Here is a 230686-nt window from a genome sequence, read left to right as displayed (position 1 = left end):
CGCCATCATTGGCGACGACGATGTTCGTCGCCCTGAGCGAGCGGTCGGTGCTCCCTCTTGTCATCCTGAGCGGGCGGTAGGCGCTCCCTCCTGTCATCCTGAGCGCAGCGCGCAGCGCGGAGTCGAAGGATCCCCCGCGGCGTCAGCCGAAGAAGCGGGCGAGTGGGACCGCATGGCCGCCCGCCTGCATCCCGGCGTGTCCGTGCGGCTCCCCCTCTCGCGCATCCCGAGCAAGTCCTACGCCCACGCGAAGCGCGTGTTCGACATAGCCTGCGCGGCGCTCGCCATCGTCGCGCTCTCGCCGGCGCTCCTGGCGTGCGCGGTCGCGGTGAAGGCCACCTCGCCGGGGCCCGTGCTCTTCCGCCAGGAGCGGTGGGGGCGCGCCGGGGGCCGCTTCGAGTGCTGGAAGTTCCGCACCATGCTCGTGGAGACCCCGCCGGACATGCCCGCCCAGGACTTCGAGGACAAGGACGCCTTCATGACGCCGGTGGGCGACTTCCTGCGCCGCTGGTCGCTCGACGAGCTGCCGCAGCTCGCGAACATCCTCAAGGGCGACATGTCGGTTGTCGGCCCGCGCCCCGTCATCATCCGCGAGCGGCGCCTGATCGATCTGCGCATCCCCCTGAACGCCGAGGCCGTGCGCCCGGGCCTCACCGGCTGGGCGCAGGTGAACGGCCGCAACCTCGTCACCGACGAGGAGAAGGCCTTCCTCGACGGCGAGTACGTGGCCAACATGAGCCTGGCCTTCGATGCGCGCGTGTTCTTCAAGACGCTTTCGGTCGTGGTGAGCCGGCGGGGCGTGGACCGGGACGCACGCGCGGAAGCGGGGAAATGAGCGAGGTGTCTCAAGCCGGGGCCGATTCGCTGGGCAGGGGATCGTCCCGCATTCGCATCCTCATTTTGTGCGAACATTTTTATCCCAACGTCGATGCTTGCGCCAAGCGCATGAGGGTTATGGCGGACGAACTCGCTGCCTGCGGGCATGACGTACAGGTCCTCGCTTCGGAGACGAGTTTATCTGATGCGGACGAAAGCTACGAGACTCCCGATAACGTGCATTTTTATCCGGCATTCAAGATAGGCACCAAGACGGTGCTCAATCGGCTGCGTAATAACTGGAGCGAGAAGGCCGGCTCTGAGCGCGTCGCAAGGGGGCTCGGTCGGTTCGACATTGTGGTCGTGACGTCACCTCCGCTTATGCTCACTATGAGCGGGATCAGGATCGCGAGGAAGGCGGGCGCTAAGCTCGTGTTCGACGTGCGGGATATCTGGCCCGATGTGGCTTATGAAATGGGGAGCTTCAAGCCGTGCAGCTTGTACGGCGTGGTGTTCTCGCGTCTTGCAAAGCGGGCCTACAAGGAAGCTGCCTTGATCACGACGGTCACCGAAGGAAAGACAGAGAAGCTTTCCGGGCAGCTCCCTCCAAGAGATGCTGCCAAGGTGCATCTCGTGCCAAACGGTCTTGACGTGGGCTTTCTAGAAGCAGAGGAGCGATCCGACGTTGTCGAGCGTTATAAGCTCGACGAGAATCCTCCTTGCGTCTACATCGGGAACCTCGGATTGGCGCAGGGTTTGACATCGCTACTCGATATCGCGGAAGAGAGGCCGGCAAAAAGGTTCCTTCTGTTCGGGAGTGGTGCCGAGGAGCGGCTTCTGGTTGACGAAGTTGCGCGTCGTTCACTCCCTAATGTGGAGCTTTGCGGGCGCATCGATGCTCGGGGTGCCTTCACCCTGCTAAAGCATGCCGCATGCGCTTACGTGTCTTTGAAGAGCTCCTGCATGACTGACAGCGTCCCGACCAAGCTCTACGAGGCGCTTGGCTGCGGTTGCCCCGTGCTTCTGGCTGCACAGGGCGACTCGGCGGTAATCGTCGAGGAGTGTGGCTTGGGGGTTGTAGCTCCACCCGAAGATCACAAAGCCTTGCTCCGAGCCTTCGACGAGGTTACCGACTCTGACTGGACCGAGGAACGGAAGGCTACTGCGGGCAGGAGCATCGTGGCAAACCATTCTCGTCAAGCCGCTGCTCGAAAGTTCGCACAGATCGTTGAGACACTATACGGCGGGCATGGCTGACGTGATGAAAAAAGCTGGACTCTATCTGCGAACGATCTCCCGGATGAAGCCGGGCATGGTTGTTTCGCGTTTGCGAGGAATCCGTCGGATCGATCCAGGCGAATTGCCGCTTGCGTCGTTTCAATCCTCAAGCATACTCCTCCCCGAGACGGATCTCGCTCTTGATTATCTTGCCCGCTTCGACGTAGGTGCTTTGATGGAGGGGGAGGTTCTTCTTTTGGGCGAGCGCCATCGCCCGGATTTTGGTACCTGGAACGTTCCTGAAGCAAGTCACCTGTGGAACTTCAACCTTCATTATTTCGAGTACTGCATTCCACTTGCGGCGCGCTGGCGCGACGACCGAGACGGGAAATGTCTAAGCAAGCTTAAGGGGTTCATCAATGGCTGGATGGGAGCTTGCAGCTACCCTCAAGGGGATGCGTGGCACCCCTACACCATAAGCCTTCGGCTCGTGAACTGGCTGGTATGTCGCGATCTAATTTCCGACGCGCTTGTTGCCGATCCTGAATTTGACGAGGCTATGCGTCTTAGCATGTACGTGCAGTACCGCCATCTGCTGGTCAATCAGGAGACTCATCTTCTGGCCAACCACTACTTAGAGAACCTCAAGACGCTGGTCATCTTCTCAAAGCTTTTCGGGGAAGATGACGTGTTCCGGAAAGTATGGCGTGACTTTGAAGGGCAGTTGGAGGAGCAGATCCTGCCTGACGGAGTCCATTTCGAGCGCAGCCTTATGTACCACAAGCTTGTCTTCGAAGGGCTTTTGCGTGTATGTAAGGTGATGGAGGGTTTGGGCGATCCTGTTCCCGGGATTCTTGTCGAAAAGACGCAGGCCATGCTCGACGCGATGGCGTCCCTGGAGAAGGGGATGGGCAAGACCCCGTTCTTCAACGATTCCGCTGACGGCGTCGCCAAGGAGTGCGATCAGCTGATCGCAGCGTGCGGGGCGGTTTTGGGACTGCGGTCTGACGGGTCCAGAAAGGATTTCCTCGATGCCGGCTACTATAAGCTGTACTCCGAGGATGGACGCATCGCCATCATGATGGATGCCGGCATGCCGGGGCCGCCGTATATGCTCGGTCACGCGCATTGCGATTGTCTGTCATATGAGCTTTCGATCGATGGTAGGCCGGTGATAGCCAACTGCGGCACCTACGCCTACCAAAGCGATCTACGCACCTATTTTCGCAGCACCGCCGCGCACAACACTATGGTAGTCAACGGCAACGAGCAGCTGGAGTGCTGGGGCGAGCACAGAGTGGCGAGGGGATATAAGGATGTGAAGCTTTGCGAGAGGGAAAGCAATCGGCTCGTTGCCAGGCTTGAGCTTTCAAACGGCTTTGTAATAAGGAGGGTTTTAAGCCTTTCGAGAAGGAGCCTCACCATTGAGGATTCGGTTGAAGAAGGCGAAGGCATGCCCCTGTCTTCTTGGGTCCACTTGCGCAATGGGAAAGGAGTTCGGATCGAATGCGAAAGCGGCGTGCCTGAGTTTAACCGAGTCTCTTTTTCGCCACGCTTCGGCGTCATCAAGGAGATCGATGCTTGGATGGTATCCGGCTGTGGCTCCGTGTCCTATCGTCTCCTTTTCGAGGAGATGGAATGAGTGGGATAACGTACATTGGAAGCTTCCCGCCTCCCTATGGCGGCGTCACAGTGAAAAACTCCCTTCTTTACAAAAACCTTTTGCGTCGATTTGACGTCGACAAGATCAACCTTGTCGACGTCAAATCCCATAAGTTTTCGGTGATGATCGGGTTGGCATCCGCTCTCGTGTCGAAGAGCGGGACTCTTGTCGTGGGAGCGAGCGCAGAATGGCGAAGGCGAATCACCTGTTTTCTCTACCTTTTCAATCGCAAAAAGATGGCCAGGTCGTTGCTTTTTTTCATGGGTGGGAAAGTGCCCGAGGATAAAAACTATGTCTCCAAGCTAGGGTGTTTCAAAAGGGTGTACGTGGAGACGGAAGGCATGCGCAAGGTGCTCGAAAGGACGGGTGCGCAAAATGTTTCTGTTTACCCGAATTGCCGCGAACGGGCGGATGCGTCTTGCGAGGTAGGGGATATCGCTACGAGGCGGTCAGATCGAAAATCGGAGACCCTCAGCTGTGTCTACTTCTCGCAAATTAGCGCTATCAAAGGAGCTGCCGAAGTGATAGGCGCTGCCCGAATGCTTCCTGATGTGGCTTTTCATTTCTATGGGATGGTGGATGACGAATTCTCAGACACTTTCTTCTCGGCAGTGCAAGACCTTTCTAACGTCAAATATCACGGGGTGTTCGATTCGGCAAAAGGAGATGTGATCGGTGAGCTTAGCCTTTACGATCTTCATCTTTTTCCTACCTCCTGGCCTCACGAAGGCGTTCCCGGAGTTCTGGTTGAAACCAAGATGGCTGCGGTTCCCTCCATTGTGAGTGATTGTTGCTACAACAAAGAGCTTGTGTTGGACGGTGTAGATGGGGTCGTTTTGACGAAGACAACAACTGAGAATCTTGCAAAAGCTATTCGGTTTCTGCAGATCGACAGGGATTTTTTGGATCGGATGAAGGCTGCGGCATATGAATCTGCCAACAACTTCTATATCGACCACTACCTCGATCGGATCATGCAAGATCTCGAGGGGGGAGTGTGTCGATGGGCATGATGGAGATCTATGGCAAGCTTCCTGTCTTCGCACAAAACATGGCGTTCTCATTCATGGGAAGCAGAATACAGAAGACTCGGTACGGCAGGGGATTCGAGGTGATGCTTAATGAATTCGAATCCCATGACGATTGGAGCGCTGATCGAGTTGCTGAATGGCGAAATGGGAAACTAAAGAATATTGTGGCCCATGCATATAGAACGGTTCCCTTCTATAGGGAGAGTATGGACGAGGCGGGCGTAAATCCGGCATCGATAAAGACGGCCGAAGATTTGAAGCGTCTTCCCGTTATCGATAAATCGACCGTGCGGTCACAGCCTAGGCGCTTTGTATCGTCGGAGGCTGGCAAGATGAACCTGCTACGCGTTCATACGAGCGGAACTACGGGATCAAGTTTCATGTTCGATAGCACCGTCGAGTGTCAGCAGGCGCAATTTGCTTGCTTTTGGCGCTGCTATCGCAAGCACGGCCTTTCGTTCGACACATGGCAGGCCCAGTTCTCTTCCAAGAATATCGTCCCCGTCGATTCCACAAAGCCGCCCTTTTGGAGGGTGGACAGGTCTGGCCGACGGTTCTATATGAGCGCTTTCCATGAGAGTCCAGGTAACCTAGGCGCATACTTCCAGCTTGTCAACGAAAAGCGTTTCAAGTGGATCAGCGGCTATCCCTCCCTTATGTCATTGCTCGCACAATGGATGAACGAGAGGGGCTTGCAATTCGACTTCGTGAAAACGGTTACTTGCGGCGCGGAAAGCCTATTGGATCATCAAAGCGCCGCCATGGAAAAGGCTTTCGGCGTAAAGCCTATTCAGACGTATGGACAGACTGAGAACGTGGCGATTTTCTCCACTCGCCCCGACGGTCGAATCCTCGTAGATGAAGATTTCTCCATTGTCGAGTTCGAGCAAGCTGAGGGCGGAGGATGCTCGATTCTCGGAACTTGTCTTTTTAATTATGCTACGCCTCTTATTCGATACAGAACAGGCGATGCCGCCCATCTCGGCACCTCGAATGGTTTCTGGCGCGAGATTATGAGTATCGACGGACGTAGGGAGGACTACCTCGTGCTTCCGGATGGCACAAGGGTTGGAAAATTGGATCATGTCTTCAAAGATACTTTGCACTTTCAGGAGGCGCAGGTGTATCAACGCGCGGATTATTCCATTGTGTTGCGCGTGGTCGGGAAGCAGGAGTTTTGTGCGGAAGATGAAAAGATCGCTCTTGATCGATTGCGAAAATCTGTCGGAAACTCGCTTCCGGTCAACTTCGAATATCTGTCGAGAATACCGCGTCAGCCGTCGGGCAAGCTGCGATTCGTCCTGTCGGAAGTGCCGGGGGCGAGGCCTTTCGAACCCGAAATGCCACTGACGCCTACTGAGAGAGGCAAGGAGCAGAGATAAGATGATAAACGTAATAGGCCTCGGCTACATCGGGCTCCCCACAGCGCTCATGTTCGCTGCGCACGGGGTGGAGGTCGTCGGCACCGACTGCGACGCGGAGCTCGTGGCCACCTTGAACGCCGGGAGGACCACGTTCAAGGAGGAGGGGCTCGACGAGCTCTTCGACAGGGCCGTCGCGGCCGGCGCAAGGTTCGCGACCGAGTACCAGGAGTGCGGCGTCTACGTCGTGAGCGTGCCCACTCCCTACGACAAGGCGACCAAGAGGATAGACCCCTCCTTCGTCGCCGGCGCGGTGGGATCGATCTTGGACGTGGCCCCGGAGGGCGCTGTCGTGGTGATCGAGTCGACGGTGTCGCCCGGCACGATCGACCGCTTCGTGCGGCCCGTCCTCGCGGAGCGAGGACGCGGCGACGTGAGGCTCGCCCACGCCCCCGAGCGCATCATCCCGGGCGACATGGTGGGGGAGCTCCTTCGCAACAACCGCACCGTCGGCGCTGACGACCCGGAGACGGGCGAATTCGTGAAGTCGCTCTACGCCTCGTTCTGCCAGGGGGAGATCGCCGTCACCGACATACGCACCGCCGAGATGACCAAGGTGGTCGAGAACACCTTCCGCGACGTGAACATCGCCTTCGCCAACGAGCTCGCCAAGATCTGCCGCTCCGACGGCATGGACGTGCGCGAGATCATCCGCATCGCCAACAAGCACCCGAGAGTCGACATCCTCTCGCCGGGACCGGGGGTCGGCGGCCACTGCATCAGCGTGGACCCCTGGTTCCTCGTGGGCGACTACCCGGAGCTCGCCCGGCTTATCAGGAACGCCCGCGAGACGAACGACTCCATGCCGGAGTTCGTCCTCGCCCGCGCCTCGGAGGTCATGCGCGAGCACGGCATCGCCGACCCTTCCAAGGTGGGGATCTACGGCCTCTCCTACAAGGAGGACGTCGACGACGTGCGCGAGTCCCCGACCCTGCAGATGCTCGAGAGCATGGGCAGACACCTCGCGGGCGCGCCCTGCAAGGTCTACGACCCCTGGGTCGAGCGCGACGTGGTGCCGAACCAGGTCCACTCCATGGAGGAGTTCCTCGAGGGCCTCGAGATGGCGATCGTCATGGTGGGGCACTCCGAGGTGAAGGGCAGGCCAGAGGCGTTCGGAGGCTGCGTCCTCCTCGACACGCGCGACGTGCTTGGGTCTGGCGAGAATGTGTACAAGCTTTGATCACCCATGAAGGCCCGCCTGATCCTTGAAAAGAGAAAATCAATCATGAAGAAGGTCATGCTCGTCTTCGGCACGCGCCCGGAAGCCATCAAGATGTGCCCGCTCGTCAATGAGCTCAAGTCGCGCTTGGAGGACTTCCAAGTTGTCGTGTGCGTCACCGGCCAACATCGCGAGATGCTCGACCAGGTGCTCGGCACATTCGGCGTGGTGCCCGACCACGACCTCGACATCATGAGGCCGGACCAAACACTTTTCGACGTCACCTGCGACGTGCTGCTCAAGATAAAAGCGATCCTCGAGGCAGAGAGACCCGACGCGGTGCTTGTTCATGGCGACACCACCACGTCCTTCGCGGCGGCGCTGGCGAGCTTCTACCTGCGGATCCCGGTGGGGCACGTGGAGGCGGGCCTGCGTACCCGCGACTTGTACAGCCCCTGGCCCGAGGAGTTCAACCGTCAGGCTGTGGACGTCCTAACCGAGCATTATTTCGCTCCGACAGAAGCTTCAAAGCGTAATCTTGCCTCAGAAGGAAAGCCCATCTCTTCGATTTTCGTTACGGGTAATACTGGCATTGACGCGCTGCGCACAACGGTGCAGGAAAATTATTCTCATCCGGTGCTTGATTGGGCCGAAGGAAGCAGGCTTATTCTAATCACTGCGCATCGCCGTGAAAATTTGGGTGAACCAATGCATTCCATGTTTCGGGCTATCCGTCGCGTAATGGAGGAGCATCAGGACGTGAAAGCCGTCTACCCTATCCACATGAATCCTGCAGTAAGGGATGCTGCCCATTATGAGCTCGATGGGTTCGATCGGCTCCGTATTGTCGAACCTCTCGAAGTGCTCGACTTTCATAACGTGCTCGCTCGCTGCCATCTCGTCCTCACGGATTCGGGCGGTATTCAAGAGGAAGCTCCTAGCTTGGGCAAGCCTGTTTTGGTCATGCGCGATACAACCGAACGTCCTGAAGGCGTTGCCGCAGGCACTTTGAAGCTTGTGGGAACAAATGAGGCAAGCATATACCGCGCCTTTACGGAGTTGCTCGTCGATCCCTTGGCTTACGAGGCGATGTCTTGCATGAGCAATCCCTATGGAGATGGAAGGGCGAGTGAGAGGATTGCCGATGTGCTTGCCGGGAAGGAGATCGAGCAATGGCGAACCTCATGAACGCAGTCAACAAGTATCGGAGAGCCCGCTGGTGCTATACGCATGGGCTTAAGCCGCTTGCTAGACTGATTGAAATGGAGATATACCTTGTTCATAACTCCTTTATCCCTTCTTCGTGCGAGTTGGGTGAGGGCACTGTGTTTGGGTATAAAGGTATCGGTGTCGTGATTCATAAGCGAGCAAAAGTTGGCCGTGATTGCCTTATCGGGCAACAGGTGACCATAGGGGGGCGCTCGGGCCATCAAAGCGTACCTGTTATAGGAGACAAATGCGAAATATGCGCTGGGGCAAAGGTGTTGGGGCCCATCACTTTAGGAAATAGTGTGGTCATCGGCGCAAATGCCGTCATGCTGTCAGATGCTCCTGACGGCACGGTATGGGCGGGCGTGCCGGCAAGGTGCATAAGCTCGGCAAAACCAAACAAGTCTATGCATGCAAGCAGTTGAAGGTCGCTTTTCGGCTAATAGAAGCCGAATGGTCTTCCCTGGCGATGAATGTACAAGTGCGATTTAACGTGTAGCGAAAGGCATTTCCCCATGATCCCCAAGGTTATTCATTACTGCTGGTTTGGACGCGGAGAGCTTCCGGATTTGGCGATAAAGTGCATTGAGAGCTGGAAAAGGATTCTTCCCGAGTACGAGATTCGAAGATGGGATGAAGATACATTTGATTTCTCCCAATGCGAATACGCCAGGCAAGCGTATGAAGCAAAAAAATATGCGTTTGTTTCTGATTTTGCTCGGCTTGATGTTCTTTATCGTTTTGGCGGAATCTACATGGACACGGACGTGGAGATTCTCAAGCCTCTCGACAAATTCCTTGTTCATAAGGCGTTTTCTGGTTTTGAGAATGTGTGCTCTATTCCGACGGGGATAATGGGTTCAGAAAAGGGTTTTGAGGGATTTAGAAATCTACTCGCCTTGTTTGATGGCCGTCGCTTCACCCTCGAGGACGGCCGGCTCGATATGACCTCCAATGTGAAGACGATAACCGAATACTACTCGCAGAGGGGTTTGGTACGAAACAACTCCTTTCAGGTTGTTGAAGGATTTACTCTGTATCCGAACATAGTTTTTTGTCCGTACAAACATGAAATCGGATCTAGATACTTCAATGAAACGGTCACCATCCATCACAAATACGGATCTTGGATTCCCTCGGAGGAATACAAGAGCTTTAAAGGGGGAAGGAGCAGGGGAATGAAGGAGCTGGTCAAAAGAATGCTCCTCACCATATTGGGAAAGAGGATTTTTGACAAGCTGCTCATCGGCCTGTACATGAAGGCGGAAAAAAGGAATCGTGTTGAAATCTAGGGTTTTGGGTCAGGGTCTTTACCCAATACTGTTGGGAATTGCGTGCGTGATCCCTCTTTTGGGAGCCATGCCGGGCGTCTCTCAGTTAAGAATAAGTTTGCTTGGCTATTTATTGCCGTCGCAAATTCTTTTTATCATCTTCGGTGCGATTGCGTTAAACGCCGTACTACTTGGCGTCAAAGGTTTTCTGCCATCCTCTTATCTTCTTCAGCTTAAACTTTTTTCGACATTCCTATTCTTTTCCCTCCTTATCGGCCTCGTGATTGGTTTCAAGGCTGCCCTTGTGGATAGGGTGATCGTTCAATGGCTGTGGATTGCTATGCCATACTATTATGCCAACGCAATTATCGGGATCGCGTTGAAGGGATCGATCGACTTTAAAAAATTGTCATTCAATATCTTGCGCGCAGCGGCTTTTGTCACTCTGCTTGTCGTTCTGTACAACTTGATTGTTTATAACAGCCTGTATTCTAAAACAAGACTTCAATTTCCTGGGCTTGGTTCAGTTGTTTTTGGTTACACCGCGGTTCTGCTGATATCGCTTGCCTGCGTGCTGAAATATCTCAAAGTAAAGAAAAGCTGGTTGATTCTTGCCGTTTCAATTTTTTTGTTAGCGGCGTTGCTCACTCAATCAAGGGCGGCTGTTTACCCGGCTTTATTTATGAGCTGCATTTTCTTTTTCCCGGAAAAGCATGCGGGTTTGAAAGTGCTGTATTGTCTTGGAGTTGCGCTTTTGATCATGATGATTGATCCTATTGGGCAATTGAGTAATTATTCTTCTCGAATACTCAGTTTCGATTCCGGCAGGTTTGCTACATGGAGGGGTATCGCCGAATGCCTTAAAGCATCCGATGGCTTTAATGCACTGTTCGGATATGGTTTGGGAAACGTGTTTCCTTATCAGGATTGGTACACTGGCCTGTATTCGGGGTATATTGATCGGGGAAGTACCGACGGCGTGTGGAATTCTTTCATTTTCATGGGCCAAACGCTCTTGGTGGAGCCGCATAATTTCTATTTATGGGTAATGCTTGAGACGGGGATAGCCGGCTTCTTGCTAATTGCTGGCTATTTTGTCCTCTTGATAAGAGAGACTCTTTCAGGGTTGCGTCGTTCTAGTATCAACTTGAAACTCGCGTGTCTTTTGATGATCGCCGCAGTTCTTGTCCTCAACTTGTTTGATGCGGTTCTGTTCGTCAGTTCTGCGGCGACTCTATGGTGGGTTTTGCTACTCATCCCGCTTGGCCTCGGAGGGGGCTGCGAGCGAACGGAAGAGCCTCGTGAGGATTAGCCTTTCATCAAAAGACTTGACCTGGAACTACTTCGGCACTGTGTTCAGACTTGGTGTCAATTTTCTAACCCTTCCGCTGCTTCTATTTTTTCTTCCCGGCGACCAGTTGGGTCTTTGGTATGCCTTTGTTTCCATATCGGGCTTTGCCTTCTTATTGCAGTTCGGATTTGCGCCTGCGCTTGCCAGAAATCTTGCATATTGTTTAGCCGGGGCCGACGATCTTTTGCGAACGGGTGTAGTTTATGGCAATGTTCCGGGTTTTGTTAATTGGACTTTGTTCGCGAACGTCTTCATTGTTTCAAGGAAACTGTATCGAGCGATATCGTGCATAGCGATCATGCTGCTTTTAACGGCCGGTACCGCATATGTCACGTACATTTATCCAACAGATAACATGTTGACAATCCCTACTTGGTTCTTGTACAGCTTGGGAATTTTCTTAAACCTTTACTACGCTTATTTCGAATCTGCGTTAAGAGGGATCGGATCACTTGTTTCAGTCAACAAAGCTTCGATTCTTTCAGTCATCATTCAGATCGCTGTTTGCGCAGTTTTGTTTCTTTTGGGTTTCGGATTGCTTTCGCCAGTGATTGGCTATGTGGCCCAAGGTCTGGTGTTTCGAATACTATGCAGTCATTATTTTTGGCACGATGAAACGATTGAGCCTCATTTGAAGCCTGCGCACATTAGGGAATTGAAAGACGGCAAGAGGCAGAAAGAGCTGTACTCTTCGATGTCGGTTAACGCGTACAAAGACGGGGCTGTATTACTGTCGAATTACCTCGTGACTCAATCGGGTACAGTGGTTTGCTCTCTTTTTATCAGCTTGGAAGAAACGGGTTTCTATTCTCTGACAATTCAGTTGGTGAATGCTGTTGCGAGCATAGCTGCCGTAATGGCCAATTCTTATCATCCTGCGCTGCAGTCTGCTTTTGCGGAACGGGATATCGGCAGGGAAAAAGAGTTGATAGGCAGGTCTTCCGCCGGCTTCGTCTTCGTTTTCTTCGTAGGGGCAATCGTGATATCCGTGTTCGTCGTGCCGCTTGTTGCGATGTTCAAAAGCTCCTACAGCTTGCCGACGGGCTTCCTTGCTTTGACTCTTCTGTACTATTTCCTTTGGAGACAACAATCAAATTTTGCTGCCTACATTTCGAATACAAACGAGGTTCCTTATGCGCTCGCTTTCGTTTCATCTTCTATCTGCGGAGTCTGTCTTTCTGTTTTTTTGGTCTCAATCTTCCATCTTGGCATATGGGGGTTGGTGCTAGGCCAAATGGCCGCGCAGGCTGCTTTTAACAACTGGTACTGGATCAAATATGTTTGCGTGCGGCTGGACACCAGCTATACTCTTCTACTGAGCGAGGGATTCGCATCGCTTCTCAAAGCTATCGCTCGTCGCTAATCGCCGATCGTCCCTGATGGCGCTCCTTACCTCCTCCCTGCACTCATCCGTCCGTAGAAATCGTTGGGGATGCGGCGGTGGCCGAAGCCTTTGACTTCGATCCCGCCGTCCGCCTCTTTGAACATGATGCGGCAGAGCGCGCGCACGCCTTGGCCGACGCGGTGCTGGTAATGGTAGGAGTGCCAGCCTTCGAACTCGTATTTCAAATCCCCCGACTTCACGCGGCCCTCCACGAGAAAGGCCATCGCCCTGCAGGTGCTCGCGACGGCGGCTTTGAAGTCCTCTTCTTCGGGGAAGGCGCAGGCTAGTAGGAACACGTCCTCGACGAGGTCGTTCTCATCCATGGCCAACCCCTCGACCCTCGCTACAGCCCTTACGGCTTCTTGGAGCAGCTCGTCGCTAATCGCCATCGATGACGCTCCTCAGCTCCTTCTTGCGTGCGGCGAAAACGTCCATGGCGGCAGCTTCGAGCTCTGCGCCCGATTTGGCGACGGAGCCTTCCCTGGCCTTGAACATCGCGGCGATCTGGGCGCGCTCGAGCTCTTCCTCGAGATAGGTGTAGCCGTCGAGAATGGCCCTCATATCCTCGTCGGAAAGCAGCCATGCGGCGGTGTCGCCCCTGTCGGTCACTTCCATCACGCCGGCTTCGGGTAACTGGGCGCGCCAGTCCTTGCTGCGCGAAAGGTCGGTGACGCTGATCCTCGGCCGGCCTGAAACCAAATCGCGCACGTTGCTCGCTCTGTTCAGTATCTCCTGGGGCGCCATGTTTGCCTCCCTATAGTCGCACTTTAAGATGCATAGATAATAGCACAACTAAATGTGCATTTAAAGTAGCACTCAGTCGGCATCGTCCGCCCCTCCTCCCTCCCCTCATCCCCCTAATCTGTTCCTTACCGGTGAATTTCCGGACGCATCGTCGCGCTTGCGCTCCCTTCATCTATAATTCATGTTTCGATCTTTGACTAACTGCAAACCTAAGGGGGTGTGAGTTCATGCCAAGGCTTCAAATCATGGATACCACCATCCGTGACGGCCAGCAAAGCCTTTGGGCCACGCGCATGCAGATCGGCGACATGCTGCCGATCCTGCCGAAAATGGACCGTGTCGGGTACTGGGCCATCGAGGCGTGGGGCGGTGCGACGTTCGACACGTGCCTGCGCTTCCTCGACGAGAACCCGTGGGAGCGCCTGCGCTCCATCAAGGCCCAGACGCCGAACACGCCGCTCGCCATGCTGTCCCGCGGCCAGAACCTCGTGGGCTACAAGCATTACTCGCGCGAGATCTGCAACCGCTTCATCAAGGCGGCCAAGCGCAACGGCGTGCACGTCTTCCGCGTGTTCGACGCGCTCAACGACATCCGCAACATCGTGGACAACGCCGAGGCCATCAACGAGTGCGGCGGCCACTTCGAGCCCGCCATCTCCTACACCATGTCGCCGGTCCACACGCTGGACAGCTACCTGGAGTACGGCCAGAAGCTCAAGGACCTCGGCGCGGACTCCATCTGCATCAAGGACATGGCCGGCATGCTCACGCCCTACCGTACCGAGCGCATGGTGAAGGCGTTCAACGCGGAGATCGGCCTGCCGCTGCACATCCACTGCCACTACGTGGGCGGCATGGCCCCCGCCAACATCATCAAGGCCGCCGAGGCCGGCGCCGCCATCGCGGACACGGCCCACGCGCCGCTCGCCTTCGGCAACTCGCACCCCGCCGTGGAGATGATCGTGGCCGCCCTGCAGGAGAGCCGCTACGACACGGGCCTCGACCTGGACCTCCTCTTCGAGATCGCGGAATACTGGGAGGAGGTGCGCAAGCGCGGCCACTACAAGCGCGGCGTGTCCTCGCTCACGCACATGCAGGTGTACTCGCACCAGGTGCCCGGCGGCATGATGTCGAACCTCGTGTCGCAGCTGGAGATCCAGAACGCGGGCGACCGTCTACCCGAGGTGATGAAGGAGATCCCCAAGGTGCGCGCCGAGGTGGGCTATCCGCCGCTCGTCACGCCGATGTCGCAGATCGTGGGCACGCAGGCCGTGTTCAACGTGCTCACCGGCAAGCGCTGGAGCGTCGTGTCCAAGGAGATGAAGGACTACATCTGCGGTTATTACGGCAAGGCGCCGGGCCGCATGGACAAGGACATCGTGGCGAAGGTGGTGGGCAACTCCGAGATGCTGCCGCCCGACGTCGCGCCGGGCTCGCTCGTCACCACGACGTACGCCCAGGTTGAAGAGGAGATCGGCGACCTCGCGAAGAGCGAGGAGGACGTGCTCATGTACGCCCTCTTCCCCAACGAGGCGCGCACGTACCTGAGCAAGCACCGCACATCGGAGAAGGTCGACTTCCTCTTGGAGCAGGAGTCGAGCCACACCAAGGAGGACGATTACGTGGACATCAATCAGATTCGCGAGCTGGTTCGCGTCGCCGAGGAAAGCGGCGTCGGCGAGATCGTAGTCGAGGAGGAGGGCACCCGCATCGCCGTGCGCATGCCGGGCACGCTGTCCTCCGACGCCATGGCCGTCGCGGCAGCCGCCGCCCCCGTGGCCGCCGTGGCCCCCGCGCCCGCGGCCGAGGCCCCTGCCGCCGCTGCCGCCGACGCTGCGGAGCGCCCCTCCAACTGGTACTGCGTGACGGCCCCCATGGTGGGCACGTTCTACGCGTCGCCCGCGCCCGGCGAGCCGGCATTCGTCCAGGTGGGCGACGAAGTGGCCGCCAACCAGACGCTGTGCATCGTGGAGGCTATGAAGCTCATGAACGAGATCACGGCCGAGGAGATGGGCACGGTGCGCGAGATCTGCCTCGAAGATGCCTCGCCCGTCGAGTACGGCACGCCGCTGTTCTACGTCGAACCGCACGGCGCCCCCGCCCCGGCCCCGGAGACGGCATAATGTTTAGCAAGATACTGGTGGCCAATCGCGGCGAGGTGGCGCTGCGCGTCATGCGCGCCTGCCGCGAGCTGGGCGTGAAGACGGTGGCGGTGCACTCCGTCGAGGACGCGGACACCTACCCGGTGCGCTACGCCGACGAGGCCGTGTGCATCGGACCTGCCCAGGCGGCGAAAAGCTACCTCGTCATGTCCAACATCATCGCGGCGGCCAAGACCACCGGGGCGGAGGCCATCCATCCCGGCTACGGCTTCCTGGCCGAGAACGCCGACTTCGCGCGCGCCTGCGCCGACAACGACCTCGTGTTCATCGGCCCCTCGGCCGAGTGCATCGAGCGCATGGGCGACAAGAGCATGGCCCGCGAGACCATGAAGGCCTGCGGCGTGCCCACGGTGCCGGGCTCGGACGGCTGCATCGACACGGCCGCCGAGGCCAAGGCCTTCGCCGACTCCGTGGGCTACCCCGTGCTCATCAAGGCCACGGCGGGCGGCGGTGGCAAGGGCATGCGCGAGGTGCACGACCCGGCCGACCTCGAGGCCCAGTACCAGGCCGCGCGCACCGAGGCCGGCGCAGCGTTCGGCAACGACGGCGTGTACCTGGAGAAGCTCGTCCTGCGCCCGCGCCATGTGGAGCTGCAGGTGCTGGCCGACGACTTCGGCAACAACGTGGTGCTGTGCGAGCGCGACTGCTCGGTGCAGCGCCGCCACCAGAAGCTCATCGAGGAGGCGCCTTCGCCGGCCCTCGATGAGGAGCTGCGCCGCGCCATGGGCGTGGCCGCCATCAAGGCCGTGCGCGCGGTGGACTACCGAAACGCCGGCACCATTGAGTTCCTCCTCGACGAGCGCGGGCACTTCTACTTCATGGAGATGAACACGCGCGTGCAGGTGGAGCACCCGGTGACCGAGCAGATCACCGGCACCGACATCATCAAGGAGCAGCTGCGCATCGCCTCCGGCGAGCCGATGAGCTGCGCCGAGCGCGCGCCGTTCGCGCCGTTCGGCCACGCGATGGAGTTCCGCATCAACGCGGAGGATCCCGCGCACGGCTTCCGCCCGTGCCCGGGCACCATCACGCGCTTCGAGCCTCCGGCGGGACCCGGCGTGCGCGTGGAGAGCTACGTGCGCACGGGCTCGCGCATCTCGCCGTACTACGATTCCCTGGTGGCGAAGCTCATCGTGTACGGGCAGGATCGTGAGGAGGCGCTCGCCCGCGGCCGCCGCGCGCTCGACGAGTTCGTGATCGAGGGCATCGCCACCACTATCTCGTTCCATCGCCGCGTGCTGGACAATGCCGTGTTCTGCGCGGGCGACGCGACGACCGACTTCATCGAGACCCAGATGGGAGACGTACTGTGACCGATTTGAACATCGACGGCATGGCGCTCGCGCCCGGCGTCGTCGAAACCATCGTGTCCATCGCCGTGGGCGAGGTGGAGGGCGTGGCCTCGGTGGGCCCCTCCTCCACGAGCAGCCTGCGCGCGGTGTTCGCCAGCAAGCCCGCCACCCAGGGCATCGACATCGCGCTCGACGAGGAGGACAAGCTGCACGTGTCGGTGCGCGTGGACGTGTACTACGGCTACGCGCTGCCCGAGCTCGCCGCCAAGGTGCGCCAGGCCGTCGTGGACGCGGTGGCCAGCCAGGTGGGCATCCCGGTGGGCGCGGTGGACGTGTACATCGACGGCATCCAGTTCGCCCGCTAAGAAACCCGAGGTTGGAAAGACATCCATGGCTGCAAAACGACACGAACGAACGCGCGCCCGACGCGAGGCGCTCCAGGTGCTCTACTCGAGCGAGATAACCGACGAATCGCCTGCGGCCATCGCCGAGGGCGCCAACCGGCTCGCCGAGGACGGGCCGCTGCCGCCCTACGCGCTTGCGCTCGTGCGCGGCGTCGAGGCGCACCGCTGCGCCATCGACGAGCACCTTGCGGCCACGTCTGAGAACTGGTCGCTCATGCGCATGCCCATCGTCGACCGCTCCATCCTGCGCCTGGCCACCTACGAGATGATGTACGTGGACGACGTGCCCACCTCGGTGGCCATCAACGAGGCCGTCGAGCTGGCGAAGGACTTCGGCGGCGAGGACGAGTCTCCGCGGTTCGTGAACGGCGTGCTCGGCCGCATCGCCAAGCGGCTGGAGGAGGGGGCCGAGGCCCCGGCAGCGGCTGCGGCTGCGGCCCCGGTCGCGGCGCCGGCGGGGGAGGCGTCCTGATGGCTTCCGGAACCTATGATACGTTCGAAGCGGTGAAGGGCCGCCTCGACGAGATCGTCGACGCGGTGAACGACGACGGCCTGCCCCTTGACGACGCGCTCGCCCTGTACGAGGAGGCGGTGGCGCTCGGCTTGCGGGCGAGCGACCTGCTCGAGGAGAACATCGAGGCGCAGCGGGCCGCCGACGAGGCGGACGGCGCGCCTGCGGGCGAGGACGCCGAGGGCGATGGGGAAGGCGAGGCAAAACCCGAGGACGCGCAGGAGCGGCGCCCGCAGGCGACGGCCTAGGCACGGAAAGGCACGAGCATGAATGAAAACCGCATCCTCGACATGGTGTCGTCCCCCGCCGACCTCAAGGTGCTCTCCGACGAGGAGCTTTCCATCCTCGCCCGGGAGATCCGCGAGGAGATCGTCACGGTGGCCTCCGAGACGGGCGGCCATGTGGCCTCCTCGCTCGGCGCCGTGGAGATCATCCTGGCCGTGCACAGCATGATGGACTGCCCGCACGACAGGTTCGTGTTCGACGTGGGGCACCAGGCCTACGCGCACAAGCTGCTCACGGGCCGGCTCGACGAGTTCAAGACGCTGCGCACCTACGGCGGCCTCTCCGGCTTCCCGAAGCCCGACGAGAACCCCAGCGACGTGCACCCGTCCGGCCATGCGTCGGACTCGCTCTCGGTGGCGCTCGGCCTGGCCGAGGCCCGCAAGCTGCGCGGCGGCGACGAGAAGATCGTGGCCCTCATCGGCGACGCGGCGCTCTCCGGCGGCATGGCGTTCGAGGCGCTCAACCACATCGGCCAGGCGCAGACGCCGTTCGTCATCATCCTCAACGACAACGAGATGTCCATCTCGCGCAACGTGGGCGCGCTCATGAAGCACCTCGGCTACATGCGCGCCTCCACCCAGTACCGCGAGACGCGCGACTTCGTGCAGGAGAAGATGGAGAAGAGCGGGCCCCTTGGCAGCGCGCTCATGAACTTCGGGCGCAACATGAAGGAGTCGATGAAGCAGTTCGTCATCCCGCGCACGATGATCTTCGAGCAGCTGGGCATCCTGTGCACCGCGCCCATCGACGGCCACGACATCGGACAGCTGCGCGAGACGCTGGCCACCGTGCTCAACACCGACGTGCCCGTGCTCATGCACGTGGTCACGCGCAAGGGCGCCGGCTACGCGCCGGCCGAGCGCGACCCCGAGAAGTTCCACGGCATCGCGCCGTTCGACATCGCCACGGGCGAGGTGAAGAAGAAGCCCGCGTCAGCGCCGTCGTACACGAGCGTGTTCGGCGGGGCGCTCGCGGCCGAGGCGCGCCGCGACGAGCGCATCGTGGCCATCACGGCCGCCATGAGGGGCGGCACCGGGCTCGACGCGTTCTCCGAGGAGTTCCCCGACCGCTTCGTGGACGCCGGCATCGCCGAGGAGCACGCGGTGGGGCTGGCCAGCGGCCTCGCGCTCGGCGGGATGAAGCCGGTCGTGGCCATCTACTCCACGTTCATGCAGCGCGCCATCGACCAGATGATCATCAACAACGCGCTGCCCGACCTGGACGTGGTGTTCGCCATCGACCGCGCCGGCGTGGTGGGCGAGGACGGCCCCACGCACCACGGCATGTTCGATCTGGCCTTCACGCGGATGGTGCCGAACATGCGCGTGCTCGCGCCCTCCGACGAGGCCGAGCTCGTGCACGCGCTGCACACGGCGCTCGCGCTGGGCGGCCCGTTCGCCATCCGCTACCCGCGCGGGGCGGCAGAAGGAGTGCCGCTGCCCGAGGAGCCCTGCGTGCTGGAGGAGGGGCGCGCGCGCGTGGTCCGCGAGGGCGACGACGTGGCCATCCTCGCGTTCGGGCGCATGGTGTCGCGGGCGAAGGGCGCGGCGGAGCTTCTGGCCGCGCGGGGGATCGAGGCGCGCGTGGTGGACATGCGCTGGGCGAAGCCGCTCGATGCGGCCGAGATCGCGCGCGCGGCCGAGACGAAGCTCGTGGCTACCGTGGAAGGCGGCGTGATCGCCGGTGGCGCGGGCGAGGGCGTGCTCGGCGAGATGGCGCGCGCGGGCCTCTTGACGCCGGTGCTCAACCTGGGCATCCCCGACTGCTACGTGCCCCAGGGCAAGACCGACCTGCTCCTGCGCGACCTGGGCCTCGATGCCGAAGGCATCGCCCGCTCCATCGAGGAGCGCCTGGAGAAGTAACCTGCAGGGGGCGTGACAAAGGGACGGGGATATTGTCACGCTTCCAAAAGCCTCACGGAGTCCTAACGCTTCGGAGAGCGTGACAATATCCCCGTCCCTTTGTCACGCCCCCCGGCCAGCGGATTTTACGAAAACTTGATCTTTCCGTTGCCTCGATTTGACAGAGCGCGCCTATCATTGCCCGGAGTGTCTTTTTTCATGACTCGAAGGGGGATGGACCGTGGGATATGAGCTGGCGGCGTTTGTGACGGCTTTCCTCAGCGATCCTGTGCTCGCGATCATCGTCGTGCTGACGCTCGGGGCCACGGTGGTCAACGGCGCCACCGACGCGCCCAACGCCATCGCCACGGTAGTGGGAACGAAGGCCATGAAGCCGGGGCCCGCCATCGCCATGGCTGCGGTGTGTAACTTCATAGGCCTCGCGGGCATCACGATGGTGTCGTCGGCTGTGGCGCTCACCATCTTCAAGATGGTCGATTTCGGCGGCGACAACCATGCCGCGCTTATCGCCCTGGCCGCCGCCATGGTGGCCATCATCGTCTGGGGCGTGGCGGCGTGGTACTTCGGCATCCCCACCTCGCAGAGCCACTCGCTCATCGCCGGCATCACCGGCGCGGCCATCGCGCTGCAGGGAGGCCTGGCCGGCGTCAACGGCGACGAGTGGGTGAAGGTCATCTACGGCCTGGTTATCTCCACGTTCCTGGGCTTCGGCACGGGGTGGCTGTTCACGCGCCTCATAAAGAAGGTGTGCTTGCATCTGCACCGCGGGCGCGCCAACACGTTCTTCAAGTGGGCGCAGATCGTCTCGGGCGCGGGCGTGGCGGTGCTGCACGGCGCGCAGGACGGGCAGAAGTTCCTGTCGCTGTGCATGCTGGGCATCATGATAGCCATGTCGGGCACGGTGGACGCCGACGTGACGTTCCCGTTCTGGCTGATCGTCCTCGTGTCGGCCGTCATGGCGCTCGGCACGGCGGTGGGCGGCAAGAAGATCATCAAGTCTGTGGGCATGAACATGGTGAAGATGGAGCAGTACCAGGGATTCGCCGCGTGCCTGTCGGCGTGCTTCTGCATCGGCCTGGCCACGTTCACCGGCATGCCGGTGTCCACGACGCACACCAAGACCACCGCCATCATGGGCGTCGGCGCTGAGAAGAGCCTGCGCAACGTGAAATGGGGCCTCGCCGGCCGCATGGTGGGCACCTGGGTGCTGACGTTCCCCGGCTGCGGCCTTCTGGCCTTCGCCTTCACCCACCTGTTCCTGATGCTGTTCTAGGAACGCCCCAAAGGGCGGGCTCCTTCGGGGCGTTCCGGGCGGTTGCTAGTCCTCTTCCACGACCTCGGCGTCGGGGGCGTTCTTCTTCACGCTTTCGATGCCGCCTTTGCAGGACTCCTTCGACTGGTACGTCTCGGACGTGGCGATGATCTCGCCGTTGCCGGCCTTCAGCACGAAGTGGTATCCCGCGTCGGTCTTCCTGATGACGAACTTGCCCATGCGGCTCCCTTTCTCTCGGTGGATAGCGCGATCATACACCGGCCTTGCGGCATCGTCTCCCCATCGTCTGCGCTTGAACCAAGAGTTGAAGCGCAGACTCAGCGCCCGGCGCGCGCCTCGGTCACCAGGGCGTCGGTCTCGCGGGCGATGCGCATCTCCTCGTCGGTGGTCACGACGCATATCTTGATGGGGGAGTCGTCGATGGACACGATGCGGTTCGTGCCGATAGCGCCCACCACCTGGTTCTTCTCCTTGTCCAGGATCATCCCCATGTGCGCGAGCCCGCTGAAGATGCGCTCGCGCAGCTCCGCCGAGTTCTCGCCGATGCCGGCCGTCATCACCACGGCGTCGGTGCGGGTCATGGCGGCGTAGAGCGAGCCGATGGCCTTCTGGATGGTGTAGGTGTACATCTGGATGGCCAGCTCGGCGTCCGCGTTGCCCGCGTCGGCCGCCTCCAGCACCTCGCGCATGTCGCCGGACACGCCCGAGACGCCCAAGATGCCAGAATCCTTGTTGAGGATGCGGTCCATCTCGTCGAAGCTTATGCCGTCGCGGCGCATGATATAGGTGACGATGGCGGGGTCGATCGAGCCGCTGCGCGTGCCCATCATCAGGCCCTCGAGCGGCGTGAACCCCATGGTGGTGTCGATGGACTCGCCGCCGCTCACCGCGGCCAGGCTGCCCCCGCTTCCCAGATGGCACGTGATGACGCCCAGGTCGCGCAGGGGCCGCCCCAGCAGGTTGGCGGCCTGCTGCGCAGCGTAGCGATGCGAGGTGCCGTGCGCGCCGTAGCGGCGGATGCGGTAGTCGTCGTAGTAGCGCTTCGGCAGCGGGTAGCGATAGGCCTTCGGCGGCATGGTCTGGTGAAACGCCGTGTCGAACACGGCCACCTGCGGGATCTCGGGCAGGCGGGTCCGCAGAAGCTCGATGCAGGCGTCGGCGGGCGGGTTGTGCAGAGGCGCCAGCGTCTCGCAGCGTTTGATCTTGTCGAAGGCGTCGTCATCGATGATGGTGGCCTCGGAGAAGTACTCGCCGCCCGACACGATGCGGTTGCCCACGGCCTCGATCTCGGCGAGCGAGCGGATGGGGGAGGCGGTCTGCTGCGCGAGCGCGTCGAGGAGCTTCGCCAGGCAGCCGGCCACGTCGAGGCCGGCGATGTCCACGGCGCGCTTCTCGGCGTCCGGCGGGAACGACACGCGCATGGCCGCGCCCTCCTGGCCGATCTTCTCGGCCAGCGCCTTCATGAGGCAGATCTTGCCGTCGGTTTGGATGAGCTGGCTTTTCAGGGTGGAGCTTCCGGCGTTCACCACGAGCACGATCATAGGGGATCCTCTCCTTTCGGCGGCTCGGCGCGTCAATCCGGCCGGCCTGCGACGTTCTTCCGCTCGCAGAGGTCGGCGAACCCCTGCCACTGCCCTTCCGCCAGGTGCGCGGCCCGCCCCGCCTTCTCCCTCGTTTGCGTTCTCGTCCATGGTACTCCAAAACCTTGCGCCGCGTCGGACGGGCGCGAGGCGGCGCGGTTGGTGCTGCTCGACGCGCATGCAGGCGGCCGACCGCGTCTCCCTGCACGCGAATCGTGTCGAGAGGGCTCGATTCGCGTGCATCCCCCTTTGGCGCTCCCCCAGGCTCTCTGTTAAACCACCATTGACATATGCCTGGTCAGGCTGTCATCCTGAGCGGAGCGCGCAGCGCGGAGTCGAAGGATCCCGTGCGGTGCCAACTGGGGGTATTCCGGCTGACGCCGCGCGGGATCCTTCGACTCGCTTCGCTCGCTCAGGATGACAACACGCATATTGACCTGCGAAATGTCAATGGTGGTTTAACATAGAGGCCCCAGGCGCATGGACAAAAACGGAGGCTATGGTAACGGAAAGGGCCTTCAACGCCGTTCCCGCTGCGAGGCGGCTCGCATATCCCCAGTTCGCGCTATGCCGAGCTCTCTTGTGCGGAAGCGTGCGTTACCACGGTCTTCATTTTTGTCCATGATCATATTGGTCATTGTTGCGAACGACGACCTTCTTCTCCATGATGTAGTCGTCCATGATGAAGCCGTCGCCGATGTCGGTCTCCACGGCGTCTATGGTTTGAAAGCCCTTGCCCCGGTAAGCTCGTATGGCCAGGTCGTTGTGCTTGTTCACCGTGAGGTACATCGCCGAGAGGCCGCGCTCGCGGCACAGGTCCTCGTAGAACGCGATCGTCTGCGAGGCGAAGCCGCGCCCGCGCTCCTCGGCGCGCAGGTAGATCTTCGAGATGAAGAAGCGGTTCGTCTCGGCTTCGACGCGCCCGCCCGTGTAGCCTGCGAGGCGCTCGTCCTCCTCGTCGCGCAAGAACCAGTACTCGTAGCCGTGCTCGGCCATGTCGCGCTCGATGGCGGGCAGGCTTTGGAAGCGCTCGACCATGTAGTCGGTCTGCGCCTTGCCGATCAGCGCCGGCCAGTACTCGTGCCAGATCTCGTCGGCCAGCGCGGCGAGGCGCGCGCGGTCGTCGGCGGTCTCGACGGAGATGAATGCGATGCCCATGGCAAAAAACCCTTCCTTCTCGTGTGTTTCCTTATTGTAACGCTCGCGCTTCCTGCTTGTTACAAGCTGTTTCCCAGCGTGTAAACTCCTTCGAATCAGGCGTCGCGCCTGGTGAAAGCCTGCCATTATCGAATACGTCACAGAGTGCTCCAACAAAACGAGAGAAGGAGGTAGGCACATGTTTGACGCAGGTTCGACGGGCTTCATGATTATATGCGCGATGCTCGTCCTTCTGATGACGCCAGGTCTGGCGTTCTTCTACGGAGGGCTCAGCCGCCGCAAGAACGTGGTGAACACCATGATCATGTCGTTCGCGGTGCTGGGCATCGTAGGCATCACGTGGGTCGTCTGCGGATGGTCGTTCGCATACGGCGGCGACGGGTCCATTCCGTTCTTCGGAGGCTTCGACCAGATTGGACTCCAAGGGCTCGTGGCCAACATCACGAGCGAGGCTCCCGAAGCGCTGAGCCACGACACGTACCCCGCGATGGCCGATGTGGTGTTCCAGCTGGCGTTCTGCATGATCACCACGGCTATCATCACGGGCGCGGTGGCTGGGCGCGTCAAGTTCGGCGCCGTGTGCGCGTTCGTGGCCATCTGGACCATCGTGGTGTACCCGCCGCTGGCCCACATGGTGTGGGGCGGCGAGGGCAGCCTGGTGGGCGACATGATCGGTGCGCTCGACTTCGCCGGTGGCGACGTGGTGCACATCTCGTCCGGCCTCACGGGCCTCATCCTGTGCCTCATCGCGGGCAAGCGCAAGGGCTTCGGCATGATGAGCTACCGTCCGCACAACGTGCCGTTCGTGGCGCTGGGCGCGACGCTTCTGTGGTTCGGCTGGTTCGGCTTCAACGCGGGCTCCGAGTTCGCGGCTGACGGCGTGGCGGCGCTCGCCCTCACGAACACCGTGGTGGCCTCGGGCGCGGCGCTGGTGTGCTGGATGATCATCGAGCGCGCGAAGGTGGGCAAGCCCACGCTGGTGGGCGCCTGCTCCGGTTTGGTGGCGGGCCTCGTGGTCATCACCCCGGCCGCCGGCTTCGTGGAGCCGTGGGCTGCGGTGGTCATGGGCTTCATCGTGTCGCCCATCTGCTACTTCGCCATCTCGTTCCTCAAGAAGAAGCTCGGTTACGACGACGCTCTGGACGCCTTCGGCGTCCACGCGGTCGGCGGCGTGACGGGCGGCATCCTGACCGGCCTGTTCTGCGTGCCGGAGCTCTCCTGGACCGACTTCGGCGGCCTATTCTACACCGGCGACCCCACGCTTCTGGGCGCGCAGGTGCTCGGCATCCTGGTGACGATCGTGTTCGTGGGCGTGCTGGACGTGATCATCGGCTTCATCATCAAGCTGGTGTTCAAGGGCAGCCTGCGCGTGAGCGAGGCCGACGAGGCGCAGGGCCTCGACGTGGCCGCCCACGGCGAGAGCGCGTATCCGGCCTACGTGGGCCTGGACTAACCCCGAGCAGCTGAAAGGAGTGAGACTATGAAGAAGATCACCGCCATCGTGCGGCCGGAGAAGCTGGAACCGCTGAAAGAAGCGCTCTTCGCCGCGAAGGTGAACGGCATGACCATCAGCCAGGTGCAGGGTTGCGGCAGCCAGCACGGCTGGAAGGAGTACTACCGCGGCACCGAGGTCATGCTCAACATGATCCCCAAGGTGAAGTTCGAGCTGGTGGTGGACGACGCGCAGGTTCAGCCGCTGGTCGACCTCATCCGCGCCACGGCCCGCACGGGCGAAGTGGGCGACGGCAAGATATTCATCTTCCCGGTCGACGAGGTGGTGCGCATCCGCACCGGCGAGACGGGGGATACCGCCGTGTAGCCCTCGGCTGCACGCAAACTCGGAGCGAGGGGCCGTCCGGACGCCGGGCGGCCCCTCCGCTTGCTCACTGCGCTAGTTCACAAAATGTGGTTTCTCTTCCGCGTTTGACGAGGTCGAAGAAGCGAGGCGTGGCCTCGAAGACGAACGCGCGTCCTTGCTTGAATTGCGAGAGAAAACCCATGTCGGTCAGATCGACAAGATCTTGCCGCGCGGTCGCATAGGCTACTTTGTACAAATCCATGCAGTTGGATATCGTGTGGCGGCAATGGGGGTTCCTTGCAGAAAACAGCAAGATGTCGCGTTGCCGTGCATTCAGGTAACGCTCGTTTTCCAGCGCGGACCGGATGCTCATGTCCTCTCGATGGATGGTGAGAAGCCGCTTCTCCAGGTATCCGAGTTCTTTGAGCATAAGCTGGAGTTCGGTGGCGAAGTGGCTCGTGGCGTCGAAGCCTTCGCCGCAATCGGGGAAGGGCTCGAGGTAGCCCCATGAGATATCAGGATCGTTGAGCATGCCCTGTTCCCAGAGCTCGGATGTTCGGGAGAACGAGACCCAGCCGAGGAGCGGGAGCCCTTCTTTGGCATACAGGATGTTGCGAACAGCGAGCTCAAGGATCGCGTTTGCCGTTGGGAAGGGGAAGAATTCCCAGAACACGCCGCTGATGAGCATGGAGCGAAAAATCGGATGTATGCTTTCGGCGCATCCCTTCCCTTGCGCGATATCGAGGATAGCATCGAGTGCGCGATCGGGATCGTCGAGCTGGGACGGTTTCCTGCTCTGTATTCTTGAACGTCCTTTGGGAACCGCTTCGCCGAAATGGACCCCGTTCATAAGCGCATCGTAGAGGTCTTCGAGCAATCGGAAAGTGAAAGGGCGTTTCCGGTATCGATCGATATGGAGCATAAGATGTGAAAAGTTGCGCGCGAGCTTGTCTTCCGGCGAGCGAGGCTCTCGCGATTCAGTCCAAAGAGAGCGGACGTCGTGTGCGCGAGCCGCAATGCCATCGCGCCGTGCAAGCGAAAGATACTCGTCCAAGAGAAGGAGTATGCGCGACCTGCTGCTCACGCATTCGCTCAAGTAGGAATCAAGGGTCGAGCCCTTTTTGCCGAGTGCAACCAAATCGGTGAGGCGCTCGTGCATGTCCTCCGTCACGAAGAACCAGTTGTACGGCTCACTGATGCCCGCGATGTAGTTGTCGAATGGCAGCGGCAGCGAAAGTCCCCTGCGTAGGGCGGTGACGACGGCATACGCCTCTTCGATGGTGCATCCTTCAGGAGGCTTCTCTTGTGAGAACGCCTGCCAGGTCATGGCCCGTTCGCAACTTCCGCGCCATAGTTTCGAGAATCTTTCGTCGTGAATGAATTCAAGCACGCCTTCTACGCGAGCGCCCATGACCGCCCCTCCCGCCGTCATGTTGACGAGCGCTTTTCACAATGCGCAGCGTATCGAAACACGATACATCGGCCGCGCACGCCGCGCTCGTTTAAGAGGATCCCTTCCTACGAGGGATTTTACCTCACCCCAACTATCAATTGCCGTGATTTAACTCTTGCAAACTGCGATATTGACAAAGGGCTCTGTGCTTCGTATTTTGTGCCGCGGGGCCCCTGAACTGCGCAGTTACGCGACATTAACATCAGGAGGGATGAGTTATGGAAAACTATACGAGACGAAGCTTCCTCAAGGGCATCGCGGTTGCGGGAACCTCGATGGCGGCTTTGACTGCGTTCGGCTGCTCTTCGCAAGAGACATCCGAGGTATCGCAGGCGGCTGCGAACCAAGGCGTGTTCCTTCCCGAGAAGTGGGACGAGGAGCACGATGTCGTCATCGTGGGAGCAGGGGGCGCCGGATGCGCCGCAGCCTACGGGGCGGCGAAAGAGGGGGCCGATGTGCTCGTCATCGATAGCCAAGGGAGCAACAATTTCACTTCGACCGCCATTTGCGGCGGCTACACGTATTTCGTATGCAGCGGGCTGCAAGAAGAACAAGGGATCGAGGACTCTATCGACCTGTTCGTGAAAGACACGATGGCATACGGCGAGAGTTGCAAGGAGGATGTGTTGCGCGTTTTCGCCGAGAGGAGTCCCGACTACTATCGCCTCGTTACCGACGAGCTTGGCCTCGCATGGACAGGTACTGTGAACCTTTCCCCGGGCTGCAGCGTTCCCCGCACGCTTATCTGCGACCCGGCTCAGCATCAGCAGCTCATCTTCAAAGCGGCCCAGGATGCGGGCGCGGCATTCATGTTCGACACGACGGGTTCCCGGCTGTTCGTCGATGGAGCCGGCGTGGTCGTGGGCGTGCTGGCCGGTGATTCGAAAGGGGGAGAGCTCGCTCTCCGGGCGAAGAAGGCGGTTGTCCTCGCCACCGGCGGTGTAACTCAGTCCCCCGAGTTCCTTGAGGAGTGCATGCCGGGAGCAAGCGCGATTCCCGCGCATTCGTGTGCTGGTCATACGGCCCTCATGCACGATGCGGCTATGCAGGTGGGATGCCAGCTGTACGGCCGTCCCTGGATTTACGCCACCGAGGCGAAGTATCCCGGGTACACGTCAATGGCCCAATACGCCGAGCTTTATATCTACGGTGCCGTCGAGGTAAACGTCGAGGGAGAGCGCTACATCGATGAGTCGTTGTACTGGTGCAACGAGCGCACGCGTGCCTTGCTCTCTCAGCCCACCGACCCCGTGGATGGGATATGCAGCTGGGAAATCATCGATCAGACGGCTTATGATGCCGCCGTTGAGGCAGGCCCTCCTATCGGGCTCCAAGATTCCACTATCGAGCTTCTCGTTTCAGCCGACACCTTCGAAGAGCTTGGCGAGAAGATAGGAGCTCCCGCTCTCGCAGCGACGATGGCCCGTTACAACGAGGATATTGCGAGAACCGGCAAGGATGAGCTGTTCGGTCGCGAGACGGTATTGGGCGTCGGCACCGACCCGGTCCGGCCGCTCGATGCTCCTCCGTTCTATGCGTTCAAGAACGCTCCGCACTTCGATTACGATCCCGCTACTTCGTTCTATGTCGATACCGAGTGCCGTGCGCTCAACTCGTTCGACGAACCTGTTGAGGGCCTGTACATGGTGGGCGAGATCATGTTGCGTACTGTGGTCGGGAACCACTATCAGTATGGGTTGGCAACGGGTGCGGGCGGAACCTTGGGTCTGTACTGCGGTCAGCTTGTCGCCGGGCTGGAGAGCAGAGAATAAGCTTTCAGCACCCCGACTCCGCGCACGCTCATGAATTTTACGGTTGGGAGCTGATAGGTACGCGTTTCTGGCTTGGCGCGATTTTAAAAAGGGCGATGTTGTCGTGAGAGTCGAAGGATCCCGATATGATGCCAACTGGAGATATCCGGGTTGTCGTCGTCAGGGATCCTTTGGCTTGCTCGTATGATCATGCGGCCTGAGGTATGCCGTCGAGATCCGCTTGCTTCCCGTGGCTGAGTTGTGGACGTTCGCCGCAGATGCGGGGCCGGTGGCCGCAACGCTCGCTTATTCGCCGTTAATGAGATATAATCCTATTTAATTTATTATACGGTTAGCAATACGAGCGACAGGAATCATCATGGCTACGGCGACTGCGGACAAGCACGACCGCGCGGCGACGCGCAACACCATCCAGAGGGCCCTCGTGCTGGAGGCGGTGCGGTCGCTGCACAACCATCCCACCTCGGCCGACGTGTACGAGGTGGTGCGCGAGAAGCACCCGAACATCTCGCGGGCCACGGTGTACCGCAATCTCGGCGTGCTGGCCAGCCGCGGCGAGGTGCTGCGCGTGGAGGTGCCCAACGGCGCCGACCGCTACGACTTCCTCAACAAGCCGCACTACCACGCGAAGTGCCGGGTGTGCGGCGGCGTGTTCGACATCGACATGCCCTATCAGGACGATATCCTCGCGAAGGTGTCCGACGCGCACGGGTTCGCCATCGAGGAGCACGAGATCATCTTCAACGGCGTCTGCGCCGACTGCGCCGCCCGCTCGTAGCCCACTCCAGTTGTCATCCTGAGCGAGCGCAGCGAGTCGAAGGATCTTCAGCCACGGATGGCTATCGTTATTGAAGATCCTTCGACTCGCTGCGCTCGCTCAGGATGACAAGGGGAGGGGCTTCGCTCGCTCAGGATGACAGGGGGCATTCGGGGCCGGGCGCGATTCCCTTGGGTGCATTTCTCCTCCGGAAAGGATATCATTAGGGGACTATCGGGTCTTGCGTTCCCGTGCGCTCACGGGGCTGGAGGCGGCGTTTATGCTCGAATACCTGGATAACCTATCCGAGATCGTATACGTTGCCGACCTCGAGACGCACGAGTTGCTCTACCTCAACGAGGCCGGCAAGCGCCACTACGGCGTCGACGACGTGCGGGGCCGGAAATGCTACGAGGCGCTCCAGGGGGAGGAGGCGCCCTGCCCCTATTGCACCAATGAAAGGCTCTCGTTCGACGAGCCGTACACCTGGGAGTACGCGAGCCCTTCCTCGAAGCGCCGCTATCTGGTGAAAGACCTGATCATCGATTGGCACGGGCGTCCGGCGCGCCTTGAGGTGGCGCTCGATTCCGTGCCCACCGACGTGCGGGGCGATGCGCTGGAAAACGCGCTGCAGGCGGAGGGCTCGGCGCTGCGCTGCGTGCGCGAGCTGTACCGCGCCCGCGATGCGCAGGACGCCGCGACCCTCCTGCTCGATCAGGTGGGAGCGTTCATGGAGGCCGACCGTGCCTTCTTGTACGACTCCTCGGCGGAAGACTGCGTGGTGCGCGAATGGACCGCCCCGGGCAAGGAGCCGCTCTACGGCGGGCTCGACGAAGAGGTCCTCCAAGAGCTGCTGCAGCGCTGGACGCGCCACTTCGCCGACAGCGAGGGCGTGGTGGTGAGCGACGTGCGGACGCTGCGCGGGCGCCACCCGGATGCATACGCCGATTTCGTGCGGCGCGGCGTGCGCAGCGTCGCCGTGGCCCCGCTCGAGCACGAGGGCGGCGTCGTGGGCTTCCTCGGCGTGGAGAACGCGCCGACGGCGAAGCTGCGCAGCGCCGCCTCCCTGCTCAACACGCTGGGCTACTTCTTCCTCATGACCGAGCAGCGCATCGCCACCGAGCGCAAGCTCACGCGCCTGAGCTTCCACGACTCGCTCACCGGCCTGTGCAACCGCAATCGCTACATGGCCGATGTCGAGCGCCTCGAGAAGCAGGGCGGCGCCCCCTCGCTCGGCGCGGTGTTCCTGGATCTCAACGACCTCAAGGACGTCAACGACCTGTACGGCCACGACTGCGGCGACGAGCTTCTGCGTGAGAGCGCCGGGGCCATGAAGCGCGCGCTCGTCGGCTTCGACGTGTACCGCATCGGCGGCGACGAGTTCGTGGCGCTTGCCCCCGGCATGTCGCGCGAGCGCTTCGACGAGCTGGTGGGACGGTTGGAGGAGGCCCTCGGCGGAGAGGACGGCCGCTGGCAGCGCCACGTGTCGCTCGGCGCGCAGTGGGCCCCCGAATGCGCCGACGTGAACGCGCTTCTGCAGGCCGCCGACGCGCAGATGTACGAGCAGAAACGCTCGTTCCATCGCGAGAAGGCGTTCGCCGGCCTTACCCCGGCCGAGCCCGACGTCTCGCGCAGCTCCGGGCCCATCGCCCTGGATTCGGGCTCGCTTCTACGCGAGTACAACATGCTCATGAGCGCTTTGCGCGTGAGCGTGAGCAAGCACCTCATGACCGAGCGGTTCGAGGTGGTGTGGGCCAACGACTTCTACTACCAGCTGACGGGCTACACGCGCCAGGAGTACGAGGGGCTGTTCAACAACAACGTGGCCGACTACTTCGCCGACTACCCCGACGAGTTCTCCGATCTCGCCCGCATAGTCATGGAGGCCGTGGCGGCGGGCGAGCCCGGCTACGAGTGTTTGCTGCACATGCCGGTGAAGGGCGGCAACCGCATGTGGATCCGCGTGGTGGGGCTGTTCACCAACGAGCAGGTGGACGGCATCCCGGTGATCTATGCGACGTTCACCGGCGTGGACGACGTCGTGCAGATGCAGCGGGAGCGCTCCATGACCTTCGAGAACCTGCCGGGCTTCGTCGCGCGCTACCGCGTGACTCCGGGCGGCATCAAGCTCATGTGGGGCAACCACCGGTTCGAGGAGTTCTTCGGCACCATCGGCGAGGATGTCACCCAGCGGCTGTTCGAAGAGAACCTGGCCTACAACGCGGAGGCCATCGGCGCGCGCTACGAGGCGTTCCGCCAGGGCCTGCCCGCAACGTTCGAGGTGGAGGCCAAGAGCTGCACGGGCCGCAAGGCGTTCTTCACGGTGGTGGCCGAATGCATCGACTGGAAGGACGGCGATCCGGTCTACCTCGTGCTGTACCTGGACACTACCGAGGTGGTCGAACAGCGCCACCGCGCGGAGGTGGCCAACGAGCGTCTGCGCACCCTCGCGTTCGTGGACCCGGTGACGGGCGGGCGCAACCGCACGAGCTTCGACATGGACGCGACCGCCGCCGTGCAGGCCGCGCCGCCCGGCGCCTTCGCCCTCGTGGCCGTGGACATCGAGAAGTTCAAGGTGATCAACGACCAGTTCGGCCTCGAGCAGGGAGACGCGGTGCTGGGGCTCGTGAACGAGTGCTTCGCCAGCCACCTGGGGAAAGGCGAGCTTGTTGGGCGCATCTCGGCAGACGTGTTCAACCTGCTTATGCGCAACGACGAGCCCCGTGCGCTCGCGAGCCGCATCGAGCGCATGGCGGTGGACGCGAACAAGCGCCTCGCCATCGACGGCGTGCCCACCTACGTGCTCACCTTCACGGCCGGCGTGTATGCGGTGGACGATCCGGCGCTTCCCATGATGCGCATCCAGGACCGCGCCAACGTGGCCCGCAAGAAGAAGGACGGCTCGTCGCGCGGCGAGCGGCTGTGCGTCTGCCGCTTCTACAGCAACGAGGACCGCGTGCGGCTGTCCACGGAGAAGGACATCGAGAACCGCATGCGCGACGCGCTGGCCGCCGGCGAGTTCGAGGTGCACCTGCAGCCGAAGCTCGACGTGCGCGCGAACGCGGTGGCGGGCGCCGAGGCGCTCGTGCGCTGGAGGGACCCCGTGCGCGGCCTCGTCATGCCGGGCGACTTCATCCCGCTGTTCGAGCGCAACGGGTTCGTGGTCGAGCTCGACCTGCACATATTCGAGCAGGTGTGCGCTCTTCTGCGCGCGTGGATCCGCGCGGGCGAGCGCCCCGTGCCGGTGTCGGTGAACCTGTCGCGCAGGCACTTGACCGACCTGCGCTTCCTCGAGGCCTTCGAGCGCATCCGCGCGCGCTTCGACGTGCCGGCCTCGCTGCTGGAGTTCGAGATCACCGAGACGCTCGTGTTCGAGGACCCCGAGCTGCTCTCGAGCGTCATCGACGCCATCCACCGCGCGGGGTACCGCTGCTCCATGGACGACTTCGGCAGCGGCTACTCGTCGCTCAACGTGCTGAAGAACCTCGAGGTGGACGTGCTCAAGCTGGACCGCGCGTTCTTCGGCGACCCCAACTGCGACGAGGCGCGCGGGGCGGCCATCATCGACGCCGTCATCGCGATGGCGCGCCAGCTGGGCATGGACACGGTGGCCGAGGGCGTGGAAACCGAGGCGCAGCTGGGCTTTTTGGCGAAGGCGGGCTGCGACTACATCCAGGGCTACCTGTTCTCGCGGCCGGTGGACGCGGCGGCGTTCGAGCGCCTCGTGTTCGGGGCCGAGGTGCCGGGCGGCGCGCGCGAGCTGGGCTGCGTGGGCGGCGCGTGCCGGCTGGACCGCAAGCAGGCGGGCTCGGCGGGGCGCGGGGGCGAGAGCGGTTGAGAATATCGTGTCGCTCGCAAAAATAGATGCGCGGCCTCAAACGAGCCGTGGTATACTAATGCGGCTTATCGGGAATAGGCCCGTAAGCGAGGAAACTGTAGGCCCCCGAGACATGTTTTTGTTGCACAGCTGAGCGAGCAAGCTTTTGCAGAGCGAACATGGTGTAAGCATCAATCATGACGAAGGGTCCCCGAGAAAGTTTGAAAGGGGTCCGTTTTGACCGACATCAAGAACACGTCCGTCATCGACTTCGAGGACATCTCCGATGCGGAAATGAACGCGATGATCGACGGCACGCTGACCGAGTTCGACGAGGGCGACCTGGTCGACGGCACGGTCGTCAAGATCGAGCACGACGAGGTGCTCGTGGACATCGGGTTCAAGAGCGAGGGCGTCATCCCGTCGCGCGAGCTGTCCATCCGCAAGGACGCCGACCCGTCCGACATCGTGGAGCTGGGCGAGAAGATCGAAGCCCTCGTGCTCCAGAAGGAGGACAAGGACGGCCGCCTGATCCTCTCCAAGAAGCGCGCCGAGTACGAGCGTGCCTGGATCCGCGTCGAAGAGAAGTTCAAGGCCGGCGAAGTGGTCACGGGCGAGGTCATCGAAGTGGTCAAGGGCGGCCTCATCCTGGACATCGGCCTGCGCGGCTTCCTGCCGGCGTCGCTGGTCGACCTCCGTCGCGTCAAGGATCTCGACATGTACCTGGGCACCGAGATCGAGGCCCGCGTCATCGAGATGGACCGCAACCGCAACAACGTCGTGCTGTCCCGCCGCGTGCTGCTTGAGGAGGGCCGCAAGAACGAGCGCGCCGAGATCCTCGCGAAGCTCACGAAGGGCATGCGCCTCAAGGGCACCGTCTCCTCGATCGTCGACTTCGGCGCGTTCGTCGACCTCGGCGGCATCGACGGCCTGGTGCACATCTCCGAGCTGTCCTGGAACCACGTCAACCATCCCTCCGAGGTCGTCAAGGTGGGCGACGAGGTCGAGGTGGAGGTCCTGGACGTCGATCTGCAGCGCGAGCGCATCTCGCTCGGCCTCAAGCAGACGACGGAGGATCCGTGGATCAAGCTCGTCGAGAGCTATCCGGTGGGCACCATCGTCGACGGCAAGGTGACCAAGATCGTGCCGTTTGGCGCGTTCATCGAGCTCGGCCAGTCCATCGAGGGCCTCGTGCACATCTCCGAGATGGCTATGAAGCACATCGACACCCCCGCGCAGGTCGTGAAGGCCGGCGACGAGGTGAAGGTGAAGGTCATGGAGATCAACCCCGAGCGCCGTCGTATCTCCCTGTCCATGAAGGCCGCCGCGGCTGACCTGGGCTTCGAGATCGAGGTCGACGAGACCATCCAGGCCGAGGAGAAGCCGGCCAAGAAGAAGGCCGAGAAGAAGGAAGAGGCTGCTCCGGTCGCCGAGGAGCCCGCCGCCGAGTAACGGCGACGCCCTCAAGCTGAACCTATGAAGAGGGGCCGGTCATCGCGACCGGCCCCTCTTTTGCTTTTTGTCATCCCGAGCGGAGCGCGGTGGGACCCCCTCTGTCATCCTGAGCGGAGCGACCGAAGGGAGCGGAGTCGAAGGATCCCCCGCGGCGCCAGCAGTAAGCGTCACTGCTGGCGCCGCGGGGGATCCTTCGACTTGCTTCGCTCGCTCAGGATGACAAGATGAGAGGGCCTTGCTCCGCTCAGGATGACAACAGGCGGCGTCATATCGCCTGCGGCACCCGTTCGATGAGCGCCTTCGCGGCCTCTTGGGCGCTTTCGACGGCCAGTTCGGCGGGGGACTTGAGGCGTGCGGCCTCGTCGTCCTCCTCGTGCGAGGGCAGGTAGGGCGCCACCGCTTCGTGGACGAGGTCGATGTAGGCCTGCGCGCCCTCCTCGGTGAGGTGCGTGCCGTCGCCGTCGAAGTAGGCGTCCTGTCCGGCGCTCGCGTCGTGCCAATCGATCACGCTCGCGTTGCCGTAACGCTCGGCGGCGCGCGCCAGGGCGTCGTTCGTCTCGCCCACCCACGGCTGCGGGCTGCGCGTGTTCACGAAGAACACCTGCTTGTCGGTTCCGACGGCGGCCATCAGCTCGTCGATCTCCTCGTCGTTCGCGGGCCCGTTCGTGCCCAGCGCGAACACGACGGCGCCGCCGACGATGGCCTGCTCCGCGTACGGCTGGTACACCTCCGCGCCCGCATAGATCTGGCGGTTCACGGCGGCGTCGATGGCGCCGTAGGGGAACGCCTCCTCGAAGTAGGGGATGGCGCGCACCGAGACGGAGTCGCCGATCATGAGCACATCGAGCACGGGCTGCACGGCCGGCGCCTCGCCGTCGGCCGGGGTTTCGGGCGGCACCTCGGGGATGCCGGCGACGTGCGCCTCCTCGTCTTTGAGCAGGTCGCCGCCCTCAAGCGCCGAGGTGGGCGGCACGAAGACGAGCCCGCCCACGGCCACAGCGACCACGACGGCGCCCGCGCAGACGGGGACGGCGCGCTTCCCCAGCCAGGCGGGAACGTCCACCTCGCGCGCGCGGACGCGCTTGGCGAACGCGCCGATGGCCCCCTTGCGGATGGGGTCCTCCACGAAGCGGTACGAGAAGGCGGCGCACGCGAACACGACCGCCAGCTGCACGAGGTAGAGCCACCAGGGCGTCTCGCCGGTGAACGTGCGCGGGTTCATGAGCAGAAGCAGCGGGTAGTGCCACAGGTAGATGCCGTACGAGCGCAGGCCCACCCACACGAGCGGCTTCGCGCCGGCAGCGCGCCCGAGCAGGCTGGCGGGGTGCACCATGACGGCGATGAGCACCGCGGTGAGTACCGAGGCCAGCAGCGTGCCGCCGTAGTACCAGAACGGCGAGAACCCGTCCACGAGCACGGCCATGGCAACCAGGCCCGCGAACGCGGCGATGCCGACGCCGTCGAAGGCCGCCCGCACGTTCTTCGTCAGGTGCACGGAGCTTTTCGCGCCCAGCAGGTGCGAGGGCCAGACGAACGCGAGCCATGCGCCGATGAGCAGCGAGAACGCGCGCGTGTCCGTGCCGTAGTACACGCGGCTCGGGTCGGCGGCGGGATCGAAGAGCAGCGCCATCTCGGCGGCCGAGAGCAGCGCCAGCGCCAGGGTGGCGTTGCGCATCGTCGTGCGCTTGGCGCCGAGCTTGTGCGCGAGGAAGAGCACGACCGGCCACACGAGGTAGAACTGCTCCTCGATGGCGAGCGACCAGAAGTGCGTGAGCGGCGAGGGCGCGCCGAGCGCCTCGAAGTACGACACGTCGTGGAAGATGTACCACCAGTTGGTCACCCAGAGAAGCGCGGCCCACATGTCGTCGCGCAGCTTGGTGAGCAGGCTGTGGTCGAGGAGGGTGCAGAGCGCCGCCGTGCACAGGATGACCAGCACGATGGCGGGGAACAGGCGCCGCACGCGGCGCAGCCAGAAACGCGGCAGGTCGATCTTCCCCGTGTCGTCCCATTCGATGAGAAGCAGGCTGGTGATGAGGTAGCCCGACAGCACGAAGAACACCGTGACGCCCAGAAGGCCGCCCGGCGCCCATGCGAGGCCCATGTGGTAGGCGATGACCGCGAGGACGGCGAACGCGCGCAGGCCGTCGAGCGCGGGGATGTAGCGTGATTTCTTCGTGCCCGGCACAGAGCCTCCTCCCGTTCTCCTCCCGTCCCGAAGCGCAAGGCCACAGTATAGCGCTCTCCGCTTCGTCCGCACCTCTTTATGGTACGGCGAGGCGCTTCAACGGAGGATTTTCACGAACGGTTGAACGCGGGAAGCGGTGTCGCTGCGAGGGGCGGGGGTTGGACCGACCCGCGTGCTTCGGTTTTGGTGTAGGCATCGATTGCACAGGCTCCTCTCGGCCGAAGAAGGGGCGCGAAGCCCTATAATCACTCACGAAAGAGACGTGGGTCGAGCGAAGGAGAGCGGGCATGACGACGGCAGGGCGCATCGCGCTGGGGATGAGCGGGGGGGTGGACAGCGCGGTTTCGGCGGCGCTGCTTCTGCGCGCGGGCTTCCAGGTGGTGGGCGTGACGTGCCGCTTCCATGACGACGCGGCCTCCGACGCGGCCGTGGCCGATGCGGCGGCGGTGTGCGCGCGGCTGGGGATTGAGCACGTGGAGCATGCGTGCACGGGGCTGTTCGAGCGCTGCGTGGTGGAGCCGTTCGCGCGCGCCTACGCCGAGGGACTCACGCCGAGCCCGTGCGTGGGCTGCAACGCGCGCTGCAAGATGCCGGCGCTTGCGGAGGCGGCCGACGCGCACGGCTGCGAGCGCATCGCCACCGGGCATTACGCCCGCATCGCGCAGCTTTCCGCCAGCGAGCGCTTCGTGGTGAAGACCGCGCTCGACGCGCGCAAGGACCAGAGCTACATGCTGGCGCTGCTCGCGCAGGATCAGCTTGCGCGCCTCGTGCTGCCGCTCGGCGCCATGACGAAGGCGGAGGTGCGCGTGATCGCGGCCGACCTGGGGCTTCCCGTGGCCGAGAAGCCGGAGAGCCAGGACAATTGCTTCGTGGAGGGCGACTACCGCGACTTTTTGCGCGAGCGCGGCGTGGCGGGCGAGCCGGGCGAGGTGGTGGACCGCGCGGGACGCGTGCTCGGGCGCCACTCGGGGCTGCCGAGCTACACGGTGGGCCAGCGCAAAGGCATCGGCATCGCCGCGGCCGAGCCGTACTACGTGGTGGGCAAGGACGTTGCGCGCAACCGGCTGGTGGTGGGGTTCGCCGACGAGGCGCGCGTGGCGGCCGCGGTCGCGTGCCCCATGAACTGGCAGGCGTTCGACGCGCTGGCCGAGCAGCGCGAGGCGATGGTGAAACTGCGGTACCGCAGCCGGGCGGTTCCGTGTATCATAGAGCCCGAAGATGGCCAGCGCGTGCGGATCGCGCTGCACGAGCCCCAGCCGACGACGGCGCCGGGCCAGTACGCCGTCCTGTACGAGGGCGACACCGTGCTCGGAGGCGGCATGATCGAGGAGGTAGCATCGGTATGAAGAAGCTGTTCATCATCGGCGGCATGGGCGCCGGCAAGTCGACGGCCCGCAAGGCCCTTGTGGACGCGGGCCTGCCGTTCATCGACCTCGACAAGGTGGGCCACGACGTGCTCACCTGGGACACCGTGAAGGAGGAGCTGGTGGACACCTTCGGCGCCGACATCATGGACGGCGACGAGGTGAACCGCAAGGCGCTTGCGCACAAGGCGTTCGTGAGCCCCGCCGAGACGCGCAAGCTCAACCGCATCACCGTGCCGCGTATCGAGGACGCCTACCGCGATAAGGTGGCCGAGCTCGAAGCCGCTGGCAACAAGGCCGTGGTGGTGGAGCATTCCGTGTTCAAGAACCGCACGTCGTCGCTCGCCCATGACGCCGACGTGGTCATCGCCGTGCTCGCGCCGCTCGACGTGCGCATCGAGCGCGCCGTGGCGTCGGGCTTCGGCGAGGCCGACGTACGCCGCCGCATCGCCCGCCAGATCACCGACGCCGACCGCATCGAGGCCTCCGACGTGGTGTTCAACAACGACGGCACCCCCGACGAGCTGCGCAATCAGGTGCTCGCCTGGTGGGGAGAGTACGAGAAGGAGCTGTAAGGGCTTCGCGCGATTCATCCGTCTAAAACGAAGCCCCCGGCGTTGCGCGTCGGGGGCTTCTTGTTCAAGGGCTACCACAAGCCCAGCAGGTGCTGCATCCCTAAGCTGACGGCGGCGATGGCCACCCAGCAGCACAGGCCCATGAGGATGGGCTTGCCGCCGGACTTCACCAGGTGCACGACGTCGGTGTTCAGGCCGATGGCGGCCATGGCCATGACGATGAAGAACTTCGACAGCGTCTTGAGCGGCTCGAACGCGGCGGCGTCGATGCCGACGGCCACCGCCGCCGTGGTGACGACGGACGCGAGCAGGAACAGCACGATGAACACGGGCAGCGCGCGGCGCAGGTTGAACCCGCCCAGCTTGCCGGCGGGCTTCACCACGCTGTGCGCCTGCGCTTCGAGCGCGGCGGGGTCGTGGCTGTCGCGGCGCGCGATCCAGATGCCCAGCACGAGCGTGATGGGGATGATGGCCAGCGTCCGCGTGAGCTTGACGATGGTGGCCTGATCAAGGGCGTTCGAGCCCGGGTGCATGCCGTCCCAGGCTGCGGCGGCGGCCGTCACCGAGGACGTGTCGTTCACAGCGGTGCCGGCGAACAGGCCGAATCCCTCGTTGGACATGCCGAGCACGCTGCCCAGCGTGGGGAAGATGAGCGCGGCCAGCACGTTGAACAGGAAGATGACCGAGATGGCCTGGGCCACGTCCTTGTCGTCGGCCTTGATGACGGGCGCGGTGGCCGCGATGGCCGAGCCGCCGCAGATGGACGATCCGACGCCGATGAGCGTCGAGATCTCAGAGGGCATGCGCAAGATCTTGTGCAGCAGGTACGCCGTGATGAGGGCGGTGGCGATGGTGGAGGCGATGATGGGCAGCGACATCATGCCCACCTGGGCGATCTGCGCGAGGTTCAGCCCGAATCCCAATAGCACGACGGCCGCCTGCAGCACCTTCTTGCCGGTGAACGCGATGCCCGACTGGGCGCGTCCGCGTCGGGGCAGCTTCCAGAAGACGGCGATGGCCATGCCGGCCAGGATAGCGAACACGGGCCCTCCGATGAGGGGGAAGGCCTGCCCGATGAACCAGCACGGCACGGCGATGGCCAGGCATACGGCCACCCCAGGTAGATGCTTCATAATAGCGCCCATGCTCGATCCTTTGCTTCCCGTCCCTCGCAGATGGCGAGAGAGTATACCACCGCCGGCGTCGCCGCATGCAAAGGGGTCGATTTCGAGCCCTTTGCGAGGGACGGCGAATCGGCGTGCGGTAAAAATAAGTGAACAAAAGTTCTGACTCTCCTTTGGCGCGCAATCGAGCACCTCGGGGGGGGGTGCACGCGAATCGGGGCTGCCTGACACAAAAAACCTCGACGTGAAAGGACCTCGGCGATCCGCGCGAGCGTCGGGGTTTCGCGACCTGGGAAAATGCCGAGGGATACTGCTCGGGGGAGCCGGCGGCCGCCCTTTTCCGCCTCTGAACCTTTCACGTCGAGGATTTTCGTGTCAGGCAGCCCCGATTCGCGTGCAGGAGGACGCGGTCGCAGGATTAAGCAAGAAGTCAGAACAAAAGTTCGTAAACTATGCTATATTGGCATCAATCGAAAAACAGAGCCAGTGCAAGCGCTTCTGATCGGTGCCCGGTCGGATGCCCATAGAGACGGCGAACATTCCGCGCCCGCCCGTACCACGCTTGCAAGATCCTCTCAGCCACGGAATGGTTGGAGGGGTGATGCTCTATGCCAAGTCGCGACACGATGGAAATCCAAGGCGTCGAGGTGGCCTACTACGAGGGCGAAGTCCGTGGCGACTATATCTCGCTGCATAACGAGGAATGTAAACTCCTCGAATTCGAGGAGTTTACATCGGGGGCGAGATCGACTCCCTCACTCCGCCCCTTTATCAATGGGTAAAGCGCACAGTGTGAGCGGTCTTCAGCTGTTTGACTTTAGAAAAATTTCGTTTTACAATTACGTTTAACAAAAGGCTAGGTGACGGTTGCAATGGACGTTGTGATTCACCCGCATGCCCTCAAGCATGGTCTAACGGAGTCTGAGATTGCTTTTGCTTGGCAGAATTACGTGCGAAAAAGGCATCGTGAAGCGCCGAACGATCATCAGATACTGGCCGTTGGCTCTGATAGAGCAGGGCGGTTTATTCAGATGGTCGGCGTAGCGAAGCCGTTTGGAACCCTTGTCTATCATGCGCTTACGCCGCCGACTGTCAAGGCACTTCGGGAACTCGGTTTAGTGAGGAGGTAAAAGTGAAAACAGCGGAAGAGCTCGAAAAGATGTTTGGGGTAACGAGCAAACAGCTTGATGAGTGGGAAGAGGCAGCCACGCGCGGGGAGTTTCCGGGCAAGCCCGTGGGTGAGATCATCGTGGGGCGGCCCCTCAAGTTCGGAGAGAAGCTGAAGTTCGTCGGGTTCAAGGACACGCCGCAGGAGGTGGCGGCCATGGACAAGCGGGCGGCGGAGCTGGGCATGAGCCGCTCGGATTACCTGCGCAGCTTGGTGCGGAAGGACTTGGCGGCTTCCTGAGCGTTTGGCAACGGTTTTCTCACGAACATCTGTTCATGTTGCGAGAGCTGTGCTACACTGGGTGCCTTATGTGTGCGGGAAGGAGCTAGCGTGGCGCATCTTTCGAACATCGAGGGCATGGAGATGGAGGGCAAGCTGCCGGAGGTGCGGCTGGCGGCCACGCCGTTTGAAGTGGTGTCGCCCTACGAGCCGGCGGGCGACCAGCCGCAGGCCATCGAGAAGCTGGCCGAGGGCGTGGAGCGCGGCCTGCGCTACCAGAACCTGCTGGGCGTGACGGGCTCGGGCAAGACGTTCACCATGGCCAAGGTCATCGAGGCCACGCAGAAGCCCACGCTGGTCATGGCGCCGAACAAGACGCTCGCGGCCCAGCTGGCGAGCGAGCTCAAGGAGTTCTTCCCCAACAACTCGGTGGTGTACTTCGTCTCGTACTACGACTACTACCAGCCGGAAGCCTACGTACCCGCATCGGACACGTTCATCGAGAAGGACGCCTCCATCAACGAGGAGGTGGAGAAGCTGCGCCATGCGGCCACATCGGCCCTGCTCTCGCGGCGCGACTGCATCGTGGTGGCGTCGGTGAGCTGCATCTACGGCATCGGCAGCCCCATGGACTACGCGGGCATGGCTGTGTTCGTGGACAAGCAGAAGGAGATGGATCGCGACGACGTCATCCACGAGCTCATCGACATCCAGTACGACCGCAACGACTACGAGCTGAAGCGCGGCACGTTCCGCGTGCGCGGCGACTCGCTCGACGTGTTCCCGCCCTACGCCGACAACCCGGTGCGCATCGACTTCTGGGGCGACGAGATAGAGGGCATCACCGAAATCGACCATGTCACCGGCGAGGTGCTGAACACCTACGAGGCGCTGCCCATCTGGCCCGCGTCGCACTACGTAGCCACGCGCCCGAAAATGGACCGCGCCCTCACCACCATCCGCGACGAACTGCGCGAGCGCCTGCAGCAGTTCAAGGAGGAGGGCAAGCTGCTGGAGGCGCAGCGCCTGGAGATGCGCACGAACTACGACCTGGAGATGATGGAGACGATGGGCTTCTGCTCCGGCATCGAGAACTACTCGCGTCACATCGACGGCCGCCAGCCGGGCGAGCCGCCTTACACGCTCATCGACTACTTCCCGAAGGACTTCCTCTGCATCATCGACGAGAGCCATGTCACCGTGCCGCAGATCCGCGGCATGCACGAGGGCGACCGCTCGCGCAAGATCACGCTGGCCGAGCACGGCTTCCGTCTGCCCAGCTGCCTGGACAACCGCCCGCTGCGCTTCGACGAGTTCGAAGATCGCATCCCGCAGTTCGTATACGTGTCGGCCACGCCCGGCGACTACGAGGAGAAGGTCACCCAGCAGCAGGTGGAGCAGATCATCCGCCCCACGGGCCTGCTGGACCCCGAGATCATCGTGCGCAGCAGCGCCTCGCAGATCGACGACATCATCGACGAGGCGAAGGACCGCGCGGCCCGCAACGAGCGCGTGCTCATCACCACGCTCACGAAGAAGATGGCCGAGGACTTGACCGACCACCTGCTCGACCAGGGCGTGAAGGCGCGCTACATGCACTCGGACATCGCCACGCTCGAGCGCGTGGAGATACTGCGCGAGCTGCGCCAGGGCAAGTTCGACGTGCTGGTGGGCATCAACCTTCTGCGCGAGGGCCTGGACTTGCCGGAGGTGTCGCTCGTGGCCATCCTGGACGCCGACAAGGAGGGCTTCCTGCGCAACCACCGCTCGCTCATCCAGACCATCGGCCGCGCGGCCCGCAACGTATCGGGCCAGGTTATCATGTACGCCGACAAGACCACCGACTCCATGGCGCTCGCCATCGACGAGACGCGACGGCGCCGCGCCATCCAGCAGCGGTTCAACGAGGAGCACGGCATAGAGCCGCAGACCATCCGCAAGGCCATCAACGACATCATGGACTACGTCACCGACGAGGTGGGCAACACCACGGCCGAGCAGGTGAACAAGGAGCTCGCGGCGCTCTCGCGCGAGGAGGTGCTGCGCATCATCCAGTCGATGGAGGACGAGATGGCCGCGGCCTCGGCCAGCATGGACTTCGAGGAGGCCGCGCGCCTGCGCGACCAGGTGGTGAAGCTGCGCGTGCAGGTGGAGGGCTCAAGCGAGGAGGACGTGCTGAAGGACCTCAAGAAGGGCGCCCGCAAGGGCAGCGCCTTCGGCAACCGCAAGAACGCCGCCTACGGAAGCAGCCGCCGGTCGTAGGAGGGGGTCCTGCTGGCGCCGCGGGGGATCCTTCGACTCCGCGCCTGTCGGCGCTCCGCTCAGGATGACAAAGAGGGGGGCTGCGCGCTCCGCTCAGGATGACAAAATGATACGGGGAGCCTCGCTTGTTGGGGATGGGGGCTTGGCTGGGGGCCTTTCAGGGGCCCCACCTTTCCTTTGCCCTCGACATCGGGTCTTTTTGATGTGATACTGGTGTTGGTGGAGGGGTACTCTCTTCCCAATGCCCTTGCACAGGGGTCGCAGTCGCATCGAGCCTGCTGAGCGTCAGCACCATGCGCCGCCCTTCGGCTGCCATGGGAGCGTGTCGGCACTGAAAAGCGTAGGCATGTTGGGGCGTTCCGTCGAAGGGGTTTCATATGAGGTCACGTCGTTGGAAGCTGGGGACCGTTCTCCTTTCGTTCGTTCTGGCCGTGTCGATGTCGATTCCGCCGACCGCGCTTGCCGAGATGGCCGCGCCGCCTGCGGAGCCGCAAGGGCAGCAGGACGAAACGTCGGACGGCACGCCGTCCGACCCTGACGGCGGTACGGACGGCCCTTCGATCACCGTCGAGCCGACCGCCCCCGAAGGCGACGCCGAAGGCCCCTCGATCGACATCGCGCCGGCCGATCCCGAGGGCGGCCCCTCCATCACGGTGGGTCCGGCCGACACCGCGAGCGGCGGCGACGCCACCTCCGATGACGCCGCCACCCAGGACGCCGCCGACCCGTCGGCGACCCCCGAGCTCCTCTCCGCGTCGCCCGACACCCAGACGGAAGACGCCGCCCCCGCATCCGAAGAATCGCACGGCCTGTACTTCGGGCCGGAGAACAGGGATGCGACCAACCCCTGGAACCTGTTCACCGATGACAATCTCAGGGTTCCCTACGAGAGGAACAAGGGCGCTTGGCGGGTGGAGGACCATACCCTCTTCCTGAACGGCTTCCACAACGTGGTGACAGAGTCCTGGTGCGGGTTGAGGATCTTCAACTTCGGCCCCGTCGAGATAGTCCTGGAGGCGGGATCCGAGAACAGCATCGACGCGTCACACGGGGGGTTCGACGAAGGCCTGAACGAGCTGGACGGCTCCTTCGGCATCTATTCCGAGGCGCATCTTACCATCGGCGGCGAAGGGTCGCTTTCGGTGAAGTCGGCAAACGTGTCGCACAGGGTCGGCGCATACGACTCGAGCGGCGTGTACGCTCGCAGCGGGCTCACCGTGCAGGGCTCCTCGATCACGGCCGAGGCCGGCGAGCGGGTGACGGGCATCAGCACGGGTCTGCGCGTCGAGAACGGGCTCAGCTTGAAGGACGCCACGATCAAGGCCGAGGGCTTCGAGACGGAGGGCGTCGACCCGGCGCGAAAAGGCTCCTACGGCTTGTACGTGCAGGGTGCGACCACGCTGGAGAAGACGTCCAACGAGTGCGGCATCGACGCGCGCGGCTACGACGCTGGCGTGTTTTTGGCTTCTGAGCCCCAGTTCGCGGGCGGCGACAAGCTTCTCAAGGGCGGCCGCGAGCACAACGACCCCATCACCCGGCCCGTCGTCTTCGATGCCGGGCGCAAAACCTACCGGCTCGATGACGGCGCCACGGCAAAGCACGTGTATCTGGGCGTTACGAACAACAAGCAGGGAACCCTCTACTATGCCGAGAAAAACGGCACGCCCGGCCTCTACGTCGATGCGAGCCTTCAGACCCCCTACACGGAAGGGCGGGGCACCACCTGGGACTTCGACTCGTCGGGAGACCTGAGGCTCAACGGTTTCGAGTACGTCACGGAGGCTGAGGTGGCGATCATGTTCCTGGATCCCGCCTCGATATTCCTGGAAGATCAGACGAGTCGCGTCACCAGCCTTGCGAAGTCCGCCCACCGGACGGCGGGCCTTTATGCCAAGAAGAGCCTGGAGATAACCGGCACCGGATCCTTGGTGGCGACGGGCGGGTCCTTGCTGTCGAGCGGCGAGGCCTCCGGCGAGGGCGATCCCTCGGTGGAAACCGCCGGAATCGCCTGCGACGAGGAGCTGAAGATCTTGAACTCGGTGCATGCCAGCGGGGGCGACGGCGTGCATTCGTACGGCATCCGGGCGAAGTCGCTCGTGCGGCACAGCAACAGCGCCGGAGAGTTGGTGGCCGAAGGGGAGATCGCCGGCCTGCTCGTGAACGAGGTGGACGTGGGGGACCTGTCCGCCTGGGGATGCGTCCTTCGCGACGGCGCCGAGCTCTTGCCGGCAACCTTTTCGCCCGCCGAGTCCCGCTACAAGGTGGACGGCGACAAGAACGCGCGCTATGTGGTGCTGAACAGGAAGGCGCTCGCTTCGACGCCGCTCTACTTCGGCCCGCAGAACGGCAACCCCGCCAACGACTGGTCGCTCTACACCGACGACAGGTTCAGCGTCCCGTACACGGACAACACCGCCACGTGGAGCGTGGCGCCGGGCACGCGCGAGCTTCGTCTTTCGAACTTCTTCTACGCCACGAGCGCCCCGGTGGGCTTGCAGGTGTGGGAAGGGGCGGCCGACGACGTGTCCATCAAGCTGGACGAAGCCACGGACAGCTTTATCACCGCCACGGGCGCGAGCTCCGATGCCTACGGCATCAACGCGCCGCGGCGGAACCTGACCGTCTCCGGCTTCGGCGTGCTTACGGTTTCCGTCGGAAGCGGCAGCGCGCCCGGGGTTGCGTGGGGCGTGAGGGCGAAGGCGCTCAACCTGGCCGACGACGCGACCCTGTACTGCTCGTCCCATAACGGAACGGACTCCTGGGGCGTGCACGTTACCGACGACGGCTCCATCACCGACGGCATGCTCTACGCGGAAGGCGCCACGGGCGCCGTCTGGGCGGGCAGGGCCGCGTTCGCCCCCTACGACCTGCACGCCATGGGGCTTGAGAAGCGCGAGGACGTGGGCGTCAAGGACCCGACCGCGGTCACGTACAACCCCACCTACAACTATTACCAGGTGGGCTCGGGCGTGGGCAAGCCGAAGGCCCAGTACGTGGAACTGGGAACCGATGTCTTCAAGGGAAGCCTCTACTTCGCGCCGAAGGATCGCGCCAACGTGGGCGGCGCTTGGACGCTCTACACCGACGCGGCGTTCACCACCGAGTATCCGGCAAGCGAGCGGTGGGAGGCCGAGGGCAGCAAGCTCACGCTCGTGGGCTTCACCTACCGCTCCGACGACCCGGTGGCGCTGTACGTGTACGACGCGGCTGCGCAGATCGAGCTCATCGACCGCAACACGCTTACGGGCTCGGCCGACGGCCTGTCCGATAGCGCGGCCGTCAAAGCCACGGCCCCGCTCGTCATATCGGGCGCGAGCGGCAGCCTGAGCGCGCGGGCCACGACGGGCTCCAACGAGGGGAAGCCGAGCGTGGGCATAGACGCGGGGCAGCTTGTCATCAAGCAGGCGACCGTGGAGGCCCGTGGCGGCAGCAGGGCCGCCGGCGCGCCCTCCTACGGCGTGAAGGCCTTCTCGGTGGCGCTCGAGCAGGGCGCCTCGCTCGACGCCGCGGGCGGCGCCACAAGCGACTCCCAGTCGTTCGGCGTGCACGCGAGCCTGACGACCGAGGGCACGGGCGGCACCGTGAACGTGAGCGACGCCACCCTGAAGGCCGCAGGCGACACGGGCGCCGTGTACGCCGAGGGCGGCTCGCAGACGGGCGGCCTCAAGGTCAAGGGCTCCGTCGAGCGCGCAAGCGACGAGCTCCAAGACGCGGCCTACGACGCGAACACCAAGTTCTACCAGGTGGGATCCAACGTCGCGCGACAGCTGAGGATCTACGACGAGATGGGGTCCACTACGCTCTACCTCGGTCCCAAAGACGGGAACGAGGCCAACGCGTGGTCGCTCTTCGTGGACGAGGGCTACTCGCAGCCCTACACGGCCCAGTCGGGCCATTGGAGCGTGGAGGGCCGCACGCTCAAGCTGAACGGCTTCACCCAGCGCAGCTCCGCCCCGGCCGTGCTCGAGGTGTTCGCCACCATCCATCCGGTGGGGCTCGAGGTGCAGGGCGACAACGTCCTTTCGGGCTCGGGGCATGCCGATGCTTCGGGCGGCCGGACAGGCATCCACTCGAACGCGGCCCACCTCACCATCTCGGGCACGGGCACGCTCGACGTCTCGGCGGCCACGAGCGGCGGCGCGAACGCCGAGAGCTCCGCTATCGTCGCGAGAGATCTGATCGTCGAGGGCGAGCGGCTCAAGCTGCAAGCCGCCGGCGGCGAGTCGCTCCACGGCACGTCGTACGGCATCCACGCCAAGCGCTTCACCATGAACGACGGCGAGCTCAGGGCAACGGGCGACACGGCGGGCGTGTACTCGGAGCAGGAGCCCGCGGTGGCGACCCTCATCGTCACCGGCAACGTCGACCGCTACAACACGAACAACCTCAAGTCCGCCTCCTACGGGTTCGGAAGCAAGTGCTACGAGGTGGACGGCAAGCGCGCCGGGCTGGTGCGCATCGCGGCCTCCACGGACGGCACGCTCTACTTCGGGCCCCGAGCCGGCGCGTTCGACGCTCCCTGGTCGCTGTACTCCAACGAGGCGATGACCATTCCCTACGTGGGCAACGAAGGCGCGTGGAAGGTGAACGACAAGACGCTCGAGCTCACCAACTTCAACTACGTGGCGAACGCGTCGGTGGCGCTCGTCGTGGCCGAGGACAACTACGCGAAGATCAAGGTCAAGGGCGGCACCAGCACCATCGCGTCCCAGATGGGGCAGGTGACGGGCTCCTCGTTCGGCATCGACGTGCGCGGCTGGCTCGGCATCGAGGGCGACGGCGTGCTCAATGTGCGCGCAAGCAAATCGGCCACGGAGGAGAGCGCGGGCATGCGCGTGCGCAATGCGCTCGTGACGCGAGGCGCCACGCTCAACGCCGTGGCCGGCGCCGGCCAGGAGGCCTCGACAGGCATCATCGTGGGCGGTTCGATACGCATGGAGAGCGGCACGGTGGTGGCGACGGGCGATGCCCTCACGGAGTCGTCCGCCGGCGTGGTGTGCGACGAGTTGGAGATCAGGCCGCCGAGCGCGCTTACCGCAGTGGGTACCGACATCGGGGCCAAAACAAGGAAGAGCCAGGCCAACCCGATGAAGGACGGCTTGGAGGCGACGGGCAGCCCCACCCGCACGGGCGAGGACGCCGCCGCCGCGACATGGGGCGGAACCTACTTCGTCACGACCAACGAAACGCCCTGCCGCTTCGTGAGCGTCGCGCCTCCGGGCAACGGCACGCTCTACTTCGGCCCGCAGGGCAAGAACCCCTCCGCTGAATGGTCGCTCTTCACCGACTACTCCCACCTGGTGAAGTACGTGGGGCAGCAGGGAACGTGGAGGGTGGAGGGCCACACGCTCATCCTCAACGGCTTCAAGTACCAAACCGAGCACACCGAGGCGCTGCGCATCGCGCAGGCGAACGACGCAGCCATCGTGCTGGAGCCCGGATCGGAGAGCAGCGTCAAGAGCACGGCCAGCGGCGAAGGGTCGACCTACGGCATCGTGACCGACGGCGCGCTGTCCGTGTCGGGGCAGGGCGCGCTCACCGCCACGGCCGGCTCGCCCAGCTTCGGGAAGGACTCCAACGGCGTGAAGGCCGCGCTGCTCAAGGTGTCCGACACCACGCTCATCGGCGTGGGAGGCACGGGCGGCGTGTCGGCGTTCGCCGAACCCGACCGCGGATCGCTGCTGGTGAGGGGTACGACCAACCGCGCGGGCACCGGCATGCGGGAAGTGCTGTGGGATAGCGGCCGCTATTACGCGGACGGGCTGATCGCCGAGTACGTGAAGTTCGCCTCGACCGACCCCTACGGCACGCTCTACTTCGGGCCCCAGGGCAACGTGGCGGGCAACGAGTGGTCGCTGTTCATCGACTCCACCATGACGAAGAAGCACGAGGGCGAGGGCCGCACCTGGTACGTGGAGGGCAAGGACCTGCGCCTCATGGACTTCTTCTACCACACCGACGGCCTGGTGGGCCTCGTGGTGAAGAGCGATCCGGCCGCCGCCATCACCGCGGTTTCGGGTACGCACAACACCATCGAATGCGAAGCGTGGATGGACACGAGCGCCAGCACCGTGGTGGCCGTGCGCGCCGAAGGGGCGCTTGCGGTGCGCGGCGAGGGCGAGCTGAACGTGACCGCCCAGGGCGCGCCGACAACGGGGCCGCGCTACGGACTTGAGGCAGCCAGCCTCCAGGTGACGGCCGGCTCGTTCACCGCCGTGGGCGGCACGGCCGGCCTACGCGCGAACGCCGAGCCCACGCATCCGAACACCCTGGTCCGGGGCTCGCAAGACCGCTACGGCTCCAACCTGAAGCCCGTCGCCTGGGCGACCGACCGCTACCTGGTGGACGGCAAGGCGGCGCTCTGCGTCGACTTCGAGAGCAACCCGATCGACGGCACCCTGTACTTCGGCGCCGGCGACAGCGACGCGGAATGGTCGCTGTACCAGGATCAGGCGATGACCCAGGAGTACCCGGGCAAGGACGTCACCTGGCGCGCGGCCGGGCACACGCTCACGCTCATGGGCCTTCAATATGAGACGAAGGCCGCCACGGCGCTGCGCGTGGAGCCTGCGGCCGACGCCGCCCTCTTCCTGGCGCCCGATTCGGTGAGCTCGTTCAAGAGCATGTCGGATGGCGAAGTGGCCACCTACGGCGTCTACGCGGCGGGCGCCCTCTCCATCAACGGCTCCGGCACCCTCCTCGCCGCCGGCGGCGACGCGACCGACGGAGGCGTGTCGGCGGGGCTCTTCATGATGGGCATCCTCACGGTGGGCGGCGGGCAGCTCTCGCTCGAGAGCGGCGCGGGCGGCATCTCCACCGGCTTGTCCGCCCTTCTGGGAGGAACGATCAAGGGCGGCATCGTGGATGCCAAGGGCAACACGGGCGGCGCGCGGAGCTTCAGCGAGCACGGGCTGACCCTCGAGGGCGGCGTGGCGGTCGAAGGCGCGGTGAACCGCGATGACGAGGCGCTCAAGCCCGCCGTGTTCGACGAGCCTTCGAGCTACTACCGGGTGGACGGCCAGAACGCGCGGCATACGCGCTTCGCGGCCCCGCCCAACCCCGCCATCGTGGCCGATCCGAGCCTCATCGACTTCGGCGCGCAGGCGACGGGCACCACGAGCGCCGAGCAGGTGGTCAACGTGACGGCGACCGACCTTCTGGCCGACATGGCCATCGAGGCGCCCGCAGGCTTCACGGTCACGCCCGCGCAAGGGTGGGACCCGCGCTTCGGCGGGCAGCTGCGCGTGACATTCAGCCCCACCGAGACCAGGCCCTACGGGGACCTCGTCTTCATCCGCTCCGAGGGCGCGCCCTCCGAGGCGGTGGCCGTGGAGGGCTACGGGATCGAGTCGGCCATCGAGGTCGACCCCGGCATCCTCTCGTTCGGCTATCAGGCAGTGGCCACCAAGAGCGCCGAGAAGCGCGTGCGGGTGCAGGCGTCCAACCTGGCCGGCGACCTGGAGATCGAGGTGCCCGCGGGCTTCACGGCGGTCCCCGCCGAGGGGTGGAACGCGCGCACGGGTGGTGAAATGCGCGTGACGTTCGATCCCACCGAGGCGAAGACCTACGGCGGCATACTCTGGTTCCGCGCGAAGGGCCTCACCAAAGACGTGAGCGCGCAGGTGGCCGTGAACGGCGAGGGGCGCACCTCCGCGGTGACGGCCTCGACGGGGCACCTGGCGTTCGGCCGCCAGCCGGTGGCCACCAAGAGCGCCGAGCAGCGCGTGCGGATAAGCGCCGTCGGGCTTGAAGGCGACATGGGATTCGACGTGCCGGAGGGCTTCACGGTCACGCCCGCCGAGGATTGGAACGCGCGCACGGGCGGCGAGCTGCGCATCACGTTCGACCCCACCGAGGCGAAGCCGTACGGCGCGGTGCTCATGATCGGGGCCGACGGAACCGACGCGGCGAGCGTGGCGCTCACCGGCGAGGGCCGCGAGGTGGCGGTGGCGGCCGACCCCGGGCTTCTGGCGTTCGGCATGCAGGGCGTGGGCACCGAGAGCGAGACGATGACCATAACGGTCTCGGCCTCGGGCCTGACCTCGAACATGGCCTACGATGCCCCCGAGGGCTTCAAGGTGGTGCCGGGCGATAACTGGGATCCGCGCCGCGGCGGGCAGCTGTACGTGACGTTCGCGCCCACCGAGGCGGCAAGCTACGCGGGCATTCTGTGGATAGGCGCCGACGGGGCCGACGCCGCGCCGGTCGCGCTCACCGGCGAGGGCGTGAAGGTCTCGATCAAGGTCTCGCCCCAGCGCTTGGATTTCGGTGACCAGACGGTGAACACTAAGAGCGTCGAGAAGCGCGTGACGGTGAAGGCCGTCGGCCTCTCGGACGGCATGACCTTCGAGACGCCGGAGGGCTTCGAGATCAAGCCCGCCGACAACTGGAATCCGCTCACGGGCGGCGAGCTGCGCGTGACGTTCAGCCCCACGAGCGAGAAGATGTACGACGGCGTGCTTTCCATCGTCTCCGGCACTGCGAAGGCGACGCCGATCGCACTCGAGGGCACGGGAACCACGCCGACCATCGTCATACTGCCGGTCTTCAACGACTTCGGCACCCAGCCGATCGGCACCGAGAGCGCCGAGCAGCGCATCCACGTGTCCGCGTACAACGCCCAGGCCGATCTCGAGATAGCCGTGCCCGCGGGCTTCAAGGTGATGAAGGCTGCCAACTGGAACGCCCGGACCGGCGGCGACCTGATCGCGAAGTTCGCGCCGACCGAGGCCAAATCCTATTACGAAGAGCTCAAGGTGGGCAGCCAGGGTAGCTGGTCCACCGCGTTTCTGACGGGTCAGGGGCGGCAGTCGATCATCAGGCTGACGCCCGAGAAGGTGGACTTCGGCACCCAGGCCGTCGGTACGAGAAGCGGGGCGCGCATCGTGGAGGTGGCGGCCTCCGATCTGGCCGCCGACATGACCTTCAACGTGCCCGAGGGCTTTACCGTGGAGCCGGCGCCCGGCTGGAACGCGCGCACGGGCGGCAAGCTGCGCGTGACGTTCGAGCCCGCGAAGGCCGCGAACTACCACGGCATCCTGTCGGTGAAGGCCGGCTCGGCGGCTGGCACGGCATCGCTTTCAGGCGAGGGGAAGGTGTCGAGCATCGCCGCTACCCCCGGCAAGCTGGCCTTCGGGCCGCAGCCGGTGGCCACCAAGAGCGCTGAGCAGCTGGTGAGCGTGAAGGCGGTCGCGCTCGGCGAGGACATGACCTGGACGGTGCCGGACGGCTTCACCGTCACGCCCGCCGATAACTGGAATGCCCGCACCGGCGGCGATGTGCGCGTGACGTTCGACCCCACCGAGGCCAAGGCCTATCGCGGCGTCCTGCGCATCGAGGCGGAGGGCCTCGCGGCCACGGTGGCGCTTTCCGGCGAGGGCCGCGCTGCGATGATCGCCGCCACGCCGGACCATGTGGACTTCGGGTCCCAGGCGGTGGCCACTAAGAGCGTCGAGCGGGACGTTGTGGTGACAGCCTCGGGACTGACGGGCGACTTGACCGTCGACGAGCCCGCGGGCTTCACCGTCGTGACCGCCGAGGGGTGGAACGCGCGCACGGGAGGCACCCTGCGCGTGACGTTCGATCCCACCGAGGCCAAGGCCTATGCCGGTCACGTGCGCATCAGCGCCGACGGGGCCGACGAGGCTCTCGTGGCCGTGTCGGGCGAGGGGCGCACCGCCACCATCACGGTCGCGCCCGAGCGCCTCGCGTTCGGCTCGCAGGCCGTGGGCACGAAGAGCTCCGAGAAGCTGGTGCAGGTGGATGCCGTGGGTCTGACCGACGACCTGGAGCTCAGCACCCTGACGGGCTTCACGGCGACTCCTGGTGCCGACTGGAACGCGCGCACGGGCGGCACGCTGCGCGTGACGTTCGACCCGACCGATGAGAAACACTACACCGAGCTCTTGCAGATCGACGCCGACGGCGCGGATGCGGCGACGGTCGTCCTCGACGGCACGGGCACGCGCTCGTCCATCAAGGTGGACCCGCAGACGGTGGCGTTCGGCGCCCAGCAGGTGGGCACGAAGAGCGCCGAGCGCGTGGTGGAGGTGAGGGGCACGAACCTCGCCCAGGACATGTCCTTCACGGCGCCCGACGGCTACACGGTGGTTCCCGACGCGGGCTTCAACGCGAAGACGGGCGGCAAGCTGCATATCACGTTCGATCCGGCCGAGGAGAGGTCTTACGGCGCGGTCATGTGGATCGAGGCCGACGGGGCCGACGCGGAGCCGCTCACGCTCACCGGCGAGGGCGTGGTGCCCGACATCGAGGCGAGCCCGAAGCTTCTGTCCTTCGGCGTGCAACCCCTCGCCACGAAGAGCGCGGAGCAGCTCGTCGAGGTGAAGGCCAACGACCTCGCCGAGGATATGCGCATCATCGAGCCCGACGAAGGCTTCACGGTGACGCCCGCCGAGGGGTGGAGCCCCCGCACGGGCGGCACGCTGCGCGTGACATTCGACCCGACGGAGGAGAAGGACTACGGCCAGACGCTGCGCATCGAGTCCGACGGGGCCGATGGGGCGTCGGTGTCGCTCACGGGCACCGGCCGCGCCGCGGCCATCGCGGCGAGCCGCGGGCTGGTCGCGTTCGGCAAGCAGCCGGTGGGCCATGAGAGCGCCTCCCTGGAGGTCGAGGTGACTGCGAGCGGGCTGACGCAGGATATGCGGTTCGCAGACGTGCCCGCGGGCTTCATGGTCGCGACCGCCGACGGGTGGGACGCGCGCACGGGCGGCACGCTGCGCATCTCGTTCAGTCCCGCCGAGTTCAAACCATACAGCGGGGTCATGCAGATCGAGTCGGACGGCGTCGACGCGGTGCCCATCGTGCTCACCGGCGAGGGGTGCGCGAACATCATCGCCGTCGACCGGGGCCTCCTGTCGTTCGGGTACGTGGAGGCGGGGCAGGAGAGCGCCGCCATGACGGTCAAGGTGAAGGCCGACCTGCCTGCAACGAGCAGCCTCGCCTTCACGGCTCCCGCCGGCTTCAAGGTGGAGAAGGGCGCGGGGTGGGACGACCGTGCGGGCGGCGAGCTTCAGATCAAGTTCGCCCCCGATCAGGCGAGGGTGTACGGCGAGGTCATGTGGATCAGCGCCGACGGGGCCGATTCCGTGCCCGTGACGCTCACCGGCCAGGGGTTCAGGTCGACGGTGACCGCGACCCCCGAGCGCCTCTCCTTCGGCTCGCAGCTGGTGGGCACGAAGAGCGCCGAGCAGCTGGTGAAGATCGAGGCGAGCGATGGGCCGGGAAGCCTGGCCTACACGGTGCCGGACGGCTTCACCGTCACGCCGCATGAGGATTGGGATCCGAATGCGGGCGGGCATCTGCGCGTGACCTTCGATCCCACCCTGGAGAAGGAGTACGCCGACTTCCTGCGGGTGCAGCGAGGCGGCGCGGAGGCGTGCGCGGTCGCGCTCGGGGGAACGGGTTGCGCGGCGAAGATCGACGTCGCGCCGACCCAGCTCGACTTCGGCAAGCAGGCCGTGGGATCGAAGAGCTTCGAGAGGCTCATCGAGGTGCGCGCGACCAACGTCGAGAGCGACATCAGCTACAGCGATCTCATTGGGACCGGCTTCACCGTGCAGCCCGCCGTCGACGATTGGAACGCGCGCACGGGCGGAACCCTGCGCGTGACCTTCGACCCGCTTGCGGAGAAGGCGTATGGAAGCGTACTCGAGATATCCGCCGACGGGGCCGATGCGGTTGCCGTGCCGCTGCGCGGCATGGGCGTGACCCAATCCGTCGAGGTTTCGCCGGGACTCGTGGCTTTCGGGTTCCAGACCATCGGTACGGTGAGCGCCGAGCAGCGGGTGGAGGTGCGGGGTCACAACCTCGGCGAGGACATCACCTATAACGAGCCGGACGGGTACGTCGTCACGCCTGCCGACGGGTGGGACGGCAGGCAGGGTGGCACCCTGAGGGTGGCGTTCAATCCCACCGAGAAGAAGCCCTACGGCGCGGTCATGTGGGTCGATGCCGGCGACGGCGTCGATGCGGCCCCGGTGGTGCTGACCGGCGAGGGCCGGATGGCGAACATCGAGGTCACGCCCGCGCGCCTCGATTTCGCCAAGCAGGCCGTGGCCACCAAGAGCGTCGAGCAGCTGGTGAAGGTGACGGCGTATGCGCTCGAGGACGACCTGGTCGTCGACATGCCCGAGGGCTTCACGGCGACGCCGGCTGCAGGGTGGAGCGCGCGCGAGGGCGGCACGCTGCGCGTGACGTTCGACCCGACCGAGGCGAAGCTCTACGGCGGCGTCATGGAGGTGTCGGCCGACGGGGCCGACGCGAAATCGGTGACGCTGACCGGGCGGGGCGTGGCCGCGTCCATCGGCGCCTCGCCGGGGCTCGTGGCGTTCGGCTTCCAGCCGGTGGGCACCAAGAGCGCCGAGCGGACGGTGCGCGTGGAGGCGCACGGCCTGACCGGGGACATGACCTATTCTGCCCCGCAGGGCTTCACCGTCACGCCCGCCGACAATTGGAACGCGCGTACCGGCGGGACCTTGCGCGTGACCTTCGACCCCACCGAGGCCAAGGCCTACGGGGCGGTCATGTGGATCGAGGCCAACGGAGCCGATAGCGCGCCGGTCACGTTCACCGGCGAGGGCCGCGACTTGTCCATCAAGGCCGTGCCCGGGCATCTGTCGTTCGGCAACCAGGCCGTGGGCACGAAGAGCGCCGAGCAGCGCATCCGGGTGAGCGCTTCGGGGCTCACCGACGATCTGTCGTTCGCGGCCCCCGACGGTTTCACCGTCACGCCTGATGAGGGGTGGAACGCCCGCACGGGCGGCGAGCTGCGCGTGACGTTCGACCCCACCGAGGCCAAATCCTACGGCGCCGTCATGCGCATCGAGGCCAACGGGGCCGACGGGGCCGCAGTGTCGCTTGCGGGCACCGGCCGCGCCTCGGCCATCGAGGCCGCGCCCGATCTGGTGGCGTTCGGCTACCAGCCCCTGGGCACCAAGAGCGCCGAGCAGCTGGTGGAGGTCCGCGCAACCGGGCTCGAGCACGACATGGCCTTCACGGCACCCGCCGGCTTCACCGTGGTTCCCGCCGAGGGGTGGGACCCGCTTGCCGGCGGAACCCTGCGCGTCACGTTCGACCCGACCGAGGCCAGAACCTACGGCGAGGTCATGTGGATAGAGGCCGAAGGGGCCGATGGCGTGCCCGTCACGCTCACGGGCGAAGGGCGCGCGACGGCGATCAAGGCCGCCCCCGACTTCCTGGCGTTCGGCTACCAGCCCGTGGGCACGAAGTCCGTCGAGCAGCGCGTGCGCGTGGCGGCCTCGGGGCTCACCGGCGACATGAGCTTCCAGGCGCCCGAGGGCTTCACCGTCACGCCCGCCGAGGGCTGGGACGTGCGCCAAGGCGGCGAGCTGCGCATCACGTTCGACCCCGCCGAGGCGAAGGTCTACGGCGATCTGCTGCGCATCGAGGCCGACGGGACCGATGCCGTGTACGTGGCGCTCACCGGCGAGGGCCGGGACGCGGCCGTCAAGGCCGTTCCCGGGCAGCTTCTGTTCGATGCCCAGGTGACGGGCACCAAGAGCGCCGAGCAGCGCGTGCAGGTGGCGGCCGCGGGGCTGACGTCCGACATGGCCTTCGACGTGCCGGCGGGCTTCACCGTCGTGCCGGCCGAGGGATGGAACGCCCGCACCGGCGGCGAGCTGCGGGTGACGTTCGACCCGACCGAGGTCAAATCGTATGCCGCACCCTTGTGGATACGCTCGGATGGATCGGACGGGGCGGCCGTCGCGCTCATCGGCGAGGGCATCGCCTCCGAGATCGCCGTTTCCCGCGATCTCGTCGCGTTCGGCTTCCAGCCCGTGGGCACCAAGAGCGCGGAAGAGCGCGTGCGGGTGACGGCCGCAGGGTTGACGAACGATCTCGCCTTCCAAGCGCCCGAGGGATTCACCGTCACGCCCGCCGAGGGTTGGAACCCGCGCACCGGCGGCGAGCTGCGCATCACGTTCGACCCGACCGAGGCGAAGGACTACGGGGCCGTGATGTGGATCGGCGCCGACGGGGCCGATGCCGCGCCGATCGTGCTTGCCGGCGAGGGCAGGGAGTCGGCCGTGAAGGCCACGCCGCCGGCGCTCGCGTTCGGCGACCAGCCGGTGGGCACGAAGTCCGCCGAGCAGCGCGTGCAGGTGGCTGCCTCGGGGCTCACCGGCGACATGAGCTTCCAGGCACCCGAGGGCTTCACCGTCACGCCCGCTGAGGGTTGGGACCCGCGCGCCGGCGGGACCTTGCGCGTCACGTTCGACCCCGCCGAGGCCAAGGAATACGGGGCGGTCCTGTCCATCGAGGCCGAAGGGGCCGACGCCGCGTCGGTCGTGCTCACCGGCGAGGGCCGGGAGCAGGCTATCGCGGTTGATCCGGGACTCGTGGCGTTCGGCTTCCAGCCGGTGGCCACCAAGAGCGCCGAGCAGCGCGTCAAGGTGGCGGCTTCGGGGCTGACGTCGGATATGGCCTTCGTCGAGCCGGACGGCTTCACGGTCGTGCCGGCCGAGGGCTGGGACCCGCGCACGGGCGGCGAGCTTCGCGTCACGTTCGACCCGACCGAGGCCAAGTCCTACGGCGAGGTCATGTGGATCGAGTCCGACGGCGCCGACGCCGCTCCGGTGGCGCTTACCGGTGAGGGCCGCGACATGGCCGTGAAGACGAGCGAGGGCCTGCTGGCGTTCGGCTCGCAGCCGGTGGCCACCAAGAGCGTCGAGAAGCAGGTGCGCGTGGAGGCCTCGGGGCTTCAGAGCGATCTTGCCTTCTCGGCTCCGGCGGGCTTCACCGTGACGCCCGCCGAGGGCTGGGATTCGCGCACGGGCGGGACTTTGCGCGTCACGTTCGACCCGACCGAGCCCAAGAGCTACGGGGCCGTCATGTGGATAGAGTCCGACGGCGCCGACGCCGCTCCGGTGGCGCTCACGGGCGAGGGCCGCGACCTCATGATCGCGGCCACGCCGAAGAGCCTTGCGTTCGGCAAGCAGGAGGTGGGAACCGAAAGCGCCGCGCAGACGGTGGAGGTGGCCGCTTCGGGGCTTGAGGGCGAGATGACGCTTACGGCGCCCGAAGGCTTCACGGTCACGCCCGACCAGGGATGGAGCGCCTACACGGGCGGCAGGCTCAAGGTGACCTTCAACCCGGCCGAGGCCAAAGCCTACGGCGGCGTGCTGTGGATCGAGTCTGAGGGGACCGACGCGGTTGCGGTGGCGCTCACCGGCGAGGGCGTGAAGCCCGCGCCGCCGGTGCCGCCGAAGCCCAAGCCGGTTCCGCCGACGCCCACGCCCAAGCCGCCCACCCCCATCACGGGCGACTCCCTGCCCGTTGCGGGTCTCGCGGCCGTGGCCCTGCTGGCGGCCGTGATCGCAGGCGCCAGCTGGCTCCATCGCAAGCGGAAGGGAAGCTGGTAGGCGACGAAGTGCAAGTTCGCCCTGGGACCGTCCCGCAACCTGCGGGACGGTCCTACTTTTGATACAGGTTGTCATCCTGAGCGAGCGAAGCGGCCCCCTTTGTCATCCTGAGCGAGCGTAGCGAGTCGAAGGATCCCGTGCGGCGCCAGCAGGGAGCGTCACGGCTATCGCCGCACGGGATCCTTCGACTTCGCGCTGCGCGCTCCGCTCAGGATGACAACAGGGGGGGGCTTCGTTTGCTCCGGCGGCCTTTCGGGGGGCATGGCTTCCTTTCGTCTCCGATAGAGGGCCTTATAGGTGCGGTTTTGGTGTAGGTGGAGGGGTACTCTTTTGAGATACCCTCGCACGAGGGCTGCACTCGCATAAGAGGGGGGGGCCTGATATGAAGTCGCGCCGAACCAAGCTGGGGAAATCTCTGCTCGCGTTTGTTCTGGCCGTGTCGCTGGCGGTGCCGTCGCAGGCGTTCGCCGAGATAGGCTCGCTGGCTACGGCAGCCCAGGAGCAGGATGCGGGCGCGAACGACGCTCCGCAGGTTACCGCCCCGCCCGCGGAGGGCGAGGATCCCGGTCCCTCGATTTCAGTGGAGCCGGCAGACCCCGAGGCTCCGGACGATGGCGCCGTCCAGGATCCCGTCGATCCCGTCGATCCCAACGCGCCCGAAGCGCCGAGCGACGACGCCCTCGATCCCGGCCAGGATCCCGCGACGGCCGACGAGCACGCCGAGCCGCCCGCGGGCGATGACCCCGCCCTGCTCGCCGCATCGCCCGCCCCCGACGCCGACTCCGAGGCCGAGAACGCCGACGTCGACCCCTCAACCTACACCGGCACGCTCTACTTCGGCCCGCGCAACAACGAAGAGGGCAACGAGTGGTCGCTGTTCATCGACTGGGCGTGCAAGACCCCCTACACCGGGCAGCCCGGCACCTGGGAGGTGTCCGGCACCACGCTCAAGCTGAACGGCTTCCACTATACGGCCGTGAAGTGCGGCATCGGCCTGCTCGCCAATTTCTTCTCGAAGGGCGCGCGCATCGAGCTGGCATCGGGCAGCACGAACAGCATCACCCTCGACCCCCAGGATGCCTCCTTCGAGGATCACAGCGCCGCCCTCCGCGTCGAGAAGGACCTTGCCATCGTGGGCGAGGGCACGCTGCGGCTGTCGGCGGGAACCTCGGGGGGGCCGGCCGCCGACGGCGTGCCGCGGGATTGCGTCGGCCTGTACGCGGATTCCCTTACCGTGACGCAGTCCGAGGTGTGGGCGCAGGGAGGCAGGGCGGGAACCGGCTCCAAGACGGGCGTCGAGGTTCTCCACTCCGTCGTTTTGGACAGCGCCACCCTGCATGCCGAAGACGGCTCCGGCGGCTACGGCTTCAGGTGCCAAACGCTGGAGATGCGCTCGGCCTACACGGCCCCCGCCGAGCTGGATGCGCGCGGAAGCGAAGGCATCGAGATCAGCCGTGAACCCAAAATTGCGGGCAGCTCGATTCCCTTGGGCAACCCCAACCGCGACGGCGAGGCCGATCAGCGCTTGAAGTATTCCGGGAACATGTACTTGATGGCCAGCACGAGCGAACTCGCCAAGCACGTGAACATCGTCTCGTCACCTATCGCGAACCACTCGCTCTACATGGGCAGGGTGAACGGCAAGATCGGCCTGTACTGCGACCGCAACCTCACGGTGCCCTACAACCCGCCGAGGAAATGCTGGGGCCACGACAACTACGGGAACCTCTATCTGAGCAACCTCAATTTCGTCACCACGGCGCCCGTCGCACTGGAATGCCTCGAAGACGACTGCCTCATCACCGTCTTTCCCGATACCGTCAACAGCTTGATGAGCGTTGCGGAGGGCGCCAGCCGAACTGCGGGCATCCGCAGCGACCATCGGGTGACCATTCGGGCCTGGGGCGACGCAGTGTTCACCGCGCAGGGCGGCAACGCGCTGTCATCTGGTACGACTGCGGGCATCGAGGCGGACGAAGTGGTCGTCGAGCGCATCAACAATCAGACCGTCATCGCGCGCGGAGGCGACGGTGGCACATCGCTTGGCATCAAGGCTCGCAACGTCACGGTCCCCCGCGGGTTCATAGCCGAAGGAGGTACGGCGGGCTTGAGCGTGCGCGATACGCTCAAGACGGAAAACGACGAAGTGGCCGTGCTGGGCCGCGAAGATGTGGCGGGCGACGAGCTGGCCGTGGCGCAGCACGACCGGTCGAGCACGTACTTTCAGGTGAACGGCAAAGCCGCGCGCCACATCGAAACCGGTCCCAAGAGCGCCTCGCGCCTCTACTTCGGACCTGAAAGGAAGGACGCCTCCAACGACTGGGGCCTGTTCGTGAACAAGGAGCTTACGCAAACATACGACGGCAACCGAAACCGCTGGAGCGTGGGCAAGCGTACCGACGGCACGCCCGAGCTGAGGCTCAAAGGCTTCACCTACCTCTCAAGCGACGAGGTGGCCCTGGAGGTGTGGAGCGATACCGCCTCGCCCAGCGGCAAGGTGGTCATTGCGCTCGCGGAGGGCACTCAGAACCTGATTGCCGTCGAGCGCTCTACCGACGATGCTACCACGGCCATCGACGCCGGGCTGGAGAACCGGCTGGTCTTCGATGGCCCCGGCAGCCTCGAGGCGTCGTCGCGGACGGTCGGTCAGGGTACGGCTTCGACAGGTATCCGCGCCGAGGCGATCGATGTCGAGGGCGGCGCGACGGTGCACGCCCAAGCGTGGCACGGCGGTGCGTCGTCAGGCGACATCTGCGTCGGCGTGAGGTCGGCGGTTGGCGGCGATATCTCCGACGGCACCCTGCATGCGACGGGCGACTCGTCGAGCATGCAGACAGGCAGGGCGTTCGGCCCGACGTCGCTCGTGAAGGCGCAAGGCCGCGCCGACCGCACGAGCGGCGACCTCACGGAGGCGCACTTCAACAAAAGCTTACGTGCTTACGAAGGCGAGGGCGGGACGAACAGGGAAACCTATATCAGCTCCCTCGTGCCCGAAGGCCCTCTCTACTTCGCGCCGAAGGACCGAGCGCACCCGGAGGGCGACTGGACACTCTACACCGACGCGGCGTACGCGAGCGAGTACCCCGCAAGCGCGCGGTGGAGCGCCCGGGGCAACACGCTTCGCCTCAACGGCTTCACGTACCGGACCGAGGGCACCACGGCCCTGAGCGTGTACGACGCGCCGGCCGAGATAGCCTTCGAGGGGCAGAACGCCCTCGCGGCCAGCGGTCCCGCCGACAGGGAGGATGCAGCTGCCATCAAGGCGACCGCGCCCCTCGTCATCACGGGAAGCGAGGGCGCCACGCTCAAGGCCGTCGGCACGGCGGGGAATCTCACAAGGCGGAAGAGTTCGGGCATTGCCGCAGGCGAGCTGACGCTGCGCAACGCGAACGTCGAGGCGCTCGGAGCGCGCTCCTCCGAGCACGGCACCGGCTACGGCATCCAAGCGACGGGGCTCACCGTCTCCCGCAGTACGGTGGACGCGCGCGATGCCGCCGAGCAGGGCCAAGCGATGCTCGGCTTCGGACTGCACGTGAGCAAGACGGCGCAGGGCAAGGGCGGGCTTCTGAAGGTAGAGAGGTCGAAGATCTACGCGCAGGGCCGTTCGGGGGCCGTGTACGCGGAAGTCGCGCCCGATATCCCCTATCAGCAGACCGTCGGTACCAAGGAGCTTGGCAGCGATGATTTCATACACGCCATATACAGCCCGGAGCATATGCGCTACCTGGCGCAAGATGCGTACGCGCGACGGCTGAGGATAGGCGATACGGCATCCGACACGCTGTATTTCGGTCCGTTAAACCGCAATCCCGACAATGAATGGTCGCTTTTTACCGATGCGCAGTGCACGAAGCCCTACGACGGCAAGAACTGGAAGGCGAACGGCAAAACGCTCGAACTGTCGTATTTCAGCTACTACACCACCGCCAACACCGCGCTCTACCTCTACGACGGAGCCACCGTCGGCTCGTTCAACAGCGTAGTGGCGAGCGTGGGCGCGGGCCCAGGGCAGAAGCGGGGCATCAAGGCAGAATCCGATTTTACCTTCTCGGGCAACGCGACCCTCGAGGCGTTTGCGGCCCCCACGTCGATGGAGGGCGACTCCATCGGCATCGAGGCTCATAACATCCTGCAGACCGGCGGCTACCTGCGCGCCGAGGCGCAACAGGCTGAGGGCGGCTCGTCATACGGCTTCCGCGTTAACAAGTACCAGCTGGTAGGCGGCGGCGGGGTCGAAGCGCTGGGCAACACGGCGGGCTTCTATTCGAACGAGGAATCGGAGTTCCGCAACCTCATCGTGAGGGGGCATGTCCACCGCGACAAAGAGGAGGCCATGCAGGAGGCCTCCTACAACGCGAGGACCAAATGCTACATGGTGAACGGCTATCGCGCGCAGGTCGTAAACGTCACGGAGCATACGCCCGGGCCCACCGGTCCCCTCTACTTCGGAAGCATCGAGGGCGTCTGGTCGCTCTACACCGATGCCGAGCGCAAGCATCCCTACACCGGTAGCGGCTGGAGCGTTGACGGCAATGCGCTCGTACTGTCCAACTTCGAATACACCTCGCAGCAGACCACCGCGCTCGTCATCCAGGGCAATGCGACGATCCGCCTGAAGGAGGGTACGAGCACCATCGAGTGCCGCAACTCGGTGAGCGACTTTCCTACCCACGCCATCGAAGCCCCCGACGGCCTGACCATCGAGGGCGATGATCGCGCGGTGCTGGAAGTGAAGGCGGAGACCCGACTCGACGGCACCGATGCAGCCGGCGAGGGCACTGCGAGCGCCCAGGACGATCCGGGCAGCTATGACGATGATTACCGCGCTGATGATGATTACAACGCGGCCGTGAGCGTGGCGGGCAGGGGGGACGGCAAGAACCTCGTGCTCAAGGGCGGCATGCTGAAGGTCACGGCAAAGGGGGGACGGGACCGCCAGCTGATGCACGGTGTGGTGAGCAGCGGCAAGACGACGTTCGCCGGCGGCTCGCTGTCGGTCTCCATCGAAGGCAAGTTCGCGGGCAACGGCTTGCGGGCCGGGAGCCTGTCCTACGAGAAGGGCTCCTTCGAGGGCACCTCCTCGGGCCGGGGCGCCTTCTGGGTGAACACCGAGACGACCCCGTTCAAGGACAACGTGGACATACTGGGAGGCGACTCCCGCGACTCGCAGCTGGAGACTCCCCGATGGGACCAGTACACCCACGCGATCGTCATAAACGGCAATCCCTGCCCGTACGTGCGCATCACCTCCCATGACACGCCGCTGTACTTCGGGCCGCGCGACGACTCGCAGTTCAATAAGTGGTCGCTGTTCACCGACCCGCACTACGCCATCGAGTACGCGGGCCAACGCGACGCATGGGCGGTGTACGGCACTATGCTCGTGCTGGAGAACTTCAACCTCACCACGAGTCACAACACGGCGCTCGAGGTGAAGAACGACGACGATGCCACCGTGGCGGCGGCGGTCGGCTCGACGAATACCCTCAAGAGCACGGCCAACGAAGGGGAGGAATCCTACGGCATCCATGCCTGGGGTCCGCTGGAGATCAGCGGGAGGGGCGCCCTCAACGCCACGGGCGGCTCCCCGGGCCTTGGGGGAGAGTCCTTTGGCGTGAAGGCCGACCAGCTCAAGGTGGTCGACACCCTTCTCATCGCCTCGGGCAGGACGGCCGGCGTGTCGGCGTCCTCCGAGCCCGCGCACAACACGCTGGTGTGGGGCAGCGCGGATAAGAGCGGCGGGCAGCTCAAGGAGGCCGTGTGGAAGGACGGCCGCTACCTCGCCGATGGAATCGACGCCCGCTACGTGCGGTTCTCGCAGTTCGACCCGCGGGGCGCGCTGTACTTCGGGCCCGAGGGCAACGTGCCCGGCAACCCGTGGTCGCTGTTCGCCAACCCCTCGCGCACCAGCAAGTACGATGGCGAGGGTACCACGTGGAGCGTGGAGGGCAAGAACCTCAAGCTGAACAACTTCACCTACCAGACCGACGGCTTGGTGGGGCTCTCGGTGTCGCCCGATCCCGATGCTGCCATCACCCTGCAGCCCGGCACTAAGAACACCATCAGAGGCGACGCGTGGATGGACATGAGCAACGACACCGCGGCCGCCCTGCAATCGGACGGACCCCTTACCATAGCGGGCGAGGGCTCGCTTTTGGTTACTGCCGGCGGGTCGTGGACGCGCGGCAACCGCTACGGCATCGACGCGCCCTTGCTCACGGTCACGGCCAACGACGTCACCGCCATCGGCGACACGGCCGGCGTGCACGCCAACGAGGAGCCGGCGCACCCCAACCTCACGGTGACGGGATCGGTGGACCGCTACGGTTCCAACGCGAAGGACGTGACGTGGAGCGAGGGGTGCTATCTGGTAGGCAAGACGCCGGCCCGCTTCGTCGAGTTCGAGAACAACCTGGCTGCCGCAGGCCTGTACTTCGGCGGCGTGGGCGCGGAATGGTCGCTGTACACCGACTCGCTCAAAACCCAGGAGTACCCGGGCAAGGGCGTGACGTGGAGCGCAGCTGGGCACACGCTCACGCTCAAAGGGGTGCAGTTCGAGACGTGGGGCGAGACGGCCCTGACCGTGAGCGCCGCCGATGACGCCGCCATCGTCTTGGCGCCCGAGTCCGTGAGCGCCTTCAAGAGCACGGCGAAGGACGCCGCGGCAACCTACGGCGTGTACGCGGAGGGCAGCCTGACCATCGGCGGCTCGGGGTCGCTCATCGCCTCGGGCGGCGAAGCCTCGGACGGCGGCACGTCGACCGGCCTCTTCTCCCTGGGGGCGCTGACGGTGAACGGCGGACACCTCTTGCTCGAGGGCGGCCCCGGCGACCTGTCGGTGGGCCTGAGCGCCCTCATCAAGGGCACCGTTCGCGGCGGCATCGTCGATGCGAAGGGCAATACGGGCGGCGTGCGGACGTTCCACTCCAGCGGCCTCGTGCTGGAGAACGGCGTGAAGGCAGAAGGCGCCGTCGAGCGCGACGGCGAGGAGCTGAAGCCTGCGGTGTATAACGAGCCATCCGGATACTACCAGGTGGACGGCGCGAACGCGCGGCATACGCGCGTGGCGGCCCCGCCCAACCCCCTCATAGCGGCCGATCCGGGGCTTCTGGCCTTCGGCGTGCAGCCGGTGAACGCCAAGAGCGCCGAGCAGCGCCTGCGCGTGAGCGCCAGCGAGCTTACGGCCGATATGACCATCGAGGCCCCCGAGGGCTTCACCGTGACGCCCGCCGAAGGGTGGAGCGGGCTTTTCGGCGGCGAGCTGCGCGTGACGTTCGATCCCACCGAGAACAAGAGCTACGGCGGGGTGCTGTGGCTGCGCTCGGAAGGCGCCCCCGACGTGCCCGTGGTGCTCACGGGCGAGGGGCGCGCTTCGGTTATCGTGGCCGATCCGGGGCTTCTGGCCTTCGGCTACCAGGCCGTGGCCACGAAGAGCGCCGAGCAGCGCGTGAAGGTGGCGGCTTCGGGCCTCAAGAGCGATATGGCCATCGAGGCGCCCGACGGCTTCACCGTGGTTCCCGCCGAGGGCTGGAACCCGCGCACGGGCGGGATCTTGCGCGTCACGTTCGACCCCCTCGAGGCCAAGAGTTACGGCGGCATGCTGTGGCTGAAGGCCGAGGGAACATCGGGTGCCGTCGTGGCGCCCGTGACGCTGACGGGCGAAGGGCGCGAGACGACGGTGGACGTGTCGGCGAAGCGCCTGTCATTCGGCCTCCAGCCGGTGGCCACGAAGAGCGCCGAGCAGCGCGTGCAGGTGAAGGCCTCCGGGTTGGAGAGCGACCTCGAGGTCAGCGCGCCCGAGGGATTCACCGTGGTTCCCGCCGATGGGTGGGACGCGCGCGAGGGAGGCACCCTGCGCGTGACGTTCGATCCTGTGCAGGCCAAGCCCTACGGCGAGATGCTCACGGTGGAGGCCGACGGCGCCGACGCCACGATGGTGGCGCTCGCAGGCGAGGGCCGCGAGGTGGCCGTGGCTGCCGACCCCGGGCTTCTGGCGTTCGGCATGCAGGGCGTGGGCACCGAGAGCGAGACGCTCACCATAACGGTGGCGGCGTCGGGCCTTGACTCGAACATCGCGTTCGAGGCGCCCGAGGGCTTCAAAGTGGTGCCGGGCGACGACTGGAATCCGCGAAGCGGCGGCCAGCTGTACGTGACGTTCGCGCCCGCTGAGGTCAAAAGCTATGCCGACGTGCTGTGGATTGGCGCTGACGGTGCCGACGCCGCGCCGGTGGCGCTCACGGGAGAGGGCGTGACGGCGAAGATCGAGGTCGCGCCCCATCGCTTGGATTTCGGCCACCAGACGGTGAACACGAAGAGCGCCGAGAAGCGCGTGACGGTGAAGGCCGTCGGCCTCTCGAACGACATGACCTTCGAGACGCCGGAGGGTTTCGAGATCAAGCCCGCCGACAACTGGAACCCGCGCACGGGCGGCGATCTGCGCGTGACGTTCAGCCCCGCGAGCGAGAAGATGTACGACGGCGTGCTTTCCATCGTCTCCGGCACTACGAAGGCGACGCCGATCGCGCTCGAGGGCACGGGAAGCATGCCGACCATCGTCATACTGCCGGTCTTCAACGAATTCGGCAGCCAGCCCGTGGGCACCGAAAGCGCCGAGCAGCGCATCCACGTGTCCGCGTACAACGCCCAGGCCGACCTCGAGATAGCCGTGCCTGCGGGCTTCAAGGTGACGAAGGCTCTCAACTGGAACGCCCGGACCGGCGGCGACCTGATCGCGAGGTTCGCGCCGACCGAGGCCAAGTCCTATTACGAAGAGCTCGAGGTGGGCAGCCAGGGTAGCTGGTCCACCGCGTTTCTGACGGGTCAGGGGCGGCAGTCGATCATCAAGGCGACGCCCGAGAAGCTGGACTTCGGCGGCCAGCCCGTGGGATCGGCGAGCGCGGCGAAGCTGGTGGAGGTGAGCGCCTCCAGCTTGGGCGGCGATTTGACCTGGAACGTGCCTGACGGCTTCAAGGCGGAGCCCGCGGCGGGGTGGAACCCGCGCACAGGCGGCACGCTGCGCGTGACGTTCGCGCCCGATCGGGCGACGACGTACGGCGGCATGCTGCAGATTGGCGCCCCCGATTCCGGCGGAGCGGCCGCGTCCGTGGCGCTTGCCGGCGAGGGGGTTTCGGCCAGCATCAAGGCCGACCCGGGCAAGCTGGCCTTCGGGCCGCAGCCGGTGGGCGCCAAGAGCGCCGAGCAGCGCGTGCGCGTGAGCGCGAGCGGGCTTGGCGCGGATATGACGGCGACGGCGCCTGACGGCTTCACGGTCGTGCCGGCCGAGGGGTGGAACCCCCGCACGGGCGGCGAGTTGCGCGTCACGTTCGATCCGACCGAGGCCAAGGCCTACGGCGGTATGCTGCGCATCGAGGCCGGAGGCGCGGCCGCCCTGGTCGCGCTCGCGGGCGAGGGGCGCGAGGCGATGGTGCGGGCGACGCCCGACCATCTGGACTTCGGCAACCAGGCCGTGGGCACCATGAGCGCCGAGCAGCGCGTGCGCGTGACGGCCTCGGGCCTGACGGGCGACCTCGAGGTCACGGCGCCGGCCGGCTTCACGGCGGTGCCTGCCGAGGGCTGGAACGACCGCACGGGCGGCGAGCTGCGCGTGACGTTCAATCCGACTGAGGCGCGCGCGTACGCCGCCGATCTGCTGGTGAGCGCCGACGGCGCCGACGGGGCCGCGGTGGCCCTTTCGGGCACGGGCCGCACGGCCGCTATCGCGGCGATGCCCGGTAAGCTCGACTTCGGGCGGCAGATCGTGGGAACGAAGAGCGCCGAGCAGCTGGTGGAGGTGAAGGCCGAGGGGCTCGACGCGGACATGGTCGTCGCTGCGCCGGACGGCTTCACGGTCGTGCCGGCCGACGGGTGGAGCGCGCGCACGGGCGGAACCCTGCGCGTGACGTTCGACCCGACCGAGGCGAGGAATTACGGCGGCGTGCTGAGCATCGACGCCGACGGGGCCGATGCGGCGCAGGTGGCGCTCACCGGCAAGGGCGAGGCGCCGAGCATCGCGGCGAGCCCGGGCCGCCTGGCCTTCGGCAAGCAGCCGGTGGCCACCAAGAGCGCCGAGCAGCGCGTGCGCGTGACGGCCTCGGGCCTCACGGGCGACCTGTCGTATACGGCGCCGGGCGGCTTCACGGTCGTGCCCGCCGAGGGCTGGGACGCGCGTGCCGGCGGCGAGCTGCGGGTGACGTTCGACCCGACCGAAGCCAAGGTCTACGGCGGCGTGCTGCTCATCGAGGCCGACGGCGGCGACGCCGCGAGCGTGACGCTTACGGGTACGGGCCTGACCACGGCCATCGCCGTGAGCCCGGGCCGCTTGGACTTCGGGGGGCAGGCCGTGGCCACCAAGAGCGCCGAGCAGCTCGTGCGCGTGAGCGCGAGCGGGCTCGCGTCCGACCTGCGCATCGACGTGCCGGACGGCTTCACGGTGATGGAGGCCGACGGCTGGGACGCGCGCACGGGCGGCACCCTGCGCGTGACGTTCGACCCGATCGAGGCGAAGGCCTACACCGGCGATCTGCTGGTGAGCGCCGACGGTGCCGACGGGGCCGCGGTGGCCCTGGCCGGCGAGGGGCGCTCGGTGTCCATAGCGGCGACGCCGAGCCTGGTGGACTTCGGCAACCAGGCCGTGGCCACCAAGAGCGCCGAGCAGCTGGTGCAGGTGACGGCCACGGGGCTCACGGGCGGCATGGCCTACGCCGTGCCGGAAGGCTTCACGGTCGTTCCGGCCGAGGGGTGGAGCGCGCTCACGGGCGGCACCCTGCGCGTGACGTTCGACCCCACCGAGGCCAAGGCCTACGGCGGCGTGCTGCGCCTGTCGGCCGACGGTGCCGACGGAGCTGCGGTAACGCTCACGGGCGTGGGCCGCAGCGCCGCCATCGCGGTTGATCCGGGCCGCGTGGCCTTCGGCAAGCAGCCGGTGGGCACCAAGAGCGCCGAGCAGCTGGTGGAGGTGCGGGCGAGCGGGCTCGACCAGAATATGACTTACAACGTGCCCGACGGCTTCACGGTGACGGAGGCCGACGGGTGGAGCGCGCTCACGGGCGGCACCCTGCGCATCACCTTCGACCCCACGGCGGCCCAGAGCTACAGCGCCGTGATGTGGATAGAGGCCGAGGGGGCCGACGCCGCGCCGGTCGCCCTCACGGGCGAGGGCGTCGACGCCGCCATCGCCGCCGATCCGGGGCTTCTGGCCTTCGGCTACGTGCCGGTGGACGACCATAGCGCCGAGCAGACGCTGCGGGTGTCGGCTGCGGGCCTCTCGGGCGACTTGACCTATCATGCGCCCGACGGCTTCACGGTGAATCCGGCCGACGGCTGGGGCGCGCGCACGGGCGGGACCCTGCGCGTGACGTTCGACCCCACCGAAGCCAAGAGCTACGGAGCCGTCATGTGGATCGAGGCTAACGGCGCCGATTCCGTGCCGGTCACGCTCACGGGCCAGGGACATCGCTCCTCGGTGACCGTGGATCCGAAGCTGCTGGAGTTCGACCCTCAGCAGGTGGGCACGAAGAGCGCTGAGAAGCTCGTGCGCGTGACGGCGACCGACGCGACGAGCGATCTTTCGCTCGGCGACGTTCCGCAGGGCTTCACGGTGACGAAGGCCGGCGGATGGAGCGACCAGACCGGCGGCACCCTGCGCATCACGTTCGATCCGACCGACGAGAAGACCTACGCCGCGGTCCTGTGGGTGAAGGCCGGCGGCGCCGACGCGGCCGGCATCGCCCTTGTGGGCGAGGGCTGCGCGGCGAAGGTGGCTGCCACGCCCGACAGGCTCGCCTTCGGCAGCCAGGCCGTGGGCACCAAGAGCGCCGAGCGACTGGTGCAGGTGGATGCGAGCGGCCTGACGGACGACCTGGCGGTAAGCGCGCCGGACGGCTTCACGGTCGTTCCGGCCGACGGGTGGGATGCGCGCGAGGGCGGCGAGCTGCGCGTGACGTTCGATCCGACCGACGAGACGAACTATGGCGGCGTCCTGCGCATCGAGGCTGGCGGCGCCGACGCGGCCGAGGTGGCGCTCACGGGCCGGGGCAGCGCCTCGTCCATCGCGGCCACGCCCGGCCTGGCGGCCTTCGGCTTCCAGCCGGTGGGCACCAAGAGCGCCGAGCAGCTGGTGCAGGTGAGCGCGAGCGGGCTCACGTCCGACCTCGCCTTCACGGCGCCGGACGGCTTCACGGTCGTGCCGGCCGCAGGGTGGAGCGCGCGCGAGGGCGGAACCCTGCGCATCACGTTCGACCCGACCGAGGCCAAGAGCTACGGGGCCGTCATGTGGATAGAGGCCGACGGCGCCGACGGCGTGCCGGTCACCCTCACGGGCGAGGGGCGCGACGCGGCGGTGAAGGCCGTGCCCGGAAGCCTGTCGTTCGGCGGACAGGCCGTGGGAACGAAGAGCGCCGAGCAGCTGGTGCGCGTGGATGCCTCGGGGCTTGCGGGCGACCTCGCCCTCGACGTGCCGCAGGGCTTCACCGCGGTGCCGGCCGAGGGGTGGAACGCCCGCACCGGCGGCACGCTGCGCGTGACGTTCGACCCGACTGTGGCCAAGGCCTACCGCGCCGTCATGCGCATCGAGGCCGACGGCACCGACGGCGCCTCGGTCGCGCTCTCGGGCGAAGGCCGTGCGGCCGCCATCTCGGCCGATCCGGACCTGGTGGCCTTCGGCAGCCAGGCCGTGGGAACCAAGAGCGCCGAGCGGCTCGTGCGCGTGAGCGCGAGCGGACTCGGCCATGATCTGAGCTTCGCCGCGCCGGATGGCTTCACGGTCGTTCCGGCCGACGGCTGGGACGCCCGCGCGGGCGGCACCCTGCGCATCACGTTCGACCCCACCGAGGCCAAGGCCTACGGCGCGGTCATGTGGATAGAGGCCGACGGCGCCGACGGCGTGCCGGTCACCCTTACGGGCGAGGGCGAGGTGCCGAGCATCGCGGCGAGCCCGACGAGCCTGCGCTTCGGCAAGCAGCCGGTAGGCACCAAGAGCGCCGAGCAGCTCGTGAAGGTTACGGCCTCGGGGCTCACGGGCGATCTCGCCTTCGATGCGCCGGAGGGCTTCACGGTCACTCCGGCCGAGGGCTGGGATGCCCGCGTGGGCGGCACCCTGCGCGTGACGTTCGACCCGACCGAGGCCAGGGCCTACGGCGGCGTGCTGCGCCTGTCGGCCGACGGCGGCGACGCGGTGGACGTGGCGCTCGCCGGCGAGGGCCGGGAATCGGCCATCGCGGTGGACCCGGGCCTTGTGGCATTCGGGAACCAGCCGGTGAACACCGCGAGCGTCGAGCGCACGGTGAAGGTGGCGGCGAGCGGCCTGGCGGGCGATCTAGCTTACACGGCGCCTGCGGGCTTCACCGTCACCCCCGATGCCGGATGGGATAATCGCACGGGCGGCACGCTGCGCATCACGTTCTCCCCGACCGAGGCCAAGAGCTACGGCGCGGTCATGTGGGTGGAGGCCGACGGGGCCGATGCCGCGCCGGTCACGCTCACGGGCGAGGGCCGCGCGAAGGCCATCGCGGCCGATCCGGGGCTTCTGGCCTTCGGCTACGTGCCGGTGGGCGAGCACAGCGCCGAGCAGACGCTGCATGTGTCCGCCTCGGGGCTTTCGGGGCAGCTCAAGTGGCAGGCTCCCGACGGCTTCACGGTGAATCCGGCTGACGGCTGGAACGACCGCACGGGCGGCACCCTGCGCGTGACGTTCGATCCGACGGAGTCGAAGTCCTACGGCGCGGTCATGTGGATAGAGGCCGAGGGCGCCGACAGCGCTCCGGTCACCCTCACGGGCCAGGGGCATGAGACGTCGATCGTGGCGAGCCCCACGCTGCTGGAGTTCGACGCCCAGCAGGTGGGCACCAAGAGCGCCGAGAAGCTGGTGCGGGTGACGGCCTCCGACACGACGAGCGATCTTGTGCTCGAGGCTCCGCAGGGCTTCACGGTGACGCCGGCCGAGGGATGGGACGACCAGACCGGCGGCACGCTGCGCGTGACGTTCGATCCGACCGACGAGAAGACCTACGGCGAGGTGCTGTGGGTGCGCTCCGGCAACGATGCGGCCGGCGTCGCCCTCGTGGGCGAGGGCTGCGCTGCGAGGATAGGCGCCGAGCCCGGTCGGCTCGCCTTCGGCAGCCAGGCCGTGGGCACCAAGAGCGCCGAGCAGCTCGTGCGCGTGACGGCGAGCGGGCTCACGTCCGATCTGGTGCTGAGCGCGCCGGACGGCTTCACGGCCGTGCCGGCCGACGGGTGGGACGTGCGCGAGGGAGGCACCCTGCGCGTGACGTTCGATCCGACCGACGAGAAGAATTACGGCGGCATGCTGCGCATCGAGGCCGCCGGCGCCGACGCGGCCGAGGTCTCGCTCACGGGCCGGGGCAGCGCCTCGTCCATCGCGGCCTCGCCCGATCTGGCGGCCTTCGGCAGCCAGGCTGTGGGCACGAAGAGCGCCGAGCGGCTCGTGCGCGTAAATGCGAGCGGACTCGACCATGATATGAGCTTCACGGCGCCGGACGGCTTCACGGTCGCTCCGGCCGACGGATGGGACGCGCGCACGGGCGGAACCCTGCGCATCACGTTCGACCCGACCGAGGCGAAGAGCTACGGCGCGACCATGTGGATCGAGGCCGACGGCGCCGACGGCGCGCCGGTCACCCTCACGGGCGAGGGATACGCGGCTTCCATCGTCACCTCGCCCGATCTGGCGGCCTTCGGCTTCCAGCCGGTGGGCACCAAGAGTGCCGAGCGTACGGTGGAGGTGCGGGCGAGCGGGCTCACGTCCGATCTCGCCTTCACGGCGCCGGACGGCTTCACGGTGACTCCTGCCGACGGGTGGAGCGCGCGCGAGGGCGGCACCCTGCGCATCACGTTCGACCCGACCGAGGCCAAGAGCTACGGGTCGGTCATGTGGATAGAGGCCGACGGCGCCGACGGCGTGCCGCTCACCCTCACGGGCGAGGGACGCGACGCGGCGGTGAAGGCCGTGCCCGGGAGCCTGTCGTTCGGCGGCCAGGCCGTGGGCACGAAGAGCGCCGAGCAGCTAGTGAAGGTTGACGCCTCGGGGCTCACGGACGACCTCTCCTTCGACGTGCCGCGGGGCTTCACCGCGGTGCCGGCCGAGGGCTGGGACGCGCGCACCGGCGGCACGCTGCGCGTGACGTTCGACCCCACCGAGGCCAAGGCCTACCGTGCCGTCATGCGCATCGAGGCCGACGGCGCCGATGGGGCGCTCGTGCAGCTTGCAGGCGAGGGCCGTGCGGCCGCCATTTCCGCGTCGCCCGATCTGGTGGCCTTCGGCTTCCAGCCGGTGGGCACGAAGAGCGCCGAGCAGCTGGTGCAGGTGAGCGCGAGCGGGCTCGACCATGATATGAACTTCACGGCACCCGATGGCTTCACAGTCACCCCGGCCGAGGGCTGGGATCCGCTCACGGGCGGCACCCTGCGCATCACGTTCGACCCGACCGAGGCCAAGAGCTACGGCGCGGTCATGTGGGTGGAGGCCGACGGCGCCGACGGCATGCCGATCTCCCTCACCGGCGAAGGCCGCGAGTCGGCCGTGAAGGCGACGCCCGACCGGCTCTCCTTCGGCGATCAGCCGGTGGGTACCAAGAGCGCCGAGCAGCTCGTGCAGGTGGCGGCGAGCGGGCTCACATCTGACCTCAGCTTCGGCGCGCCGGAGGGCTTCACCGTGACTCCGGCCGAGGGCTGGAACGTCCGCACGGGCGGGACCCTGCGCGTGACGTTCGACCCGACTGCGGCCAAGGCGTACAGCGGCATGCTGTGGATCGACTCCGATGGCGCGGACGCCGCGTTCGTGGCGCTTACCGGCCAGGGCCGCACGTCGGCCATCAAGGCCGTTCCCGACCGGCTCTTGTTCGACGACCAGGTGGTGGGCACCAAGAGCGCCGAGCAGCTCGTGCGTGTGGACGCCTCGGGGCTCGCGGGCGACATGGCCTTCGACGTTCCGCAGGGCTTCACCGTGGTTCCGGCCGAGGGCTGGGACACCCGTACGGGCGGCGAGCTGCGCGTGACGTTCGACCCGACCGAGGCGAAGGCCTACAGCGAGGTGCTGTGGATCAACGCCGACGGGGCCGACGGCGCGCCGGTGGCGCTTTCGGGCACGGGGAAGACCTCCGAGATAACGGCATCGCCCACGAAGCTCTCCTTCGGCTTCCAGCCGGTGGGCACCAAGAGCGACGAGCAGCGCATTCTTGTGAAGGCCGCGGGGCTCGCGGCCGACCTCTCCTTCGAGGCGCCCGCGGGCTTCACCGTGGTTCCCGCCGAGGGCTGGGACGCCCGCGAGGGCGGCGAGCTGCGGGTGACGTTCGACCCGACCGAGGCGAAGGACTACGGGGCCGTGATGTGGATCGGGGCCGACGGGGCCGATGCCGCGCCGGTCGTGCTCGCGGGCGAGGGGCGCGAGACGGCCGTGAAGGCCACGCCGCCGGCGCTCGCGTTCGGCGGGCAGCCCGTGGGCACCAAGAGCGCCGAGCAGCGCGTGCGGGTGGTCGCGAGCGGGCTCACGTCCGATCTGGCCCTCGACGTGCCCGACGGCTTCACCGTGGTGCCGGCCGAGGGCTGGGACGCCCGCACGGGCGGCGAGCTGCGCGTGACGTTCGACCCGACGGAGGTCAAGGAGTACGGGGCCGTCCTGTCGATCGAGTCCGACGGGGCCGACGCCGCGTCGGTGGTGCTCACCGGCGAGGGCCGGGAGCAGGGCATCGTGGCCTCGCCGGATCTTCTGGCATTCGGCTTTCAGCCGGTGGCCTCCAAGAGCGCCGAGCAGCGCGTGCGCGTGCAGGCTTCGGGGCTGACGTCCGATATGTCCTTCGAAGAGCCGGAGGGCTTCACCGTGGTGCCGGCCGAGGGTTGGGATCCGCGTACGGGCGGCGAGCTGCGCATCACGTTCGATCCGCTGGAAGCCAAAGCCTACGGCGCGGTCATGTGGATCGAATCCGACGGCGCCGACGCCGCGTCGGTGGCGCTCACCGGCGAAGGCCGCGATCTGGCGGTGAAGGTGAGCGAGGGCCTGCTGGCGTTCGGCTCGCAGCCGGTGGCCACGAAGAGCGTCGAGAAGCGCGTGCACGTCGAGGCGTCGGGGCTTGAAGGCGACCTCGCCTTCTCGGCTCCGGCGGGCTTCACCGTGACGCCGGCTGAGGGCTGGGACGCGCGCACGGGCGGCGAGCTGCGGGTGACGTTCGACCCGACGGAGGCCAAGTCCTACGGCGAGGTCATGTGGATCGAATCCGACGGCGCCGATGCCGCGCCTGTGGCGCTTACCGGCGAGGGCCGCGAGGCGGGCGTCAAGGCGGCGCCCGAGCTGCTGGCGTTCGGCAAGCAGGAGGTGGGCACGAAGTCTGCCGGTCAGCGCGTGCATGTGCAGGCCTCGGGGCTTTCGGCCGACCTCGCGTTTGACGTGCCGGCGGGCTTCACCGTGGTGCCGGCCGAAGGATGGGATCCGCGCGCGGGCGGCGAGCTGCTCGTGACGTTCGACCCCACCGAGGTGAAGACGTACGGCGGGGTGCTGTGGATCGGGGCCGACGGCGCCGACGCCGCGCCCGTGGCGCTCACCGGCGAGGGCGTGAAGCCTGCGCCGCCGGTGCCGCCGAAGCCCAAGCCCACGCCCACGCCGACGCCCACGCCCAAGCCGCCCACGCCCATCACGGGCGACGGCGTGCCGGTGACGGGGCTTGCGGCCGTGGCCCTGCTGGCGGCCGTGGTGGCCGCGGCCAGCTGGCTGCGGTGGAGGCGCCGCCCCCGCTAGAGCGCGACGGGCCTTGCCGCGTATGAGATACCGCCCCGGACGACGCGTTCGTCCGGGGCGTCCGGCCTGTGATAAAATTCCGATTGTCTGAGCGAGCGCAGCCTCCGGTTGTCATCCTGAGCGGAGCGAACGAAGTGCGCGAAGTCGAAGGATCCCCCGCGGCGCCAGCAGGGAGCGTCACGGCTGACGCCGCACGGGATCCTTCGACTACGCGGCTTCGCCGCTCCGCTCAGGATGACAAAAGGGGCGGCTACGCTCGCTCAGATGACAAAGGGAGCGGCTTCGGGGGAAGGGGCGCCATGGGCGGGATATCGGTGATGGTGATGCTCTCGGTGATGGGCGCGCTCGCGTTCGTCATCCTGGGCGCGGTGGCCATCGCGCTCGCGGCCTTCATCGCCGCCACGGCGGTGAGCATCGTGTTCGCCTGCCGTACAAAGTCCCGTCACGAGCAGGGAAAGAAGCTCAAGGGACTCCTCGCCATCCCCATCGTGCTCTACGCCATCAGCATCCCCGTGCTCGTGTGGTTCGCCGTGGCGTGGGTGATCCCGCTGGCCACCGATGTGGAGGGCGACGAATTCCCCGACTTCACCCGGGCCGTCTCGCAGCATGACCCCGAGGCGCTGCAGGGCTGCTTCGACGCGCATGCGTTCGAATTCCCCGCCGAGGGCGACGAGTCGCTGCCCTCGTTGCTGGAGGCGGCCATAACCTACGACGACGCCGCCTGCGCCCAGCTGGTGCTGGAGGTGGCGGGGGCGCGCGGCATGCCCATCGACGTGAACGAGCCGCTGCCGTCGTACACGCTGAAGGGCGAGCCCTACGCCGCCGAGTACGCCCTCGTGCGCGCCGCGGGCCCCGATTTCCGCTCGGCGCGCATGATCGAGGTGCTGCTGGAGGCGGGCGCCGACCCGAACGCGTCGTCGCTGCGCGACCTCGAGGGCAGCCATCCGCTCCACCTGGTGTGCGGCGGGGCGTCGCTCTTCGGCATGACCGAAGATACGGCCGAACGGGTGCTGGGAGAGGTCGACGGGGCCATCGATGCGCTGCTCGCGCACGGCGCCGATCCTGCGGCGCTCAACGCCGAGGGCCGCACGCCGGGGGAGTGCTACCGCGCCTGGATCGACGGACTCGTGGACGACGGCCTGATCACCTGCGACCGCGCCGACCAGGCCATAGCCGCGCATCCCGGCCTACTCTGAGCGGGTGAAGCCCCCCCTTTTGTCATCCTGAGCGAGCGACGTGCCCCCCTGTCATTCTGAGCGGGCGAAGCGCCCCCCCTGTCATCCTGAGCGAGCGAAGCGAGTCGAAGGATCCCGCGCGGCGACAGCAGGGAGCGTCGCGTCTTCGGCGGCAGAGAATCGGAGGTTCTGACTCCACTTATGGCGCATAATCCCAGGGGGTGCCCTTTCCGATGTGAACAGGTCCCGGGGTCGGCCGGACCCTCTTCGGGTTTTCACCCGCTCTCGTGCACAGTTTTCGCCGCTCTGAAGGGTTTTCGGGGGTCCAGAGGCTCGCACGCGTGCCGGGCGGCGCGACTCGGATACGTTTCCCCTGGTCGCGGAAGGCGAGCTCCCGCCATATTGCCCGGCCGGGCTTCAGAGCGGCGAAAACCGTGCATCGGAGGGGCCGAAAAACCGAACGATCCGCTCGCCTCCCTCTCGACTCGCTTCGCTCGCTCGGGATGACAGGAGGGAGCGCTCACTGCGTTCGCTTCGCTCAGGATGACAATGTGCGCTTCCTGCCCACGCGGGCGAGCAGGCGGTCGAGGGCCACGTACGCGTACCCCAGCGCGATGAACGCCGCCACCAGTGCGACGACGGTCACGGCCACGCCTCCCACGCCGTTCGCGTCCACGTCGATGAAGGGGTAGGGGTAGCGCGACCCGGCCTTCGGCCCCATGTTCACGCCGAGCAGCCCCACCATGCCGAGCGCGTAGGCCAGATACGCCAGCGGAAACGCCATCCACACGAGGGGCCCCGCCAGGCTCATGCGGCCCTTCTCGTCGAACAGCAGCCAGTCGAGGATGCAGGCGATGGGCACGAGGTAATGCAGCGCCAGCACCGAGAAGCTGAACGTTCCATCGGGCATGATGAGCCCGCCGCCCAGCAGGAAGTGCGCCACCAGCCACGTGACGGTGACGGCCATCATGGCGGCGTACTTGAACGCGGGCGCCCACACCGCGTCGTCGCCGCGGTTGCGCGCGAGGTGCACGAGGGCGGCTGCGAAGTATGCCACGGCCGCCACGTTGCTCAGGTTCGTGAAGTAGAAGAAGAACCGCGGCTTGAACGCGCCCGCGAACAACCCCAGCTGCTCGAGCAGGGCCAGGCCGCCCACGACGACGATGAGGCACTTGAACGCGATGGATGCCGTGCGATTCCGAATTCTCATGAGGCCGCTTCCCGTCGATGCGATGATTCCACCCCTATGATGCCACAGCGGCAGGGTGGCTCGCGGGCGCGCGCGGCTCCTTCGTCCGTCGGTTGAGTCCCGCCCCGCTCCCGCTCGTCGCGGGAATCGCGCCGCTAACGTTGTGCGTTTGATGGAGGGCAGCCGCTTGCCGAACGGGGGCCGTCTCCCTCGGAGGCGAGCCGCCGGGCATCGGGCGCGCCACGATACCATACATGCCAGGGGCCGCTTCCATCCGGTGCGGCTCGCGCGGCTGCAAAGTGCGCTGACCAGGCGCCCAAAGCGGCGCTATGCAGGGACTGTTGGCTTCAAACGAGCGAAGGAGACGGCATGGACAGAGGTTTGAAAGGCAAAGTGGTGTTGATCACCGGCGGCGGCGGCGGCATCGCGCGCGGCATCGAGCGGGCGTTCGCGGCCGAGGGCACGAAGTTCATCCTCACCGACCTGTTCCCCGGCGGCATGGCCGAGGCTAAGGAGGAGCTCGAGCGCGAGTTCGGCGCCGAGGTGTTCACCTACCTGGCCAACGGATCGGTCGAGTCCGAGGTGAAGGAAGCCGTCGACGCGGGCGCCGCGCACTTCGGCGGGCAGATCGACGTGCTGATCAACAACGCGCAGGCCTCGGCCTCGGGCCTCACCCTCATCGAGCACACCGAGGAGGACTTCGACCTGGCCGTGCGCTCGGGCCTGTACGCGACGTTCTTCTACATGAAGCACTGCTACCCCTACCTCAAGAAGACGGCGGGCTCGGTGATCAACTTCGCCTCCGGCGCCGGCATCGGCGGCAACCCGGGGCAGAGCTCCTACGCCGCTGCGAAAGAGGGCATCCGCGGCATGAGCCGCGTGGCCGCCTCCGAGTGGGGCGAGGACGACATCAACGTCAACATCGTGTGCCCGCTCGTCATGACGAAGATCCTCGAGGAGTGGCGCGATAACAACCCCGAGATGTACGAGAAGAACATCAAGGGCATCCCGCTGGGCCGCTTCGGCGACGCGGAGAAGGACGTGGGACGCGTGTGCGTGTTCCTGGCCAGCGACGACGCGTCGTTCGTGACCGGCGACACCATCATCGTGCAGGGCGGCTCGGGCATGAAGCCGTAGGCTTTTTCCTGATCTTCTCTGCGAAGGGCCCGGCCGGGCGCGGCGTGAGCGCGCGAGGCCGGGCCCTTCGTCGTGTCATCGGTCGAGGGCGCGCACGCTCTTCGGCAGGTAGAGCACAGCGCCCAGCGCCAGGCACGCAAGGCCGTCCACCACGAAGAACGGCGCGATGCCGATGGCCTCGGCCAGTACGCCGCCCAGAGCGATGCCCACCGGGGAGGCCAGCCCGAACGCCGCCATGGCGAATCCGAGCGCGCGACCGTTCTTCTCGGGCGCCACGTTCTTCTGGATGAGCGTGATGAACGGCCCGTTGAACCAGGCGCACGCCATGGCCATGACGGCGCACAGCACGGCGAACGCGGGGAACATGTCGGGCGCGAGCAGCCCGCACGCCGTGGTGGTGGCTCCCACGATGAGCAGCGCCACCGCCATGAGTCCGGCCAGGCGCTTTCCGCCGCCCCATGCCATAAGCACGCCCGAGCCTGCGATCATGCCGATGCCCCAGGTGGCTTCCACGATGGACGCCGCGTAGCCGTCGCCGTTGAAGTGGTCGTAGGTCATGAGCGGGAACACCGCGCTGAGCGGCGCGAACGCGATCATCCCCACGGTGATGCCGGCCAGCAGCACCACGAGCCCGCGCGTGGCGGCAAGCGCCCGCCATCCGTCGCGCAGGTTCGCCAGCACGTGCTGGTCGTCGGTGGAGGTGTCGTGCATGGTGGGAATCTTGGCCAGCGCCAGGCCGCCCACGGCCATGAGCGCCCCGAAGAAGTCCAGGAACATGACCGCATGGAAGCCGATGGTGGTGTACAGGAAGATGCCGAACGCCGGCGCGGCGATGGAAGCCACCGACATGAGCAGCTGGTCGAGCGTGTTGATGCGCAGCAGGTGCTTCTCGGGCACGAGCAGCGGCATGGCGGCCATCATGGCGGGCCCGTGGAACGCCTGCCCGATGCTGCGCACCACCACCATCACCAGGATGAGGCCGAATGTCACGTGCCCCATGAGGATGATGATGCCCAGTGCGAGCGACACCAGGCCTATTCCCAGGTCGGCCGCTATCATGACGGCTTTGCGGTTGTACTTGTCGGCCACCACGCCGCCGAAGGGGGAGAGCAGCCCCTGGGGCAGGTACGCGCAGATGGTGGCGGCGGACAGCATGAGCGCGCTGCCGGTGGTCTCGGTGACGTACCACACGGCGGCGAATCCGGCGGCGTAGCTGGTGACCATGGAAACGGCCTGGCCGGCCCAGATGGTGACGATGATGGCGAGCCAGCGCTTGGGCAGCGGCAGGCCGGCGGCGCTCAGAGGCGCGGTTGATTCGGTCATGGAAGACTCCTCGATGAGATGGCTGGTTGGCGGCTTCCAGCATGCGGTAGCGAACGCGGTTGCGCCACCTATTCCAGATGGAACGTGTGCTGAAAGGGGAAACTACACGTTGCGGCGAACTAGCGGCAGCGGCGACCGGCCATCGAGATCAGAGCTCCTTGCAGGATCGAGCGGAAATGCGCCGCCCAGTGTATCATGCGCCGGCCTTCTCGCCAAGCAGCAGCAGGTTGAGGTCGACGCTCGCGGAGATGCCCGCCACGGATCCGGCGTTGGTGTACTGCCATACGGCGAAGTCGAACTGCGCGGTGGGCTGCTCCGCATCGTACTCCGCGAACCACACGGGGCGGTCGCCGAGCGCCGCGCGGTCGTAGCGGGCCATGTCGCCCTTGTTGCCATAGACGGCGGTGGCGTAGCCGGCGGCTTCGAAGCGCTCGCAGAACGCGAGGGCGCAGGCCGTGAGCGTCTCGCGGTCGATGCCGTTCGCGCGGCCGGCCGCGTCGGACACGGGCTCGTGGTCGTACGCGACGGGCAGCGCGAGGGCGCGGCCGTCCAGCAGCTTGAGCGCGAACTCGGCCTCTTCGGCGGCCTCCTCCTCGCTCGTGGCCTGCGAGAAGAAGTACGCGCCCACGTCGAGCCCGGCCGCCGTCGCGCCGTCGATGTTCTCGGTGCCGCGCGCGTCGGCGTAGAGCGCGCCCTCGGTGTAGCCGCGGTTGCCGATGCGCACGAAGACGAAGTCGACGCCGTCTGCGGCCACGGCCTGCCAGTCGATGTACCCCTGATGGTCGGACACGTCCACGCCCAGCTGGGAGCGCAGGGTCCCGTCCTCGTAGTAGGCCAGGCGGTCGCCGTCGCGCTCCAGGCCCGCCTCCCAGTCGTAGGGGCTCGCGTAGGGCGCGGTAGGCGCGCTTGTCGCAGGCGCGTCGCAGCGCCCGAGCATCAGGCCGGCGGCGAGGATGATGAGCGCCGCCGCGGCGAGTGCGCCCACGATGAGCGCGGGGGACGGCGGGGCGGGAGGGACGGTGCGCCTTCGCAGGCGCTTATGCGTGCGCTGTTCCATGCCGGCTATCCTACCAAAGCCCCCCGCATGCACGGCCTGCCATCCCCTCGATTCCAGAATCCCGTCATCCCCCCTTGTCATCCTGAGCGAGCGAAGCGAGTCGAAGGATCCCCCCGCGGCGCCAGCCGTGACGCTCCCTGTTGGCACCGCACGGGATCCTTCGACTCGCTGCGCTCGCTCAGGATGACAAAGCGCACGCTGACCTGCGATATGTCAATCTTGGTTTAACAGAGAGCCTCTCGGTTGCCATTGCGTTTGCCTAGGCTGCCAGGATGACGGCAACCTCGCGGGAGCTCAGGTAGTCGTAGCGCATCATCTTCTCCAGCACGTGCTCCTGGCGTCTGCGGGCCAGATCGAGGTTCTCGCCCAGCGCGTAGGCGCTCGGGGCGTTCGGGATGCCGGCCAGCAGGGTGCACTCGTCGTCGGTGAGCTCGGCGGGGCGCTTGTCGAAGTAGCCCTCGCTCGCCGGGCCGATGCCGGTGAACCCGTCGCCGAAGTAGATGGAGTTCACGTACAGCTCCAGGATCTCGCGCTTCGAGAAGTGCTGCTCCATCGTGAAGGCCATGAACACCTCGGCCACCTTGCGCTCGACGGTCTGTTCCTGCGTGAAGTATTGGTTCTTCGCCAGCTGCTGGGTGATGGTGCTGCCGCCCTCCACGATGGCACCGGCCTTGAGGTCGTTCACGAGGGCGCGCCCCGTGGCGATGATGTCGAAGCCGGGGTGCGCGTAGAAGCGGTGGTCCTCCACGGCGATGACCGCCTGCAGGTACAGATCGGGCAGCTCGTCGATGGGCGTGAAGCCCTTCTCCTGCCGGATGCTCGCCGCCATGTCGTCGAGGCTCGTCCGTTCAAGCGCCTCCTGATACAGGTTGAATCCGCGTGCGACGAAGAAGGCGGCGATCACCGCGACCAGGATGAGGACCATGACGAACGCCCCTCCGATAAAGAGGGCGACGGTCTCCCTGGTCGTGCGATGCCTCGCTTTTGCCATGGGCTCCTCCTTTGCTGCGGTCGGCTCGCGGTTTTTCCGTACTTGCCAGTAAACCAGACGCTCCTTAACGCTGCCTTACCGACCGCTTGCCACAGCCTTACATTCCTGCAAGGAGCTGCGAACTTGATCGCGCGGCAGCTGCGGTATACTGAGACAAGCGCACGCGCGCGGGGCCCAGCGCCAAAAGGGCCGGGACCCGGTGCCGTGCACGAAGGCGAGAGGACGGTGCGTCATGATGATTTCCACGCGGGGCCGCTACGCGTTGCGGCTCGCCATCGACGTCGCGAAGCAGGGCGAAGGCGGCGCCCTCGTGACGATGCGGCAGGTCGCCGAGCAGGAGGGCCTGTCGGTGAAGTACCTCGAGCAGCTGGGCGCGGCCCTCGTGAAGGCGGGCGTGCTCAAGAGCATCCGCGGCGTGAGCGGGGGCTACCTGCTGGCGCGGCCGGCGGGGGAGATCACGGCGGGCGACGTCCTGCGCGCCACGGAGGGAAGCTGCGCGCCGGTGTCGTGCGTGGACGACGCCTCCGCGTGCCCGCGCAGCGACGAGTGCGTCGCGCGCACGTTCTGGCACGGCCTGGACAAGACCATCGAGGACTACGTGGACGGCGTCTCCCTGGAGGACCTCGTGAAGATGAAGTAGGGAGCGGGCGTGACAAAGGCGTGACAAAGGGACGGGACGGCCACCCGTCAGAAGCCCCGCTTCCGGCACAGGCGGTAGGTGAGCCAGGCGGAGGCGGCGTAGAGGGCGCACGCCACAACCAGCAGCCCGGCCGTTACCACGACGGCGCCTTCGGGCGTGGTGGCGAACGCCATGAACGCGCTCGCGTCGAAGCCGCTTCCCGGGCGCAGGAGGACGGGTGCCAGCGGGAACACCATCATGAACAGCACCGGCACGAACTGCACCGTCCGCGTGTACCCCAGGCGCATGGCCAGGGGCAGCGACACGCCCGCCATCACGAGCGGGATGAACAGGGACGCGGCGATGGACAGCGCCATTATCGATCCGTCGAACAGGTACGGGTAGCGCATGGCCGCGGTGAGCGCGGGTGCCCAGAGCACGCACGCCTCGGCCACCAGGCACCCCGCCACGCCCACGGCTACGCCCGCCGCCGACATCGCGGCCAGCACCGCGTAGCGGCCGAGCACCGCGTCGCGTCGCGTGAAGGGCATGGCCAGGCGAAACCCCTGCCAGCCGTTACGCTCGTCGTTCATCAGGAGTATCTGCATGGCCATGAGGGGGACGAGCAGCCCGGTATAGAGGGTGATCCACGGCAGGGGCCCCATGACGGCCATGCACACGACGGTTATCACCGCCAGGATGGCCAGGTACTTCGCCGTCCTGCGCTTCACCACGGCGAAGTCGACCAGGAAGGCGGCCTTCACGGAGCCCCCGCCCGCGCCCACGCTAGAACTCCCGCTTTTGGTACAGCTTCACGGACAGAACGCACGACGCCGCGGCCAGCACGGCCACTGCGGCAACCACCGCCGCGGAGAGCCCGATCGTGCCGGCAGGTGTGACGGCCCAGGTGATGAGGTCGACGAGGAACTGCGGCGCCGGGCCCGCGTTCTGGAGCAGCGGCCCGACGAAGAGCATTCCCAAGATGAACACGAGCGGGAGGAAGCGCACGGCCTTCGTCATGCCGAAGCGCGCCACCAGCGGAAGCGCGATGAGCCATAGGACGAGCGAACCCGCGATGGAGGCCACCGACACGCCCACCACCAGCTGCCAGTCCAGCCCCACAACCAGGGTGGCCAGCAGCGGCACAGTCGGCATGAGCTGAGCCAGCGCGAACACGATACCCATGAGAACCAGGCCGAACACCAGGCCGATGAACGTCATGATGAGGAAGGTGGCGTAGCGCCCGCAGATGATGCTCGCGCGCGAGAGCGGCAGCGTGAGGCGGAACTCATCCCAGTTGTTGCGCTCGTCGAAGGCCACCAGCGTGAAGCCCACCGAGTAGGACATCATGAGGGTGGCGATGGGCACGATGGCCAAAGCGGTTTGCGTGGACACGGCGAGGACGACGGACACCACCACGCCCAGCACCAGCTGGGACACCGCGAGCTTCTTGGCGGTGAGCAGGTCGAACATAAGCATGGACTTCATCGCGCCTCTCCCTTCAGCATGAGCGACATGTACGAGTCGATGTCGGCGCGCTCAAGCGCCACCTGGGGGAAGCGCGCGGCGAACGCCTGGCGGTCGGGCACGAGCACCGCGGTGCCGTAGACGCTGCGCTCGAAGCGCATGGTGCCGCGCGCGAAGATGCCGCTGTCCACGATGGCGTCGAACTCGGCCGCGCGGCACTGCGCCACGCCGGCCACGTCGGTGATGGCGTCCTTCTCAAGGGCGAACACGATGCGTCCCTCGTCGATGCACACGATGTAGTCGGCTATCTTCTCCAAATCGCTCGTGATGTGGCTGGACATGAGGATGCCGCGATGCTCGTTCATGAACAAGCGCAGCGTGTCTAAGGCCTCGTCGCGGGCCAGGGGGTCGAGGCCTGCCGTGGCCTCGTCGAGCACCAGCAGGTCGGGGTCGTGCGCCAGCGCGCAGGCCAGCGACAGCTTCATGCCCATGCCGCGCGACAGGTCCTTCACCGTCTTGCCCGCGGGCAGGCCCAGCTGCTGGACGAGCGTGCGGAACTTCCCGGGATTCCAGTTCTTGTAGCAGTGCCTCATCAGCTTGCCCACCGCCTCCACGGTGAGCTCTTCCGGAAACGAGCAGGTGTCGAACACCACGCCGATGCGCTGCTTGAGCTCGGCCAGGCGCTTCTCGGGCGCGCTGGTCACCTCCTCGCCGAACAGCGAGATAGAGCCGCCGTCGGGGAAGATGAGGCCCAGGATGGCCTTGATGGTGGTGGTCTTGCCGGCGCCGTTGGAGCCGATGAAGCCCACCACGCTGCCGGCGGGCACGCTGAAGGAGACGCCCTCGAGGTCGAAGCCCTCGTAGTGCTTCTCCAGGTTCTGTATGCGAAGCAGATCGCCCATAAGTCGTCACTTTCTTTCCGTGGCCGCGCGCGGCCCGAGGGCGGTGCGGCGCGGTATACGTTCCTAGTCTTCCGTCAAAAGGTCGAGCATGTCGTGGAGCACGGCCGGTGCGACGCCGGCCGTGCGGGCCTCGTCCACCGCGCGGGTGAGCAGCTCCTCGATGTGGCGCAGACGCTCCTCGCGCAGAAGCTCCATGTTGCCGCCGGCGACGAAGCTGCCCTTGCCCTGCACCGTCTCGATGAACCCTTGGGCCTCGAGGTCGGCGTAGGCGCGCTTGGTGGTGATCACGCTGATGCGCAAATCGTTCGCCAGCGCGCGCATCGAGGGAAGCTGGGCGCCCTCCGCGAGCGTGCCGCCGAGGATGAGGCTTTTCATCTGGGCGGTTATCTGCTCGTAGATGGGCTTGTCGCTTGCGTTCGAGATGATGATGTCCACGGTGCTCCTGTTCCAGTCTCCCGCTTGCTCGGCGGGGCAGTGCGCAGGTGCAGGGGCGTCCCCGCCGCACCCGGGTGGCACGTCGCGGCGTCCCGCTTCGTGCCGGAAGGCGCGCGGGCACGTTCCCCGTTTGCCTTCCCTCGGGTCGCCATGCGCGAACATGCCGTGCATGGTGTATATACCCGATATGCACACTATAAACACCGTGCGCACGAGCTGTCAAGACGTTCCCGAAGTTTTTCATGGCAGGCATTGCTTGTAATACGGTATTACTCTATAGTGGGAAAGAAAGGAAGCGAGGTGCGGTATGGATGCCGTGATGGACAAAGGCACTGCAAAGAAGGTTCCGAAGAAAGCGGGCGGCAGCGCTTCGGCGATGCCCGGTCGCACAGATCCCGTCGTCACCGCACGCGTGCCTGCGGAGATCAGGGACCAGGGGAACAAGGTGCTGAAGAAGATCGGTTCCACGCCAACGGAGCTGGTCAATGCCGCTTACCAGTACGTTATCGATCATGAGGCGCTTCCGACGTCCGCACCCTCGCTCGAAGATTTGAAGAACAAGCGCCGCACGCTCACTCCTGAACAGAAGGAGAAGGTACAAAAGCGCATGCGGGAGACGAGGCTCAACGCGCCTGAGGAGTGGGAGGCCAAATCGTTCAAGGAGCTGCTCGACGAGGCACGGGAGGAACGCTATGCGCGCTTTGCTTGACACCAACGTCATTATCGATCTTTTCACCGGTCGCCCGCCAGAAGGCGATGCAGCTGCGAAGCTCCAGGTCATGCAGGTGCTCGGGGATATAGAGCTATGGGTTTCCGCCAAGTCTTTCACCGACGTATTCTATGTGATGCGCAAAGAGAACGAGAGTGCGAACGTCCAGCAGACATTCATCAAAAGCTTGGAGTACCTCAAGGTGTGCGCCGTGGACGCGGATGATATCCGGCAGACTGCGGAGCGGTGCTGGCTCGATTTCGAGGACTGCCTCATCGATGTATGTGCGGAGAAAGTGAAGGCCGACGTGCTTTTGACGCGCGATGAGAAGGGGTTCGCGCGGTCGAGCATTGCCTGTTGCTCTCCGAAGGCCTTTTTCGATCGTCTCGAGCATGAACACGGCATCGTCTACGAAGAGGTGGAGTGGTAGGCGTCACACGCCCTTCGCGGTGGCGAGGACGGGGTTCACGTAGCGGCCGCGCGTCTCGGTGGCCTTGCCGTACTGGATGGAGTTCGTGGGGCAGCGGTGCAGGCAGGCGAGGCATTGCGTGCAGCCCAGCTCCGTCCAGCGCGGCGCGCCCTCGATCATGGTGATGGTGTTGGTGGGGCAGAGCTCGGCGCAGCGGCCGCAGTGGATGCAGGTGGGCAGCGTGTAGAACTCGGAGGTGGAGCGCGGCTTCTCGTCTTTCTCGTTGAACGCGCTCATGAGCACGCCGAAGGGGTTGCGGCGCTCGGCATGCACGCGCTCGCGCGCGGCGATGCGCTCGGACGCCTTGCGCGCCTCCAGCTCGGCGTGGGCGAGCAGCTGCTCGCGCCTCTTCCCCTCGGCCGGCGCGTACAGAAACGTGCAGTTGCCCACCGAGCGAATGCTGAACGACGCGTCCAGGTTGATGCCCTGGGCGGCTAGCAGACGCTTGCCGAAGATGCGCGCCGTGTTGCCGATGAAGCCGCCGCCGCAGGTGACCACGGCGAAGCAGTAGCCGGGGGCGAACGTCTCCTTGTTGCCGGTGCGGAACTGCGCGCGCTCGATGAACGCGTCCACGATGGGCGGCGTCGTCCAGTTGTAGGTGGGGAAGACGAAGCCCAGCTGCTCGCCCTGCTCGAGCGTGAAGTCGAAGTCCTTGTACTTGTAGGACGCGCCGATGTCCACGAGCATATCGTCGGTTGCCTTGGCGATGGCCATCGCGGCCGCGAGCGAGTTGCCGGTTCCGCTGAAGTAGAAGATCATGGCGCGTCCTTTCCGCGTTCGTTCGCCTTCCAGTATAGCAAACGACCTGCGCGCGGTGCCCGACGGCGCGGCCGTTTGCTATCATGAGCCGCGAGAGAAAGGAGGCCGTCATGGCCGACGTGCTGTTCATCGAGTATCCGAAGTGCTCCACCTGCAAGAAGGCGAAGGCGTGGCTCGACGCGCACGGCGTGGCGTATGCGGACCGCCACATCGTGGAGGACAACCCGACCGCCGAGGAGCTGGCGGCGTGGCACGAGAAGAGCGGACTGCCGCTGCGCCGCTTCTTCAACACCAGCGGCATACTCTACCGCGAGCGCAACGTGAAGGCGCTGCTCGATGCGGGGATGTCCGACGAGGAGGCCTACGCGCTGCTCGCCGAGAACGGCATGCTGGTGAAGCGCCCGCTCGTGGTGGGCGAGGATTTCGTGCTGGTGGGCTTCAAGGAAGCCGAGTGGGAGGCCGCGCTGCTATAGCTCGTCGGTGTCCAGCCACAGCGTGAAGGGACCGTCGTTCACCAGGCGCAAGTCCATGTACGCGCCGAAGCGGCCGGTTTCCACGCGGGGGACGTCGCGGCGGGCGCGTTCGACGAACCATTCGTAGAGGCGGTTGGCCTCGTCGGGCGCGCCGGCGCCGGTGAACGAGGGACGGTTTCCCTTCTTGCAGCTGGCGAACAGCGTGAACTGCGACACGACCAGGACCTCGCCGCCCACGTCGGCGAGTGAGAGGTTGGTCTTGCCGGCCTCGTCCTCGAAGATGCGCAGGCGGCCGATCTTGCTCCACAGGCGCTCGGCCTGCTCTTCGCCGTCGTCGTGGCCGACGCCGAGCAGGATGACGAGGCCCCGCCCGATGCTGCCCGCCGTGACGCCTTCGATGTCCACCTGCGCGCTCGAGACGCGTTGCACCACTGCCCGCATGAAATTCCCTTCTCTGCGTTGTCGTTGGGCTATAGTATAGCGGGGCTGCTTGAATATCCGAGAGGAGCGCACATGGATTACGTCATCGTCTACGACAGCCGCACCGGCAACACCGAAGCGCTCGCGCGCGCCGTGGCCGCGGCGCTGCCTGAGGAGGGGCGGCTCGCGTTCGGGCGCGTCGGGGAGGTGGATGCGCGGCCGGTCGCGGCGGCCGATCGCGTGTACGCGGGCTTCTGGACGAACCGCGGCGACTGCACCGACGAGATGGCCGAGCTTTTGGCCTCCCTTGCGGGCCGGGAAGCGTTTCTGTTCGGCACCTGCGGCTTCGGCGCCGACGCGACGTACTTCGCCGGCGTCGCGGCGCGCGTTGCCGTGCACCTGCCCGAGTCGGCGCGGATCGTCGGCACCTTCCTGTGCCAGGGCCGCATGCCGGCGAGCGTGCGGGAGCGCTACGAGCGGCAGGCCGAGGCCAACCCCGCGCAGGCCCCGCGGATGCGCCAGCTCATCGAGAACTTCGACGAGGCGCTCGACCATCCAAACGACGACGACCTCGCGCGCCTCGCGGCCGCGATCGAGGAGGCGAACTGACATGGCGAAGCTCACCGACCTTCCCAACATCGGCGCGCATGCCGCCGAGCAGCTCTCCCAAGTGGGGATCGAGACGCCCGAGGACCTGCTGGCCCTCGGCGCCGAGCGGTCCTGGCTCAAGATGCAGACCGTCGACCCCGGCGTGTGCCTGCACCAGCTCTACGCGCTCGAAGGGGCGGTGCAGGGCATCCCGAAGAAGGAGCTCGCTCCCGCCCGCAAGAAGGAACTCAAGGCGTTCGCGAAGGCGAACCAGCCCGCGTGAGGCAGCACCCCGGATGTTTCACGTGAAACATCCGTGCTAAAATCGCCGATTGTTTCACGTGAAACAATCGGCGACCATCTGCGGCTCCTCGCTCGCCCCCGCGCCGCGTCCTTGCCCCCCTTGCGCTCCGGTTTCGCCTAGTGTATATTACATCCGTAATATAACGAGTGTTATTCGAGAAGGAGGGGACGGCATGCCGGAGCAGCGGGTGACCAGGGAGGCGGTGCTCGACGCGGCGCTTGCCATCGTGCGCGAGCAGGGGGAGCCGGCGTTGAGCGCGCGGGCGGTGGCGCAGCGGGCGGGGTGCTCGGTGCAGCCGATCTACAGCCTTTTCGGCGACATGGAGGGGCTCGTGCGCGAGCTGTACGACCACGCGCGCGCGTGGACGGAGGCGTACCATCGCGCGCATGCGGGCGATGGGCGCAACCCCTTCGAGTCCAACGGCCTGTCGCATCTGCGTCTCGCGCGTGAGGAGCGGCCGCTGTTCCACTTCCTGTACCTGTCGCCGCACATGGAGGCGACGGGCTTCGAGGAGGTGTACGAGAGCGTTGCGGTGGACGGCGTGCAGCGGTGCATCGAGGAGCTGGGGCACCTTTCGCCCGAGGCGGCGCGCAAGCTCTACCTGCACATGATCGTGTACGCGCACGGCATGGCCGCCATGCTGGCCACGGGCGCGCAGTTCACCGACGAGGAGCTGCGCGAGCGCATGGACGAGGCGTTCCGCGGCCTGCTCACCGCGGTGCGCTCATGAGCGCCCGGCGAGCGCCCGCGATGCGGCAGCGGGTGCGGCGGCTCGCGTTGCTCACGACGTTTCTGCTGTTCCCGATCATCATCTTCTACTTCTCGCCGGTGCTCATCATCGAGGGCGCGCTGGCAGGCGTGGTGACGGCCAGCGTGCTCGTGTTCGCCATCCAGTTCGTGCTGGCCCTGGTGCTGCGTCGGGCGTGGTGCGGGTGGCTGTGCGCGGCGGGCGGGCTGCAGGAGCTTGCGGCCGATGCGGTGGGCAAGCCGTCGCGGCCGGCGTGGCTCAAGCGCGTGAAGTACGTCATCTGGGTGCCGTGGCTCATCTCGATAGCCGTGTGCGCGTGGTTTGCGGGCGGCTTCACGGTGGTTGATCCCTTGTACGGTATCCCCGGCGGCGTGTCGATGAACAGCCCGGTCGGCCTGATGGTGTACGTCATCGTCGTGGCGGCGTTCTTCGTCCCCAACCTATTTTTGGGCCGGCGCGCCATGTGCCACTGCATCTGCTGGATGGCGCCGTTCATGGTACTGGGCGAGAAGCTGGGCCGCGCGCTGCGCCTGCCGCAACTGCGTGTGGAAGCCGAACCGGAGCTCTGCGTGAGCTGCGGAAAGTGCGAGCGCGCCTGTCCCATGAGCCTGCCGGTGGAACGCCTGCTGCGCGACGGCGCCATCCTGGATGCCGAATGCATCCAGTGCGCCGCCTGCGCCGACACGTGCCCCAAGGACGTCCTCAAGCTGCGGGTGGGTCGCTAGTCAAGTCTCTGTCGCGCTAAGCTAGCTTGTGGGCAGCTCGCTGACTCGCCTTGTGCCGTGCAGCGAACTGTGCGCAACTTCACGTTCTCGTACATGTTTCACGTGAAACACCCGTTCGTGTACTACAGTACATTTCTTTGACGAAAGTCCTTGACCCTCACGTTACGTGAGGGTGTACGCTGGCGATGCGATCGCAGAAGAAAGGAGACCGCTTGTGAAGCATGGCGGCTACACGGTGCATGAGCTGGCGGCGCTGTCGGGCGTGACCGTGCGCACGCTGCACCACTACGACGAGCTGGGCCTGGTGCGGGCGCGGCGCGCGGCGAACGGATACCGGCGCTACGGGCCGGACGAGGTGGACCGGCTGCAGCAGGTGCTCTTGTACCGCGAGGCCGAGATGCCGCTGGCGGACATCAAGCGGCTGCTGGACGACCCGGCGTTCGACCCGCGGGAGGCGCTGGCCGGCCACCTGCGCGAGCTGCGGGGACGCAAGCGACGCATCGAAGGATTGATTGCGAGCGTAGAGAAGACGCTCGCCTGCATGGAAGGAAGCGAACCGATGAAAGACGACGAGAAGTTCGAGGCGTTCAAGCGCGGCCTCGTGGACGAGAACGAAGCGAAGTACGGTGCGGAGGTGCGCGAGCGCTGGGGCGACGAGGCCGCCGACGCGAGCAACGCCAAGCTCATGGGCATGACCGAGGAGCAGTACCGCAGCACGCAGGAGCTTTCGGAGCAGATCAGGGAGGCCGTGCTGGCCGGCATGGCCGTAGGCGATCCGGCGGGCGAGGACGGCCTGCGCGCCGCCGACCTGCACCGCCAGTGGCTCTGCGCCTTCTGGAAGGACGGCACGTACACGAAGGCCGCGCACGCCGGCCTCGCCGAGATGTACGTGGCCGACGAGCGCTTCAAAGCCTACTACGAAGCCTGGGCCCCCGGTGCCGCCGAATTCCTCCGCGACGCCATCAAAGCCTACTGCGCGTAACGATGTTTCACGTGAAACATTCGTGCTAAAACCGCCGGTGTTTCACGTGAGACAATTAGGCATATCCCCCTGTCATCCTGAGCGAGCGAAGCGAGTCGAAGGATCCCCTGCGGCGCCAGCTGGAAGCGTCACGGCTGGCGCCGCAGGGGATCCTTCGACTACGGCGCTGCGCGCCTCCGCTCAGGATGACAAGAGGGGCTTATGACAAAAAGGGGACGGTTCTTTTTTGTCCGCCAGCCCTCGTGCTCGCGAGCTCAACCCTCACCTTCGCTTGCAAGCAGGCAGGTTGCCTCGAGAGCTTGCGACAGCTCCTCTTCGGTTGGCAGGCAGAGCACGTACTGCGAGGCGAATAGCCCTTTCCCGTCGGCAAGCGCCGAATACTTGGCCACTGCTTCGTTGCGATTAGCGCAGAGGACGATGCCGATAGTGGGGTTGTCGTCGGGCTGGGTGCACTGGTCGTCGAACAGGCGAACGTAGAAGTCCATCTGACCGACGTCTTGCGGCGTGAGCTTTCCGGTTTTCAAATCGATCAGCACGAAGCATTTGAGAATGTAGTGGTAGAACACGAGGTCGATGTAGTAGTGGTCGCCGTCGGCATCGATGCGCTGCTGCCGTGCCACGAACGAGAACCCCTTTCCAAGCTCCAGCAGGAATTGTTGGAGCTTGTCCATGAGCGCTTGCTCCAAAGCCGTTTCCAGATAGTCTGAATTTCCGTTCAGGTCGAGGAAATCGAGCACGTATGGGTCTTTGAGGATGCCGTCTGCCCTGGTTGGAGGTTCGAGTTGCCGAATCTCCTGTCGAACTTTGTCTTTTCCCTCTGCGCGGGTAGGTAGAAGCCGTTCATAGTAGAACGAATGGATCTGTCGATCAAGCTGTCGTACCGTCCAGCGTTCTTCGATGGCAGAACGGACGCAGAAGTCGCGCCGAATAGGGTATTCTATGCGAATGATCAGGCGATAATGAGACCAACTCAATTCGGCACACAGCGTGTGCCGAATTGGATATGCAAGATACAGCTGGCGCATAGCACGAAGGTTGCGTTCCGTAAACCCCTTGCCGAACTCGGTTGTCAGCCGCTCGGACAAATATTCCATCAGATGCTTGCCGTATTCGGCGCGGTCTCCCTGCGCCTCGGCTATTTGCCGGCCGATCTCCCAGTAGGCGGAAACCATCGCGTCGTTCACCGCTGCTGCGGCTTTCGTGCGCGCGAATTCGAGCGTGGCGCGAACGGATTGATAGACCGCTTCGTCCGGTGCGGGGTCATAAAGCTGTTCCATGGACAGCCTCCTTTCAAAAAGGCGGCTGTCCTTTGCGAGAAAGTTAGGGTAGCACCCAGCCAACGTATATGATGTCTTGCATTATACAGAACATAAGTTCGTATTTCAAGCGTTTTCTTCCGTTAAATCCAGTTGGTTGATGCGGTCGGCGAGGTCGGTGCCGCGCTCGTGGAAGAGCAGGGCCTCGTTGTGCTTGAAGTAGCGCTCGCAGCCGTGGTCGTTGATGAAGGACATGCCGTGGCGATTGACCGATAGGTCGGTGACCAGCAGCAGCATCTCCTGGCCCTCGCCGAAGGCGTCCTCCACGAAGCGGAAGGCGTTGTCGAGCGCCGCCGACGTGGCGGCGATGCGCGCGTCGAGCGCGTCAACCAGTTCGCCGAACAGCTCCTTCACCTGCGCGAACGGCACGCCTTCGCCCGTGCCCGCCGCGTCGGCGCGCATCGCGCGGTCGAGCAGCGCGAGCGTGCGCTCGTATGACACGTACTTCTCGTCCGAGAGCAACCCTGCCTTGCGCTCGGTCTCCAAGCGGCGCTGGATGGCGGCCGCCTCGTCGCGCAGCTGGGGCAGGACGTTCGCGGCGTCGTCGCCGGCCACGGCATCGCGCATCTCGGCCAGACGTCCATGGGCGAACGCGACCGCGCGCTCTTCCAGCACCGCGTCGCGCAGGCGGCCGCCGAGGGCGTCGGTGACCAGGCCCATCAACGACACGCGCTCGTCGAAGCCCGCCTCCCGCGCGCGCTCAACCACGGCCGCATCGGCCTCGCCCGCCAGGATGCGGTCTATCTGGTAGTCGGCGCGGTACTTCGTGAACAGGTCGTAGTACACGCTGAAGCGCTTCGCGATCTCAGCGTTCTGCACGTACTGGCCGATCAAGAGCTCGTCGATCGGCATGCCCTGCTCCTCGTACAATTTCATCATGGCCGAGAGGTCGTCCCAGCCGCGCGCCGTGACGAACGACTTGCCGTCCACGGTGGTCTCCACGCGGTAGAAGTGGTCGCGCTCGATGTCGAGGTACGTGAGCACGGCGGGGTGCACGCCGGTCTGCACGGCGAACTCGCGCCAGGCGGCGAAGTCGGGCTCCACGTCGATGCGCTTGAGGCGGTCCCACGTGGCGATGTCGAAGTCGTGCGCCACTCTGTTGTACTCGGTGGGGTTGCCGGCCGTCACCACGATCCAGCCGTCGGGCACGCGATGGCGCCCGAACACCTTGTACTGCAGGAACTGCAGCATCGCGGGCGTGAGCGTCTCGGATACGCAGTTGATCTCGTCGAGGAAGAGAATCCCCTCGCGCCGCCCGGTGGCCTCCATGGCGTCGTACACCGCGGCGATGATCTCGCTCATCGTGTACTCCGACACATCGTACTCCACGCCGTCGTAGGTCTTCTTCGCGATGAACGGCAGGCCGAGCGCGCTTTGGCGCGTGTGGTGCGTCATCGAGTACGACACGAAGCCCACGTCGAGGTCCTGCGCGATCTGCTCCATGATGGCCGTCTTGCCGATGCCGGGCGCGCCCAGCAGGAATACGGGCCGCTGTCGTTCGGTGGGCAGGCGGTAGTTGCCGAACTCGTCCTTCGAGAAGTACGCCACCATCGCGTTCTTGATCTGCTGCTTCGCTTGCTGGATGTCCACGGTGAGCTTCCTTTCCAAAATGGCATAAAAGGGGACTGTCCCCTTTTATGCCATTTCCCTCGTGATCGTCTCGTCGAGGGCCACTTTCATGGCCCAGGTGGGTACGGGCGGGCTGGCGGCGGCGGTCGCGTCGTCGACGAAGATGAACGCCGCGTCGTAGTCGGGCTTGCGGGCGGGGTAGGTGCCCTGGCCGTCGGTGAAGTAGATGAGGCCGCCGAGGTTCGTGAGCTCGCCGCGCTCCACGGCATCGTCCACGTAGGCGAACACGGGGCGGAAGTCGGTGCCTCCCAGGCCCTTGACCTCGAGGTTCTCCAGGTAGTCGTCCAAGTCATGCAGGTTCGCGATGCGCGTCACGTCGGCGATGGCGGCGTCGCACTGCACGATGAGCACGTTCATGTCGGCGAAGAAGCTCGTCTCGTCGGCCAGGATGGAATACGTCTTCTCGATGAAGCGGCGCACGAGGCCGTCCTTCGTGGAAGCCGACGTGTCGATGGCGATGACGAAGTCGCGGATGCGCTTCTCCTCCACGTACTCGAGCGGCTCGATGAGCGGCAGGTTGCCGTAGCGCTCCAGGCCGCAACAATAGTATACGTAGTCGAACTCGTCGTCGTTCACGCGAATCTGCTCGCCCATCCGCGCGAACTTGCGCAAAAACTCGCGGTAGTCCTGCTTCTCGCGCGTGACGGCGCGCAGGTTCATAGCGAGGTTCGCGCCCTTCGTGCCCCAGAGCTTCACGTAGGAGTCCAGCTGCACGCCCATTTCAAGCGCGGCGTTCTTCCACTGCTCGCGCGAGCGATCGAGGTTAATGGTGTCGGCAAAGCGCTCGCCGATCGAGCGCGCGGCGTTCTCGGGGGCCTCCTTCTGCACGATGTCGTCCGGGTCCATGCCGCGCTCCGACGCGTGGCTGCGTTTGGCGGGTGCGGCGTCGGGAGGCAGCTCCATGTCGGTGCCGTCCTCGCCGGCGCCGGACGCGGGGCCGTGCGCCTCGCCGTCATCCTGCTCCTCGGCGCGCCGGCCCTCCTCGGCCGCGTCGTCCTCGCCTTCCGCGACGCGCATGCGGTGCCAGGGCCCGTGGTCGTCCACGTAGAAGGGCGCGCGCAGCTCGGCCAGCTCATCTGCAGAAAGTCCCTCGTCCGCGAGGTAGCGGTAGACGGTCTCGGCGGTGACCACGGGCAGCGCGGCGCCGATGCGCGCGAGGGCGGCCTTCTGGCGCGATGCACGCGCGGTGCGCGTGGCGGGCAGGTCGAGCTCGGCGATGACGTGCTCTACCGCCAGGTCGCAGGCGACGTCCCAGCGCGCGGCGTCCACGTCCGCGCCGGCAAAGGGGTGCAGGAACACGTTGTGCAGCACGAGGTGCAGGTAGGCGCGAGCGAGCGAGGCGGGCTCGTCGGCGTAGAGGCGCGCGAGCGAGGCGGGGTCGTAGCGCACGTGCGCACCGTCGGTGGCGAGCGTCGCGCCGGGTACGGGAAGGGGCGTGAGGCGCGCGAACGCGGCGTTCATGAACCGCAGGCTCACGAGCAGCTCGTTCTTCGCGAGGTCGAGCGCCTGACGGGCAAGCGGCTCGGCGGCGGCAGATGCCATTGCGCTCCCTTCGGGACGTTGACGCTTGCCAGTGCCATCACGCGCAGTGTAGCATGGGGGATGCACGCGGTAAACCGCTCAGGCAAAATGTGAGTTTTGGGAGGTCGCACAAATCTATGACTGGGAACAAACTGGTGTTTCACGATGTGTCGACCGATCTTGACACGCTTGTTGAGCAGTTGAGCAAGAATCCTCCGAGCCTCGATGCCCGCGACGTGGAAGTGGTGCGGGCGGCGCGGGCCGTCGACGGAGAGGTGTGGTCGCCGCAGCTTCTGCCCTATGAGTCGTGGGCGGCGCACACGGCGGAGGCGGACGCGGGCGGCACTGACGGCGACTTGCTGGTGGTGGGCTCGCTCGGCATGGGCATCTCCGACGAGGAGCGCGAGGAGCTGCTCGCTCAGGCCGCACAGCGGGCGGCTGCAGAGGCGGCGGAGGCGGACGCGGGCGGCCGCAAGCGCATGGAGGGCGGCCTACGCGGCGCGATCGAGGTGCGCGAGGACGTGGACGGCTACGCGCTCGTTGGCTTCGACCTGCGCCGATTCGCGGAAGCGGCCGGCTGCGACGACGGTCTGGCGGTTGCGGTGCCCGCTGCGGTGGACGGCGTGCCCGTGGTGCGCATAGCGGCGGAGGCCTTCGCCCGACGGCGCGTGCAGGGCGTGGGCGTGCGCCTGCTCGTGGTGCCCGACACCGTGCGGGTGATCGCGGCGAATGCGTTTCTGGCGCTGTCGGCGCAGCGCATCCATCTGGGCTGCGGCGTGCGCGTGCTCGGCGAGCAGCCGTGCGATCTGGCGGGCGTGTCGCCGCGTCTGCAGCGGCGGTGCTTCTCCGTCGACGCGGGCAACGAGCGGTTCTCGGCGCGCGAGGGGAGCCTGTTCGCGGATGAGGGGAGGACGCTCGTGTTCCTCGCGTCGCCGTATCCTGCGCGGGTGGATCTGCCGGCGGATGTCGAGCGCGTGGGGGCGTCGGCGTTCGCGCAGGGATGCGAGCCGCCGAGCGTAGTGTCGTGCGGAAGCGGGCTCGCGCATGTTGAGGCGAAGACGTGGGACGACGCCGTGTGGCTGTGCCCGGCCGCCGCTCCCGCATATCGCGCGCTCGCGCGGCGCGGCGTGCGCCTGGCGGGGCCGCACGCGGTGGAGCAGGGCGGCTGCTGGTACGACTTCGACGAGGCGGGCGGTGCGCACCTCGTGGCCGGGCCGCCGCCCCCGACGTCGGTGTCGCGGCATTTCGCGTCGGCCGCGGCCGAGCGCGCTGCGGCGCTGCGCGGGCAGGGCGAGCGCGCCGACATCCCTTCTCCCGGCGAGGTGGCCGCCCAGGCGGCCGGCGCCGCCGCTGCGGCCGACACGGGCGACCTGCTCGCCCTGCCGCGCGCCGTGGAGGGCCGTCCGCTTGAGCGCATCGGCGTGCGCGCCCTGCCGTACGCGCCCGCCGCGCTCGTGGTGCCCGACACCGTGCGCGTCATCGAGCGAGACAACGCCTGCCGCGGCACGCGCCGCCTTGTGCTGCCCGAGGGCCTCGAGCGCATCGGTGCGCACAGCTTCTGCTCGCGCATCTTGGAGGGGCCGGTTCCCATCCCCGCGAGCGTGCGCTCGGTGGGCGAGGGGTGCTTCGAGTATGCGGTCTGCCGCCTCGAGCGCACGGGCGCGGTGGTGCACGTGTCCGCCGACCAGCTGCTCAGCTGCTTTCTGGACGACCCGGCCGACGGCATCCCCTTCGACTTCGCGCGCTACGATGGGCTGCTGCTTTCGGGGAAGAACCTGCCCGACCGCCTGGGCGCGCTGCTGCACCGGCTGGCCGTGCCGTTTTGCCTGGCGGACGAGGCGCGCGCGACGCTCGTTGCGCGTCTGCGCGAGCAGGAGGCCGAGGCCATGCGGCGCGTGGCGCGCGAGGGCGACCGGCAGATGGTGGAGGCGCTTGTGGACGCGGGCTTCATCGACGAGCGCACCTTCGACCGTCAGATCGAGCTCCTGCGCGCCTGCAACCGCACCGACTGCGTGCTCTACCTCATGGAATGGCACCGCGATCAGGGAGGACCCACGAAGCCTCCCTCCGCCCGCGAGCGGTTCGCGCTGTGAGAGCTTCGTGCGGCGCTTCTCCTCCTGTCCGAGCGCGCGAAGCGACCCGAAGGATTCCCTCGCAGCCCAAGCCGCGGCTTCTTCGCGTTTTCTGGACCTCCGATGCAGCAAAATCACCGCTCTGAAGCCCGATGGGGGCCGCCGGCGAAAACCCGCTTTGCGCGACCAGGGGAAACGTCCTTCCTTGTCGAGACGTTTCTCCTGCGAGAGCCCGAAAGCACGTTGGAACCCTTCAGAGCGGTGATTTTGCTGCATCGGAAGGGCCTGTTTGGCGCATGCATGGGCATGTCGTCGTTCTGCACGGAGCGCCCGGTTCATTCCCCGCTGCCTGAGCGCGCGAAAGTTCGACCTTGATTTGCGCAGACGCTGTCTGCACAAATCAGTTGATCCCATGCGATAGCCCTCGCGGGCGGCTGGTATACTTGCCCTTTGAGGAAATCGACAGGTAAGAGGTGCGCGATGATCGATGAGATACAGGTTGAGAACCTTGCGCTGATCCGCGCTGCGGCGCTTGAGCCGGCGCGGGGGCTCACCGTGCTCACGGGCGAGACGGGCGCGGGCAAGACGGCGCTGCTCTCGGCGTTGAAGCTGCTCATGGGCGCGCGCGCTGACAAGGACGCCGTGCGCGACGGGCAGGAGGCGCTCTGCGTGTCGGGGCGGTTCTTCGGCATCGAGGGGCCGGGGGAGGACGGCCTCGGCGCGTCGGACGAACTGGTCGTGACGCGTCGGGTGACCGCCGACGGCCGCTCGCGCGCGAGCGTCGACGGGCGCATGGCCAGCGTGGGCGAGCTCGCGCGCATCGTCGCTCCCGCCATCGACCTGTGCGGCCAGCACGAGCACCAGCAGCTCATGAAGCCGGCCGTCCACGTACGCATGCTCGACGCCTGGGCGGGGGAGGCCGTGGCCGAGGCGCGCGCTGCCTACGAGGCCGCGTTCGCGCAGGCCGGGGAGGCGGCGGCCGAGCTCGCGCGCGTGCGCGAGGCGGGCGAGCTGTCGTCGGCGAAGCTCGATGAGGCGCGTTTCGTGCTCTCGCGCATCGACGCGGTTGACCCCCGCGAGGGAGAGTACGACGAGCTGGCGGCCGACCTGGCGCGCGTGGAGCACGCCGAGGCGCTGGCCACGGCGACGAATGCCGCGCACGAGGCGCTCGCGGGCGAAGACGGCGCTATCGACGGCTTGAACGCCGCCATCTCGGCCCTCGACGGCGGCGCGCGCTTCGACGGCAAGCTCGGCGAGCTCGCAGGCGCGCTGCGCGAGGCGGGCTACGTGCTGGAAGACGTCGCCCGCGAGTCGCGCGACTACCGCGACGAGGTGGAGTTCGACCCCGAGGCGCTCGCGCAGCAGCAGGAGCGCATGGCAGCGTTGCAGGGGCTTCTGCGCGCGTACGGCCCGCGCATGGAGGACGTGCTGGCGCGCCGCGCCGAGGCGGCCGACCTCGTGTCGCTCGTAGACGACGCCGCCGAGCGCGAGCGCGCCGCGCAGCGGGCCGTGGACGACGCCGAGGCCGCGCTCGCGGAGGCGGCCGGCGCATTGGCCGACGCACGCGCCGAGGCGGCCCCGCGGTTCGCCGAGGCCGTCACGCAGCAGATGGCGCGCCTCGAGATGGGCGGCGCCGAACTCGTGTGCGACGTGCGGCCGCTCGAGCGCGAGGCCTGGACGCGCACGGGCTCGCAGGCCGTGGAGTTCCTCTTCCGTCCCGGTGCCGGCATGCAGGCGCGACCGCTCGCGCGCATCGCCTCGGGCGGCGAGGTGAGCCGCGTCATGCTGGCCGCGAAGGTGGTGCTGGGTGCGAGCGACGACGTTGACACCCTCGTGTTCGACGAGGTGGACGCCGGCGTGGGCGGCTCCACCGCCGTGGCGCTCGCCGAGGTGTTGGCCGACCTCGCGCGCACGCACCAGGTGATCGTGGTCACGCACCTGGCCCAGGTGGCCGTGCGCGGCGAGGCCCACTACGTCGTGCGCAAGCAGGAAGGCGAGGGCGGCATGCCCGAGACCGACCTGCGCCGTCTGCTCGCAGACGAGCGCCCGGCCGAGATAGCCCGCATGCTCTCCGGCGACGCCACCGAAGCCTCCCTCGCCCACGCCCGCGAGATGCTCGCCGGGGCGGCTTGCGCGTAAGTGGGCTTCTGGCCGAAAATGGGTTCTCGCTAGGGGCATGGGTAGGTTGTGGCGGATGAGAAATTGAAGGCGGGGAGGGGCGCATGTCTCAGCAGGCGGGGACGCCGCATCGCATCATCGAGAAGTGCGGGCGCTTCTGCGCGCTCGGCTTCATCTGGGCCTGGGTGTACTGCTCGTGGAAGACGGAGCTGCTGTTCCCCGGTTTCACGCGCAGCAACATCATGTCGGATCCTTCGTGGCTTGCCAACGTGTCGCTGGTCATCGTCGCGCTGGCCGCCACGCCGAGCGTCGCGAAGCGGCTTGGCACGCGCGGGCGGCGCGCGCTCACGGCCGGGGCCACCGTCGCGATGGTCGTCGGCGTGTTCGCGTCGGCGGGATTCGCGGGCAGCTCCGGCGGCTCGGTTGTCTTCTCGTACCTCGCCGGCAGCCTGACGGGGTTCGGTTCAGGCGTGCTGCTCTCGGTGTGCGGCGCGCAGCTCACACGGCTCTCCGTTGAGGAGCTGGAATGGGTCGTCCCCCTGAACGTGCTGATCACGCCTCTGTGCTCGCTGTTCGTCCCGGCTCTCACGGGCTCGATCGCCGGCGTGACGTTCGTGGCGGCGCTTCCCCTGGCGGCCGGGCTCTTGCTGCTCGCGTCCCCCGATGTGGATCCCCGGAAGGCGGAGCCTGCCGCCGACCGCACGGCGCTCCCCGCTCCGAGCCGCGCCGATCTGGCCGGCATCCTCGCGTGCACCGCCCTGTTCCACACGGCGGGCGCGGCGATGATCTTCACCCGGTCGGCGGAGACGCTTCCCTCGCGCTTCGACACGCTGGCCGGATTCTTCCAGGCGTCGATGGCCTTCGGGACTGTCGCGACGCTCGCGGTCTGCCTCCTCCTCATGTCGCGGACGCGCTTCCTGGATTTCCAAAGCGCGTGCCGCTGGTCGATTCCGACGTACGTGGCGGGCGCGGTCCTCCTTCCCTTCGCCTCCTTCCCGGCGATCGCCACGGCGAGCTCGTTCCTCGTCTCCTTCTCCTCCACCTACCTGTCGATCGTGAGCTACGTCATCTTCGTGCGCTTCGCCAAGGAGGGGCTGCTGGGCCCCTACGCTGCCATCGGGTATTTCATGGCGGCGTACGAGGTGGGGGTGCTCTCGGGCAATCTGCTCGGCGTGGCTTCGCTGCACATGCCTCCGGGCGTGGACCCCCTTCAAGCGCAGGTGGCTATCATCGTGGTGGCCGCGTCCCTCGCGATGCTGGTCGTGCCCGCCCGGCCCGTGCGCGGCCAGATGGAAGCCGGCGGGCCCGAACGGTTCGCCGCCCCTTCGCAAGATGAGGGTACCCGCCGCGCGGCGACGGCACGGGCCATGCGGGGTCTCGCCGAGCGCCACGGCCTGACGGCGCGCGAGGAGGAGGTGTGTTCGCTTCTGGCGTCCGGCCGTTCACGCCCCTACATCCGCGAGCTTCTGTGCGTGTCTAAAAACACGGTGGACTCCCATGTGAAGCACGCCTACGCCAAGCTGGGCGTCCATTCCAACCAGGAGCTCGTCGACCTGTTGGAAGCCGAGGAGGGGTTCGTCGCGGTCGCGCCTCCGAACGGCCTCTAACCTCCTCACCGCATTCCGGTGATTCGCTCCCCTCTGGGCATTCTCACTGACAAGAAGTGAATACGCGCGCCGCCATCCCCGGTACCCTTCATCCTGTTCGACCCGCCGCCTCGCGAAGCGCGGCGGGAGGCAGTGAGGATGAAAGAGGAGGATAGGATGCAAGAAGCAGGGATATCGCGCCGCTCGTTCCTGAGGACGGCGGGCCTGGCCGGCTTGGCCGCCGGGGCGCTGGGAGCCGTCGGGACGCTCGGCGCGCCGCAGCCCGCGCTGGCCGACGAGGCCGCCGGCGCGCAAGGAGCCGAGGGTGCGGCCAACGCGTATCTGAACGTGTTCGGCGAGGACACGGCCTACATTCCGGTGAAGAAGGCCAAGTGGTCGCAGCTCTCCGGGCCCATCGCGTTCGAGGATCGCGCCATCGACGCCGCAGAGATCGCCCGCGAGGAGCAGTGCGACTTCCTCGTGGTCGGCTGCGGCCTGAGCGGCATGGCCGCCATGCTGAAGGCGGCCTCGGAGGGCGCGAGCGTCATCGGCATCGAGAAGATGTCGCAGGGCCGCCACATGTGGGAGAGCGTCGGTGGCTACAACACCTCGATGCAGCGCGAGCTGGGCAACGTGCCCGACCCGGCCGAGTACGTCGAGGCCATCCTGCGCGCGTCGCAGTGGCGCGCCCGCCCGGACGTGGTGTGGTCGTTCGTCAACAACTCCGGCGAGGCCGTTGACTTCCTGAACGAGCAGATCAAGGCCGCGGGCAAGGGCGTCGAGCTGTACGGCACCATCCAGAAGCCGGCACCGTACGGCATGGAGACCATCCAGGCCGAGCACAAGATCAAGATCCCCGAGGGCGTTGAGTGGAAGAGCTGGTTCACGGGCTCGCTCGCGTGGGACTCGCTCGTGACCACGGCCGCCACCTACGATAACCTGGACATCCGCTACAACACGGCGGGCGTGCAGCTCACGCGCGACGGCTCGGGGCGCGTGGACGGCATCGTGGCGAAGGACGCCGACGGCTACTACGCCATCAAGGCCGCGAAGGGCGTGCTGCTTTCCACCGGCGGCTACGAAGCGAACCCCGGCATGGTGGAGGCGTTCATCAAGCCCGAGGAGTACCAGAATGCCTGCGTCTACGCGCCGTGCCTCGGCCCCACCGGCGACGGCCACATGATGGGCCTTTCGGTGGGCGCGCAGATGGACGCGCCGCCGCACACGCTCATGTCGTTTCGCAGCGGGCTTCCGGACCGCGTGCTCGACTCCACGAAGGTGTCCTCGGTGTTCGGCTCCAGCATCTGGATCAACCATCAAGCGCGCCGCTTCGCCAACGAGGCGCTGCCGCACAACTTCGCCGCGAACGTCATCAACGCGCAGACGGCGGGCGGCAAGAGCGTGTGGTTCATGTTCGACCAGGGCATCGTCGACCGCACGCTGGAGAAGGTGCCCGAGCTGCCCCAGGCCATCGAGGAGCTCAAGGCCGACGGGCTGCTGGTGGAAGGCGAGACGGTGGCCGATCTGGCGAAGGCGATGGGCGTGGACGCCGACGAGCTGCAGAAGACGGTTGACACGTTCAACAGCTACTTCGAGGCCGACGAGCCCGCCGACCTCATGTTCCGCCGCGACATCGGCAAGCTGGCCCCGTTGGCGACGGGCCCCTACTACGCGTGCGTGCACGTGAGCAAGGTGCTCGTGTCGGCGAACGGGCTGATCATCAACGAGAACGCCCAGGTGCTCGACGAGGACGAGCAGGTCATCCCCGGCCTGTACGCCGCGGGCAACACCACGGGCGGCATGTTCATTGGCATGTACCCGCGCCACCTTCCCTCGACGTCGACCGGCCGCTGCGCCACGATGGGCTTCGTCGCCGCCCGCCACGCGATCAAAGGAGAGTAGACCATGAAGAAGAAGCTTGTGACGACGACGCTGCTGGCCGTGGCGCTGTGCGCGGGCCTGGCCGCCTGCGCGACGGGCGAGCCCGCTGCGCAGAACGGCGGCGAGGACGGGGCCGACGCTCCGGCCTCGCAGGCTGCGGAGGGGCTGACGGCTTACGGCGCGACCGAGCCCGTGGCCAACATGTTCGGCAACGAGATCCCCGAGTTCGACCAACAGTGCCTCTCGTGCCACGGCTCGTACGAGGAGGTGGCCGCGCGAACCGCCGACTACGGCGACTCGAATCCGCACGATTCCGTGCACGGCGGCTACGCCACCTGCCAGAACTGCCATGAGGCCGACAAGGTGGTCAACGAGGACCACGACTGCAAGAGCTGCCACGACTGGCCGCGCGCCGAGGACGGCCACCTGTAGGAGGCTCCTCGATAACGCGCTTGACCGCGACGCCGTCTCGCCCTCCGGGCGGGGCGGCGTCGTTTGTTTGGAGGCCCCAGGGCGATGATTTTCGCTCCGAAAACACGCCTCAGCGCACGAGGCGTGTTCTCGGAGCGAAAATGCGCCCGTGTCAGCGATCTGCGCGGGCCTCGGGGCTGCCGTTCATGAGGCGTGCGGACTCGACGAGGGCCGCGCGTCCGGTTTCGTTCATCGCGTCGAAATAGCCGCCGAGCGCCACCCGCTGACCATCTGCGGAGGCGGGGCGCTCGGTGATCCCTCACCTGTACGCCGCGGGCAAGCTGGGCAATGCGCCGCGCTGCACCGGTCTTTTCGTCTCGCGATCCGAATGGGTTTTGCAATGTCGTCGAGTTATGCACCCCTCGGTTGCGGGATAAGGCGCTCATTCGGCGAATGCAGCCATCGTAATTGGAAGAAACCCCAGGTCGGATTTCTTCTTGCCTCGATGGCCGTTCGCGCGCGGGCGTTAAAAGGGTGCATAACTCGACGACATTGCAGATTTCGACCCGTTTCAGAAACGCAAGGGTGCAAAACTCGAGGACATTGCAGCGCCGACGGCTTCCGCCCTAGATCGACGAAGCTACGGCCTCGTCGTCGGGGAGGGCGGCAGCTTCCTCGGCGCGCTCGAGTTTCGTCGGCCCCTGGCCGTCGCCGCTGCCGGCCAGCGTTTCCTCGCCGCGCTCGGCCAGGTACTTCTCCATGGAGTAGTGCGTGATGTCGGAGCGGTTGATCACGCCCACGATCTGGCCCTCGTCGAGCACCGGCACCTTCTTCAGGTGGTTCTCGCCCAGCACGCGGCACACTTCGGGCAGGTCGGCGTGCACGTCCACGCCGATGATGCCCTTCGCGCCCAGGCTTCGCGCCGGCATGGACATGAGCTCGTCCAGCTTGCGGGCGAAGTCCTTGTTGTCCACGTCGGCGTCCACCGTCTGCATGATCATGACGATGGGGTCCATCATCATGGTCGAGCGCTTCGACAGGTAGCGCATGATGTCGCCGTCGCTCACGAAGCCCACGGCCTTGCCCTCGGCGTTCACCAGCGGCGCGGCCGAGATGTGCTTGTCCACCAGCAGTTTCATGGCCTCGGCCACGGTGGCGTTCTCGGGCAGGGTGAACACGTCGCGCTTCATGATGGACTCCAGCACCGTGCGGCGCGCATTGTCCGGGTCCTTCGCCGCGGTCTCGCCCGGGCGGTTCTTCACGAGCGCCACCACCATGACGAATCCGATGAGGCAGAGCACCCCTGCCAGCGCGAACGCCGCGTCGATGCCGAGGATGCTGGCCTGCGTGGGCGTCATGACACCCGAGTTCGCGTTGGTGACGATGGTGGACGCCGACACGATGATAGCGGTGCCCAGCGAGCCCGCCACCTGGCGGAATGTGTTGTTCACCGAGGTGCCGTGGTTCACCAGCTCGTTATCGAGCGCATTCATGCCCCAGGTGGTGATGGGCATGTTCACCAGCGACAGCGAGAACAGGCGCACCGTGTAGAGCACCGTGAGCGTGATGAGGCCCGTCTCGGTGCCGAGGAATGCGAAGCAGAACGTGGTGAGCGTGAGCACGCCCATGCCGATGAGCGCCAGCAGGCGCGGCCCGTGCTTGTCGAACAGGCGGCCGGCCACAGGGCCCATGGCGCCCATGACGATGGCGCCGGGCAGCAGCACCAGGCCGGAAACCGTGGCCGAGTATCCCATGAGCGATTGCAGGTAGATGGGCACCAGGATGCCGGCGGCCAGCAGCGCGCCCTGCACGAGCATGCCGATGATGGTGGAAATGAGGAACTTGCGGTTGGTCAGCACGCGCACCTGCAGCATGGGCTTTTCCATACGCAGCTGGCGGCGGAAGAAGAACACGAGCGCCACCACGCCCACCAGCGTGCCCGCGATGGCGTCGGCGCGCAGGCCGAAGGAGCCGATGGTGGACAGGCCGTACAAGAGGCCGCCGAAGCCCAGCGACGACAGGATGACGGAGGGCACGTCCAGCGTGACGTCCTTGTTCGTGTCGCCGCCGCGCTCCAGCACGAACGCGCCGATGAGCACCACCAGCACGGAGAGCGCCGTGATGATGTAGAACATGTCGTGCCAGGTGTAGCGGTCGATGATGACGCCCGCCACCGTGGGGCCGATGGCCGGCCCGAACGCGATGACGATGCCGAACAGCCCCATGGCCGTGCCGCGCTTCTCCACGGGGAACGTCCACATGAGCACGGTCATCACGAGCGGCATGAGGATGCCGGCGCCGGCGGCCTGCACGAGGCGACCCAAAAGCAGCACGGGGAAGCTGGGCCCCCAGCCGGCCAGCGCGCTGCCGGCGGTGAACACCACCATGGACACCAGGAACAGGCGCTTGGTGGTGAAGCGGTCGGTGAGGAACGCCGTGATGGGAATCATGATGGCGTTGACCAGGGTGAAGCCGGTGGTGAGCCACTGGGCCGTGGACGCGTCCACGCTCATCTCGGCCATGACCGAGGGCAGGGCGGGGGCCACCACCGTCTGGTTGAGAACGGTGACGAACGTGCCGAACACGAGCACCGCCAACATGATCACTTGCTTGCGCGACAAACCCATAAAGCTGCTTCCTTCCGCCGAGAGACATGCTGCCGCGAACAAAAACGCCTCCGGAGCAGGCGGCCCATGCCGGCAGCCTGTGTTCGGAGACGTCCGTCGTTCGCGATTGACGTGATTTACACCCAGTATAAGTATTCATTCGGTAGATGAAAAGAGCCCGAAACGCAGGATATGGTACGCTGCACTGAAAGCACATCATGGCGGACGGAAGGATATGCGCATCGTGGGGCAGGAGTCGACGGAAGGGCTGCGCTACCGCAAGAAGCTCAAGGCGCGGCTGGCGGTGGAGCGGACGGCGCTCGAGCTGGTCATCGAGCGGGGATACGACGGCGTGACCGTGGAGGACATCTGCGCGCGGGCCGAGATATCCAAGAAGACGTTCTTCAACTACTTCTCGTCGAAGGCCTCGGCCATCATGGGGCGCATGGACGCGTTCCCGGACGAGGTGCGCCTGGCGGAGATACTGGAGGAGCACGCCGACGCGTGCTACCTGGACGTGCTGGTGGGCGTCGTGGGCACGGGCGCGGCCTCGGGGGTGGACGAGGAGGTGGTGAACCTGCGGCGCGAGGCGCTGCGGTCGATGCCGCAGCTGTTCTTTCAGGGGCAGCGCGACCTGCTGAACGTGCAGGGCTCCATCGCCGCCGCACTGCGGGCCTACCTGGGCGAACATCCCGAGCGACGCCTGCTGGCGGGCCGTCCCGTGGAGGAGGAGGCGCTGGTGGCGTCGTCCACCGCCATCGGGCTGGCGCGCACGCGCTCCATGCTGCACGTCTGCGGCGACGAGGAGCCCTCGGCAGCCGACACGCGCCACCTGGTAGCGGCGTACCTCACCGCCGGCGGCGAGTAGGATGCGCGCCCGATGTCATCCTGAGCGGAGCGGCGCAGCCGCGGAGTCGAAGGATTCTACGGGGATTTTTCTCTATAATCCTGCCCCGGGAGGGCGAAGGGCCCTCCCGGCCGGCTCTCCCGGATCCGGACATGGCTCAGATCGAAGGTGCTTCTCTTGCTAGGGCTTCGGGATCATGCCACCGGATCCGCGGGCTTGCGCTTATCGCTGATAGGTTGTTGCTGCCGCACGCGCGGCGTTCGTAGAATCCTGCTGGAGCGGAGCCTAGGAGCCTTCAAGCCGGCTCGGTTCTCGCTTTCAGGAGGTGGTGCGCATGGATGCCCGGGATATGGACTACGAGGTCTTCTGCGGCATCGACGTGGGCAAGTCGGGGCACTTCGCGGTGAGCTTCAGGCGCGATTCCCTCGAGCCCGAGATGAGGAGGGCGATCGCTGCGGACGAGGCTGATATCAGGCGCGCGCTCGCCGACGCGTCGGGCGGCTCGCGCATGCTCGTGGTGGTCGACCAGCCCGGCGGCTTCGGGGAGCTTCCCGTGGCGGTGGCGCGCGACATGGGCTTCGACGCCGCCTTCATATCGCCCAAGGACTTCCACGACCTCGCCGTGCTCTACTCGGAGGGGAAGAGCGATGCGGCCGACGCGCTCGTGATAGCCGACGCGCCGCGCAGGCACCCGAGGCTCGTCCGCCTCGTCGCCGAGCGCGAGGAGGCCCTTTCGGAGCTTCGAGTCCTCACCCGCGCCCGCGCCGACGCGGTGCGCGAGCGCACCCGCGCCTACAACCGCCTCCACGACTGCCTGGAGAGGGGGTGCCCGCCGCTCGAGGAGCTCTTCGCGGGCGACGCCCTCCACACCTCGCTCGCTCGCGCCGTCATCGCGCGCTACGGGGGCCCCGCGGGCCTGCGCCGGGCGGGCGAGAAGCGGGCGGCGCAGTGGGCGTCGAAGCTCAAGGGCCAGGCGAACCGGGGCCCCGAGAAGATCCGCGAGGCGTTCGAGGCTATCGGGCGGATGGGGGTGGCGCTTCCCGCGGCGGGCGCCGTCGAGGCGCAGGCGGAGAGGCTCGCCCCGCGCCTCGACCAGCTCGAGGAGGAGGTCGCGGCCGCCGAGCGGGAGATAGCGCGCATCGCGGACTCGCTGCCCGAGATCGCCCTGCTCCAGAGCATGCCGGGGATCGGGCCCGTCTACGCGAGCGTCATCGTCGCCGAGATCGGCGGCATCGGGCGGTTCGCGGACGGGAACCGCCTGGCCTCCTACGCGGGCATCGCCCCCGTCAAGGACCAGTCGGGCAAGAGGGACTCCTCGAAGAAGTCCAAGAAGGGCAACCGCAGGCTCAAGGCCGCCTTCCTGGGCTCGGCGGACGCGGCGCTCGACTGCGACGGGGCGTCCAGGGCCTACTACGACAGGAAGCGCGCCGAGGGCAAGCTGCATAGGCAGGCGCTGCGCGCCCTGGCGCGCCGTCGCGCGGACGTCATCTACGCCATCCTGTCGAGCGGGCGCCCCTACAGGCAGCCCGCGCCCGCGGCCTAGAGAAAGCGGCGGGGTTTTCGCCGAACCCGCGCCGCGCATACCGGGCCGCCGCCCCCTCATTGTAGCAGGGGGCCGGGTCCTCGCGCCCTCGATCCGCTACCTGAAAACGCGATACGGGCAAAGTTTTTGAAAGAAAAAATCCCCATAGGTTGATCCCGTGCGGCGACAGCCGTGACGCTTACTGCTGTCGCCGCACGGGATCCTTCGACTCCGCTGCGCTCCGCTCAGGATGACAGGCGCACGCTTTGCACTTCCGCGCTCTATTTCCAGCAAATTACTTCTTGACAGCTTTCCCCACCTTTGTGCTATAGTTCGCGCTACAACTTAATAGCTGAAACCGATGAGGCGAAAGTCAAGCCATCATGAGCACTCACAGAGAGCGGGCGCAGCTGGGATTCCCGCAGTAAGCTGGATGGTAAATGGTTCGCCGAGGGAAAGGGGAAAGGAAGCCGCGCGGCGGCGACCGAGTATCTGGACCGTGAGCCTGCGTTAAGGGCAGAACATGTGTTGGCATGTTCGTGAGAGGGTTCCGCAGCGCGGAATCAACTGTGAAGGTGGCACCGCAGGTTGCAAGACCTGTCCTTCGATGAGAAGGACAGGTCTTTTTCATTGCGGGGGCGAATCGCCGAAGCCAGGCAGTTGAGTGCGTGAGGCGCATCCTCAAGCGGAGTTCGTGCCGGCAGACCAAGAGCCCCGGGAGGGGCACATGACCGGCGGGGATACCGCCAGAAGGAGAACGAGAACCATGGAACAGCAGATCAAGCGCGAGGTTGCGACGCAGGCGGCAGCGGCGGCGGCAGAGGCGGCCGCGCCCCGCAAGCGCGAGGTGGCGGCGGCGCCGAAGAAGGCGGGCCTCTCCACGCAGGACCTCATCCTCATCGCCGTGTTGCTGGCGGCGGGCGCCGTGCTCAAGCTCACGGTGGGGTCGCTTTTGTCGTCGATGGGCATGAAGCCGAACTTCATCATCGCCATGTACTGCCTGGCCATCATCCTCACGCGCCCGAAGCTGGGGCAGACCCTGATCATCGGCCTTTTGGCGGGCCTCATCTGCCAGATCCCGCTGCTGAACGCCACGCCTTTGCTGAACATCCCATCTGAGATTCTGGGCGCGCTCGCGTGCGGCCTGCTCATCAAGGTGCCCATGAGCATCGGTGGCAAGCTCGACCTGAACCCGCTCGTGAACACGTTCATCTCCACCGTGGTGTCCGGCGGCACGTTCGCGCTCCTGTCCATCTACATCAACGTGGTGTCCACCGGCGGCGACGTCATGGTGGCGCTCGCAACCTACGCCGCCATCGTCTTCGGCACGGCGACGTTCAACTGCATCCTCGTGCAGGTGCTGGCGATGCCCCTGAAGAAGGTCCTCAAGCGTTAGCGAACGCCTAGGTTGAACGTAGGGCAAGGGCTCTGCCCTTGCCGCAACCTACGGAGCGATCGCGGCCGACGGCAAGGGCAGAGCCCTTGCCCTACAGGACGAACGCCATCCGCCACGATTCCGAAAGATTTCATCATGATAGAGATACGCGATTTCACCTTCCAGTACCGCGAGAGCGACCGGCCGGTGGTGCAGGGCATCGACCTGGCCATACCCGACGGCGCGTTCGTGGGCATCACGGGCGCAGCGGGGTCGGGCAAGTCCACGCTCACCTACGCGCTCAACGGCATCGTGCCGCATTGCTACCCGGGCGACTTCTACGGCTCGGTGGTGGTGGAGGGCCTGGACACATGCGAGACGGAGCTCACCGACCTCTCGCGGGTGGTGGGCAGCGTCTGCCAGGACGTGGACAGCCAGTTCGTCACCTCGGTGGTGGAGGACGAGGTGCTCTACGGCCTTGAGAACTTCGGCGTGCCGCGCGACCAGATGGAGGCGCGCGTGGCCCAGGCGCTCGCCGACATGGGCATCGCCGATCTGCGCGACCGCGTGATCTCGTCGCTCTCCGGCGGGCAGAAGCAGAAGGTGGCCATTGCGTCCATCCTGGCCCTGCAGCCGCGCGTGCTCGTGCTGGACGAGCCCACGGCCGAGCTCGATCCGGCCAGCTCGCGCGCCGTGTTCGACCTCTTGGCCACCTACGCGCGCGAGCACGGTACCACGGTCGTGGTGGTGGAGCAGAAGATAGCGCTCTTGTCCCAGTACGCCACCATGCTGGTCATCGTGGACGAGGGGTGCATCCGCTTCGCCGACGGGCCCGCGCGCGTGATGGAGCACACCGACGAGCTCAAGGGCATCGGCGTGAACTGCCCGCGCGCCACCACGCTCATGAACCGCCTGCGCGACCAGGGACTCTACGACGGGCCGGCCGTGCGCAACGTGGGCGAGGCCTGCCGCGTGCTGGAAGGGGTGCTCGCATGATCGAATTCGAGCACGTGAGTGCCTCCTACGAGGCGACGCTGCCCATCCTGCAGGACGTGAGCTTCACGGTGGAAGACGGCGAGTTCGTGGCGTTCGTGGGCACGAACGGCGCGGGCAAGTCCACCACGATGCGCCTGGTGAACGGCCTGTTGAAGCCGAGCGCGGGGCGCGTGCTCATCGACGGCGTGCCCACAACCGAGCTGCGCACGAGCGAGCTCGCGCGGCGCGTAGGGTTCCTGTTCCAGAATCCCGACAGCCAGATCTGCTGCAACACCGTGCGCGAGGAGCTGCTGTTCGGCTTCCGCGCTTTGGGGCAGGACGGCCCCGAGGCCGAGGCGCGGGTGGACGCCCTCATGGGCGAATTCGGCTTCAATGCCGACGACGACCCGTTCCTTTTGAACCGCGGCGCGCGGCAGCTGCTCGCGCTCGCGTCCATCGTGGTGCTCGCGCCACCGGTGGTGGTGCTCGACGAGCCCACGACGGGCCTCGACTTCCGCGAGTGCGAGAAGGTGATGGACATCATCCGGCGGCTGCACGAGGGCGGCACGACGGTGATCATGGTGTGCCACGACATGGAGGTGGTGGCCGACCACGCCGCGCGCTGCATCGTGATGAGCGAGGGCCGGGTGGTGGACGACGGCCCCACGTTCGACGTGCTGCGCAACCACGACACGATGGCGCGGGCTTCGCTCGAGCCGCCGCAGATCGTGGGCATCTCGCTCGCGCTCGCGCAGGCGATGCCGCAGATGGTGGGCACGGCTGTGGCGCGGGCGAACGACCTGGACGAGATGACGGCGGCCGTGGCCGAGGCGGCCGCGTGCGGGAAGGGAGGCTCCCGATGAGCCAGTTCTTGGAGTACGTTCCCGGCACGAGCCCGCTGCATCGCATGAACCCGGTGGCGAAGCTGGCCGGCGCCGTGCTGTTCGCGCTCGCGTGCTTCTGCACGAGCAACCTGGCGTTCCTGGCCGTGCTGCTGGCCGGCGCGCTCGCGCTTGCGGCCTCGTGCGGCATGATACGCCCGACCGTCGGCCTGATGAAGGCGGTGCTCGCGTTCTCGCTCATCCTAGCGGTGGTGCAGGTGCTCACCACGCCCGTGGGTACGCCGCTCGTCGTGCTGCCGTGGGGCTTCATCGGCACCGGCAGCCTACTGGCGGCGCTCACCACGGTGGTGCGTCTCACGGCGGCGGCCATCCCGCTCTTCCTCGTGTTCTACGTGACGAAGATGAACGACATCACGAACGCCGTGGTGAAGGTGCTGCACGTGCCGTACAAGTACGCGTTCACGTTTACGTCCACCATCCATTTCATCCCCGTGTTCATGAACGACATGCAGGGCATCATGGAGGCGCAGACCGCGCGCGGCGTGGAGTTCGACCAGGGCGGCATCGTGAAGAAGGCGCGCCTGATGGTGCCGCTGTGCGTGCCGCTGCTGGTGAGCAGCGTGCGCAAGACCAACAGCGCCGCCATCGCCGCTGAGGTACGCGGCTTCAACCTGCGCACTTCGGCGAGCGGCTTCAAGGAGTACCCGTTCGCGGCCCTCGACGTGGCCGCGATCGCGGCCACGCTCGCGCTGGTCGCCTGCGCCGTGGTGTTGGGGATCGTGCTGTAGCGGTTGCGGGAAGCGGGGGCGTCGGACGAGGAAATGGGGTTACAGAAAAGAAGTGGCGGAAAGAACCCCTGCCTTCCTGCCAGGCCCGGGTTTTTCGATCGGCTCTCATACGTCAATGATGCAACGTCGGATCGGTACCAAAAAACGAACTACGTAGTGATCGAAGTGCTTTTTTCGCGTTCGATTCCCCTAAAAAGAAGCTGCTTCGCGCTCGATGATGTCGACGAGCTTTTGCAGTTCGGGTCTCGAGTCGTCGATGCGAACGTACGCGTTCACCGTTTCGGGGCGGCCCGTGTCTATTTCTTTAATGAGGTAACCGTCCATTTCGACGCTATCTTGGGGGATGATGCATATGGCATCCTCTTTGCAGAGGGATATTCTGAATTCGTCGACGTTGTCCCCCGATTTCAAGACGACTCGCGGAGTGAAATCCAGGTATTTGAAGAACTCTCCGAGTGCGACGCGTGCCGACTCAAGACCAGGGCTTGCCGGTAGGCCGAATGTCGCTCCACGCAGATCCTCCAGTCCAATTGTCTGCATGCGGGCCAGCTCTGAATCGGCCCGCACTCTGACCTTGTGTGTCGGATACTGCTTCAACTCGACTTTTTTGACGCGTATCGTGGGATAGCTTTCGCTCAGGTATTCCTCGACGCACGCATTGCAAGCGAAGCAGTCGATTTCTCCCGCCTCGAACGCGGCGAATACGCTTTTGCTTGATACGTCCTTCATGGAAACGTCAACAGAGTCGCTTTCGCGGGAGAGTTGAGACGAAATGCGCAAGAAAAATGAGAGAGTATCGCGGGTGAAAGGTCGCGCTAAAGTAATCTCCCTGGTAGAGGACGCGTCGCGCAACGCTTCGATGGCTTTGTCGTGCAGCTCGATCAATTCGCATGCGTATTCGACGAGCATTTTGCCTTGGAGGCTCAGCCTCGCCTCTCCTCTGTCCCGAACGAAGAGGGGAGATCCTATTTCCTGCTCCAGTTTTGCAATGTGGGAGCTAAGAGCCGATTGGCTCATATGCAGCCTCTTTGCCGCAGCACGATACCTAAGGGACGATGAAAGCTCGAGAAATTCTCGGAGAACCTCGATTTGCATGGTGCCTCCCCTCGCACATTGCGTACCAGTATACACGTTTTCCCCATGCCCCCGTCCGCATCTTGGGATCCCCTAATCGTAAAACGCGAACACGCTCTCGCAAGATGTGTTGTACGACGTAAGAGAACGGATCAAAACCGACCGAAGAGCGCATTAGACTGGCCGATGACGGGCTTCGTTTGAATGAGGCTGAACGGCAAGGAAAGGGAGAATCATGAGCAAAAGGCAAAATCCGGTCATGCGGGACGGAATATCGCGGCGCAGCTTCCTCGGAGGAGCTGCCCTCGCAGTCTTGGGAGCGTCGTCGCTCACCCTCGGGGGATGCGGATCGCAAGGATCGGGGTCGGCGTCGCATCTTCCCGAATCTTGGGACGAAGAATGCGACATCCTGGTCGTTGGGTACGGCGGGGCCGGAGCCGCAGCGGCCATCACGGCAACCCAAGAAGATCTTGGCAAGGTTTTGGTGCTTGAAGCGGGGCCCGAGGGAACGGAGGGCGGCAATACCCGTGTTTCCGGGAATCTCATGTTCATACCCGACAACGCCTCCGATGCCGTCACGTATCAGAAAGCTCTCAACGGGCCGTATGAAGTAGAAGACGAACTCCTGCAGGCGTGGGCGGACGAGCTCGTGAAGAATGTCGAGTGGCTTAAGGATCTCGGAGCGACGATGAAGAGCATGCCCCTTTTCGCACCTGAGTTTCCCGAGGTCGAGGGGTCGAAAGGCGCTAAAACGTACTGTGTGGACGGAAAGTTCAACATGCCCTCGCTTTGGGAGGCCCTCAAGGAGCAGGAGGAGGCCCTTGGCTTCGCGGTGCGGTATGGGCACCGTGCAACAAGACTCATCCACGACCCCGAGACCCGCGAAGTGTTCGGCGTTTCGGTGCAAACCGAAGAAGGAGCCGAGAAAAAGATTAAGGCCAGCAAGGGCGTGGTTCTTGCGTGCGGAGGTTTTGAGAACAATCTCGAAATGATGAAAACGTATTACGAGCTTGGCTGCTCAGAAGTTCGCCCTGTCGGTACGCCTTACAACAGGGGCGACGGTTTCAGCATGATCGAGCCGCTCGGAGCGAAGCTCTGGCACATGAACAACACGGCTGGAAATGGCTATTACGTCCGTTCCGGTGGAGCTGAGGTAGAGAATGTCGGGCCTTTCGCCTTCTCGGGGAAGGACTACATCTATGTCGGCCCCGATGGAAAACGTTTCATGTATGAAGAGAAGACAGGACTTGCGCGCCATGGCAAGATATACGAGCGCGGTACCTGGATCACCATGCCCACGCCGACGCCTGCCTATGCGATATTCGGTCAGAAGAGCTTCGACGCGGCCCCTGTGGTCACGACCAACGTCCAGGCCTCGTTCATGTGTGCCAACAAGCTGTATTTGGCAGAGGACAACCAGAGCTTCGTGGACAAAGGGGTCATCTCGAAGGCCGACACCATCGAGGATCTAGCAGAGGCCATCGGGTACGACCCGCAGGTGCTCAAAGACACCCTCGAAGCGTACAACGCATCGGCCGCTTCGGGTACGGACGGGGAGTTCGGCAGAGGGGAAGCCGTGTACGACAGCTTTTCGATGGCGAATAACGTTGCGGGCGGCGACGGCGGCGACGGCGATGGGGTTTTTGTCGCTATCGAGCCTTTTACGCTTGAGGCCATCGAGGGCCCCTTCTATGCAATCGAGCTTGTCCCTCGCGTCCTCAATACGCAAGGTGGGCCCAAGCGCACAGCGAAAGGCGAAGTGACCGACACCGAAGGACGCCCCATCCCCCGCTTGTGCGCAGCGGGAGAGTTCGGTTGCGTCTACTCGTACATGTACAATGGCGGAGGAAATGTTTCCGAAGCGCTTTCGTCGGGTCGTACAGCCGTTCGCACCATTGGCTCTCTTGAGCCATGGGATTCCACCGAGTCTGGGAAATAGGCCATGAAGAAGATCATAACCCTTTCGGCCTGTATGTTGATAGCTGCGGCGCTTGCCGTGACGGCGGGCTGCCAGCCAAAAGAGCAGGAGGGCGTGGTGAAACAGGCTGATGCTGGAAACGGTTCCTCCGGGATCGAGGTCGCCTGGAGCGCGGACATGGATTGCTTGATGTGTCATCAGGCTCAGCACGATTCGTTGACGGCTGCCCACGTTGGTCAGACGTGCTTGGACTGTCATGTGGATACCTCGGGCCTCGGCGCGATCCATGAAGGCAAAACGGCCGAAGACAAAGCACCGACGCGCCTGAAGAAAACCGATATCGCCGATGCCGCATGCGAGGCTTGCCACGATTCCTATGCCGTGCTCGCCGAGAAAACCGTCGACAGCACTATTCTCACCGATTCCCAAGGAACCGTCGTCAACCCGCATGAGGCGAGGGATCTGGGTCCGGAAGAGCACCTCGATCTTACGTGTGCCGAGTGTCACGCAGAGCACGGCGACCAAACCGTCGAAGAGATGGCACGTGAGGTGTGTCTAAACTGCCACCACGACGATGTCTACGAATGCGGTACCTGTCACACGATTTAGTTTGACCAACGCGTGGGCATTCGGTTCGCGACGCGGCGGCGCGAGTGCCCATCAACGGGGATTTTGTGCCGGCGTACCCTCCCGCTTTCTCTGGCAATGGCGCATGCGGCCATTGCCAGAGCCGCTTCTCTCGTACCCTTGCTCAGGCTGAGCAAACTCTTGCGCATCGAGACGGCCCCAGTAGGATGACGCAGGGCGAGGATAATGTCATCCTGCAATCAGGGTTAGCGGTTTGCAGATGATGACAATTTCCCGTCCTGCGTCATCTCGCAGGTTGAACGTAGGGGCGTGGCTCTGCCGCGCCCGCGACTAAGGTTGTCTGCAGGGTGGGGCACAGCGGAGCTACGCCCCCACGGAAAGCCTCCCCCACCTTCGGCAGGACGCTTCTACTGGATCGCAGGCTGCTCGTCCGTTGCGGGCTTCTTGCACCCTGGCAGCAAAGGCGCGAGAGCCAAAACGGCCAGGCCGACGATGCCGTAGACGGCGAGCGGGCCGGCGGAGGTGTTCCAAACGCTGCCGCCCAGGTAGAACAGGCTGCGTGCGCCCTCGGCGATGAAGCGCTGGGGAACCCAGGGGTAGAGCCACTCCTGCCAGAACGCCGGCAGGAACTCGTAGGGCAGGTTGCCGGTTGCCAGGCCGCAGGCGAACACGGCTACGATGACGAACGCTCCCAGCCCCACGGCCACGTCGAGGCATCCCACGAAGAGCGCCATCAGGCAGAAGCTGGCCAACCACAGAAACAGGCCCGTTTCCACCACGGGGATGGCGAGCCCCGCGATGCCGCCGACGATGCCCGCCACGCCGAACCCGACGCAGCAGGAGAGCACCGCTATCGCCGCCAGCTGAACGCCCGCCATGCGCAGGCGCTGCGCGCGGGTCGCGCCTTTCTTCGCGCGGGTGACGGCGAACAGCGACACCGAGCAGACGAGCGTGATGATGAAGGCCGGCAGCACGGTGAACTGCACCGCCATGTTGAGAGAGCCGCCGCCCAAGTCGCCCGCGTTATGGCGCTCCACCTGCGCTTCCAGGCCGGCGTCGGCTATCTGGGATTTGATCGTGGACTCCACGGAAGCGGCCGCCATCGGGTTCTTGCCCGCGTCGACGATGACCGAGAGCGGCGCGGGCGCGGGGGTCTCGGCCTGCTGTGCCGCCGCCATCTTGGCTTGCAGCTGGGCGGCGGTGTACCCCTCGGGCACGACGACGGCCGCGTACAGCTCGTGCGCTTCAAGCGCCGCATCCAGCTCGGCCTGGCTCTCGTAGCGCGTCCACAAGACGGCGCCCTCGCCAGCGGCGCCCGTCATCTTCTCGACTATCTGATCGCCCACGTTTACGGCTCCCTGGGGCGTTTCGGCGCCCTCGTCGAGCGAGAGCACCCCGAGCGGCAGGTTCTTCGGCTCGGCCGTTACCATGGGATACACGGTCATCGCCATCACGAATCCTGCCACGACCAGCGCGACGAACGGCAGCAGCAGCCGCTTCGCCCCCAGCTTCTCCATCATGTGAAACCACCTCCTGCGTCTTGGAAATACAACACTCTGTCCAATTCGCAAGTTTATTAGACGCCCCGTTGTATTAAAATGAGCAAGAAGGCGGGTTTGTCGCATTACGAAAGGGGTCGCGATGGCGCGTCCGAAGTACGAGGCGGGGCAGCGCACGGCGCGCGAGCGACTGGAGGACGCGTTCTGGGAGCTGCTCGAGCGCCATCCGGTGAGCGAGATCACCGTCGGCATGCTGTGCGCGCGTGCCGGATGCAACCGCGGTACGTTCTACTACCATTTCGACGGCATCGAGGATATGGCCGAGCAGGTGGCGGCCGAAAATCTACCGAAGCAATGCCCGGCGCTCGTGCGCGGCTATCTGCGCGGCGCGGCGCCCTCGGTGGCCTTCGACGAGGGGGAGAGGCGTGACATCGAGCGTTTGTGCCTGCTAGTGGGGAGCCACAGCACGCCGGAGGTCGTACGCGCCGCCAAGGCCGCGCTCGTCGCGGCGCGCCTCGACGATTTGGGGCTTTCGTGGGACGAGCTCGACATGCCCGCGAAAACCGTCGTCACGTTCATGGCCGACGGCATCCTCGGCGCGCTCGCGTGGCATGCCGAGGACGCCGCGACGTCGGAAAGCGCGGACCTCAACCAGGTGTTCGCAACCGTCTTCGACACCTTCACGAAGCCCGCCCTCGACCGGCTGCGCGCGAGCCTGCCCAACGACGCGCGCGATGCATGAACCTGCCGACGGCCGGCCGCCTCCGCTTGCCGGCGCGAAAATGCTTCTTATTCGATAGGATTTACGTGCCGGCCGGCCCCGCTTCCCGCTTGCCCTATACTGGGCGCAAAACGAGAGCGAGAGGAGCGCGCATGCTGCATGCGGTCGAGGTGAAGCCGGACGTGTACTGGGTCGGCGGCGTTGATTGGAACGAGCGGAACTTCCACGGCTACACGACGGACCGGGGGTCGACGTACAACGCCTACCTTATCATGGACGAGCAGCCCACGCTCATCGACACGTGCAAGCCGGCGTTCGCGGGCGAGCTCATCGAGCGCGTGCGCGAGGTGGTGGATCCCGCGCGCATCGAGCACATCGTCGCGAACCATGTGGAGCAGGACCACTCCGGCGCCCTTCCCGCCCTCTGCGAGCTCGCGCCGAACGCGCGCGTCTACGCGAGCGCGCCCTACGGGGTGAGCGGCCTGGCCGCCCATTACGGCGATCGCGGCTACGTGCCCGTGAAGACCGGCGACACGCTCAGCATCGGCAGGCGCACGCTCACGTTCACGCAGACCATGATGGTTCACTGGCCCGACAACATGGCCGCGTACTCCGACGTCGACCGCATCCTGTTCTCCAACGACGCGTTCGGCCAGCACTACGCCTCGTCCAAGCACTTCGACGACGAGGTGGGCCTGCCCGAGGTGCTCGCCCAGGCCAAGAAGTACTACGCGAACATCGTCATGCCGTACTCGCGGCACGTGCAGCGCGCGCTGGGGGCGCTCGAGGGCCTCGACATCAACATGATCGCGCCGAGCCACGGCGTGATCTGGCGCAGCCACGTGCCCGAGATCCTCGAGACGTACGCGCGTTGGAGCTCGCTTGCGCCCGACGACTACGCGGTGGTCGTCTACGATTCCATGTGGCATGCCACCGAGGCCATGGCGCACGAGATCCTCGAGGCGTTCATCGAGTGCGGCGTGCCCGCGCGCCTGTTCGACCTCAAGGCCAACCACATCTCCGACATCATGACCGAGGTGCTGTCGGCGAAGTACGTGGCCGTGGGCTCGCCCACGCTCAACAACGGCATGATGCCCACGGTGGCGGCGTTCCTCTGCTACCTCAAGGGCCTCTCGCCGAAGACGGGGTGGGAGGGCCGTGCGGGCATCCCGTTCGGCTCATACGGCTGGGGGACGAACGGCCCCGACGAGGTGGCCGAGGTGCTGGAGAAATGTGGCTTCGACCTGCCGCTCGGCACGCTCTCGCATCAATGGGTCCACGACGCCGCCAGCTTGGAGGAGCTTCAGGAGGCCATCGTCGCGACGCTGGGGAAGTAGGCGGCTCGCCTCCGCCCGTTTCCGCTCGATGAGCCTTTCGTGCGGACGCGGCAACGGCGGGCGTTTCGCATGCTGCCGGTCGGGCGGGTCTGCTACGATGGCTTCCGATAAATTGTGACTTGGAAGGATGCATATATGTTCACCATCGGATGCCACCTGTCGAGCGCCAAAGGCTACCTCCACATGGCGAAGGCGGCCGTGTCCATCGATGCCAACACGTTCCAGTTCTTCACGCGCAACCCGCGCGGCGGGCGCGCAAAGGCCATCGACCCTGCGGACGTGGCGGCCTTCGCCGCGTACGCGCCCGAGCACGGCATCGAGCGCATCCTGGCGCACGCGCCCTACACGCTGAACCCCGCTTCCGACAAGCAGCAGACGCGCGACTTCGCGCTCATGGTGCTGGCCGAGGACCTGGGGCGCATGGAGGAGACGCCGCACCAGCTGTACAACATGCATCCGGGCAGCGCCACCGGCCAGACGCACGAAGAGGCCATCGCGAAGATCGCCGATGCGCTCAACCAGTCGCTTCTGCCGCATCAGACCACCACGTTGCTCTTGGAGACGATGGCGGGGAAGGGCAGCGAGGTCGGCGGCACGTTCGAGGAGCTGGCGGCCATCATCGCGCAGGTGGAGCTGGCCGACCACGTGGGCGTGTGCCTGGACACGTGCCATGTGTGGGACGCCGGCTACGACATCGTGGGCGACCTGGACGGCGTGTTGGACGAGTTCGACCGCGTGATCGGCCTTGAGCGTCTGCGCGCCATCCACCTCAACGACTCCCTCAACGCGCGCGGCGCGCGCAAGGACCGCCACGCGCGCATCGGCGAGGGCCAGATCGGCTTCGAGGCGCTCGCCGCCGTCACGAACAACCCGCGGCTGCGCGACCTGCCGTTCTACCTGGAGACGCCCAACCCCGAGCTCTCCGGCTACGCCGAGGAGATCGCCGCCTTGCGCGCCGCGCACGAGGGGTAGGGGGCGACGCTTCCTTTGCTATCATGGGGAAGAAGCGTTCGTGCGGGCGGCGGCGAAAGGGCGAGGCGATGCGGTATCTCATAGACGGCTACAACGTGACGAGGCGCGACCCCGCCACGCGCGACTTGCCGTTGGAGGAGCAGCGCTCGGCGCTCGAGCGCCGTTTGAAGCTGCACGCGCGGGGCGCGCTGGGCAAGGCGTCGTACCTGGTGGTGTGGGACGCGGCGCGGGGCGCGGGCCTCGAGCGTCCCTTCGATGCGCCGGTGGAGTACACGCGCCAACCCACCGCCGACGACGCCATCGTGGAGAAGGTGCGCGCAGCCTCGGAGCGCGTCGGGGTGGTCACCTCCGACCGCGAGCTGGCCGACCGGTGCCGTGCGGCCGCGTCCTGCGGCGTGGAGGTGCTGCCCGCCGAGCGCCTGTTCGCCGCCGCCATGGGCAAGCCCTCGGCCAAGCGTCGGCCGGGGCGCATCGTCGACGAGGGCATCCCCGCCAACGCGCACGCCATCAACCGCGAGCTCAAAGAGCTCTGGGGCATCGACGACGATTGACGGCCGGGACTGCGGAATCCGTGAAATCATGCTTGACATACGAACATAAGTTCGCTAAACTGTGCTTGTAGCGGCTGGACATCCATCCTAACCGCAGGCTCGCCTGCGGGACAGCCGCCTTCCCTTACCGGTAGGCAGCTGCGAGAAAGGATGGCGCCATGGCTGCTTTTCTTCTTTCATCCATACGTTTCATTCAATCCAGGGCTTGTATCTTACTACATATATATAGTAAGATACTGATCCGGAGGTCCATACCATGAAAGTGGAATGGTATGAGCTTCCAAGTGGCGAGGTTCCGGCCCGGTCGTACTTAGATTCTCTCGACAAGAAGTTAAGAAGCAAAACCTTGCGCACAATCTCGTTTCTTGAGGCCAAAGGGCATCTGATCGGCGAGCCGGAATCGAAGCATCTGGAAGACGGCATATTCGAGCTTCGGACGACGATGGGCGACAACACAGGAAGGGTCCTGTACTTCTTCTGCGTCGGCGGAAAGGCGGTTCTCACTCACGGCTTCAAAAAGAAGACGCAGAGGACGCCTCGTCGGGAGATAGAGAGGGCCAAGCGCTATCGTGCCGACTATTTGGCTCGAAGATGAAAGGAGGGCTTGCATGGATGACGCACCCGAAGAGAAGGACGACTTCACCCGCTATCTGGAAGAGCAGCTCAAAGACCCCGAGTTCCGGAAGTATTGGGAGGAAGACGAGGCGGAGTTCCAGCTGCGGCTCGCCATCATCGACGCGCGCAACGAGACGGGCATGACGCAGGAGCAGCTCGCGAAGGCGTCGGGGCTCAACCAGCGCGTGATCAGCCGCATCCAGACGGGCAACGCGAATCCCACGTTGCGCACCGTCAGCAAACTCGCGCGCGGCTTCGGCAAGAAGGTGGAGATTCGGTTCGTGTGAGCAGGCGGCGCTCGCTCGGTCACCCGATCGCGACGGCCTGGGCGCCTATCTGGTAGTAGCGCGTGACGAACGCCTCGAGGTCGTAGGATACCTGGCCTGCGAGCGAGTCGCTGACCAGCACGATACCGGCTTCCAGGTCGTAGCCGTGCACGACCACGCAGTGGCTGTTCACGTACAGGCGGTACGTGCGGTCGCCGTCGCTCGCGATCCGGTAGGCCTCCCCGGGCTCCTCGAGCCCGATGGTGCACCACGCCACGACGGGATTGCCTGCAGCGACTTCGCCGAGCAGGGCTTTGAAGGACGATCCCGTGAGGTCTTCGACCTCGAGGTTCGATCCATGGGCTGCCAGGTACGCCTCGGCCGTGCGCACGATGGCCGGTGCCATGCAGCTGTGCCCGTCGACGGAGTGCGGGTCGCCGAGGAACGCCGTGACGAAGTCGCTGTCGCTTTGGGGCAGCCAGGCTTCGGCGATCTCGGTTTTGCCCAGGTCGAAGCCGAGCGCGAGGAGCGCGTTCGTGAGTGCGACCGACTCGCAGCCGGTCGGCAGCTCGGGATATTGTGAGAGGGAGGGCACGTCGAACGAGACGGCGCGCGGCAATCCGCTCTCTTCGCGGAGGGCTGCCGCTTCGGCGGCGGCGCGCTCCGGCGCCTCGACGTCGGCTGCGGCCGAATGCGACCCGGCTAGCGGTACGGCCACGGCCGTCGCCAGCAGTACGGCGGCCGAAAGGAAGCAGAGCGCCGTCGGAACCCAGCGTCTGCGGGAGGCTCCGAAGAGGCGCGGTCGACGCCGGGCGAACAAACGACGTCCGAACAAGCGGCGGCGAAACGTGGGGACCACGACTTCCCCCGTGCGACGTGCTGTCTGCCTGCCCATGGCGCTCCCTCCGTCGAGACTTCGATTCATAGGGTAGGGAATCCGGTTGAAAACAACCTGAAAGAACGCGGTGCCGCGTGTCGATCGCCGCCGCAACCACAAGGTTTCAAGGCCGTTTCCCTGAACACGTGCCCGGCCGCCGTTTCGTTTCGCCCGCCGCAAAACCTTCGCATTTCCAATCGCGCCGCCGCGCGGTATCGCAGGGTGCGCTACCCTTGTTCTGCCAAGCGGAGGCACCCGCCGATGTTCGGTGAAAGTTCAGAAAAAGTCCTTGACCCTCCTCTTGCAGGAGGCTGTTGAATGGGTCTGGTAAGGAGGTGGACGGCTATGTACTACATCGGCGAGTTCTCGAAGATGGGCCAGACCACGGTGAAGACGCTGCACTACTATGATCGCATCGGCCTCTTGCGTCCGGAAGCGGTGGACCATGCGACGGGGTATCGGCTCTACACCACGCGCCAACTGGTGGCCCTGCATCGCATCCAGGCGCTGCGCCAGGCGGGGCTTTCCGTCGACGAGGTGTCGACCATCGTCGGCGGCGCGGACGCGCGCCCCGTACTTGAGCGGCGCCAGACCGAACTCGTGCGCGAACGGGCGGAACGCGAGAGCATGCTGAACCGCATAGCGTTCATCTTGGCAAACGAGAGCAAGGAGCTTTCCATGGACTATCAGGCCACCATCAAGGATATCCCCGGCTGCATCGTGTACACAAAGCGCCTCACGGTGCCGGACTACTCGGCGTACTTCCAGGTGATCCCGGCTATCGGCCGCGCCGTGGCCGAGGCCAACCCCGGCCTTGAATGCGCGAAGCCCGAGTACTGCTTCATCAGCTACTTGGACGGCGAGTACAAGGAGCACGACATCAGCATCGAGTACAACGAGGCCGTGACCTCGCTCGGCAACGAGGTGGACGGCATCTTCTTCCGCGAGCTGCCGGGCGTGCGGGTGGCGTCGGTGATGCATCAGGGCGCCTACGCCGATCTGCCGAAAGCCTACGCGTTCATCATGGAATGGATCGAGCAGAACGGCTACCGCGTGACGGAAAGTCCGCGCGAAAGCTACATCGACGGCATCTGGAACTGCGAAGACGAGTCCCAGTGGCTCACCGAGATCCAAGTGCCGGTGGAGAAGCGGTAGCAAGTGTCCCAAATGGGGACAGTCCCCATTTGGGACACTCTTCCTACTTCATGAGCATCTTCAGCAGCTTCATCTTCGTGTCGTCGAACGGGGGGTTGCGGATGGGCAGCTCGAGCCACGTGCCCTTCTTGAGCGTGGACTTGTAGTGCGTGAAGCAGTCGAAGCCCACTTTGCCGTGGTAGGCGCCCATGCCGGAGTTACCCACGCCGCCGAAGCCCATGTGGTTGTTGGCCAGGTGGATCACCACGTCGTTCACCGTGGCACCGCCGAACGGCAGCTCGCGGATGACGCGCTGCTGCACGGCCGCGTCGTCGGAGAAGATGTAGGTGGCCAGCGGCTTCTCGAACGTGCGCACGATGGCGAACGCTTCGTCGAGCGTGCGATACGTGATGACGGGCAGCACAGGGCCGAAAATCTCCTCGTTCATGACGGGGTCGTCCAGCGTCACGCCCCGCAGGCACGTGGGCTCGATGCGCAGCGTCTCCGCATCGCCGTGCCCGCCAAAGGCCACGGTGGCGTCCGGGTTGCGGTTCTCGATGAGGCCCATCACGCGGGCGAAGTGCTTCTCCGATATCATATGCGGCCACTGCTCGCATGCCAGGATGTCCTCGCCGTAATACTGGTGGAAGCACGCGTCCAGCTGCGCCACGAAGTCGTCCGCCACGCGCTCGTGCACCAAAAAGTAGTCGGGCGCCACGCACGTCTGCCCGCAGTTGATGCCCTTTCCCCAGGCCACGCGCTGGGCGGCGCGCTTCACGTTGGCGGTCTCGTCCACGATGCAGGGGCTCTTGCCGCCCAGCTCCAGCGTGACCGGCGTGAGGAATTTCGCCGCTGCCTCCATGATGGTGTGGCCCACGTTGGGGCTGCCGGTGAAGAAGATCTGGTCCCAGCGCACCTCAAGCAGCCAGTCGTTCATCGCGCCCGAACCGGGGAAGCCGCACACGAACTCGGGCGGGAACACGTTCGCCAGGATGTCGATGAGCAGCGCACTCGTGGCCCTCGACGTGCGCGAGGGCTTGAGCGCCACGCAGTTGCCGGCCGCGATGGCGTCCACCATCGGCACGAGCGCAAGCTGCACGGGGTAGTTCCACGGCGAGAGCACCAGCACCACGCCCATCGGGCTCGGGTACACCTTCGATGAGCTGTGGAAATGCACGAGCGGCGTGGGCACCCGGCGCGGGCGCGCCCACTTGGAGAGGTGCTTCACGCACGTGTTGATCTCGTCGTAAACCAGGCCGAGCTCGGTGGCGTATCCTTCGAACTCGGATTTCCCCAGGTCGGCGTGGAGAGCTTCCAAGATGCGCGGCTCGTTGGCCTTGAGGTAGGCCTTCAGCTCCACGAGCGCCTGGCGGCGGTACTCCACGTCCAGCGTGGCGCCCGCGAGGAAGAAGTCGCGCATCCGCTGCGTCTGCGCCTCGACGTCAGCGACGGATTCGAAGACGGGCTGCTCACTCATAGACGGCCTCCAGAATCTCCATGGCGTCCTCCAGCGTGATCTCGGTGGCGTTATACAGCGCGGCGCCATCGTAGCGGGCCTGCTTGGCTACGACGGGCAGCTGGTCGCGCGAAACGCCCAGCTCGGACAGCGTGAGCGGCACGCCGTAGCGTTCGTGGTAGAACTCGTTCATGGCGAAGAGCTCGTCGCAGAACACGAGGTCGCGGTCGGCCGGGGTGGCGAGGCTCGCGAACCCTTCGCGCGTGTGCAGCGCGCCCGCAGGCGCCAGGCACGGCAGCAGTTCGCCGTAGAGTCCGGCGTGGATGCCGCGAGCCAGGTTGAAGCGCACGCAGTGGGGGAGGAGCATCATCATGGCCTGGCCGTGCGGGATGTGGCAGAGGCCGCCGAGCGAATGCCCGAGCGCGTGCACGATGCCCACCATGGCGTTGGAGAACGCCGCGCCCGCCATGAGCGACCCCAGGGCCAGGCTCGTGCGCGCGTCCACGTTGCCGCCGTCGCGGCAGGCCACAGGCAGGTTGGCCGCGATGAGTTCGATGGCCTTCACGGCGAACGCGTCCGACACGGGGTTCTTCTGGATGGACGTGTAGGCCTCCACGGCGTGCGTGAGCGCGTCCATGCCGGTGGTGGCCGTGAGCTTGGGCGGCAGCGACGCCGTGAGCGCGGGGTCGAGGATGGCCGCGTGCGGCACCAGCTTGTAGGAGGTGAACGAGAGCTTCGCGTGCTTCTGCGTGTCGGCCACTACCGCCACCAGGGTCACCTCGCTGCCGGTGCCGGCCGTGGTGGGCACGGCGATGAACGGCGGCAGGTCGGCATGGAGTATCTCCGAGCCCTGCAGCGTGGCGAAGTCCACCCCCTCGCAGGCGAGCGACGCGGCCGCGCCCTTCGTGGTGTCGATGACCGAGCCGCCGCCGATGGCCACGAACCCGTCGCAGCCGCGCTCGGCGTACAAGCGCGCCACCTCGTTCACCACGTCCATCGAAGAGTCGGGCGGCACCTGGTCGAACACGTCGTAGGCGATGCCCGCCGCATCCAGCACGTTCGTGAGCTTGGCGGCCACGCCCAGCTTCACCAGGCCCGCATCCGTCATGACCAGCGGGTGCGCCACGTGCCGGCCGGCCAGCTCGCCGGGCAGCTTGTCCAGCGCGTGCGCCCCGCACACGATCTTGGTGGGGCAGGCGAATTCGAATCCGTTCATGCAAGCTCCTTCGGGACGGCCCCTGCGGGCGAGCGGTACGCGGCGCGCCAGCCGAAGAACATCTTCAGCAGCGCGGTGAACATATAGGTGAGGGCGACGCCCGTGTCGTTGGGCCCGCGCGTGGAGAACGCGCGCTCGGCGAGGGCTCCCTTGAGCGTCGTGCCGCCCGTGAAGCACGCGAACGCGTAGGGCAGCGACCGGAACGCGATGACGTAGTCCACGGTGACGGCGTTCGCATCGGCGCCGGCCAGGCCGCTGCCCGGCTCCACATCGCGGGCGATGCGCGCGGGCGGGATGCGCTCGAACGTGCCTTTGGTAGTGCGGCGGCACGTGCCGGCGAGATCGGTGCCGCCCACCGACAGCATGAATGTGTAGCCCGGCTCTAGGTAGCCGATCTCGGCGCGGATCTTCGCCGAGGCGTGTCGGAACACATTCAGCAAAAGCGGCAGCAGCCGCAGCAGCACGCGCACGTACAGCGTTTGGACACGCGCGCCAAGGCTGCGGCGCGGAGGCGTTCGGTCGGTCATAGGCGCTCCCCTCGGGCATTCATCGTCGACGATGTCCGTATGATACTCCTGCCGGGCGCGCGAAGGGGATCCCCGCGAAGCGAACGGCACGAGAATCGCGCGATCGCCGCAACACGGTTCCGACGTTCTTCTTGAGAGCTCCCGCATCAAATGTTAGAATTACTTTTGATTTTAATACCTATTAATTTCGAAAGAAATTCTAAACATGAAGTACGAGTTGACGGAAAAGAAAGCGGCGCACGCTCTCGGAGTGTCGCTGAGTCGCGTTTCGCAGCTGGTCGGCGACAAGCAGTTGGACGCAATCACGATCAACGGCAAGGTGCGCATCTCGCAAGAATCCGTCACCCGCTATCTTGAGGAATCGAAAAGGCCAGGTCGACCGCCCCGCACCTCATATGCGACGGCATCGCGGCATACGCTTATGAACGCCGATTACGAAGTGGCGTCGACGGTGTACGACACTGCCCTTGACGATCCGCTTTCGGTCGAGGAGGTCATCGACCCGTCCCGCGCCCCTCTCGGAGTGCTCACTACGGGCGGAAGGCCCAAGAAGCGCGAGCTGAACGACTGGTGGCGCCATCGCTCCATTCCGGGGTCGCGGCCGGGCCTCGATGCGAAGCTCCTGAGTCTGGGTATCGATTCGCCGAGCAACTTGGCGGTTCGCAGCATGGGCCTGTCCCTTTCGGACTGCTACTGGCTGCGCCCCTCAGATTCACCCGACCTTGCCTGGGCCGACGTGAATTTTTTCGACAACCCCTTCGTCGAGTCATCCCCCGATGGTTGGGACGGCTGGCTTTCCGGCGTGGGGCTCAGCTCTCCGGACAACACGTCGGAAGGCGAGCTTCCCAAGAAATGGGTCGCAGACGAATCAGGTCGGCGCCTTCTGCTCAAGGGATGCCGTGCCGACGACCAGCGCCCTTACAACGAGGCGGTGGCGACCGCTCTTTACCGGCGTTTGCTGCTGCCGGAGGATTTCGTGGCCTACGACGTTGTGGAGACCATCGACGGACCTGCCTCTCGCTGTGCCAATTTCCTCAAGCCGCGTGAAGAGTACGTGCCTGCCATTTATGTGAAGGACTTGGGTGGGCGTATTCGCGCTGCCAATAACTACGACCGGTTTTGCCGTACCGTCGCGGCTTTGGGCGCGAACGAGGCCGCTGTGCGATCGTCCCTCTCGAAGATGATCCTATGCGACGTCATCCTGGCCAATTCCGATAGGCACTGGCGCAACTTTGGGTTCGTTCGCGATATCGACGCACTTGAATTACGAGTCGCCCCGCTGTTCGATTCGGGGAACAGCCTTTGGTTCGACAAAAACGATCGCGAAATCAACGCAAGGGATTGGGCCTTCATGGCGCGCCCTTTCGCCCAGGACGCCGCATCGGCGCTCGCGTGCGTGGACGATCTCAGCTGGTTCAATCCGTCCGCGCTCGACGGATTCGCCGACGAAGCGTGCGACATCCTCTCGGCAAGCCGGCATGCCGCCCAGCCGGGACGCCTCGACTTCATACGGGAGGGCCTCGAACGCACCATCGCCCAGGTACGGGACGCCGCGAAAGTGCTCGTCCCCAGGATCGAGCGCGGAAGGTAGGGGAGCGGCCCGCTCCTTGCGTCGGCCGGTGTACGCGGGGCTTTCGGCGCGTACACCGATTGGTGTAATTCCGTGACGCGAAGATGACAATTGCGCGCAGGGACCGCAGATCAAAAGGCCATCGTGATAAGGTGACCGCATCACATCGCTGAGCACTGCGAACTCAAGACCGCCACGAACCCAAGGAGCGTGAAGCATATGACCGATACGCATGGCACCACCCCCGACGGCGCCTCCCAGCCGCCGAGACCGGGCGAGGACCACGCCCAGCATACGGCCCCCATGGGCCAGCAGCCTTATTACCAGCAAACCTACCAGCAGCAGCCTTACCAGGCCGCGCACACGCCGGGCTCCGTCACCGTCGAGAAGAAGTCGCACGGCCTGCGCACGTTCCTGCTCGGCTTCGCCGGCGCGGCGCTGGCCTGCGTCATCGGCCTGGGCGGCTTCGGCGTCTGGCAGTCGATGAACGGCGGCTCCTCCAACGGCGGCGGCAGCGGCAGCGACAACAGCGGCTCGCAGACGCAGCTCGGCGCGACCAGCTCGGATTCCAGCAACACGGCCGCCAAGAACGAGGACCTTACGCTTCCCGAGACGGTGGCTAAGAAGTCCCTGCCCTCCGTGGTGGCCATCGACGTGTACACGAACCAGTCGGCCGGTGCCATGTACGGCTACGGGTTCGGCTCCGGCGCGAACAGCGGCACCGACGCCAACACGCTCACGCAGTCGTCGCTCGGCAGCGGCGTGGTGCTCACCCAGGACGGCTACATCATCACGAACAACCACGTGGTGGAGGGCGGCGACGCCTTCAAGGTGACCATCGAAGGCGAGCAGTACGACGCCGAGGTCGTGGGTACCGATCCCTCGTCCGACCTGGCCGTCATCAAGGCCAAGGACGCTAGCGGCCTCACGCCCATCGAGGTGGGCGACTCCGACAGCCTCATCATCGGCGAGTGGGTCATGACCATCGGAAGCCCGTTCGGCCTGGAGCAGTCCGTGGCCACCGGCATCGTGTCGGCCACCAGCCGCTCGCAGATCATGGACAGCGGCACCGACCCCTACAGCGGCCAGAGCACCGGCGAGCCCACCATCTACGCGAACCTCATCCAGACAGACGCCGCCATCAACCCCGGCAACTCCGGCGGCGCGCTCGTGGACGCCGACGGCAAGCTCATCGGCATCAACACGCTCATCACGTCGTACTCGGGCAACTACTCCGGCGTCGGTTTCGCCATCCCGGTGAACTACGCGGTGAACATCGCCCAGCAGATCATCGACGGCAAGACGCCCACCCACGCCCAGCTCGGCGTGTCCCTGTCCACGGTGAACGCGCAGAACGCCCAGCGCTACGGCCTGTCCGCCGACACCGGCGCGTACGTGGCCAGCGTGAACGAGGGCTCCGGCGCGGCCGAGGCCGGCATCGAGCCCGGCGACATCATCACCAAGTTCGACGGCCAGAACGTGGAATCGGCGAGCGACCTCATGCTGGACATCCGCGCCAAGAACCCCGGCGACAAGGTGACGCTGGAGATCAACCGCAACGGCGAGACGAAGCAGGTCGAGGTGACGCTGGGCTCCGACGAGGCCTCGCAGAGCGCCTCTTCCCAGCAGCAAAGCGAAAGCTCGCAGGAGTCCATGCTCGAGCGCCTCTTCGGCGGCGGCAGCTCCCAGAAGGACGCCGCGTAAGCTCTGACAAACGCGCCATCCCTCTCCTCGGAAGCCCCCGGCCTCGGCCGGGGGCTTCCGCATGGGCCGGCCCGTGCCACCGAATCCCTTCGAAATTGCAAGTTGTGCCGGTTCTGCGCAGGGTCGCAGGAGCGGCCGCCGGCGTTTGCCCAGGTCGCGCTTTCTCGCGCTCCCGTCCAACCCCTTCCAGTCCTTCACAGGAAGCCGAAACGCTCCCGAATCCCGCGCAAAACCGTCACAAGGTGCATCGCCGGGCGCTTTTCGCGGCGCGTTGGGACCTCCTCGCGTATCTGAGCGGCCCGGTCGGCGTGTCTGTCCTTTGCGTGAAATGGCGGGAAACGGACCTGCGGCCTCGACGGGCGTTTTCGTTTTCGGGTAAGATAGCAGCCGATACGAGACGGAACGACCATCGAGAGGACAGGGCTTATGTCTGAAGGATACCGATACGACCGCGTGCTGCTCAAGCTTTCCGGAGAGGCGCTGGCGGGGGATATGGGCTACGGTATCGATCCGAAGGTCGTCGACGACTTGGCCGACGAGATCGCCGAGGTCGTGCATGACGGCGTGCAGCTGGCCATCGTGGTGGGCGGCGGCAACATCTTCCGCGGCCTGGCCGGAAGCGCCGAGGGCATGGACCGCGCCCAGGCCGACTACATCGGCATGCTGGCCACGGTCATGAACGCGCTCGCGCTGCAGGACGCCTTCGAGCGCCACGGCATCTTCTCCCGCGTGCAGAGCGCCATCACCATGCAGGAGGTGTCCGAGCCCTACATCCGCCGCCGCGCCATCCGCCACATGGAGAAGGGCCGCGTGGTCATCCTGGCCGCCGGCACGGGCAACCCCTACTTCACCACCGACACCACGGCCGCCCTGCGCGCTTGCGAGCTGGACGTGGACGTGCTGATGAAGGCCACCAAGGTGGACGGCGTCTACGACAGCGACCCCAAGAAGAACCCCGACGCCAAGCGCTTCGACCGCATCAGCTACATGGACGTGCTGTCGCGGGGCCTGAACGTGATGGACTCCACGGCCACGTCGCTGTGCATGGACAACGACGTGCCCATGATCGTGTTCGATCTCACCGTGAAGGGCAACATTTCGCGTGCTTTGAAGGGCGAAAACGTCGGAACCACGGTAGAATAAGCGAAACGCCTCAAGCGGCGCGGCGTGCGGCCGCGTTCGGCCGGGTTGGATGAAAGGAATCGGGATGATCGACGACATTATGCTGCAGGCAGAGGAGCGCATGCAGAAGGCCCTGACCTCGCTCGGCGACGCGTTCGCCTCCGTGCGCACGGGGCGCGCGAACGCCATGCTGCTCGACCGCATCAAGGTGGACTACTACGGCGTGCCCACGCCGGTGAACCAGATGGCCGGCATCAAGACGCCCGACGCGCACATGCTGGTCATCGAGCCGTGGGACAAGGGCATGCTCGGGGCCATCGAACACGCCATCCTGCAGAGCGACCTGGGCGTGACCCCGTCCAACGACGGCTCGGTCATCCGCCTGCCGTTCCCCGCGCTCACCGAGGAGCGCCGCCGCGAGCTGGTGAAGCAGTGCAAGGGCTACGCCGAGGAGGCCCGCGTGGCCGTGCGCAACGCCCGCCGCGACGCCAACGCCGCCATCGACCGCTCCGTCAAGGAGGACAGCCTCCCCGAGGACGATCAGCGCCGCGCCGAGGCCGACATCCAGAAGATGACCGACAAGTTCGTGGCCGAGGTGGATGAGGCCTTCAAGAAGAAGGAAGCCGAGGTCATGGAGATCTAGCGTTCCGGCGGCCTGTCGGCCGCCGGAACTGCTCGACGCTGCGAAGCGTTGGGGCACCCCATCTCGCGGCGATGCCGATGGCTCACGTACCGAAGTACGCTTCGCCATCGCCATTCCCACGATCTGGGGCACCGCAACGCTTCTCGCTGACTCACTACGCCAACCCGGGCGTTTTCTAGGCTTCAACCTGAAAGCAGTACTGCCGTGAACAAGCCGCTCGACTACATATTCCCGAACCCGCCGGCGGACCTCGATCCGACGCGGCTCGACCCCGCCGCCGTGCCGAGCCACGTGGCCGTCATCATGGACGGCAACGGCCGCTGGGCCAAGGAACGCGGCAAGAACCGCCTGTTCGGCCACAAGGCCGGCATCGAGTCGGTGCGCGAGACCATCCGCTGCGCGTCGGACGTGGGCGTGCGCTATCTCACCATCTACTCGTTCTCGTCCGAGAACTGGAAACGACCCCAAGACGAGGTCATCGGCCTCATGAACCTGTTCGCCACCACCATGCTCGCCGAGGTGGACGGCTTGCATGAGGAGGGCGTGCGCGTGATGACCATCGGGCGCACGGACGAGCTGCCCAAGAAGACGCGCGACGCGTTCGCCGCCGCCTGGGAGAAGACGAAGGACAACGACGGCATGACGCTGGTGGTGGCCGTGAACTACGGCGGCCGCGTGGAGCTGCTCGATGCCATCCAGTCCTACATGGACGGGGCGCACGCCGCGCTCAAGGAGGGCCGCGCGCCCGAGCCGCTTTCGGAGGAGGCGCTGTCGCGGCACCTCTACACGGCCGACATCCCCGATCCCGACCTGCTCATCCGCACGAGCGGCGAGATGCGCGTGTCGAACTTCCTCCTGTGGCAGATCGCGTACGCGGAGTTCGTGTGCACCGAGACGCTCTGGCCCGACTTCGACCGTTACGAGTTTTTGCGGGCGCTCTTGGAGTACCAGGGGCGCGACCGCCGCTTCGGGGCGGTGAAGTAGGGTGGAGAGCGGGCGCGACGAGCGCGAGCCGGCCGAGGAGCGCTCGCGCGGCGAGAAGCTCAAGGAGTTCGCGCACGAGAAGACCCCGAAGAAGCTGCAGAACCCCACCGACCTGCAGGTGAGGTTCCGCACCGGGTTCGTGTACGTGGCGGGCTCGATCCTCTGCGTGCTGATCAGCGAATGGACCACGCTCGCGCTGCTCGTGGCCACGGCCGGCATCACGGCGGGCGAGTTCTACTACATGCTGCGCTCGGATGCGAAGCTGCCCAACGAGATGCTCGGCATCGTCGCGGCCATGCTCTATCCGGTGAGCGTGTTCTTCCTCGGGCTGAACGGGGCGCTGTTCGTGAGCCTGGCGCTGCTGCTCGCGCTCATCGTGTGGTACGTGTTCTGGATGCGGGCGCGCGTGCCCGACGTGGGCGTGAGCTTCTTCGGCGCGGCGTACTGCGGCATGCTGCTCTCGGGCATCATCGTGGTGCGCCAGGCGCTGCCGGCGCCGTGGGGCGGCGTGCTGGTGCTGGGCATCTTCCTGAGCGTGTGGGCGAACGACTCGTTCGCCTACCTGGTGGGCAGCAAGTTCGGCAAGCACAAGCTGGCGCCGCGCACCAGCCCGAAGAAGAGCTGGGAGGGCTTTTTGGCGGGACTCGCGGGCTCTGCCGTGTTCTGGTGCCTCATGTCGTTCGTGCCCGGCGTGACGATGTCCATTCCGCAGGCGCTTGTGTTCGGGCTGATCAGCGGGTTGATGGGCGTGCTGGGAGATCTGGCCGAGAGCCGCATCAAGCGCAATTCGGGCTTCAAGGACTCCGGTACCATCATGCCAGGGCACGGCGGGCTGCTCGACCGCTGCGACTCGCTGTTCCTGGTGGCCGTGACCTCGGCCATCCTGCTCGTCGGAGGGGGCTGCATCCCGTATGGCATCTAGAAAGCGCATCGTCGTTCTGGGGTCGACCGGCTCCATCGGTACGCAGACGCTCGACGTGGCGCGCCGGCATCCCGACAAGCTGGAGGTGGTGGCGCTCGCCGCGGGCACGCGCGCAAGCGAGCTCTTGGCGCAGGCGCGCGAGTTCGGCGTGCGGCATCTGGCCGTGGGCGACGAACGCCTGGCGCGCGAGCCCGTTGCCGGCGAGCTGCGGGATGTCATCCTGAGCGAAGGCCGCGAAGCGGCCGCAGTCGAAGGATCCCGCGCGGCGTCAGCCGACGAGCGCTCCGAGCCCTCCCTCGGCTTCGGCCCGCAGGCGGTGGCCGACCTCGTGCAACTGCCCGAAGCCGACATCGTGGTGAACGCGCTCGTGGGCGCGGCTGGCCTGCGCGCGAGCTACGAGACGCTGCGCGCGGGCAAGGTGCTCGCGCTGGCCAACAAGGAGTCGCTCGTGGTGGGCGGCGACCTCATCATGCCGCTGGCCGCCGAGCCGGGGCGGCTCATGCCCATCGACTCGGAGCACGGCGCCATCTACCAGTGCCTTCTGGGCGAGGATCCGCGCGAGGTGACGCGGCTGTGGGTGACGGCGTCGGGCGGCCCGTTCCGCGGCCGCACGCGCGAGGAGCTCGCGCACATCACGCCCGCCCAGGCGCTCGCGCATCCCACGTGGAACATGGGCGCGAAGATCTCCATCGACTCGTCCACGCTCATGAACAAGGGCCTCGAGGTCATCGAGGCGCACCATCTGTTCGCCATGCCCTACGACAGGATTGCCGTGGTCGTGCAGCCGCAGAGCGCCATCCACTCGATGGTGGAGTTCTCCGACGGCAGCGTGAAGGCGCACCTCGGCACCACCGACATGCGCATCCCCATCCAGTTCGCGCTGAGCTACCCCGAGCGCTGGGACGCGCCGGTGGAGCCGCTCGACTTCCGCCAGCTGGGCTCGCTCGAGTTCGCCGCGCCCGACGAGGACACGTTCCGCTGCCTCGCGCTGGCGCGCCATGCGGGTGATGTGGGCGGCACGCTGCCCTGCGTCATGAACGCCGCGAACGAGGTGGCCGTGGCGGCGTTTTTGGCCGAGGAAGGCACCTACTTGGGGATCGCCGAATGCGTGGAGGCCGTCATGGACGCCCACGAGCGCGACGGCGTCCAGCCGGTCGAGAGTCTCGAGCAGCTCGAGCACCTCGATGCCTGGTCCCGCGCCGAGGCCCGCACGTGGATCGAGACAAAGGGATGGGGGTAACGTCTCATAGCTTCATCCCGAAGTCAGCCCGCGTGCTTCGCGCGCTCCTGCTCGATGCGCTCGGCGAGCCAGAACTTGATCACGGCCTGGCGGTTCACCGAGAGCCGGTCGGCCTCCTCGTCGAGCGCCTCGATCATCCATTCGGGCATGTCGACGTTAACCTTGCGGGCCCTGTTCGGACGCACGGCCTTCTCGAAGTCGAAGTACTCCTCCATGTCCCCGCCCTCGTCGAACCGCTTGAGCAGGGCGTCATCGGTCGCGGTGCCCATACTGCTTCGCCTCCTTCTTGCTTGCGCGTCGAGCTGAAATGATCCTGACGGCGTTGCCGCGGTTCGTTGCGACCGCCGTGAGGCATCTTCCATCCACCATGCCGATGGCGAGAAAGCGCTTCTCGCCGCTCTTCTTCGCCGGCACCTTCAGGTAATCGGGGTCGAGCCAGATGCCCTTGGCTTCCTCGAAGCTCACCCCGTGCTTCTCGATGTTCGCCTCGTTTTTGCGATAGTCGAAGAAAAATATTGGCAACGGTATATCATGGGTATTCATTGTATACCTTACAAGAAAAAGCGCAAGCATGAAATTGATCGACTGGATCCCGCTGCCTCCATGATAGCAGCGGGATCCAGCCGATCCATGGCGTGCGTCAAGCGGATGGCCGCCGCGATCAAGCGCGGATCCAGCGCTTTCCTGGCGGTTTCCTTGCAAGAATCCAGCGAGTTTCCAGCGCCGATCCAGCGCGTTTCAAGCGCGAATACAGCATGCCTGGTCGCATGCGCCCACACGATGCGATCTTCGCTCCGAAAACACGCTCAAACGCTGAGGCGCGTGAGGCGGTTTCCTTGTCGCAGCTTCCGGCGCGCGCAGAGGTCCGGGTGCGCAATCCTTGCGAAATCCTGGTGAGTATGCGAAGCGCGGAAGGACGACGCTGCTTGCGACGCCCTTCCGCGCTGAAAAGTCAGACGATTCCGCTATCGCGTGGCCGCGCTCTCGCCGGCCACGTAGGCGTGCGTCGCGGCGAGGCCGTTCGAGCCGCCGTGCAGCAGCGACTCGTAGCTGGCACCGAAGCGGTAGCCTACGGTGTTGCCGCCGGCGTACAGGCCGGGAATGGGGTTCCAATCGGCATCGAGCACTTGCAGCTTCTCGTTGCAGCGCACGCCGGCCAGCGTGCAGTAGAACAGGTACTGCATCTTCCATGCCTGGTAAGGACCGTCGTCGATAGGATCGAGGTAGCGCTTCGCCTTGCGGTAATCGACGTCCTCGCCCTTCTCGCACAGCTCGTTGTAGCGTTCCACCGTCGCCTTCAGCGCGGCGGGATCGACATCGATGAGCTCGGCCAGCTCCTCGATGGTGTCGGCTTCGTAGTGCTCGGTCTTCTCGATGTCGAACATCTTGGCTGCCGCCTCTTTGTCGTAGCCGAACGACGAGGGCATCTCGAAGTCGTTGGTGGGGATGATCTGCCAGACGTAGCCGTCGTGCCCGGGGAGGTCCGCCACGATGTGGGCCGAGGTCAGAAGCGAGGTGCACTCGTTCATGAACCGCTCGCCCTTCGTGCTGACAAGCAGGTAGGGGAAGGAGCGCCATGCGGTGGTCTGCCAGGCGGCGTATCCGCAGATCTCTTCCATCTCCGCTCCGGCCCAGCACAGCATCTTGTGGCCGCGGCCGTCGTCCATGCTGTTGTCGGTCACCGGGTCGTCGCCCATGTACGCCTCGTACGCGTTGTTCTTCAGCGCCCATTCCGCAAAGTGCGTCGTGTAGAAGCGCTTCATCATGGCCTCGTCGCCGCCGAACGAACCCGTGCACATGACCACGCCCTTCGACGCGCGGAAGTACACATGCTCGCCGTCTTCGTTGGTGGCGATGGCTCCCAAGACCGCACCGTTCTCGTCCTGCACCAGCACTTCCGCGCAGGTGCTGTAGCGCGTCTCCACGCCTTCGTCTTCCAGGTATCGATGGATGTTGTGCGTGAAGTCGGTGAGGATATCGGTTTCCGAGAACGCGACACCGGTGCTGATGTAGGAGGTGATCTCCTGGCTGGGATCGGGGAAGATGCCTTCCAGGCTGAGCGGCTGGCAGTATTGTCCGTACGGCTCCAGGAAATCGGCCTTCAGGTTATCTAGAAGCTCGCCGGAGCGCTCGCACCACAGGGTGTTCAGCTTCATGTCCGATCGGTACTGCGTCAGGTTGAACATGTCGTTCGCGGTTTTCACCGGATCGTATTCGGGCAGACCGGCGTCAAGCTGCGTCTGGGAGTTGAGGAACGAGATGGTCATGCCGCCGATGTGCGGGGCCGCGTTGCGTTCGAGCACAGTGACCTTCGCGCCGTTCTTCAGCGCCCCGTATGCCGCCATCGAGCCTGCCAGGGCGGATCCGACGACCAAGACGTCGGTTTCCACGGTCTCTGCGCAATCGTCGATGGAGAGCGCGGGCGCGGAACCCAGCCAGTCGCCGTCGGCCGACGCGTTCGCCGTGTCGGCTCTGGCTGCGACGGTGGGGGCGCATCCGGCCAGTCCGGCCAAGCCCGCAGCTGCCGCGCCCGCGGCTCCGAGGCGTATGAAGTTGCGGCGTGAGATGTCCATGGTGCTCCTCCTTGCGAGTCGTCTTTCCGCCGGCCCTCTTCGGGCGATTCTTCGAATCCCTTGTTCGAACGGCGGCATGGCTCTATTATTCGTCGGTTCGGCGGTGCGGGGAATCAACGGCTTGTTGGCTTTTCTCAACAAAACGAGAAGGGGGATCCTGGCCGCAGGCAGTCCTGTTCGCTACAATGGCGAGGGGCGAAAGGGGGGGGGCGCTTGTGGATTCAAAAGTGTTCAAGTACGTCGTCGCGCTGGCCGACACCGGCAGCTACGCGCGCGCCGCGAAGGAGCTCTTCATCACGCCGCAGGGGCTTTCGAGCTCCATCAAGCGACTTGAGTCGGCGATGGGCGTGCCGTTGTTCAAAGGGGATCACGATGGCACCGTCCTCACGGATTTCGGGCGGGTTCTTTACCGGTTCTCGCTGTCTTTCGAGTGCGACTACGCCGAGATGATGGACGAGATGGAGAAGCTGCGCCGCAGGCAATCGAGGTCGATCTCGCTTTCGGTGTCGACGGGTTTGTTCAACGTGATGTCCCGCGAGACCATCCTCTCGTTCAACGAGCGATCGGAAACGGGCGCGCGCGTCGAGATCATGCGCACCATGGTCGACTATGATTGCGAGGAGGCCCTCCGGGACAAGGCGTGCGACTTCGCGCTGCTCAACAACCCTATCAACCACCGCTCGCTGCTCTCCGTGCCGCTGCATAAGGACATGCTGTTCCTCTGGACGTCTGCGGATTCTCCTCTGGCGCGCAAGGCGACGGTGCGGTCGACCGACCTGGCCGGAATGGACTTGGTGTGCCTTGCGCCGAACGAGTACGTGACCTCGAGGGGCTATGCGAGTAGGCTTCTCGAGCCGCCTCTGTCGTGCTCGCTGTACTACGTCGACGAGATGATCGAGGTCTTGGAGATGGCTATGAGGCGCGGGGTCTCCTCTATCACACCTCGCTCCCATGTGGGCTCGTTTCCCCACGAGGGGTATGTGGGCGTTCCTATCGAGGATATCACCTGGGGATTTTCAGTCGCATACCGTCAAGATAGGGATTTGAGCCCGTGGGATGAGGAGTTCCTCGCCTTTCTCGGCTCGCACGCGACGTTCTACTGCTGAGGTTTCTTTCGGAGCGCGCCGGATGCGGAATCAGGAGACGCTCGCGAGGTCTTGGCGGACGAGGTGGCGCAGGTAGTCCGAGCCTCGTGCACGTTTCCTTCGTTTTGCGGTAGTCGACGGGTCCCTTCGAGATGATGACTTGCAGGTCTATGAGGTCGTGCGCGCGCTCGCTTCCCGGCTCGCTTGCGCCGTGCAGCTTCTGGGCTATCTGGTGGTGCAGAGGCATGAGGGGTATAGGGCTCGGTGGTGGAAAGCCGAGACTCGTGAACAGTGAGACTATGTCTGGAGCGATGCTGTATTCGGGCTCGCTTGCGTCCCCGATCTCGTTATGGCCGATCTCGAGAGGCACGGTCAGCCAGGATTTCAGGTTGTAGGACAGCTTGACGTCGAAGGGCTTCATCACGTACTGGCCGGGCACGCCTGCGGGTTTCGCCGGCTCACGCCTGACGACTATGCCCGTGAATCCGTTCCACCCGGCTTGAAGTCTCTCTCGCAGTCGGGAGATAAAGGATTCCAGGTCGGCGTCGCGCGCGGCGTCCAGGTCCCGCGTGAATCGGGTCGCGTCGCTTCCGTAGCGCAACTTGAGCGCGCTTCCTCCTTTGACCACGCCCTCGGGAAGCATCTGGCCGACTATCGTGTTTGCCATGATTAGGCGGATGCGGCGTACGTCCTCGTCCTCTCGCGCGAGCCGGCGTATCGCTAGGTCGAGATTTCTCCTGCTGTTCGGTTGTTTGGCCATTGCCGCAGCTCCAGCTCCTCTTCGAGCGAACGCTTTTCCTCTTCGCTGATCAACCCTGCTCGAAGGGCGTCATGGACTGCGTCGACCAGACGCTCCTTCATTACGCGACCTCGACAGAAGCGCAGGGCTTCGGCTACGCTCTGGCTTGGAATGCCTTCGTAGCTCGTTACTCCGTCGCCGCTGTTTCCTGTGACGAGGCGTATCCATCCCGGAAGCTTCTTCCTCGTGCGCTTCACGATGGCGACGTTCGTTTTTTCAGGGTTCGCCAACCCTAGGTTGTGCATGGCAAGAACCGATTCGCCGTGAATATAGGAACCTGGGCCGACGAGCGCCGTCGCCTCGGCATAGTGATCGAGCGGCGTTGGTATGTAGCGCGTGATTTTGTAAACGCCGTGTCCGAGGCGCTCAAGGCGGCCATCCTTCACAAAGCGGCGCAGCTCCACGCTGGTGACGCCGACCTCCTGCGCCTCGGCGAAAGTCACCAAGCCGTAGTTGTCGGCCGCTATCTCATAAATGTCATCGAAACGAGGCATGTCAATACTCTAACACTTTTGTTAGAGTATTGACCGAAATTATGGAAGCCTGCAGTATTCGGCATCCTGTTTTCCTCCTTCCGGCAGCTTGCCGTTGTTTGCGTTGTGCGGATCCGCTCTTCCATCTTAGCAGCCGCTTCCAGCGCGTAGATGGCGTGCGTCCAGCGGAAAGTCCTCCCGATCTAGCGCGGAACTCGCGCAAGTCAAGCGCGTCTCCATCCGTTTTCCAGCGCGGATCAAGCGGAAATCCAGCGCGGATCAAGCGGATTCCCAGCATCCCAGGTCAGGCGGCCGACCTCCGTGCGCAGGAAACGGCCTCGCGAAGATTTCGCGGCAGGTTCGTGGGTTTCTCGTTCGGCAGCGCCTCCCGTGCCCGCTCGCTTTATACTGGTTCATGAAACATTTGTCGGCCCCGACGACGAGGGCCGTTTGACGCAGAGGAGTTTGCGCCTATGGATATCGTTTTGATGATCGTGTACGCCACGCTCATCCTGGGCTTCCTCGTGTTCATCCACGAGGGCGGCCACTACCTGGCCTCGCGTGCGTTCGGCGTGCGCGTGACCGAGTTCATGCTGGGGCTTCCCGGACCCAGCATCGGCTTCACGAAGTGGGGCACCAAGTTCGGCGTCACGCCGTTTCTGCTGGGCGGCTACGCGAAAGTGTGCGGCATGGAGCCGGGCGAGATGAGCCCGCACCTCGAGGCCGCGCTCGCGTCGCTCTACCGCCGCGGCACCGCCAACATGGAGGACGTCGCGCGCGACTGCGGCATCTCCGACGACGAGGCCTACGAGGCGCTCGAGGAGCTCGTCGAGTGGGGCAGCGCGAAGGGCCCCACGAAGCAGGACCAGTACAACACCTACCGCGCCCCCGAGGTGCAGCCCAGCCGCAAGCAGCGCGAGCGCGGCATGGTCGCCTACGACCTGGGCCAGGCGCGCCCGGTGGGCGACGCGCACGCGCTTTTCGAGAGCGAGTACAAGCAGCAGTACCGCAGCCTGCCGTTCTGGAAGCGCTCGGTCATCCTCGTGGCCGGCGTGGCGGTGAACCTGCTGTTCGCCGTGCTGCTGTTCGTGGTGCTCTACTCGATCATCGGCGTCGACGCGCCGAACCGCGCGGGTGACATCGTGCATGTGAACCTCAATCCGCTGCAGTCCATCGAGATGGGCTTCGTGTACATCGGCATGACGGCGCAGATGGTGGCGGGGCTGTTCAATCCGGCGACGGCGGGCGAGGTGGTGCAGAATTCCACCTCGGTCATCGGCATCGCGGCTATGTCGAAGACGATGATCGACGCGGGGCTGGCGAACGCCATCCTGTTCGTCGCGGTGATCTCCGTCTCGCTCGGCATCATGAACCTGCTGCCCATCCCGCCGCTCGACGGCGGCCGCTTCGTCATCGAGGTGTTCCAGAAGGTATCGCGCAAGGCGGTGTCCATGCGCGCGCTCAACTACCTGTCGCTGGCCGGCATGGCGCTGTTCGTGTGCTTCTTCCTGTTCATGGCGAACCAGGACATCCAACGCATCATCTCCGGCGTCGGCTTCGGCGGCTAACCGATCGAACTGTCCCAAGGGGGGGCGTGACAATGTCCCCATTTGTCACGCCCCCTCCGCGCTTTTTGGGGAAGAGTTCGTGGAGGCTGGCCGGGCTTCGCGCATTCGGCGGTACAATAGCCCGATATGCGGCGAAACGCGCGTGGGGAACGGAGGCACGGATGCCCGGACAAGCTGAACCGAACAAGGCCACCCGCCGGGTCATGGTGGGCGGCGTGCCGCTGGGCGGCGGCGCACCGGTCGTCGTGCAGTCCATGCTGAACGCCCCGGCCGACGACGCGGCCGCCAACCTCGCGCAGATCGACGCGCTGGCGCAGGCCGGCTGCGAGGTCGTGCGCATGGCCATCCCGCACCGCGCTAACCTCGACGTGTTCGAGGCCGTGTGCGAGCAGTCGCCGCTGCCGGTGATCGCCGACATCCACTTCGATCCGCAGATCGCCATCGAGGCCGCCCGACGCGGCGCGGCCAAGCTGCGCATCAACCCCGGCAACATCGGCGGCCTGGCCAAGACCGACGCCGTGCTCGACGCGGCGGGCGAGGCCGGCATCCCCATCCGCATCGGGGTGAACGCGGGCTCGCTCGACCAGGAGCTGGCCGCGCGCGACGACCTCACGCTACCCGAGAAGCTGGCCCGCTCGGCCGCCGACTACGTGCGCTACTGCGAGGGCCGCGGCTTCCAGGACCTGGTGGTCAGCGCGAAGGCCCACGACGTCATGACCACGGTGCGCACGTACCGCCTGCTCAGCGAGGAGCTTCCGCATGTGCCGCTGCACATCGGCGTCACCGAGGCCGGCACGACGTTCCAAGGCGCCATCAAGAGCGCGGCGGGCCTCGGCATCCTGCTCGCGGAGGGCATCGGCGACACGCTGCGCATCTCGCTCACCGACGACCCGGTGCAGGAGGTCCGCGCCTGTTGGACGCTGCTCGCGGCGCTCGATCTGCGCCGCCGCGCGCCCGAGCTCATCAGCTGCCCCACGTGCGGGCGCTGCCAGGTGGACCTCATCGGCCTGGCCCGCGAGGTGGAGGAGCGCATCGCCGACCTCGACAAGCCGCTCAAGGTGGCGGTCATGGGCTGCGTGGTGAACGGCCCGGGCGAGGCCGCGGACGCCGACATCGGCGTGGCGTGCGGCGCGGGCTCGGGCGTGGTGTTTTCGAAGGGAGACGTCGTCCGCAAGGTGGAGGAGAGCGCCATCGTGGACGCTTTGATGGAGGAGATAGGAAGGCTATGACGAACATGAACATCCTGCGCATGAGCCAGCTGTACGCGCCCACGCTCAAGGAGGACCCCGCCGACGCGGAGATCGCCAGCCATCGGCTGCTCCTGCGCGCGGGCTTCATCCGCAAGACGGCCTCGGGCGTGTACACCTTCCTGCCGCTCGGTAAGAAGGTGCTGGCCAAGGTGGAGGACATCGTGCGCGAGGAGATGGACGCCATCGGCGCGCAGGAGATCATGATGCCCGCGCTGCAGCCGGCCGAGCTCTGGCACGAGTCCGGCCGCTGGAACGACTACGGCCCCGAGCTCATGCGCCTCAAGGACCGCCACGACCACGACTTCTGCCTCGGGCCCACCCACGAGGAGCTGCTCACCTCGCTCGTGCGCAACGAGCTGCGCTCCTACAAGGAGCTGCCCGTGTCGCTCTACCAGATCCAGGTGAAGTTCCGCGACGAGATCCGCCCGCGCTTCGGCCTTCTGCGCAGCCGCGAGTTCATCATGAAGGACGCCTACAGCTTCCACGACACGCAGGAGTCGCTGCAGAAGACCTACGACGAGATGAGCGAGGCGTACGGCCGCATCTGCGACCGCATGGACATGGACTACCGCCCCGTCGAGGCCGACCCCGGCCAGATCGGCGGCAGCGTGACCTGCGAGTTCATGGCGCTCGCCGACGCGGGCGAGGCGGAACTCGTGCACTGCTCGTGCGGGTACGCCGCCAACGCCGAGGCCGGCGACTGCCTGGCGCGCCCCACGGTCTACGACGTTCCCAAGATGGAGAAGGTGGCCACGCCGGACGTGCACACCATCGCCCAGCTGGCGGCGTTCTTCGACATCCCCGAGTCGTCCACGGTCAAGGCGCTCTCCGGCAAGAACGACGCGGGCGAGCTGGTGGTCATGTTCATCCCCGGCGACCACGAGCTCAACGAGCTCAAGGCCGTGCGCGCCGCCGGCGGATTCACGCTGCTCACCGACGAGGACATGGAGGCGTTCGGCCTGCACAAGGGCTCGATGGGCCCGGTGGGGCTGCCCGAGGAGGCGCACGTCATCGCGGCGCGCAGCCTGCAGGCGGTGCCGAAGTGGGTCGTGGGCGCCAACGAGGACGGCTACCATTACGTGGGCGCCCAGCTGGGCGTCGACTTCCAGGTGGACGAGTGGGCCGACCTCTGCATCGTGAAGCCGGGCGACAGCTGCCCCGAATGCGGGCTTCCGCTCGAGGGCGCGCGCGGCATCGAGGTGTCGCAGGTGTTCCAGCTCGGCGACAAGTACTCGCGCGCGATGGGCGCCACGTTCATGGCGGAGGACGGCAGCGAGCAGCCGTTCATCATGGGCTGCTACGGCGTGGGCATCTCGCGCACCATGGCCGCCATCGTCGAACAGCACAACGACGAGCACGGCATCATGTGGCCGCTTTCCGTGGCGCCGGCGCACGTGTGCGTCATCCCGCTTACGGTGGGCGACGACGAGGTGCAGCCCGCCGCCGAGAAGCTGGCCTGCGACCTGGCGAAACTCGGGTTCGAGGTGGCCATCGACGACCGCAAGGAGCGCGCGGGCGTGAAGTTCGCCGACGCCGACCTCATCGGCTGGCCTTTGCAGGTGGTCGTGGGCAAGCGAGGCCTCGCCGAGGGCAAGGTGGAGATCAAGCGCCGCAGCACCGGCGCGCGCCGCGACATCCCGCTGGTCGCGCTCACCGACGCGCTCGCGTTCGCCCAGCGCAACACGAAGGTGTGGGGCAGCGAGGTCGGCCTGTTCGGCGCGCTGTTCGAGTAGGGCCCGCATGCGCAACGACATCCAAGCGGTGCTGTTCGACCTGGACGGCACGCTGCTCGACACGTACGACCTCATCCTCGAGACCTTCCGCTACACGGTGCGGAAGGTGCTCGGGCGCTCCATTCCCGACGAGCTGCTCATGGCGAAGGTGGGCCAGCCCCTCAACACGCAGATGTGGGACTTCGCCGCGGACGCGGCCGTGCACGAGGAGCTCTGCCGCGTCTACCGCGAGCGCAACGCCGTGGTGCATGACGACCTGGTGCGCGTGTTCCCCGGCACCGTGCCCATGCTCGAGCGGCTGAAGGACGCGGGCGTGCCTTTGGGCGTGGTCACCTCGAAACGCCACGAGCCGGCGGCGCGCGGGCTCGCGTCCTTCGACCTTGAGGGGTACTTCGACTTCATCGTGGGCTCCGACGACCATCCCGAGCACAAGCCCGCCCCCGGCCCCGTCGCGCACGGCTGCGACCTTCTGGGCCTGGCCAGCGCGGCGTGCCTGTACGTGGGGGACAGCCCCTTCGACATCCATGCGGGCAACGGCGCGGGCTGCCCCACGGCCGCCGCCCTCTGGGGCATGTTCCCGCGAGAAGCCCTCGTGGCCGAGCGCCCCAGCTTCATCTGCGCCGACGGCACCGAGGTGCCGGAGCTTTTTTTGTCATCCTGAACGAGCGAAGCCCCCCTGTTGTCATCCTGAGCGAGCGAAGCGAGTCGAAGGATCCCCCGCGGCGCCAGCAGGAAGCGCCACGGCTGACGCCGCGGGGGATCCTTCGACTGCGCTCCCTTCGGTCGCTCCGCTCAGGATGGCAAAGACTGCGGCCTTCGGCCTCCGCTCAGGATGACAAAGACTGCGGCCTTCGGCCTCCGCTCAGACAAAAGCCTCGTCTCACCCGTACGTCTCGGCTATCCACTCCTGGGCGTGCTCGACGAAGGCCCGGGTCGCGGTGGAGGCCGTCTCCATCGAGCGCACGGCGATGGCTATCTCGCGGGTCGTCTCCTTCTCGGGCGGCACCACGGCCAGCGGAAACGGCGCGTCGCGCAGGATGAGGCCCGACAGCACGCTGAACCCGAGCCCCGCGCTCACCATGCTCATGACCGCGTAGTCGCTGTCGATGGTGAACCGCACGCTCGGCTCCACCTCGTTGTTGCGGAACAGGCCCTCCATCTCCGTCGACGTACCGCTCTTCAGCCGGATGTAGGGCTCCGTCGCCAGCGTCTCGCGCGGCACGAACGGCGCGTCGGCCAGTGGATGGTCGGGCGGCAGCACCACGAGCAAGGGGTCGTGCCGCAGCGAGACGGCGTGCAGGTCGTGCCTGATGGGGTAGACGAAGAACCCGCAGTCGGCATCGCCGCGCCACACGGCCTCCTCCAGCTCGTCCTGGTCGTCGACGCAGATGAGCTGCAAGTCGATGCCGGGCCGCTGCGCCAGAAACGACTTCGCCATGCCGGGGAACCACTGGATGGCCGTGCTCGTGAACGCGGCCACGCGCACGATGCCGCTGGCGAGGTGCTTGAGCTCGGCCACGCGCGTCTCCAGCTGGCGCTCGTCGTTGCACACCTTCTGCACCCGGGGCAGCAGGTCGGCGCCCTCGGCCGTCAGGCGCGCGCCGCCGTAGTCGCGCACGAACAGCGGCAGCTCGAGCTCGCGTTCAAGCGTGCCCACGAGGTAGCTCACGCCCGCCTGCGTGTACCCGAGCTCGCGGGCGGCCTGCTTGAAGCTGCCCGTCTCGGCCACTTTGAGGAACGCCTCGTACTTCTGGTTCGCCACTTCCGCCTCCGATTCCGCTGCCTCCGCACGCATTTCCTCCATATTCGCTCACCTGACGAGGGATGACAAGACTTTCTTTAAATCTCAAAAAGATACTCGCGTTTTACTTTTACATGCCGAAGCCATACCATGGTCAGCGAACCCGAACTCAGAGTGAACGCGACACGCCCGCGCAGGGCGCGATCGTCCTGCGCTGTCTGCGCGGAAGGAGGCATCATGGCACGTGAAACGAGCGCTCGCTGGCCCTTCGTGGCCTGCGTCGTGCTGCAGACCGTCATCTTCGGCCTGGGAAACGCCATCACGAAGATGGCCTACGAGAGCATCACGCCGCTGTGGTGCCTCGCCATCCGCTTCGGGCTGGCCGCCGCCGTGTTCGCCGTCTTCTTCGGGCCGCGCATCGTGCGCCAGCTGCGCGAGGTGCGCGTGCGCGACTGGCTGCCGGCGGCCGTATGCATGGCGCTCGCGTACCTCACCTGCAACGTCGCGCTCGACCTGACCACCGCCACCAACGTGGGCTTCCTCGTGGCGCTGCCCGTGGTGTTCGCGCCGCTGCTGTCCTCGCTGGCCAACCGGCGGCGCTACCCGCTCGCGTTCTTGCCGTTCCAGGCCGCGGTGGTCGTCGGGCTCTACCTTCTGTGCAACAACGGCGGCGCGCTCTCGTTCGGCTGGGGCGAGGCCCTCGCGCTCCTATCGTCGGTCGCGCTGGCCGGGGCGCTCGTGTTCGGCGAGCAGGGCCTTCAAAAGCTCGACGCCGCCACGGTGGCCGGCACGCAGATAGGCGTCTCGTTCGCGGTGGCGCTCGCCTGCGCGCTCGCGTTCGAGCCGCCGGTGGACCTTACGGCCGTGCAGCCGGTGGCGTGGGGGACGGTGGCGTTCTTGGCGCTGCTCAGCACCTGCCTCACGTTCATGCTGCAGAACGTCTCGCTCACCGGGCTGCCTTCTTCCACGGTGTCGCTCCTGCTCACCGGCGAGCCCGTGTTCACCGCCGCGTTCTCGTTCGTGCTTCTGGGCGAGGCGCTGTCCGTGGCGGGGTTCGCGGGGGCGGCGCTCATCGTGGCCAGCGTCGCCGCCGCCACATGGGTGGAGGGCAGGCAGGCCGCGCCCCCCGTCCAGGCGCCCGCCTCGCAGCTCCAGGCCGTGCCGCATCCCTTCGAGTGGGCGGAGGGCACCGGCAGGGAGCTGCCGCAGGCGGTGCTTGCCGAACGCCGCGTCCTCGCCTCCGATCGCGCGGCGTAACGGGCGGCCGTTTCTCCTGTTTCGATGCGCCGGCGGGCGGCGGGCGGCCCTTTCCGCTCGCCGCTTCGTTTCTGCCGCTCAATCCGGCCGTCTTCCGCCGCCGCTCCATTCGCCGGGTCGCGTTCGCCCGGTTATTGGTTTGTGCGCCCGCTCGCCCCGAAACCTCCGTATAGTAAGGGCATCCTGCAGACCGGACGAGAGCCGTATCGGGCGAGGAGGCGAGCTGCGCGCACGTTGTCGACGCATCCCCCCGCCCGCCAGCACAACAGCCGACATCGCACTGCCGCGAGGCATCCCGACGTGCGCGCCGCGAAGGGCCGAGCCGTCCGCGCGGGCGGCGAGGCAAGGCTCCTTTCGTCCGATGCGAAGAGGAAGGTCGACGCGCCGTTCCCGCCGATTGCGGGCGAGCGTCGAGAGGGAGGTGCAGCGCGATGGTGAAATCGGCCCCGTTGTCCAACGAGGAGGCGCGGGATCTGCTGAGGTCGCTCGGCATACCCGAGCTGCCGAAGGCGAGGAAGGGTCGCGACGAGCGCGAAGGCGGCGACGAGGAGCACGACGAGAGCATCACGGCCCTGCTCAAGGAGCTGAGCCGCTCCGATCTGGGGCGCCGGCCCCCGCGCGGCAACCTGAACAGGTGGCCCTGAGGCCTGCCGAGCCGCGCCCGCCGCGCGCGGCGCGGTTGTGACGGGGCGTTGAAGGCCCGCCGTCCTTTCTCCGTCATGGCGCGTCGCGGCGTTGCCCTTTTTCCCGATTTGGTGCATCATGGTTGGAAGCCGTTCGCAGTGCGGACGGGCAACCGCAAGCAAAGGAGGCTTCCATGGCTAACCTCAGCGACGGATTCAAGGATATCTTCCTGGCCGGCATCGGCGCGATGGCCATCACGGGCGAGAAGACCAAGGAGCTGGTGGATCAGTTCATCTCCCGGGGCGAGCTCACGGTAGACCAGGGCAAGCAGATCAACACCGAGCTCAAGCACAAGGCCGAGCAAGCGGTCGCCACGGTGCGCTACGACGCGCTCGAGGCCCGCATGGCCGTCATGACGCCCGAGGAGCGCGCCGAGTTCGCCGCCAAGGCGGCCGAGTTCGCGGCGAAGGCCAATGCGAAGGCGGCCGACGAGGCGGAAGTGGGCGACGCGTCCGACGTGCAGACCGCCGACGACGCCGCCGACGAGCCCGAGGATCCCGCGCAGCCGTGCGGCTGAGGGGCGCCTACCGTCGCGTGACGACGGGGCCCGTGCGATAGCCCATGGCCGAGAACACGCTGCTCAAATACTTTTTCAGCTCCGGAGCTGAAATCGATCCCGAAGGACGGTTCGATCTGAGCCGCAAGGCCCGCATGCGCCGCCTTCGGGAGATATACGCCATTTTGCAGAAGCACCACTTCCTCAAGGGCTTCTCGCCCGAGGAGTTCCGCACCATGCTGGAGGACCTGGGCCCGAGCTTCGTCAAGATCGGCCAGACGCTGTCCACCCGATCCGAGATCCTGCCGAAGGCCTACTGCGACGAGCTGGCGAAGCTCCAGGCCGAGTGCGACCCGCTGCCCTTCGAGGACATCCTCGCGGCGCTCGACGACATCTACGGCGACGCGCAGGGCGACGTGTTCGACGCCATCGACCCCACGCCGCTCGGCAGCGCGTCGCTCGCGCAGGTGCACAAGGCGCGCCTGGTCACCGGCGAGACGGTGGCGGTGAAGATCCAGCGCCCCGGCGTGAAGGCCGTCATGGCGCAGGACATCGACATCATGCGCATGGTGGCGCGCCAGGCCGCGCGCTTCATGAAGGACGAGCAGATGCTCGACCTGCGCGACGTGGTGGAGGAGCTGTGGGCCACCTTCCTCGAGGAGACGGACTTCGCGCGCGAGGCCGCCAACCTCGAGGAGTTCGCGCGCCTGAACGAGAACGTGGCGTTCATCGACTGCCCGAAGGTGTACCCGGAGCTCTGCGGCGAGTTCGTGTTGGTGATGGAGTACGTCGACGGCATCCCCATCCTGGCCGTCGACCGGCTGCGCGAGTCCGGCTACGACCTGGAGGAGATCGGCGAGAAGATCCTCGACAACTACGCCGAGCAGATCCTCGACCACGGGTTCTTCCACGCCGACCCGCATCCGGGCAACATCCTCGTGCGCGACGGCAAGATCGTCTACATCGACCTGGGGATCATGGGCCGCCTGTCGCCGCGCGACCGCGCCGGGTTCGGCAGCATCATCCAGGCCGTGGGCATGGAGAACGCCACCGAGCTCAAAGACGCCCTCATGTCGTTCGCCATCTCGAAGGACAACGCGGCCATCGACCACACGCGCTTTTTGGCCGACCTCGACCTGTTGCTCGAGGACTACGGCTCGTGCGACGTGGCCGACATCGACATCGGCATGTTCCTCAACGACATCCTGTCGCTCACGCGCTCATGCAAGGTGACGCTGCCGGCGTCCATCACCAGCGTGTCGCGCGGCATCGTGACGCTCGAGGGCACCATCGCGCCGTTCATCCCCAACGAGAACGTCGTGGGCATCATCAACGCGCACATCCAGCGCTCCAAGAGCAAGCGCGACGAGCTGGCGCGCGCCATGGAGGACCTCGCGCGGGCGCTGCGCTCGTCGACGAAGGGCATGATGGACTCCGCGCAGTTCTCGGGCGAGGCGCTCAAGATGCTCACGCGCGGCCAGCTGAAGATGAACATGGAGGTGCTGGGGTCGGAGGCGCCGCTGTCGAAGCTGGCGAAGATCATCAACCGGCTGACCATCGGTATCATCATCGCCGGCCTGTTCGTGGGCTCGAGCCTGCTGGCCAACTCCACCATGGAGCCGCGCCTGCTCGGCGTGCCGGTGCTCTCGTTCTTCGGCTACCTGGGCGCCGCCATCCTGAGCGTCTGGGTGGTCCTCGACATCAGCCGCCGCAAGCTGTAGGCGAGCGCGCTGTCATCCTGAGCGAGCGCAGCCCTTCCCATTGTCGTCCTGAGCGAGCGCAGCCTCCCCATTGTCATCCTGAGCGAGCGCAGCGAATCGAAGGATCCCCTGCGGCGCCAGCCGTGAGTCTTCCAGCTGGCGCCGAGCGGGATCCTTCGACTCCGTGCTGCGCGCTCCGCTCAGGATGACAGCGCGCTCCCATTTCCCCAGCTCATAGCTCCCGCAACCAATAATTGCGGAAAATTCCAACTGGAAGCGGTCGCGCCGAGATTCCCGCAACCGTAGTGTTGGCGGTGAGCTAAGATGGACGAAACGAGAAAGGGTGCGGAACTATGAACGTGGAGATCGCAGAGCGCTTGGCGGCGCGGCGCAAGCAGGCGGGGCTGTCGCAGGAGGCGCTTGCCGAGCAGCTGGGCGTGTCGCGGCAGGCGGTGTCGAAGTGGGAGCGCTCGGAGTCCTCGCCCGACACCGACAACCTCATCGCGCTCGCGCAGCTCTACGGCGTGTCGCTGGACGACTTGCTGTACGTGGACGACGCCATCAAAGACGACGTGGCGTTCGAGGCGAGCGATCGCGCGGCCGAGCGCGGCGCCGCTCCGGCCGAGCCCGCCGACGCAGGCGAGCCCGCGTGCGAGCCCGAGTCCTCCGACAAGAAGGGCAAGGTGCGCATCGGCTTCGGCGGCATCCACGTGGAGGACGGCGACGAGTACGTGCACGTGTCGTGGCGCGACGGCGTGCACGTGAAGGACGCCAAGAAGGGCGAGGAGGTGCACGTCGGCTGGGACGGCGTGCACGTGAAGAGCCCTGGCAACGGCTTCGGCGACGACGAGGTGCTCATCGACGGCGACGACGTCATCATCAACGGTGAGCACTTCGACAGCTGGCAGGACGCGCATGCGAAGTACCATCACGGCTGGGAGGACGAGGGCCGCTGGAACGAGCCGTGCGGCTACACGGTGCAGGGCGAGCGCTTCGACACGCTCGACGACGCTCGCGCCAAGTACGGCGACGAGGTGGGCCGCACCATCCCCGTGCGCAAGCACTACCTGCGCGCGTTCGAGAAGTCGTGGGTGAAGTTCCCGTACCCGCTCGTGGTGATCGTGGTGTACCTGCTGCTCGGCATCCTGAACGGCGCGTGGGCGATGGGGCTGTTCCTGTTCCTCACCATCCCGCTGTACTACATGGTGGGCCACGCCATCGGCCGCAAGCGCATCGCGCCGCTCGTGTCGGGCGCGTATCCCATCGGCGTGGTGGCCTGGTTCTGCTGGATGGCGTTCGTCGACAACGCGCCGCATCCCGCGTGGGTGGCGTTCCTCACCATCCCGCTCGTGGAATGGCTGGTGTGGAGCCTGTCGCACTGGCGCCGCGACCGCAAGCGCGCGAAGGCCGCCGCCAAGAACGCCCCGATCGACGTGGAGGGCAGCGTGGAAGGGCGGTAGGAGGTCGGCGGAAGCGCCGGGCTCGACCTCACGGCAGGAATTTGCGGCTGTGGCACGCGCGGCGAGTTCGCGAAATCGGCGACCTGGGCAAACGCTGGGCACGCGGCGTCTCGGGAGCCCGAAACCCGCCCGATCCGTGCCACAGCCGCAAATTCTCGCCACGACCGAGAACAAAAAGGACGGACTGCCTCGGCGGTCCGTCCTTTTTGTCAAGCTGCTTCGTTAGCGCTTTACGCGGAGCGGTCGGCTTTGGCGAAGCGGCTGTAGTCGTAGGTGTTCGGGCGGTTGGAGCGCTTCTTGGCGCCGGACTGCGCGGGCGCGCCCTTCTTGGAGGAGGTCACGCGCTTGGCGGCGTTCGAGTAGTTCTTCGACGGGCCCTCGCTGCGCGTCGCGCGACCGGGGCGGCTGTCCTGCGAGCGCTCGGGGCGCGGCCCCTTGTGCGCGGAAGGGCGGTTGTCGCGCGAGCCCTGGTAGGCGGCCTTGGGCTTCGAACCCTTGTAGCCGCCGCTCTTGCGCGGGCCGCCCTTGCCCTTGGCGCCGCCCTTCAGCAGCGAGGGGTCCAGGTTGTAGCTCTCGAGATCCATCAGCGGCAGCTCCTTGCCGATGAGCTTCTCGATGTCCTTGAGCGTGCGGTTGGACTCGCGGGTGACGAACGAGATGGCGTAGCCTTCCTCGCCCGCGCGGCCCGTGCGGCCGATGCGGTGCACGTAGTCCTCGGGCATGTCGGGCAGGTCGAAGTTGATCACATGGTCGACGTCGGGCACGTCGATGCCGCGCGCCAGCACGTCGGTGGCCACGAGGATGGACGTCTTGCCGCGGCGGAAGTTCTCCAGCGCGCGCTTGCGCTGGCCCTGCGACTTGTCGGAGTGGATGGACTCGGCGCTGAAGCCGGCGCGGCACAGCGTCTCGGCGCACTCCTCGGTGCGGAACTTCGTGCGCGCGAACACGATGATGCGCTCGGAGCCCTTCTCGCGCAGAACGGCCTCCAGAAGTTCGGGCTTGTTGAAGTTCTTGATGGGCATGATGTACTGGGCCACCGTCTTGGCCGTCTCGCCCTTGCGCGCGATCTCGACCACCGCGGGGTCCTTCAGCAGCGAGCCGAGGTTCTTCTCGATGGACTGGTCGATGGTGGCGGAGAACAGCAGCGTCTGGCGGTTGTCCGGCGTGGCGTCCACGATGGTGGTGACGGCGGGGAGGAAGCCCATGTCCAGCATGCGGTCGGCCTCGTCGAGCACGAGCGTGGTGATGCTGCTGAGGTCGACGACGCCCTTCTCCATGAGGTCGTTCAGGCGGCCGGGGGTGGCGATGAGCACGTCGGTGCCGCGGCGGATCTCGTTGATCTGCGGGCCGTAGGGCGTGCCGCCGAAGACGGTGGTCACGAAGTGGCCGGTCTTGCGCGAGATCTGCATGGCGGTCTTGGCGATCTGCTGGGCGAGCTCGCGGGTGGGGCTCACCACCAGCACGCGCGGGGCGCGCTTGCCGCGCTTGCCGCGGGGCAGGGTGGAGAGGGTGGGCAGCAGGAACGCGGCGGTCTTGCCGGTGCCGGTGGAGGCGGCGGCGATGAGGTCGCGGCCCTCGAGGACCAGCGGGATGGCCTGCTCCTGCACGGGGGTGGGGGCATCGTAGCCCAGACGCTCGACGGCCGCGAGCGCGGCCTCGGACAAGCCGAGTTCGGCAAAGTTGGACATATTCGTTTCCATTCTCTTCGTGCGCGCCCTGCGCGCTTCCGTTCGCACCCGCACCTTGCGGCGTGCATTGCGCTTAACTCGAGCCGCTTTCTGCCATCTATCTGCGAACGCGCGAAGAGAAGAGAAAGAATTTCGTGTGAAGCGACTGCCCAGTATGACCGTTCGTCCGCGCCCGGCGGGCCGGCGGCGGCGAAAAAGCGCCGAATGTGTGGGAATCTCCATGGAGCGAGGGTTCCAAGAGGGCGACAATGCGTTCAGCGGGAGCGTCCGGTGCCGTTGTCGACAGGGTGCCTTGCCGCTATGCCTCGGGTGGCGGGCGTGTTAGAATTATCCTATGATTTTCGCTGGCGAAGCGGCGGGCGAAGGCGAAGGGGGACGGATGCTGAGCGACTTGGCCGTGGGGTACCTGTTCCTCGGCGGCGCGGGCGCGGGGGCGTGCCTCGTGCTGGCCGCGATGGGACTCTTCGTGCCGCGCGCCGCCGCGTTCGCGCCCGTCGGCGCGCGCGAGCGGCTGCGACCGTCCCCGGCGCATCGCAGGCTGCTCGCGCCCGGGTTCGCCGCGGCCCTCGTCGCCCTCGCAGGCGGCGTGGCGTGCCTGGTCGCGGACGTGGGCAGCATCGACCGGGCCGTGCTCCTGTTCGCCCAGCCCGCGTGGACGCATCTGGCCGTGGGCGCCTGGTCGCTCGCGGCGTGCCTCGCGTTGGGGTGCGCGCTGGGGCTGGCCTGGGCGGGCGCGGGCTCGTGGAGTGTCGTGACGTTCCGCGTGCTCTGCGCCGTCGAGGCGGCAGCGGCCCTCGTGGCGATGGCCTACACGGGGCTGCTGCTGCAGAGCCTCGCAGCCGTGCCCCTGTGGACGCCGCTGCTCGTGCCCGTGCTGTTCGTGCTTTCGGCGGCCTCGTGCGGCATCGCGCTCGTGCTGGGGTCGGCGCAGCTCTCGGGTGCTGCGATGGTGTTCCGCTCGACGATGCGGCGGCTTGTCGCGGTCGATGCGGGGATCGTCGTCGTCGAGGCCCTCGTTGCGGCGGCGTTCGTGCTGGCGGCGCGGGCGGGGTCGGGCTTCCCGGCCGACACGCCGTCGGCCTTCGCGGCATCGGCCTCGGCGGCGACGCTCGTGTCGGGCGAGCTGGCGTGGCTGTTCTGGGGCGGGTTCGCGGCTGCGGGGCTGGCGGTTCCGTTCGCGCTCGACGTGCTGCTCGCCCGCGCGCGCCGGCCGATGCCGGGGATTGCGCTCGCGGCCGCGGCCTGCGTGCTGGTCGGCGGGCTGATTATGCGGTACTGCGTGGTGGAGGCGGGCATGCGGCCGCTGCTCGCGTTCGCGGGCGGCTGATGCAGGGCGGGGAAGTGGACGAGACGACGCGCGAGGATGCGAAGAGAGATGCAAGGTGAGACGATGTTTCCGTTCGAAGTAGACACCACGACCGACGTGCCCCTGTGGGTGCAGCTGCGCCAGCGGCTCATCTATCTCATCACCACCGGCTACTTCAAGCCCGGCGACCAGCTGCCCACGGTGCGCGGCCTCGCGTCCGAGATCTCCATCAACTACAACACGGTGAACAAGGCCTACCTGAGCCTCGTCTCGGACGGGTACCTGGAGTCCACGCGCGGCCGCGGCGTGTTCGTGCGCGATCTGGACGCCGAGGTGGACGAGGAGTTCGCGAAGGAGGTTGACGGCATCATGGAGGACTGCGTGGCGGCCTGCCGCGACCTGGGGATGTCTCTCGACGACGTGCAGCGCTGCATGGCGCTCAAGGTGAAGCAGATCAAGGTGCACGAGGGCCTCGATGCGGGCGAGGCGGCCGAGGCGGGCAAGGGGCGCATCGTGACGGTTGACGTCGGGTCGAAGGCGCGTTCGGCGCGGACGGGAGCGTGAGGGCATGGCGAAGAAGCGCAACGCAGGATCGGCCTCGGCGGGCGAGTGCGAGGCGGCAGCCCGGGGAAGCCGCCTCGCCGTGGTTCCGGACGCGGGCACCGAGGTGGTGGGGGAGCGGGCCTCAAGCACGGGCGTCGTGCTGTTCTCGGCCGTGGTGTTCCTCGTGTCGTTTTGCCTGGTGCTCGCCGCGTGGCAGCTGGTCGCGGGCTCCCTGGGCGCAGTCGGCATCGTCTGCGCGCTCGTGGTGGCGGCGCTCGCCACCATGTCGGTGCACATCGCGCAGCAGTGGGAGCGCGTGGTGGTGCTGCGGTTCGGCAAGTTCGACCGCGTGTCGGGGCCGGGGCTGTTCTGGACGTGGCCCATCGTGGAGCAGAACACCATGCGCGTGGACGGCCGCGTGCGCGTGACCACGTTCGGCGCCGAGGAGACGCTCACGGCCGACCTCGTGCCGCTCGACGTGAACGCCGTCCTGTTCTGGCACGTGTGGGATGCAAAGGCCGCCTGCACCGAGGTGGGCGACTTCACGCGCGCCGTGGAGCTGGCCGCCCAGACCGCGCTGCGCGACGCCATCGGACGCGGCGGGGCGGCCGAGGTGGCTATCCGGCGCCAGCAGCTCGACCGCGAGCTCAAGCGCGCGCTCGAGGAGAAGGTGGCGCCCTGGGGCATCACCGTCCTGTCGGTCGAGATCCGCGACATCCTGCTGCCCAAGGAGCTGCAGGACGTGATGTCGCTCGAGGCTCAGGCCGAGCAGCGCAAGAAGGCCCGCATCATCCTCATGGAGGCCGAGCAGGACATCTGCGAGATGATGGGCGAGATGGGCGACGCCTACGCAAAGAACGACGCCGCGCTGCGCCTGCGCGCGATGCACCTGCTCTACGAGAGCGTGCGCGAGACCGGCGGCACCGTGGTGGTGCCGAGCTCCTTCAGCGAGGGCTTCGGCGATGTGCTCGGCGACGCCGCCAAGGACGCCCTCAAGCGCGCTCCCGGGGCGTAGGGCTTCGGGCAACGGTTGGTCATCGCGAGGCCTATTCGAGTTGTCCCGCTGCATAGGTTCGGCTAAAATACACCCAACGTGTAAAATAGCCGAAGGGAGCGACCGTGGAGTACATCCCTCGTGAGATGGAGCCTCTGGTTGGCAGCGTTGCGGACGAGTACGCCGCCCTGCTGGTGACCGGCCCGCGTCAGGTGGGCAAATCGACGCTGCTCGACCATATCGTCAAGGCTCGCGGCCTCACTCTCGAAGCGGTCACGCTCGACGACCTTGCGACGCGCCAGCTTGCCGTGAACGACCCCGCGATGTTCTTCCAGCTCCACGAGCCGCCGGTGCTCATCGACGAGGTGCAGTACGCCCCCGGCCTCTTCATCGAGATGAAGAAGATGATCGACGCCGGCTGCGAGCCCGGCTCGTTCTGGCTGACGGGCTCGCAGCAGTTCCGCCTCATGGAGCTTGCGGGAGAGTCGTTGGCGGGGCGCATCGCCATTTTGCCGCTCTCGTCGCTTTCGCAGCGCGAGGTGGAGCGGCAACCCGGCGGCCCGTTCACGCTCGACCTGCCGACGCTGAAGGAGCGCGCGAAGGAGATGCCGCCGAGGACGCCGCGCGAGCTTTTCACCGCGATGCACCAGGGAGCCATGCCCGGCGTGCTCTCGGGGAAGTACACGAATCTGAACATCTTCTACAGCAGCTACATCCAAACCTACATAGAGCGGGACGTGCGCAAGCTGCTGGGCGACGTCGACGCCTTGCAGTTCATGGATTTCATGAGGGCCGTCGCCGCCCGCTGCTCGCAGATGCTCAATGTGTCGGCCATCGCTGAGGACGTGGGCATACGTTCGGAGAAGGCGAAGGCGTGGCTTGGCGTGCTCGAGAAGTCGGGCATCGTATTCTCCTTGCATCCCTATTCGAACAACCAGCTCAAGCGCACGGTGAAAGCCTCCAAGCTGTATTTCCACGATTGCGGGCTCGTGGCTCACCTGGCGCGCTGGCTCACACCCGAGACCCTCGAGGCGGGGGCGATGAGCGGCGCCTTCATGGAGAACTTCGTCGTGTCGGAGATTCGCAAGAGCTTCCTCAACGCGGGGCTCGACACGCCGCTGTACTACTATCGCGACAAGGATGGCAAGGAGATCGACCTCGTGCTGGAGTCCGATGGCGAGCTGCATCCTATCGAGATCAAGAAGACGGCCTCGCCCAACCTGGGGATGGCGCGCTCGTTCGCGACGCTGGACAAGAGCCCGGTTCCACGTGGGCGAGGGGCGATCGTCTGCATGGCCGAAGCGTTCGGCGCCCTCGATGCGGACACGCTCATCGTGCCGGCTTGGATGGTCTGACCAAGGACTCGATAGCGATAAAGCCCAGTTCAGTCGCTTATGCAAAAGTTGCAAAAGTTTGCAAAAAACGAAAAAGTTTGCAAAAGTTAGTAAAAGGCCGGTACTTCGACATGCCGGCGATGCGCGAGTTTTTGGAGGAGCGCCTTGAGGGGTAGGGGAGCGTTGCGGTGTTTCATATGAAACATCTGTGCTAGGATACCTGATTGTTTCACGTGAAACAGGTGCCGGCGAATGCATCGTAACAGGGGCGGGCGATGAACTATCCGCAAAGTAGCATAATGCAGCGGAAAATTATCCTATGACAATCCTTGATTGTCATAGGATAATTTTGTATAGTGAAGCCAGTGGAATTGGCCGATTCTCACGGGGAAACAGGGGGTGTCCTCGTACGAGGCATGCCGATCGAGCGGTGTGAGGACCGCGCGGCCGGCGCAACGGGGATAACCTGACGACATCTTTGAGGAGGATTCATGTCAGGAACCAGCAACCCGCACGGCGGGCTCACGAGAAGGGGCTTTCTCAAGGCGACGGGCGCTGCAGCAGGCGCGCTCGGCCTCGCCGGCGCCGCCGGCATGACCGCGGCCGACACCTGGCTCGCGCCAACGGAGGCGCACGCCGAGCCGGAGGAGACGGTTGGCTACACGTTCCACCAGAACCACTGCACCGGGCACTGCTCGCTGAAGTGTACGGTGAGGGACGGGCGGCTCGCGCTCATCGAGCCCAACGATGCAGAGTCGTACGACAAGCGCTATCGCATCGCCTGCGTGCGCGGCATATCGGAAATCGAGCACGTGTACAGTGAGGCGCGCATCCAGACCCCGCTCAAGCGCGTTGGCGAACGCGGTTCGGGCGAATTCGTTGCAATCAGCTGGGACGAAGCGCTGGAGGAAATAAAGAAGAACCTCGGTGACGTCTGGAGCAAATACGGCAAAGAGGCGGTGGTTGTCGCTGGCACCTCCGATGTTAAGGTTCGCTATCCGCATCTGAAGCAGATCTTTAACGCGCAGCAGGATGGCAGGACGGGCATCGATATCGGTGTGGGTAACGGGCTGGGGCCGATGATCGGGGATTCATCTTCGTTCGTCATCTGTACGAGTGAGTCGCGCGATTGGTGCCGCGCTAAGACGATCATCCTTGCCAGCACGAACTTCCTCGAGTCGAGCGTCCCTTCGGCGAAGAACTTCTTCGAAGCTCAGGAAGCGGGCGCGACCATCATTTCCGTGGACACGCATTTCACCACCACGGCCGGGAAGGCCGACCAGTGGGTTCCCATCGAGCCCGGTACAGACGGGGCCCTGTTCCAGGGGATGATCAGCTGCATTCTGGACAACGAGTGGTACGATGAGGCTTCGATGAAGACGGGTACGTCCTTCCCGTTCTTGGTGAACACAAAAACGGGCAAGCTGCTCCGCGCGCAGGGCGATTCGGCGGGCGAAGAAGGTCAGACGGCTTGGGTGGCCTACGGCGATACGGTTTCCGGCGCGAATACCGATGAGAAGAAGTCACCCGGCTTCATGGTGTGGGATACGGTGTCCGGCTCCGCTGTCCTGTTCGAATCCGAAACAGCAGTCCCGGCGCTGACCGGGCAGTACGAGATCGATGGGTCTACGTATACAACGGTGTTCGAACTGTTGAAGAAAAGCCAGAAGGACAACGGCTTCACCGTGGAGTGGGCATCGCAGAAAACGTCCATCCCTGTCGAGACGATCGAGGACCTCGCGCGCCGCTACGCGCTCGAAACGCCCGCGACCATCTCGCTTGGTTGGGGCGGGTCGGACAAGTACATGAACTCCGACATTTGCGGCCATGCGGCAGGTGTGCTTGCAGCGCTGACGGGCAACTACGGTAAGCCGGGCGCGAGTGTCGGTGTCCATGTGGGCGGCAACTACAGCGGCTGGTCGGCCAAGCTGGCGGCCTGGAAACTGCCCAAGGAATACAAGGTCGCGAAGCAGGAAATGGCCTCCTACAGGATGCGATACGAAGACAACGGCGTGCATGCCTATGTCGCACTGGGTGATATGTTCCAGCAGCACTACGCGAACATGAACGTCACCAAAGAATGGCTCAACACCCTCGACTTCATCCTGTACATCGACATCTACCATACGACAAGTGCCGACTGGGCCGACATTGTCCTACCGGCGTGCTCCAAGTTCGAGACCTCCGAGGAGGTCGAGTCGCTCAAAGTGGCGTACGGCCATGTGCTCGCGCAGGGTAAAGTGCTAGACCCGCTGTTCGAAAGCAAGCCCGACCTGGAAATAGAGCGCCTGCTGGCCAAGACGATGGGCATTCCCGAGAGCGTCCTGCCGAAGAGCTCCTACGAGTTCTGCGAGTACCAACTGGCCCAATCGACGGATCCGAAGCTCAAGGGCATGACGCTGCGCAGCCTTCTGGACAATCAAGGCGTACTCCCGCTTCCTGGCATCGACGAGATCCGCGAGACGTATGCATCCCAGGTTGCGAAGACTGATTCAGGGAGATTCGACGTGTACCTGGAAAAGCGCCTGGAAGCAGGGCAAGCGCTCCCGGTTTACGAAGACCCGCAAGAAGTGCATTCAGGAAACGCTCTGCGCCAGAAGTACCCGCTGCAATTCTACCAGGCCAGAACCAAGTTCCAGATTCACAGCATGTTCTGTGACGCGGCCTGGATCAAGCAATTCTACGAGCCCCATATCGAAATGAACCCCGTCGACATGGAAGCGCGCGGTCTTTCTGCAGGCGACGTGGTTGAGGTGTTCAACGATCGCGGGTCGATGCAGGTGAAGGTGGCGGCGAACGAGATCGTCCGTCCTGGATGCACGAGGATATTCGAGGGCCTTTGGACGAGGCACATGATCAAGGGCAACCTCCAAGAGCTGACGAACGACGATCTATCTCCCCGGGAGGACATCCTCCAGGCGGGCACCTGCATCGCGTTCCAAGACACCCTCGTCGAAGTGCGAAAGGCATAGGTGATCGACTATGACTCGTTTGGGAATAGCCATCAACACAAGGCGCTGCATCGGATGCCAAACCTGCGCGCTTTCGTGCAAGATGCAGAACAGGGTCCCCGATGGCATGATGTGGAACCGCGTCATCACCGAAGGCGCCGATGTGCTCGACGGGGCGGTGGGGACGTATCCGCGCCTGTCACGAACCTATCTTCCGATAGCCTGCCAGCACTGCGAGAACCCCGCATGCCTGCGCGTGTGCCCCACCGGAGCCACGTATAAGGACGACAAGGGACGCGTGGAGGTCGATTACGAGAAGTGCATCGGCTGCCGTATGTGTATGGCGGCGTGCCCGTACAACGCGCGCGTATTCAATTGGAACGACCCGGCGTTCAAGCCCGATTTCGCGTATGGGGACGATTCCGTGCCGGTTCGAACTAAGGGTGTGGTGGAGAAGTGCACGCTTTGCAAAGAGCGCACCGACCGCGACGAGGAGCCGATGTGCGTGCAGAACTGCCCGTACGAAGCCCGCATCTTCGGCGACCTCGACGATCCGAACAGCGAGATCTCGCGCGTCGTGCGCGAGAAGGAAGCCGACATCCTGCTTCCCGAGCAGGGAACCCGTCCGCAAATCTACTATTTCAACTAAGGAGGAGGTGCGTATTATGGGAACCTCTGCGAAATTCAAGACCGCGGCCGGCGTGCTCGGCGCGCTCACGGCGGCGGGGATCGCCGCTTGGATCTACCAGCTGGCGAACGGCCTGGGCGTCACCGGCATGTCGAACGGCACGTCGTGGGGCCTCTACATCACCATGTTCATGTTCTTCGTGGGCCTGTCGGCCGGCGGCCTGATCGTGGCCTCGTCCGCCTCGGTGTTCCATGTGGCCGATTACAAGAAGGTGGCGCTGCCCGCGGTCATCCTGTCCACCGTGTGCATCTGCGTGGCGGGCATGTTCGTGCTCATCGACCTCGGCGGCATCCAGCGCGTGTGGCGCATCGTCACGGGGCCGAGCCCGGCATCGCCGCTGTTCTGGGACATCTGCGTCATCATGCTCTACCTGGTTATCAACATCGTTTACCTGCGCTTCATGACCTCGAAGAAGCCGGGCGCGGCCGACAAGGTGGCCGTCGTGAGCCGCTTCGCGCTGCCGGTGGCCATCCTCGTGCACTCGGTGACCGCATGGATCTTCGGCCTGGAGATGGCGCGCGAGGGCTGGTACTCGGCCATCATGGCGCCGCTGTTCGTGGTGAGCGCCATGGACTCCGGCCTGGCGCTGCTCATCTTGTCGCTCATGGGCCTGGACAAAGCCGGTTGGTTCAAGGTGGAGAAAGGGCTCCTGTCCAAGCTGGCCGGACTGCTTGCCGCCTGCATCGCCATCGACGCCTTCTTCATCGGGTGCGAGGTGCTGACCATGGCTTATCCCGGCGCCGCCGGTGCGGAGACGCTTGCCATCATGGCGACGGGCGCCACGGCCCCGTTCTTCTGGTTCGAGATCGTCGCCGGGCTGCTCGTGCCGTTCTGCATCCTCGTGTTCTCGAAGAACCGCGCGCGCATGGGGCTGGTGGCCGCGGCGAGCGTGCTCGTGGTGGCGGGCGTGTTCTTCAAGCGCGTGTGGCTCTTGCTCACCTCGTTCGTCGAGTTCAACGTGGCAGGCGCGCCGGGCGTGTCGCTGGGCACGACGGCTGCGCAGCAGGGCGGGACGGGCATGTGGGCGATGCTCGGCACGTACGCTCCCACCTGGGTGGAGATCGTGGTGGCCGTGGGCGTGGTGTCGCTTGGGGCGCTCGCGTTCATCGTGTTGGCGCGCCGGCTGCTTGTCGGCCGTGACGCGACGCGCGCCGTTCCCTCGCCGGCTGCAGGCGAGGCCGCGTAGCGCCGCTACGCCGTCCGGTGGCGCCCGTCGCGCGGTTCTCCGCCGCGTGGCGGGCGCCGGGCGCTCGGTGCGGTATGCTATGCGCCAAACGTTTTCAAGCAAGGCTCGCATCCGCGAAGAAAGGAGCTCGTCCCATGGCGGAAGAGATCCCCTGGAAGACCCTGTCCGAAGCCTACGCGTTCATCGGGAACTCCCTGTTGAAGCCCATGACGCAGACGCCGACGGTGGGCTTGGACCCCGCGTTCTGGGAAGGGTTCCCCACCTTCGACGAGGGCATAGCCGAAGCCGTCGCCGGGTGCCTGCGCTACGCGGAGGCCGCGGCCGAGCGCGCCGAGGCCGGCGGCGACGAGGCCCAGCGCTGCGCGGTGGAGTTCACCCGCCTGTTCGTCGGCCCGCCGAAGCCCGCCGCCGCCCCGTGGGAGACGATGCACCGCGGCCAGGATGTGACCGTGGGGTTCGGCCAGCCCACCTTCGAGATGCGCCAGCTTCTGCGCGAGGCGGGCCTCGAGGTGAAGAACGAGAACAACCAGTACGAGGACCACATGGGCATCGAGCTGCTGCTGCTGTCCACCCTGTGTGCCCGCCAAGACGCGGAGCCCGACGCCGAGGGCGCGCGGAAGATCGCGGAGTTCATCGATGCGCATCCGCTCGCCTGGGTGGGGAAGCTGCACGCCCGCGTGGCCGAGGAAGCGCCGGAAGGCTACTTCGCCGCGCTGCTCGCCCTCGAGGAGGTTCTGCTCCGCTGGCACCGCGCGCAGCTGGGATAGCCCTCCGGCTCCGAGCAATCCTCGCGCGCCGCAATCTTCGCTCCGAAAACACGCCTCACGCGCTGAGCCGTGTTTTCGGAGCGAAGATCCTGCTTTAGTTGGCGATTGTCGTTCGGTCGTGCTAGGATGCGTTTTGAATAAAAAGCGGCAACGCTTTTAACGCTTCGGGGCGCTTGCGTTCCGGAGCGTTTTTTCTATAGGGGGTGTATGACGGGATGACCGGGAAGCGCGAAAAGAAGCTGCCGGTCGCCGATTCGGGACGGGCCGTTTCTCTCGCCGCGCTCGATTTTTCTTGTTTGCACGGAATTTGCGGCTGTGCGAGCTGTTTACCATGGTTAACTGCTGCGGGAGGCGCGTTCGGTTGAAGAAACCCCTGGTCGCGCGTTTTGTTGGAGGGGATGAATCGGGTTAGCTTAGGCTAACAGCTCGCACAGCCGCAAATTCCGTGCAGCGAGGAGCCTCCCGAGCGTCGACGCGGACAAAAAAGCGAGTTTTCATTATCCTGAAAATGGTGCAACCAATTTTGCAAAGACTCTATCAGGGGTGATACGTTGACACCATTTCTTCGCACCACAACGCAGCCCAATATCTAGGGAATGCTCGCGATTTTGTCCATGATCATGCAAGTCATATATGAATTGCGGCGCGACGGGAGGGCCGCCAACGGGTATAATGCCCCTGCCCGCGCACAACCTTTCCGAGGAGCCCATGGACGCCACCGCCTTGCAGCAGCTGTTCGCCGACACCGACGTGCTCACGGTGCCGTGGAGCATCGACTACTTCTCCGTCATCGTCGGCGTGCTCACGGGCGCGCTGTTCGCGTGCGACCGCAAGCTCGACATCGTGGGCACGGTGGTGCTCGGCCTGGTCGCGGGGTACGGCGGCGGCGTCATCCGCGACATGCTCATGCAGGACAAGGGCGTGTACTTCACCTCGCATCCCGACCTCATCCTCATCTGCATCGCCATCTGCGCGTTCGTGTTCTACTTCCGCGGGCTGTTCCGCCACCTCGATGCCACGGTGTTCTTCGCCGACGCGCTGTCGGTGGGCCTGTTCGCGCTCGCCGGCGCATCCAAGGCGTTCTCGTTCGGCGAGGGCTTCGTGCTGTCGGTGATCCTCGGTGCCATCACGGCCGTGGGCGGCGGCGCGGTGCGCGACATCTGCGTGGGCGAGACCCCCGGCATCTTCCAGCAGTCGAACTTCTACGCGGTGGCGGGCCTGGGCGGGTCGCTCGTGTTCGTCGCCATGGCCTACGCGGGCGCGCCGCTTCCCCTGGCGGGCGTGGCCTGCGTCTTCGCCGTCGTATTCCTGCGCTACTGGAGCGTGTACTTCGACTGGAGGACGCGCGACGAGGCCGACCTCACACCGCATGTGGCGCGCGGGCTGGGCAAGGCGAAGCGCATCGCGGCCGGCGTGTTCCTGCACGGCGGCGACGCTACGGCCGCGCAGAAGGAGCGCCGCCGCCGGGGCCGCTGGCGCCGCAACCGCGACAAGCGCGACTGAGGCCGCCCGCATGGCGATACGCTGAAGAAACCCGCGCTGATGCCCTCGCCCGCGTCCCCATCTGGCATACTGGCTGCAACAACAACGCACCGTGCGATGCCTTCCAGGGTCGACGCGGGCAGGCGAAGAAAGATCGGGGAACATGGCTGATTTCATCGAGGGCAAGCGCCCCGTCATCGAGGCGCTGCGCACGGGCGTGCCCATCAAGAGCATCCTCATGGCCGACAACGTGCAGAAGGACGGCCTCATCGAGGACATCCTGCGCAAGGCGAAGCGCGCCGGCGTGGACGTGGAGAAGGTGCCGCGCAAGATCCTGGACGCCAAGTCCGACCGCGGCAGCCACCAGGGCGTCATGGCGAAGGCCGCGCCGTTTCCCTACGTGGGCATCGGCGACATCATCGACGCGGCGGCCAAGTCGGCCGAGCGCGACGAGGGCCGCGCGCTCGTGGTCATCCTCGACCACATCACCGACGCGGGCAACCTGGGCGCCGTCGCGCGCAGCGCCGAGGCCGTGGGCGCGTGCGGCATCGTGATCCCCAACAAGCGCAGCGCGCACGTGGAGGCGTCCACCTACAAGAGCTCGGCCGGCGCCATCGCGCACGTGCCCGTGGCGCAGGTGTCGAACCTCGTGCAGACGATGGGCCGCCTCAAGGACGAGGGCTTCTGGATCGCCGGCGCCACCGAGCACGCCTCGGACCTCATGTGGGACGTGAACCTCAAGGGCAAGATCGCGCTCGTGATGGGCAACGAGCAAGAGGGCATCTCGCGCCTCGTGATGGAGCACTGCGACTTTTTGGCGAAGCTGCCGCTCGAGGGCGAGGTGGCCTCCCTCAACGTGGCCCAGGCCTCCACCGCCTGCATGTACGAGTGGCTGCGCCAGAACCGCGCGGGCCGCTAAGGCGCGACGGACGGGCACCGTGGCCAGGCAACGCAAGAAGCTTTTGCTCGTGGACGGGTACAACGTGCTGCGCTCCGGCAGCCGCTACCGCGTCGCGCCCGAGGAGGACTACACCGACGACACGTTCAACGCGGCGCGCGAGATGCTCATCAACGACGTGGTGAACTACGCCGGGCGCGACTTCCGGGCCATCATCGTGTTCGACGGCGCGCGAAACGCGTTCTCGAACGGGGAGGCCGAGAAGGTGGGCGGCGTGAGCATCGTGTTCTCGCCGGCGGGCCAGTCGGCCGACAAGGTGATCGAGAAGCTGGCGCACGATGCGCGCGAGCGGCAGGTGGAGACGCTCGTGGTGACGAGCGACGCCACCATCCAGGACACCACCTTCGGGTTCGGCGTGGACCGCATGAGCGCCGACGGGTTCTCGCGCGAGGTGGACCGGTGCTACGAGGAGGCCCGCCTCGACGACACCCCGAAGGCGGCCGTGAAGAACACGGTGGCCGACCGCATCGACGCCGCCACCCTCGCAGCCCTCAAAGCCCTGCGCGACGGCGCGTGAGACAGCGCGTGACAGGGGGACGGGACGGCGTCAAGCGCTCGCCCAGGACAACAACCCGGAAGCATTTGACGATTCGGTGAATGTCCGACACTTCGGCTGCGGGGTGTTGGGATACGGGCATATCAGCTGCCGCTTGTCGGTTGTTTCGCTACACGGTGTTGGTTATCATGCATGATGTAGGGTAATCGAGCGAACAGGCGGTGGGCATGGACCGCATCATCAACGGCATCATCGCGCAGCGCAAGGCCGTCGTGGCGACGTTCTTGGCCGTCGCCGTCGTGTGCGCGGCCATGATCCCGTTCGTGGGCGTCAACTACGACATGGTGGACTACCTGCCCGACGAGGCGCAGTCAACCACGGCCGTCGCTCTCATGAACGACGAGTTCACCCAGGCCGTTCCCAACGCCAACGTGCTCGTTCACGACGTGGGCCTGGCCGAGGCGCTCGCGCTCAAGGAGAAGATCGCCGCGGTGGAGGGCGTGGAGGGCGTCATGTGGCTCGACGACGTCATGGATACCACCGTGCCCCTCGAGATGGCCGACGCGTCCACCGTGGAGGCATACTACCGCGACGGCTCGGCATTGTTCCAGGTCACGGTGGCCGAAGGTGCCGAAAGCTCCGTCGTCCCCGCCCTGCGCGCGCTCGTCGATGCGGCGGGCCCGGGCAACGCCGTCTCCGGCGAGGCGTCGGACACGGCGCAGGTCACGGCCAGCACGGCGCAGGAGGCGGGCGGCGCGGCGCTCATCCTCGTGCCCATCATCCTGCTGCTGCTCGTGCTGTCCACCACCTCGTGGATCGAGCCGGTGCTGTTCATCGCCGCCATCGGCGTGTCCATCCTCATCAACATGGGCACGAACATCGTGCTCGGCCAGGTGTCGTTCATCACGTTCTCGGTGAGCCCTATCCTGCAGCTGGCCGTGTCGCTGGACTACGCCATCTTCCTGCTGCACGCGTTCGCGGACGAGCGCCGGCTCACGGCGGACGTGGACCAGGCCATGGCCCGGGCCATGCGCCGCTCGCTCTCCACCGTGGCCGCCAGCGCGGTCACCACGCTGTTCGGCTTCGCCGCGCTCGCGTTCATGCAGTTCCAGATCGGCGCTGACCTGGGCATCAACCTGGTGAAGGGCATCGTGTTCAGCTTCTTCACGGTCATGGTGTTCCTGCCGGCGGTCACGCTCACGCTGTACAAGCTCATCGACAAGACGCGGCATCGCCCGCTCATGCCCTCGTTCGAGAACGTGGGCGCGGTGCTCGCGAAGGTGCGGGTGCCGGCGCTCGTGCTGGTGCTCGCCCTCGTGGTGCCCGCGTTCCTCGGGCAGGCCCACACCGTGTTCACCTACCAGAACAGCGAGCCCGACCCCAATCTGCGCGCCGGCGCCGACACGCTCATGATCCAGGACGAGTTCGGCCAGCAGAACGCCGTGGCGGTGCTCGTGCCGCGCGGCGACATCGCGGCCGAGGCGGCCCTGTCGGCCGATCTGGCCGAGGTCGACCACGTGACGAGCGTCATCTCGTATGCCTCCGCGGTGGGGGCCGCCATCCCGCAGGGCTTCCTCGACCAGGCCGTCGTCGACCAGTTCTACTCGCCGAACTACGCGCGCATCATCGCCTACACCGACACGGACACCGAAAGCGACGAGGCGTTCGCCACGGTGGAGGCCATCCAGCAGACCGCGGCGCGCCACTACGGCACGTACTACACGGCCGGCCAGTCGGCGAACCTCTACGACATGAAGAACATCGTGGCGGTGGACAACGTGGTGGTGGCTGCGGTGGCCGTCGTGGCCATCCTGCTGGTGCTGCTGGCGACGTTCCGCTCGCTCACGCTGCCGCTCGTGCTGCTGCTGGCCATCGAGTCGGGCATCTGGATCAACCTGTCCATCCCGTATTTCATGGGCGAGTCGGTGAACTTCATCGGCTATTTGGTCATCAACACCGTGCAGCTGGGCGCCACTATCGACTACGGCATCCTGCTGACCACGCATTACCTGCGCCAGCGCAAGCGGGTGCCGGCACGGGAGGCCGCGCGCCTCGCGCTCGGCGAGACGTTCAAGTCGCTGCTCGTGTCGGCCAGCATCCTGGCCACCGCGGGCTTCGCGCTGGGCTTCGCGTCCAGCATGTCGGCCGTGTCCAGCCTGGGGCTTCTGCTCGCGCGCGGCGCTCTCTTGTCGCTCGCGCTGGTCACGTGCTTCCTGCCGGCGCTGCTCGTGCTGCTCGACCCCGTCATCCGCCGCACTACCTGGCACGCGGGCTTCGCGCCCGCAGCTCCCGCGCCGCTCCCCGAGCCCGAAGGAGGAGAATCGTGAAAACGTCCCCCCGCATCCGCACCAGCATCAGCATCCGCAGGGCGCTGGCCGCCTGCCTAGCCGTCGTCCTCGCGACCGCCGGCGTTCCCGCCCTGGCCTTCGCCGCTCCGTCGTCGACCGCGAAGTACGAGAAGTCCGAGGTGGTGTACGCGACGCTCGCCGCCGACGGCGCGCCAGAGGCCGTGTACGTGGTGAACCGCTTCGACGTGGAAGGCGCGGGCACCGTCGTCGACCACGGCGGCTATACGGCCGTGCAGAACCTCACGAACGAGGCCGAGCTCGCGCGCGAAGGCGATGCGACCGTGTTCGAGGCTGAGAAGGGCACGCTGTACTACCAGGGCGACGCCGCCGGCACCGCGCTGCCGTGGAAGGTGGCGCTTGCCTACGAGCTGGACGGCAAGAAGGTGAAGGCCGATCAGCTGGCCGGCGCGACGGGTGACCTGGCCATCCATGTGACGACCGCGTGCAACGAGGCGATCGACCCGGCGTTCTACGACAGCTTCATGCTGCAGATCACGTTCACGCTGCCCGGCGATGTGGCGTCCGACGTGAGGGGCGAGGGCGCCACCGTGGCCCTCGCCGGCGAGGACGCGACGGCGGCGTTCACCGTGCTGCCCGGCCAGGACGGCGACTTCACGCTCACGGCCAAGGTGCGCGACTTCGAGATGGCGGGCGCGCAGATCGCAGCGCTGCCGTACTCGTCGGTCATCGAGATGCCCGACACCGACGGCATGGTGGACGGCATGTCCGACCTGTCCGACGCGGTGAGCGCGCTGGCCGACGGCACCTCGTCGCTGGCGGCGGGCGTCGACGAGCTGACGAGCGGGGCGCAGAGCCTCTCGTCCGGCTCCGCGGCGTTCGCGGCGGGGCTCAACCAGCTGAACGGCTCGTCGGGCCAGCTGGTGAACGCGTCGTGCCAGATCAAGGATGCGCTCGCATCCATCTCCGGCGGCCTTGCGGGCGCGGACCTCTCGCAGCTCAATCAGCTCGCGCAGCTGCCCGGCGGGTTGAACGCGCTCGCGGACGGGCTCGCGCAGCTGCGGGAGAACGCAGGCCTCGTGCAGCAGGGGTACGCGGCCTCGCTGACGGCGCTCGATGGGGCGATCGCGGGGATTCCCGAGGGAACGCTCACCGAGCAGCAGATCGGCAAGATGATGGCCGCGCTGACCGACCCCGGCGATCTCGCCACGGCCCAGCAGCTCGCTGCGAACTACCAGGCCGCCCAGACCGTCAAGGGCACCTACGCCGCCACGAAGCCCGCCTTCGACGGCGCGGGCCAGCTGCTCGGATCCCTCCCGGATGCCCTCGACCAGCAGGAGGCCGCCCTGCGCACCATGGCGTCCTCGCTTGAGAAGGCCGTCGGCGGCGGGCAGCTCGACCAGCTTTCGCAGCTAGCCGACGGCATCGCGCAGCTCTCCGGCGAGTACGGCCAGTTCCACGAGGGGCTCGCCCAGTACGCCTCGGGCCTGTCGACGCTCGCCGGCAACTACGGCCAGCTGGCGTCGGGTGCGAGCCAGCTTGCGGGCGGCACGGGGCAGCTGGCGGGCGGCGCGGGCGAGCTGAGCAGCGGCATGGGCCAGCTCAACGAGTCCGTCATCGTCCTGCCCGACACCATGAAGCAGCAGATCGCTGAGATGACGGCCGACTTCGACTTCCCGGAGTTCGAGCCCGTCTCGTTCATGTCGCCCGAGAACACGGGCGTGACGGCGGTCCAGTTCGTCATGACCACGGCCGCCATCGAGAAGCCCGAGCCTCCCGAGCAGGAGGAGCCCGAGCAGGAGCAGACCATCTGGGACCGCTTCGTCGCCCTCTTCCGGGGGTAGCGCCTGTTGTCTGAGCGGTCGCCTGCGCTCGGGCGCCGTCCTTACGCGCGTTCCTCGATGCCGTGTTGGATCATGCGCAGCAGCAGCTCCGACATCTCGGCGGGGGACTGCGGCGTGCCCTTCTTCAGCCAGTGCGACAGCATGCCGAGCGCGCCCGACACGGCGAACAGGTACATGTACTCCAGATCGTCGGCGTCGACGGCCTTCTCCTGGTCGGACAGCTGGATGTCCACGAGGTGCGCCAGCTCCATGATCTGGCGCTGGAAGCCGCCGTCGCTCTCGTCGAGCAGCATGAGGAACACGTCGGCGTTCTCCTTCGCGTACTCGAGGATCTTCACCACGTTGCGCCCGCGCGGCTCGTCGTCGGCCAGAAGGCGCGCCTTGAGGTCGCCGAGCGCCTCGGCCTCGATGTGCGCCAGCAGGTCGTACTGGTTGCGGAAGTGGGCGTAGAAGGTGCTGCGGTTCACGTCGGCCGCCTCGCAGAGCGCCTTCACGGAGATCTTCGAGATGTGGTTCTCGCTCATGAGCTCGATGAGAGCGCCGGTGAGCGCGCGCTTCGTGTACTGCACGCGCCGGTCGGTCCTGCTGGTGTCCATGGCTGCGCCCCCTTCGATTCGCTCGCTTCATTATAAAGCATGCCTGCCGTCGTGCGAGCGTGCCAAAAGCCCGAGGACAAGGGCACGCACGGTCCCCTGTTGACGAGGAGGGTGCGGGCCTTTTACCAAGAATCTGACCCTCCGCTTAACACATAATCCGGCGACTGCATCCTCCTGCACGCGAATCGAGCCTGCCCGACACGAAAACCCTCGACGTGAAAGGCTCGGAGGCGAAAAATGGGCGGCTATCGTCTCCCCAGAGCAATAGCCCTCGACGTTTTCCCAGGTCGCGGAACCTCGACGCTCGCGTGGATCGCCGAAACCCTTTCACGTCGAGGGTTTTCGTGTCGGGCAGGCTCGATTCGCGTGCACACCCTTTCTCGAGGTGCTCGATTGTGCGTCAAAGGGGGAGTCAGAACCAAGAATTTGCGACTGTGGCAATCGCAGAGTTCGCGCTCTATCAGCGACCTGGGAAAGCGCATTGCGGAACCAGCCGAGTCGTTCCGAAAGCCCGCGTTTTTCTGCCGCAGCGGGGAGTGCGCCCGGATCGCTGCACTGGCGCGGGGGGGGGGTGCGGTAGGACAAGCGATGAGACAATTACCCGGTCCCTTCGTCACGCCGTCCCTTTGTCACGCCCGCTCCTCCTCGCCGTGCACGCGGCATTGGGACTTGCCGAGGCGCTTGGCGCGGTAGAGGGCCTCGTCGCTTCGGCGCATGAGCTCGTCGATGGACAGGCTGGCATCGTCGGTGACGGCGATGCCGATGCTGCCGCTCACCGCCTGGGGCGCGCCGTCGGCTTGCGACTCGGCCACGAGGCGCGCGAGCAGCCGCTCCGATCGCGCGCGCAGGTCGGCCAGGCTGCGCTCGCCGAACGCGGCCACCACGAACTCGTCGCCTCCCCAGCGGATGACCGTGTCGTCGGGGAACGTCTCGCGCAGAAGCGTTCCCGCCTTGAGCAGCGCCTCGTCGCCCACATCGTGGCCGAAGCGGTCGTTGATGCCCTTGAAGTCGTCCAAATCGAGCGCGACGATGGCCAGGGGCTCGTCGCGGCCGCGCTCCTCGAGGTACTCGTAGAAGTAGCGGCGGTTGAACAGGCCCGTCAGGTAGTCGGTGCGGGCGTTCTCGATCGCGCGCCGCTCGAGCTCGCGCTCCACGGTCACGTCGCGGTAGATGCGCAGATGGCCGGTCTCGTTGCCGAACACGTCGAGGATGGCGCGATCGTTGATCTCGAACACCTTGTCGACGCCCGCGATGCGCGCCGAGAACGAGCTGTCGTCGGCGAAGTCGTTCGCGTCCACCACGTCGTCGCCGAGCACGCGCCGCCGCCACAGGTCGAAGTTGCCGCCGAGCACCTCCGCGCGCTTCACGGCGAAATACTCCTCGGTCTTGTCGTTGATGTTGATGATGCTGTCGTCGGTATCGAGCACGACGATGGCGAAGGGCATGCTGTTGATGAACACCTCCAGCTCGGTGGCGATGTTGTGCAGGTCGGTGACATCGTGGGCGATGCCCACCGTGCCCATGGTGCGGCCGTCCTCGTCGAACAGGGGCGACTTGTACGTCTTGAACTGCCGCATGCCGCGCTTGGTCTTCACCTGCTCGTCGAACAGGCACGTGCGGCCGGCGGCCATCGTCTCGTCCTCGGATTCCAGGCACACGTACTCGCCCTGCGCGTACTCGTCGGGCGTGATGTCCCAGATGTAGTAGTGGCCGCGGCCCTCCACCTGCTCCTTCGTCTTCTCGACGGTGGCGCAGAAGGCGTCGTTCACCTTGAGGTGCGCGCCACGGGCATCCTTGAACCAGATGAGCTCGGGCGTCGAGTCGATGGCGGTGTTCAGGCAGGTGCGGACAAAGCGCAGATCGGCCTCCTGCTTGGCCGCGCGCAGGAGGCGTTCCAGCTCGAAGGCCGCGCGGGCGGGCTCGAGCGGGGAGGGCCACACGGCGTCGACGAGCGCGAGGTCGTCGGCCTTCCAGCCTGCGACGGCGTCCTGCGGCGCGACGACGGCGAGGGCGCCGAAGCGGCCCGGGCGCTCCTCGCGGCGCCGCGCGGCGAGCGGTGCGAGATCGCGGACGGAGGCGTGCGGAAGGCGTGCGAGGTCCACCACGGCGATGTCGCACGTCGCGAGTGCCTCGGCGTCGAAGGCGTCGATGCGGCGCAGGTCGTGCTCGAAGCGGTCGAGCGGCTCGACGGCCGCCAGCGCGTCGAGCGCGCGCTGCTCCAGGCCGAGCGAGGCGATGCTGAGCTTTTTGCGGTACATGGCACTCTCTCCTGTTCGCACGCATAGAAGTGCCTCGAATCGTACCACATCGGATGCACATCATCCACCATTGTTCGCGCCCTTGCGCGGCGTCGGTTGGTTGCAAAAGTAGCTGCAACACTGCATGAGTTATCGCAACAGTTGCGGTTTCACGTGCAAAACAGGGGGAATCGCGTTGCGCTTGCCCTTGCAATCGGCGCCGATCCGCCTCAGACCGCCCTTTGCCCCACAGCATCTCGAGAGGATTCGGGCGCGCTCGCGCAGGCCCCCGCCTCGGAAAGTGCAGAGGAAAGCGCAACGCGCGGGGCCTTGGAATCTAGGATATGTTTACGCGCACTGCTTCCCGGGCTTTATCGAAGCGCGGCGGGCTACTGCTCCACCGCGTGGGCCATCAGATACGGTTTCAGCACGACCTCGTCGGCGGGCACCCGCTCGTAGCCCAGCTCGTCGAAAAGCACCCTGGGGATCAGCCCCTCGGCGACCTCGAAGGGGCACTTGCCCGACGCGCGGGCGAGCGGGTAGGAGTTCACGTGGCTCGCGCACACCGCCACGTCCCACACGCTGAGCGCGTCGAAGTCGCTGCGGTGCTTGGGCAGGATTCGCCTGAGGCGCTCGTGGTTGCGCTCCGCCTGGGCCTTCTGGTTGGACTGCATCGCGTCGCAGTAGAACACCCGGGCCCGGCGCGCGCCCTCCACCAGGCACGAGCGCTCCACGCCGGCCCAGTCGTCGAACTCGACCCCTCGGTCGAAGAGGAGGATTCCGAAGATCTCCTCGAAAGCCGCAGGCGAGCCCAAGGCGCGCTCTATGACGTCGAGCCATGCGACGACCGCCGCGGGGTCGCCATGGCGCTTCTTCAGGTAGAATTGGAAGGAGCGGGCGACGACGTGCAGGCTCAAAATATCCGTGGCGTTTCCCTGATACCCCTCCACCGAGTCGCCCTGCACGACGCGGACGCGCTCGGCGAGGGCGAGCTCGAGGAAGTCGGCGTAGGCGCGCCCCGCGCGGTCCACCCTCTCGCGGGGCGCGTCGGCGTCCCCGCCCTTCCCATTCGGCTTCCGGCGCGGGAGCAGGCGCGCCTTGCGCGGCATGTCGAGGCTCGTCAGGCCGACCTCTCCTTTCGCCTGGTAGTTGTAGGCGCTGCGCACGCACACCGGCAGCTCGGCCGCATGCGCGGCCCAGATCGCCTCGAAGCTCTGCCCCTGCTTGGAGAGGGGGACGACGATGGCGTTCATCGCGTCGAGCTCCTCTTGCGAGATGCAGATGCCGCTCCTCGACGCGCTCAGCGTCCCGCGGTACGCCGCGTGGGCGTCGCCCGCGTCGTAGGAGCACTTGGGGTAGGCGCACCACCCGCGCTTCGGGCAGCCCTCGGGGCAGACGTAGGGCCACTTCTGCGTGGTCGGGCACATCTTGGGCTCGAAGTCCGGGCACGCAAGGACGCACGGGCGCGTCTTGCACCTCTTGCATGCCGTGAGCGCGGTCGAGCACCTCTTGCAGGCGGTGCCGCTCGCCTGGCACGACTGGCTTTTGGCGCACCTCGCGGAGGCGTTCTCGCCCCTCGACATCTTCCTCTGCCTCACGGTCCTGTGCGCCCTGGCCTCGCGGGTCACGGTCGAGGGGCTGACGTCGATCCTCTTGGCGATAGCCCTCGCCGAGTCGCGGCTGCGGATCCCCTCCTCGATCACCTCCCTGTTCTCCTTCGTGAGATGCCTTCCCTTCGATTCAGGCATCGCCTCCTCCTTCCCGCCCGGGAAACCTGCACGGGAAAGATTGTAGAAGAGAAGGGAAAAGCCCCTTTCAGCGGCAGGCCTTACGACCTACGCGCTGAAAGGGGCTCCAGGCTTCGCCTGCAAGAGCAAGCGCAACAGCGTTGCGTTTAAAAATTCAACCTACCCTTGCGCGGCGTCTGCTATACTGCGATTGTCTTGAAACGTTGCAACATTGCGACAATGGGGCGAGCGCGGGCGGCGGGAGTCCTGCGCGGGACGGGGAGCGCGTGTTCGATTCGCTCATAACCTGCTATCTCTTCCTGGGCGGGGCCGGCGGCGGCGCGCTTGCGATCCTCGCCGTGCTCGAGGCCGTGCGGGCCGCTTGGCCGCGACGCACGGGGCTGCCCGACGAGCTTTTCCAGCGCGCCTGGCCCCTGTGCGCCGTGACGCTGGGCGCAGGCATCGTATGCCTGGCGGCCGACCTGGGGCGGTTCGACCGGGTGCTCGCCTTCGTCGTCACGCCGCGACCCACGCCGCTTGTGGTGGGCGCCTACGCGCTTGCGGTCGCGCTCGTCTGCGCGCTCGCGTTCTCGGGCCTCGCGCTCCTCGACAACGCGCGGCCGCCCCGCTGGGCGCGCCTCGCGCTCGCGGCGCTCGGGCTGGCGGCGGGCCTCGTCACGGCCGCGTATACGGGCGTGCTCTTGCAGGGGCTCGCCTCGGTGCTGTTCTGGCAGACGCCGCTTCTGCCGGTTGTGTTCACGCTCTCGTCGCTGTCGTGCGGGGTGGCGCTCGCGCTTCTGGCGGCGGCGTTCGTGGAGGCGCGCCGGCCGTTCGTGCGCCCGCTTTCCCGGCTCGTGCGGGCGGACGGGGCGCTCATCGCGCTCGAGGCCGCGTGCCTGGCCGGCTACCTCGCGCTCGCGGCGATGGACGGCGGCACGGCTCCGGCCGCCTTCGCGCTCCTGGCGGGCGAGCTGGCCGCGCCGTTCTGGGGAGGCGTGGCGGTGGCGGGGCTCGCCGTCCCCTTCGCCATGGAGCGCCTCCTCACGCACGGCAACCACCGCTCGCAGCTTCTGTGGATCGCCGCATTCGTGCTGGCGGGCGGGTTCGCGCTTCGGCTCTGCTTCGTGCAGGCCGGGCTGTTCGATGTGACGCAGATGCCGGAGGCCCTGTTCGGGCTTGCGGCGGGATAGGGAAGGGGTGCGCGGGATGGCACGACGCTCGAAGGACCGCATCATGAAGGACGCGCCGTACGACGTGCGCGACAAGGACGCCGAGATCCGCGCGGCCACCTCCTACGTGCCGCGCAAATCGTCGCGCAACGGGGCGGTTATCTTCAATATCGCCGTGTTCGCGGTGTCGTGCGCGGCGGTGCTCGGCGCGGGATTCGCGCTCACGGGCCGCATCGGCGTGGAGACGGTGGCGCTCATGCTGCTGGTGGGCGCGCTCGCGCTGTCGTCGGTGCACATCGCCTTGAGCTGGGAAAAGGTGGTGGTGCTGCGCTTCGGCAAGCTGAATCGCGTGGTGGGGCCGGGGCTCTACCTCACCGTCCCCATCGTGGAGCACGGCACCATCCGCGTGGATCAGCGTACCATCGCCACGCCCTTCTACGCCGAGAAGACGCTCACGGCCGACCTGGTGCCGGTGACGGTGGACGCGGTGCTGTTCTGGGTGGTGTGGGACGCCGAGAAGGCGTGCACCGAGGTGGAGGACTACTACGCGGCCGTGTCGTTTCTCGCGCAGACGGCCATGCGCGAGGCCGTGGGCCGCTCGACGGTGGCCGAGGTGGCGCTGAGGCGCGACCAGCTGGACGTGGAGATCAAGGAGGACATCGAGAAGGAGGCCGCCGGCTGGGGCGTGGACATCATCTCGGTGAAGGTGCGCGACATCGTCATTCCCGACGAGCTGCAGGAGGTCATGAGCCTGGAGGCCCAGGCCGACCGTGAGAAGAACGCGCGCATGACCGTGGCCGGCGTGGAGGTGGAGCTGGCCGAGATGCTGGCCGAGGCCGCGCGCGTCTACGGCGACCCCGAGGCGGCGCTGCGCCTGCGCACCCTGCTCATGCAGTACGACACGGTGAAGAAGTCGAAGGGCGCCGTGGTCACGCTGCCGAGCGCCATGAGCGACGGCTTCACGGATAGTGCTATGATGAACGGTAACCGTCCGACTGAGAGATAGGCCTCCCATGAACCCGCTCGCCTCCTTCGAGATCGACTACAACAGCGGCCTGCCCGTGTGGATCCAAGTGAAGAACCGCATCGCCTACCTCATAGGGGCGGGGGAGTTCGGGGTGGGCGACCAGCTGCCCACGGTGCGCTCGCTGGCCATCGACCTGGACATCAGCTACAACACCGTGAACCGCGCCTACATGGACCTGGAGCGCGAGGGCTACATCTCCACGCGCAAGGGCAGGGGCACGTTCGTGACCGAGCGCCACGACGTGGGCGCTGCGCGCGCCACCGACACCGCCGTGGAGCTTCTGGTGGACGACCTCATCCGCACGTGCGCCAACGCCGGCATGGCCGACGACGACATCTTAGCGCTCGTGGAGGCCCGCCTCGCCCAGAAGAAGCTCGTAGCCGGGAGGGCGTGAACAGGCGGCGTTCCCGATCGGTAACGAAAACGCTGCGATCCCTTGACTATTCCCGATCGGTAATAGTATTCTGCAATCGCCAAAGATATTACCGATCGGGAATAAGGTGCATATGAAACGAGTGCTTTCGGCCTGCGACTTCGGAGCAACGGTGCGTGCGCGTCGCAAGGAGCTCGGCTATTCCCAGCAGCAGCTTGCGGCGTTCTGCGGATGCGGCGCGCGCTTCATCTCCGACCTGGAGAACGGGAAGGACACCATCCAGCTGGGGAAGGCGATGGACGTGGCCTCCATGTTGGGCCTCAACATGCACGTAGAGGAAAGGGAGGCGCTCGATGGCGCAAGGCGAGACGCTTAACGTGTACCGAGGCGCTCGCCTGATCGGCGTTCTGGACAGGGAGGAGGGGGAGCCGTTCTACGGTTTCTCCTACTTCGAGTCGTACGTTCGGTCGCCCGAGGCGCTGCCCTTGTCGGCGAGCCTTCCTCTTGCGCCGGGCCGCTATCCGGGCGCGCAGACCCTGCCGTTCTTCGAGGGATTGCTGCCCGAAGGAGATGCCCGGAGCGTCGTCGCGCGGCAATTCCACGTGTCCCCGCGCAACCCGGCGCAGCTCATCCGCGCGCTCGGGCGAGACTGCGCCGGCGATGTGATGGTGGTCGAGGCGGGAGATCCCGTCCAGCCCCCTTCTCGGGGAGAGTATCTCCGGCTGCCGCGGGGCCTAGAGGATCTCGCGCGCGATCCCCTGCGGGAAGTGGCCGAGCTTCGCGCGGAGCATAGGCTGTCGCTGGCCGGCGCGCAGGAGAAGATCGCGCTGTACCACGACGATCGCGAGCCGCTCGACGACGGATGGTACGTCCCCGCGAACGGCTCGCCTTCGAGCCATATCGTGAAGCCCCAGGTGTCTGGTCGGTTTCCCCATTTGGCGCTCAACGAGTACCTGTGCATGACGGCTGCCTCCTTGGCGGGAATCGAGGCGGCGAAGGCGTCCTTGCTGTATCCGGAGAGCCCGCTGCTCGTGGTCGAGCGCTTCGACAGGATCGATTCGGGAGAAAGGACCGAGCAGGGCCTGCGACTGTTGACGCGCGTCCATCAGGAGGATGCGTGCCAGGCGCTCGGGTACTGCTCGGACGATAAGTACGAAGGGGCGTCGAGCGCGTACGTGTCGGAAGCGGTCGAGCTTCTGATGGCGTGCGCCGAGCGTCCTGCGGAGGCTTTGCGCGAGCTGCATCGCCTCATGTTGTTCAACTACCTGATCGGCAATTGCGACGCTCATCTGAAGAATTACTCCCTGATCTGGAGCGGGCCTGCCTCCGTGCGCCTCGCTCCTGCCTACGACCTTGTCTCGACGGCGGTGTACGACGGCCGCTTCGGCGCCAAGCTCGATCGCGGCATGGGCTTGCGGCTGGGGAGGCACCTCAACATCGACAAAGTCGACGCGGACGATCTGAACACGCTGGCGAAAGAGCTCCGGCAGCCTCCCAAAGCCGCGTGGGAGGAGAGGGCGCGCCTGTGCGACGTCTTGGAAGAGGCGTTTCGGCAGGCGGCTGAGCGCGCGGCGGGCCTCGGATTCGGCGAGGCCGCCCCCGATCTGGCCCGCCGCATCCTCTTCGGTGCCAAAATCCGCATGAAGGTTTTGAATTCGTAAACGAGTACAAATGTTTCACGTGAAACATTTGTACTCGTTTACGAGTGTTTCATGTGAAACACTCTGGCGGCGCGCGCCTTGCCCGGCCCGGCTCCCGCGTGCCGATGTCCATAGGGTTCGATTTCACAGTGAAGGCCGTGCGCCTGGAAGCGCGCCGTTGCGGTAGACCATCGCTCGACCTTTTCATGGAAGGCACGCTCTGGGAGTTGGAATGCCCGGCAGATGGGGAACGCCGAGCCACGCAGCGACTCGGCGAGCATCGTTCTAAGCGCGCTTTCGACGCCGCTTCTCGCCGACAACGTGCTGTTCCACGCGCGCCAAGCATGGCGAAGGGCCTGGTGGACAACCTGTTGGTGATTGCGGGCGAGACGCGCCGTACGCATGAGAAGCGGAGATTTCCCTTGCCCTTCTTTAGCAGATGGGGAGTGTCTCCGCATCAAGAACGATAGCACACGGACCGCCCTTAGCAAGGTTATTTATTCACAATTTGGGATAGTCTGATCTATTGAATGTCGCAAGACATTGTGATAATGTGACAATCAAGGATTTGGCCAATTCTTATCTGGAGCGTATCGGGGGATATCCAGAGAGGTTGCGCTTGGCGAGGGGCAGGTTGCCTCTCGACCCAATCCGCAAGGGGATATCCTGACACGACCTTTGGAGGAGGAGAAATGTCAGGAGCACCAAGCCCGCACGCCGGGCTCACACGCAGGAGCTTCCTCAAGACGACGGCCGCAGTAGCGGGCGCGGCAGCCGCGGTGGGCGGCGGAACCTCGCTCGCAGCTTACGCTGAAGATGGCGTAGACGCGGCAGGTGAGACAAAGCTTTTTTCTGGAGCGTGCCGAGCAGCCTGCTTCGCAACGTGCTATATCGGAGTGAAGGTGCGGGATGGAAAAGTGGTGGGCTGTGTGGCGGGGGAAGCGGCCGACCCGGACTATAACCGCATTTGCGCAAAGGGGATGAGTCATCCTCTGCGTATATACGATCCGGAGCGCATCAAATACCCCATACGCCGAGTCGGCGAACGGGGAGGAGGCGAATGGGAGAGGATATCGTGGGATGAGGCGATAGAAACCATCACCTCGAAATGGAAAGAAGTGCGAGAGAGGTATGGCGAGGGGAGCTTGCTTTTCTGCTGCACTTCGTCGAGCATGCAAGGCAGCGCCGCATATGGCCGCTTAGCTGGCGTGCTCCATGCTTCGACTGTTCCCGCCACTTATGATCATGCGTTTCAGTATGCTGGCGCGACGATGGCTGGGGGCACCGATTCTGGTGAGGGGAAGAGCATCCGGTATGCAAAAGTTGTTTTCATATGGGCTTCTAATGTGACGGAAGCTCAATTGCAGAACTGGCACTTCCTTATAGAGGCAAAACTGGACAACGGCGCGAAGCTCGTCGTCATCGATCCGAATTACACTGTGGCTGCAAGCAAAGCGGACATATACGTGCCGATTCGCCCCGGTACTGACGGAGCTCTGGCTATGGCGATGACCAAAATGGTTATCGACGAAGGCTGGGAGGACGTCGACTATTTGACGAACTGCACGGTGGCACCGTTCCTGGTTCGCAAAGACAACGGCAAGTACCTTCGCATGAGCGATTTGGGCGTGGAGCCACAAGAAGGTCCGGTAAGTCCGACGACAGGAAAGCCGACTATCGTGAATCCGATCGTTGTCATGGGTGCCGACGGTGTTCCCGGCTCTGTTGAGGATGTTTTCGAGCCCGTCATACAAGGAACGTTCGAGGTGGCTGGGCAGGAGGTGACTACCGCATACGATTTGCTTGTGGAAGCCGTCAGCCCTTACACGGTGTCCAAAGCTTCTTCAATCTGCGACATACCTGAGGATACGATTCGCGAATTGACACGGCTTTATGCGACAAGCGGTCCGGCTGTGCTCTATCATTCGTTCGGTGCGGATCGCTATTACAACGGCCATTCGTGCTATACCGCCACCCTCGCTTTGGCTATGGTCACTGGCCAAATCGGGCAAAAGGGCGCTTCCTGGGGCACTGGCTCATTTGCCGGCAACCAAGCGAATTTTGTTGGCATGAACTATCCCGAAGGAGACATGCCGAGCAATAGCGTTTCGGCAATGGTGCTGCCGGAAGTTCTGAGCACCGGGAAATTCTTAGGGAAGGATCTGCAGATCAAGGCGATGTTCTTCGCAGGCAATAACCTTCTCGGCAATTGTCCGATACGCGCTCAGCTCATACCTGCTCTCGACAATGTCGAGCTGATCGTCCAGGCGGATATGACTTTGAACGACAATTCGAAGTACGCCGATATCGTGTTGCCGGTTCCGCACTGGTTCGAAGTCGAAGACATCGTCAATTTCGGCGGGCAGAATCCCCATGCCATCTTCAACGATCAGGCTATTGAGCCGCTTTATGAAAGCAAGTGCGACTTTGATATCGCCAAACTATTGGCAGAGAGCATGGGCGTCGGGCGTTTCTACACCACAAAGGAGGACATGCTTCGGACGTCTCTCGACGTTCCTGCTTTGAAGGAGCTTGGCATCGACTTCGACACTTTGAAGAAAAACAAGGTGATGCGCAATCTGCCCGAAGGCCTCTACCTTCAAAACAACAAAGACCGGCCGTACGCCACCGCTACGGGGCGCGGACAATTCTATCTTGAGGATGCAGTGCCTCGCGTGAATTGTGGTCAGGAGTTCGATCCGGCCGACGAGCGTCTGCCCCATTGGTTCGAGCCAGCGGAAATCGGACAGGACAACGAACTACGGGCGAAGTATCCCCTGCAATTTATTCAGGAACACGCCAAATGGCGTATTCACACGCAATGGAACCGAGTGCCCTGGTTGAGGGAGCTGGATCCTGAGCCTATCTTGAAGATGAACGAAAAAGATGCAAGCGAACGTGGCATCGAAGAGGGGGATATCGTAAAGGTTTACAATGATCGCGGCTACGTGGTCGTCAAAGCCTCTATCCATCATGGCTTGCGACCAGGCATCGTAAACCTTCCTCATGGGTGGCAAGATGGGCAGTTCATAGAGGGGCATTACGCCGAGCTCTGCACCCCGAAAATACACCCGTATGTCGTGAACACCATTCAATTCGATGCGCTTGTCGAAGTTGAGAAAGTCTAAGGGGGGGGGATGGATATGCGCTACGGAATGGTCATAGATACAAGGAGATGCGTCGGATGCCAAGCCTGCGCGATCGCCTGTAAAAGCGCCAACAATCTTCCAAACGGCACTTGGTGGAATCGCGTTTTGACCGACGGGGGTAATTCGATTGACAGCCCGGCGGGGGAATATCCGTACAATAGCATCACGTTCTACCCTTTGAGCTGCCAACATTGCGAGAATCCTTCTTGCGTGAAGGTATGCCCTGTGGGAGCAACGTATAAAGACCCTGAAACGGGCGTCGTGCGGCAGGACTACGACAAATGCATAGGGTGCCGCATGTGCATGGCGGCTTGTCCTTACACCGGAGTGCGCTCGTTCAATTGGGAGGAGCCGAAGTACGCCGTTGATTTCTCGCTCGGCGATGTCGATGCGCCTATGCACCAGAAGCATGTTGTCGAAAAATGCACCTTTTGCTACCAAAGGATAGCTAGAGGAGAAACGCCTGCTTGTATGGAGTTCTGTCCCTCGCGCGCGCGTCATTTCGGCGATCTAGATGATCCGGAAAGCGATGTCTCGAAACTCATTAGGGAAAACGAGTACCGACAGTTTCTTTTTGATCGCGGGACGAACCCCTCCGTCTATTACCTCATCTAGGGAGATAAGGAGAACGACTATGTCTGAGACAAGCAAGGCTCCCGCCTCCCGGTTCGGGGGCAGGGGGATGAACGTCGCCATCGCCGTGGCGGCCCTGGCGACCGTCGTCGGTCTGGCGCTCTGGCTCGTGCAGCTCTCCGGCGGCATGGTGCAGACCGGGATGCGCAACCTCGACTCGTGGGGGCTCTACATCACGATGTTCATGTTCCTGGTGGGGCTGTCGGCAGGCGGGCTCATCATCAGCTCCGTGCCGCGCGCGTTCGGGATGGCGGGCTTCGGAGGCATCAGCAAGGTGGCCGTGTGGACGTCCATCTGCTGCACGGTGCTGGCCATCGGGTTCGTGGTGGTGGACCTGGGCCAGCCGCTGAGGCTCTGGGAGCTGTTCGCGTACTCCAACCTGGGGTCGCCTCTCATGTGGGACATCGCCGTGCTGGCGGTGTACCTGATACTCTCGATCGTGTACCTGTGGGCGACGCTCAGGGCCGAGGCGGGCAAGGTGTCGCAGCTGGCCCTGCGCATCGTGAGCGTCGTCGCGCTCGTGTGCGCCGTGCTCGTGCACTCGGTGACCGCCTGGATCTTCGGGCTGCAGCAGGCCCATGAGCTCTGGCACACGGCGCTGCTGGCCCCGTGGTTCGTGTCCTCGGCGCTCGTCTGCGGCACCGCCATCGTGCTGGTCGTGGTGATCGCCCTGCGCAAGGCCGGCTACCTCGACGTCGCGCAGGACAACGTCGTCAAGATGCTGAAGATGCTCGGCGCGTTCGTGGCGGTGGACCTGTACTTCTTCGGATGCGACCTCTTGACCTCCGCGTTCCCGCAGGCCTCCGGCGCCGAGGTCGTGTCCATGCTCGTGGCGGGTCCGCTCGCCCCGTTCTTCTGGGCCGAGATCGTCCTCAGCGCCTTCGCGGCCCTCGTCGCCTTCGTGCCGGCGCTGCGCCGCAGCGGGCTGGTCGTGGCCGCCTCGCTCGCCGCCATCGTCGCCATCCTCTGCAAGCGCGTGCAGCTGCTCGTCGGCGGGTTCCAGATCCCGAACCTCGATCTGCCCGGCCCCATGACGCCCTACGCCGTCACGGGCTGGGAGTCCGGCATGGCCGGCGCCTACCAGGGGCTCGTGTACTGGCCGACGCCCCTCGAGCTCGGCGTGGCGCTCGGAGTGGTGGGGCTCGGCGCCCTCATGCTGCTCCTGGGCCTCAAGTACCTGCCGCTCAGGCCGGCCGAGGCCTAGGCTCCAGGGGAGGAGGGTGAGTCATGGTTCGGAAGCTGCTCATCACCCTGGCCGCCTTCCTCCTCGCCGGCGCGGCCGTGCTCGCCGCGGGCGTCGCGGCCGAGCCGGCGACGGGGGTCCTGCCGATATCGGCGGACTCCCCCTGCCCGGCGGCCGGCTGCGCGTCGGGGGAGTGCCACGGGTTCGACGACGTGCCGGAGCCCGACGGGGTGCACGAGATGAGCTGCCCCGAGGCCTCGTGCGCCTCGGTCGAGTGCCACGCGTGGGACTCGCTCGTCACGCGCTACCATCAGGCGAGCGACGCCAGCCTGAACCTCTGGCTGCTCGCGCCGGTGGCGCTGGTGGTTGGGCTCGTGCTGATCGTTCGGAAGGCGGGGTGACATGGACAAGAGGAACCTCGCGATCGACCTCGCGGCGCTGGCGGTCTACCTGGTCGTCGCGAACCCCGCTATCACCGGGATCGGCCTTCACGAGTGGCTGGGCCTGGGGGTCTTCCTGGCGTTCTTCGTCCATGCGCTGCTGCACGCGGACTGGGCGGTGGAGGCCGTGAGGGGATCGCTCGCGCATCCCTCGTGGGGCCGCACGGGCAACCTCGTGCTGGATGCCTTGATCGTGCTGGCCTTCGCGGCATGCACGGTGTCGGGTATCATGGTCTCCGGCACTGTGCTGCCGGCATTGGGGCTCTACGCGGAGGGCTACTACCTCTGGGACCCGCTGCACGCGATGTCGGCCAAGGCCCTGCTCGCGCTCTTGCTCGTGCACGTCGTCGTCCACTGGAGGTGGCTCGCCGCCTGGTTCAGGAAAGGAAGGGATCATGAGCAATGACTGGCAGGTATCGGCCGCCGCATGGGAGCTGGCCGCGCTCTCGTTCCGCTACCCGGGAGCCGAGCTGGCGGACGCCGTGTCCTCCGGCGAGTGGGCCGACGCGGCCCGCGAGATAGCGGCCGCGCTCGGGCTCGCGCTCCCGGAGGGCTTCGGGGCTCACGCCTCCGCCGACGGCCTGCGCCCCGAGGCCACGCGCCTCTTCGTCGGCGCTCCCGAGCCGGCCGTCTCGCCCTACGAGGGCGTGTGGCGCGCGGCCGACGACGGGGTGCAGGCGCTCCTGTTCGTGAACCCGCACTCCATGGCCGTCGAGCGCTTCATGCGCGAGTGCGGCCTGGGCCGCCCCGAGGGCGCCAACGAGCCCCTCGACCACGCGGCCACCGAGTGCGAGCTTTTGGAGCGCCTCGCCCTGCGCGCGGCCGCCCCCGCTGATGCGGACGACGCCCTCCCCGGAGGCTCGCCCGAGGCGGCCTACGACCTTTTTCTCGCAGAACACGTCCGAGCGTGGATGCCCCGCTTCGCGGAGCGCACGGCCGAGGAGTCCCGCCACCCCTTCTACCGCGACGCCGCCGCGTTCCTCGCCGCGCTCGTCGGCTAGGGCCTTTCACGAGGCCGCTTTTCGTGCAGAACGAAACAGGCCGTCTGACCAGGTAAAGCGCATTGTTTTACCTGGTCAGGCGTTTGCACAAAAAACCGCTTCGTGTTATGCGCTTGAGGTTGTCGGGCAGCGGCGGCGAGCTTGCACATCGCAGTCGTGCCGCATAGGCCTTTTATCGCGATGCCGTCACGTTGCCGATCGCTGATCGTTGGCGAACATGCAAGAGTTTCATCGGCCAATTTGCAAACGCATCATTGGCGAGTTTGCAAACGATAGAGGCGAGGACGCGAGCGTTCGACAGTGGTCACGCAGGGCCTGCCTTTTCTTATTTCCGGCGTTTAGCTACAGTTATTTCCGGTATTTGGACGAAGTTGTTTCCGGTATTTGGCATCGATCTTTCAGCCGGGTTCACCCGTTTCCTCCGTATATGACACGTTGTCATATACGAGGGCCGCGTTTTGTGGGATACTGGCACGAGCAACGTGGGGCGCGCGATCGGGAGGAGGGGGAATGCTCGGCGAATTGGCGGTGGGCTACCTGTTCCTCGGCGGCGCGGGCGCGGGCGCCATCGCGCTGTGCTCGCTAGTGGATCTCGCGTGGGTACGCGCATCGTTCGGAACCTCGGCGCGCGTGTCCGTCGACGAGGCACCGCCCACGGAGCGCGCGCTTGCATTCGGCCTGTTGGCCGGGTTCGCAGCGCTCGTGCTGGGCATCCTGTGCCTGCTGTTCGACCTGGGGCGCATCGACCGGGTGCTCGCGCTGTTCACGAGCCCCTCGGCGACGTTCCTCACCGTGGGGGCCTTTGCGCTCGCGGCGCTTGCCGCGTGCGGGGCGTTCCTTGCGGCGGTGCGGTTTGCGTACCTGCCCGACATCCCGCGCGCGGCGGTCGCGGCCGTCGAGGTGCTCGCCACAGTCGCCGGGCTCGCGGTCATGCTGTACACGGGCCTGTTGCTGCAGGATGTGGGAGGCGTGGCGTTTTGGCGCACTCCGTTCGTGCCGGCGCTGTTCACGCTGTCGTCGCTCTCGTGCGGGGCGGCGTTGCTGCTGATCGCGGCGTTCTTCGGCGAAGCGGATACGTCGCTTGCGCGGCTCGTCAGCGCGCTCGCGAGGTTCGACCTGGCGATCATCGCGCTCGAGGCGCTCGCGGCGGCTGCGCTCGTGGGCTTCGCGCTCGCAGGCGACCACCCGGCGGCAGCTGCATCCGCGGAGCGCCTGGCAACCGGCGACCTGGCCCTGCGCTGGTGGGTGGGCTTCGGCCTGTGCGGCCTCGTGGCACCGCTCGCGGTGGAGGCGGTCGCGGCCCTGCGCCGCACGACCGCACCCGCCCTGCGCGCCGCCCTCGCCGTGGCGGCGGTGCTCGTGCTGATGGGCGGGTTCAGCATGCGCAGCGCCATCGTGGATGCGGGCATGCACCGCGACCTCGCATTGGAAGAGCCGAGCGCGCAAGCGCTCCGATTGGAATAGAAATGGCGGACGACGTGGCCCTGTTCGAGATCAACGAGAAGAGCAGCATCCCCATCTGGCTGCAGCTGAAGAACCGGTTCATCTACCTCATCACCTCGGGGTACTACAAGCCGGGCGACCAGCTGCCCACGGTGCGCGGCCTGGCTGCTGACGTCGAGGTGAACTACAACACTGTGAACAAGGTATACATGAGCCTTGAACAGGACGGATACATCCAGTCGAAGCGCCGCCAGGGCGCGTTCGTGCTGGACGTGAGCGGCAAGCCGGGCGTGAGCATCTCCACCACGGCCGAGATCGTGACGCAGGAATACCTCAAGCGCTGCTTCGAGCTGGGCATGTCGCTGGAGGACATCGAGGAGCAGTTCGCGCAGAGCATGCATGGCGAGAAGAGCAAGCGGGACGCGGCCATGGGAGCGCGGGCCTGAGAGCGGAAGGGGAGCGGCATGGGATGCAACAAGCGAGGAAGCGCGGCGCTCGAAGGGATTCAGGAGGCGTCGGGCGCGCAGTTCTCCACGGCGGGGCATATCGACACGGGAAGGCGGCGCGCTTCGCGCAACGGCGCCGTCGTGTTCGCCATCGTGGTGTTCGTGGTGGCGTTCTGCGTGGTGCTGGCCGCAGCGCAGGCTCTGTCGGGCGGCATAGGCCTGGGCGCGCTTATCGTGGCGGCCGTGGCGGGGTGGCTCGCGTCGTCGTCCATCCACATCGTGCTGGAATGGGAGAAGGCGGTGGTGCTGCGCCTGGGCAAGTTCAACCGCGTGGCGGGACCGGGCGTCGTGTTCACCTGGCCCATCGTGGAGTTCTACACGCTGCGCGTGGATCAGCGCGTGTCGGCCACGTACTTCGGCGCCGAGGAGACGCTCACGAGCGATCTTGTGCCTATCAACGTGGACGCCGTCGTGTTCTGGATGGTGTGGAGCGCGAAGAACGCCACGGTGGAGGTGGAGGACTACGCGTCGGCCGTGTCGTGGATTGCGCAGACGGCCATGCGCAAGGCCATCGGGCGCGCGACGGTCGCCGAGGTGGCCACGCGCCGCGACCAGCTGGACGAGGAGCTGAAAGACACCATCGAGGCGAAGCTCAACCCGTGGGGCATCACCATCATCGACGTGGAGATTCGCGACATCGTGCTGCCGAAGGAGCTGCAGGAGGCCATGGCGCAGGAGGCCGTGGCCGAGCGCAAGAAGAACGCCCGCATGGTGCTGGCCGAGGCCGAGAAGGATATCTCCGAGATGCTCATGGACGCCTCGGAGGTGTACGCCGGCGACGCCGACGCCATGAAGCTGCGCACGATGCACCTGGCCTACGAGAGCGTCGAGCAGTCCGGCGGCACGCTCGTGGTGCCGAGCGCCTTCAGCGAGGGCTTCGTGCCCGACGCTCCAGGCGGGGAAGGGGCGAGCGCGAAGTAGCCGGCGAACTATCTTCTGAAAAATGCCGTAAATCACACTTTTTGGAACCAAAAAATGTAATCCATTGCACTTTTCGGCACGTATGCTACCATTCTTCTATCGAGCGAAGGAGATGGCAGCATGGAACGCAACGCCCTCGGCGATCTTGAGGCATGGAAGCGGAGCCCGCGTCGGAAGCCGTTGCTTATGTACGGCGCTCGTCAAGTGGGAAAAACCTACCTGCTGAAAGAATTCGCCGCGCGCAACTTCGAGGAAGTGGCCTACTTCGATCTGGAGAAGCAGGCGGACGCTCGCGCAGCCTTCCAGGGGAACCTCTCGCCTGAAACCATCGTGTCGAACCTTTCGCAGGTGACCGGACGGCCTATCGATGCGTCGAGGACGCTCATAGTGTTCGATGAAGTGCAGGCATCGAATCGCGCGCTCGCCTCGCTGAAGTACTTCTACGAGGATATGCCGGAAGCGTGCGTCGTGGCGGCCGGAAGCCTTTTGGGCGTTGCGGTGAATCGCGAAGGCTACTCCGCGCCTGTCGGCAAGGTGGACACCTATACCCTGCGCCCTATGACATTCGACGAGTTCCTGCGTGCGATCGGCCAGGGGGCCCTTGTCGAAGGGATCCGGAGCAGCTTCGAGCGCGACGAGCCGTATTTCCTCCATGAACGAGCGCTTGATCTGTATCGCACGTACGTGCTGGTCGGAGGGATGCCCGAAGCCGTGCTCGTGTACAACGAGACAAAGGATTTCAACGAGGTAGCGGCCGTGCAGAACACCATCCTCGACCTCTACGTGGCGGATATGGCCAAATACGCCCAACCTTTCGAGGCGGCACGCATCGTGGAGGCGTGGCGAAGCGTGCCCGCCCAGCTGGCGAAGGAGAACAAAAAATTCCAGTACAAAACGGTGCGCTCGGGCGGTCGTGCCAGCCAGTACGAGACGGCCCTCGCCTGGTTGGAGACGGCGGGCTTGGTGAACCGCTGTGTGCAGATCACCTCCGGGCAGCTGCCTCTCTCGCTTCGCGAGAACCGGGACGCATTCAAGATGTACCTTGCCGACACGGGCTTGCTTTCCGCCCGCATGCAAGTGCGCGCCGCCGTGCTCTTCGATGAGGAGGGGAGGAAAGAGCTCGATGCGGGAGCGCTCGCCGAGAACTACGTCGCCCAGGTTTTGACGGCGCTGGGGTTCGACCTTTTGTATTGGGTGAGCCAGGGCAAGGCTGAAGTTGATTTCGTCATCGACGTCGGTATGCCGAAGGCCGTGCCCATCGAGGTGAAGTCGTCGCGCAACGTGCGGTCGAAGAGCCTGTCGGTATACCGCGAGAAATACGAGCCCCCATACGCCATCCGGCTGTCCACCAAGAATTTCGGTTTCGAGGGAGGCGTGAAGAGCGTCCCCCTTTACGCAGCGTTCTGCCTTCGGCGTAGCGTGTAGGCGGGTGCCGGCGCGAAGACCGGTTTTGCCGAGCGCGTGTTTGCGCTGTGCTAGACGAGTTGTGCAGACCGCTGCGTTTTTTACGGCTGTAACGACAACTCGTAGGCAATCGTAACACCAGTTCAACCACAATTGTCTATAAAATAGAATAATCTCTTGTCATACTCTGTCATAGTTCATACTTGATAATCATAGTGACGTATGGCAGACTATGACAAGAAGGATCGGCCGATTCTGACATTGCGGGATTTTCGGGGGTGGGGCTCGCCGTTTGAAGGCGACGAGCCGAAGGGTTGCAGCCGTTCGCGGAATCCGCACCTAGCCCTCGATATCCCAAGGCATTCTTGCATCAAGGATGGAGGAGGAGACATGTCGGAAACCAAGAGTCCGCGCAAAGGGCTCACTCGAAGGGGCTTCCTGAAAACGACCGGCGCCGTCGCGGGCGTCGCAGCCGTCGCCGGTACCGGTACTGCCCTGGCCGAGCTCGCGCCCGCGCAAGCGCATGCCGAGGGCGCTGCCGCCGTCGAAGGCGAGCAGACGGTCTACAGCTCATGTCGCGGCAACTGCGGCAGCAAATGTCCCACAGAGGTGGTCGTGCGCGAGGGCAAGGTCGTGCGCGTCGCGGCCGCCGAGCTTCCCGGCGATGACAACGTGCGCCGCCGCTTCTGCGTTAAAGGCTACACGCAGCCGCAGCGCATCTACGACCCCGACCGCCTCAAGTACCCGCTCAAGCGCGTCGGCGAGCGCGGCGCGGGCGAGTGGGAACGCATCGAGTGGGACGAGGCCATCGAGACCATCGCCGGCAAGATCGGGGCCGCCATGCAGGAGTACGGCGGATCCTCCATCGGTGTGTGGACGTCGTACGGCTCCTACGGCGTGCTCAACGGCGCCATGGCCGGCTTCATGTCCGTGGGCTACGGCCGCTTCATCACCGTGCTCGGGGCCACCATCATGGGCGCCGGCGCCGACTACGCGCAGATCTACGAGCAGTCCACCCTGCTCGGCGTGTCCGGCAACGACGCGACCGACATCGTGAACGCGAAGACCATCATGGCCTGGGGCGGCAACCCCGCCGAAGCGTACGTCCATGACTGGCAGTTCGTGTGCGCGGCGCGTGAGAAGGGCGCGAAGCTCATCACCATCGATCCGCAGTTCACCGCGTCGGCCATGCATTCGGATACGTACGTGCCCATCCGCCCCGGCACCGACGGCGCGCTCATGCTGGCGATGGCGAATTGGATCATCGACAATGACCTGGTCGATGAGGCGTTCATGAAGCAGAAGACGGTTTCGCCTTTGCTCATCAAGGAGGACGGCACCTACGTGCGCATGAGCGACCTGGGCGTCGAACCCACGCAGGGTCCCATCAACCCGCAAACGGGCCAGCCCACCGTCATCGACCTCAACGTCGTGTGGGACGCATCCACGGGAGCGCCCGCGCCCGCCGTAACGGCAGCCGATCCCGAATTACTCGGCGAGTTCGAGGTGGCGGGCCAGAAGGTGCAGACGGTCTATCAGAAGGTCAAGGACAGCATCGGCGAGTACACGGTCGAGAAGGCTGCGGACATCTGCGACATCCCGGCAGAGATCATCGAGGAGCTCGCGCGCGTCTACGCCACCGAGGGCCCGGTGGCCGTGCTTACGTTCCAGGGCCTCGGCCATCACGTGAACTCGCATCACAATTTTAAGAACCTCTCCTTCATCGCCGCCCTTACCGGCAACGCCGGTAAGCCGGGCGCTATGCTCACTCGCGGCGGCTGCGGCATGTACCCCGTCAACTCGCAGGCCTATTTCATGGGCAAGCCCGGTCCCAACATCACCGGCATGTATCTGCCGCAGATCATGGAGACGGGGAAGTGGGGTGATCAGGATCTCACCATCCGCGTGCTGTGGTGCTGCAACGGCAACGTGCTGTCGTGCGAGTCGGGTCGTCAAGAGCTCATCGAAGCTGTAAAGAAAGTGGATTTCGTGGTATGCGCCGATGTGAGCATGACCGATACTGCGCAGTGGGCCGACATCGTCCTGCCCATTCCCCATGCCTACGAGACGGAGGATTTCGATCCTATCTGCCCGACGCCTTACCCGACGTTCTACCATAAAGCCATCGATCCGCTTTATGAATCCAAGACCGATATCGACATCTTGCGCGCCATTGCCGGTAAGCTGGGCATGGAGAAGATATTCGCTCAGTCCGATGAAGAGCTGCTGCATCTCGTATTGGACACGGAGGCAAGCATCAAGGCAGGGGGCGGCTATGAAGCGTTTCAGGGCGGCAAGCTCGGGCGCAATTTCGCCTTCACTGAAGAGTCGAAGATAGATTCATTCAAGAACACGGCCGCTCAGCGTTTGCAGTACTACATCGAAAAGCCCATGCCGCGCAACAACTTCGGCCAAAAGGTCGCTGATTGCGAGCGCATCCCATACTACGAGAACGCCAATGAGGCGTACTGGGACAATCCTTTGCGCGAGAAGTACCCGCTCATGGGTTGCAGCCAGCATGCGAAATATCACGTGCACTCGCAGTGCGCCTACACGCCGTGGCTGCGCGAACTCGAGCCCGAGCCGCTGTTGAAGGTGAACGCCTCCGACGCCGCCGAGCGCGGCATAGCACAGGGCGACTACGTGCGCGTGTACAACGACCACGGCTACGCGGTGCTGAAAGCGCTTGTCACCGAAGGCATCAAGCCCGGCGTCGTGTCCATTCCGCACGGCTTCCAGGCCGACCAGTTCGTCGAGGGCCACACGCAGGATCTCACGAGCGCGGTCATGAACGATTTCTGCTCGAACAGCGCGTTCTACGACTTCCTCTGCGAAGTCGAGAAGTACGAAGGGGGTGAGCGGTAATGGCTCGCTTTGGCATGGCCATCGACACGAAAAGGTGCGTGGGATGCAACGCCTGCTCCGTGGCGTGCAAGATGGCGAATAACCTGCCCGATACGAACTGGTGGAACCGCGTGCTCACCGAGGGCGGCGACGAGATCGACACGCCGGCCGGCGTCTTCCCCGACGTTTCCATGCGCTATCTGCCCGTTTCCTGCCAGCATTGCGAGAACCCCGCCTGTGTGAAGGTGTGCCCCGTGGGCGCCACCTACAAGGATCCTGAGACGGGCGTGGTGCGCCAAGACTATGACAAGTGCATCGGCTGCCGCATGTGCATGGCGGCCTGCCCCTACACGGGCGTGCGCAGCTTCAATTGGGACGAGCCCCGATATGCGCTCGACCATGCCGTGGGCGATGTGGACGCCGCACCGCATCAGAAGCACGTCGTGGAGAAGTGCACGTTCTGCTACCAGCGTCTTGCGCGCGGCGAAGTGCCCGCCTGCATGGACCTGTGCCCGGCGCGCGCACGCCATTTCGGCGACCTCGACGATCCGGAATCGGAGGTGTCGAAGCTCGTCAAGGAGCGCTCTTTCGAGCAGCTGCTGGCGAGCGAGGGCACGCAACCGTCCGTGTACTACCTCGTGTAAGGGGGAGAGATCATGACTGAGAACGTTTCGGCGGCTTCGTCGCCTCAAGCTCCTGCGGCCCGATTCGGAGGCAAGGGCCTCAATATCGGGATCGCGGTTGCGGCGGTGCTCACCGTCGCGGGCCTTGCGCTCTGGATGTTCCAGCTGACAGGCGGTATGGTGAACACCAACATGCGCAACCTCGACTCGTGGGGCCTGTACATCACGATGTTCATGTTCCTCGTTGGCCTCTCGGCCGGTGGCCTCATCATCTCGAGCGCGCCGCGCGTGTTCGGGGTGGAGGGCTTCGGCGGCATCTCGAAGATCGCCGTGTGGACGTCCATCTGCTGCACGGTGCTGGCCATCGGCTTCGTGGTGGTCGACCTCGGGCAGCCGCTGCGCCTGTGGGAGCTGTTCGCCTATTCGAACCTGGGATCGCCTTTGATGTGGGACATCATCGTGCTGGGTACGTACCTCATCCTTTCCGTCGTGTACCTGTGGGCGATGCTGCGCCACGAGGCGGGGAAAAGCTCGGCCGCCGGTCTGCGCGTCGTGTCGGCCATCGCGCTCGTCTGCGCCGTGCTCGTCCATTCGGTGACGGCTTGGATTTTCGGCCTTCAGCAGGGGCGCGAGATGTGGCACACCGCGCTTCTGGGGCCCTGGTTCGTGTCGAGCGCGCTTGTGTGCGGCGTTGCGCTCGTGCTCCTGGTGGTTATCGCGTTGCGCCGCGCGGGCTATCTTCAGCTCGATCAGAGATACGTGGTGAAGATGCTCAAGCTGCTGGGCGTGTTCGTGCTCGTCGACCTGTACTTCTTCGGCTGCGACCTTCTGACAGAGGCCTTCCCTGCGGCGTCCGGTGCCGAGATCGTGGCCATGCTGACCACGGGCGCGCTCGCTCCGTTCTTCTGGATCGAGGTCGTGGGCTGCGCCGCCACTGCGGTGATCGCCTTCGTGCCGAAGCTGCGCACGAACCCGCTCATCGTGCTGGCCGCCGTGCTGGCAATCGTGGGCATCTTCTGCAAGCGCGTGCAGCTCTTGGTGGGCGGGTTTCAGATCCCGAACCTCGATCTGCCGGCCGTGGCATCGGGTCAGGCGCTGAGCGATGCGGGTTCCACGCTCGCGGGCATGGGCGGCGCGATGGTGTACTTTCCCTCGCCGCTTGAGATCGGCGTCATGGCCGGCGTCGTGGGACTAGGTGCGCTTCTGCTTCTGCTCGGCGTAAAGTTCCTGCCGCTCAAGCCGACTGAGCGCTCGCACTGAGCTTCCTCGCCGTGAGCGCCGGATCCGGATCCCTCTCGGATTCGGCCCTCAGGGCGGTTTCGACGGAGCGCCCGCGCCCGCCCGATGGATGCGGCGGACGCCGAAGGAGGAGTCGACATGGATGAGTTGCTGGCAACGCGGCCCACGCTCCGCGTTTGGCTCGACGAGTACGCCGCCATTGAGCGGGAGTACCGCGATGCGCTTGCGGCACGCGGCATCGCGTTCGCCCCGCATGGCCGGAATGCGTGCACAGCAGCTGAGCTGCGCGGGCGTCTGCACGAGCACGGAGCGCGGTTCCTCAACGGCAGTGCGAGCGTGTCGACGGGCTTCTTGTCCAGCGCCTGCGCCGCGTGCGTTGGTGACTGCGGAAGCCGGACGTTCTTCATCAGCCTGCGCTGCAACCGCGACTGCTACTTTTGCTTCAATCCCAACCAGGCCGACTTCGAAGAGTTCTGCGCGCACGATACTCCATGGCGCGACGACCTGGACGCATTCGCACGCTCGTGCGAGCAGGTGACGCACGTGGGGTTGACGGGCGGCGAGCCCCTGCTCTGCCGCGACGAAGCGCTCGCTTTCTTTGAGTGCGCGCATGAATTGGCGCCTGGCGCGCATCTGCGGCTCTACACGTCCGGCGCGGGCATCGACGAGGCGTTCTGTGCAGCCGCGGTTGCGCGGGGTTTGTCCGAGGTGCGTTTCAGCGTGAAGCTTGAGGACGGCGAGGCGTCGATAGCCCGGGCGCTTGCCGACATCGAACTGGCCCGGCGATTCGATATGGATGTCATGGTGGAGATGCCGGTGGTGCCCGGCACGCTCGAGCGTATGGAGCGCCTGCTGGTGGAGTTGGACGCGCGAGGCGTGCGCGGCATAAACCTGCTGGAGTTCTGTTTCCCGCTGCGCAACTGGCCGGAGTTTGAGCGGAGGGGCTTCCAGGTGAAGGATCCGCCGTTCGAGGTGCTGTACAACTACGGTTACGCCGGGGGACTGCCCATCGCCGGAAGCGAGGAGGCTTCTTTGGCGCTCGTGGAGTTCGCGCTTGACGAGGGACTGGCTTTGGGCGTGCACTACTGCTCGCTTGAGAACAAGAATCGCGACCAGGTGCTGCAGATGAACCGCGCCGTTACCCTCGATCAGTCGCTCTACGAGCTGGGAGAGGATTGCTTCTACCATGTCGCCAAAGCGTTCGATGGCGATGTGCCCGCAGTGCGCCGCATGCTGGATGAGCGTGCGGCTCCATGCAATGTGGAAGAGGCCGGCCGGTGCGTGGCCTTCCATCCGCGATGGGCCGAAGAGGCGATCGCGCTGGGGACGGCGGTGGCGGACTCGTGGAATGTGGTGGAGCGTCATGACGGCGAGCCGGTGGTGCGCGAACTCAAGCTGCGGGTTCGCGAGGGCGTGCGGCTGCGGTGAGGAGGCTTTTCGTAACGCTGACGGCATTCGCGCTGGCGGGCGGGCTGGTGCTCGCCGCGGGGCTCGCGGCCGAGCCGGCGACGGGGGTGCGCGCCATAACGGCGGAGTCCCCCTGCCCGGCGGCCGGCTGCGCGTCGGGGGAGTGCCACGGGTTCGACGACGTGCCGGAGCCGGACGGGGTGCACGAGATGAGCTGCCCCGAGGCCTCGTGCGCGAGCGTGGAGTGCCACGCGTGGGACTCGCTCGTCACGCGCTACCGCCAGGCGAGCGACGCCAGCCTCAACCTCTGGCTGCTCGCGCCCGTGGCGCTCGTGGTGGGGCTCGTGCTGATCGTTCGGAAGGCGGGGTGACATGGACAAGAGGAACCTCGCGATCGACCTCGTCGCCCTCGCGGTCTACCTGGTCGTGGCGAACCCCGCTATCACCGGGATCGGCCTTCACGAGTGGCTGGGGCTGGGCGTGCTCGCCGCTTTCTTCGTCCATCTGCTCGTCCATGCGGACTGGTCGGTCGAGGCTTTGCGCGGATCGCTCTCGCGCCCCTCGTGGGGCCGCACGGGCAACCTCGTGCTCGACGTTTTGATCGTCCTCGCCTTCATGGCAACGACGGTGTCCGGTATTATGGTGTCCGGAGCGGTGCTGCCGGCGCTGGGGCTGTACGCGGAGGGCTACCGCTTCTGGGATCCGCTGCACGCGATGAGCGCCAAGGCCCTGCTCGCGCTGCTGCTCGTGCATGTCGTGGTTCACTGGAGGTGGATCGCCGCCTGGTTCAGGAAGGGAAGGGATCATGAGTAAAGACTGGCAGGTGTTGGCCGCTGCCTGGGAGCTGGCCGCCTTCTCCTTCCGCTACCCGGGGGCCGAGCTCGCCGAGGCCGTATCCTCCGGCGAATGGGCCGACGCGGCCCGCGAGATCGCCGGGGCGCTCGGCCTCGCGCTCCCGGAGGGCTTCGGCGCGGACGCCTCCGCCGACGGCCTGCGCCCCGAGGCCACGCGCCTGTTCGTCGGCGCGCCCGAGCCGGCGTGCAGCCCCTACGAGGGCGTGTGGCGCGCGGCCGACGACGGGGTGCAGGCGCTCCTGTTCGTGAACCCGCACTCCATGGCCGTCGAGCGCTTCATGCGCGGGTGCGGCCTGGGGAGGCCCGAGGGCACCAACGAGCCCCTCGACCACGTGGCCACCGAGTGCGAGCTTTTGGAACGCCTCGCCCTTCGCGCGGCCGCCCCCGCCGACGCGGACGCCGATCTCCCCGGAGGCTCGCCCGAGGCCGCCTACGACGCTTTCCTCCAGGAGCACGCCCGCGCCTGGATGCCCCGCTTCGCGTCCGCCGCCGCCGAGTCCCGCCACCCCTTCTACCGCGACGCCGCCGCGTTCCTCGCCGCTCTCGTCGGCTGAAATCGCGCACGAAGGCGCTTTTTGTCCATGTTCCAACAAGCAGCTGACCAGGTGAAACAACCTGTTTCACCTGGTCAGCGGCGTGGACAAAATCGGGCTTCGTGCGCGATTCGCACCCGTGCCTGCGCTAGAACAAGAACGCCCCGTCGACGGTCATGGAGATGCAGTTGCCGTTGGGTTCGCAGATCAGGCGCACGTTCGCGGTGGTCGTGCTGCCGGCGCCGTCGAGGATGCTCACATCGTTGACGTACTCGTAGCCGCCGCCCTCCTGGGGGGTCACGGTCGCGGTCGCGGGATCGACGCTCTGGTACGTGTAGAGCGTGTTGTTGGCGAAGAGCGAGGGGATCTCGGCCTCGAGCGCGGCGATGGCCGTCTTCTGCTCCTCGCTCACCTCGTCCTTCTTCGGCTCCTCGGGCTTGGCGGCCTCGGGCTCCTCGGCGCCCTGCTGCTGCCCGGTCTGGCCGGCCTGCACGGCCGGCAGCGTCAAATCCCACGTGGCCTCGGTGGCGCCGTCGTTCCAGAATAGCCGCTCGGAGCCGTACTGGTCGTCGAACGTGAGCGTGCCCGAGGCGGTTCCGTCGGCCGCCACCTCGATCACGCCACCGTCGAACGACGACTCCGCGGGCGGCATACCGAACGACAGCAGGCAGCCGGTTTCAAGCGTCTGCGGCAGCCCATGGCTCTTCACCTGTAGGTTCACGACCAGCCGGCCGTCCGCGCGCTCGATCGAGGCCACCGTCGCCTCGTAATCGCGCCACACGGCCGTCTCGCCCACGGCGAGCGCCTGCAGCTTGCTCTCGTCGGTGACCGTGTATCCGCCGACAAGGGCCGTGTCGGAATCGATATCGCTCGCGACGCTCGGAACCTCGGGCTCGGAGCCGCATCCGAACAGCGTGCAGGATGCGAACACGGCGCAGGCGGCGGTGGCGAGGGCGATTCTTCTGTTCACGGCGGTCCCTTTCTCGGTTGATCGTGGCAGTGCCGAAGCGCGCGATCGAGCCGCGCGCGTTGTCTGTCGCGGCATATCATACCAGCTCGCCGCGCTTTCGTGCGCTCGTCATCGAAAGCGCACGGCCTCGGTGTCATCTTGGTGCTGACCCTGCGGCATGGCGCGCCGCCGTCGGGTATAATGGGCGCGACGAAGGCGAGCGAAGGGAGGCGGCATGAACGAAAGCGGCGCGCGGCCCGTGTACCGCGTGGGCGAGCCCGTCCCGTTCTCCGGCTACGTCGACGACTTCGACCAGGGCATCGCCGCCATCCAGTTCTCGCTCGACGACGGGGCCACCTGGACCACCTACGAGACGCAAGGAACCGTCACCGATAAGGGCGTGAACTGGCGCTTCGAATACGTGCCCGCGCGTCCCGGCCGCTACTTGCTGAAGGCCCGCGCCCTCGACAAGCAGGGGAGCGCCTCAGCCCTCGTGTCGCGCTTCGCCTTCGAGGTGCTGCCGTGAGCGCCGCCCCCGCGCGGGCCCCCGTGGAGGTGTTCGGTGCCGCGCGCGTGCGCGCCATCGGCGGCGGGCCGCTTGCGGGCGCGCGGCTGTTCCGCTCCTGCGAGCTCGTGGGCATCGGACCCGAGGAGGCGTCCCTCATCGTGGGCGCGCTCGGCGTCCGCTCCATCTACGACATCCGCAACCAGTGGGAGGTGGCCGCGCACGCCGAGCCGTGCCTCATCGGCGCGAAGACGGTCGCGCTCGAGCCCTCCACCGAGCGGCGCAGCAAGGACGCGTCGAAGCGCCTGGTGGCGGGCGTGATCGGCGCGTACGGCGCGCCCGAGGAGCGCATGGCGTCCAACTACCGCCGCTACGTGCGCGAGTACCCGCTCATCGGCGGGGCCCTGCGCGCCATCGCGGCCGAGGGGGTGCCCGCGCTCGTCCACTGCGTGAACGGTAAGGACCGCACCGGCGTGCTCTGCGCCGTGCTGCTGCGCGCCGCGGGAGCGCATCCCGACGACGTCATGGCCGACTACCTGGCCACCAACCTGGTGAACGCGCAGCAGATCGAGCGCGAGGCCGCCGAGCTGGGGGAGGGCATGGACGACGGCGAGCGCGCCATCCTCTTGTCGTTCCTCGAGGCGCGCCCCGCCTACCTGCGCGCGTTCTTCGACGAGGTGGACGACGCCTTCGGCTCCTTCGAGCGCTACGTCTCCGAAGGCCTGCGCCTCGCCCCGGCACAGCGCGCCCGCCTCGCCGCCATGCTCGCCCGCACATGACTCGGCCAGGGGCTAACGGCGCGCCCAACCCCGTCAAGCAACGTTCCGGCCCCGAAAGCGGTCGGCAAAAGCAAATTTCCGCACTCGCATTTCCCCAGCTAGACGGATGAATCAACAGCAAATCACCACAGTTCGTAAAAATTTTCCTTGACAGGGCTTGACGGGCATCGTATTTTAAGCAATTGCGACTTTTTCGCATTTTTGCGGGTGCTCATGAAGGAGGAAAAGCCTCGTGGCTCAAGGAAAAACGACTGATCAGACCAGCCTTTACAGGGATCGCCGCAGCTTCGCGAAGATCCCGGACGTCATGGACGTCCCGAACCTCATCGCCATCCAGACGGATAGCTTCGAGTTCTTCAAGGGCGAGGGCCTGGCGCAAGCGTTCAAGGACATCAGCCCCATCGAGAACAACACGAAAGACATGTGCGTGGAGTTCGGCCGCCACGAGTTCGGCGAGCCGAAGTACACCGTCGACGAGTGCAAGGAGAAGGACGTCTCCTACCAGGCGCCGCTCTTCGTCGAGATCCGCTTCATCAACCGCGAGACCGGCGAGATCAAGGAGCAGGACGTGTTCATGGGCGACTTCCCGCTCATGACGCCCCGCGGCACCTTCATCATCAACGGCACCGAGCGCGTCGTGGTCAGCCAGCTGGTCCGCTCGCCCGGCGTCTACTTCGCCGCCGAGCGCGACAAGGCCTCCGACAAAGTCATCTTCAACTCGAAGGTCATCCCCAGCCGCGGCGCGTGGCTCGAGTTCGAAACCGACAAGCGCGACATCCTGTCCGTGCGCATCGACCGCAAGCGCAAGCAGCCGGCGACGCTGCTCGTGCGCGCCCTCGGCCTTGCCGAGACGCGCGAGGAGATCATCGAGCTCCTCGGCAACTCCGAGATGGTGCTGCGCACGCTCGACCGCGACCCGGCCACCACGAAGGAAGAGTCGCTCATCGAGCTGTACAAGCGCTTCCGTCCCGGCGAGCCGCCCACCATCGACAGCGCCCGCACGCTGCTCGAGGGCCTGTTCTTCAACCCGCAGCGCTACGACCTGGCGAAAGTGGGCCGCTACAAGATCAACAAGAAGCTCGGCTTCGACCCGGACAACGAGTCCTCCACCCTCACCGACGAGGACATCGTGAAGACGATGCAGTACATCGTCGCGCTCCACGAGGGCGAAGAGGGCGTGCAGACCGACGACATCGACCACTTCGGCAACCGCCGCATCCGCACGGTGGGCGAGCTCATCCAGAACCAGTTCCGCATCGGCCTGTCCCGCATGGAGCGCGTCGTGCGCGAGCGCATGAGCATGCAGGAGCCCGACGAGATCACGCCGCAGTCCCTCGTGAACATCCGCCCCATCGTGGCGGCCATCAAGGAGTTCTTCGGAAGCTCGCAGCTCTCCCAGTTCATGGACCAGACGAACCCCGCCGCCGGCATCACGCACAAGCGCCGCCTGTCGGCCCTCGGCCCCGGCGGCCTGTCCCGCGAGCGCGCCGGCTTCGAGGTGCGCGACGTGCACACGTCCCACTACGGCCGCATGTGCCCCATCGAGACGCCTGAAGGCCCGAACATCGGCCTGATCGGGTCGCTCGCCACCTACGGGCGCATCAACCCCTACGGCTTCATCGAGACGCCGTACCGCCGCGTCGTTGACGGCAAGGTCACCGACGAGGTGGACTACCTCACGGCCGACGAGGAGGAGAACTACGTCATCGCCCAGGCGAACGACCTGTTCGACCCCGAGACGCGCCTGTTCGGCACGTTCGACGACGAAGGCGTCTTCCACGAGGCCGCCCGCGTGCTCTGCCGCACGAAGGACGCCAACGGCACCTTCGGCGAGCCCGACGAGCTGCCGCCCACGCAGGTGGACTACATGGACGTGTCGCCGCGCCAGATGGTGTCGGTGGCCACCTCGCTCATCCCGTTCCTCGAGCACGACGACGCGAACCGCGCCCTCATGGGCTCGAACATGCAGCGCCAGGCCGTGCCGCTGCTGCGCCCCAACGCGCCGCTCGTCGGCACCGGCATCGAGCACCGCATCGCCGTGGACTCCGGCGAGATCCTCGTCGCGCAGAACCCGGGCGTCGTGGACTACGTGGACGGCCAGACCATCATCGTGCTCAACGACGACGGCGAGTACGACGAGTACCTCATCCCCAAGTTCCAGCGCTCCAACCAGTCCGGCTGCATCAACCACCGCCCCATCGTGCGCAAGGGCGACGAGGTGCAGAAGGGCGACGTGCTGGCCGACGGCCCCAGCTGCGACGGCGGCGAGCTCGCGCTCGGCCAGAACCTCATGGTGGCCTACATGCCGTGGGAAGGCTACAACTACGAGGACGCCATCATCGTGTCCGAGCGCGTGGTGGCCGAGGACCTGCTCACGTCCATCCACATCTCCGAGTACGAGATCGACGCGCGCGACACCAAGCTCGGCCCTGAGGAGATCACCCGCGAGATCCCCAACATCTCCGACGACATGATCTCGGACCTGGACGCCGACGGCATCATCCGCGTGGGCGCCGAGGTGTTCCCGGGCGACGTGCTGGTGGGCAAGGTCACGCCGAAGGGCGAGACGGAGCTCACGGCTGAGGAGCGCCTGCTGCGCGCCATCTTCGGCGAGAAGGCCCGCGAGGTGCGCGACACCTCCCTCAAGGTGCCCCACGGCTCCGGCGGCCGCGTCATCGGCATGGCCCGCTTCAGCCGCGACGCCGGCGACGAGCTGGCTCCCGGCGTGAACGAGCTCGTGCGCATCTACGTGGCGCAGAAGCGCAAGGTGCAGCAGGGCGACAAGCTGTCCGGCCGCCACGGCAACAAGGGCGTCATCTCCCGCGTGCTGCCGGTGGAGGACATGCCCTACCTCGCCGACGGCACCCCCATCGACGTCATCCTGAACCCGCTGGGCGTTCCCTCCCGAATGAACGTGGGCCAGCTGTTGGAGAACCACCTGGGCTGGGCCGCGAAGTGGGGCTGGGACGACGCCGAGGAGACCACCGAGGTCGTCGAGGGCCCGATGCACGTGGCCACGCCCGTGTTCGACGGCGCCACGGAGCGCGAGATCTCCGACGCCATCGAGAAGGCCAACCGCAACCTCATCAACATCAACCACGCCAAGTACGGCGCCAAGGCGCGCGACGAGTTCGTGCCGCAGCTGTCCCGTACCGGCAAGACCTGGCTCTACGACGGCCGCACGGGCGAGAAGTTCCGCGAGCCCATCACCGTGGGCCAAAGCTACATTCTGAAGCTCGGCCACATGGTGGACGACAAGATCCACGCGCGCTCGACCGGCCCCTACAGCCTCATCACCCAGCAGCCGCTCGGCGGCAAGGCGCAGTTCGGCGGCCAGCGCTTCGGCGAGATGGAGGTGTGGGCGCTCTACGCCTACGGCGCCTCCAACGTGCTGCAGGAGATCCTCACCGTGAAGTCCGACGACACCGCCGGCCGCGTCAAGTCCTACGAGGCCATCGTGAAGGGCGAGAACATCCCGGCCGCCGAGGTGCCCGAGAGCTTCAAGGTGCTCGTGAAGGAAATGAAGTCGCTGTGCCTCAACGTGGAGCTCGAAGGCCACGACCATCAGACGATCGACGTCACGCAGGACATCGATCGCCAGGAGGAAGGCGACCGCGCGCTGTACGAGGCCCTGGCGGCCGACGCGCGCAAGACCGAGGAAGACGACGCGGCGAGCGCTCTGGACAGCATCGCCGCCGAGCTGGGAGAATTGATGGGCGATACCACGAACGAGAAGAACGACCTCATCGGAGAAGGGGAGGAGCTGTAAATGACGACGGAATTCGACGTTACCAATTTCGACGCCCTGCGCATCTCCCTCGCGAACGCCGAGGACGTGCGCGGCTGGTCGCGCGGCGAGGTCAAGAAGCCCGAGACCATCAACTACCGCACGCTCAAGCCCGAGAAGGACGGCCTGTTCTGCGAGAAGATCTTCGGCCCGACGAAGGACTGGGAGTGCGCCTGCGGCAAGTACAAGCGCGTGCGCTTCAAGGGCATCGTGTGCGAGCGCTGCGGCGTGGAGGTCACGCGCTCCAAGGTGCGCCGCGAGCGCATGGGCCACATCGAGCTGGCCGCGCCGGTGAGCCATATCTGGTACTTCAAGGGCTCGCCGAGCCGCCTGGGCTACCTGCTCGACATCGCGCCGAAGGAGCTGGAGAAGGTGCTGTACTTCGCCTCCTCCATCGTGACCTCGGTTGACAAGGAGGGCCGCGAGGAGGACGCCGACGAGCTGCGCGACGAGCTGGCCGCCGACCTCGAGGAGCTGGACGCCGAGCGCGACCGCCTCATCGAGGCCACCCGCAAGCTGTCGGTGGACTACGTGCCCGAGGACGACGACTTCGTCGACGACGTCGACGAGGATGAGCGCATGACGCCCGAGGAGGTGGAGGACGAGGTCGCCGACATCTTCGAGGAGTTCAACGAGCGCAAGGCGCTTCGCCAGGACGCCTTCGAGGCCTTCATGAAGATCGAGCCCAAGCAGCTCGTGCCCGACGAGGCCCTCTACCGCGAGATGCGCCTGAACTACCGCGACTACTTCACCGGCGGCATGGGCGCCGAGAGCGTGCGCGACCTGCTCGACGCCATGGACCTCGAGGCCGTGGCCGAGGAGCTGCGCGACGTCATCGCCAACGGCAAGGGCCAGAAGCGCGCCAAGGCCATCAAGCGCCTCAAGGTGGTCGACGCGTTCCTCAAGTCCACCAACCGGCCGACGGACATGATCCTCGACGTCATCCCGGTCATCCCGCCCGACCTGCGCCCCATGGTGCAGCTCGACGGCGGCCGCTTCGCCACGTCGGACCTGAACGACCTGTACCGCCGCGTCATCAACCGCAACAACCGCCTCAAGCGCCTGCTCGACCTCGGCGCGCCCGAGATCATCGTGAACAACGAGAAGCGCATGCTGCAGGAAGCCGTGGACAGCCTGTTCGACAACGGCCGCCGCGGACGCCCCGTCACGGGCCCCGGCAACCGCCCCTTGAAGTCGCTCTCCGACATGCTCAAGGGCAAGCAGGGCCGCTTCCGCCAGAACCTGCTCGGCAAGCGCGTGGACTACTCTGGCCGCTCGGTCATCGTGGTGGGCCCGCAGCTGAAGCTGCACCAGTGCGGCCTGCCTTCGCAGATGGCGCTCGAGCTGTTCAAGCCCTTCGTCATGAAGCGCCTGGTGGAGCTTGAGTACGCCGCCAACATCAAGGCCGCCAAGCGCGCGGTCGACCGCGGCGCGAGCTACGTGTGGGACGTGCTGGAAGAGGTCATCACCGAGCATCCGGTGCTGCTGAACCGCGCGCCAACCCTGCACCGCCTGGGCATCCAGGCCTTCGAGCCGGTGCTCGTCGAGGGCAAGGCCATCAAGCTGCACCCGCTGGTGTGCACCGCGTTCAACGCCGACTTCGACGGCGACCAGATGGCCGTGCACGTGCCGCTGGGCGCCGAGGCGCAGGCCGAGGCCCGCGTGCTCATGCTGTCGGCCAACAACATCAAGTCGCCGGCCCACGGCCGCCCGCTCACCGTGCCCACGCAGGACATGATCATCGGCCTGTACTACCTCACCGCGGCCCGCGAAGGCTTCGAGGGCGAGGGCCGCGCGTTCATCGACTTCGATGACGCCATGAACGCCTACGACGCGCGCGCCGAGCTGGACCTCCAGGCCAAGATCTGGGTGCGCCTCTCCAAGGACACGCAGGTGGCCACCGCCTTCGGCACGTTCGAAGACCACAAGGCGGGGACACGCATCGAGACCACCATCGGCCGCATCACGTTCAACAAGGTGCTGCCCGAGGACTATCCGTACCTCAACTACGAGATGAACAAGAAGGAGATCAGCCGCCTGGTGGAGGACGTATGCAACCGCTACGAGCTCTCCGACGTGCCGGCCATCCTCGACGGCCTCAAGGACGCGGGCTTCCACTACGCCACGCGCGCCGGCGTCACGGTTTCCGTGTACGACGCCACCGTGCCGCCGAACAAGGGTGAGATCCTGGCCGAAGCGGATGCGAAGGTGGCCGCCATCGACGAGGACTACGAGATGGGCCTCATGAGCCAGGACGAGCGCCACAAGCAGGTCGTCGACATCTGGAACGACGCCAACGAGGCGGTCGGCGACGCCATGGCCGAGAACTTCGACAAGTTCAACCCCATCTACATGATGGCGTTCTCCGGCGCTCGAGGCAACATCAAGCAGATCCGCCAGCTGGCGGGTATGCGCGGCCTCATGTCCGACCCGAAGGGCGAGATCATCGACCGACCCATCAAGGCGAACTTCCGCGAGGGCCTGTCGGTACTGGAATACTTCATCTCCACGCACGGCGCCCGTAAGGGCCTCGCCGACACCGCGCTGCGTACCGCCGACTCGGGGTATCTGACCCGCCGACTGGTGGACGTGGCCCAGGACGTCATCATCCGCGAGATCGACTGCGGCACCGACGACGGCGTGCCCTACCCGCTGCACAACGAGAAGGGCGAGCTGGACGAGAACCTCATCGGCCGCTGCCTGCTCGAGGACGCCAAGGGCGCCGATGGCGGCGTGGTGCTCGCGGGCGGCGAGTACGTCGAGCGCATGGACCAGCTTGCCGCCATGGAGGCCGCCGGCATCGACGAGGTGGTCATCCGCACCGTCATGACCTGCCATGCCGACCACGGCGTGTGCCAGAAGTGCTATGGCTGGGATCTGGCCACCTCCCGTCCGGTGAACATCGGCACGGCGGTGGGCATCATCGCCGCCCAGTCCATCGGCGAGCCGGGCACCCAGCTCACCATGCGTACGTTCCACACCGGCGGCGTGGCCGGCGAGGACATCACCCACGGCCTGCCCCGTGTCCAGGAGCTCTTCGAGGCGCGCAAGCCCAAGGGCCTCGCGGTGCTCGCGGAGATCTCCGGCACGCTGCAGATCGCGGGCGACAAGCAGTCCAAGACCATCACCATCCACGACCAGCAGGGCAACTTCCGCGAGTACACGGTGAGCGCCCGCGCCCAGATGCTGCCGGGCGTCGTGGACGGCTGCGAGGTGCACGTGGGCCAGCAGCTCACCAAGGGCTCCGTGAACCCGCACGACCTGCTACGCCTCACCGACCCGAACACGACGCTGCGCTATATCGTGAGCCAGGTCCAGGGCGTGTACGTGAGCCAGGGCGTGGACATCAACGACAAGCACATCGAGGTCATCGCGCGCCAGATGCTGCGCAAGGTGGCCGTGATGGACTCCGGCGAGTCCGACTACCTGCCGGGCCGCCAGGTGAACCGCTTCGAGTTCGAGAAGGCCGCCAACGCCCTCATCGCCGAGGGCAAGGAGCCGCCCGTGGGCCAGCCGCTGCTGCTCGGCATCACCAAGGCGTCGCTCGCCACGGATTCGTTCCTGTCGGCAGCCTCCTTCCAGGAGACGACGAAGGTGCTCACCGACGCCGCCATCGAGGGCAAGATCGACCACTTGGCCGGCCTCAAGGAGAACGTCATCATCGGCAAGCCCATCCCGGCGGGCACGGGCCTTCCGCGCTACCGCGAGGTGGGACTCACCTACAAGGGCCGCCCCGTGGCCGGCGTGCAGGGCGAGACGCTGCCCGACTTCGCCCCCGAGGCGCTCCGCGAGATCGAGGAGCTGCTGCCCCAGCCGCAGGACTGGTCGCTCGACGGCGACGGCTACCTCAACATGGGCACGAATTACGGCAGCTACTACAGCGGGCTGTCGCTCGGGCACCGCGGCCCGCAGCTCTCCGACGAGGACGCGCGCCTGTACATCTACGATGACCTGGGCGTGTCGCAGCGCTGGGCCAACAAGTTCTCCGAGGCGGGCATCGAGACGGTGGCCGACCTCGTGGGACACACCGAGGAGGACCTGCTGCGCATCGAGGGCATCGGCGTGAAGGCTATCGAGGAGCTGAAGGAGGGCCTCGAGGAGCGTGGGCTCACCCACGTGATCGAGGACGACCTCGCGGCCACGAGCGACGACATGTCGCAGCTGCTCGACATGGTGTTCTCGCCCGATGACACCATCCTCATCGGCGGCGACGAGCCCCCGACCTTCAACACGGAGGGTGAGGACATGCTGGGCGAAGCCCTGCCGCCGCGCTCCTACCAGCGCAACCTCGAGGAGCTGGATGCTCTGCTGGGTTCCGTAGGGTCGCTCGGCTTCGGCCTGACCACCAAGGAGTCCGAGGAAGCGTCCAACGCGGACGACGAGGAATAACGGGAACTTGGGGGCGCGCTCAGGCGCGCCCCTTCCTGTTGGGGCTTGCGTGGCCGGAGTTCGCCGGGCAGCGCCCAGTCGCTCAGACAGTCCTCGCTTCGCACGGGTGCGGCGCCGCGAAGCGAAGCGGAGCAAGTCCCCGAAGGGGAAACTCGCTTGGTGGACGCTGCCCGGCGAACTCCTTCGCGAGTCTCCCTTTGTCATCCTGAGCGAGCGGAGCGAGTCGAAGGATCCCGTGCGGCGCCAGCGAACGCGGCCCCAACCTGCAAGAGGCGGTCAGACCGGCTTTCGCTGAATCGGGTTCAACTTGGAAGGATTATCGTGTCTCGGAAAACCTACATCCCCGCCGGCGAGGAGGCTCCTGCTTCGCAGATCGGCTCCACGCTCGAGGCGCTCGCCTCCACCATCGCGGCGCGGTGGGACGCGGGCGAGGAAAGCTACACGCATCGGCTGCTCACGGGCTCGCCGGACGCGGTGCTGAAGAAGGTCATGGAGGAGGCGGGCGAGGCGGCGCTCGCGGCGAAGGACGTCGAGTCTTGGGCCACCTCCTCGCTGGCAGCGGCGCTTGCGGCGGCGGGCGACGTGGAGGCCGACGAGCTGGCTGTGGAGCTGCCGCCCGAGTACGACGCGGCGGTGGACCACCTGCGCTATGAGGCGGCCGACGTGGTGTACCACCTGCTGGTGGCGCTCGAGCGCTACGGCATCGGCCTCGACGAGTTCGCCGCCGAGCTCAACGACCGCATGACGGAGGCGGAGCGCCCCGAGGGCGCCGTCCGCCTGCACGAAGATCACGTGAAACGGGGGAAATGACATGGCACGACTTTTCGGAACCGACGGCGTCCGCGGCGTGGCCAACACGCAGCTCACCTGCGACCTCGCCTTCAAACTGGGGCAGGCCGCTGTGGCTTTCCAGGGAAAAACCATCCTCATCGGCAAGGACACGCGCCTCTCGGGCGACATGCTGGAGTCGGCCGTGGCGGCCGGCATCATGTCGATGGGCGGCACGGCGCTTTTGGCCGGCATCATCCCGACGCCCGCCATCGCGCTTCTGGTGCGCGAGCTGCATTGCGACGGGGGCATCGTGATCTCCGCGTCGCACAACCCGCCGGAGTACAACGGCATCAAGCTGTTCGACAGCCAGGGCTTCAAGCTGCCTGACGCGGTGGAGGACGAGATCGAAGCCTTCGTGGCGCGCGGCGGCGCGGCGGCCGACGAGCTGCCGGCGGGCGATGCGGTGGGCGTGGCGCTGCCGGTGGAGGATGCCTGCGAGCTCTACGTCGCGCACGCCGTGTCCACGGTGGCGAACGAGGGCATCGACTTCGCGGGCCTCAAGGTGGCGCTCGACGTGGGCCACGGCGCCTCGTGCATGACGAGCCCCGAGGCGCTGCGCCGGCTGGGCGCGGAGGTGCACGTCATCAACGAGGAGTTCGACGGCACCGACATCAACGTGAAGTGCGGCTCCACGCATCTTGAGCCGCTGCGCGAGCTGGTGGCGAAGACGGGCGCGGATGTCGGCATCGCGCACGACGGCGACGCCGACCGCGTCATGCTCATGGACGCCGCAGGCAACGAGATCGACGGCGACGTGGTGGAGGCCGTGTGCGCCATCGACCTCAAACAGCGCGGCCTCCTGGCCGGCAACACCGCCGTGTCCACGGTGATGTGCAACCTGGGGCTTACCCATGCGATGCGCGACGCGGGCATCGAGCTCATCCAGACGAAGGTGGGCGACCGCTACGTGCTGGAGGCCATGCGCGCGGGCGGCTTCATCGTGGGCGGCGAGCAGAGCGGCCATATGATCTTCCTTGAGCACAACTCCACGGGAGACGGCCTGGTCACGGCCTTGCAGTTCCTGGCCGCGTGCAAGCGCGCCGGCAAGTCCATCCAGGAGGCGGCGTCGGTGATGACGCGCTTCCCGCAGACGCTCATCAACGTGCAGGTGAACGACAAGCACGCCGTGGACGGCAACGCCGCCGTGCAGGCCGCCGTGGCCGCCGCCGAGGCCGAGCTGGGCGATTCCGGCCGCGTGCTTTTGCGCCCCTCCGGCACCGAGCCGGTTGTGCGCGTCATGGTGGAGGCCGCGAGCGCCGAGGAGGCCGAGCGCCACGCCAAGGCTATCGCCGAGGTGGTGGAGCGCGAGGTGTAGCGCGCGGATTTCTAACGAGCGGTTTGGGGAGCGGCCTCGATGCCTTGCGGCAGCGGGGCCGTTTTCGTCTGCGCGCGGGCGTCGCGCTGCATGTGGCGGAAGTTCCAGAACGTCACGGCGAAGCAGATGAGCGCGTACACGAGCGTGATCGAGGCCTTCGCGTCGCCCCACGGCGGCAGAAGCGACGCCTTGCTGGCGAACGTGTAGAGCATGATCAGCAGAAACGGCAGCAGCAAGGCGTATTCCGTCTTGAAGTAGCCCGTGAGGTCGAAGCCTTGCCCGCGCAGAAGGCGCTTGCTGACTACGAACAGGGCGATGCCGCCGTGCATGGCCACGAGCGCCATGAAGAACCAGGGCTTGTCGAGGAACTGCATGGCCGTGATGCAGCCGAACGTGACGACGGCCGCCGCGAAGAACAGGGCGAGGCCTCGGCTCGGGTTCCGCTCGGTCATGGGACGTCTCCTTCTCGCAGCTCAACGTGTCGCGTCCCGCCATGATACGAGGTTTTCGCCCGCTTGCGCCCGGGAGAGCCGAAAATCGCGGGACAATTACCCCCGTCCCTTTGCCTCACCGAGGGCGCGCATGAAAAAAGCCCGGCCGGCGAGGAGGGGCGCCGGCCGGGCTGTGGGGAAAGGGTGCTATGCGGCGGTCGCGGCCGACTTGCCGGCGATGCGGCCCCAGTTGAGAGCGCCCTGCAGGCAGGTGCCGCTTCCGGGATAGTAGGGCCCGATCCAGCCGGCGGTGTTCACGCCCGCGCCGAAGAGGTGCGGGATGGGGTTGCCCTCGGTGTCCAAGATGGCGGCGTCGGTGTCGATGAGCAGCCCGCCGATGGAGCCGATGTTGGTGTTCTGCGTCTTCCAGGCGAAGAAGGGGGCCTCGTCGAGCGGGGTCAGCTGCACGACGCGGCCGTATGCGGCGTCCGCGCCGGCCGCGCAGGCGGCGTTCCAGGCATCCACCGTGGCCTTGAGGTTGCCGGCGTCCATGCCGAGCGCCTCGGCCAGGGCCTCCACCGAGTCGGCCTGCACCATGCTGCCGTCGGCCAGAGCGGCCTCGCGGGCCTTCGCGCCGCCTTCGGCGTTGTCCGACCAGGCGCACTTCGCGTCGGAACTCACCATCTTGTTGTCCATGAGCATGTACGTGGCGCCCTCGAAGCCGCCCTGCGCCATGGCCGCGTTGAACATGGCGCGGCAATGGAACGCGTAGGTGGTGTCCTCGCGCACGAAGCGGTTGCCGCGCTGGTCGATGAGGATGTAGGGGATCTCCGGGTTCTGGTTGTTCGTGTAGCTCCACGTCTGCAGGATGAGGTCGACCGCGCCGTGGAAGGCCGAGTCGGCGCCATGCGCCATGCCGATGCGGATGCCGTCGCCCGTGTCGGTGGCCGCCGTGGCCACAGCCTGGGTCTTGAGGTCCCAGTAATGCTGCTGGTCGTACTTGAACGCCATGTCCTCGTTGTGGTCGATGGACGCCATGGCCAGCACCACGCCTTTGTTCGCCTTGTAGTTCTTGCCGTCGGCGCAAGCCACGCCCACCACGGTGCCGGAGTCGTCCTGGTAGATGTCGGTGACCTCCACCTTCGTCTCGATCTCGCCGCCCTTCTCCTCGACGGCCTTCTGGGCGTTGGTGGTCCACACGGCGCCGCCCGTCTTCTTGGGGTCGGCCGCGTCGGCGATGAGGTGGATGCGGTCGCGCATGTATTCGTCGGGCATGTACGGCGTGGGATAGCAGCCGAACACGTTGGCGAACGTGATGCCGAAGCTGTCGGCCATCCACTGCAGGTTGTCGGCCGCGTTGTCGGCCATGCACTTGACCAGCTCCTCCTTCACGAGGCCCTCGGCGTCGGTCATCCAGAACTTCGCGTGCAGGTCGGCCGAGTCGTCGGTGACGCCCGCTATCTCCTTCTGCCACGTCGTTCCGGACGCCTGTACCGCGCCCTCGGCGAGCGCCGTCGTGCCGCCGCAAGCCGGGGCCTTCTCCAGCACGAGCACCTTCGCCGCGCCGTTTTCGAGCGCCGAGTACGCCGCGGTGAGGCCGCTGCCGCCGCCTCCGCACACGATGACGTCGTACTCGCCGTCCCACTGCACGTCAGCCGCGTTGCCGCCCGCCGCCGCGCCGGCGTCCGCGTTCGCCTCGCCGTCCGCCTGCTTCGGCGCGCAGCCGACCAGGCTTCCCGCCGCCAGCGCGCCCAGTCCGAGCGCTGCCCCCTCGAGGAAGCTCCTGCGCGACAGCCCCTGCGTTCCGTTTGCCTTCATGATGGCCCCTTCCTTCGTGCCTCGTTTCCCTTACGCCCCGGATTATAGGAACCGTCCGAGCGCCCCTCAACGGCCTGAAACCGCTCTGCGGAACCCCTGTTCCACGATGCGGAACGGCACGCTCGGCGAGGACCTGCGGCGTTTCGCCTTTGTTTCGCGCTGATCCATGCCGTATACTGTCGCCGACAGGGAATCCGCGCGGCGAAAGGGGAGGCCATGGCGGAACAGGGCGTGCAGGTGCTCGATCGCGCGTTCGACATCTTGGAGGAGCTGGCTCGCGCGCAAGGCCCGTGCGGGCTGAGCGAGCTTGCCCAGGCCACGGGCATGAGCAAGTCGACGGTGCACCGCATCGTGGCCACCATGCTGGGGCGCGGCTACGTGGAGAAGACGCTGGAGGGCCGCTACACCATCGGCCCGAAGATGTTCCACACGCTGGGCTACCACATCAACTCGCTCGAGCTGCAAACCGAGGCCAAGCCGTACCTCGAGACGCTCAAGCGCGTGCTGGGGCTCACGTCCCACCTGGGCATCCTCGACGGCGCGTACGTGTCCTACATCGAGAAGGAGGGCACGGGCTGGGGCGACGAGGCCTACACCGAGGTGGGCTACCGCTCGCCGGCCTACTGCTCGTCGATGGGGAAGTGCCTGCTCGCGTGCCTGTCGCGCGCCGAGCTGGAGGAGGCGCTCTACGGCTTCGAGTTCGAGGCCCACACGCCCAACACGTTCACGAGCCGGACCGCCTTCGTGAAGTACCTCCACCAGGTGCGTGCGCAGGGTTGGGCCATGGACGACGAGGAGTACGAGCTGGGCCACCGCTGCGTGGCGGCGCCCGTGTTCAACTACCGCGGCGACGCCATCGCGGCGGTAGGCGTGAGCGGCACGCCCGAGAGCATCCCCGACGAAGAGGTCGAGCGCATCGCGCAGCAGGTGAAGCTGGCCGCGAGCCGCCTCTCCGAGCGCATGGGCTACGTGGAGTAGGCCCTCGACCGGGCCGACCCCGCCACAGGGAGGATGGCGGGGTCGGAAAGAGAACAGGCGCGGCTTCGAGAAGGGGGAGTTCCAGGGGAGGAGGAGGGGAGGCCGGCCGTTCGAAGGAAGGGCGTGGTTACGAGCGGTACTCGTCGGCGAGGAACTTGAAGAACGCGATGCCGCCGCCCACGATGAGCAGCGCAAGCCCCACGGGCAGCGCGAACACGCCCCACTCCACCGCCGTGGGCACGTAGGCGAACGACGAGACGAACGTGCTGGCCGCATGGCCCACGCCCGCCGACACGGGGTAGCCCCACAGCTCGCTTGAGCCGATGGCCTGCAGCTCCAGGGGAACGACGTTGAATCCGGGGTACAGAAGCATCATGCGGTGCACGAACGCGCCCGCGATGACGAACGCCGAGCCCGCGTACAGCAGCGTCGGGCTCTTTTGCACGCGGCGCAGGAAGAAGGCGACCATGGCGATGGCCGGCAGCACGATTTCCACGGCGTAGAGCGCGCCGTACTGGCCGAACACCACGTGCAGCACCTCCTGGGAGGAAAGCGAGTTCTCCCAAGCCAGCAGCACCAGCTCCATCGCCGTGAAGAAGAAGTGCACCACAAGCGACCCCGCCGTGATCTTCGCCATGACGGCGAAGGCCCGTCTGTGGCGCGCAAACCCGCGACGGCCAACCACAATCATGCAGATGACCAGCACGAGCGCCGTGCCGGAGGCCACGGCCATGGCCACGAAGTCGGGCGGCAGGATGGCCGAGTGCCACCAGTGGCGCGAGGCTTGCGTGGCGAAGATGAGCGCGGTCACCGTGTGGATGAGCACCGCGAAGGGCAGGCCCACGATGCCCACGCGCTTCGACCATTTCTGCGAGAAGGCGGCCACGGCTTCGGCGCTTTTGGAGCGCGTCCAGGCGGCCAGGAAGAAGCCGGAGCGCTTCCATTCGGGCAGCATCTGGAAGTACACGCTTAAAAACGTGATGATCATGTAGCAGGTGATCACGCACACGTCCCACAGAAGCGGCGAGGTGAGGTTGGGGTGCAGAAACATGTTGAGAATGTTCGTGATCTTACCCAGGTCCAGCAGCACCATCGTGCCGGCAGCCACCACGCAGCCGAACGCGGAGAGCGAGGCGATGCGGGCGAAGGGCTTGAGGTCCTTGATGTCGAACACGTACACCGACGACGACACTATCATGCCGCCGGCCGCCACGCCCACGAAGAAGGCGAACGCGGCGATGTAGAGGCCCCACGAGAACGGGTTGGACATGCCGGTGACGCCCAAGCCGTTGGCGAACTGGAAGCCCCAGCACGCCAGACCCACGCCGATGAGCGCGAGCGCTGCGAGTGACAGGCCGATGCGGCCCTTAGTTTCAAGCATCCTGCACCACCTTCGAAGCCGTGACGTAATACACCTTGGGACGCGTGCCGTACTCCTCCTTCAAGCGAATGGCCTGCTTGGACGCGAGGGCGCGCGCAGGCTTGCTTTCGGGGTCGTCCAAATCGCCGAACAGGCGGGCCTGCTGCGGGCATGCGCGCACGCAGGTGGGCTCGATGCCCTGGGCGGTGTACTGCGCGCAGAACGTGCACTTCTCGGTGACGCCCACGGGGCGGTGCTGCGTGTACACGAGCCGGCCGTCCTCGCGCGTCTCGCCCGGATAGCCGTAGTCGGTATCGACGGCCTCCTCCTTGAGGGCGCGCGGGTCCTTCCAGTTGAACTGCCGCACGCCGTAGGGGCAGGCGGCAAAGCAGTAGCGGCAGCCGATGCAACGCTCGAAGTCGATGAGCACGGTGCCGTCTTCGGTGGAGTACGTGGCGCCGGTGGGGCACACCTTCTCGCACGCGGGGTTCTCGCAGTGCTGGCACGACAGCGGCAGAAAGTCCATCCGCAGCGCGCCTCCTGGCTCTCCAACGGCGGTCTGGTGGACCTCGGCCCCTAAGGTGGCCACGCGGTTCCACCACATGGTCGGCGGCAGCGCGTTGTGCACCTTGCAGGAAACGGCGCAGGTCTGGCACCCGATGCAGGCGTCCAGGTCGATGACCATGCCCTTACGCATTCTGATCGCCCGCCTTTCTCACGTCGACGAGGCACTCGTTCCAACAGGTGTTGGGCGACCACATCTGCGGCACGAAGTACACCTCGTGGGTTGGCTTGATATGGGGATACACGAGTGAGTTGTAGGATTGCCCCGCCGTGTAGCGGCTCCACCAGCCCTCCTCGAAGACAAGGCAGTCGTCGCGGATGCCGGGGTCCACCGCCACCCAGCCGGTGAGCGTGCCGCGGTTGTTGAACACCTCCACCTTGTCGCCGGTGGCCAGCCCGCGCGCCTCGGCGGTTGCGGGGCTCACGTAGGCCTTCGGCTTCGTATCCTGCAGCTCGTTGAGCATGAAGTTGTTCGCGTGCGTCGAATGCACTCGGTGGATGGAGTTGCGGGTGAGCATGGCCAGGGGATAGCGGCCCTCGATGGAGGGGTCCACGGCGTATTCCGATTCGACGAAGGGCGGCTTGTGCACGGGCAGCGTCTCGCCCAAATCGATGAAGGCCTGCTCGTCTTTGTAGAACTCGATGCGCCCGCTCTTCACGAACGCCCCGGTGGTCTCTATCTTCTCGGGGTAGCTCACGGGCGGGAACGGCCGGTAGTCGTGAATCTGCTCGTAGAACGGGATGCGCTTGCGCCCCGGGTGGCCGTGCTTGAGCTTCTGCGGGCCCTGGCGCAAATCGGCGAACGTGATGCCCTCCGCCTCGCCGCCGGCCGCTTCCAGCATGGCGTCGATGATGGTGGCGCTGGCCTCTTCCACGTCCAGTTCGGGGTAGAACGCTGCCTCGAAGGAGGGGTCGTAGCGCTTGGCCAGCTCGCGCATGATCCAGAGCTCGGGCTTGCAGTCGCCCACCGGCGGGATGGCCGGCTGCTGCAGCTGCATGTACTGGTGCACGGGCGTAGTGACGAGCTCCGTCTTCTCGTACCAGGTGACGCCGGGCAGCAGGATGTCGCTGTACAGGCTGGAGGTGGTCTTTTGGAAGTCGAGGTTGATGACGAGCTCTATCTCGCCGTCCTCCACCTTCTGGCGCAGCTGGTTGTTGAGGTTGTGCTGGTCGAAGGGGTTGCAGCAGTAGATGATCCACGCCTTGATGCCGTTTTCGGGGTAGGGGGCGCACATGGTGTCGGTGGGGCCGTGCACGAGGTACTCGAAGGGCACGTAGTTCGGCTTCTTGCCGTTTGGCACCCACCAGGCGGCCGGGCTGAAGCGCAGGCGGTACTGGCCCGCGTAGGTGGAGAAGCCGCCGCCGTCGATGCCGATGTTGCCGGTTATCACGGGCAGGAGGCTGAGCGCGCGCCCCTTGAGGTCGCCGTGGTACCACTGGTAGTTCGACGCGCCGTAGATGACGTGGAGGGGCTTGGCCGCGGCTATCTCGTCGGCGATGCGCACGAGGTCGGCGGCCGGCATGTCGCTCATCTGCTCCACCTGCTCGGGCGTGTAGTCCTCCAGCTCCTCCCGCAGAAGCGTGAACGCCGTCTTGGCGCGCGCGGTGGAGCCGTCCTTCAGCGGCACGTCGAAGGCGCCTTCCAGCTGTATGCCGGGGAGGGGCGCGAGCGTCGAGGGGTCGGTCGCCGCAAGGCCGCCCTCCGCCATCGCGACGTAGGACTCGCGAAAGCCCGGCATGTTGGCGGGGGCGTCAAGCCCGGCCACGTCGCGCGCGAGCAGCTTCTTGCCGGTGGCCGTGTTCACGAGCAGCGGCAGGTCGGTGTAGGTGGCGATGAACGTTTCGTCGTGGTTGCCCTCGTCGATGATGCGCTTGCACATGCCCAGCGCCACCGCCGCGTCGCTGGAGGGCTTCGTCGAGAACCACTCATGCGCCTTCGCGGCCGTGGGGCTGAAGTTGGGGTCGAACACGACGATTTTCGCGCCGCGGTCGCGCCCTTCGGTGAGGAAGTGGGCGTCGGGGATGCGCGTGGCCATGAGGTTCGAGCCGAACACGAGCGTGTAGTTCGAATCCTCCCAGCAGTAGCTCTCAAGCTCCTCGCTCTGCACGCCGAAGGTCATGGGGGCCGACATGGGCAAATCGCCGTTCATGTCGTAGCCGCCGTGCATCGACCAGCCGGCCAGCGCCGCCAGGCGCACCACCGCGCCCTTGTGCACGTGTCCGGTGGCGGCCACCTGGATGATGGTGCCGATGGATTCCGGTCCGTACTTGTCGGCGATGGCGCGCAGCTGAGAGGCGGCTTCGTCAAGCGCCTCGTCCCAGCTGACGTCGCGGAACTCGTCGGTGCCGGGCGCGCCGGTGCGGATCTGCGGGCCCTTCATGCGGTCCTTGCCATGCACGAGGTTCAGCATGGAGAGGCCCTTCAGGCATCCGCGGGGGTTGAGCTCTTCCTCGGGGTAGTCGGCGGCTTGGATGATGGTCTTGATCTCGCCGTCTTTCGCCGCGGCGATCAAGCCGCAGCCGCCCGTGCAGTTCGGGCTGCAGGTGCTGCGCGTCAGCGTCAGCCCCGCGTCCGCCGCCGCCTCGGCGCTTGCCTGGTCGAAGCCGATTGCAGCGGATCCCCCTGCTGCAATCACGCCCGCGCCGGCCAGGCAGGTGCCGAGGAAGCCACGTCGTGTGACCTCGGTTTTCATATGGTCTCCTTCTCGTCTGCGTACCGTGGGTACGAGTAGAGAATACCGGGGCGGGGTTGCCCGCGGGCAGGGGCGGGCGGGGGCCGGCTACAGCTTCACGAGGCCGTGGGCCACCGCGTATTCGAACAGCTCGGGCTTCGTGGACAGCCCCAGCTTCGCCATGATCTTCGCCTTCTGGCTCTCGACGGTCTTGACCGAGATGGAGAGGACCTGCGCGATGTCCTGGTTGGAGTGGCCGCGCACCGCCAGCGAGACGATCTCGCTTTCGCGCGGGGTGAGCGTGCGCGCAAGGGGGTCGTCGCCCTCGAGCGAGTCGCGTACGAAGGCGCCCAGCATGCCGCCGCAGATGTAGGTCTCGCCTTGCGCGGCTTGGCGGATGGCCTTTATCAGCTCGTCGTCCGAGGCGCTTTTCAGCACGTAGCCGCGTACGTTGCGCTGTAGGGCCTGGCGCAGGTACTCCTGCTCTTCGTGCATGGTGAGCACCACCACGGCGGTGTTGAACGCCCCGTTCGCAATATGCTCGGCCAGAAGCAGCCCGCTTTTCTCCGAGCCCATGGAGATGTCGGTGAGCAGCACGTGGGGCTTGTGCTGGCGCACGAGGGCGAGCGCCTCTTCGGGGTCGGATGCCTCGCCGACCACGTGCATGTCCATCTGCTGCTCGATAATCATCTTGAAGCCCAGGCGCACGATGGCGTGGTCGTCGGCCAGCACGATGTCTATCATGCCTCGGCCCCCTTCCTCAGGGCGCGCGCGAGCGGGATGCGGGCCGTGACCGTCGTGCCCGCATCCGGGGCCGATTCGATGCTCACGGTTCCTCCTACCAGCTCCGCGCGCTCGCGCATGCCTTCGAGCCCCAAGCCCCCGCCGCGCAGCTTCGGCGAGGCGGCGTCGAAGCCGATGCCCCGGTCCTCCACGCGCAGCTCCACGTCGTCGCCTGTTTGCCCGAGGCGCACGGCGATGCCCTCGGCGCGCGAGTATTTGCAGGCGTTCGTGATAGCTTCCTGGAAGATGCGGTAGAGCGCGCACTCGCAGTCCTCGTCCGCGCCGGTAAGCGGGGCGGCGTCCACGGCTATCTCCACGCCGAACGAGTGCTGGAGGACGGCGCAGTGGGCGGCGATGGCCGCGGCCAGGCCCAGCTCGTCGAGGGCCGCCGGGCGCAGGCCCGTGGCAATCTCGCTCACATGCGTCATAATCTCCCGCAGCTTCTCGCACGCCTGCTCGATGCCCTCGTCCTTGCGCTCGGCGGGCAGGTACTTGAGCTTGCGCAGCTCTATCTGGGCAAGCAGGATCTCCTGGGACAGCCCGTCGTGCAGCTCGCGCGCTACGCGCTTGCGCTCGTCTTCCTGAGCTTGGAGTATCTTGTGCGTCACCTCGGTGTAGACGGGTTCGCGCCCCGCCTTGCGCGGCATAAACGGCTCCCGCTCAATGAAGTCGAGGCCCGCGCGCCCCGCCGCGAACCTTTGCGCGTCGCGCAGGATCTCCGCGTCCAGCGCGCGGCCATCGCGGACGGCGCAGATGAAGATCATGGTCACCCGGTTGCCGTCGAGCAGCGGAAACGCGAGGAACGCGCGCAGGCCCTCGGCCGCCACAATGGGGTACTGGTACAGATCCGTCCGCTCGATATCCTCGTCCACATCGCGCACGAGGATGGGCCGCCCGGTGGCGAACACGGTGCCGAGCACGCCTACCTTTGCGGGCAGCACGATGCGGCGGTAGCGGTTGCTCGTGTTGCCCGCCGCGCAGTCCCACACCAGCTCCGGGCTGTCCCCGTCCGGGACGAAGCACAGCCCGACGAAATCGAAGCCGAACGCCTCGAGGACGGCGCGTGCGAGTTTCCGCCCCGCCTCGAGGCGCCCGTCGTCCATCATCGCCTCACGAACAGGCTCAGCACGCGCACGAGCAGGCTCGGCTTGTAGGGCTTCGACGCCGGCGGCACGGGGGCCGCCGTGGCCAGGCCGGTGCCGGCGCCTTCCGCGCACGGCGGGGCGGCGGCCAGCGGAGGCTCCACCGCGTCGGCCTCGAGCGCCTTGGGCTTAACGGGCGCCGTCGCGGGCTCGGCCTCGCGCGCCTCGGCCGGCTCGTCGGCCTCCGACACCTCGTTCGTGGCCATGAGCTGCGCCGCGCGCCTGCGGGCCACGTCGCGGGCGGCTTCCTCCTCGGCCGCCTCCAAGCGGCGCTGCTGGGCGCGCTTGATCAGGAACTCCTGCGACTCGAACAGCTCGGTCACGCCCTCGTCGCTCTCCTTGGCGAACGCGCCGAGCGGCGTGTAGCTCTTGTCGGGCATGAGCTCGCGCAGCTTGGCCGTGTCGCTCATGCAGATGTCCAGGTACTCGAGGATCTGCTCGCGCAGCACCTCGTCCAGGATGGGCCAGGCGATCTCGATGCGCTTGTCCATGTTGCGCGTCATGAGGTCGGCGCTCGACAGGTACAGCTTCATGCTCTCGCGCGGCCCGAAGCCGTAGATGCGGCTGTGCTCGAGGAGGCGCCCCACGATGGACACGACGCGCACGTTCTCGGTGAAGCCCTCGAGGCCCGGCACCAGGCACGATATGCCGCGCACGAACATGGTCACCGGCACGCCGGCCTCCGATGCCTCCACGATCTTCTCGATCACGTCCTTGTCGGTGACCGAGTTCGTCTTGAAGAACAGCCCGCACTCCTCGCCGGCCCGCGCGCGGGCGATCTGCGCTTCGATGCCGGCCAGGATCATCGGCTTGATCTGCAACGGCGCCACCCACATGATGTCGTAGTTGTCCGAGGTGTTCTCAAGCCCCATGTTGCGGAAGAACTCGGTGGCGTCGCGGCCGAACGTCTCGTCGGTGGTGATGAACGACAGGTCGGTGTAGAGCTTGGCCGTCTTCTCGTTGTAGTTGCCCGTGCCCAGCTGCGTGATGTGCTGCAGCCCCGCGTCGGTCTGGCGCGTGATGCAGCAGATCTTCGAGTGCACCTTGAAGTCGCGGAACCCGTAGATCACCTTGCATCCGGCCTGCTCGAAGCGCTGCGACCACTCGATGTTGTTGCTCTCGTCGAAGCGCGCGCGCAGCTCGAACAGCGCCGTCACCTCCTTGCCGTTCTCGGCCGCAGCGATGAGGGCCTCGGCGAGGTGCGACTGGCTGGCCAGGCGGTACAGCGTGATCTTGATGGAGATGACCGCAGGGTCCACGGCGGCCTCGCGCAGAAGCTGCACGAAGGCGTCCATCGTCTCGTAGGGGTAGCTCAGCAGCACTTCCTTCTCGCACACCTGGTCGATCACCGGGCGGTTGCGGTCGAGGCAGGCGGGCCACTGCGGCGTGAACGGGGCGTTCGTCAGCTTCGCGGCCTGCTTGGCGGGAAGGCGGCCGGCCAGGCCCCAGGTGTAGCCCATGTCGAGCGGCACCGAGGTGACGAAGGTCTGGTGCGCCTTCAGGCTCAGGCGCTTGAGCAGCAGCTTCTCGAGCGTGGGCGACAGCGGCCGCTCGCTTTCCAGCCGCACGGGGGCCAGCCGCGAGCGCTTCTTCAGGATGCGCTTCATGTGCTCGCGGTAGTCCTCGTCGTTCTCGTCGGTGCCCTCGGTGGCGTCGAGGTCGGCGTTGCGCGTGACGCACACGACGTTGGTGTGCTTCACGGCGTACATGCTGAAGATCTCGGCCGCCACCATCTCGATGGCGTGCTCGAGCAGGATGAACTGCAGGCCCTCGCCCGGCAGCTCGATCACGCGGTCGCACTGGCGGGGCAGCGGCACGAGGCCGAGCGTCACGCCCTCCGCGCCGAGGTTCTTCGCCTTCTCGCCCTTGGCGGGCTTCTCGGCGCCCTTGGCCTTGGGGGCCTTCTTCTTCACGGCCTCGTCGCCCTCGTCCAGGCGCACCACCACGTACAGCGCGCCGTTCTCCAGGTGGGGGAAGGGGTGGCGCGCGTTGATGATCTGCGGCGAGAGGAACGGCATCACGTTTTTGTGCACGTGGGTGGAAAGGAAGGCGCGCTGCTCCTCGTCGAGGTCGTCCGGGCGCAGGTGGCTCACGCCGCGCTCGTGCAGAAGGCGGCGCACCTGCTCGAACGTGCGCTCCTGGATGGGGTAGAGCTCGTGGCAGCGCGCGTAGATGGCGTCGAGCTGCTCGGCGGGCGTCAGGCCCGACTTCGAGTCGATGATGTGCTTCTTCACGAGCGAGAGGTCGGTGAGGCTGCCCACGCGTACCATGAAGAACTCCTGCAGGTTGCTCCAGAAGATGGAGATGAAGTTCAGGCGCTCGAGCAGCGGCACCGTCTCGTCAGCGCCCTGGTCGAGCACGCGCTCGTTGAACGTGAGCCACGAGAGCTCCCGGTTCTGCAGATAGGGCGCGGCTTTCGGCTCGGGGGCCGCGGGCTCCTGCGCGGCGGGAGCGGCCTCGGCCGCCTCAGGCGCGCCCGCCTCCGCGACGGCTTCCACCGATTGCTTCTTGCTCGTTTCCATGAACGTCCCCTTCCCGTAACGTCACGACGTGGCCGCGCTCAGCGCGGCAGCAGCATACGCTCGATGAGGTAGCCCTCCCGAACGCCGTACTTGCAGACTTCCAACCGCTCGGCCCCGAGGGCCTCGAACAGCGCGAGGATGATGACGCAGCCCGGCACGAGCGTGTGGACGCGCTCGGCGGACGCCTTGAGCGCGGTGTGGGCGAACGCGTCCGGGTCGTTGCGGCACCATTCCAGTATCGCACGAATCTCGCCGGCCGTCATGGTTTTCGGCCGGGGGATCCCGCCTGCGGCCTGCGCGAGCATCTTGGCGGCGGCGCGCACGCTGCCGCCGACGCCGTACAGCGCGGGCGCGCGGTACGCTTCGGGGCGGGGCAGCGCGGCCAGGCGTTCGCGCAGCTCGCATGCGATGGCGCCCATCTCGTCGGCCGTGGGCAGGATGGCGCGCACGTGGGAGGCGAACGACGAGAGCGAGCCCTGGCCCATGCTCGCGTTGTCGAAATCGCAGCCGCCGTCGATGCGGGTGAGCTCGGTGGAGCCGCCGCCGATGTCCACGAGCGTGCCGCGCTCGATGGCGCGTTCGCACGTGGCGCCGACGAAGCCGAGGTGCGCCTCGTCGCGCGCGGAGAGCACGTTGACGCCCAGGCCGCACGCCTCCTCGATGGCGGCCGCGGCCTCGGCGCAGTTCGAGGCGTTGCGCACCACGGCGGTGGCGAACACCTCCAGCTTCTTGCAGCCGAAGTAGCGCGCCCGCTTGACGTGGCCGCGCAGCACGCCCGCCGCCTTCTCGATGCCGGCGGGGGTGAACGCGCCGTCCTCCACGTAGGCGGACAGGCCCGCCATCACCTTGTCGTTGATGAGGCTCTTGAAGTCGCGGCTGGTGTAGGCGGCCAGGCGGTCGTCGCGCACCTCGTACACCACGAGGCGGATCGAGTTCGATCCGAGGTCTATCACTCCGTAGGTGGGCACGCGCCGCCCCCTTGTCTGTCGTCGCGTTTGCAGGTCAACGATTCCATTCTAGCGAAGCGCCGCGCCCCCGCAAAGCGCGCCACCCGATTCGCGCCCAAAGTTTTACCTGGGCTTGACGCTCGACCTTGTCGCGCCCCGGCTTCCCTAGCGGTCGGGCTTCCCGGTCCGGCTTCCTCCCCGCCCTGCAGTCTCTGCGCGGCTTTTTCGTCTTCGTTCCGAGATTTTTGCGCGTAATGGACGATCTGGCAGCCCTCCGAAGGCGTTTTGAGGGACTGTGAGCGCAAATGTTTCGGAAAACCCCTGGTGGATGCAACTGCCTACACGGCCGAATCGTCCATTGCGCGCAAAAATCTCGGAACGCCCCCCGATTCCCTACGCGAGTCTCGTCAAGGGGGCATCGGCTACCCTTTCCTCAGCTCGCTGAGCAGTTCGGTGCGCAGCCGGTGGCGTCGCATCATCCACCCGCCGTTGTTCGCTGGAAGCTCCTTGCCGGTGAGCTTCGCCACGGTTCGCGCCGCCTCGTCGAGCTTCCTCGCGTCGAAGAACTGGTCGCGCGTGATCGTGACCACTGTGATCCCCTGGGCCATCAGCGCGGCGCGCCGCGACGAGTCCCGGGTCTCCTCCTCCCTTCCCGTATGATGCTCGTCGCTCTCGTACTCCACCGCCACGCGGCTTTCGCTCCAATAGAGGTCGCACTTGAAATAGCTCCTCTTGACCAGACCCTTCGCTCGCGCTTCGATGCGGCGGTTGAGTTCGGGAAGATCGAGCCCGTACCCGCCGATCATGCGCGGCAGGCAGAGGGCCATCGCAAGGATCGTCTCCATGGGGGAGGCAGACGTGTCGGCCACGAAGCGAAGCGCCCGCATCGCCTTTCTCGAGCCGCATCTGGCGTGCTCTCTCCTCACGGTCTTTTTCAGGGAGCGCACGGTGGTGAGGGGCGCCCGCTCGCGGAATCCGCGCCCGTTGCTTTCGTCGTAAGCGTACGAGGCGCACAGAACGCAGCCGTATCGGACGAGCTCTACTAAGGAGAGCTCGGACGCCATCTCGACAAAGCTCATGTCGGGAGAGGTCAGGTAGAGGCCGGGCCTCACCTCCATGAACGATCCTGGCGAGAGGGCTCCAGCCTGCACATGGGGAACGAGCCTTTCGGATCTGCGCCGATCATTCTGATCGGCAACCACCACGTGAACGGGTTCGGAGATTCCGTAATCCGACAGGTTGAAGCTCGCCGCGTCGGATGCGCTGATGGGGGAGCCGGGGTGCGGACAGGCCCGCGACGAGCCCGACGTCTTCGGAAGATCGTTCGTCCGCCAGAACTCATATGCCGATAGGTAGCCGATAAAAGCCTTCATATCTGCATCGTAGCGCTTGGAAGGCTCTCGGCGCCCGTACGATTTGTTGAGCCTTGCAAGATAAAGTTGAAGACGAGGGCGCTCGCCCATCTTTTTGCGCGCAATGGACGATTCGCTTCTCTGTTCGATTTCGCTCGCCTGGGGTTTTACGGAACATATACGCTCGCCAGCCGTTCGGGCGTCTCCGGAGGGCCTTCAGATCGTCCATTGCGCGCAAAAAGATGGAAACGGCTCCGAATTTTCCGCGCGAGCCGTCGCGTGAGCCGGCCGCGCGCGCTGTGATATGATGGGCTTACCGCTTCGCGAAAGGATGAGCCCATGCTGGAAACCGTCGATTTCTCGCTGCCGCAGCTGCCCAAGGACGAGTACAAGGAGCGCCGCGACGAGCTCATGGAGCGCCTCGTCGTGCTGCAGCAGCAGGCGCGCGAGCGCGGCATCGGGCTGGTCGTCCTGTTCGAAGGGTGGGACGGCGCCGGCAAGGGCAGCCGCATCTCCGACCTCATGTACCATCTCGACGCGCGTGCCACCAGCGTGTACGTCACCGAGAACCTCGACGTGAAGGCCGCGCGCGGCTTCCCCGGCGCAAAGCACGGCGTGACCGGGTTCTACCCCATGATGCAGCAGTTCTGGCAGGCGCTCGGCATGCGCGGCACCATCACGTTCTACGACCGGGGCTGGTACACCGCCGCCACGCAGCGCATGCTCTACACCGAGTACGGCGAGCTCTCGCTCGGCTCGCGCAAGGGCGACCGCAAGAAGCCCGTGGCCGCCGCCATCGCCGAGGCGCGCGACGAGCGCCACATCGACACGCTGCGCAGCTCGCTCGCCTCGGCGGCCGACTTCGAGAAGCAGCTCGTGGACGACGGCTACCTCATCGTGAAGTTCTTCGTGCATGTCACGAAGGAGGCCCAGAAGGAGCGCCTCACGCGTCTGCACGAGGACCCGGCCACCCGCTGGCGCGTGGACGAGCGCAAGCTCGAGAGCCTGCGCAACTACGAGGAGGCCTACCGCCTCTACGACAACCTGCTGGAGGGCAGCGACTTCTCCTACGCGCCGTGGCACCTGCTCAACGGCGAGGACAAGCGCCGTGCGAACCTCCAGATAGCCGACACGCTCGTGGCCGCCCTCGAGGGCGCGCTGTCGGTGGAGCCAGACGCGGACGCGGCGGCCGCAGCGGCGAAGGCCCAGGCCAACTCCGCCGGAGCGCTCGAGCAGGCGCCGCTGTTCGGCCGCACGCCCGAAGAGGAGGCGCGCATCCGCGAGGAGGCCGAGCGCGCCGCCGCCGAGGCGAGCTCCCGGGCGCCGCGCGCGTCGCGCTTCCGCCTCGTGGCCGACCCGCCGAAGATCGACGAGATCGACCACTCCCTCGCGCTCGCGCCCGACGACTACAAGCGCGAGCTCAAGGAGCAGCAGGAGCGCCTGAACAAGCTCGAGATGGAGATGTACCAGAAGCGCATCCCCCTCATGCTTATGTACGAGGGCTGGGACGCCGCCGGCAAGGGCGGCAACATCAAGCGCGTGGCCCAGGCGCTCGATGCGCGCGCCTACACCATCTTCCCCAGCCCCGCGCCCACCAGGCCCGAGCTTCTGCATCCGCACCTGTGGCGCTACTGGACGCGCCTGCCCAAGGCGGGCCACGTGGGCATCTACGACCGCAGCTGGTACGGGCGCGTGCTCGTGGAGCGCGTGGAGGGCTTCGCGTCGGTGCCGGAGTGGACGCGCGCCTACGACGAGATCAACGAGTTCGAGCGCGAGCTGGTGCGCTGGGGCGCCATCCTGCTGAAGTTCTGGGTGGACGTGAGCCCCGACGAGCAGCTGCGCCGCTTCCGCGACCGCGAGCAGGATCCCGCCAAGCAGTGGAAGATCACCGACGAGGATTGGCGCAACCGCGACAGGTATCCCCAGTACAAAGCCGCCGTCGAGGACATGCTGCGCCTCACGTCCACGCCGTTTGCCCCCTGGATCGTCCTCGAGAGCGACGACAAGCGCCATGCGCGCGTGAAAGCCCTCAAAATAATCAACGACGCCTTGGAAGCGCGCTTGCGGGAAAACTGAGATAGCGGTACTATGTCCTGCAGCACAGAATCAACCGTGCGCGTTCGCGCGCTTGAACAAAAGGGGTAACCAGCATGCAACTCTTCGGAATCTCCGTGCCCATGGAGGCCATCTGGATCATCGTGGCTATCATCGTGCTCGTCATCGTGATCTTCATCGCGAAGGGCTTCCTCGACGAGATGAAGAAGTAAGCGGGTCTCTTCCCCTCGTCGGTGAAATTGCGTTTTTCGCATATCGCGCCCCCATCGCGGGGGCGTTTGTTTATTATGGTAACGGTCTGGTGACGACGGGCTTTCGATGCAGCGCTGCGAGGCGCGGCGCCGTCGTCTGACGATCGTTCCGGAAGGTGGACATGCCAGAGTATCGAGAGAATCCCGATTTCGCCCCGCGCGGCAGGCATGCGCAGCAGCGGGGATCGGGCGGGCCGTCGGCCCAGCCGCCGCAGGGGGCCCCTCGCGCGCCCGGCGCGCAGCCGCCGCGCCAACCTCAGCCTCAGCAGCGCAGACAGCCTCCGGCACAGCGCCCGCAAGCGGCCCGGCCCGGGGCGTATCCGGCCCCTTCCGCGCGCCCAGGCGCCAGCCGCCCGCAGGGCGCGCCTGCGGGCGCATACCGTCCGGTGCAGCCTGTGCACGGCCGCGGGGGTGCCCGGCCCTCGGCGCAGAAGCCCCAGAAGAAGAACCCGTGGCGCATCGTGTTCTGGGTGGCGCTCGTCGTGTTCGTCATCGCGCTCGGGGCGCTCGGCGTCATCGGGTTCAGCTACTGGCAGGGCCAGCAGACCTATAACGACATCGCCGAGGAGGGCTTCACCCCGCCGGCCGACGTCGAGGGCACGTCGCTCGCCGACCTCACGGTGGACTGGGACGCGCTCAAGGCCATCAACCCCGACACCGTGGGCTGGATATACATCCCCGGCACCCCCGTGAACTACCCCATCGTGCACACCACCGACAACGACAAGTACCTCACGCACGACTTCAAGGGATCCGAGGGGTGGGCCGCCACGTTCGGCGCCATCTTCCTCGCGGCGGAGAACAAAGGCGACTTCACCGACGCCAACAACATCATCTACGGGCACCACCTCAACGACGGGTCGATGTTCGCCTGCGTCGCCGATTTCGAGGACCAGGCCACGTTCGACGCCCATCGCACGATGTACGTGCTGACGCCCCAGGGCAACTACCGGCTGACCACGTTCTCGCTCGTGCACGTGTCGGCCGACGACCCGTTGGCCCAGGCGACGTTCGCGGACGCCGCCGAGTACGAGGCCTACGTGCAGGACAAGATCGACCGCTCGGTGGTGGAGGTTCCCGACGCTCCCGAGGCGGCGTCGCTGACGCAGACGTTCGCGCTCGCCACCTGCGACAACCTGCCGAGCGACGGGCGCTTCG

General features: G+C 65.9%; 171 protein-coding genes (1 of these 171 cut by a window edge). 122 read left to right on the top strand and 49 right to left on the bottom strand.

Features of this window, described 5'->3' with window-relative positions; genetic code table 11:
• Positions 1 to 172: 172 nt before the first annotated feature.
• From FX134_RS06870 to wzx, 11 genes are all read left to right on the top strand, one after another.
• Positions 173 to 835, top strand: a complete 663-nt coding sequence (locus FX134_RS06870) for a sugar transferase (RefSeq protein WP_080799545.1) — start codon at positions 173 to 175, stop codon at positions 833 to 835.
• Positions 836 to 954: 119 nt separating this feature from the next.
• Positions 955 to 2073 carry a glycosyltransferase family 4 protein gene (locus FX134_RS06865; RefSeq protein WP_172623408.1) on the top strand — a complete coding sequence of 373 codons (1119 nt, stop codon included), beginning with the start codon at positions 955 to 957 and terminating at the stop codon, positions 2071 to 2073.
• Positions 2066 to 3676: a heparinase II/III family protein gene (locus FX134_RS06860; protein WP_080799540.1), complete on the top strand. Its 1611-nt coding sequence runs from the start codon at positions 2066 to 2068 to the stop codon at positions 3674 to 3676. Before FX134_RS06865 ends, FX134_RS06860 begins: the two co-directional genes overlap by 8 nt.
• Entirely contained in the window at positions 3673 to 4710 is a 1038-nt protein-coding gene (locus FX134_RS06855) for a glycosyltransferase (protein WP_080799537.1), read from the top strand. The genes FX134_RS06860 and FX134_RS06855 overlap by 4 nt, the downstream gene beginning before the upstream one ends.
• Complete coding sequence (locus FX134_RS06850) at positions 4701 to 6110, top strand: phenylacetate--CoA ligase family protein (RefSeq protein ID WP_080799534.1); 1410 nt, start codon at positions 4701 to 4703, stop codon at positions 6108 to 6110. Before FX134_RS06855 ends, FX134_RS06850 begins: the two co-directional genes overlap by 10 nt.
• A gap of 1 nt (position 6111) precedes the next feature.
• Entirely contained in the window at positions 6112 to 7329 is a 1218-nt protein-coding gene (locus tag FX134_RS06845; protein ID WP_080799531.1) for a nucleotide sugar dehydrogenase, read from the top strand.
• A 45-nt stretch (positions 7330 to 7374) separates the two neighbouring features.
• Positions 7375 to 8496: a non-hydrolyzing UDP-N-acetylglucosamine 2-epimerase gene (wecB, locus tag FX134_RS06840; protein ID WP_080799527.1), complete on the top strand. Its 1122-nt coding sequence runs from the start codon at positions 7375 to 7377 to the stop codon at positions 8494 to 8496.
• On the top strand, positions 8481 to 8942 hold the full coding sequence (locus FX134_RS06835) for a serine O-acetyltransferase (protein WP_197735970.1): 462 nt from the start codon (positions 8481 to 8483) through the stop codon (positions 8940 to 8942). The genes wecB and FX134_RS06835 overlap by 16 nt, the downstream gene beginning before the upstream one ends.
• A 90-nt stretch (positions 8943 to 9032) precedes the next feature.
• On the top strand, positions 9033 to 9809 hold the full coding sequence (locus tag FX134_RS06830) for a glycosyltransferase family 32 protein (protein WP_080799524.1): 777 nt from the start codon (positions 9033 to 9035) through the stop codon (positions 9807 to 9809).
• On the top strand, positions 9799 to 11100 hold the full coding sequence (locus FX134_RS06825; RefSeq protein ID WP_143412155.1) for an O-antigen ligase family protein: 1302 nt from the start codon (positions 9799 to 9801) through the stop codon (positions 11098 to 11100). Before FX134_RS06830 ends, FX134_RS06825 begins: the two co-directional genes overlap by 11 nt.
• The gene (wzx, locus tag FX134_RS06820; protein ID WP_172623407.1) at positions 11090 to 12502 is read left to right on the top strand and encodes an O-unit flippase-like protein; all 1413 of its coding nucleotides are present in this window, start codon (positions 11090 to 11092) and stop codon (positions 12500 to 12502) included. The genes FX134_RS06825 and wzx overlap by 11 nt, the downstream gene beginning before the upstream one ends.
• Positions 12503 to 12528: 26 nt before the next feature.
• Here the strand turns inward: wzx and FX134_RS06815 are convergent, their stop codons facing one another.
• Positions 12529 to 12846, bottom strand: coding sequence for a hypothetical protein (locus FX134_RS06815; RefSeq protein WP_143412153.1), 318 nt, complete (start codon positions 12844 to 12846; stop codon positions 12529 to 12531).
• A 55-nt stretch (positions 12847 to 12901) separates the two neighbouring features.
• Entirely contained in the window at positions 12902 to 13267 is a 366-nt protein-coding gene (locus FX134_RS06810) for a hypothetical protein (RefSeq protein WP_080799512.1), read from the bottom strand.
• 227 nt (positions 13268 to 13494) lie between these two features.
• On the opposite strand from FX134_RS06810, the gene accB reads away from it, so the two are divergent.
• The 7 genes from accB to FX134_RS06775 all read left to right on the top strand — a co-directional run bounded on the left by accB (position 13495) and on the right by FX134_RS06775 (position 21056).
• The gene (gene accB / locus FX134_RS06805; protein ID WP_080799509.1) at positions 13495 to 15390 is read left to right on the top strand and encodes an acetyl-CoA carboxylase biotin carboxyl carrier protein; all 1896 of its coding nucleotides are present in this window, start codon (positions 13495 to 13497) and stop codon (positions 15388 to 15390) included.
• Complete coding sequence (gene accC, locus FX134_RS06800) at positions 15390 to 16742, top strand: acetyl-CoA carboxylase biotin carboxylase subunit (RefSeq protein ID WP_080799506.1); 1353 nt, start codon at positions 15390 to 15392, stop codon at positions 16740 to 16742. The genes accB and accC overlap by 1 nt, the downstream gene beginning before the upstream one ends.
• Positions 16739 to 17086, top strand: a complete 348-nt coding sequence (locus FX134_RS06795) for an Asp23/Gls24 family envelope stress response protein (protein ID WP_080799504.1) — start codon at positions 16739 to 16741, stop codon at positions 17084 to 17086. The genes accC and FX134_RS06795 overlap by 4 nt, the downstream gene beginning before the upstream one ends.
• A 25-nt stretch (positions 17087 to 17111) precedes the next feature.
• On the top strand, positions 17112 to 17597 hold the full coding sequence (gene nusB, locus FX134_RS06790; RefSeq protein WP_080799501.1) for a transcription antitermination factor NusB: 486 nt from the start codon (positions 17112 to 17114) through the stop codon (positions 17595 to 17597).
• Entirely contained in the window at positions 17597 to 17884 is a 288-nt protein-coding gene (locus tag FX134_RS06785) for an exodeoxyribonuclease VII small subunit (protein WP_080799499.1), read from the top strand. The genes nusB and FX134_RS06785 overlap by 1 nt, the downstream gene beginning before the upstream one ends.
• An 18-nt stretch (positions 17885 to 17902) precedes the next feature.
• Positions 17903 to 19783, top strand: a complete 1881-nt coding sequence (gene dxs / locus FX134_RS06780) for a 1-deoxy-D-xylulose-5-phosphate synthase (protein ID WP_080799496.1) — start codon at positions 17903 to 17905, stop codon at positions 19781 to 19783.
• Between the two features lie 220 nt (positions 19784 to 20003).
• Positions 20004 to 21056, top strand: coding sequence for an inorganic phosphate transporter (locus tag FX134_RS06775; protein WP_080799494.1), 1053 nt, complete (start codon positions 20004 to 20006; stop codon positions 21054 to 21056).
• A gap of 45 nt (positions 21057 to 21101) precedes the next feature.
• Here the strand turns inward: FX134_RS06775 and FX134_RS06770 are convergent, their stop codons facing one another.
• The 3 genes from FX134_RS06770 to FX134_RS06760 all read right to left on the bottom strand — a co-directional run bounded on the left by FX134_RS06770 (position 21102) and on the right by FX134_RS06760 (position 23794).
• Complete coding sequence (locus FX134_RS06770; RefSeq protein ID WP_080799491.1) at positions 21102 to 21275, bottom strand: YegP family protein; 174 nt, start codon at positions 21273 to 21275, stop codon at positions 21102 to 21104.
• Positions 21276 to 21373: 98 nt separating this feature from the next.
• Positions 21374 to 22597 carry an acetate/propionate family kinase gene (locus tag FX134_RS06765; RefSeq protein ID WP_080799488.1) on the bottom strand — a complete coding sequence of 408 codons (1224 nt, stop codon included), beginning with the start codon at positions 22595 to 22597 and terminating at the stop codon, positions 21374 to 21376.
• Positions 22598 to 23245: 648 nt separating this feature from the next.
• Positions 23246 to 23794 carry a GNAT family N-acetyltransferase gene (locus FX134_RS06760; RefSeq protein ID WP_080799485.1) on the bottom strand — a complete coding sequence of 183 codons (549 nt, stop codon included), beginning with the start codon at positions 23792 to 23794 and terminating at the stop codon, positions 23246 to 23248.
• A gap of 178 nt (positions 23795 to 23972) precedes the next feature.
• Here FX134_RS06760 and FX134_RS06755 point away from each other — a divergent pair, with 178 nt between their 5' ends.
• Together FX134_RS06755 and FX134_RS06750 are read left to right on the top strand one after the other, a co-directional pair.
• Complete coding sequence (locus FX134_RS06755; protein ID WP_080799481.1) at positions 23973 to 25247, top strand: ammonium transporter; 1275 nt, start codon at positions 23973 to 23975, stop codon at positions 25245 to 25247.
• 27 nt (positions 25248 to 25274) lie between these two features.
• Entirely contained in the window at positions 25275 to 25613 is a 339-nt protein-coding gene (locus FX134_RS06750; protein ID WP_080799478.1) for a P-II family nitrogen regulator, read from the top strand.
• Positions 25614 to 25677: 64 nt separating this feature from the next.
• Here FX134_RS06750 and FX134_RS06745 read toward each other — a convergent pair whose 3' ends face one another.
• Entirely contained in the window at positions 25678 to 27003 is a 1326-nt protein-coding gene (locus FX134_RS06745) for a Fic family protein (protein WP_080799475.1), read from the bottom strand.
• 260 nt (positions 27004 to 27263) lie between these two features.
• Here FX134_RS06745 and FX134_RS06740 point away from each other — a divergent pair, with 260 nt between their 5' ends.
• The 4 genes from FX134_RS06740 (at position 27264) to rpsA (ending at position 34843) form a co-directional block, all read left to right on the top strand.
• On the top strand, positions 27264 to 28817 hold the full coding sequence (locus FX134_RS06740) for an FAD-dependent oxidoreductase (RefSeq protein ID WP_080799472.1): 1554 nt from the start codon (positions 27264 to 27266) through the stop codon (positions 28815 to 28817).
• A gap of 358 nt (positions 28818 to 29175) precedes the next feature.
• Entirely contained in the window at positions 29176 to 29595 is a 420-nt protein-coding gene (locus FX134_RS06735; protein WP_080799469.1) for a Fur family transcriptional regulator, read from the top strand.
• Positions 29596 to 29854: 259 nt separating this feature from the next.
• Positions 29855 to 33412: a bifunctional diguanylate cyclase/phosphodiesterase gene (locus FX134_RS06730; protein ID WP_143412152.1), complete on the top strand. Its 3558-nt coding sequence runs from the start codon at positions 29855 to 29857 to the stop codon at positions 33410 to 33412.
• A 216-nt stretch (positions 33413 to 33628) separates the two neighbouring features.
• Positions 33629 to 34843 carry a 30S ribosomal protein S1 gene (gene rpsA, locus FX134_RS06725; RefSeq protein WP_080799465.1) on the top strand — a complete coding sequence of 405 codons (1215 nt, stop codon included), beginning with the start codon at positions 33629 to 33631 and terminating at the stop codon, positions 34841 to 34843.
• 268 nt (positions 34844 to 35111) lie between these two features.
• Here rpsA and FX134_RS06720 read toward each other — a convergent pair whose 3' ends face one another.
• Positions 35112 to 37031, bottom strand: a complete 1920-nt coding sequence (locus FX134_RS06720; RefSeq protein ID WP_080799462.1) for an acyltransferase family protein — start codon at positions 37029 to 37031, stop codon at positions 35112 to 35114.
• A 287-nt stretch (positions 37032 to 37318) separates the two neighbouring features.
• On the opposite strand from FX134_RS06720, the gene mnmA reads away from it, so the two are divergent.
• Both mnmA and coaE read left to right on the top strand, forming a co-directional pair.
• A complete protein-coding gene (gene mnmA, locus FX134_RS06715; RefSeq protein WP_080799459.1) occupies positions 37319 to 38377 on the top strand; it encodes a tRNA 2-thiouridine(34) synthase MnmA in 1059 nt (352 codons plus the stop codon).
• Complete coding sequence (gene coaE, locus FX134_RS06710; protein WP_080799456.1) at positions 38374 to 38970, top strand: dephospho-CoA kinase; 597 nt, start codon at positions 38374 to 38376, stop codon at positions 38968 to 38970. The genes mnmA and coaE overlap by 4 nt, the downstream gene beginning before the upstream one ends.
• A gap of 71 nt (positions 38971 to 39041) precedes the next feature.
• Here coaE and FX134_RS06705 read toward each other — a convergent pair whose 3' ends face one another.
• The gene (locus FX134_RS06705) at positions 39042 to 40115 is read right to left on the bottom strand and encodes a YeiH family protein (RefSeq protein WP_080799453.1); all 1074 of its coding nucleotides are present in this window, start codon (positions 40113 to 40115) and stop codon (positions 39042 to 39044) included.
• Positions 40116 to 41226: 1111 nt separating this feature from the next.
• Here FX134_RS06705 and FX134_RS06700 point away from each other — a divergent pair.
• From FX134_RS06700 to FX134_RS06680, 5 genes are all read left to right on the top strand, one after another.
• The gene (locus FX134_RS06700) at positions 41227 to 41502 is read left to right on the top strand and encodes a hypothetical protein (RefSeq protein WP_080799450.1); all 276 of its coding nucleotides are present in this window, start codon (positions 41227 to 41229) and stop codon (positions 41500 to 41502) included.
• Between the two features lie 90 nt (positions 41503 to 41592).
• Positions 41593 to 43743 (top strand): excinuclease ABC subunit UvrB, encoded by a 2151-nt coding sequence (gene uvrB, locus FX134_RS06695; RefSeq protein WP_080799446.1) that lies wholly within the window; start codon positions 41593 to 41595, stop codon positions 43741 to 43743.
• A 377-nt stretch (positions 43744 to 44120) separates the two neighbouring features.
• On the top strand, positions 44121 to 59147 hold the full coding sequence (locus FX134_RS06690; RefSeq protein WP_080799444.1) for a choice-of-anchor D domain-containing protein: 15027 nt from the start codon (positions 44121 to 44123) through the stop codon (positions 59145 to 59147).
• A gap of 382 nt (positions 59148 to 59529) precedes the next feature.
• Complete coding sequence (locus tag FX134_RS06685) at positions 59530 to 76890, top strand: choice-of-anchor D domain-containing protein (RefSeq protein ID WP_080799439.1); 17361 nt, start codon at positions 59530 to 59532, stop codon at positions 76888 to 76890.
• 299 nt (positions 76891 to 77189) lie between these two features.
• The gene (locus tag FX134_RS06680; protein ID WP_080799437.1) at positions 77190 to 78086 is read left to right on the top strand and encodes a hypothetical protein; all 897 of its coding nucleotides are present in this window, start codon (positions 77190 to 77192) and stop codon (positions 78084 to 78086) included.
• Between the two features lie 517 nt (positions 78087 to 78603).
• Here the strand turns inward: FX134_RS06680 and FX134_RS06675 are convergent.
• Positions 78604 to 79275 carry a Pr6Pr family membrane protein gene (locus FX134_RS06675; protein ID WP_080799434.1) on the bottom strand — a complete coding sequence of 224 codons (672 nt, stop codon included), beginning with the start codon at positions 79273 to 79275 and terminating at the stop codon, positions 78604 to 78606.
• Between the two features lie 348 nt (positions 79276 to 79623).
• Here FX134_RS06675 and FX134_RS06670 point away from each other — a divergent pair, with 348 nt between their 5' ends.
• Entirely contained in the window at positions 79624 to 80391 is a 768-nt protein-coding gene (locus FX134_RS06670) for an SDR family NAD(P)-dependent oxidoreductase (RefSeq protein ID WP_080799431.1), read from the top strand.
• Between the two features lie 75 nt (positions 80392 to 80466).
• Here the strand turns inward: FX134_RS06670 and FX134_RS06665 are convergent, their stop codons facing one another.
• From FX134_RS06665 to FX134_RS06655, 3 genes are all read right to left on the bottom strand, one after another.
• Positions 80467 to 81714, bottom strand: a complete 1248-nt coding sequence (locus FX134_RS06665) for an MFS transporter (protein ID WP_080799428.1) — start codon at positions 81712 to 81714, stop codon at positions 80467 to 80469.
• Positions 81715 to 81907: 193 nt separating this feature from the next.
• Positions 81908 to 82771, bottom strand: coding sequence for a GH25 family lysozyme (locus FX134_RS06660; RefSeq protein ID WP_232050863.1), 864 nt, complete (start codon positions 82769 to 82771; stop codon positions 81908 to 81910).
• A 259-nt stretch (positions 82772 to 83030) separates the two neighbouring features.
• Complete coding sequence (locus FX134_RS06655; RefSeq protein WP_080799425.1) at positions 83031 to 83762, bottom strand: transglycosylase domain-containing protein; 732 nt, start codon at positions 83760 to 83762, stop codon at positions 83031 to 83033.
• 232 nt (positions 83763 to 83994) lie between these two features.
• On the opposite strand from FX134_RS06655, the gene FX134_RS06650 reads away from it, so the two are divergent.
• Positions 83995 to 84402: an RrF2 family transcriptional regulator gene (locus FX134_RS06650; protein WP_080799423.1), complete on the top strand. Its 408-nt coding sequence runs from the start codon at positions 83995 to 83997 to the stop codon at positions 84400 to 84402.
• A gap of 47 nt (positions 84403 to 84449) precedes the next feature.
• Here FX134_RS06650 and FX134_RS06645 read toward each other — a convergent pair whose 3' ends face one another.
• From FX134_RS06645 to FX134_RS06630, 4 genes are all read right to left on the bottom strand, one after another.
• Positions 84450 to 85166: an ABC-2 transporter permease gene (locus tag FX134_RS06645; protein ID WP_080799421.1), complete on the bottom strand. Its 717-nt coding sequence runs from the start codon at positions 85164 to 85166 to the stop codon at positions 84450 to 84452.
• Between the two features lies 1 nt (position 85167).
• A complete protein-coding gene (locus FX134_RS06640; protein ID WP_080799419.1) occupies positions 85168 to 85869 on the bottom strand; it encodes an ABC-2 transporter permease in 702 nt (233 codons plus the stop codon).
• Positions 85866 to 86750: an ABC transporter ATP-binding protein gene (locus tag FX134_RS06635; protein ID WP_080799417.1), complete on the bottom strand. Its 885-nt coding sequence runs from the start codon at positions 86748 to 86750 to the stop codon at positions 85866 to 85868. Before FX134_RS06635 ends, FX134_RS06640 begins: the two co-directional genes overlap by 4 nt.
• Before the next feature lie 63 nt (positions 86751 to 86813).
• Positions 86814 to 87185 (bottom strand): GntR family transcriptional regulator, encoded by a 372-nt coding sequence (locus FX134_RS06630; protein WP_080799415.1) that lies wholly within the window; start codon positions 87183 to 87185, stop codon positions 86814 to 86816.
• Between the two features lie 307 nt (positions 87186 to 87492).
• Here FX134_RS06630 and FX134_RS06625 point away from each other — a divergent pair, with 307 nt between their 5' ends.
• Positions 87493 to 87894 (top strand): type II toxin-antitoxin system RelB/DinJ family antitoxin, encoded by a 402-nt coding sequence (locus FX134_RS06625; protein ID WP_232050862.1) that lies wholly within the window; start codon positions 87493 to 87495, stop codon positions 87892 to 87894.
• The gene (locus FX134_RS06620; RefSeq protein WP_080799413.1) at positions 87878 to 88324 is read left to right on the top strand and encodes a type II toxin-antitoxin system VapC family toxin; all 447 of its coding nucleotides are present in this window, start codon (positions 87878 to 87880) and stop codon (positions 88322 to 88324) included. Before FX134_RS06625 ends, FX134_RS06620 begins: the two co-directional genes overlap by 17 nt.
• Before the next feature lie 3 nt (positions 88325 to 88327).
• Here FX134_RS06620 and FX134_RS06615 read toward each other — a convergent pair whose 3' ends face one another.
• Positions 88328 to 89122: an EFR1 family ferrodoxin gene (locus tag FX134_RS06615; RefSeq protein ID WP_080799410.1), complete on the bottom strand. Its 795-nt coding sequence runs from the start codon at positions 89120 to 89122 to the stop codon at positions 88328 to 88330.
• A 110-nt stretch (positions 89123 to 89232) separates the two neighbouring features.
• Here FX134_RS06615 and FX134_RS06610 point away from each other — a divergent pair, with 110 nt between their 5' ends.
• The gene (locus FX134_RS06610) at positions 89233 to 89595 is read left to right on the top strand and encodes an arsenate reductase family protein (RefSeq protein WP_080799406.1); all 363 of its coding nucleotides are present in this window, start codon (positions 89233 to 89235) and stop codon (positions 89593 to 89595) included.
• Here FX134_RS06610 and dtd read toward each other — a convergent pair.
• Complete coding sequence (gene dtd / locus FX134_RS06605) at positions 89590 to 90036, bottom strand: D-aminoacyl-tRNA deacylase (protein ID WP_080799403.1); 447 nt, start codon at positions 90034 to 90036, stop codon at positions 89590 to 89592. The genes FX134_RS06610 and dtd overlap by 6 nt on opposite strands.
• Before the next feature lie 72 nt (positions 90037 to 90108).
• Here dtd and bilS point away from each other — a divergent pair, with 72 nt between their 5' ends.
• The 5 genes from bilS to FX134_RS06580 all read left to right on the top strand — a co-directional run bounded on the left by bilS (position 90109) and on the right by FX134_RS06580 (position 93362).
• Positions 90109 to 90624 carry a flavodoxin family protein BilS gene (gene bilS, locus FX134_RS06600; RefSeq protein ID WP_080799400.1) on the top strand — a complete coding sequence of 172 codons (516 nt, stop codon included), beginning with the start codon at positions 90109 to 90111 and terminating at the stop codon, positions 90622 to 90624.
• A gap of 1 nt (position 90625) precedes the next feature.
• Positions 90626 to 90886: a TfoX/Sxy family protein gene (locus FX134_RS06595; RefSeq protein WP_080799397.1), complete on the top strand. Its 261-nt coding sequence runs from the start codon at positions 90626 to 90628 to the stop codon at positions 90884 to 90886.
• A gap of 193 nt (positions 90887 to 91079) precedes the next feature.
• A complete protein-coding gene (locus tag FX134_RS06590; RefSeq protein ID WP_080799393.1) occupies positions 91080 to 91637 on the top strand; it encodes a TetR/AcrR family transcriptional regulator in 558 nt (185 codons plus the stop codon).
• Complete coding sequence (locus FX134_RS06585) at positions 91634 to 92380, top strand: 4Fe-4S binding protein (RefSeq protein ID WP_080799390.1); 747 nt, start codon at positions 91634 to 91636, stop codon at positions 92378 to 92380. The genes FX134_RS06590 and FX134_RS06585 overlap by 4 nt, the downstream gene beginning before the upstream one ends.
• 214 nt (positions 92381 to 92594) lie before the next feature.
• Positions 92595 to 93362: a MerR family transcriptional regulator gene (locus FX134_RS06580; protein WP_080799387.1), complete on the top strand. Its 768-nt coding sequence runs from the start codon at positions 92595 to 92597 to the stop codon at positions 93360 to 93362.
• 254 nt (positions 93363 to 93616) lie between these two features.
• On the opposite strand, the gene FX134_RS06575 is transcribed toward FX134_RS06580, so the two are convergent.
• The 3 genes from FX134_RS06575 to FX134_RS06565 form a co-directional block, all read right to left on the bottom strand.
• Positions 93617 to 94639: a PDDEXK nuclease domain-containing protein gene (locus FX134_RS06575; protein ID WP_080799384.1), complete on the bottom strand. Its 1023-nt coding sequence runs from the start codon at positions 94637 to 94639 to the stop codon at positions 93617 to 93619.
• Between the two features lie 105 nt (positions 94640 to 94744).
• Positions 94745 to 96268 carry an ATP-binding protein gene (locus FX134_RS06570; RefSeq protein WP_080799380.1) on the bottom strand — a complete coding sequence of 508 codons (1524 nt, stop codon included), beginning with the start codon at positions 96266 to 96268 and terminating at the stop codon, positions 94745 to 94747.
• A 45-nt stretch (positions 96269 to 96313) separates the two neighbouring features.
• Positions 96314 to 97849 (bottom strand): vWA domain-containing protein, encoded by a 1536-nt coding sequence (locus FX134_RS06565; RefSeq protein ID WP_080799377.1) that lies wholly within the window; start codon positions 97847 to 97849, stop codon positions 96314 to 96316.
• 116 nt (positions 97850 to 97965) lie between these two features.
• On the opposite strand from FX134_RS06565, the gene FX134_RS06560 reads away from it, so the two are divergent.
• The 5 genes from FX134_RS06560 to FX134_RS14780 all read left to right on the top strand — a co-directional run bounded on the left by FX134_RS06560 (position 97966) and on the right by FX134_RS14780 (position 105917).
• The gene (locus FX134_RS06560; RefSeq protein WP_080799373.1) at positions 97966 to 99921 is read left to right on the top strand and encodes a leucine-rich repeat domain-containing protein; all 1956 of its coding nucleotides are present in this window, start codon (positions 97966 to 97968) and stop codon (positions 99919 to 99921) included.
• 459 nt (positions 99922 to 100380) lie between these two features.
• On the top strand, positions 100381 to 102039 hold the full coding sequence (recN, locus tag FX134_RS06555; RefSeq protein WP_080799370.1) for a DNA repair protein RecN: 1659 nt from the start codon (positions 100381 to 100383) through the stop codon (positions 102037 to 102039).
• Between the two features lie 83 nt (positions 102040 to 102122).
• Positions 102123 to 103625 (top strand): response regulator transcription factor, encoded by a 1503-nt coding sequence (locus FX134_RS06550; protein ID WP_080799367.1) that lies wholly within the window; start codon positions 102123 to 102125, stop codon positions 103623 to 103625.
• A gap of 156 nt (positions 103626 to 103781) precedes the next feature.
• Positions 103782 to 105506 carry an FAD-dependent oxidoreductase gene (locus tag FX134_RS06540; RefSeq protein WP_172623406.1) on the top strand — a complete coding sequence of 575 codons (1725 nt, stop codon included), beginning with the start codon at positions 103782 to 103784 and terminating at the stop codon, positions 105504 to 105506.
• 3 nt (positions 105507 to 105509) lie between these two features.
• On the top strand, positions 105510 to 105917 hold the full coding sequence (locus tag FX134_RS14780; RefSeq protein ID WP_080799361.1) for a cytochrome c3 family protein: 408 nt from the start codon (positions 105510 to 105512) through the stop codon (positions 105915 to 105917).
• 605 nt (positions 105918 to 106522) lie between these two features.
• On the opposite strand, the gene FX134_RS06530 is transcribed toward FX134_RS14780, so the two are convergent.
• On the bottom strand, positions 106523 to 108523 hold the full coding sequence (locus FX134_RS06530) for an MDR family MFS transporter (RefSeq protein ID WP_080799357.1): 2001 nt from the start codon (positions 108521 to 108523) through the stop codon (positions 106523 to 106525).
• A gap of 214 nt (positions 108524 to 108737) precedes the next feature.
• Between FX134_RS06530 and FX134_RS06525 the strand changes: the two genes are divergently transcribed.
• The 6 genes from FX134_RS06525 (at position 108738) to FX134_RS06500 (ending at position 114851) form a co-directional block, all read left to right on the top strand.
• Positions 108738 to 109370: a TetR/AcrR family transcriptional regulator gene (locus tag FX134_RS06525; RefSeq protein ID WP_080799353.1), complete on the top strand. Its 633-nt coding sequence runs from the start codon at positions 108738 to 108740 to the stop codon at positions 109368 to 109370.
• A gap of 313 nt (positions 109371 to 109683) precedes the next feature.
• The gene (locus FX134_RS06520) at positions 109684 to 110892 is read left to right on the top strand and encodes an IS110 family RNA-guided transposase (RefSeq protein ID WP_080799350.1); all 1209 of its coding nucleotides are present in this window, start codon (positions 109684 to 109686) and stop codon (positions 110890 to 110892) included.
• 745 nt (positions 110893 to 111637) lie between these two features.
• Positions 111638 to 112267, top strand: a complete 630-nt coding sequence (locus FX134_RS06515) for a tryptophan transporter (protein WP_080799347.1) — start codon at positions 111638 to 111640, stop codon at positions 112265 to 112267.
• Positions 112268 to 112402: 135 nt separating this feature from the next.
• Complete coding sequence (locus tag FX134_RS06510; RefSeq protein WP_080799345.1) at positions 112403 to 113242, top strand: energy-coupling factor ABC transporter ATP-binding protein; 840 nt, start codon at positions 112403 to 112405, stop codon at positions 113240 to 113242.
• Positions 113239 to 114084 (top strand): energy-coupling factor ABC transporter ATP-binding protein, encoded by an 846-nt coding sequence (locus FX134_RS06505; protein WP_080799342.1) that lies wholly within the window; start codon positions 113239 to 113241, stop codon positions 114082 to 114084. Before FX134_RS06510 ends, FX134_RS06505 begins: the two co-directional genes overlap by 4 nt.
• Entirely contained in the window at positions 114081 to 114851 is a 771-nt protein-coding gene (locus tag FX134_RS06500) for an energy-coupling factor transporter transmembrane component T family protein (protein ID WP_080799337.1), read from the top strand. The genes FX134_RS06505 and FX134_RS06500 overlap by 4 nt, the downstream gene beginning before the upstream one ends.
• A 189-nt stretch (positions 114852 to 115040) precedes the next feature.
• Here the strand turns inward: FX134_RS06500 and FX134_RS06495 are convergent, their stop codons facing one another.
• Positions 115041 to 115946: a LysR family transcriptional regulator gene (locus tag FX134_RS06495; protein WP_080799333.1), complete on the bottom strand. Its 906-nt coding sequence runs from the start codon at positions 115944 to 115946 to the stop codon at positions 115041 to 115043.
• 214 nt (positions 115947 to 116160) lie between these two features.
• On the opposite strand from FX134_RS06495, the gene FX134_RS06490 reads away from it, so the two are divergent.
• Complete coding sequence (locus tag FX134_RS06490) at positions 116161 to 117864, top strand: FAD-dependent oxidoreductase (protein WP_080799330.1); 1704 nt, start codon at positions 116161 to 116163, stop codon at positions 117862 to 117864.
• A 3-nt stretch (positions 117865 to 117867) separates the two neighbouring features.
• Positions 117868 to 118452: a cytochrome c3 family protein gene (locus tag FX134_RS06485; RefSeq protein WP_080799327.1), complete on the top strand. Its 585-nt coding sequence runs from the start codon at positions 117868 to 117870 to the stop codon at positions 118450 to 118452.
• Between the two features lie 386 nt (positions 118453 to 118838).
• On the opposite strand, the gene FX134_RS06480 is transcribed toward FX134_RS06485, so the two are convergent.
• Positions 118839 to 119951 (bottom strand): ABC transporter permease, encoded by a 1113-nt coding sequence (locus FX134_RS06480; RefSeq protein WP_172623405.1) that lies wholly within the window; start codon positions 119949 to 119951, stop codon positions 118839 to 118841.
• A 121-nt stretch (positions 119952 to 120072) separates the two neighbouring features.
• Here FX134_RS06480 and FX134_RS06475 point away from each other — a divergent pair, with 121 nt between their 5' ends.
• The 6 genes from FX134_RS06475 to FX134_RS06450 all read left to right on the top strand — a co-directional run bounded on the left by FX134_RS06475 (position 120073) and on the right by FX134_RS06450 (position 124413).
• Positions 120073 to 120672: a TetR/AcrR family transcriptional regulator gene (locus tag FX134_RS06475; protein WP_080799321.1), complete on the top strand. Its 600-nt coding sequence runs from the start codon at positions 120073 to 120075 to the stop codon at positions 120670 to 120672.
• Between the two features lie 131 nt (positions 120673 to 120803).
• Positions 120804 to 121988, top strand: coding sequence for an FprA family A-type flavoprotein (locus FX134_RS06470; RefSeq protein WP_080799318.1), 1185 nt, complete (start codon positions 120804 to 120806; stop codon positions 121986 to 121988).
• Positions 121989 to 122123: 135 nt separating this feature from the next.
• The gene (locus tag FX134_RS06465; protein ID WP_080799314.1) at positions 122124 to 122960 is read left to right on the top strand and encodes a deoxyribonuclease IV; all 837 of its coding nucleotides are present in this window, start codon (positions 122124 to 122126) and stop codon (positions 122958 to 122960) included.
• Between the two features lie 68 nt (positions 122961 to 123028).
• Entirely contained in the window at positions 123029 to 123511 is a 483-nt protein-coding gene (locus FX134_RS06460; protein WP_172623404.1) for an NYN domain-containing protein, read from the top strand.
• Positions 123512 to 123767: 256 nt separating this feature from the next.
• On the top strand, positions 123768 to 124106 hold the full coding sequence (locus FX134_RS06455) for a type II toxin-antitoxin system RelE/ParE family toxin (protein ID WP_080799308.1): 339 nt from the start codon (positions 123768 to 123770) through the stop codon (positions 124104 to 124106).
• Between the two features lie 13 nt (positions 124107 to 124119).
• On the top strand, positions 124120 to 124413 hold the full coding sequence (locus FX134_RS06450) for a helix-turn-helix transcriptional regulator (RefSeq protein ID WP_080799305.1): 294 nt from the start codon (positions 124120 to 124122) through the stop codon (positions 124411 to 124413).
• Between the two features lie 19 nt (positions 124414 to 124432).
• Here FX134_RS06450 and FX134_RS06445 read toward each other — a convergent pair whose 3' ends face one another.
• Complete coding sequence (locus FX134_RS06445; RefSeq protein WP_232050861.1) at positions 124433 to 125110, bottom strand: C39 family peptidase; 678 nt, start codon at positions 125108 to 125110, stop codon at positions 124433 to 124435.
• A 504-nt stretch (positions 125111 to 125614) separates the two neighbouring features.
• Between FX134_RS06445 and FX134_RS06440 the strand changes: the two genes are divergently transcribed.
• A complete protein-coding gene (locus FX134_RS06440) occupies positions 125615 to 126424 on the top strand; it encodes a MerR family transcriptional regulator (protein ID WP_080799296.1) in 810 nt (269 codons plus the stop codon).
• A 43-nt stretch (positions 126425 to 126467) separates the two neighbouring features.
• On the opposite strand, the gene FX134_RS06435 is transcribed toward FX134_RS06440, so the two are convergent.
• From FX134_RS06435 to FX134_RS06425, 3 genes are read right to left on the bottom strand one after another with little or no spacing between them, the layout of a single operon-like run.
• The gene (locus tag FX134_RS06435; RefSeq protein ID WP_080799294.1) at positions 126468 to 127880 is read right to left on the bottom strand and encodes an aldehyde dehydrogenase; all 1413 of its coding nucleotides are present in this window, start codon (positions 127878 to 127880) and stop codon (positions 126468 to 126470) included.
• Entirely contained in the window at positions 127873 to 129075 is a 1203-nt protein-coding gene (locus FX134_RS06430; protein WP_080799288.1) for an iron-containing alcohol dehydrogenase, read from the bottom strand. Before FX134_RS06430 ends, FX134_RS06435 begins: the two co-directional genes overlap by 8 nt.
• Positions 129072 to 129602, bottom strand: a complete 531-nt coding sequence (locus FX134_RS06425; RefSeq protein ID WP_080799286.1) for a D-alanyl-D-alanine carboxypeptidase — start codon at positions 129600 to 129602, stop codon at positions 129072 to 129074. The genes FX134_RS06430 and FX134_RS06425 overlap by 4 nt, the downstream gene beginning before the upstream one ends.
• A 205-nt stretch (positions 129603 to 129807) precedes the next feature.
• On the opposite strand from FX134_RS06425, the gene FX134_RS06420 reads away from it, so the two are divergent.
• The 7 genes from FX134_RS06420 to dxr all read left to right on the top strand — a co-directional run bounded on the left by FX134_RS06420 (position 129808) and on the right by dxr (position 137787).
• The gene (locus FX134_RS06420; RefSeq protein WP_080799284.1) at positions 129808 to 131193 is read left to right on the top strand and encodes a helix-turn-helix domain-containing protein; all 1386 of its coding nucleotides are present in this window, start codon (positions 129808 to 129810) and stop codon (positions 131191 to 131193) included.
• A 198-nt stretch (positions 131194 to 131391) separates the two neighbouring features.
• Entirely contained in the window at positions 131392 to 132876 is a 1485-nt protein-coding gene (locus tag FX134_RS06415; RefSeq protein WP_080799281.1) for a S1C family serine protease, read from the top strand.
• 426 nt (positions 132877 to 133302) lie between these two features.
• A complete protein-coding gene (pyrH, locus tag FX134_RS06410; RefSeq protein ID WP_080799278.1) occupies positions 133303 to 134019 on the top strand; it encodes a UMP kinase in 717 nt (238 codons plus the stop codon).
• A gap of 64 nt (positions 134020 to 134083) precedes the next feature.
• On the top strand, positions 134084 to 134641 hold the full coding sequence (gene frr / locus FX134_RS06405; RefSeq protein ID WP_080799275.1) for a ribosome recycling factor: 558 nt from the start codon (positions 134084 to 134086) through the stop codon (positions 134639 to 134641).
• 204 nt (positions 134642 to 134845) lie between these two features.
• Entirely contained in the window at positions 134846 to 135625 is a 780-nt protein-coding gene (locus FX134_RS06400) for an isoprenyl transferase (RefSeq protein ID WP_080799272.1), read from the top strand.
• A gap of 1 nt (position 135626) precedes the next feature.
• The gene (locus FX134_RS06395) at positions 135627 to 136547 is read left to right on the top strand and encodes a phosphatidate cytidylyltransferase (RefSeq protein WP_080799269.1); all 921 of its coding nucleotides are present in this window, start codon (positions 135627 to 135629) and stop codon (positions 136545 to 136547) included.
• Positions 136537 to 137787 (top strand): 1-deoxy-D-xylulose-5-phosphate reductoisomerase, encoded by a 1251-nt coding sequence (gene dxr / locus FX134_RS06390; RefSeq protein WP_080799265.1) that lies wholly within the window; start codon positions 136537 to 136539, stop codon positions 137785 to 137787. Before FX134_RS06395 ends, dxr begins: the two co-directional genes overlap by 11 nt.
• Before the next feature lie 23 nt (positions 137788 to 137810).
• Here the strand turns inward: dxr and brnA are convergent, their stop codons facing one another.
• The 3 genes from brnA to FX134_RS06375 all read right to left on the bottom strand — a co-directional run bounded on the left by brnA (position 137811) and on the right by FX134_RS06375 (position 140360).
• The gene (gene brnA / locus FX134_RS06385) at positions 137811 to 138056 is read right to left on the bottom strand and encodes a type II toxin-antitoxin system BrnA family antitoxin (RefSeq protein WP_080799260.1); all 246 of its coding nucleotides are present in this window, start codon (positions 138054 to 138056) and stop codon (positions 137811 to 137813) included.
• Positions 138037 to 138330, bottom strand: coding sequence for a BrnT family toxin (locus FX134_RS06380; RefSeq protein WP_080799258.1), 294 nt, complete (start codon positions 138328 to 138330; stop codon positions 138037 to 138039). The genes brnA and FX134_RS06380 overlap by 20 nt, the downstream gene beginning before the upstream one ends.
• Before the next feature lie 422 nt (positions 138331 to 138752).
• Positions 138753 to 140360 (bottom strand): FAD-dependent oxidoreductase, encoded by a 1608-nt coding sequence (locus FX134_RS06375; protein WP_172623403.1) that lies wholly within the window; start codon positions 140358 to 140360, stop codon positions 138753 to 138755.
• Between the two features lie 215 nt (positions 140361 to 140575).
• Between FX134_RS06375 and FX134_RS06370 the strand changes: the two genes are divergently transcribed.
• Positions 140576 to 141466, top strand: a complete 891-nt coding sequence (locus FX134_RS06370) for a LysR family transcriptional regulator (protein WP_172623402.1) — start codon at positions 140576 to 140578, stop codon at positions 141464 to 141466.
• On the opposite strand, the gene FX134_RS06365 is transcribed toward FX134_RS06370, so the two are convergent.
• Positions 141363 to 142205: a nucleotidyl transferase AbiEii/AbiGii toxin family protein gene (locus FX134_RS06365; RefSeq protein WP_080799252.1), complete on the bottom strand. Its 843-nt coding sequence runs from the start codon at positions 142203 to 142205 to the stop codon at positions 141363 to 141365. The genes FX134_RS06370 and FX134_RS06365 overlap by 104 nt on opposite strands.
• On the bottom strand, positions 142166 to 142738 hold the full coding sequence (locus FX134_RS06360) for a type IV toxin-antitoxin system AbiEi family antitoxin domain-containing protein (protein ID WP_080799250.1): 573 nt from the start codon (positions 142736 to 142738) through the stop codon (positions 142166 to 142168). The genes FX134_RS06365 and FX134_RS06360 overlap by 40 nt, the downstream gene beginning before the upstream one ends.
• Positions 142739 to 143190: 452 nt before the next feature.
• Between FX134_RS06360 and FX134_RS06355 the strand changes: the two genes are divergently transcribed.
• The 4 genes from FX134_RS06355 to FX134_RS06340 all read left to right on the top strand — a co-directional run bounded on the left by FX134_RS06355 (position 143191) and on the right by FX134_RS06340 (position 147929).
• Positions 143191 to 144285 carry a site-2 protease family protein gene (locus tag FX134_RS06355; protein WP_080799247.1) on the top strand — a complete coding sequence of 365 codons (1095 nt, stop codon included), beginning with the start codon at positions 143191 to 143193 and terminating at the stop codon, positions 144283 to 144285.
• A 161-nt stretch (positions 144286 to 144446) separates the two neighbouring features.
• Positions 144447 to 145514, top strand: coding sequence for a flavodoxin-dependent (E)-4-hydroxy-3-methylbut-2-enyl-diphosphate synthase (gene ispG / locus FX134_RS06350; RefSeq protein WP_080799245.1), 1068 nt, complete (start codon positions 144447 to 144449; stop codon positions 145512 to 145514).
• Positions 145511 to 147268, top strand: a complete 1758-nt coding sequence (locus tag FX134_RS06345) for a proline--tRNA ligase (protein ID WP_080799242.1) — start codon at positions 145511 to 145513, stop codon at positions 147266 to 147268. The genes ispG and FX134_RS06345 overlap by 4 nt, the downstream gene beginning before the upstream one ends.
• A gap of 7 nt (positions 147269 to 147275) precedes the next feature.
• A complete protein-coding gene (locus tag FX134_RS06340) occupies positions 147276 to 147929 on the top strand; it encodes an HAD family hydrolase (RefSeq protein WP_080799239.1) in 654 nt (217 codons plus the stop codon).
• 219 nt (positions 147930 to 148148) lie between these two features.
• Here FX134_RS06340 and FX134_RS06335 read toward each other — a convergent pair whose 3' ends face one another.
• On the bottom strand, positions 148149 to 149030 hold the full coding sequence (locus FX134_RS06335; protein WP_080803835.1) for a LysR family transcriptional regulator: 882 nt from the start codon (positions 149028 to 149030) through the stop codon (positions 148149 to 148151).
• Positions 149031 to 149246: 216 nt separating this feature from the next.
• Between FX134_RS06335 and FX134_RS06330 the strand changes: the two genes are divergently transcribed.
• From FX134_RS06330 to FX134_RS06310, 5 genes are all read left to right on the top strand, one after another.
• The gene (locus tag FX134_RS06330; protein WP_080799236.1) at positions 149247 to 150266 is read left to right on the top strand and encodes a DMT family transporter; all 1020 of its coding nucleotides are present in this window, start codon (positions 149247 to 149249) and stop codon (positions 150264 to 150266) included.
• A gap of 431 nt (positions 150267 to 150697) precedes the next feature.
• Entirely contained in the window at positions 150698 to 150910 is a 213-nt protein-coding gene (locus FX134_RS06325; protein ID WP_080799234.1) for a hypothetical protein, read from the top strand.
• Positions 150911 to 151083: 173 nt separating this feature from the next.
• Positions 151084 to 151467, top strand: coding sequence for a phasin family protein (locus tag FX134_RS06320; RefSeq protein ID WP_080799230.1), 384 nt, complete (start codon positions 151084 to 151086; stop codon positions 151465 to 151467).
• Between the two features lie 44 nt (positions 151468 to 151511).
• Positions 151512 to 153167 carry an ABC1 kinase family protein gene (locus tag FX134_RS06315; RefSeq protein ID WP_080799226.1) on the top strand — a complete coding sequence of 552 codons (1656 nt, stop codon included), beginning with the start codon at positions 151512 to 151514 and terminating at the stop codon, positions 153165 to 153167.
• Positions 153168 to 153499: 332 nt separating this feature from the next.
• Positions 153500 to 154606, top strand: a complete 1107-nt coding sequence (locus FX134_RS06310) for a helix-turn-helix transcriptional regulator (RefSeq protein ID WP_080799223.1) — start codon at positions 153500 to 153502, stop codon at positions 154604 to 154606.
• A 230-nt stretch (positions 154607 to 154836) separates the two neighbouring features.
• Here FX134_RS06310 and FX134_RS06305 read toward each other — a convergent pair whose 3' ends face one another.
• Complete coding sequence (locus FX134_RS06305; RefSeq protein ID WP_080799220.1) at positions 154837 to 156294, bottom strand: DEAD/DEAH box helicase; 1458 nt, start codon at positions 156292 to 156294, stop codon at positions 154837 to 154839.
• A 379-nt stretch (positions 156295 to 156673) separates the two neighbouring features.
• Here FX134_RS06305 and nrfD (FX134_RS06300) point away from each other — a divergent pair, with 379 nt between their 5' ends.
• From nrfD (FX134_RS06300) to FX134_RS06240, 13 genes are all read left to right on the top strand, one after another.
• Complete coding sequence (nrfD, locus tag FX134_RS06300; RefSeq protein ID WP_080799217.1) at positions 156674 to 157621, top strand: NrfD/PsrC family molybdoenzyme membrane anchor subunit; 948 nt, start codon at positions 156674 to 156676, stop codon at positions 157619 to 157621.
• A 63-nt stretch (positions 157622 to 157684) separates the two neighbouring features.
• Positions 157685 to 158164 carry a GntR family transcriptional regulator gene (locus tag FX134_RS06295; RefSeq protein WP_080803832.1) on the top strand — a complete coding sequence of 160 codons (480 nt, stop codon included), beginning with the start codon at positions 157685 to 157687 and terminating at the stop codon, positions 158162 to 158164.
• A gap of 4 nt (positions 158165 to 158168) precedes the next feature.
• Entirely contained in the window at positions 158169 to 159158 is a 990-nt protein-coding gene (locus tag FX134_RS06290; RefSeq protein WP_080799215.1) for a slipin family protein, read from the top strand.
• A 104-nt stretch (positions 159159 to 159262) separates the two neighbouring features.
• Complete coding sequence (locus FX134_RS06285; protein ID WP_172623401.1) at positions 159263 to 160492, top strand: ATP-binding protein; 1230 nt, start codon at positions 159263 to 159265, stop codon at positions 160490 to 160492.
• A 470-nt stretch (positions 160493 to 160962) separates the two neighbouring features.
• The gene (locus tag FX134_RS06280; protein ID WP_080799207.1) at positions 160963 to 163443 is read left to right on the top strand and encodes a molybdopterin-dependent oxidoreductase; all 2481 of its coding nucleotides are present in this window, start codon (positions 160963 to 160965) and stop codon (positions 163441 to 163443) included.
• A gap of 10 nt (positions 163444 to 163453) precedes the next feature.
• Positions 163454 to 164071, top strand: a complete 618-nt coding sequence (locus FX134_RS06275; protein WP_080799203.1) for a 4Fe-4S dicluster domain-containing protein — start codon at positions 163454 to 163456, stop codon at positions 164069 to 164071.
• A 16-nt stretch (positions 164072 to 164087) separates the two neighbouring features.
• Positions 164088 to 165296, top strand: a complete 1209-nt coding sequence (gene nrfD, locus FX134_RS06270; RefSeq protein ID WP_080799199.1) for an NrfD/PsrC family molybdoenzyme membrane anchor subunit — start codon at positions 164088 to 164090, stop codon at positions 165294 to 165296.
• 134 nt (positions 165297 to 165430) lie between these two features.
• Positions 165431 to 166063, top strand: a complete 633-nt coding sequence (locus FX134_RS06265; protein ID WP_080799196.1) for a TorD/DmsD family molecular chaperone — start codon at positions 165431 to 165433, stop codon at positions 166061 to 166063.
• Positions 166064 to 166735: 672 nt separating this feature from the next.
• Positions 166736 to 167566 carry a trimeric intracellular cation channel family protein gene (locus FX134_RS06260; RefSeq protein ID WP_232050860.1) on the top strand — a complete coding sequence of 277 codons (831 nt, stop codon included), beginning with the start codon at positions 166736 to 166738 and terminating at the stop codon, positions 167564 to 167566.
• Positions 167567 to 167708: 142 nt separating this feature from the next.
• Positions 167709 to 168464 carry a 23S rRNA (guanosine(2251)-2'-O)-methyltransferase RlmB gene (gene rlmB / locus FX134_RS06255; RefSeq protein ID WP_080799192.1) on the top strand — a complete coding sequence of 252 codons (756 nt, stop codon included), beginning with the start codon at positions 167709 to 167711 and terminating at the stop codon, positions 168462 to 168464.
• A 19-nt stretch (positions 168465 to 168483) separates the two neighbouring features.
• A complete protein-coding gene (locus FX134_RS06250; RefSeq protein ID WP_080799190.1) occupies positions 168484 to 169020 on the top strand; it encodes an NYN domain-containing protein in 537 nt (178 codons plus the stop codon).
• Between the two features lie 206 nt (positions 169021 to 169226).
• Positions 169227 to 171326 (top strand): efflux RND transporter permease subunit, encoded by a 2100-nt coding sequence (locus FX134_RS06245; RefSeq protein ID WP_080803827.1) that lies wholly within the window; start codon positions 169227 to 169229, stop codon positions 171324 to 171326.
• Positions 171323 to 173149: a hypothetical protein gene (locus FX134_RS06240; RefSeq protein WP_232050859.1), complete on the top strand. Its 1827-nt coding sequence runs from the start codon at positions 171323 to 171325 to the stop codon at positions 173147 to 173149. Before FX134_RS06245 ends, FX134_RS06240 begins: the two co-directional genes overlap by 4 nt.
• Positions 173150 to 173190: 41 nt before the next feature.
• On the opposite strand, the gene FX134_RS06235 is transcribed toward FX134_RS06240, so the two are convergent.
• The 3 genes from FX134_RS06235 to FX134_RS06225 form a co-directional block, all read right to left on the bottom strand.
• On the bottom strand, positions 173191 to 173745 hold the full coding sequence (locus tag FX134_RS06235; RefSeq protein WP_080799187.1) for a TetR/AcrR family transcriptional regulator: 555 nt from the start codon (positions 173743 to 173745) through the stop codon (positions 173191 to 173193).
• A 629-nt stretch (positions 173746 to 174374) separates the two neighbouring features.
• Complete coding sequence (locus FX134_RS06230; RefSeq protein WP_080799184.1) at positions 174375 to 176003, bottom strand: sensor domain-containing diguanylate cyclase; 1629 nt, start codon at positions 176001 to 176003, stop codon at positions 174375 to 174377.
• A gap of 368 nt (positions 176004 to 176371) precedes the next feature.
• Positions 176372 to 177730 (bottom strand): helix-turn-helix domain-containing protein, encoded by a 1359-nt coding sequence (locus FX134_RS06225; protein WP_080799179.1) that lies wholly within the window; start codon positions 177728 to 177730, stop codon positions 176372 to 176374.
• A 266-nt stretch (positions 177731 to 177996) separates the two neighbouring features.
• On the opposite strand from FX134_RS06225, the gene nrfD (FX134_RS06220) reads away from it, so the two are divergent.
• From nrfD (FX134_RS06220) to FX134_RS06115, 22 genes are all read left to right on the top strand, one after another.
• Entirely contained in the window at positions 177997 to 178899 is a 903-nt protein-coding gene (gene nrfD / locus FX134_RS06220; RefSeq protein WP_080799176.1) for an NrfD/PsrC family molybdoenzyme membrane anchor subunit, read from the top strand.
• Between the two features lie 16 nt (positions 178900 to 178915).
• Complete coding sequence (locus FX134_RS06215) at positions 178916 to 179884, top strand: slipin family protein (RefSeq protein ID WP_080799173.1); 969 nt, start codon at positions 178916 to 178918, stop codon at positions 179882 to 179884.
• Positions 179885 to 179891: 7 nt separating this feature from the next.
• On the top strand, positions 179892 to 180299 hold the full coding sequence (locus FX134_RS06210) for a GntR family transcriptional regulator (RefSeq protein WP_080799170.1): 408 nt from the start codon (positions 179892 to 179894) through the stop codon (positions 180297 to 180299).
• A 112-nt stretch (positions 180300 to 180411) separates the two neighbouring features.
• A complete protein-coding gene (locus FX134_RS06205) occupies positions 180412 to 180654 on the top strand; it encodes a helix-turn-helix transcriptional regulator (protein WP_080799168.1) in 243 nt (80 codons plus the stop codon).
• Positions 180632 to 181939 carry a HipA domain-containing protein gene (locus tag FX134_RS06200; protein WP_080799165.1) on the top strand — a complete coding sequence of 436 codons (1308 nt, stop codon included), beginning with the start codon at positions 180632 to 180634 and terminating at the stop codon, positions 181937 to 181939. Before FX134_RS06205 ends, FX134_RS06200 begins: the two co-directional genes overlap by 23 nt.
• A gap of 671 nt (positions 181940 to 182610) precedes the next feature.
• On the top strand, positions 182611 to 185046 hold the full coding sequence (locus FX134_RS06195; protein ID WP_080799162.1) for a molybdopterin-containing oxidoreductase family protein: 2436 nt from the start codon (positions 182611 to 182613) through the stop codon (positions 185044 to 185046).
• Positions 185047 to 185055: 9 nt separating this feature from the next.
• Positions 185056 to 185682, top strand: coding sequence for a 4Fe-4S dicluster domain-containing protein (locus tag FX134_RS06190; RefSeq protein WP_197735969.1), 627 nt, complete (start codon positions 185056 to 185058; stop codon positions 185680 to 185682).
• Between the two features lie 19 nt (positions 185683 to 185701).
• A complete protein-coding gene (gene nrfD, locus FX134_RS06185) occupies positions 185702 to 186904 on the top strand; it encodes an NrfD/PsrC family molybdoenzyme membrane anchor subunit (RefSeq protein WP_080799159.1) in 1203 nt (400 codons plus the stop codon).
• A 23-nt stretch (positions 186905 to 186927) separates the two neighbouring features.
• A complete protein-coding gene (locus FX134_RS06180) occupies positions 186928 to 187284 on the top strand; it encodes a hypothetical protein (protein WP_080799158.1) in 357 nt (118 codons plus the stop codon).
• Between the two features lies 1 nt (position 187285).
• Positions 187286 to 187729, top strand: a complete 444-nt coding sequence (locus tag FX134_RS06175; protein WP_080799153.1) for a DUF4405 domain-containing protein — start codon at positions 187286 to 187288, stop codon at positions 187727 to 187729.
• Entirely contained in the window at positions 187719 to 188324 is a 606-nt protein-coding gene (locus FX134_RS06170) for a TorD/DmsD family molecular chaperone (protein ID WP_080799150.1), read from the top strand. Before FX134_RS06175 ends, FX134_RS06170 begins: the two co-directional genes overlap by 11 nt.
• A gap of 510 nt (positions 188325 to 188834) precedes the next feature.
• Positions 188835 to 189788, top strand: coding sequence for an NrfD/PsrC family molybdoenzyme membrane anchor subunit (gene nrfD, locus FX134_RS06165; RefSeq protein ID WP_080799148.1), 954 nt, complete (start codon positions 188835 to 188837; stop codon positions 189786 to 189788).
• Positions 189789 to 189790: 2 nt separating this feature from the next.
• Positions 189791 to 190213 (top strand): GntR family transcriptional regulator, encoded by a 423-nt coding sequence (locus tag FX134_RS06160; RefSeq protein ID WP_232050858.1) that lies wholly within the window; start codon positions 189791 to 189793, stop codon positions 190211 to 190213.
• A gap of 18 nt (positions 190214 to 190231) precedes the next feature.
• Complete coding sequence (locus tag FX134_RS06155) at positions 190232 to 191194, top strand: slipin family protein (protein ID WP_080799144.1); 963 nt, start codon at positions 190232 to 190234, stop codon at positions 191192 to 191194.
• A gap of 120 nt (positions 191195 to 191314) precedes the next feature.
• Entirely contained in the window at positions 191315 to 192619 is a 1305-nt protein-coding gene (locus FX134_RS06150) for an ATP-binding protein (protein ID WP_080799141.1), read from the top strand.
• Positions 192620 to 192988: 369 nt separating this feature from the next.
• Complete coding sequence (locus tag FX134_RS06145; RefSeq protein WP_080799138.1) at positions 192989 to 195463, top strand: molybdopterin-containing oxidoreductase family protein; 2475 nt, start codon at positions 192989 to 192991, stop codon at positions 195461 to 195463.
• The gene (locus FX134_RS06140; protein ID WP_080799135.1) at positions 195463 to 196086 is read left to right on the top strand and encodes a 4Fe-4S dicluster domain-containing protein; all 624 of its coding nucleotides are present in this window, start codon (positions 195463 to 195465) and stop codon (positions 196084 to 196086) included. Before FX134_RS06145 ends, FX134_RS06140 begins: the two co-directional genes overlap by 1 nt.
• Before the next feature lie 12 nt (positions 196087 to 196098).
• The gene (nrfD, locus tag FX134_RS06135) at positions 196099 to 197325 is read left to right on the top strand and encodes an NrfD/PsrC family molybdoenzyme membrane anchor subunit (protein WP_080799131.1); all 1227 of its coding nucleotides are present in this window, start codon (positions 196099 to 196101) and stop codon (positions 197323 to 197325) included.
• Between the two features lie 117 nt (positions 197326 to 197442).
• Complete coding sequence (locus tag FX134_RS06130; protein WP_080799126.1) at positions 197443 to 198732, top strand: radical SAM protein; 1290 nt, start codon at positions 197443 to 197445, stop codon at positions 198730 to 198732.
• Positions 198729 to 199082 (top strand): hypothetical protein, encoded by a 354-nt coding sequence (locus FX134_RS06125; RefSeq protein WP_080799123.1) that lies wholly within the window; start codon positions 198729 to 198731, stop codon positions 199080 to 199082. Before FX134_RS06130 ends, FX134_RS06125 begins: the two co-directional genes overlap by 4 nt.
• A 1-nt stretch (position 199083) precedes the next feature.
• Positions 199084 to 199524, top strand: coding sequence for a DUF4405 domain-containing protein (locus FX134_RS06120; protein ID WP_080799119.1), 441 nt, complete (start codon positions 199084 to 199086; stop codon positions 199522 to 199524).
• Positions 199517 to 200119: a TorD/DmsD family molecular chaperone gene (locus FX134_RS06115; protein WP_080799117.1), complete on the top strand. Its 603-nt coding sequence runs from the start codon at positions 199517 to 199519 to the stop codon at positions 200117 to 200119. Before FX134_RS06120 ends, FX134_RS06115 begins: the two co-directional genes overlap by 8 nt.
• Positions 200120 to 200246: 127 nt before the next feature.
• Here FX134_RS06115 and FX134_RS06110 read toward each other — a convergent pair whose 3' ends face one another.
• A complete protein-coding gene (locus FX134_RS06110) occupies positions 200247 to 201068 on the bottom strand; it encodes a hypothetical protein (protein WP_080799114.1) in 822 nt (273 codons plus the stop codon).
• A gap of 214 nt (positions 201069 to 201282) precedes the next feature.
• On the opposite strand from FX134_RS06110, the gene FX134_RS06105 reads away from it, so the two are divergent.
• From FX134_RS06105 to glmM, 6 genes are all read left to right on the top strand, one after another.
• Entirely contained in the window at positions 201283 to 201573 is a 291-nt protein-coding gene (locus tag FX134_RS06105) for a PKD domain-containing protein (protein ID WP_143412149.1), read from the top strand.
• Entirely contained in the window at positions 201570 to 202331 is a 762-nt protein-coding gene (locus FX134_RS06100; RefSeq protein WP_143412148.1) for a tyrosine-protein phosphatase, read from the top strand. Before FX134_RS06105 ends, FX134_RS06100 begins: the two co-directional genes overlap by 4 nt.
• 232 nt (positions 202332 to 202563) lie before the next feature.
• Positions 202564 to 206100, top strand: a complete 3537-nt coding sequence (gene rpoB / locus FX134_RS06095; RefSeq protein WP_080799111.1) for a DNA-directed RNA polymerase subunit beta — start codon at positions 202564 to 202566, stop codon at positions 206098 to 206100.
• Positions 206101 to 210507, top strand: coding sequence for a DNA-directed RNA polymerase subunit beta' (locus FX134_RS06090; protein ID WP_080799108.1), 4407 nt, complete (start codon positions 206101 to 206103; stop codon positions 210505 to 210507).
• A gap of 321 nt (positions 210508 to 210828) precedes the next feature.
• Positions 210829 to 211317: a phosphoribosyl-ATP pyrophosphatase gene (locus tag FX134_RS06085; protein ID WP_080799105.1), complete on the top strand. Its 489-nt coding sequence runs from the start codon at positions 210829 to 210831 to the stop codon at positions 211315 to 211317.
• A gap of 1 nt (position 211318) precedes the next feature.
• Complete coding sequence (glmM, locus tag FX134_RS06080; protein WP_080799102.1) at positions 211319 to 212653, top strand: phosphoglucosamine mutase; 1335 nt, start codon at positions 211319 to 211321, stop codon at positions 212651 to 212653.
• Between the two features lie 11 nt (positions 212654 to 212664).
• Here glmM and FX134_RS06075 read toward each other — a convergent pair whose 3' ends face one another.
• Complete coding sequence (locus FX134_RS06075) at positions 212665 to 213105, bottom strand: hypothetical protein (RefSeq protein WP_080799099.1); 441 nt, start codon at positions 213103 to 213105, stop codon at positions 212665 to 212667.
• Between the two features lie 186 nt (positions 213106 to 213291).
• Complete coding sequence (locus FX134_RS06070) at positions 213292 to 214902, bottom strand: FAD-dependent oxidoreductase (RefSeq protein WP_080799096.1); 1611 nt, start codon at positions 214900 to 214902, stop codon at positions 213292 to 213294.
• Between the two features lie 216 nt (positions 214903 to 215118).
• On the opposite strand from FX134_RS06070, the gene FX134_RS06065 reads away from it, so the two are divergent.
• Positions 215119 to 215880, top strand: coding sequence for an IclR family transcriptional regulator (locus FX134_RS06065; protein ID WP_080799092.1), 762 nt, complete (start codon positions 215119 to 215121; stop codon positions 215878 to 215880).
• Between the two features lie 127 nt (positions 215881 to 216007).
• Here FX134_RS06065 and nrfD (FX134_RS06060) read toward each other — a convergent pair whose 3' ends face one another.
• The 8 genes from nrfD (FX134_RS06060) to FX134_RS06025 form a co-directional block, all read right to left on the bottom strand.
• Complete coding sequence (gene nrfD / locus FX134_RS06060; protein ID WP_080799089.1) at positions 216008 to 217261, bottom strand: NrfD/PsrC family molybdoenzyme membrane anchor subunit; 1254 nt, start codon at positions 217259 to 217261, stop codon at positions 216008 to 216010.
• Complete coding sequence (locus tag FX134_RS06055) at positions 217254 to 217937, bottom strand: 4Fe-4S dicluster domain-containing protein (RefSeq protein ID WP_080799086.1); 684 nt, start codon at positions 217935 to 217937, stop codon at positions 217254 to 217256. The genes nrfD (FX134_RS06060) and FX134_RS06055 overlap by 8 nt, the downstream gene beginning before the upstream one ends.
• Positions 217930 to 220497: a molybdopterin-dependent oxidoreductase gene (locus tag FX134_RS06050; protein ID WP_080799083.1), complete on the bottom strand. Its 2568-nt coding sequence runs from the start codon at positions 220495 to 220497 to the stop codon at positions 217930 to 217932. Before FX134_RS06050 ends, FX134_RS06055 begins: the two co-directional genes overlap by 8 nt.
• Before the next feature lie 87 nt (positions 220498 to 220584).
• Entirely contained in the window at positions 220585 to 221220 is a 636-nt protein-coding gene (locus tag FX134_RS06045) for a response regulator transcription factor (protein WP_080799080.1), read from the bottom strand.
• Positions 221217 to 222362 carry a GAF domain-containing sensor histidine kinase gene (locus FX134_RS06040; protein WP_172623400.1) on the bottom strand — a complete coding sequence of 382 codons (1146 nt, stop codon included), beginning with the start codon at positions 222360 to 222362 and terminating at the stop codon, positions 221217 to 221219. Before FX134_RS06040 ends, FX134_RS06045 begins: the two co-directional genes overlap by 4 nt.
• Positions 222362 to 224923, bottom strand: coding sequence for a polyphosphate kinase 1 (gene ppk1, locus FX134_RS06035; RefSeq protein ID WP_080799075.1), 2562 nt, complete (start codon positions 224921 to 224923; stop codon positions 222362 to 222364). Before ppk1 ends, FX134_RS06040 begins: the two co-directional genes overlap by 1 nt.
• A 38-nt stretch (positions 224924 to 224961) precedes the next feature.
• Positions 224962 to 225891: a Ppx/GppA phosphatase family protein gene (locus tag FX134_RS06030; protein ID WP_080799072.1), complete on the bottom strand. Its 930-nt coding sequence runs from the start codon at positions 225889 to 225891 to the stop codon at positions 224962 to 224964.
• A 401-nt stretch (positions 225892 to 226292) separates the two neighbouring features.
• Entirely contained in the window at positions 226293 to 227243 is a 951-nt protein-coding gene (locus FX134_RS06025) for a hypothetical protein (protein ID WP_080799068.1), read from the bottom strand.
• 318 nt (positions 227244 to 227561) lie between these two features.
• Here FX134_RS06025 and FX134_RS06020 point away from each other — a divergent pair, with 318 nt between their 5' ends.
• On the top strand, positions 227562 to 229298 hold the full coding sequence (locus tag FX134_RS06020; RefSeq protein ID WP_080799065.1) for a polyphosphate--AMP phosphotransferase: 1737 nt from the start codon (positions 227562 to 227564) through the stop codon (positions 229296 to 229298).
• A gap of 625 nt (positions 229299 to 229923) precedes the next feature.
• Positions 229924 to 230686: the 5' portion of a class B sortase gene (gene srtB / locus FX134_RS06015; protein WP_232050857.1), read on the top strand. The gene runs 113 nt beyond the window's last position; the window shows 763 of its 876 coding nt (coding positions 1-763); its start codon is at positions 229924 to 229926; its stop codon lies beyond the right edge, outside the window.

Origin of the sequence: Arabiibacter massiliensis, from assembly GCF_902386925.1 — a bacterium.
In the GTDB taxonomy this organism is placed as follows: domain Bacteria; phylum Actinomycetota; class Coriobacteriia; order Coriobacteriales; family Eggerthellaceae; genus Arabiibacter; species Arabiibacter massiliensis.
Note: the sequence above shows the minus strand (reverse complement) of the source record. Positions and strands in the feature narration are given on the sequence as shown.

Bases quoted from the DNA above. Each gene is read 5' to 3' on its own strand.
- mnmA (WP_080799459.1), top strand. From the start codon at position 37,319: ATGACGACGGCAGGGCGCATCGCGCTGGGGATGAGCGGGGGGGTGGAC.
- FX134_RS06525 (WP_080799353.1), top strand. From the start codon at position 108,738: ATGCGCATCGTGGGGCAGGAGTCGACGGAAGGGCTGCGCTACCGCAAG.
- dxs (WP_080799496.1), top strand. From the start codon at position 17,903: ATGAATGAAAACCGCATCCTCGACATGGTGTCGTCCCCCGCCGACCTC.
- FX134_RS06360 (WP_080799250.1), bottom strand. From the start codon at position 142,738: ATGCCTCGTTTCGATGACATTTATGAGATAGCGGCCGACAACTACGGC.
- accB (WP_080799509.1), top strand. From the start codon at position 13,495: ATGCCAAGGCTTCAAATCATGGATACCACCATCCGTGACGGCCAGCAA.
- FX134_RS06290 (WP_080799215.1), top strand. From the start codon at position 158,169: ATGGCGAAGAAGCGCAACGCAGGATCGGCCTCGGCGGGCGAGTGCGAG.
- FX134_RS06160 (WP_232050858.1), top strand. From the start codon at position 189,791: ATGGCGGACGACGTGGCCCTGTTCGAGATCAACGAGAAGAGCAGCATC.
- FX134_RS06440 (WP_080799296.1), top strand. From the start codon at position 125,615: ATGTACTACATCGGCGAGTTCTCGAAGATGGGCCAGACCACGGTGAAG.
- FX134_RS06865 (WP_172623408.1), top strand. From the start codon at position 955: ATGGCGGACGAACTCGCTGCCTGCGGGCATGACGTACAGGTCCTCGCT.
- FX134_RS06490 (WP_080799330.1), top strand. From the start codon at position 116,161: ATGAGCAAAAGGCAAAATCCGGTCATGCGGGACGGAATATCGCGGCGC.
- FX134_RS06845 (WP_080799531.1), top strand. From the start codon at position 6,112: ATGATAAACGTAATAGGCCTCGGCTACATCGGGCTCCCCACAGCGCTC.
- FX134_RS06380 (WP_080799258.1), bottom strand. From the start codon at position 138,330: ATGAATACCCATGATATACCGTTGCCAATATTTTTCTTCGACTATCGC.
- FX134_RS06050 (WP_080799083.1), bottom strand. From the start codon at position 220,497: ATGAAAACCGAGGTCACACGACGTGGCTTCCTCGGCACCTGCCTGGCC.
- FX134_RS06585 (WP_080799390.1), top strand. From the start codon at position 91,634: ATGAGCGCCCGGCGAGCGCCCGCGATGCGGCAGCGGGTGCGGCGGCTC.
- FX134_RS06740 (WP_080799472.1), top strand. From the start codon at position 27,264: ATGGAAAACTATACGAGACGAAGCTTCCTCAAGGGCATCGCGGTTGCG.
- FX134_RS06090 (WP_080799108.1), top strand. From the start codon at position 206,101: ATGACGACGGAATTCGACGTTACCAATTTCGACGCCCTGCGCATCTCC.
- FX134_RS06480 (WP_172623405.1), bottom strand. From the start codon at position 119,951: ATGATGGAGAAGCTGGGGGCGAAGCGGCTGCTGCTGCCGTTCGTCGCG.
- bilS (WP_080799400.1), top strand. From the start codon at position 90,109: ATGGATTACGTCATCGTCTACGACAGCCGCACCGGCAACACCGAAGCG.
- FX134_RS06595 (WP_080799397.1), top strand. From the start codon at position 90,626: ATGGCGAAGCTCACCGACCTTCCCAACATCGGCGCGCATGCCGCCGAG.
- FX134_RS06365 (WP_080799252.1), bottom strand. From the start codon at position 142,205: ATGGCCAAACAACCGAACAGCAGGAGAAATCTCGACCTAGCGATACGC.
- FX134_RS06810 (WP_080799512.1), bottom strand. From the start codon at position 13,267: ATGGCGCCCCAGGAGATACTGAACAGAGCGAGCAACGTGCGCGATTTG.
- FX134_RS06465 (WP_080799314.1), top strand. From the start codon at position 122,124: ATGTTCACCATCGGATGCCACCTGTCGAGCGCCAAAGGCTACCTCCAC.
- FX134_RS06485 (WP_080799327.1), top strand. From the start codon at position 117,868: ATGAAGAAGATCATAACCCTTTCGGCCTGTATGTTGATAGCTGCGGCG.
- FX134_RS06355 (WP_080799247.1), top strand. From the start codon at position 143,191: ATGGATATCGTTTTGATGATCGTGTACGCCACGCTCATCCTGGGCTTC.
- accC (WP_080799506.1), top strand. From the start codon at position 15,390: ATGTTTAGCAAGATACTGGTGGCCAATCGCGGCGAGGTGGCGCTGCGC.
- brnA (WP_080799260.1), bottom strand. From the start codon at position 138,056: ATGGGCACCGCGACCGATGACGCCCTGCTCAAGCGGTTCGACGAGGGC.
- FX134_RS06550 (WP_080799367.1), top strand. From the start codon at position 102,123: ATGTCTCAGCAGGCGGGGACGCCGCATCGCATCATCGAGAAGTGCGGG.
- FX134_RS06670 (WP_080799431.1), top strand. From the start codon at position 79,624: ATGGACAGAGGTTTGAAAGGCAAAGTGGTGTTGATCACCGGCGGCGGC.
- FX134_RS06065 (WP_080799092.1), top strand. From the start codon at position 215,119: ATGGCGGAACAGGGCGTGCAGGTGCTCGATCGCGCGTTCGACATCTTG.
- nrfD (WP_080799089.1), bottom strand. From the start codon at position 217,261: ATGCTTGAAACTAAGGGCCGCATCGGCCTGTCACTCGCAGCGCTCGCG.
- ispG (WP_080799245.1), top strand. From the start codon at position 144,447: ATGCCCGGACAAGCTGAACCGAACAAGGCCACCCGCCGGGTCATGGTG.
- FX134_RS06280 (WP_080799207.1), top strand. From the start codon at position 160,963: ATGTCAGGAACCAGCAACCCGCACGGCGGGCTCACGAGAAGGGGCTTT.
- FX134_RS06340 (WP_080799239.1), top strand. From the start codon at position 147,276: ATGCGCAACGACATCCAAGCGGTGCTGTTCGACCTGGACGGCACGCTG.
- FX134_RS06835 (WP_197735970.1), top strand. From the start codon at position 8,481: ATGGCGAACCTCATGAACGCAGTCAACAAGTATCGGAGAGCCCGCTGG.
- FX134_RS06130 (WP_080799126.1), top strand. From the start codon at position 197,443: ATGGATGAGTTGCTGGCAACGCGGCCCACGCTCCGCGTTTGGCTCGAC.
- FX134_RS06055 (WP_080799086.1), bottom strand. From the start codon at position 217,937: ATGCGTAAGGGCATGGTCATCGACCTGGACGCCTGCATCGGGTGCCAG.
- FX134_RS06560 (WP_080799373.1), top strand. From the start codon at position 97,966: ATGACTGGGAACAAACTGGTGTTTCACGATGTGTCGACCGATCTTGAC.
- FX134_RS06860 (WP_080799540.1), top strand. From the start codon at position 2,066: ATGGCTGACGTGATGAAAAAAGCTGGACTCTATCTGCGAACGATCTCC.
- wecB (WP_080799527.1), top strand. From the start codon at position 7,375: ATGAAGAAGGTCATGCTCGTCTTCGGCACGCGCCCGGAAGCCATCAAG.
- FX134_RS06815 (WP_143412153.1), bottom strand. From the start codon at position 12,846: ATGGATGAGAACGACCTCGTCGAGGACGTGTTCCTACTAGCCTGCGCC.
- FX134_RS06175 (WP_080799153.1), top strand. From the start codon at position 187,286: ATGGACAAGAGGAACCTCGCGATCGACCTCGCGGCGCTGGCGGTCTAC.
- FX134_RS06500 (WP_080799337.1), top strand. From the start codon at position 114,081: ATGAGCCAGTTCTTGGAGTACGTTCCCGGCACGAGCCCGCTGCATCGC.
- FX134_RS06325 (WP_080799234.1), top strand. From the start codon at position 150,698: ATGGTGAAATCGGCCCCGTTGTCCAACGAGGAGGCGCGGGATCTGCTG.
- FX134_RS06075 (WP_080799099.1), bottom strand. From the start codon at position 213,105: ATGACCGAGCGGAACCCGAGCCGAGGCCTCGCCCTGTTCTTCGCGGCG.
- FX134_RS06510 (WP_080799345.1), top strand. From the start codon at position 112,403: ATGATAGAGATACGCGATTTCACCTTCCAGTACCGCGAGAGCGACCGG.
- FX134_RS06520 (WP_080799350.1), top strand. From the start codon at position 109,684: ATGGATGCCCGGGATATGGACTACGAGGTCTTCTGCGGCATCGACGTG.
- FX134_RS06245 (WP_080803827.1), top strand. From the start codon at position 169,227: ATGGACCGCATCATCAACGGCATCATCGCGCAGCGCAAGGCCGTCGTG.
- FX134_RS06450 (WP_080799305.1), top strand. From the start codon at position 124,120: ATGGATGACGCACCCGAAGAGAAGGACGACTTCACCCGCTATCTGGAA.
- FX134_RS06565 (WP_080799377.1), bottom strand. From the start codon at position 97,849: ATGGCATCTGCCGCCGCCGAGCCGCTTGCCCGTCAGGCGCTCGACCTC.
- dxr (WP_080799265.1), top strand. From the start codon at position 136,537: ATGGCATCTAGAAAGCGCATCGTCGTTCTGGGGTCGACCGGCTCCATC.
- nrfD (WP_080799199.1), top strand. From the start codon at position 164,088: ATGGGAACCTCTGCGAAATTCAAGACCGCGGCCGGCGTGCTCGGCGCG.
- FX134_RS06655 (WP_080799425.1), bottom strand. From the start codon at position 83,762: ATGGCAAAAGCGAGGCATCGCACGACCAGGGAGACCGTCGCCCTCTTT.
- nrfD (WP_080799217.1), top strand. From the start codon at position 156,674: ATGCTGAGCGACTTGGCCGTGGGGTACCTGTTCCTCGGCGGCGCGGGC.
- FX134_RS06855 (WP_080799537.1), top strand. From the start codon at position 3,673: ATGAGTGGGATAACGTACATTGGAAGCTTCCCGCCTCCCTATGGCGGC.
- FX134_RS06515 (WP_080799347.1), top strand. From the start codon at position 111,638: ATGGAACAGCAGATCAAGCGCGAGGTTGCGACGCAGGCGGCAGCGGCG.
- FX134_RS06040 (WP_172623400.1), bottom strand. From the start codon at position 222,362: ATGGACGACGGGCGCCTCGAGGCGGGGCGGAAACTCGCACGCGCCGTC.
- FX134_RS06745 (WP_080799475.1), bottom strand. From the start codon at position 27,003: ATGGGCGCTCGCGTAGAAGGCGTGCTTGAATTCATTCACGACGAAAGA.
- FX134_RS06415 (WP_080799281.1), top strand. From the start codon at position 131,392: ATGACCGATACGCATGGCACCACCCCCGACGGCGCCTCCCAGCCGCCG.
- glmM (WP_080799102.1), top strand. From the start codon at position 211,319: ATGGCACGACTTTTCGGAACCGACGGCGTCCGCGGCGTGGCCAACACG.
- FX134_RS06275 (WP_080799203.1), top strand. From the start codon at position 163,454: ATGACTCGTTTGGGAATAGCCATCAACACAAGGCGCTGCATCGGATGC.
- FX134_RS06610 (WP_080799406.1), top strand. From the start codon at position 89,233: ATGGCCGACGTGCTGTTCATCGAGTATCCGAAGTGCTCCACCTGCAAG.
- FX134_RS06140 (WP_080799135.1), top strand. From the start codon at position 195,463: ATGGCTCGCTTTGGCATGGCCATCGACACGAAAAGGTGCGTGGGATGC.
- nrfD (WP_080799148.1), top strand. From the start codon at position 188,835: ATGCTCGGCGAATTGGCGGTGGGCTACCTGTTCCTCGGCGGCGCGGGC.
- pyrH (WP_080799278.1), top strand. From the start codon at position 133,303: ATGTCTGAAGGATACCGATACGACCGCGTGCTGCTCAAGCTTTCCGGA.
- FX134_RS06685 (WP_080799439.1), top strand. From the start codon at position 59,530: ATGAAGTCGCGCCGAACCAAGCTGGGGAAATCTCTGCTCGCGTTTGTT.
- FX134_RS06615 (WP_080799410.1), bottom strand. From the start codon at position 89,122: ATGATCTTCTACTTCAGCGGAACCGGCAACTCGCTCGCGGCCGCGATG.
- FX134_RS06025 (WP_080799068.1), bottom strand. From the start codon at position 227,243: ATGAAGGCTTTTATCGGCTACCTATCGGCATATGAGTTCTGGCGGACG.
- nrfD (WP_080799159.1), top strand. From the start codon at position 185,702: ATGTCTGAGACAAGCAAGGCTCCCGCCTCCCGGTTCGGGGGCAGGGGG.
- FX134_RS06120 (WP_080799119.1), top strand. From the start codon at position 199,084: ATGGACAAGAGGAACCTCGCGATCGACCTCGTCGCCCTCGCGGTCTAC.
- FX134_RS06215 (WP_080799173.1), top strand. From the start codon at position 178,916: ATGGCACGACGCTCGAAGGACCGCATCATGAAGGACGCGCCGTACGAC.
- FX134_RS06540 (WP_172623406.1), top strand. From the start codon at position 103,782: ATGCAAGAAGCAGGGATATCGCGCCGCTCGTTCCTGAGGACGGCGGGC.
- FX134_RS06150 (WP_080799141.1), top strand. From the start codon at position 191,315: ATGGAACGCAACGCCCTCGGCGATCTTGAGGCATGGAAGCGGAGCCCG.
- frr (WP_080799275.1), top strand. From the start codon at position 134,084: ATGATCGACGACATTATGCTGCAGGCAGAGGAGCGCATGCAGAAGGCC.
- FX134_RS06345 (WP_080799242.1), top strand. From the start codon at position 145,511: ATGACGAACATGAACATCCTGCGCATGAGCCAGCTGTACGCGCCCACG.
- FX134_RS06475 (WP_080799321.1), top strand. From the start codon at position 120,073: ATGGCGCGTCCGAAGTACGAGGCGGGGCAGCGCACGGCGCGCGAGCGA.
- nrfD (WP_080799131.1), top strand. From the start codon at position 196,099: ATGACTGAGAACGTTTCGGCGGCTTCGTCGCCTCAAGCTCCTGCGGCC.
- FX134_RS06620 (WP_080799413.1), top strand. From the start codon at position 87,878: ATGCGCGCTTTGCTTGACACCAACGTCATTATCGATCTTTTCACCGGT.
- FX134_RS06705 (WP_080799453.1), bottom strand. From the start codon at position 40,115: ATGGGCGCTATTATGAAGCATCTACCTGGGGTGGCCGTATGCCTGGCC.
- FX134_RS06225 (WP_080799179.1), bottom strand. From the start codon at position 177,730: ATGCCTGAATCGAAGGGAAGGCATCTCACGAAGGAGAACAGGGAGGTG.
- FX134_RS06330 (WP_080799236.1), top strand. From the start codon at position 149,247: ATGGCACGTGAAACGAGCGCTCGCTGGCCCTTCGTGGCCTGCGTCGTG.
- FX134_RS06575 (WP_080799384.1), bottom strand. From the start codon at position 94,639: ATGGAACAGCTTTATGACCCCGCACCGGACGAAGCGGTCTATCAATCC.
- FX134_RS06850 (WP_080799534.1), top strand. From the start codon at position 4,701: ATGGGCATGATGGAGATCTATGGCAAGCTTCCTGTCTTCGCACAAAAC.
- recN (WP_080799370.1), top strand. From the start codon at position 100,381: ATGATCGATGAGATACAGGTTGAGAACCTTGCGCTGATCCGCGCTGCG.
- FX134_RS06070 (WP_080799096.1), bottom strand. From the start codon at position 214,902: ATGAAGGCAAACGGAACGCAGGGGCTGTCGCGCAGGAGCTTCCTCGAG.
- ppk1 (WP_080799075.1), bottom strand. From the start codon at position 224,923: ATGGAAACGAGCAAGAAGCAATCGGTGGAAGCCGTCGCGGAGGCGGGC.
- FX134_RS06675 (WP_080799434.1), bottom strand. From the start codon at position 79,275: ATGAGAATTCGGAATCGCACGGCATCCATCGCGTTCAAGTGCCTCATC.
- rlmB (WP_080799192.1), top strand. From the start codon at position 167,709: ATGGCTGATTTCATCGAGGGCAAGCGCCCCGTCATCGAGGCGCTGCGC.
- FX134_RS06320 (WP_080799230.1), top strand. From the start codon at position 151,084: ATGGCTAACCTCAGCGACGGATTCAAGGATATCTTCCTGGCCGGCATC.
- FX134_RS06195 (WP_080799162.1), top strand. From the start codon at position 182,611: ATGTCAGGAGCACCAAGCCCGCACGCCGGGCTCACACGCAGGAGCTTC.
- nusB (WP_080799501.1), top strand. From the start codon at position 17,112: ATGGCTGCAAAACGACACGAACGAACGCGCGCCCGACGCGAGGCGCTC.
- FX134_RS06650 (WP_080799423.1), top strand. From the start codon at position 83,995: ATGATGATTTCCACGCGGGGCCGCTACGCGTTGCGGCTCGCCATCGAC.
- FX134_RS06205 (WP_080799168.1), top strand. From the start codon at position 180,412: ATGAAACGAGTGCTTTCGGCCTGCGACTTCGGAGCAACGGTGCGTGCG.
- FX134_RS06375 (WP_172623403.1), bottom strand. From the start codon at position 140,360: ATGGACATCTCACGCCGCAACTTCATACGCCTCGGAGCCGCGGGCGCG.
- FX134_RS06765 (WP_080799488.1), bottom strand. From the start codon at position 22,597: ATGATCGTGCTCGTGGTGAACGCCGGAAGCTCCACCCTGAAAAGCCAG.
- FX134_RS06680 (WP_080799437.1), top strand. From the start codon at position 77,190: ATGGGCGGGATATCGGTGATGGTGATGCTCTCGGTGATGGGCGCGCTC.
- FX134_RS06870 (WP_080799545.1), top strand. From the start codon at position 173: ATGGCCGCCCGCCTGCATCCCGGCGTGTCCGTGCGGCTCCCCCTCTCG.
- FX134_RS06785 (WP_080799499.1), top strand. From the start codon at position 17,597: ATGGCTTCCGGAACCTATGATACGTTCGAAGCGGTGAAGGGCCGCCTC.
- FX134_RS06505 (WP_080799342.1), top strand. From the start codon at position 113,239: ATGATCGAATTCGAGCACGTGAGTGCCTCCTACGAGGCGACGCTGCCC.
- FX134_RS06170 (WP_080799150.1), top strand. From the start codon at position 187,719: ATGAGCAATGACTGGCAGGTATCGGCCGCCGCATGGGAGCTGGCCGCG.
- FX134_RS06200 (WP_080799165.1), top strand. From the start codon at position 180,632: ATGGCGCAAGGCGAGACGCTTAACGTGTACCGAGGCGCTCGCCTGATC.
- FX134_RS14780 (WP_080799361.1), top strand. From the start codon at position 105,510: ATGAAGAAGAAGCTTGTGACGACGACGCTGCTGGCCGTGGCGCTGTGC.
- FX134_RS06020 (WP_080799065.1), top strand. From the start codon at position 227,562: ATGCTGGAAACCGTCGATTTCTCGCTGCCGCAGCTGCCCAAGGACGAG.
- FX134_RS06420 (WP_080799284.1), top strand. From the start codon at position 129,808: ATGAAGTACGAGTTGACGGAAAAGAAAGCGGCGCACGCTCTCGGAGTG.
- FX134_RS06730 (WP_143412152.1), top strand. From the start codon at position 29,855: ATGCTCGAATACCTGGATAACCTATCCGAGATCGTATACGTTGCCGAC.
- FX134_RS06455 (WP_080799308.1), top strand. From the start codon at position 123,768: ATGAAAGTGGAATGGTATGAGCTTCCAAGTGGCGAGGTTCCGGCCCGG.
- FX134_RS06830 (WP_080799524.1), top strand. From the start codon at position 9,033: ATGATCCCCAAGGTTATTCATTACTGCTGGTTTGGACGCGGAGAGCTT.
- FX134_RS06180 (WP_080799158.1), top strand. From the start codon at position 186,928: ATGGTTCGGAAGCTGCTCATCACCCTGGCCGCCTTCCTCCTCGCCGGC.
- FX134_RS06430 (WP_080799288.1), bottom strand. From the start codon at position 129,075: ATGAACGGATTCGAATTCGCCTGCCCCACCAAGATCGTGTGCGGGGCG.
- FX134_RS06190 (WP_197735969.1), top strand. From the start codon at position 185,056: ATGGATATGCGCTACGGAATGGTCATAGATACAAGGAGATGCGTCGGA.
- FX134_RS06770 (WP_080799491.1), bottom strand. From the start codon at position 21,275: ATGGGCAAGTTCGTCATCAGGAAGACCGACGCGGGATACCACTTCGTG.
- FX134_RS06635 (WP_080799417.1), bottom strand. From the start codon at position 86,750: ATGGGCGATCTGCTTCGCATACAGAACCTGGAGAAGCACTACGAGGGC.
- FX134_RS06665 (WP_080799428.1), bottom strand. From the start codon at position 81,714: ATGACCGAATCAACCGCGCCTCTGAGCGCCGCCGGCCTGCCGCTGCCC.
- FX134_RS06750 (WP_080799478.1), top strand. From the start codon at position 25,275: ATGAAGAAGATCACCGCCATCGTGCGGCCGGAGAAGCTGGAACCGCTG.
- FX134_RS06625 (WP_232050862.1), top strand. From the start codon at position 87,493: ATGGATGCCGTGATGGACAAAGGCACTGCAAAGAAGGTTCCGAAGAAA.
- FX134_RS06310 (WP_080799223.1), top strand. From the start codon at position 153,500: ATGAACGTGGAGATCGCAGAGCGCTTGGCGGCGCGGCGCAAGCAGGCG.
- FX134_RS06530 (WP_080799357.1), bottom strand. From the start codon at position 108,523: ATGGGTTTGTCGCGCAAGCAAGTGATCATGTTGGCGGTGCTCGTGTTC.
- FX134_RS06660 (WP_232050863.1), bottom strand. From the start codon at position 82,771: ATGGAACAGCGCACGCATAAGCGCCTGCGAAGGCGCACCGTCCCTCCC.
- FX134_RS06210 (WP_080799170.1), top strand. From the start codon at position 179,892: ATGAACCCGCTCGCCTCCTTCGAGATCGACTACAACAGCGGCCTGCCC.
- FX134_RS06590 (WP_080799393.1), top strand. From the start codon at position 91,080: ATGCCGGAGCAGCGGGTGACCAGGGAGGCGGTGCTCGACGCGGCGCTT.
- FX134_RS06495 (WP_080799333.1), bottom strand. From the start codon at position 115,946: ATGCAAATCGAGGTTCTCCGAGAATTTCTCGAGCTTTCATCGTCCCTT.
- coaE (WP_080799456.1), top strand. From the start codon at position 38,374: ATGAAGAAGCTGTTCATCATCGGCGGCATGGGCGCCGGCAAGTCGACG.
- FX134_RS06265 (WP_080799196.1), top strand. From the start codon at position 165,431: ATGGCGGAAGAGATCCCCTGGAAGACCCTGTCCGAAGCCTACGCGTTC.
- FX134_RS06155 (WP_080799144.1), top strand. From the start codon at position 190,232: ATGGGATGCAACAAGCGAGGAAGCGCGGCGCTCGAAGGGATTCAGGAG.
- FX134_RS06640 (WP_080799419.1), bottom strand. From the start codon at position 85,869: ATGAAGTCCATGCTTATGTTCGACCTGCTCACCGCCAAGAAGCTCGCG.
- FX134_RS06260 (WP_232050860.1), top strand. From the start codon at position 166,736: ATGCCCCTGCCCGCGCACAACCTTTCCGAGGAGCCCATGGACGCCACC.
- FX134_RS06755 (WP_080799481.1), top strand. From the start codon at position 23,973: ATGTTTGACGCAGGTTCGACGGGCTTCATGATTATATGCGCGATGCTC.
- FX134_RS06315 (WP_080799226.1), top strand. From the start codon at position 151,512: ATGGCCGAGAACACGCTGCTCAAATACTTTTTCAGCTCCGGAGCTGAA.
- FX134_RS06045 (WP_080799080.1), bottom strand. From the start codon at position 221,220: ATGATAGACATCGTGCTGGCCGACGACCACGCCATCGTGCGCCTGGGC.
- FX134_RS06760 (WP_080799485.1), bottom strand. From the start codon at position 23,794: ATGGGCATCGCATTCATCTCCGTCGAGACCGCCGACGACCGCGCGCGC.
- FX134_RS06460 (WP_172623404.1), top strand. From the start codon at position 123,029: ATGCGGTATCTCATAGACGGCTACAACGTGACGAGGCGCGACCCCGCC.
- FX134_RS06305 (WP_080799220.1), bottom strand. From the start codon at position 156,294: ATGTCCAACTTTGCCGAACTCGGCTTGTCCGAGGCCGCGCTCGCGGCC.
- FX134_RS06435 (WP_080799294.1), bottom strand. From the start codon at position 127,880: ATGAGTGAGCAGCCCGTCTTCGAATCCGTCGCTGACGTCGAGGCGCAG.
- FX134_RS06470 (WP_080799318.1), top strand. From the start codon at position 120,804: ATGCTGCATGCGGTCGAGGTGAAGCCGGACGTGTACTGGGTCGGCGGC.
- FX134_RS06105 (WP_143412149.1), top strand. From the start codon at position 201,283: ATGAACGAAAGCGGCGCGCGGCCCGTGTACCGCGTGGGCGAGCCCGTC.
- FX134_RS06235 (WP_080799187.1), bottom strand. From the start codon at position 173,745: ATGGACACCAGCAGGACCGACCGGCGCGTGCAGTACACGAAGCGCGCG.
- FX134_RS06230 (WP_080799184.1), bottom strand. From the start codon at position 176,003: ATGTACCGCAAAAAGCTCAGCATCGCCTCGCTCGGCCTGGAGCAGCGC.
- FX134_RS06735 (WP_080799469.1), top strand. From the start codon at position 29,176: ATGGCTACGGCGACTGCGGACAAGCACGACCGCGCGGCGACGCGCAAC.
- FX134_RS06690 (WP_080799444.1), top strand. From the start codon at position 44,121: ATGAGGTCACGTCGTTGGAAGCTGGGGACCGTTCTCCTTTCGTTCGTT.
- FX134_RS06115 (WP_080799117.1), top strand. From the start codon at position 199,517: ATGAGTAAAGACTGGCAGGTGTTGGCCGCTGCCTGGGAGCTGGCCGCC.
- FX134_RS06295 (WP_080803832.1), top strand. From the start codon at position 157,685: ATGTTTCCGTTCGAAGTAGACACCACGACCGACGTGCCCCTGTGGGTG.
- FX134_RS06145 (WP_080799138.1), top strand. From the start codon at position 192,989: ATGTCGGAAACCAAGAGTCCGCGCAAAGGGCTCACTCGAAGGGGCTTC.
- FX134_RS06425 (WP_080799286.1), bottom strand. From the start codon at position 129,602: ATGACCGACCGAACGCCTCCGCGCCGCAGCCTTGGCGCGCGTGTCCAA.
- dtd (WP_080799403.1), bottom strand. From the start codon at position 90,036: ATGCGGGCAGTGGTGCAACGCGTCTCGAGCGCGCAGGTGGACATCGAA.